The sequence below is a fragment of the Agrobacterium sp. El2ro-1b genome (genome assembly GCF_048298475.1).
GTDB classification, from domain to species: domain Bacteria; phylum Pseudomonadota; class Alphaproteobacteria; order Rhizobiales; family Rhizobiaceae; genus Agrobacterium; species Agrobacterium fabrum.
Window position 1 is genome coordinate 1,690,735 of sequence record NZ_CP103459.1, and the last position, 230,686, is coordinate 1,921,420.

The 230,686-nt window shown below is 59.5% G+C and carries 189 protein-coding genes and 1 riboswitch (2 of these 190 running past the window's edge); of the genes, 101 read left to right on the forward strand and 88 right to left on the reverse strand.

Features of this window, described 5'->3' with window-relative positions:
• The 6 genes from NYR50_RS21870 to NYR50_RS21895 all read left to right on the forward strand — a co-directional run.
• On the forward strand, positions 1-696 hold the 3' portion of the coding sequence (locus NYR50_RS21870; protein ID WP_174009906.1) for a serine hydrolase. The gene continues 147 nt to the left of window position 1, outside the view; the window shows 696 of its 843 coding nt (coding positions 148-843); the start codon falls outside the window, past its left edge; its stop codon occupies positions 694-696.
• A gap of 29 nt (positions 697-725) precedes the next feature.
• Entirely contained in the window at positions 726-2,270 is a 1,545-nt protein-coding gene (locus NYR50_RS21875; protein WP_174009905.1) for an ABC transporter substrate-binding protein, read from the forward strand.
• 127 nt (positions 2,271-2,397) lie between these two features.
• Positions 2,398-3,840: a M20 family metallopeptidase gene (locus NYR50_RS21880; protein WP_174009904.1), complete on the forward strand. Its 1,443-nt coding sequence runs from the start codon at positions 2,398-2,400 to the stop codon at positions 3,838-3,840.
• 518 nt (positions 3,841-4,358) lie between these two features.
• Positions 4,359-5,288 (forward strand): sugar ABC transporter substrate-binding protein, encoded by a 930-nt coding sequence (locus NYR50_RS21885; protein WP_174009903.1) that lies wholly within the window; start codon positions 4,359-4,361, stop codon positions 5,286-5,288.
• 234 nt (positions 5,289-5,522) lie between these two features.
• A complete protein-coding gene (locus NYR50_RS21890; RefSeq protein WP_174009902.1) occupies positions 5,523-7,064 on the forward strand; it encodes a sugar ABC transporter ATP-binding protein in 1,542 nt (513 codons plus the stop codon).
• A 32-nt stretch (positions 7,065-7,096) separates the two neighbouring features.
• The gene (locus tag NYR50_RS21895) at positions 7,097-8,125 is read left to right on the forward strand and encodes an ABC transporter permease (protein ID WP_174009901.1); all 1,029 of its coding nucleotides are present in this window, start codon (positions 7,097-7,099) and stop codon (positions 8,123-8,125) included.
• Positions 8,126-8,227: 102 nt separating this feature from the next.
• Here the strand turns inward: NYR50_RS21895 and NYR50_RS21900 are convergent, their stop codons facing one another.
• Entirely contained in the window at positions 8,228-8,983 is a 756-nt protein-coding gene (locus tag NYR50_RS21900; RefSeq protein ID WP_174009900.1) for a gamma-glutamyl-gamma-aminobutyrate hydrolase family protein, read from the reverse strand.
• A gap of 294 nt (positions 8,984-9,277) precedes the next feature.
• Here NYR50_RS21900 and NYR50_RS21905 point away from each other — a divergent pair, with 294 nt between their 5' ends.
• Positions 9,278-10,372: a TRAP transporter substrate-binding protein gene (locus NYR50_RS21905; RefSeq protein ID WP_174009899.1), complete on the forward strand. Its 1,095-nt coding sequence runs from the start codon at positions 9,278-9,280 to the stop codon at positions 10,370-10,372.
• A gap of 174 nt (positions 10,373-10,546) precedes the next feature.
• Here NYR50_RS21905 and NYR50_RS21910 read toward each other — a convergent pair whose 3' ends face one another.
• Entirely contained in the window at positions 10,547-12,385 is a 1,839-nt protein-coding gene (locus NYR50_RS21910; RefSeq protein ID WP_174009898.1) for a TRAP transporter large permease, read from the reverse strand.
• Position 12,386: 1 nt separating this feature from the next.
• Positions 12,387-12,956: a TRAP transporter small permease subunit gene (locus NYR50_RS21915; RefSeq protein WP_167305673.1), complete on the reverse strand. Its 570-nt coding sequence runs from the start codon at positions 12,954-12,956 to the stop codon at positions 12,387-12,389.
• A 410-nt stretch (positions 12,957-13,366) separates the two neighbouring features.
• On the opposite strand from NYR50_RS21915, the gene NYR50_RS21920 reads away from it, so the two are divergent.
• Both NYR50_RS21920 and NYR50_RS21925 read left to right on the forward strand, forming a co-directional pair.
• Positions 13,367-13,591 carry an aa3-type cytochrome c oxidase subunit IV gene (locus NYR50_RS21920; RefSeq protein WP_035216233.1) on the forward strand — a complete coding sequence of 75 codons (225 nt, stop codon included), beginning with the start codon at positions 13,367-13,369 and terminating at the stop codon, positions 13,589-13,591.
• 69 nt (positions 13,592-13,660) lie between these two features.
• Positions 13,661-14,194 carry a hypothetical protein gene (locus NYR50_RS21925; RefSeq protein WP_174009897.1) on the forward strand — a complete coding sequence of 178 codons (534 nt, stop codon included), beginning with the start codon at positions 13,661-13,663 and terminating at the stop codon, positions 14,192-14,194.
• Between the two features lie 15 nt (positions 14,195-14,209).
• Here NYR50_RS21925 and NYR50_RS21930 read toward each other — a convergent pair whose 3' ends face one another.
• Positions 14,210-15,463 carry an NAD(P)/FAD-dependent oxidoreductase gene (locus tag NYR50_RS21930; RefSeq protein ID WP_418138049.1) on the reverse strand — a complete coding sequence of 418 codons (1,254 nt, stop codon included), beginning with the start codon at positions 15,461-15,463 and terminating at the stop codon, positions 14,210-14,212.
• Between the two features lie 314 nt (positions 15,464-15,777).
• On the opposite strand from NYR50_RS21930, the gene NYR50_RS21935 reads away from it, so the two are divergent.
• Positions 15,778-17,514: a methyl-accepting chemotaxis protein gene (locus tag NYR50_RS21935; RefSeq protein WP_174009895.1), complete on the forward strand. Its 1,737-nt coding sequence runs from the start codon at positions 15,778-15,780 to the stop codon at positions 17,512-17,514.
• Positions 17,515-17,592: 78 nt separating this feature from the next.
• Here NYR50_RS21935 and NYR50_RS21940 read toward each other — a convergent pair whose 3' ends face one another.
• The 8 genes from NYR50_RS21940 to NYR50_RS21975 form a co-directional block, all read right to left on the reverse strand.
• On the reverse strand, positions 17,593-18,903 hold the full coding sequence (locus NYR50_RS21940) for an LLM class flavin-dependent oxidoreductase (RefSeq protein ID WP_174009894.1): 1,311 nt from the start codon (positions 18,901-18,903) through the stop codon (positions 17,593-17,595).
• A gap of 26 nt (positions 18,904-18,929) precedes the next feature.
• Positions 18,930-20,276 (reverse strand): MmgE/PrpD family protein, encoded by a 1,347-nt coding sequence (locus tag NYR50_RS21945; protein ID WP_174009893.1) that lies wholly within the window; start codon positions 20,274-20,276, stop codon positions 18,930-18,932.
• Between the two features lie 4 nt (positions 20,277-20,280).
• Positions 20,281-21,096 (reverse strand): amino acid ABC transporter ATP-binding protein, encoded by an 816-nt coding sequence (locus NYR50_RS21950; RefSeq protein ID WP_111806190.1) that lies wholly within the window; start codon positions 21,094-21,096, stop codon positions 20,281-20,283.
• A 12-nt stretch (positions 21,097-21,108) separates the two neighbouring features.
• Positions 21,109-21,891, reverse strand: coding sequence for an amino acid ABC transporter permease (locus tag NYR50_RS21955; protein WP_174009892.1), 783 nt, complete (start codon positions 21,889-21,891; stop codon positions 21,109-21,111).
• Positions 21,888-22,631 (reverse strand): amino acid ABC transporter permease, encoded by a 744-nt coding sequence (locus NYR50_RS21960; protein ID WP_174009891.1) that lies wholly within the window; start codon positions 22,629-22,631, stop codon positions 21,888-21,890. Before NYR50_RS21960 ends, NYR50_RS21955 begins: the two co-directional genes overlap by 4 nt.
• A 184-nt stretch (positions 22,632-22,815) precedes the next feature.
• Entirely contained in the window at positions 22,816-23,655 is an 840-nt protein-coding gene (locus tag NYR50_RS21965) for a transporter substrate-binding domain-containing protein (protein ID WP_080814115.1), read from the reverse strand.
• Positions 23,656-23,906: 251 nt separating this feature from the next.
• Positions 23,907-26,195 carry an NADP-dependent malic enzyme gene (locus NYR50_RS21970; protein ID WP_174009890.1) on the reverse strand — a complete coding sequence of 763 codons (2,289 nt, stop codon included), beginning with the start codon at positions 26,193-26,195 and terminating at the stop codon, positions 23,907-23,909.
• A gap of 160 nt (positions 26,196-26,355) precedes the next feature.
• Entirely contained in the window at positions 26,356-27,330 is a 975-nt protein-coding gene (locus NYR50_RS21975; RefSeq protein ID WP_174010399.1) for a LysR family transcriptional regulator, read from the reverse strand.
• 325 nt (positions 27,331-27,655) lie between these two features.
• On the opposite strand from NYR50_RS21975, the gene NYR50_RS21980 reads away from it, so the two are divergent.
• From NYR50_RS21980 to queE, 12 genes are all read left to right on the forward strand, one after another.
• Positions 27,656-30,085: a glucose/quinate/shikimate family membrane-bound PQQ-dependent dehydrogenase gene (locus NYR50_RS21980; protein WP_174009889.1), complete on the forward strand. Its 2,430-nt coding sequence runs from the start codon at positions 27,656-27,658 to the stop codon at positions 30,083-30,085.
• Positions 30,086-30,364: 279 nt separating this feature from the next.
• Positions 30,365-31,795 (forward strand): mannose-1-phosphate guanylyltransferase/mannose-6-phosphate isomerase, encoded by a 1,431-nt coding sequence (locus NYR50_RS21985; RefSeq protein WP_174009888.1) that lies wholly within the window; start codon positions 30,365-30,367, stop codon positions 31,793-31,795.
• A 304-nt stretch (positions 31,796-32,099) separates the two neighbouring features.
• A complete protein-coding gene (locus NYR50_RS21990) occupies positions 32,100-33,332 on the forward strand; it encodes an ABC transporter substrate-binding protein (RefSeq protein WP_174009887.1) in 1,233 nt (410 codons plus the stop codon).
• A gap of 143 nt (positions 33,333-33,475) precedes the next feature.
• Positions 33,476-34,378 carry a carbohydrate ABC transporter permease gene (locus NYR50_RS21995; RefSeq protein WP_080814127.1) on the forward strand — a complete coding sequence of 301 codons (903 nt, stop codon included), beginning with the start codon at positions 33,476-33,478 and terminating at the stop codon, positions 34,376-34,378.
• Positions 34,371-35,312 (forward strand): carbohydrate ABC transporter permease, encoded by a 942-nt coding sequence (locus NYR50_RS22000; protein ID WP_174009886.1) that lies wholly within the window; start codon positions 34,371-34,373, stop codon positions 35,310-35,312. Before NYR50_RS21995 ends, NYR50_RS22000 begins: the two co-directional genes overlap by 8 nt.
• 5 nt (positions 35,313-35,317) lie before the next feature.
• The gene (locus NYR50_RS22005) at positions 35,318-36,406 is read left to right on the forward strand and encodes an ABC transporter ATP-binding protein (RefSeq protein WP_174009885.1); all 1,089 of its coding nucleotides are present in this window, start codon (positions 35,318-35,320) and stop codon (positions 36,404-36,406) included.
• 57 nt (positions 36,407-36,463) lie between these two features.
• Positions 36,464-37,228, forward strand: a complete 765-nt coding sequence (locus tag NYR50_RS22010; protein ID WP_174009884.1) for a sugar phosphate isomerase/epimerase family protein — start codon at positions 36,464-36,466, stop codon at positions 37,226-37,228.
• Positions 37,229-37,250: 22 nt separating this feature from the next.
• Positions 37,251-38,384 (forward strand): Gfo/Idh/MocA family protein, encoded by a 1,134-nt coding sequence (locus NYR50_RS22015; protein ID WP_174009883.1) that lies wholly within the window; start codon positions 37,251-37,253, stop codon positions 38,382-38,384.
• A 215-nt stretch (positions 38,385-38,599) separates the two neighbouring features.
• Positions 38,600-38,962: a hypothetical protein gene (locus NYR50_RS22020; RefSeq protein ID WP_418138050.1), complete on the forward strand. Its 363-nt coding sequence runs from the start codon at positions 38,600-38,602 to the stop codon at positions 38,960-38,962.
• 249 nt (positions 38,963-39,211) lie between these two features.
• Entirely contained in the window at positions 39,212-39,922 is a 711-nt protein-coding gene (queC, locus tag NYR50_RS22025) for a 7-cyano-7-deazaguanine synthase QueC (RefSeq protein WP_174009882.1), read from the forward strand.
• A complete protein-coding gene (gene queD / locus NYR50_RS22030; RefSeq protein ID WP_174009881.1) occupies positions 39,922-40,278 on the forward strand; it encodes a 6-carboxytetrahydropterin synthase QueD in 357 nt (118 codons plus the stop codon). Before queC ends, queD begins: the two co-directional genes overlap by 1 nt.
• Positions 40,275-41,030, forward strand: coding sequence for a 7-carboxy-7-deazaguanine synthase QueE (gene queE / locus NYR50_RS22035; protein WP_174009880.1), 756 nt, complete (start codon positions 40,275-40,277; stop codon positions 41,028-41,030). Before queD ends, queE begins: the two co-directional genes overlap by 4 nt.
• Before the next feature lie 242 nt (positions 41,031-41,272).
• Here queE and NYR50_RS22040 read toward each other — a convergent pair whose 3' ends face one another.
• The 6 genes from NYR50_RS22040 to NYR50_RS22065 form a co-directional block, all read right to left on the reverse strand.
• Positions 41,273-42,322 (reverse strand): Gfo/Idh/MocA family protein, encoded by a 1,050-nt coding sequence (locus NYR50_RS22040; RefSeq protein ID WP_174009879.1) that lies wholly within the window; start codon positions 42,320-42,322, stop codon positions 41,273-41,275.
• Between the two features lie 6 nt (positions 42,323-42,328).
• Positions 42,329-43,114, reverse strand: a complete 786-nt coding sequence (locus NYR50_RS22045; protein WP_174009878.1) for a ThuA domain-containing protein — start codon at positions 43,112-43,114, stop codon at positions 42,329-42,331.
• A 57-nt stretch (positions 43,115-43,171) separates the two neighbouring features.
• Entirely contained in the window at positions 43,172-44,200 is a 1,029-nt protein-coding gene (locus NYR50_RS22050) for an ABC transporter ATP-binding protein (protein ID WP_174009877.1), read from the reverse strand.
• A 10-nt stretch (positions 44,201-44,210) separates the two neighbouring features.
• Complete coding sequence (locus tag NYR50_RS22055) at positions 44,211-45,044, reverse strand: carbohydrate ABC transporter permease (RefSeq protein ID WP_174009876.1); 834 nt, start codon at positions 45,042-45,044, stop codon at positions 44,211-44,213.
• On the reverse strand, positions 45,041-46,015 hold the full coding sequence (locus NYR50_RS22060; RefSeq protein WP_418138051.1) for a carbohydrate ABC transporter permease: 975 nt from the start codon (positions 46,013-46,015) through the stop codon (positions 45,041-45,043). Before NYR50_RS22060 ends, NYR50_RS22055 begins: the two co-directional genes overlap by 4 nt.
• A gap of 63 nt (positions 46,016-46,078) precedes the next feature.
• Entirely contained in the window at positions 46,079-47,344 is a 1,266-nt protein-coding gene (locus NYR50_RS22065) for an ABC transporter substrate-binding protein (RefSeq protein WP_174009874.1), read from the reverse strand.
• A 268-nt stretch (positions 47,345-47,612) separates the two neighbouring features.
• On the opposite strand from NYR50_RS22065, the gene NYR50_RS22070 reads away from it, so the two are divergent.
• The 3 genes from NYR50_RS22070 (at position 47,613) to NYR50_RS22080 (ending at position 49,380) form a co-directional block, all read left to right on the forward strand.
• A complete protein-coding gene (locus NYR50_RS22070) occupies positions 47,613-48,626 on the forward strand; it encodes a substrate-binding domain-containing protein (RefSeq protein WP_418138052.1) in 1,014 nt (337 codons plus the stop codon).
• Between the two features lie 174 nt (positions 48,627-48,800).
• A complete protein-coding gene (locus NYR50_RS22075; protein ID WP_010972953.1) occupies positions 48,801-48,998 on the forward strand; it encodes a hypothetical protein in 198 nt (65 codons plus the stop codon).
• 223 nt (positions 48,999-49,221) lie between these two features.
• Complete coding sequence (locus NYR50_RS22080; protein WP_174009872.1) at positions 49,222-49,380, forward strand: hypothetical protein; 159 nt, start codon at positions 49,222-49,224, stop codon at positions 49,378-49,380.
• A gap of 24 nt (positions 49,381-49,404) precedes the next feature.
• On the opposite strand, the gene NYR50_RS22085 is transcribed toward NYR50_RS22080, so the two are convergent.
• A complete protein-coding gene (locus NYR50_RS22085) occupies positions 49,405-49,986 on the reverse strand; it encodes a DNA-3-methyladenine glycosylase (protein WP_174009871.1) in 582 nt (193 codons plus the stop codon).
• A gap of 96 nt (positions 49,987-50,082) precedes the next feature.
• Between NYR50_RS22085 and NYR50_RS22090 the strand changes: the two genes are divergently transcribed.
• The 4 genes from NYR50_RS22090 to NYR50_RS22105 all read left to right on the forward strand — a co-directional run bounded on the left by NYR50_RS22090 (position 50,083) and on the right by NYR50_RS22105 (position 53,278).
• The gene (locus tag NYR50_RS22090) at positions 50,083-50,466 is read left to right on the forward strand and encodes a hypothetical protein (RefSeq protein WP_174009870.1); all 384 of its coding nucleotides are present in this window, start codon (positions 50,083-50,085) and stop codon (positions 50,464-50,466) included.
• Entirely contained in the window at positions 50,463-51,248 is a 786-nt protein-coding gene (locus NYR50_RS22095; protein WP_174010397.1) for an SDR family oxidoreductase, read from the forward strand. The genes NYR50_RS22090 and NYR50_RS22095 overlap by 4 nt, the downstream gene beginning before the upstream one ends.
• A gap of 169 nt (positions 51,249-51,417) precedes the next feature.
• On the forward strand, positions 51,418-52,473 hold the full coding sequence (locus NYR50_RS22100; protein ID WP_174009869.1) for a L,D-transpeptidase family protein: 1,056 nt from the start codon (positions 51,418-51,420) through the stop codon (positions 52,471-52,473).
• A 19-nt stretch (positions 52,474-52,492) separates the two neighbouring features.
• Entirely contained in the window at positions 52,493-53,278 is a 786-nt protein-coding gene (locus NYR50_RS22105; RefSeq protein ID WP_174009868.1) for a L,D-transpeptidase, read from the forward strand.
• Positions 53,279-53,417: 139 nt separating this feature from the next.
• Here the strand turns inward: NYR50_RS22105 and NYR50_RS22110 are convergent, their stop codons facing one another.
• Positions 53,418-55,238 carry a methyl-accepting chemotaxis protein gene (locus NYR50_RS22110; protein WP_174009867.1) on the reverse strand — a complete coding sequence of 607 codons (1,821 nt, stop codon included), beginning with the start codon at positions 55,236-55,238 and terminating at the stop codon, positions 53,418-53,420.
• 146 nt (positions 55,239-55,384) lie between these two features.
• The gene (locus NYR50_RS22115) at positions 55,385-56,719 is read right to left on the reverse strand and encodes an aspartate aminotransferase family protein (protein ID WP_418138053.1); all 1,335 of its coding nucleotides are present in this window, start codon (positions 56,717-56,719) and stop codon (positions 55,385-55,387) included.
• A 146-nt stretch (positions 56,720-56,865) separates the two neighbouring features.
• Between NYR50_RS22115 and NYR50_RS22120 the strand changes: the two genes are divergently transcribed.
• The 4 genes from NYR50_RS22120 to NYR50_RS22135 all read left to right on the forward strand — a co-directional run bounded on the left by NYR50_RS22120 (position 56,866) and on the right by NYR50_RS22135 (position 61,439).
• Positions 56,866-57,414 carry a cupin domain-containing protein gene (locus NYR50_RS22120; protein ID WP_006315224.1) on the forward strand — a complete coding sequence of 183 codons (549 nt, stop codon included), beginning with the start codon at positions 56,866-56,868 and terminating at the stop codon, positions 57,412-57,414.
• Positions 57,415-58,032: 618 nt separating this feature from the next.
• Entirely contained in the window at positions 58,033-58,713 is a 681-nt protein-coding gene (locus NYR50_RS22125) for a sugar transferase (RefSeq protein WP_006315226.1), read from the forward strand.
• Between the two features lie 193 nt (positions 58,714-58,906).
• The gene (locus tag NYR50_RS22130; protein ID WP_174009865.1) at positions 58,907-60,163 is read left to right on the forward strand and encodes a polysaccharide biosynthesis/export family protein; all 1,257 of its coding nucleotides are present in this window, start codon (positions 58,907-58,909) and stop codon (positions 60,161-60,163) included.
• A gap of 7 nt (positions 60,164-60,170) precedes the next feature.
• Complete coding sequence (locus tag NYR50_RS22135) at positions 60,171-61,439, forward strand: O-antigen ligase family protein (protein WP_174009864.1); 1,269 nt, start codon at positions 60,171-60,173, stop codon at positions 61,437-61,439.
• Here NYR50_RS22135 and NYR50_RS22140 read toward each other — a convergent pair.
• From NYR50_RS22140 to NYR50_RS22160, 5 genes are all read right to left on the reverse strand, one after another.
• The gene (locus NYR50_RS22140) at positions 61,436-61,930 is read right to left on the reverse strand and encodes a hypothetical protein (protein WP_080814168.1); all 495 of its coding nucleotides are present in this window, start codon (positions 61,928-61,930) and stop codon (positions 61,436-61,438) included. The two genes, NYR50_RS22135 and NYR50_RS22140, sit on opposite strands and share 4 nt — an antisense overlap.
• Before the next feature lie 83 nt (positions 61,931-62,013).
• Positions 62,014-63,372, reverse strand: a complete 1,359-nt coding sequence (locus tag NYR50_RS22145; protein WP_174009863.1) for an HlyD family type I secretion periplasmic adaptor subunit — start codon at positions 63,370-63,372, stop codon at positions 62,014-62,016.
• Positions 63,373-63,380: 8 nt separating this feature from the next.
• Positions 63,381-65,588, reverse strand: a complete 2,208-nt coding sequence (locus NYR50_RS22150; protein WP_174009862.1) for a type I secretion system permease/ATPase — start codon at positions 65,586-65,588, stop codon at positions 63,381-63,383.
• A gap of 68 nt (positions 65,589-65,656) precedes the next feature.
• Positions 65,657-67,678, reverse strand: coding sequence for a hypothetical protein (locus NYR50_RS22155; protein WP_174009861.1), 2,022 nt, complete (start codon positions 67,676-67,678; stop codon positions 65,657-65,659).
• Between the two features lie 148 nt (positions 67,679-67,826).
• Positions 67,827-68,792 (reverse strand): fibrinogen-binding protein, encoded by a 966-nt coding sequence (locus tag NYR50_RS22160; RefSeq protein ID WP_174009860.1) that lies wholly within the window; start codon positions 68,790-68,792, stop codon positions 67,827-67,829.
• Between the two features lie 901 nt (positions 68,793-69,693).
• Between NYR50_RS22160 and NYR50_RS22165 the strand changes: the two genes are divergently transcribed.
• Positions 69,694-70,464, forward strand: a complete 771-nt coding sequence (locus tag NYR50_RS22165; RefSeq protein WP_174010395.1) for a helix-turn-helix transcriptional regulator — start codon at positions 69,694-69,696, stop codon at positions 70,462-70,464.
• 59 nt (positions 70,465-70,523) lie between these two features.
• Here the strand turns inward: NYR50_RS22165 and NYR50_RS22170 are convergent, their stop codons facing one another.
• Positions 70,524-70,874 (reverse strand): hypothetical protein, encoded by a 351-nt coding sequence (locus NYR50_RS22170; protein WP_174009859.1) that lies wholly within the window; start codon positions 70,872-70,874, stop codon positions 70,524-70,526.
• Between the two features lie 392 nt (positions 70,875-71,266).
• On the opposite strand from NYR50_RS22170, the gene NYR50_RS22175 reads away from it, so the two are divergent.
• From NYR50_RS22175 to NYR50_RS22195, 5 genes are read left to right on the forward strand one after another with little or no spacing between them, the layout of a single operon-like run.
• Positions 71,267-72,289, forward strand: a complete 1,023-nt coding sequence (locus NYR50_RS22175; protein WP_174009858.1) for a UDP-glucuronic acid decarboxylase family protein — start codon at positions 71,267-71,269, stop codon at positions 72,287-72,289.
• 1 nt (position 72,290) lies between these two features.
• Complete coding sequence (gene galE, locus NYR50_RS22180) at positions 72,291-73,274, forward strand: UDP-glucose 4-epimerase GalE (protein ID WP_174009857.1); 984 nt, start codon at positions 72,291-72,293, stop codon at positions 73,272-73,274.
• Positions 73,271-75,208 (forward strand): glycosyltransferase family 2 protein, encoded by a 1,938-nt coding sequence (locus NYR50_RS22185; RefSeq protein ID WP_418138054.1) that lies wholly within the window; start codon positions 73,271-73,273, stop codon positions 75,206-75,208. The genes galE and NYR50_RS22185 overlap by 4 nt, the downstream gene beginning before the upstream one ends.
• Before the next feature lie 14 nt (positions 75,209-75,222).
• Entirely contained in the window at positions 75,223-75,726 is a 504-nt protein-coding gene (locus NYR50_RS22190) for a DUF995 domain-containing protein (protein WP_010972935.1), read from the forward strand.
• A gap of 13 nt (positions 75,727-75,739) precedes the next feature.
• On the forward strand, positions 75,740-76,702 hold the full coding sequence (locus NYR50_RS22195; RefSeq protein WP_174009855.1) for a glycoside hydrolase family 26 protein: 963 nt from the start codon (positions 75,740-75,742) through the stop codon (positions 76,700-76,702).
• 52 nt (positions 76,703-76,754) lie between these two features.
• Here NYR50_RS22195 and NYR50_RS22200 read toward each other — a convergent pair whose 3' ends face one another.
• A complete protein-coding gene (locus NYR50_RS22200) occupies positions 76,755-77,939 on the reverse strand; it encodes an AGE family epimerase/isomerase (protein ID WP_174009854.1) in 1,185 nt (394 codons plus the stop codon).
• Positions 77,940-78,372: 433 nt separating this feature from the next.
• On the opposite strand from NYR50_RS22200, the gene bcsN reads away from it, so the two are divergent.
• The 5 genes from bcsN to NYR50_RS22225 all read left to right on the forward strand — a co-directional run bounded on the left by bcsN (position 78,373) and on the right by NYR50_RS22225 (position 87,439).
• Positions 78,373-79,287 (forward strand): cellulose biosynthesis protein BcsN, encoded by a 915-nt coding sequence (gene bcsN / locus NYR50_RS22205; RefSeq protein ID WP_236777127.1) that lies wholly within the window; start codon positions 78,373-78,375, stop codon positions 79,285-79,287.
• Positions 79,288-79,381: 94 nt separating this feature from the next.
• A complete protein-coding gene (gene bcsA / locus NYR50_RS22210) occupies positions 79,382-81,571 on the forward strand; it encodes a UDP-forming cellulose synthase catalytic subunit (protein ID WP_174009852.1) in 2,190 nt (729 codons plus the stop codon).
• The gene (locus tag NYR50_RS22215; RefSeq protein WP_418138055.1) at positions 81,568-84,045 is read left to right on the forward strand and encodes a cellulose biosynthesis cyclic di-GMP-binding regulatory protein BcsB; all 2,478 of its coding nucleotides are present in this window, start codon (positions 81,568-81,570) and stop codon (positions 84,043-84,045) included. The genes bcsA and NYR50_RS22215 overlap by 4 nt, the downstream gene beginning before the upstream one ends.
• Positions 84,042-85,097: a glycosyl hydrolase family 8 gene (locus tag NYR50_RS22220; RefSeq protein WP_174009850.1), complete on the forward strand. Its 1,056-nt coding sequence runs from the start codon at positions 84,042-84,044 to the stop codon at positions 85,095-85,097. Before NYR50_RS22215 ends, NYR50_RS22220 begins: the two co-directional genes overlap by 4 nt.
• On the forward strand, positions 85,088-87,439 hold the full coding sequence (locus NYR50_RS22225) for a cellulose synthase (protein WP_174009849.1): 2,352 nt from the start codon (positions 85,088-85,090) through the stop codon (positions 87,437-87,439). The genes NYR50_RS22220 and NYR50_RS22225 overlap by 10 nt, the downstream gene beginning before the upstream one ends.
• A gap of 24 nt (positions 87,440-87,463) precedes the next feature.
• On the opposite strand, the gene NYR50_RS22230 is transcribed toward NYR50_RS22225, so the two are convergent.
• Together NYR50_RS22230 and NYR50_RS22235 are read right to left on the reverse strand one after the other, a co-directional pair.
• Positions 87,464-88,618, reverse strand: a complete 1,155-nt coding sequence (locus NYR50_RS22230) for an amidohydrolase (protein ID WP_174009848.1) — start codon at positions 88,616-88,618, stop codon at positions 87,464-87,466.
• A 60-nt stretch (positions 88,619-88,678) separates the two neighbouring features.
• On the reverse strand, positions 88,679-90,325 hold the full coding sequence (locus tag NYR50_RS22235) for a GNAT family N-acetyltransferase (protein ID WP_174009847.1): 1,647 nt from the start codon (positions 90,323-90,325) through the stop codon (positions 88,679-88,681).
• 235 nt (positions 90,326-90,560) lie between these two features.
• Between NYR50_RS22235 and NYR50_RS22240 the strand changes: the two genes are divergently transcribed.
• Both NYR50_RS22240 and NYR50_RS22245 read left to right on the forward strand, forming a co-directional pair.
• Positions 90,561-91,295: an SDR family NAD(P)-dependent oxidoreductase gene (locus NYR50_RS22240; RefSeq protein ID WP_035257397.1), complete on the forward strand. Its 735-nt coding sequence runs from the start codon at positions 90,561-90,563 to the stop codon at positions 91,293-91,295.
• A 37-nt stretch (positions 91,296-91,332) separates the two neighbouring features.
• On the forward strand, positions 91,333-92,685 hold the full coding sequence (locus NYR50_RS22245; protein WP_174009846.1) for an aspartate aminotransferase family protein: 1,353 nt from the start codon (positions 91,333-91,335) through the stop codon (positions 92,683-92,685).
• A 41-nt stretch (positions 92,686-92,726) separates the two neighbouring features.
• On the opposite strand, the gene NYR50_RS22250 is transcribed toward NYR50_RS22245, so the two are convergent.
• Together NYR50_RS22250 and NYR50_RS22255 are read right to left on the reverse strand one after the other, a co-directional pair.
• Positions 92,727-93,164, reverse strand: a complete 438-nt coding sequence (locus tag NYR50_RS22250) for an EamA family transporter (protein WP_174009845.1) — start codon at positions 93,162-93,164, stop codon at positions 92,727-92,729.
• Between the two features lie 177 nt (positions 93,165-93,341).
• On the reverse strand, positions 93,342-94,688 hold the full coding sequence (locus NYR50_RS22255; RefSeq protein ID WP_174009844.1) for a dicarboxylate/amino acid:cation symporter: 1,347 nt from the start codon (positions 94,686-94,688) through the stop codon (positions 93,342-93,344).
• A 236-nt stretch (positions 94,689-94,924) separates the two neighbouring features.
• Between NYR50_RS22255 and NYR50_RS22260 the strand changes: the two genes are divergently transcribed.
• Positions 94,925-96,766 (forward strand): sensor histidine kinase, encoded by a 1,842-nt coding sequence (locus NYR50_RS22260; RefSeq protein WP_174009843.1) that lies wholly within the window; start codon positions 94,925-94,927, stop codon positions 96,764-96,766.
• Between the two features lies 1 nt (position 96,767).
• Positions 96,768-98,132, forward strand: a complete 1,365-nt coding sequence (locus NYR50_RS22265; RefSeq protein ID WP_174009842.1) for a sigma-54-dependent transcriptional regulator — start codon at positions 96,768-96,770, stop codon at positions 98,130-98,132.
• An 88-nt stretch (positions 98,133-98,220) separates the two neighbouring features.
• Here NYR50_RS22265 and NYR50_RS22270 read toward each other — a convergent pair whose 3' ends face one another.
• On the reverse strand, positions 98,221-98,733 hold the full coding sequence (locus NYR50_RS22270) for a BA14K family protein (RefSeq protein WP_010972920.1): 513 nt from the start codon (positions 98,731-98,733) through the stop codon (positions 98,221-98,223).
• A 179-nt stretch (positions 98,734-98,912) separates the two neighbouring features.
• Between NYR50_RS22270 and NYR50_RS22275 the strand changes: the two genes are divergently transcribed.
• Positions 98,913-99,623, forward strand: coding sequence for a GntR family transcriptional regulator (locus NYR50_RS22275; RefSeq protein ID WP_174009841.1), 711 nt, complete (start codon positions 98,913-98,915; stop codon positions 99,621-99,623).
• A 48-nt stretch (positions 99,624-99,671) separates the two neighbouring features.
• Here NYR50_RS22275 and NYR50_RS22280 read toward each other — a convergent pair whose 3' ends face one another.
• Together NYR50_RS22280 and alr are read right to left on the reverse strand one after the other, a co-directional pair.
• Positions 99,672-100,928, reverse strand: a complete 1,257-nt coding sequence (locus NYR50_RS22280; RefSeq protein ID WP_174009840.1) for a D-amino acid dehydrogenase — start codon at positions 100,926-100,928, stop codon at positions 99,672-99,674.
• A 7-nt stretch (positions 100,929-100,935) separates the two neighbouring features.
• Positions 100,936-102,102: an alanine racemase gene (gene alr, locus NYR50_RS22285; RefSeq protein WP_418138056.1), complete on the reverse strand. Its 1,167-nt coding sequence runs from the start codon at positions 102,100-102,102 to the stop codon at positions 100,936-100,938.
• Between the two features lie 127 nt (positions 102,103-102,229).
• Here alr and NYR50_RS22290 point away from each other — a divergent pair, with 127 nt between their 5' ends.
• On the forward strand, positions 102,230-102,688 hold the full coding sequence (locus tag NYR50_RS22290; protein WP_174009838.1) for an Lrp/AsnC family transcriptional regulator: 459 nt from the start codon (positions 102,230-102,232) through the stop codon (positions 102,686-102,688).
• Positions 102,689-102,908: 220 nt separating this feature from the next.
• On the opposite strand, the gene thiD is transcribed toward NYR50_RS22290, so the two are convergent.
• From thiD to NYR50_RS22315, 5 genes are read right to left on the reverse strand one after another with little or no spacing between them, the layout of a single operon-like run.
• Positions 102,909-103,706, reverse strand: coding sequence for a bifunctional hydroxymethylpyrimidine kinase/phosphomethylpyrimidine kinase (gene thiD / locus NYR50_RS22295; RefSeq protein WP_174009837.1), 798 nt, complete (start codon positions 103,704-103,706; stop codon positions 102,909-102,911).
• Positions 103,703-104,365 carry a thiamine phosphate synthase gene (gene thiE / locus NYR50_RS22300; RefSeq protein WP_418138057.1) on the reverse strand — a complete coding sequence of 221 codons (663 nt, stop codon included), beginning with the start codon at positions 104,363-104,365 and terminating at the stop codon, positions 103,703-103,705. Before thiE ends, thiD begins: the two co-directional genes overlap by 4 nt.
• On the reverse strand, positions 104,352-105,092 hold the full coding sequence (locus NYR50_RS22305; RefSeq protein WP_174009835.1) for a hydroxyethylthiazole kinase: 741 nt from the start codon (positions 105,090-105,092) through the stop codon (positions 104,352-104,354). The genes thiE and NYR50_RS22305 overlap by 14 nt, the downstream gene beginning before the upstream one ends.
• Positions 105,089-106,039: an ABC transporter substrate-binding protein gene (locus NYR50_RS22310; protein WP_418138058.1), complete on the reverse strand. Its 951-nt coding sequence runs from the start codon at positions 106,037-106,039 to the stop codon at positions 105,089-105,091. The genes NYR50_RS22305 and NYR50_RS22310 overlap by 4 nt, the downstream gene beginning before the upstream one ends.
• Entirely contained in the window at positions 106,036-106,821 is a 786-nt protein-coding gene (locus tag NYR50_RS22315) for an ABC transporter permease (RefSeq protein WP_174009833.1), read from the reverse strand. Before NYR50_RS22315 ends, NYR50_RS22310 begins: the two co-directional genes overlap by 4 nt.
• A 125-nt stretch (positions 106,822-106,946) precedes the next feature.
• Positions 106,947-107,049, reverse strand: a riboswitch (TPP riboswitch).
• Between the two features lie 184 nt (positions 107,050-107,233).
• On the opposite strand from NYR50_RS22315, the gene NYR50_RS22320 reads away from it, so the two are divergent.
• Together NYR50_RS22320 and NYR50_RS22325 are read left to right on the forward strand one after the other, a co-directional pair.
• Positions 107,234-108,559 carry a TadE/TadG family type IV pilus assembly protein gene (locus tag NYR50_RS22320; protein ID WP_174009832.1) on the forward strand — a complete coding sequence of 442 codons (1,326 nt, stop codon included), beginning with the start codon at positions 107,234-107,236 and terminating at the stop codon, positions 108,557-108,559.
• A 141-nt stretch (positions 108,560-108,700) separates the two neighbouring features.
• Positions 108,701-109,990 (forward strand): pilus assembly protein TadG-related protein, encoded by a 1,290-nt coding sequence (locus tag NYR50_RS22325; protein ID WP_174009831.1) that lies wholly within the window; start codon positions 108,701-108,703, stop codon positions 109,988-109,990.
• Positions 109,991-110,014: 24 nt separating this feature from the next.
• Here NYR50_RS22325 and NYR50_RS22330 read toward each other — a convergent pair whose 3' ends face one another.
• The 6 genes from NYR50_RS22330 to NYR50_RS22355 form a co-directional block, all read right to left on the reverse strand.
• A complete protein-coding gene (locus NYR50_RS22330; RefSeq protein ID WP_174009830.1) occupies positions 110,015-112,009 on the reverse strand; it encodes an alpha-glucosidase in 1,995 nt (664 codons plus the stop codon).
• A gap of 11 nt (positions 112,010-112,020) precedes the next feature.
• Positions 112,021-112,878 (reverse strand): carbohydrate ABC transporter permease, encoded by an 858-nt coding sequence (locus NYR50_RS22335; protein ID WP_174009829.1) that lies wholly within the window; start codon positions 112,876-112,878, stop codon positions 112,021-112,023.
• A 4-nt stretch (positions 112,879-112,882) separates the two neighbouring features.
• On the reverse strand, positions 112,883-113,794 hold the full coding sequence (locus NYR50_RS22340; RefSeq protein WP_162688087.1) for a carbohydrate ABC transporter permease: 912 nt from the start codon (positions 113,792-113,794) through the stop codon (positions 112,883-112,885).
• A 175-nt stretch (positions 113,795-113,969) separates the two neighbouring features.
• Positions 113,970-115,220: an ABC transporter substrate-binding protein gene (locus tag NYR50_RS22345; RefSeq protein ID WP_174009828.1), complete on the reverse strand. Its 1,251-nt coding sequence runs from the start codon at positions 115,218-115,220 to the stop codon at positions 113,970-113,972.
• Positions 115,221-115,271: 51 nt separating this feature from the next.
• Complete coding sequence (locus NYR50_RS22350) at positions 115,272-116,348, reverse strand: ABC transporter ATP-binding protein (protein WP_418138059.1); 1,077 nt, start codon at positions 116,346-116,348, stop codon at positions 115,272-115,274.
• 334 nt (positions 116,349-116,682) lie between these two features.
• Positions 116,683-117,387 carry a GntR family transcriptional regulator gene (locus NYR50_RS22355; protein WP_418138060.1) on the reverse strand — a complete coding sequence of 235 codons (705 nt, stop codon included), beginning with the start codon at positions 117,385-117,387 and terminating at the stop codon, positions 116,683-116,685.
• Between the two features lie 100 nt (positions 117,388-117,487).
• On the opposite strand from NYR50_RS22355, the gene NYR50_RS22360 reads away from it, so the two are divergent.
• The 5 genes from NYR50_RS22360 (at position 117,488) to NYR50_RS22380 (ending at position 124,840) form a co-directional block, all read left to right on the forward strand.
• The gene (locus tag NYR50_RS22360; RefSeq protein ID WP_418138061.1) at positions 117,488-118,645 is read left to right on the forward strand and encodes an LLM class flavin-dependent oxidoreductase; all 1,158 of its coding nucleotides are present in this window, start codon (positions 117,488-117,490) and stop codon (positions 118,643-118,645) included.
• Positions 118,645-119,538, forward strand: coding sequence for an aldo/keto reductase (locus NYR50_RS22365; RefSeq protein WP_418138062.1), 894 nt, complete (start codon positions 118,645-118,647; stop codon positions 119,536-119,538). Before NYR50_RS22360 ends, NYR50_RS22365 begins: the two co-directional genes overlap by 1 nt.
• The gene (locus tag NYR50_RS22370) at positions 119,538-120,062 is read left to right on the forward strand and encodes a flavin reductase family protein (protein WP_418138063.1); all 525 of its coding nucleotides are present in this window, start codon (positions 119,538-119,540) and stop codon (positions 120,060-120,062) included. The genes NYR50_RS22365 and NYR50_RS22370 overlap by 1 nt, the downstream gene beginning before the upstream one ends.
• A 222-nt stretch (positions 120,063-120,284) precedes the next feature.
• Entirely contained in the window at positions 120,285-124,259 is a 3,975-nt protein-coding gene (locus NYR50_RS22375; RefSeq protein ID WP_418138064.1) for an autotransporter domain-containing protein, read from the forward strand.
• Positions 124,259-124,840 carry an invasion associated locus B family protein gene (locus NYR50_RS22380; RefSeq protein WP_418138065.1) on the forward strand — a complete coding sequence of 194 codons (582 nt, stop codon included), beginning with the start codon at positions 124,259-124,261 and terminating at the stop codon, positions 124,838-124,840. Before NYR50_RS22375 ends, NYR50_RS22380 begins: the two co-directional genes overlap by 1 nt.
• Here NYR50_RS22380 and NYR50_RS22385 read toward each other — a convergent pair.
• The 5 genes from NYR50_RS22385 to NYR50_RS22405 form a co-directional block, all read right to left on the reverse strand.
• Positions 124,837-127,977, reverse strand: a complete 3,141-nt coding sequence (locus NYR50_RS22385; protein WP_418138066.1) for an efflux RND transporter permease subunit — start codon at positions 127,975-127,977, stop codon at positions 124,837-124,839. The genes NYR50_RS22380 and NYR50_RS22385 overlap by 4 nt on opposite strands.
• Positions 127,974-129,251, reverse strand: coding sequence for an efflux RND transporter periplasmic adaptor subunit (locus NYR50_RS22390; protein WP_418138067.1), 1,278 nt, complete (start codon positions 129,249-129,251; stop codon positions 127,974-127,976). Before NYR50_RS22390 ends, NYR50_RS22385 begins: the two co-directional genes overlap by 4 nt.
• A gap of 297 nt (positions 129,252-129,548) precedes the next feature.
• Positions 129,549-130,745, reverse strand: coding sequence for a polysaccharide biosynthesis/export family protein (locus NYR50_RS22395; RefSeq protein ID WP_418138068.1), 1,197 nt, complete (start codon positions 130,743-130,745; stop codon positions 129,549-129,551).
• A gap of 443 nt (positions 130,746-131,188) precedes the next feature.
• Positions 131,189-132,271 (reverse strand): acyltransferase family protein, encoded by a 1,083-nt coding sequence (locus tag NYR50_RS22400; RefSeq protein WP_418138069.1) that lies wholly within the window; start codon positions 132,269-132,271, stop codon positions 131,189-131,191.
• A gap of 54 nt (positions 132,272-132,325) precedes the next feature.
• Positions 132,326-133,450 carry a glycosyltransferase family 4 protein gene (locus NYR50_RS22405; RefSeq protein ID WP_418138070.1) on the reverse strand — a complete coding sequence of 375 codons (1,125 nt, stop codon included), beginning with the start codon at positions 133,448-133,450 and terminating at the stop codon, positions 132,326-132,328.
• A 436-nt stretch (positions 133,451-133,886) separates the two neighbouring features.
• Here NYR50_RS22405 and NYR50_RS22410 point away from each other — a divergent pair, with 436 nt between their 5' ends.
• The 5 genes from NYR50_RS22410 (at position 133,887) to NYR50_RS22430 (ending at position 139,359) form a co-directional block, all read left to right on the forward strand.
• The gene (locus NYR50_RS22410; RefSeq protein WP_418138071.1) at positions 133,887-135,413 is read left to right on the forward strand and encodes an ABC transporter substrate-binding protein; all 1,527 of its coding nucleotides are present in this window, start codon (positions 133,887-133,889) and stop codon (positions 135,411-135,413) included.
• A gap of 327 nt (positions 135,414-135,740) precedes the next feature.
• The gene (locus NYR50_RS22415) at positions 135,741-136,682 is read left to right on the forward strand and encodes an ABC transporter permease (RefSeq protein ID WP_418138072.1); all 942 of its coding nucleotides are present in this window, start codon (positions 135,741-135,743) and stop codon (positions 136,680-136,682) included.
• Complete coding sequence (locus tag NYR50_RS22420) at positions 136,682-137,557, forward strand: ABC transporter permease (RefSeq protein WP_418138073.1); 876 nt, start codon at positions 136,682-136,684, stop codon at positions 137,555-137,557. The genes NYR50_RS22415 and NYR50_RS22420 overlap by 1 nt, the downstream gene beginning before the upstream one ends.
• Position 137,558: 1 nt before the next feature.
• The gene (locus NYR50_RS22425; RefSeq protein ID WP_418138074.1) at positions 137,559-138,782 is read left to right on the forward strand and encodes an amidohydrolase/deacetylase family metallohydrolase; all 1,224 of its coding nucleotides are present in this window, start codon (positions 137,559-137,561) and stop codon (positions 138,780-138,782) included.
• A gap of 82 nt (positions 138,783-138,864) precedes the next feature.
• Positions 138,865-139,359 carry a RidA family protein gene (locus tag NYR50_RS22430; protein WP_418138075.1) on the forward strand — a complete coding sequence of 165 codons (495 nt, stop codon included), beginning with the start codon at positions 138,865-138,867 and terminating at the stop codon, positions 139,357-139,359.
• A 6-nt stretch (positions 139,360-139,365) separates the two neighbouring features.
• On the opposite strand, the gene NYR50_RS22435 is transcribed toward NYR50_RS22430, so the two are convergent.
• A complete protein-coding gene (locus NYR50_RS22435) occupies positions 139,366-140,187 on the reverse strand; it encodes an IclR family transcriptional regulator (RefSeq protein WP_418138287.1) in 822 nt (273 codons plus the stop codon).
• A gap of 103 nt (positions 140,188-140,290) precedes the next feature.
• Here NYR50_RS22435 and NYR50_RS22440 point away from each other — a divergent pair, with 103 nt between their 5' ends.
• The 4 genes from NYR50_RS22440 to NYR50_RS22455 all read left to right on the forward strand — a co-directional run bounded on the left by NYR50_RS22440 (position 140,291) and on the right by NYR50_RS22455 (position 146,460).
• Positions 140,291-141,487 carry an aminotransferase class V-fold PLP-dependent enzyme gene (locus NYR50_RS22440; RefSeq protein ID WP_418138076.1) on the forward strand — a complete coding sequence of 399 codons (1,197 nt, stop codon included), beginning with the start codon at positions 140,291-140,293 and terminating at the stop codon, positions 141,485-141,487.
• A gap of 201 nt (positions 141,488-141,688) precedes the next feature.
• Entirely contained in the window at positions 141,689-143,524 is a 1,836-nt protein-coding gene (locus tag NYR50_RS22445) for a dipeptide ABC transporter ATP-binding protein (RefSeq protein ID WP_418138077.1), read from the forward strand.
• 154 nt (positions 143,525-143,678) lie between these two features.
• Positions 143,679-145,445, forward strand: a complete 1,767-nt coding sequence (locus NYR50_RS22450) for a TRAP transporter large permease subunit (RefSeq protein ID WP_418138288.1) — start codon at positions 143,679-143,681, stop codon at positions 145,443-145,445.
• Positions 145,446-145,461: 16 nt separating this feature from the next.
• A complete protein-coding gene (locus NYR50_RS22455; protein ID WP_418138078.1) occupies positions 145,462-146,460 on the forward strand; it encodes a TRAP transporter substrate-binding protein in 999 nt (332 codons plus the stop codon).
• Positions 146,461-146,512: 52 nt separating this feature from the next.
• On the opposite strand, the gene NYR50_RS22460 is transcribed toward NYR50_RS22455, so the two are convergent.
• The gene (locus NYR50_RS22460) at positions 146,513-148,024 is read right to left on the reverse strand and encodes an aldehyde dehydrogenase (NADP(+)) (RefSeq protein ID WP_418138079.1); all 1,512 of its coding nucleotides are present in this window, start codon (positions 148,022-148,024) and stop codon (positions 146,513-146,515) included.
• 243 nt (positions 148,025-148,267) lie between these two features.
• Between NYR50_RS22460 and NYR50_RS22465 the strand changes: the two genes are divergently transcribed.
• Positions 148,268-148,621 (forward strand): antibiotic resistance protein VanZ, encoded by a 354-nt coding sequence (locus NYR50_RS22465; RefSeq protein WP_418138080.1) that lies wholly within the window; start codon positions 148,268-148,270, stop codon positions 148,619-148,621.
• A gap of 27 nt (positions 148,622-148,648) precedes the next feature.
• Here the strand turns inward: NYR50_RS22465 and uxuA are convergent, their stop codons facing one another.
• The 7 genes from uxuA to NYR50_RS22500 form a co-directional block, all read right to left on the reverse strand.
• Complete coding sequence (gene uxuA, locus NYR50_RS22470; RefSeq protein WP_418138081.1) at positions 148,649-149,857, reverse strand: mannonate dehydratase; 1,209 nt, start codon at positions 149,855-149,857, stop codon at positions 148,649-148,651.
• 16 nt (positions 149,858-149,873) lie between these two features.
• A complete protein-coding gene (locus tag NYR50_RS22475) occupies positions 149,874-150,920 on the reverse strand; it encodes an L-idonate 5-dehydrogenase (protein WP_418138082.1) in 1,047 nt (348 codons plus the stop codon).
• Positions 150,921-150,990: 70 nt separating this feature from the next.
• Positions 150,991-152,397 carry a TRAP transporter large permease gene (locus NYR50_RS22480; protein WP_418138083.1) on the reverse strand — a complete coding sequence of 469 codons (1,407 nt, stop codon included), beginning with the start codon at positions 152,395-152,397 and terminating at the stop codon, positions 150,991-150,993.
• A 3-nt stretch (positions 152,398-152,400) separates the two neighbouring features.
• Positions 152,401-152,976: a TRAP transporter small permease gene (locus NYR50_RS22485; protein ID WP_080814263.1), complete on the reverse strand. Its 576-nt coding sequence runs from the start codon at positions 152,974-152,976 to the stop codon at positions 152,401-152,403.
• Between the two features lie 76 nt (positions 152,977-153,052).
• Complete coding sequence (locus tag NYR50_RS22490; protein WP_418138084.1) at positions 153,053-154,027, reverse strand: sialic acid TRAP transporter substrate-binding protein SiaP; 975 nt, start codon at positions 154,025-154,027, stop codon at positions 153,053-153,055.
• 61 nt (positions 154,028-154,088) lie between these two features.
• Positions 154,089-154,805 carry a FadR/GntR family transcriptional regulator gene (locus tag NYR50_RS22495; RefSeq protein ID WP_174009804.1) on the reverse strand — a complete coding sequence of 239 codons (717 nt, stop codon included), beginning with the start codon at positions 154,803-154,805 and terminating at the stop codon, positions 154,089-154,091.
• A 167-nt stretch (positions 154,806-154,972) separates the two neighbouring features.
• Positions 154,973-155,659 (reverse strand): HAD family hydrolase, encoded by a 687-nt coding sequence (locus tag NYR50_RS22500; protein WP_418138085.1) that lies wholly within the window; start codon positions 155,657-155,659, stop codon positions 154,973-154,975.
• 399 nt (positions 155,660-156,058) lie between these two features.
• Between NYR50_RS22500 and minC the strand changes: the two genes are divergently transcribed.
• Genes minC through minE form a run of 3 tightly spaced genes read left to right on the forward strand, consistent with a single transcriptional unit; the run spans position 156,059 to position 157,895 of the window.
• Positions 156,059-156,787: a septum site-determining protein MinC gene (gene minC, locus NYR50_RS22505; RefSeq protein ID WP_035257422.1), complete on the forward strand. Its 729-nt coding sequence runs from the start codon at positions 156,059-156,061 to the stop codon at positions 156,785-156,787.
• A gap of 35 nt (positions 156,788-156,822) precedes the next feature.
• On the forward strand, positions 156,823-157,638 hold the full coding sequence (gene minD / locus NYR50_RS22510) for a septum site-determining protein MinD (protein WP_418138086.1): 816 nt from the start codon (positions 156,823-156,825) through the stop codon (positions 157,636-157,638).
• Positions 157,635-157,895, forward strand: a complete 261-nt coding sequence (gene minE, locus NYR50_RS22515) for a cell division topological specificity factor MinE (protein WP_418138087.1) — start codon at positions 157,635-157,637, stop codon at positions 157,893-157,895. Before minD ends, minE begins: the two co-directional genes overlap by 4 nt.
• Before the next feature lie 40 nt (positions 157,896-157,935).
• On the opposite strand, the gene NYR50_RS22520 is transcribed toward minE, so the two are convergent.
• From NYR50_RS22520 to NYR50_RS22530, 3 genes are all read right to left on the reverse strand, one after another.
• A complete protein-coding gene (locus NYR50_RS22520) occupies positions 157,936-158,838 on the reverse strand; it encodes an amino acid ABC transporter substrate-binding protein (protein ID WP_418138088.1) in 903 nt (300 codons plus the stop codon).
• A 71-nt stretch (positions 158,839-158,909) separates the two neighbouring features.
• Positions 158,910-159,803, reverse strand: coding sequence for an amino acid ABC transporter substrate-binding protein (locus tag NYR50_RS22525; RefSeq protein ID WP_418138089.1), 894 nt, complete (start codon positions 159,801-159,803; stop codon positions 158,910-158,912).
• A 30-nt stretch (positions 159,804-159,833) separates the two neighbouring features.
• Positions 159,834-162,149, reverse strand: coding sequence for an EAL domain-containing protein (locus NYR50_RS22530; protein ID WP_418138090.1), 2,316 nt, complete (start codon positions 162,147-162,149; stop codon positions 159,834-159,836).
• A 313-nt stretch (positions 162,150-162,462) separates the two neighbouring features.
• On the opposite strand from NYR50_RS22530, the gene NYR50_RS22535 reads away from it, so the two are divergent.
• A complete protein-coding gene (locus tag NYR50_RS22535; protein ID WP_418138091.1) occupies positions 162,463-163,824 on the forward strand; it encodes an amidase in 1,362 nt (453 codons plus the stop codon).
• Positions 163,825-163,865: 41 nt separating this feature from the next.
• On the opposite strand, the gene NYR50_RS22540 is transcribed toward NYR50_RS22535, so the two are convergent.
• From NYR50_RS22540 to NYR50_RS22550, 3 genes are read right to left on the reverse strand one after another with little or no spacing between them, the layout of a single operon-like run.
• Positions 163,866-164,507: a ThuA domain-containing protein gene (locus tag NYR50_RS22540; RefSeq protein WP_004438834.1), complete on the reverse strand. Its 642-nt coding sequence runs from the start codon at positions 164,505-164,507 to the stop codon at positions 163,866-163,868.
• Between the two features lie 17 nt (positions 164,508-164,524).
• The gene (locus NYR50_RS22545; RefSeq protein WP_174009796.1) at positions 164,525-165,625 is read right to left on the reverse strand and encodes a Gfo/Idh/MocA family protein; all 1,101 of its coding nucleotides are present in this window, start codon (positions 165,623-165,625) and stop codon (positions 164,525-164,527) included.
• A 52-nt stretch (positions 165,626-165,677) separates the two neighbouring features.
• The gene (locus NYR50_RS22550; RefSeq protein ID WP_174009795.1) at positions 165,678-166,877 is read right to left on the reverse strand and encodes an ROK family transcriptional regulator; all 1,200 of its coding nucleotides are present in this window, start codon (positions 166,875-166,877) and stop codon (positions 165,678-165,680) included.
• A gap of 194 nt (positions 166,878-167,071) precedes the next feature.
• On the opposite strand from NYR50_RS22550, the gene NYR50_RS22555 reads away from it, so the two are divergent.
• The 6 genes from NYR50_RS22555 to NYR50_RS22580 all read left to right on the forward strand — a co-directional run bounded on the left by NYR50_RS22555 (position 167,072) and on the right by NYR50_RS22580 (position 173,715).
• Positions 167,072-168,373 carry an ABC transporter substrate-binding protein gene (locus tag NYR50_RS22555; RefSeq protein WP_418138092.1) on the forward strand — a complete coding sequence of 434 codons (1,302 nt, stop codon included), beginning with the start codon at positions 167,072-167,074 and terminating at the stop codon, positions 168,371-168,373.
• A gap of 71 nt (positions 168,374-168,444) precedes the next feature.
• Positions 168,445-169,377, forward strand: coding sequence for a carbohydrate ABC transporter permease (locus NYR50_RS22560; RefSeq protein ID WP_418138093.1), 933 nt, complete (start codon positions 168,445-168,447; stop codon positions 169,375-169,377).
• Positions 169,370-170,218, forward strand: coding sequence for a carbohydrate ABC transporter permease (locus tag NYR50_RS22565; protein WP_004438848.1), 849 nt, complete (start codon positions 169,370-169,372; stop codon positions 170,216-170,218). The genes NYR50_RS22560 and NYR50_RS22565 overlap by 8 nt, the downstream gene beginning before the upstream one ends.
• A gap of 17 nt (positions 170,219-170,235) precedes the next feature.
• Positions 170,236-171,309 carry an ABC transporter ATP-binding protein gene (locus tag NYR50_RS22570; protein ID WP_111806085.1) on the forward strand — a complete coding sequence of 358 codons (1,074 nt, stop codon included), beginning with the start codon at positions 170,236-170,238 and terminating at the stop codon, positions 171,307-171,309.
• 144 nt (positions 171,310-171,453) lie between these two features.
• The gene (locus NYR50_RS22575) at positions 171,454-172,506 is read left to right on the forward strand and encodes a sugar phosphate isomerase/epimerase family protein (protein ID WP_418138094.1); all 1,053 of its coding nucleotides are present in this window, start codon (positions 171,454-171,456) and stop codon (positions 172,504-172,506) included.
• 21 nt (positions 172,507-172,527) lie between these two features.
• Positions 172,528-173,715, forward strand: a complete 1,188-nt coding sequence (locus tag NYR50_RS22580) for a Gfo/Idh/MocA family protein (RefSeq protein WP_418138095.1) — start codon at positions 172,528-172,530, stop codon at positions 173,713-173,715.
• A gap of 258 nt (positions 173,716-173,973) precedes the next feature.
• On the opposite strand, the gene NYR50_RS22585 is transcribed toward NYR50_RS22580, so the two are convergent.
• The 3 genes from NYR50_RS22585 to NYR50_RS22595 all read right to left on the reverse strand — a co-directional run bounded on the left by NYR50_RS22585 (position 173,974) and on the right by NYR50_RS22595 (position 175,967).
• Entirely contained in the window at positions 173,974-174,216 is a 243-nt protein-coding gene (locus NYR50_RS22585) for a hypothetical protein (RefSeq protein WP_418138096.1), read from the reverse strand.
• 118 nt (positions 174,217-174,334) lie between these two features.
• Positions 174,335-175,606, reverse strand: a complete 1,272-nt coding sequence (locus tag NYR50_RS22590; RefSeq protein WP_418138097.1) for a glycerate kinase type-2 family protein — start codon at positions 175,604-175,606, stop codon at positions 174,335-174,337.
• A 4-nt stretch (positions 175,607-175,610) separates the two neighbouring features.
• Entirely contained in the window at positions 175,611-175,967 is a 357-nt protein-coding gene (locus NYR50_RS22595) for a DUF1304 domain-containing protein (protein WP_174009788.1), read from the reverse strand.
• 216 nt (positions 175,968-176,183) lie between these two features.
• Between NYR50_RS22595 and NYR50_RS22600 the strand changes: the two genes are divergently transcribed.
• The 3 genes from NYR50_RS22600 to NYR50_RS22610 are packed head-to-tail and all read left to right on the forward strand — an operon-like array spanning position 176,184 to position 181,655.
• Positions 176,184-176,948, forward strand: a complete 765-nt coding sequence (locus tag NYR50_RS22600) for an ImuA family protein (RefSeq protein ID WP_418138098.1) — start codon at positions 176,184-176,186, stop codon at positions 176,946-176,948.
• Positions 176,863-178,380, forward strand: a complete 1,518-nt coding sequence (locus NYR50_RS22605) for a Y-family DNA polymerase (protein WP_418138099.1) — start codon at positions 176,863-176,865, stop codon at positions 178,378-178,380. Before NYR50_RS22600 ends, NYR50_RS22605 begins: the two co-directional genes overlap by 86 nt.
• Entirely contained in the window at positions 178,377-181,655 is a 3,279-nt protein-coding gene (locus NYR50_RS22610; protein WP_418138100.1) for an error-prone DNA polymerase, read from the forward strand. The genes NYR50_RS22605 and NYR50_RS22610 overlap by 4 nt, the downstream gene beginning before the upstream one ends.
• Before the next feature lie 7 nt (positions 181,656-181,662).
• On the opposite strand, the gene NYR50_RS22615 is transcribed toward NYR50_RS22610, so the two are convergent.
• From NYR50_RS22615 to ytfQ, 6 genes are all read right to left on the reverse strand, one after another.
• Positions 181,663-182,601, reverse strand: a complete 939-nt coding sequence (locus tag NYR50_RS22615) for an AraC family transcriptional regulator (protein ID WP_418138101.1) — start codon at positions 182,599-182,601, stop codon at positions 181,663-181,665.
• Positions 182,602-182,818: 217 nt separating this feature from the next.
• Positions 182,819-183,553, reverse strand: a complete 735-nt coding sequence (locus NYR50_RS22620; RefSeq protein WP_418138102.1) for a FadR/GntR family transcriptional regulator — start codon at positions 183,551-183,553, stop codon at positions 182,819-182,821.
• A 17-nt stretch (positions 183,554-183,570) separates the two neighbouring features.
• Complete coding sequence (yjfF, locus tag NYR50_RS22625; protein ID WP_174009782.1) at positions 183,571-184,551, reverse strand: galactofuranose ABC transporter, permease protein YjfF; 981 nt, start codon at positions 184,549-184,551, stop codon at positions 183,571-183,573.
• Positions 184,548-185,591: an ABC transporter permease gene (locus tag NYR50_RS22630; RefSeq protein ID WP_418138289.1), complete on the reverse strand. Its 1,044-nt coding sequence runs from the start codon at positions 185,589-185,591 to the stop codon at positions 184,548-184,550. The genes yjfF and NYR50_RS22630 overlap by 4 nt, the downstream gene beginning before the upstream one ends.
• Entirely contained in the window at positions 185,591-187,114 is a 1,524-nt protein-coding gene (locus NYR50_RS22635) for a sugar ABC transporter ATP-binding protein (RefSeq protein WP_418138103.1), read from the reverse strand. The genes NYR50_RS22630 and NYR50_RS22635 overlap by 1 nt, the downstream gene beginning before the upstream one ends.
• A 294-nt stretch (positions 187,115-187,408) precedes the next feature.
• Positions 187,409-188,368 (reverse strand): galactofuranose ABC transporter, galactofuranose-binding protein YtfQ, encoded by a 960-nt coding sequence (gene ytfQ, locus NYR50_RS22640; protein ID WP_006314797.1) that lies wholly within the window; start codon positions 188,366-188,368, stop codon positions 187,409-187,411.
• Positions 188,369-188,892: 524 nt separating this feature from the next.
• Between ytfQ and NYR50_RS22645 the strand changes: the two genes are divergently transcribed.
• Positions 188,893-190,704, forward strand: coding sequence for an IlvD/Edd family dehydratase (locus tag NYR50_RS22645; RefSeq protein ID WP_418138104.1), 1,812 nt, complete (start codon positions 188,893-188,895; stop codon positions 190,702-190,704).
• A 345-nt stretch (positions 190,705-191,049) separates the two neighbouring features.
• On the opposite strand, the gene NYR50_RS22650 is transcribed toward NYR50_RS22645, so the two are convergent.
• The 7 genes from NYR50_RS22650 to NYR50_RS22680 all read right to left on the reverse strand — a co-directional run bounded on the left by NYR50_RS22650 (position 191,050) and on the right by NYR50_RS22680 (position 197,539).
• On the reverse strand, positions 191,050-191,238 hold the full coding sequence (locus tag NYR50_RS22650; protein ID WP_418138105.1) for a hypothetical protein: 189 nt from the start codon (positions 191,236-191,238) through the stop codon (positions 191,050-191,052).
• A gap of 164 nt (positions 191,239-191,402) precedes the next feature.
• Complete coding sequence (locus NYR50_RS22655) at positions 191,403-192,521, reverse strand: pyridoxal-phosphate-dependent aminotransferase family protein (protein WP_418138106.1); 1,119 nt, start codon at positions 192,519-192,521, stop codon at positions 191,403-191,405.
• 3 nt (positions 192,522-192,524) lie between these two features.
• Positions 192,525-193,310 carry an ABC transporter ATP-binding protein gene (locus tag NYR50_RS22660; protein ID WP_418138107.1) on the reverse strand — a complete coding sequence of 262 codons (786 nt, stop codon included), beginning with the start codon at positions 193,308-193,310 and terminating at the stop codon, positions 192,525-192,527.
• Complete coding sequence (locus NYR50_RS22665) at positions 193,303-194,109, reverse strand: ATP-binding cassette domain-containing protein (protein WP_418138108.1); 807 nt, start codon at positions 194,107-194,109, stop codon at positions 193,303-193,305. The genes NYR50_RS22660 and NYR50_RS22665 overlap by 8 nt, the downstream gene beginning before the upstream one ends.
• Positions 194,106-194,936, reverse strand: coding sequence for an ABC transporter permease (locus NYR50_RS22670; RefSeq protein ID WP_418138109.1), 831 nt, complete (start codon positions 194,934-194,936; stop codon positions 194,106-194,108). The genes NYR50_RS22665 and NYR50_RS22670 overlap by 4 nt, the downstream gene beginning before the upstream one ends.
• Positions 194,933-195,922, reverse strand: coding sequence for an ABC transporter permease (locus tag NYR50_RS22675; protein ID WP_418138110.1), 990 nt, complete (start codon positions 195,920-195,922; stop codon positions 194,933-194,935). The genes NYR50_RS22670 and NYR50_RS22675 overlap by 4 nt, the downstream gene beginning before the upstream one ends.
• A 9-nt stretch (positions 195,923-195,931) precedes the next feature.
• Positions 195,932-197,539 (reverse strand): ABC transporter substrate-binding protein, encoded by a 1,608-nt coding sequence (locus tag NYR50_RS22680; RefSeq protein ID WP_418138111.1) that lies wholly within the window; start codon positions 197,537-197,539, stop codon positions 195,932-195,934.
• 377 nt (positions 197,540-197,916) lie between these two features.
• Here NYR50_RS22680 and NYR50_RS22685 point away from each other — a divergent pair, with 377 nt between their 5' ends.
• The gene (locus tag NYR50_RS22685; protein ID WP_418138112.1) at positions 197,917-200,646 is read left to right on the forward strand and encodes a DNA translocase FtsK; all 2,730 of its coding nucleotides are present in this window, start codon (positions 197,917-197,919) and stop codon (positions 200,644-200,646) included.
• A gap of 282 nt (positions 200,647-200,928) precedes the next feature.
• Positions 200,929-202,005 carry an Ldh family oxidoreductase gene (locus NYR50_RS22690; protein ID WP_418138113.1) on the forward strand — a complete coding sequence of 359 codons (1,077 nt, stop codon included), beginning with the start codon at positions 200,929-200,931 and terminating at the stop codon, positions 202,003-202,005.
• Between the two features lie 37 nt (positions 202,006-202,042).
• Here NYR50_RS22690 and NYR50_RS22695 read toward each other — a convergent pair whose 3' ends face one another.
• Entirely contained in the window at positions 202,043-204,037 is a 1,995-nt protein-coding gene (locus NYR50_RS22695) for a putative bifunctional diguanylate cyclase/phosphodiesterase (RefSeq protein ID WP_418138114.1), read from the reverse strand.
• A 315-nt stretch (positions 204,038-204,352) separates the two neighbouring features.
• Here NYR50_RS22695 and NYR50_RS22700 point away from each other — a divergent pair, with 315 nt between their 5' ends.
• The 9 genes from NYR50_RS22700 (at position 204,353) to NYR50_RS22740 (ending at position 217,296) form a co-directional block, all read left to right on the forward strand.
• Positions 204,353-205,399 carry a class I SAM-dependent methyltransferase gene (locus NYR50_RS22700; RefSeq protein ID WP_418138115.1) on the forward strand — a complete coding sequence of 349 codons (1,047 nt, stop codon included), beginning with the start codon at positions 204,353-204,355 and terminating at the stop codon, positions 205,397-205,399.
• A 90-nt stretch (positions 205,400-205,489) separates the two neighbouring features.
• Positions 205,490-206,314, forward strand: coding sequence for a bifunctional allantoicase/(S)-ureidoglycine aminohydrolase (locus tag NYR50_RS22705; protein ID WP_418138116.1), 825 nt, complete (start codon positions 205,490-205,492; stop codon positions 206,312-206,314).
• A gap of 169 nt (positions 206,315-206,483) precedes the next feature.
• Positions 206,484-207,989 carry a diguanylate cyclase domain-containing protein gene (locus NYR50_RS22710; protein WP_418138117.1) on the forward strand — a complete coding sequence of 502 codons (1,506 nt, stop codon included), beginning with the start codon at positions 206,484-206,486 and terminating at the stop codon, positions 207,987-207,989.
• Between the two features lie 423 nt (positions 207,990-208,412).
• Positions 208,413-209,609, forward strand: a complete 1,197-nt coding sequence (locus NYR50_RS22715; protein WP_236777126.1) for an efflux RND transporter periplasmic adaptor subunit — start codon at positions 208,413-208,415, stop codon at positions 209,607-209,609.
• 12 nt (positions 209,610-209,621) lie between these two features.
• The gene (locus tag NYR50_RS22720) at positions 209,622-212,756 is read left to right on the forward strand and encodes an efflux RND transporter permease subunit (RefSeq protein WP_174009764.1); all 3,135 of its coding nucleotides are present in this window, start codon (positions 209,622-209,624) and stop codon (positions 212,754-212,756) included.
• 119 nt (positions 212,757-212,875) lie between these two features.
• Positions 212,876-213,499 (forward strand): TetR family transcriptional regulator, encoded by a 624-nt coding sequence (locus NYR50_RS22725; RefSeq protein ID WP_418138118.1) that lies wholly within the window; start codon positions 212,876-212,878, stop codon positions 213,497-213,499.
• A 193-nt stretch (positions 213,500-213,692) separates the two neighbouring features.
• Entirely contained in the window at positions 213,693-215,216 is a 1,524-nt protein-coding gene (locus NYR50_RS22730; protein ID WP_418138119.1) for a sugar ABC transporter ATP-binding protein, read from the forward strand.
• A 52-nt stretch (positions 215,217-215,268) separates the two neighbouring features.
• Positions 215,269-216,270 carry an ABC transporter permease gene (locus NYR50_RS22735; protein WP_418138120.1) on the forward strand — a complete coding sequence of 334 codons (1,002 nt, stop codon included), beginning with the start codon at positions 215,269-215,271 and terminating at the stop codon, positions 216,268-216,270.
• 72 nt (positions 216,271-216,342) lie between these two features.
• Complete coding sequence (locus tag NYR50_RS22740) at positions 216,343-217,296, forward strand: substrate-binding domain-containing protein (RefSeq protein WP_418138121.1); 954 nt, start codon at positions 216,343-216,345, stop codon at positions 217,294-217,296.
• Positions 217,297-217,368: 72 nt separating this feature from the next.
• On the opposite strand, the gene NYR50_RS22745 is transcribed toward NYR50_RS22740, so the two are convergent.
• Positions 217,369-218,262, reverse strand: a complete 894-nt coding sequence (locus NYR50_RS22745) for a LysR family transcriptional regulator (RefSeq protein WP_418138122.1) — start codon at positions 218,260-218,262, stop codon at positions 217,369-217,371.
• Positions 218,263-218,798: 536 nt separating this feature from the next.
• Here NYR50_RS22745 and odc2 point away from each other — a divergent pair.
• The 6 genes from odc2 to NYR50_RS22775 all read left to right on the forward strand — a co-directional run bounded on the left by odc2 (position 218,799) and on the right by NYR50_RS22775 (position 224,276).
• Positions 218,799-219,932 carry an ornithine/lysine decarboxylase gene (gene odc2, locus NYR50_RS22750; RefSeq protein ID WP_418138123.1) on the forward strand — a complete coding sequence of 378 codons (1,134 nt, stop codon included), beginning with the start codon at positions 218,799-218,801 and terminating at the stop codon, positions 219,930-219,932.
• 250 nt (positions 219,933-220,182) lie between these two features.
• The gene (locus NYR50_RS22755; protein WP_111806048.1) at positions 220,183-220,752 is read left to right on the forward strand and encodes a GNAT family N-acetyltransferase; all 570 of its coding nucleotides are present in this window, start codon (positions 220,183-220,185) and stop codon (positions 220,750-220,752) included.
• A gap of 145 nt (positions 220,753-220,897) precedes the next feature.
• A complete protein-coding gene (locus tag NYR50_RS22760; protein WP_418138124.1) occupies positions 220,898-221,299 on the forward strand; it encodes a MarR family winged helix-turn-helix transcriptional regulator in 402 nt (133 codons plus the stop codon).
• 69 nt (positions 221,300-221,368) lie between these two features.
• Positions 221,369-222,664 (forward strand): MFS transporter, encoded by a 1,296-nt coding sequence (locus NYR50_RS22765; RefSeq protein WP_418138125.1) that lies wholly within the window; start codon positions 221,369-221,371, stop codon positions 222,662-222,664.
• Positions 222,665-222,936: 272 nt separating this feature from the next.
• Positions 222,937-223,623: an OmpW/AlkL family protein gene (locus tag NYR50_RS22770; RefSeq protein ID WP_418138126.1), complete on the forward strand. Its 687-nt coding sequence runs from the start codon at positions 222,937-222,939 to the stop codon at positions 223,621-223,623.
• 209 nt (positions 223,624-223,832) lie between these two features.
• Positions 223,833-224,276, forward strand: a complete 444-nt coding sequence (locus tag NYR50_RS22775) for a glyoxalase superfamily protein (RefSeq protein WP_418138127.1) — start codon at positions 223,833-223,835, stop codon at positions 224,274-224,276.
• Between the two features lie 71 nt (positions 224,277-224,347).
• On the opposite strand, the gene NYR50_RS22780 is transcribed toward NYR50_RS22775, so the two are convergent.
• The 4 genes from NYR50_RS22780 to ugpB form a co-directional block, all read right to left on the reverse strand.
• Entirely contained in the window at positions 224,348-225,409 is a 1,062-nt protein-coding gene (locus NYR50_RS22780) for a sn-glycerol-3-phosphate import ATP-binding protein UgpC (RefSeq protein ID WP_418138128.1), read from the reverse strand.
• Positions 225,409-226,257, reverse strand: a complete 849-nt coding sequence (ugpE, locus tag NYR50_RS22785) for a sn-glycerol-3-phosphate ABC transporter permease UgpE (RefSeq protein ID WP_418138129.1) — start codon at positions 226,255-226,257, stop codon at positions 225,409-225,411. Before ugpE ends, NYR50_RS22780 begins: the two co-directional genes overlap by 1 nt.
• A gap of 10 nt (positions 226,258-226,267) precedes the next feature.
• A complete protein-coding gene (gene ugpA, locus NYR50_RS22790) occupies positions 226,268-227,149 on the reverse strand; it encodes a sn-glycerol-3-phosphate ABC transporter permease UgpA (protein ID WP_418138130.1) in 882 nt (293 codons plus the stop codon).
• A gap of 69 nt (positions 227,150-227,218) precedes the next feature.
• Positions 227,219-228,529: a sn-glycerol-3-phosphate ABC transporter substrate-binding protein UgpB gene (gene ugpB, locus NYR50_RS22795; protein ID WP_418138290.1), complete on the reverse strand. Its 1,311-nt coding sequence runs from the start codon at positions 228,527-228,529 to the stop codon at positions 227,219-227,221.
• Between the two features lie 318 nt (positions 228,530-228,847).
• Between ugpB and NYR50_RS22800 the strand changes: the two genes are divergently transcribed.
• From NYR50_RS22800 to NYR50_RS22810, 3 genes are all read left to right on the forward strand, one after another.
• A complete protein-coding gene (locus NYR50_RS22800; RefSeq protein ID WP_418138131.1) occupies positions 228,848-229,999 on the forward strand; it encodes a CobW family GTP-binding protein in 1,152 nt (383 codons plus the stop codon).
• Positions 229,996-230,265, forward strand: coding sequence for a hypothetical protein (locus NYR50_RS22805; protein ID WP_418138132.1), 270 nt, complete (start codon positions 229,996-229,998; stop codon positions 230,263-230,265). The genes NYR50_RS22800 and NYR50_RS22805 overlap by 4 nt, the downstream gene beginning before the upstream one ends.
• A 97-nt stretch (positions 230,266-230,362) precedes the next feature.
• Positions 230,363-230,686, forward strand: partial view of a YqaA family protein gene (locus NYR50_RS22810; RefSeq protein ID WP_092732962.1) — the 5' portion only. 114 nt of this gene lie beyond the right edge of the window; 324 of the gene's 438 nt are visible here — the first part of the coding sequence; its start codon is at positions 230,363-230,365; its stop codon lies off the right edge, out of view.

Consider the following 230,686-nt stretch of genomic DNA (forward strand, 5'->3'; position numbering starts at 1 on the left):
ATGATGGCTGTGCTCAAGGCCGCGAGCGAAGGGCGGATCGATCTCGACCAGCCCGTCACCTATGAAAAGCGGCTGGCGGAAGAGGTGGCGAGCGGCATGTTCCGCTACATGACGCCTGGTATTGTCATTTCCCTGCGCGATGCGCTGTCCGGAATGATGGTGCTGAGCGACAATGTCTGCACCAAGATGGTGCTGGAACGGCTGACTCTGGAAGAGGTGGACGGCTATTGCAAATCGCTCGGCATGGCCAATACCCACCACCGTTTCCTCATTCCGCCGCTGGCGCTCGCAGCGGATCATCCGCTGAAGACTGTCACCACCACGTCGGCGGCGGATCAGGTGCTTTTGCTGCAAACCATTCTCGATGCGCAGTCCTCGCCGGAAGCGCAGGCGAAGCTCGGTTGCAGCCCGCAATTGTGCGAATGGGCGATGCAGACGCTGAAAAACCAGATTTTGCGTTATGGAATTCGCTCCCGCCTGCCTTTCGAGGCCATGGTGGCCAGCAAAAGCGGACGCGGCAAGCGCGGACGCATGGATGCGGGCATCGTCTACAGAAACGGCGCGCCGTCCTTCATCATCACCGCCTATACCGATGAGGTGCCGCAAACCATGCCTGACAGTACGCCGGGATACACCATCGCGCTCGAAACGATCGGCCGGCTGGCACAGGCCTGCTGGGACGGTTTTCACCAATGATAATCAACGACAACAAAGAGGGTAGAACAGTGAAAAAATTTCTTCTTGGAGGCGTTGCCCTGCTGGTAACAGCCAATATCGCGGCGGCCCGTGACATCACCATTGCGCAGAGCTCTGATCTGCGCAGCAGCAATCCGGGCGTCAACCGCGACGGCAATACGGATGGCGTGATCCTGCACATCGTCGAAGGTCTCGTCGGTTACAACAATGCCGGCGAGGTGAAGCCGCTTCTCGCCGAGAGTGTCGAGGTTGCGCCTGACGGCCTGACCTATACGTTCAAGCTGCGCAAGGACGTGAAATTCCACAATGGCAAGCCGCTCACCGCAGAGGATGTCGTCTGGAACTGGACACGTTACCTGAAGCCGGAAACCAAATGGGCCTGCCTCAACGATTTCGCGGAAGGCGGGGCAGCACACGTCACCGGCGTCAAGGCCACAGATGCATCGACGGTTCAGATCACGCTTGCAAAACCCTCCGCCGTTTTTCTCGGCCTCATGTCGCGGCCGGAATGCGGTTATACCGGCATGATTTCGCCGGAATCGGTTGCGGCCGATGGCAGCTTCGTCAAACCCATCGGCACCGGCCCGTTCCAGTGGAACGAATGGAAGAAGGGCGAATATATCCGCCTTGCCAAATTTGCCGATTATGTTTCGCCGGCAAATGACGGCAAGCCTGATGGCATGGTCGGCTCCAAGCGGCCGCTCGCTGACGGCATCAAGTTCATGGTCATTCCCGACGCCTCTACCGTGAAGGCCGGGCTGGAATCCGGCGTGCTCGACACGGCCGAGATTTCTCCCGATCTCATTCCGGAGTTCAAGACCAATGAGAAGATGCAGCTCATCGTGTCTCGTAACAACGGCAAGAACCTGTTCTACATCCAGACCCGCGACAAGGTGCTGAGCAATCCCGGCGTGCGCCGCGCCATGGCGATGGCGCTGGATCTCGATGAACTGGTCGCTGCCGCATCGAACGGCACGGGTGAAGCCAACGGCTCGATGGTCTCGCAGGACTCGGTCTATTACGACGAGGCCCAGAAGAAGCGCCCGGCCTATGATGTCGAGGCCGCGAAGAAGGAACTGGAGGCCGCCGGTTACAAGGGCGAGCCGATCTCCATCATCGCCAACAAGCGCGGCAACGTGCCGAGCTTCCCGGCTGCCGTCATGGCACAGGCGATGATGCAGCAGGCAGGTCTCAACGTGCAGATCGAAGTGCTGGATTATGCCACGCAGGTCGACCGCCGCCGTTCCGGCAATTATCAGGTGATCTCGCAGTCGGTCGCCCCGCGCCTCGACCCAGCGCTAATGTATGCCTTCTACGTCGGCAACAAGGACAAGAACGCTTCGCTGATGTGGGATGATCCGAAGGCGATCGAGCTGATGAAGGCCGCTTATGTCGAGGCCGATCAGGCGAAGCGCCAGAAGATTTTCGATGAGTTCCATGAGCTGATGCTGAAGGAAATGCCGGGCATCTTCCTCTACGACATGGTCGATGTCTGGGGTGCCACGAAGAAGCTCAAGGGCCAGCCAGTCTGGCAGTCGAACGCCCGTCTCTGGGAAGTCTCGGTCGACAACTGATCCGCTATCGCCCGCGCCGGAGGCGGACCCCGGCGCGGGTATTTCCATCATAGACCGTAATGATTTGGCGGCCCGTCCGCCGAAGCGTTTGCGCGCGCCCTTAAGGGCAGGAATACGAGGACAAGCCATGAACCGTGACGCCGTGATGTCGATTGCCGCCGAAATCGAGGCAATGAAGCCCGATTTCACCACCTTGAGCGACAGAATCTGGGATTTCGCCGAGCTGAAATTTGAAGAACGGCAATCCGCAGGGGTTCTGGCGGGTGCGCTCGAGGAGAATGGCTTTGCGGTTCGCCGCGGCGTTGCAGGCATGGAAACGGCCTTCATCGGCGAATTCGGCAGCGGCAAGCCGGTCATTGCTTTCCTTGGAGAATTCGATGCGCTGGCAGGCATGAGCCAAGTGGCCGATGTGGCCGAGGTGTTGCCGCACGAAGAGGGCGCCACGGGCCATGGCTGCGGCCATAACCTGCTTGGCGTCGGCTCGCTGATGGCAGCGATTGCCCTTGCCCGGCATCTGAAAGCCAACAATCTGCCCGGCACGGTGCGTTATTATGGTTGCCCCGGTGAAGAGGGCGGTTCCGGCAAGACCTTCATGGTACGCGCCGGCCTGTTCGACGATGTCGATGCGGCTTTGACCTGGCATCCGGCACCCTTCAATGGTGTACGTTCCACCAATAATCTTGCCGTGCTGGAATATTTCTACCGTTTTAAGGGTGTTGCGGCCCACGCCTCCAACGCCGCCCATCTCGGGCGTTCGGCGCTCGATGCCGTCGAACTGATGAATGTCGGCGTTAATTTCCTGCGCGAACACATGCCGCAGGATTGCCGGGTGCATTATGCAATCACCGATACCGGCGGCAAGGCGGCGAATGTGGTGCAGGCAAAAGCCGAAGTGCTTTATCTGATCCGCGCCCCGGAAATGCGTCAGGCGCTCGATCTTGCCGCGCGGGTGGACAAGGTGGCGCGTGGTGCTGCCATGATGACCGAAACCGAGGTGGAGATCGTCTTCGATACCGCCTCCACCAATCTCCTGCCCAATATCACGCTGGAAACGGCGATGCATGAAAACATGGTGGCGCTTGGCCCTGTCGCCTTCGATGAAGCGGATATCGTTTTCGCAAAGAGCATCCAGGACACCTTTACTGACGAGGCGATCAAAAGCAGCATTCGGCTTTACCAGATAAAGGATGATGTCTTTTCCAACCGGAAGATCGACGGCTCGACACCTTTGCACCTGGGCCTGCGGGATTTCGAGGGACAGTCGCATTTCCGGGCGGGTTCCACCGATGTCGGTGATGTCAGCTGGGTGACACCGACGGCGCAGTGCTGGACGCCCGCCTGGGCGATTGGCACCAATCCGCATACCTGGCAGGTGGTAGCGCAGGGCAAAAGCCCCGCCGCTCACAAGGCCATGGCGCATGCCGCCAAGACGCTTGCATCGACCGGTCTTGCGTTGATGACCTCGCCGGAACTGCTCGCCAATGCCAAAAAAGAGTGGCAGGAAAAGACCGAAGGTAGCAGATATGTCTGCCCGATTCCCCCCGATGTCATGCCCGGTTCCCACTTGTAAGACGCTACGCGCCCATCACGCCCGCTCGTCAACAGCTCCATCTGCCGCCAGATTTTTACGGGCAGCGTGGTGAATCGCATAGACGTTCCAGATGAAGAGACAGGATGTTCCGGCGGTCCTCTGAAGAGAGGGCTGGCGGTTTTTCGGCGTGGAATAAATCTTCCATCATAGTAGACCTGATCCTGAGTTTCGAACCGGGTGTTCGTAATTTCAATGGCTTATGGCTCTCCGCCTCAAGGGCGAGAATGAGGCTGATGGCGTCTTGATATTGCCGTTGGCAATCCGGTTCGGAACGCGTTTCTTCAGGAATTTCCCTTTATCACCGCCTTGTGTGCCGCTTTGTCGTGGGGCTGCGAAGAAAGCATTGACGTTCGAACCAAAAATGGAATAAATATATCGAACAGACAGAAAATCGGTTTCATTATTCCGTTTTCTGAATCTGAGGAGGTTGCGGCGGGCTTTCAGGTCCGCCTCCGGTTGGGAGAGGCGGCACCGGACGCCATGGAGGAGAAAACGCAATGAAGAAATTTATCATTGGCGCAGCCATGTCTGTGCTTCTCGGCACAGCAGCACATGCGGAGACGGTCGGTGTCTCGATGGCGCTGTTCGACGACAACTTCCTGACCGTGCTGCGTAACGGCATGCAGGATTATTCCAAGGAACTGAAGGGTGTGACCCTGCAGGTCGAGGACGCTCAGAACGACGTTGCCAAGCAGCAGAGCCAGATCCAGAATTTCATCGCTTCCAAGGTCGACGCAATCATCGTCAATCCGGTTGATACGGATGCGACGGCGGCCATGTCGAAGCTCGCTGCCGATGCCAAGATCCCGCTGGTTTATGTCAACCGCCAGCCGGTAAACGTCGACAACCTGCCCGATGGCCAGGCCTTCGTGGCCTCTGAAGAAACCGTGGCCGGCACGCTTGAAGCCAAGGAAGTCTGCCGTCTTCTCGGTGGCAAGGGTAAGGCCGTTGTCATGATGGGCGAACTGTCCAACCAGGGCGCGCGCATGCGGACACAGGCGGTCCACGATGTTCTGAAAACCGACGAATGCAAGGGCATTTCGATCGTTGAAGAACAGACCGCAAACTGGCAGCGTACCCAGGGCTCCGACCTCGTCACCAACTGGCTGTCCAGCGGCGTCGAGTTCAACGCCGTCATCGCCAATAATGACGAAATGGCCATCGGCGCTCTTCAGGCTCTGAAGTCCGCCGGTAAGGACATGAAGGACTATGTCGTCGCCGGTGTGGATGCGACGCAGGACGCGCTTGCCGCCATGCAGGCGGGTGATCTCGACGTCACGGTCTTCCAGGACGCTGCAGGGCAGGGCAAGGGCGCGCTCGATGCCGCGCTGAAGCTCGTCAAGGGCGACAAGATCGAGAAGAAGGTCTACATTCCCTTCCAGCTCGTGACGCCTGAAAACGTCAAGGACTACGTGGCCAAGAACTAACGCCCGCCTTCCGGCATCAGCGCCCGTTTTCGATATAGGGCGCGGATGCCGGCTCTCGACGGCGCCGGAGGAAAAGCTTCGGCGCCTGTGCGGGCCAGGATTGAATTTCAGTGAATTCAAACTGTTACAGCGCCCTTTTTTGTCGTGACCGACATGGCGCTGTAAGCCTCCCCGGAGGCGAGGCGCCTTATGGCGAGCCTGTCGCCGGTATTTTTGTCTATTGTGGAGGATGAGATGGTCGTCAGTCCATCGACAATGGCCGCCGTGCGCGCCAGCGGAGCCGTGCCGAATGCGGAATTTCTTCTCGCGGCGGATGGCATACGCAAGGAATTTCCAGGCGTCGTGGCGCTCGATGATGTGCAGTTCCACCTTAAGCGCGGCACCGTGCATGCGCTGATGGGCGAGAATGGCGCCGGCAAATCGACGCTGATGAAGATTCTCGCCGGCATCTACCAGCCTGACGATGGCGAAATCCGCCTGAAAGGCGCGCCGATACGTCTCGATTCCCCGCTCGATGCGCTGGAAAACGGCATCGCCATGATCCATCAGGAACTGAACCTGATGGCCTATATGACGGTGGCCGAAAACATCTGGATCAGGCGCGAGCCGAAAAACCGGCTGGGTTTCATCGATCATGGCGAAATGTATCGCCGCACGGAAACGCTGCTGGAACGGTTGGGCATCGATCTCGATCCGGAAACGCGTGTCGGCGAGCTTTCCGTCGCCAGCCGTCAGATGGTCGAGATCGCCAAGGCGGTTTCCTACAATTCAGACGTTCTCATCATGGACGAGCCGACATCGGCTTTGACGGAGCGCGAGGTTGAGCATCTCTTCCGCATCATTCGTGATCTGAGGGAACGGGGTATCGGCATCGTCTACATCACCCACAAGATGAACGAGCTGTTCGAGATCGCCGACGAGTTCTCCGTTTTCCGCGACGGCAAATATATCGGCACCCACGCTTCCACCGATGTGACGCGCGACGATATCATCCGCATGATGGTGGGTCGCGAAATCACCCAGATGTTTCCGAAGGAAGAAGTTCCGATCGGTGAAGTTGTGCTGTCGGTCAAGAACCTGACGCTCAATGGCGTGTTCCATGATGTGTCATTCGATGTCCGCGCCGGTGAAATTCTCGGCGTTGCGGGTCTTGTCGGTTCGGGACGATCCAATGTAGCCGAGACGGTGTTCGGCGTCACACCCGCATCATCGGGTAACGTTTCAATCGACGGTAAACAGGTTTCGATCGACAGCCCCACGAAGGCCATCAGCCACCGCATGGCGTTCCTGACTGAAGACCGCAAGGATACGGGGTGTCTGCTCATTCTCAATATTCTTGAGAATATGCAGATCGCCGTTCTGCAGGACAAATATGTCGCCAATGGTTTCGTGCAGGAAAGCGCGCTGTCGGATGCCTGCGAGGAAATGTGCCGAAAGCTCCGGGTCAAGACGCCGCATCTCTATGAGCGCATCGAGAACCTGTCGGGCGGCAACCAGCAGAAGGTGCTGATCGGTCGCTGGATGCTGACCAAGCCGCGCATTCTCATTCTGGATGAGCCGACGCGCGGCATCGATGTCGGGGCCAAGGCGGAAATTCACAAGCTGGTTTGCGAGATGGCGCGCCAGGGCGTTGCCGTCATCATGATTTCCTCCGAAATGCCGGAGGTTCTGGGTATGAGCGACCGTGTCATGGTCATGCATGAAGGTCGGGTGACGGGTTTCCTTGATAGAAGTGAAGCCACGCAGGTGAAGGTGATGGATCTCGCATCGCGGTGAGGCGCGCCGGGATTTCTCGAGGAGGAACGATTATGACTACGAACGCCGCCAACGCTGAGTTGGACGCAAAATCCGGACGCAAGCCGCACCGGCGCATCCCGCCCGAGGCCAATATCTTTTTCGTGCTGATCGGCATTGCGCTGGTTTATGAGATTCTCGGCTGGATTTTCATCGGCCAGAGCTTTTTGATGAACCAGCAGCGTCTGACGATCATGATCCTGCAGGTGTCGGTGATCGGCATCATCGCCGTTGGCGTGACCCAGGTCATCATCACCGGCGGTATCGATCTTTCCTCCGGCTCCGTCGTCGGCCTGACGGCGATGTTGGCCGCCAGCGTGGGGCAATCGTCCACATGGCCGCGGGCGCTTTATCCGGGGCTGACCGATCTGCCCTTCTTCATTCCGCTGGCTGTCGGCGTTTTGGCTGGAGCCCTTGCTGGTTTCATCAACGGGCAGCTTATCGCGCGTACCAAAATCCCGCCCTTCATCGCAACACTCGGCATGATGGTGACGGCGCGTGGTCTTTCCAAGTGGTATACGAAGGGTCAGCCGATTTCCGGTCTGACGGATGGGTTCAACTTCATCGGCACGGGCATCTGGCCGGTCGTGGTGTTCCTCGTCGTCGCCGTCATCTTCCATGTGGCGCTGCGTTATACGCGTTACGGCAAGTTCACCTACGCCATCGGCGCCAACCAGCAGGCGGCCCGCGTTTCCGGTATCAATATCGAGGCGCATCTGATCAAGGTCTATGCCATTGCCGGCATGCTGGCCGGTCTGGCAGGCGTTGTCACTGCCGCCCGTGCACAGACGGCGCAGGCCGGTATGGGTGTGATGTATGAACTCGACGCCATCGCCGCGGCCGTTATCGGCGGCACCTCGCTTGCTGGCGGTGCTGGCCGCATCACCGGAACTGTCATCGGCACCATCATTCTTGGCGTCATGACTTCAGGCTTCACGTTCCTCAGGGTCGACGCCTATTACCAGGAGATCGTCAAGGGCCTGATCATCGTCGCCGCCGTGGTCGCCGACGTTTACCGCCAGAAAAAACGCGCAAAGCGCTAAACACTCCTCCTCCCGGACTTGGGGCAAGCTTTCAGGGCTTGCCCCTTTTTTATGCCCTGACGACAGGGATACAATCCGGATCGGAGGGCAGGCGGCAGATTGTCAGGCCTTGCTGTCTCGATATGCGTGAACGGCTTTGCCGAAGGCTTCGAACAACGCGCGCGAGGGCGCATCCGTCTCGGCCCAATATTCCGGATGCCACTGCACGCCGACAGCAAAGCCCTTGGCGTCGATGACGGAGACAGCTTCGATGGTGCCGTCCGCGGCTGTCGCTTCCACCTGCAGGCGTGGTGCGGTCTCGGCAATCGCCTGTCTGTGCAGCGAATTGATCTGGATTTCACCAGCCATGCCGAGATGCTGCGCAATGCAGGAGCCTTCGCGTACATGGACCGGCTGGCGGATGGCGAAGGCGATGTCACGGTCGGCATGTTCCGGTTTCCGGTGGTCCCATGTTCCGGGTTGTTCCTGAATTTCGGAAGCCAGCGTGCCGCCAAGCGCCACGTTCAGCTCCTGAATACCGCGGCAGATGGCCAGCATCGGAATGCTGCGCTCGATGGCGCGGCGGATGAGCGGCAGGCTGGTGGCGTCGCGGGCCGGGTCGAAGGGACCGTCGCTTTCCTGCGCCTCCTTGCCGTAGAGGGAAGGATGCACATTGGTGGCGGAGCCGGACACGAGCAGGCCATCCACCCGGTCGAGAATGGCGTCCACCTCGTTACCATCCTCGAAAGCCGGTACGATGAAGGACATGACGCCCGCCACCTTCAAAGCGGCGGAAAGATACTGGTTTTGCGCGGCGTGCCAGTCGGCTCCGGCAAAATGCCTGATGTCGGCGGGAACGGCGATGATGGGTTTTGGCATGGTGGCTCCGGGACGAATCTTCGAAATTTGTGCGACTGCCGGTGGGCCAAGTCAAGCAGGCGTTTTGGGTTTTGGCAGGGATGGATGCTGCTAAAGTATAAGGCTCTCCCGAAATATTTCAGTTGCAAATAAAATACGACGGAGAAGCCCTGAAAAGGCGGGTTTTTCGGCGATTAAATCTTGACGCAGGTGCTTGTCAGCCGGGCGGTAACCGTGCTTACTTTGCTGCGATGCCTGAACAGCAACGAGGGGAATTCAAAGCTGCGGGCAGCGTTCATATCTGGGAGGATATAGATGGATCGCCGTTCCTTTATGAAAAAAGGTGCGCTTGCGGGAGCTGCCACAGCTCTGGCCGCGCCTGCCATTGCACAACAGAATACCAAGATCACATGGCGCCTCACGTCGTCATTTCCAAAATCCCTCGACACGATCTATGGTGGAGCCGAGGATATTGCCAAACACGTCGCTGCTGCGACGGATGGCAACTTCACAATCCAGACCTTTGCCGCCGGTGAGATCGTGCCCGGCCTGCAGGCGGCCGATGCCGTCTCATCCGGCACCGTCGAAATGTGCCACACCTGCTCCTATTATTACGTCGGCAAGGATCCGACCTTCGCCATTGGTACGGCGATACCCTTCGGCCTCAATGCCCGGCTGACCAATTCCTGGTTCTACGAAGGCAACGGCAACAAGCTGCTCAACGAATTTTATGCCAAACACAATCTCTATGGCATGATTTCAGGCAATACCGGTGCCCAGATGGGCGGCTGGTTCCGCAAGGAAATCAACACCGTCGACGATTTCAAGGGCGTGAAAATGCGCATTGCCGGTCTCGCCGGCAAGGTGGTGGAAAAGCTCGGCGTCGTGCCGCAACAGATCGCTGGCGGCGATATTTATCCGGCGCTGGAAAAAGGCACCATCGATGCAGCTGAATGGGTCGGTCCCTACGACGACCACAAGCTTGGCTTCTACAAGGTGGCGAAATATTATTATTATCCCGCCTTCTGGGAAGGCGGTCCTGTTATTCATTCCTTTGTCAATCTGGACAAGTGGAACAACCTTCCGAAGAACTATCAGACGGTGCTTCAGGATGCCTGCGCTTTCGCCAACACTAATATGATGGCGAAATACGACGCCAAGAACCCGACTGCGGTGCGGCAGCTCGTTGCTGAAGGCGCTGTTTTGCGACCCTTCAGCCAGGAGATACTCGAAGCGTGCTACAAGGCGGCGCTGGAGGTCTATGCCACAATTTCGGCATCAAATCCCGATTTTAAAAAGATCTATGAGGATCAAGTTGCCTTCAAGCGCGAGGGTTATCTTTGGATGCAGCTTGCGGAATACACCTTCGATACTTTCATGATGATTCAGCAGCGAAACGGAAAACTCTGATTTTTCGGTAAAAGGCGGACCGGGCAAAAGCCCCGGAGACTTCGGTCTCCGGGGCTTTTGCTTGTCTATATTGGTCTTTCAAGCCTTTCGAAGACCGCCACCCGTTGTTGATGGCGGGCGGCGGCAATCGGTACGGCGTTTGGTTGCTTTGATTTGGTATGCGCTACACTGCCATTATGGCCCGATCTTCGGCGGTTGCCCAAGATCGGGCTGCGTGTTTCGCGAGGGCTGTGGACCACCCAAATTCAGTGGCGGCAGGCCAAGGGCGGGTGCCGGTTGCTGTTGCCCCACGGAGCCCTGCGCCGGCCCTCCCAAATTCAGCGGTGGGAGACCCATGGAGGGCTGCTGCCCAGACCCTCCGCCGAGCGGCGGCAAAGATAGGCCGGTCCCTCCAGGCCCACCGGGTATTTCGATGTTGATGCTGTTTGGATCGACCGTGGTGTGGCTGCTCTTATAGGTCATTACCAGCCCGGGAAATGCAATGACAATAAGTATCATCGCAAACTGGATGACGATATACGGCAACACGCCCTTGTAGATTTCCGTGGTTTTCACCCCCGGCATTTTTTTACCCGTCACTTTATCCACCCATGCGGCGTTCGGGGCAATCGACCGCAGGAAGAACAGAGAGAAACCGAAAGGGGGCGTCAGGAACGAGGTTTGTAGGTTGATGCCGAGAATGATGCCGAACCAAACGAGGTCGATGCCGAGTTTTTCTGCCACCGGCGCGAGCAGCGGCACCATGATGAAGGCTATTTCGAAGAAATCCAGGAAACAGCCAAGAATAAAGATGATGATCGTCACAACGATCAGGAAACCGTATTCGCCGCCTGGAAGTGCCAGCAGCAATTCTTCAATCCAGACGTTGCCGTTGATGCCGTAGAAGGTGAGACCAAAAACGCGTGCACCGATCAAGATCATCATGACAAAAGCTGAAAGCTTCGTTGTCGCGTCAAGCGCATTCTTTACCGTCGAGAACGAAAGCCGGCCTTTGGCGAGTGCCAGGATCAATGCGCCGGTCGCACCCATTGCGCCACCTTCAGTCGGTGTGGCGATGCCGAGAAAGATCGTGCCGAGAACGAGAAAGATCAGCGCGAGCGGCGGCACGAGAACAATGATCACCTGTTCGGCGAGACGGGAAATCACCTTTTTATTGGTACGGCTATTAAAAATCGCGAGGAGATATACCGCAAAAACCGCAAAGGCCAGTGCTGCGACAAGCTGCCATTCAGGACTTGCAACGCCGCGGAAAAGCACGTGCATGCCGAGGAAATAGAGAGCTATCGACAAAGCGATCATTACCAAAAGCGATGTGATGCCATTTCCAAGCGTGCGCGCTTCTTTTGGAAGTGCAGGCACCAGGGCTGGTTTGAAAATAGAGATCGCAAAAATGTAAGCGCAATAGATCGCGACGATCATAAGCGCTGGATAAAGCGCACCAATATACATGTCGCCCACGGAGCGACCCAGTTGGTCCGCCATGACAATCAACACTAGAGAAGGCGGAACGATCTGCGCCAGGGTACCTGAGGCGGCAATCGTGCCGGCGACGAGGGGACGGTTATAGCCGTAACGCATCATGATCGGCAGTGAGATGAGGCCCATTGCCATAACGGAGGCCGCCACCACGCCCGTTGTCGCACCCAATAGCGCACCAACGAGAATGACGGCATAGGCCAATCCACCGCGGACCGGGCCGAAAAGCTGTCCGATCGTATCGAGGAGATCCTCCGCCATGCGCGACCGCTCAAGAATGATCCCCATGAAGGTGAAAAAAGGGATCGACAACAGGGTATCGTTGTACATGATCCCGTAGATGCGTTCCGGATGGGATTGCAGCAACGGCCAGAACAGGCGAATCTCAGGGGAAATCCAGGACAGTTCGACGCCGATTACGAAATAAATGAGACCACCGGCGGCGAGGGTAAAGGCGACCGGGTACCCGAGAAGCAGCATCAGCATGACGCTGCTGAACATGACCAGCGGCAGGTTATGTGCGATGAAATCAATCATGTCAGCCTCCTGCCGTTTCGTTGTTTTCTGCTTCAGAGTCCGACAGTCCCTGCTCGCGGGGATCGGCAATATATCCGGCGATCACGGCGTAGCGCTTGATGATTTCCGAAAATGCCTGAAGCAAGAGCAGGGAAAAGCCTAGCAATACGACGAGTTTGGCAGGCCAGATCACCAGACCGCCGGCATTGGAGGACATTTCTCCAGAACTAAAGGAGTTCCAGAACCAGGGCCAGGCGAGATAAGTCATCAACCCGGCGAATGGTATAAGGAAAATCACATGCAGGACGAGATCCATAACGTCGCGCGTGCGCTTCGACCAGGTCGATGACAGAATATCGATCCTGACATGTTCATTTTTGAGAAGTGCATAAGCTGCCGCCAGCATGAAAACGGCGCCGTAAAGGTACCATTGCACTTCAAGCCAAGCGTTCGAGGACATATCGAAAATCTTGCGCACGACGGCATTGGTCGCGCTGATCAGCACGGCTGCTAACAACAGCCAGGACACGGATTGACCTATAACCGTTGTAACCGCGTCAACGGCACGGCTAATTCCCAGTAAAAATTTCACTTTCCCCTCCTCAGGATCCTGCGCAGATCCGGATCGTATTTTTTTGTTTCTGAACCTGGTTGCTTATTGCAAAGCAGGGTCGATTTTCTTGTATAGCGTTGCTTATTAAGCCGACTTTCAAAAAGCAACAGCGAAGGGTTGATCCTCCTCCTTCGCCCGCCGACAGCGCGTGCAACGGCTTTATCGTGCACTGATTTGACAAGGCGCGCTACAGCGCGTGGCAGTTTGGCAGGCATAAATTCTGCTTTTTCTGTGGCCAGGGGAAAAGGCGTTGCCGATCAACGACGCATTGCGCTTTTCGGCGACTTCATGTTACGTCTGGCTCCGGAGAATCCGGCATGGACTGTGATCGTCCGCGGGTAAATCGTCTCGTGCGACAGGCATGACGGATGGAGCAAAGGGGAAGCGGAATGAGCGAACATCACACGGGTCCGGTCGAAGTTGGTGCCGAGATGAACTACGCCGAGCACGAAAAGACCTATAACGGTTTTCTGGCCATGACGAAGTATGGCACCATGCTGCTGTGCGTGCTGATGCTGGCCATGGTCGCAGGTTTCTTCACATCCGCAGGCTTCCTTGGCGGTCTGATCGTCTTCGTCGCGCTTTCGGCTGCGGGTTTCGTTCTGCTGCGCTGAGCAATGTCGTTCATGAGCGGTTCCCGGTCCGGGAACCGGGCGATGCCGGATAACCGGAAAGGCCAAGCCATGAAGCGTCTGGTATATTGCCTGTTTCTGCTGGTGGCGATTGCCCATCCTGTCTGGTCGCGCGATCTTTCGCCTGCCGAGCAGGATGGTCTTCGCGCGCAGATCGAGCGGTTCAGCACGGCTTTGAATGCTCAGGATTTTGGAACTGTCAGCAAGACGGTGCCGCCGAAAGTCTTTGAATTCATCGCAAGCGAAGCGGGGATCACCGTCGAGCAATTGCGCGGCGCTCTGACGGCGCAGATGCAGATGGCGCTCGCAGCGGTCAAGATAACCGAATTCACTATGGATACCCAGGCGATCAGCCTCGCGCAAACGCCCGACGGAACGCCCTATGCGCTTGTTCCGACGAAAACGGTCATGGAAACCAGTGGCCAGACAATCGAGGCGAAATCCCATACGCTGGCACTGATGGATGGTGCGCATTGGTATCTACTGCGGGTCAGCGACCAGCAGCAGGTCACTATCCTGCGCAAAGTCTATCCGTCCTTCGCCGAGGTGACATTTCCGGAAGATTCCATGCAGCAGGTGAAATAGGCGAGGCCTGTTCTTTCAGGAGAAACGTCCCGGCCGGAACGGGTCGACCGAGATTGCCGTCTCCTCGCCGCTGGCCAGCTGCGTCACCAGGCGGGCTGTGGCTGCCGATTGTGTCAGCCCGAGATGGCCATGGCCGAAGGCATAGATGACGGAAGGCGTGGCGCGGGCCGTGCCGATGACGGGCAGACAGTCCGGCATGGACGGGCGGAACCCCATCCATTGCTGCCCACCTTCCAGCTTCAGCCCGGGCAGGAAACGCCCGGCCTTCTTCAGCATCGCTTCGGCGCGGCGGAAATTCGGTTTCAGTTCGAGCCCGCCGAGTTCGACGGCACCGCCGACGCGGATTCCCGTCGACAGCGGGGTGACGACGAACCCATGATCATTGAAATAAAGCTGGCGCGTCAGGTTGAAGGCACCAGCGGGCAGGGTGGTGTTGTAACCGCGTTCGGTCTCCAGCGGCACGATGTTGCCAAGCGTTTCGGCAAGCTTTTTCGACCAGGCGCCCCCGGCAATCACCACTTTGTCGGCGTCAATCTTGTCACCGTTTTCGAGCGTCACAATAGTGCTTTCACCGACGGCATCGATACGTTCGGCCTCACCCTTGCGCAGGCTGGCGCCACGGGCAATCACCAGATCGAAAATGGCGCGGGTGAAATCATAGGGGTCGGAGACCTGCAGGCCATCGGCAGAGAATATCGCATGGCGGAACTGCGGTGCGAGACCCGGCTGCAACGCATCGATTTCATTGCGGCCGACACGCTCAAAGGCGAAGCCGGCGCTTTGTTTTTCTTCCCAGTCCCTGCGAGCGGCGTTGAGGTTTGCCTCGCTGTCATAGAGATCGAGCGTTCCGGTCTTTGAAACGAGGTGCGATAGTTCCGGCATGGCGGCAACATTGGCCATTTCCACGGCTGCCAACCGGTTGATTTCCGCAAGCGACTTCAGCCCGTGACGGAAGTTCCGCTCGGCGCTGGCGCGCCAGAAACGCCATAACCAGGGCGCAATCTTGGGCGCATAGGCCGGCGGCACGCTGAGCGGGCCCAGCGGATCGAACAGCCAGCGAGGCGCTTTTTTCATGATGCCGGGCGCTGGGATGGGAATGATCTCGGGAAAGGCCAGAATGCCGGCATTGCCGGAACTCGCGCCGCGGGCAACCTCGCCCCGCTCCAGAAGCACGACGTCGCGTCCGGCATTCTGCAGATAAAGCGCCGCCATGGAACCGATGATGCCGGTGCCGATCACCAGCACATCGCATTTCAGGGTTTTGGTCATCGGCGCTCCTGCAAACTAGTCTTTCACCCCGCCATAACAATGAATGCCGTTTGGATGAAAGGCCGCATCGCGTCGTTGACGCAGAAATATCAGCACTGTGGCAAATAAGCGGTTTGAAATAGACAAGGCGAATATTTCGGCGGCAAAGCATGTCTGCAGTTAATCGACGCTTCGGATTGATAGTTATAAGTCATCATTAATCGCAATTTAACCGTGCCCGGCTAGTTTCGCGTGCAGGCAGGCTGACCGTTTTCATCTTTATATTTCAGGGGTGAAGCGGTCCGCATATTGGTTACTGTTGGGGTTTCAAGCATATGTCTCACTTTTCCAAATTTGGTCTGGACGCGTCTGCAATGCTGGACGCGCTCAGCCGTTCACAGGCCATCATCGAGTTCGACCTGACCGGCAAAATTTTGAAAGCGAACGATAATTTCTGCAAGGCTGTCGGCTATCAGCCGTCTGAAATCGTCGGGCGCTCCCACAGCATATTCCTGTCTTCCGAAGACGCCGCCTCGCCGGAATACAAGGCATTCTGGGCAAAGCTGTCGCGCGGCGAATATGATCAGGGTCAGTACCGGCGCCAGGCCAAAAATGGCCATGAAATCTGGATCGAGGCCTCCTACAATCCGGTGTTCCGTTTCGGCAAACCTTATAAGGTGGTCAAGATCGCAACCGATATCACCGCGATCAAGCGCAAGAGCGCCGAAGATGACGGCAAGCTCGCCGCACTCTCCCGGGCGCAGGCCATGATCGAATTCACGCCAGACGGAAAAATCCTCGGCGCCAACGAAAATTTTCTCGCGACGCTCGGTTACACGGCGGAAGACATCATCGGCAAACATCATTCGATGTTCTGCGAGCCGGCCTATGCCCAATCCCAGGACTACCGGGATTTCTGGAAGGAACTTGGCAAGGGTCATTTCTCGACCGGGCAGTTCATGCGGCTTGGCAAAGATAACAAGCGGGTTTTTATTCAGGCTTCCTATAATCCGATCATTGATGACCGCGGTCGCGTCTTCAAGGTGGTGAAATTCGCTTTTGATGTGACTGACAGGGTGCATGCGGTCGAGGAACTTGGAGCTGCGCTCGAGCGGCTGTCTCAGTGCAATATACGTGTCACGCTGGACAAACCCTTCGTCGGCGAATTCGAAAGGCTGCGCGTCGATTTCAACAAATCCATCGCCGAATTCCAGAAGACTCTGGAGAATGTTCTCGGCCAGACGGGTGACCTGACCCGCAGCAGCCAGGAAGTCAGCGAAGCCTCCGTCAATCTCGCCGAACGGTCGCGTGAGCAGGCGGTGGCGCTTGAGGAAACCTCGGCGGCGCTCGAAGAAATCACCGCGACGGTTCGCTCCTCGACGGAAAACATGAAAGAGACGCGCAAACTCGTGCAGAGCGCGCGGGCCTCCACCGTTGCTTCCACCGAAGTCGTGGAGCGCACGGTCGATGCCATGCAGCGTATCGAGACGGCGTCGCGGGAAATCAGCCAGATCATTGGCGTGATCGATGAAATTGCCTTTCAGACCAACCTTCTGGCGCTGAATGCTGGTGTGGAAGCCGCGCGGGCGGGCGATGCCGGCAAGGGCTTTGCGGTGGTGGCGCAGGAAGTGCGTGAACTCGCGCAACGGTCCGCCAATGCCGCCAAGGAAATCAAGGCGTTGATCAACAATTCCGGCAGCGAGGTTCTCGAAGGCGTGAAGCTGGTCGGCGAGACCGGCGAGGCGCTGAAGCAGATTGATGCACTGGTCCGTCACATCGATGGCAATGTGGACATGATCTCCAAGGCGGCGGACGAACAGGCCGCCGGTATCAGCGAGATCAACAAGGCCGTTAACCGGTTGGACCGGATGACGCAGGAAAATGCGGCGATGAGCGCCCGCACCACGGTCATCAGCACGACGCTGGCACAGGGCGCCGATGCGCTGGCTCAGCTTGTCAGTTTGTTCAAGCTGAACCGCCGCACGGCCCAGCGCGACGACGGATCGTCCATGCGCCCCTATACTTCAAACACCGTTCGGCGCGATCAGACCTCCCCAAGGGCGGCCGCATAAAGGGAGCGGCCCCGCGGCCGCTTTTCATGAACAGGATTTGGTGGATGCGGATGCCTTTGATCGGGCATCCGCACACGGTTATGCCCGCACAGCCGGTCGCGCGATACCGAGATGGTCACGCAGCGTCGAACCTTCATATTCCTTGCGGAACAGGCCGCGCTCCTGCAGGAGTGGCACGACCTCGCGATTGAATTCCTCCAGCCCGCCGGGGAAGAAGGGCGGCATGACGTTGAAACCGTCGGCCGCACCGTTTTCGAACCATTGCTGCATCCGGTCCGCCACCTCTTTCGCCGTTCCCATGACAATGTGGTGACCGCGGCCCGCGGCAACGCGCAGCGCCAGTTCCCGGATTGTCAGCTTTTCGCGGCGTGCAAGCTCCGTCAGGAGTTCAGCGCGGCTGCGCAACTGGTCGGAGATCGGCAGGTCCGGCAGCGGGCCGTCGAGATCGTAATCGGCAAGGCTGTGGCCGATGCGTTCTTCAAGCAGCGGCATGGCGTTTCTGATGTCGGTCCAGCGGTTCAGTTCCTTCAGCTTTTCGCCGGCCTCTTCGAAGCTTTTGCCGATGATCGGCATGAAGCCCGGCATCACGGCGACGCTTGCCGGATCGCGGCCGAATTTAGCCACCCGCGCCTTGAGACTGGTATAGAAGGCCTGCGCTTCGGAAATTGCCTGCTGGGCGGTGAAGACGATATCGGCGGTGCGGGCGGCGAGGTCCTGTCCCGGTCCCGAAGAGCCCGCCTGAATGAGAACGGGGTGTCCCTGCGGCGAGCGCGGAATGTTGAGCGGGCCCTTGACCGTGAAATATTTGCCTTCGTGGTCGAGGATATGGACCTTTTCCGGATCGACATAACGCCCCGCCTGCTTGTCCTTGACGAAGGCGTCGTCGTCCCAGCTGTCCCACAGGCCGCGCACGACGTTTACATATTCTTCCGCTACGGCATAACGCTCGTCATGCTCGGGATGGCTCTTGGAAAAATTCGCCGCCGTGCGGGCATAGGAAGTTGTGACGATGTTCCACGCCGCGCGGCCATGGCTCAGATGGTCGATGGACGCAAAGGCGCGGGCGGTGTGATAGGGCTCGCCATAGGTGGTGGAGGCGGTGGCGGCCAGACCGATCTTGTCGGTCACCATGGCCAGCGCTGCCAGCAATGTCAGCGGCTCAAAGCGGGCGATCATCGACGGATGGGCGTCGACACCGCTGGTCAGGCCATCGGCGAGGAAGACCATGTCGAACTTTGCGGCTTCCGCCATTTTCGTGACGCGAGTGAGCAGATCGAAGTTCTCGCTGCCGGCCTCCGCATCGGGGTGACGCCAGCCGGAAACGTGGTGCCCGGCACCCTGCAGGAAAAGGCCGAGATGCATCTGTCTTTTGCGGGTCGTATTGGTCATCAGGTCATGCCTTCATGTCGGTCGAGTTATATTGCGGTTGCCAGAAGCGTTTCGAGCTTCCTGAGATCGGCTGCGGTCTTCATGCTCCGCACCAGTGCCGGAATCCCGGCGAATTTTTCATTGCCGCCGGTGGCGTCGGCGAATTTCTCCGTCGGATCGTCAATGCCGGGAAGACCGTCTATGCGGCGCGAGAGAACCGAGCCGTCCTTTTTCGTCACATCGATGACCACGAAACGGGTGGTCGGATCGGGCGAGAGGCGGCGGGCGGTCTCATCGTGTCGGCGCGTGACCCTTGCTGAAAGTGCGAGCAGATCGGCACGCGCCGGGCGTTCGTCGAAATGGCCGATGCCGATTGCTCCGTCGGTGAGCGCGGCAGCAAAGACATATTCGGGGCTGAAGCGCGCATCGATGCCGGTTGCGGGTGTGGCTGAGCCGATGAGGGCAGCATCGCCACCCGGCGGGAAGGTGACAACGACTGTTTCAATCTCGTCCGGTGTCAGATCATCGGCGCTGCGCAGCGCCAATGCGCCGACGGCGACGGGGTGGGCGGCGGTGCAGCAGGGAAAGGCCTTAAGGGTGAGGCCGGGTGAGACGATTTGCCAGGGTGCGCCCCAGCCGGAGAGAACGCGTTTCGGCTGCTCGGCGCCGAAGGCGAAGGCGGAATAAAAGCCGATGGGGTTTTCCAGAAAATCCGGTGCGCCCTGAAAGCCTGATCGTGCCAGCCGCGCAGCGGTAAGGCCGGCGCGCGTGGCAAGCCCGGCATGAAGCGGCTTGGCATCGAAGCCGAATTGCAGGCGAAGCCCGGCCGATTGCGTGGCGGCAAGACCGAGTGCCGTGGCTGTGGTCTGCGGATCGAATTTCAGGAGATGGGCAATGGCTGCCGCAGCGCCGATGGGGCCGAGTGTGGCAGTGGCATGGAAGCCATTTTCGTAGTGCTTGGTGCCGAGCGACACGCCAATCTGCGCCATGGTTTCAAGCCCGACGATATAGGCGGCGATGAAGGCATCCGCTGTAGAGTTTTCCTCGACCGCAACAGCCAGAAGGGCTGGAATGATGGCGACAGTGGGGTGGCCACGCACGCTGCTATGGACGTCGTCATAATCAAGCACATGGCCAGCATGGCCGTTGATGAGGGCGGCGGTAAAGGCATCGGTGCGCAGATCGTGGCCGATGATTCCGGCCGTGCCTTGCGTTCCTGACGTGAAGGTATCGATCAGGATTTTCGTGCTTCTGTCGGCGGCGCCACCCAGCTGGCAGGCGAAAAAATCGATCAGCGCCGTGCGGGCGATGGTGACCGCCTCTTCATCGCGCAACGGATCGGAAGCGGCGATGGCTTCGGCAAGATGAAGCGTGAGTTTTTCCTCGGCAACCATGGGGTCAGATCCCTTCGCCGTCGGTCACCCGCGCCACCTGCCCACCGAGGCCCTTGACGAAAGCGTTGATACGCGGGTTGGTCGACCTGTAGAAGATATGTTCCGGCGTGCCCTGATCGACGATCAGGCCGTTTTCGGTAAAGACGATCTTGTCGCTGATTTCCTCGGCAAAGCGCATTTCATGGGTGACGAGAATGCTGGTCATGCCATCATTGACGAGATCGCGGATGACAGCGAGCACTTCGCCCACGGTTTCCGGATCGAGCGCCGAGGTGACTTCGTCAAACAGTACCAGTTCCGGCCGCATGGCCAGTGCGCGGGCAATCGCCACACGCTGCTGCTGGCCACCGGAAAGCTGGCCGGGATAAGCATCGACCTTCTGGGAAAGACGGACCTTCTCCAGCAATTCCCGGGCATGGCGCTCGGCTTCCGCCTTCGGCGTGCCGAGAATTTTGATCGGCGCGATGGTGATGTTTTCAATGACAGTCAAATGCGGGAAGAGGTTGAACTGCTGGAACACGATGCCGATGCGCTTGCGTAGCGCGATGCGCTCAGCCTCGGTCTTCAACTGGTCAACCCGGGTGCCGCCGACGGTGATCTTGCCGGATTGCGGAATGAGCAGGCCGTTGATGCAGCGCAGGATCGTGGATTTTCCCGAGCCGGAAGGGCCGATGATGGAGACGGCGTCGCCCTTGTTGACCGTGAGGTTGATGCCTTTCAGGACCTGATTGTCACCGAAGGAGAGGTGAATGCCTTCGAGTTCGACAAGCGCTTTGGTGACAGGGGCTTGGGCGGCGTTTTGTGGTGCGGGTGCGGACATGGCGTGTTCCAATCAGCGGGAAGCGAAGCGCCGTTCCAGGCGCTGCGTGAAACGGGAGACGGGATAGCAGAACAGGAAGAACGCCATCAGGACGGTGAGATAGACCACGACGGTGAAATCGTTGCGCTGCACGGCGGTGCTGGCATCCGTGGCGGCGTGCAAAAGCTCATGCACGCCCACCAGCGAGGCGAGCGCCGTGCCCATGGTGATCGAGGAATAGAGGTTCATCCATGGCGGCAGCGAGCGTTTCACGCATTGCGGCAGGATGATCCAGCGCAGTGTCTGGTTACGGGAAAAGCCCAGTCCTTGCGCCGCTTCCCATTGGGCGGTCGGGATGGACTGGATGGCGCCGCGGGTGATTTCGGCAATATGGGCGCTCGCGGGAATGGCAAGACCGACGACGGCCTTGATCCAGTCCGGGAAGGGAATGTAGTTGCCGAAGGCGACGATCTCGAAAGGAAAGATGTAGGTCGCGGCAAAGATCAGCACCAGATGCGGGGCGTTGCGGAAGATTTGCACGTAGGTGAGCGCCGGCGCGCGCACGATGCGGTAAGGCGCAAGCTCCATGATGCCGAGCACGACGCCGATGAGGGTGCCGATGGCGATCGCCAGAATGCTGATCAGCACATTCATGGCGAAACCCTTGGCCAGATAGGGCAGCCATTGCAGCAGCACCTGACCGAGCGAGGGATCAAGGATCAGCCACAGAACGACTGATATCACCACGCCGAGCAGCAGAATGGTGCCGAAGGGAAGCTTCTTTGCCACCCGTGCTGGAGAAACCACCGCGCTCATTGGCCGAACCCCGGGACCGCAAGGCGTCGTTCAAGCCAGAGACCGGCCCTTGCGACGATGAAATTGATGACGCTGAAGAAGATGAGGATGACCAGCATCAACTCGACCACATTGTCGCGCTGCGTCCAGATCAGGATCGAGGCATAGGTGATTTCACCCACCGCAATCGCCGAACCGACCGTTGTGAGCTTCACCAGGTTGACGAGATTGTTGATGATCGAGGGGAGCGCCGTGCGGATCGCCAGCGGAAACTCTACGTAACGCAAAATCTCCAGCGAGCTGAAACCGATGGCACGCGCTGCCTCGATGGTGGTGGTCGGCACCGCTTCGATACCGCCACGCAACGCTTCCGCATGGAAGGCGGCAACGTGCAGGCCGGTGATGGCAACGACCCAGAAAAAAGGCGTCAATGGATTGTTCTGCGCACCGCCCAGCGCATTGGAAATCAGCATGTTGAGCACGAGGAAACCGCACATCAGCTGTACCAGCGTCGGCGTGTTGCGTGTCAGTTCGACATAGGCGCGCACGGGACCGGCGAGCCAGGTTTTGCCTGATGTGAGCATGGCCGCGAAAATGAAGCCGAAAACGAGGCTGAGCGGCAAGGTAACGGCGACGAGGATGAGCGTCATCTTCATGCCATCAAGCCAGATCTGAACCTCGTAACCGCTGTTCAGAAAATCATAGTTGAGGCCGAGATGCGCGGCGAGTTCAATGAAGCGCGCTGTAAATGAATCCTGCATCGGAAATCCATGCTGTTATTGCGGGTGCCGCCGGACGGGCGGCGCCAGAATGGCCTGCCTTGTTATAAAGCAGAAAAGAACGGCGGGCGAAACCGGCCGTTCTTGAGGGTTGGCGCAAAACGCCTCCGTGACAGGGGCTCTCCGTCACGCGAAGGTGAGGGGATGAACCAGATTGCCCAACGCCTTATTGCGCGGCGGAAAGCTTCTTCTTCTGCTCTTCCATGTAGCCGATGCTCGGCAGGCGGTTGGCCTTGGCGAATTCGATCATCTTGCCGGAGGCGTGCAATTCCTTGACGATCTTGTCGAGTGCGGCCTGCGTGTCGGCTTCACCCTTGCGCAGCCAGATGACGGAATCCGACGGGATGAGGTCGGTGGGGATGAGGATGCCGTAATCCTTCCACTCGTCGGCGCGGTCCTGGAGCATCAGGCTCAGCGTGCCGTTGACGTGAACGGAGACATCGCAATTGCCGCCCTTCAGCGCCAAGAGCGACTCCGGTTGGCTCGGCAGCGCCTTCACCTGCGCGCCGTACTGCTCGATGAGCGGCTGGGTGTAGTTCGAGCCCTGCGAAACGCAGGCGATCTTGCCCTTCAGGTCCGACCAGTCCTTGATGCCCGAATCCTTGCGGCCGATGGCGGCGCCACCCTGACGGTCATAGGGGGTCGGCACGTAATCAAGCGTTTTGGCGCGTTCTTCGGTGTATTGCATGTTGGCGATGAGAATATCGACCTTGCCCTGCTGCAGGAACTGCACGCGGTTCGGCGGGGTAACCGTCTCGGTGACCAGTTCGACGCCGAGACCGGCGGCCAGCGCCTTGGCGACATCGATGTTGAGGCCCTTCTGCTCCTGCGTCTTCGGATCGATGAAGCCGAAAGGTGCACCAGACAGGATGACGCCGACGGTGAGCTTGCCGCGACCCTTGATGCGGTCAAGCGTTGCATCCGCGTGGGCGGCGGTGGCCATCGAAGCGACGACGACGGTTCCGGCAATGAGTTTTGCGGCAAATCTGGAGAAAGAGAGGGCCATGGGTATTTCCTTTTGAGTGTGAGTGGAAACTACATGAGGCACCCGCCGAGAGCGAGAATTGGCATTGCGCAAAAAATAGTATGAATAAAATCGCGTTCCAATAAAGCTACTTATGCGAAAAAATATCCTACTAATGGGAAATCGTAGAATCCTGTTCTTTGGTTTCGCTGCCTGTTGACCGGTTCGCCAGATATGAGGCGATCGATTGCGGTGTGTTCTTCTCCTCGCGGGGAGAAGAACACACGGCGACGTCACCGTCCGGCGTTATAGGCCGCGATTGCCGCCATGTTGACGATATCGCTGTCCTTGGCACCCATTGAGGTGATCTGCACCGATTTGTCGAGGCCGACGAGAAGCGGACCGATGACGGTCGCGCCGCCCAGTTCCTGCAGCATCTTGGTGGAGATGGAGGCGGAATGGATGGCGGGCATGACCAGCACGTTGGCCGCACCGGAAAGGCGGGCAAAGGGATACTGGCTCTGCATGCGCTGATGGTTCAGCGCCACATCCGCCGACATCTCGCCGTCCACCTCGAAATTGACATTGCGCTTGTCGAGGATTTTCACCGCTTCGCGGACCTTGTCCGAGCGTTCACCGACCGGCTGGCCGAATGTGGAATAGGCAAGCATGGCGACGCGCGGTTCATAGCCGAAACGGCGGGCGAGGTGGGCCGCCTCTTCCGCGATATCGGCAAGGTCTTCCGCGTTCGGCATGTCGTGCACGGCGGTATCGGCCACGAAGACGGTGCGATTTCGGGAGACAACAAGCGAAACGCCGATGACGCGATGGCCAGGCTTGGTGTTGATACAGCGGCGGATATCCTCCAGCGCCGTCGAATAATTGCGCGTAACACCCGTGACCACGGCATCCGCATCGCCCATCGCCACCATGCAGGCGGCGAAATGGTTGCGGTCATTGTGGATCAGGCGCTGCACGTCGCGCAGCAGGAAACCGCCGCGCTGCAAACGCGCATAGAGATAATCGACATAGGCATCGACGCGGCTGGAGAGACGGGCATTGGTGATTTCGATATTGGCGCGGTCGAGATCGATGCCCGCGCGTTCTGCATTGGCCTTAATGATATCGTCGCGGCCGAGCAGGATGGCGGTGCCGAGACCCTGCGCCGTGAACGAAATCGCCGCGCGCATGACCTGCTCTTCTTCCGCTTCGGCAAATACCACGCGCTTGGGTGAACGGCGCACGCGCTCGTAAAGGCGCTGTGTGGTCGAGGCCATTGGGTCGCGGCGGGCGGAAAGCTCACGGGCATAGGCATCGAGATCGGGTATTTCGCGCTGGGCGACGCCGGTTTCGATGGCGGCTTTTGCCACGGCGACAGGAATGGCGGAGATCAGGCGCGGATCGAACGGAACCGGAATGATATATTGCGGCCCGAAACGCGGGCGGTTGCCCTGATAGGCGGCCGCCACATCGTCAGGCACGTCCTCACGAGCAAGATCGGCCAGCGCCTGCGCAGCGGCAATCTTCATCGCATCGTTGATCTGGCGGGCGCGAACGTCGAGCGCGCCGCGGAAGATATAGGGGAAGCCGAGGACGTTGTTGACCTGGTTCGGATAATCGGACCGTCCGGTCGCCATGATGGCGTCGTCGCGGATACGCGAGACTTCTTCCGGCGTAATTTCCGGATCCGGATTGGCCATGGCGAAGATGATTGGCTTCGGCGCCATCGAGCGGATCATCTCTTCAGTGAAAGCGCCCTTCTGCGACAGGCCGAACACCACATCCGCGCCCTTCATCGCCTCCGTCAGCGTCCGTCTGTCGGTCTTCACCGCATGGGCGGATTTCCACTGGTTCATGCCTTCGGTGCGGCCCTGATAGATCACGCCCTTGGTATCGCAGAGCGTGATGTTTTCCGGGTTGAACCCCATGGCCTTGATAAGGTCCATGCAGGCAATCGCGGCAGCGCCTGCGCCATTGCAGACGAGCTTTGTCGTCTTGAAGTCGCGGCCGGTCAGTTCAATGGCGTTGATGAGTCCGGCAGCGGCGATGATGGCGGTGCCGTGCTGATCGTCATGGAAGACGGGAATGTCCATCAGCTCGCGCAGGCGGCTTTCGATGATGAAACATTCCGGCGCCTTGATGTCTTCGAGATTGATGCCGCCGAAGGAGGGGCCGAGATAACGCACGCAATTGATGAACTCATCGGCGTCTTCGGTATCGACCTCGAGATCGATGGAATCGACATCGGCGAAACGCTTGAAGAGGACCGATTTGCCCTCCATGACCGGCTTGGAGGCGAGCGCGCCGAGATTGCCGAGCCCGAGGATGGCGGTGCCGTTCGAGATGACGGCCACCATGTTGCCGCGGGTGGTATAATCGTAAGCAGTCGCCGGATTTTCGGCGATGGCTTTCACCGGCACAGCGACACCGGGCGAATAGGCGAGCGACAGGTCCCGCTGCGTGGCCATCGGCTTGGTCGGGGTGATTTCCAGTTTGCCCGGCCTGCCTTGCGAGTGGAAATCCAGGGCTTCCTGATCCGTAACCGATGTTCTTGTGCTGGCGGTTTTCGTCGTGTCGGACATGGGCTGAGCGTGCTTTCCTGTCGTTATCAGTATAAAAATATTCGTTGTTGTTATGGTATTTTTTGCACGCCTGCCAAGCCTTGAATGTTGTTCAGTGCAGCAAATTTAAGCGTGATGAAATTTACGGCCGATTCAATCGATTAAGTCCGTATGTTTGTTGTCATAGGCTTGGCTGGTAAGCCTGGCGGGCCATATTCACGAAGGCATCGACATGGAGGGCAAGCGGGCCGCGTCTGACAACCAGCACGCAGTCCGACCATGCGTCGGGGCTGTCGAGCGCTACGCCGACAATACCGCGTGTGGAACGCACGGTGCTTTCCGGCAGAATGGAAATTCCCGCACCCGCTTCCACCAGGGCAAGTATGGTATTGATGTTGGCGATACGCATACCGATTTGCGGTTCGCAACCGGCATCCTCGAAAAGCGTGAGCGCGCTGCTGCTAAGGCCGAGGCCGATCTCATCGATCGGCAGCAGCAGTTTTTCCCGCACGATATCGCCAACCGATATTCTGCGGCTGGAGGTCAGCGGATGACTGTCCGACAGGGCAACGCACAGTTTCGAGCGGTCGAAAGGCATAGCCCTCAGGGTCTGTGGCAGCCGCGGAAGGGGTGCACGAATGAAGGCGACATCGGTCTTGCGCGTTTCCACTTGCTCGATCAGCTGTTCCATCGTCATGCCGGGCAATAGTTCCAGCGTCACGTCCCTGTGCTCATCACCAAAGCGGGTGATCAGTGCCGGCAGCTTCCGCTCGGCCATGACACTGGTGCCGTAACCGATGCGTAGCGTGCCAAGCTCACCGCGCCGGATCTGCTGCGCCTTTTCAAGCGCACCTTTGGTGCGGGCAAGGATTTCTTCCGCCTCGATGAGCATGGATTGCCCCGCCGGGGTGAGTTCCACACCGCGATTGATGCGGTGAAAGAGCTTGAAGCCCAGATTCTCCTCCAGCTGCCGTATGCGCTGGGTAACGGCCGGCTGGGCGATGCCGAGCTGGAGGGCGGCGGCCCGGAAGTTTCTGGCCCTGGCGGCCTCCACAAATATGGTGAGCTGGCGAGTATCCATGGGCGAAGAGGTCTTTGTGTTGTCGGGCGCGGCGTGATATAAGCCTAGCTTATCAAAATTGCCCGTCTTGCGCATTGTCATCTTGTCGCGGGCGACGTTATACCGCAGCCAGCGTCCAGAACGTCTTTCCCGCCATTGCAGGTGAGGGCGATCAGGGCCGGGGAGGATTTGTTCAAGCATATGTCCCGTCGTCCATTCGGCCGGCGATAACTGCAGCGAATGGGTCAAAAATGACGGTCACCACCGAAGCCTTCCCTACCATCGTTCCCCGTTCAGCCGCGCCGCCATCGGCGCATCTTCGCCTGGCCTTATCGGCGGCGAACTGTCCGGGCTTTGCCGGACACTGAACGATCATCGGGCTTCAGCCTTTCGGGCGGCTCTTCTAAACGGACATTCATTCATGGGTAATCCAGCAACTTCATTGTCGCTCCCGGCCAGATTATGGCTGTTGGTGCTCGGCGCGGTCATCATCGCTGCGGGCCTGTTCTTTGCCATTGGCGGCTGGCAGCTCGTCGCCCTCGGTGGTAGCCCCTATTTCATCGCCGCAGGTCTTTCGCTCATCGTTTCGGGCCTGCTGATCCTGCTGCGCAAGCCGGCAGGCGCGCTTCTTTTCGGTCTTGTTTTCATCCTCACCGGCGTCTGGGCGGTATGGGAGGCGGGCCTTCACTTCTGGCCGCTGATTTCCCGTCTGCTGGCCATCGGGGTTGGCGCAACCGTCGTTGCCCTGTCATACCCGCTGCTGCGCCGCGCAGCCGGCAAAACGCCGGCATATGGCTCTTCTTTCGCGGTAGCCGCTGTTCTCGCCATCGCTTCCGGTGCCGGTTTTGCCGGCATGTTCGTGGCGCATCCGACCGTTGCCTTCAATGGCGAGACGGCGGCGCTGACGCCGGTCAAGCCGGAAACGGAGCAGAAGAACTGGGAACATTACGGCAATACGTCCGGCGGCAGCCGTTTCGTGGCGATTGATGAAATCACCCGCGACAATATCAAGAACCTCGAAGTCGCCTGGACCTACCACACCGGCGATACCCCGATCAGCCCCGGCGCCAATGGTGCGGAAGACCAGCAGACGCCGCTGCAGGTGGGTGACACCGTGTTCCTGTGCACGCCGCACAATAATGTCATCGCTCTCGATGCCGATACCGGAACCGAGAAGTGGAAGGCGGAAATCAATTCGAAATCCTCCGTCTGGATGCGTTGCCGTGGCCTTGCCTATTTCGATGCCAAGGCGCCGCTGAAGCAGCCGACCGCGCCGGGCTCCACGCCCGTCACGGCCGCGGTTGTGGCCGAAGGCGCACTTTGCCAGCGCCGTATTCTGATGAACACGATCAATGCGGAACTCATCGCGCTTGATGCGGACACGGGCGCGTTTTGCCCTGACTTCGGCACGAATGGCCGCGTCGATCTGAAGATCGGCATGGGAGATGCGCCGGACCCGCAATATGTGCTGACCTCGGCACCCACCCTTGCCGGCACGACCGTCGTTGTCGGCGGCCGTATCGCCGATAACGTGCAGGTGGACATGCCCGGCGGTGTGATGCGCGGTTTCGACGTGGTGACGGGTGAGCTTCGCTGGGCTTTCGACCCCGGCAATCCCGATATCACCAAGCTGCCGCCTCCGGGCCAGACTTACACACGTTCCACGCCGAACGTCTGGGCATCCATGTCCTACGATCCGGATCTGAACACGGTCTTCATGCCCGTCGGCAGCCCTTCGGTCGATCTTTATGGCGCGACACGCACGCCGCTTGACCATAAATACGGTGCCTCCATGCTGGCGCTCGACGCCACGACCGGACGCGAAAAGTGGGTATACCAGACGGTTCACAATGACCTCTGGGACTTCGACGTGCCGATGCAGCCGAGCTTCGTCGATTTCCCGAAGGCTGACGGAACCACCGTTCCGGCGCTGGTCTTCGGCACCAAGGCGGGGCAGCTCTACGTGCTCGACCGCGCGACGGGCCAGCCGCTGACCAAGGTGGAAGAGGTTCCGGTCAAGGCTGCCAATATTCCCAATGAGCCCTACGCCCCCACGCAGCCGCGTTCCGTCGGCATGCCGCAGATCGGTGCGCAGACGCTGACGGAAGCCGATATGTGGGGTGCAACCCCGTTCGACCAGCTTTTGTGCCGCATCGCCTTCAAGGGCATGCGTTATGAAGGCCTTTATACGGCGCCCGGCACCGACCTCTCGCTCGCCTTCCCGGGTTCGCTCGGCGGCATGAACTGGGGCGGTCTTTCGACCGATCCGACCACCAACACTATCTTCGTCAACGATATGCGCCTCGGTCTCTGGATCGAGATGAAGGAAGCCGCCCCCACCAAGGCCGTTGCCAGCGGTGGCGAAAGCGTCAATACCGGCATGGGTGTCGTTCCGATGAAGGGCACGCCCTATGCGGTGAACAAGAACCGCTTCCTGTCGGCTCTCGGTATCCCTTGCCAGGCTCCGCCCTATGGCACCATGACCGCGATCGACATGAAGACCCAGCAGATCAAGTGGCAGGTGCCGGTCGGCACCGTCGAGGATACGGGTCCGCTCGGTATCAAGATGGGCCTGCCGATCCCGATCGGCATGCCAACGCTCGGCGGCACGCTCGCCACCCAGGGCGGTCTCGTCTTCATCGCCGGTACGCAGGATTATTATCTGCGCGCCTTCGATACGGCGACCGGCAAGGAAGTCTGGAAGGCCCGCCTTCCGGTCGGCAGCCAGGGCGGCCCGATGAGCTACAAGTCTCCGAAGACGGGCAAGCAATATGTCGTCATCTCGGCCGGCGGTGCCCGCCAGTCTCCCGATCGCGGCGACTACGTCATCGCTTATGCATTGCGCAACTGATCCGTTTGGTTCAACGCCTTGCAAAGAAACCCCGGGAGATGATTCCGGGGTTTTTCTTTGTCCGGGTTCAGGATCACCGGCACTTTCGCGCGGAACCTCGCCATCATCCTCGCGTTAGGAAAACAGGCCTGCCGGCAAAACAGCGCCATTCACCAAGCTTTCACAAGGCGAATTTATGAGCTTGAACTTATCCGCCCGTGAACCGATGATGGCGGTATTTGGAAATATGTATATTGTCCGGCGCGCCGGGAAATTTTTTAGAGTGGGAAAGGTTTTGTTGTGAACGAACAATCTCGAAAGATCACGCCGGTTCTTCTTGCAGGCGGGGCTGGCTCGCGGCTCTGGCCGGTATCGCGCGATCAGTTGCCCAAGCAGTTCCAGCCGCTGGTCGGCAATCTTTCCACCTATCAGCAGACGTTGAAGCGGGTCGGCGATAAGAGCCTCTATGCAGAGCCGCTGGTCATCACCAACGAAGATTTCCGCTTTTTTGCCCGCCGTCAGGCCGAAGAGATCGATCTGCCGGCGACCGTGGTGCTGGAACCCGCCCGCCGCGACAGCGCCGCCGCCATGGCCGCCGCCGCCGTGCTGGCCGAGCGCCGTGAGCCCGGATGTCTTGTGCTGGCCCTTGCCGCCGACCATGTGGTGCTGGATGTCGACACGTTCTCCGAGGCCGTGAAGCTTGGTGCAAAAGCCGCCGATCAGGGCAATATCGTCGTTTTCGGCCTGGTGCCGACCGAGCCGCGCACCTCCTATGGTTATATCAAACCGGGTGATGCGATCGACGGTGAGAAAGACCTCAGCACCGTCGATGCCTTCGTGGAAAAACCTGATGTGACGACGGCCATCTCCTACCTGGAAAAGGGCTATCTCTGGAACTCCGGCAACTTCCTGTTCCGTTCCGACGTGATGATCGCCGAGCTTAAGGCTTTCGCGCCGGAAATTCTGGCCGCGGTGACGCAGGCGGTCGAGCAATATGAAAGCGACCTTGGTTTCGTGCGCCTGCATCAGGCAAGCTTCGAGGCTTCGCCTAAGAATTCCATCGATTACGCTGTCATCGAGAAGACCAGGCGCATGGCTGTCGTGCACGGCCATTTCCGCTGGTCGGATATCGGCAGCTGGGACGCGATCTGGGAAATTGCCGACAAGCACGATCATGACAACGCGCTTGAGGGCGATGGCGTCTTCATCGATTCCGAGGGTTGCCTGATCCATTCCACGCAATTGCTGACGACGGTGGTGGGCGCGAAGGATCTGGTGGTGGTGGCCACCAAGGATGCGGTTCTGGTGGTGCCGAAAAACCGGGTGCAGGATGTAAAGGGGCTGGTCGACACGCTGAAGGGCGGGGACCATGCGCCGCAGACCCAGACCCACAAGCGCGTCTATCGCCCATGGGGTTACATCGAGCACATGTATGTCGATCAGCGTTACAGGGTCGGCCACATCACGGTCGATCCCGGCCATCGCATTTCTTTCCAGAAACACTATCACCGCTCTGAACACTGGATTGTCGTCAAGGGCACAGCGACGGTGACGATCGGCGAAGAAACCCGTCTGCTGACGGAAAACCAGTCGGTTTACATCCCGATCGGTCAGCCGCACCGGCTGGCCAATGAGGGGCAAATTCCGCTCGAACTTGTGGAAATCCAGACCGGCGCCTATCTCGGCGAGGACGATGTCATCCGCATCGAGGATGATTACAAGCGTCAGTAGTAGATAGTGTTTCGAGGTAGCACGACAGAGGCGAGGCGGAAGGCGTTCCGGCTCGTATTTGTGTTTTAAGGGCGAGCAGCCGCTACCCAAATACGGGTGCGGCAGCCGCGCCCCTTGCAGAAATTGCAGGAATGGAAGGGACCCGCCGACAGGACGCAGCATGCCGCCGGTGGCAGATTTGCGCGGTTTCCAGTCGCAAGGGATGTCCAAAATAGCCACATCGAGATTCGTATTTTAGGCGGTTGCCTAATCAAAAATCTTCGCATAGGTTCCTACTGCAACGTTTCAGTGAGGGAGGAGACTCATGCGAATGCGTGTTATTTCTGCGGCCTTTTTGGCCAGTGTTATGATTCCGGCGGGTATGGCTGGGGCCACCGATCTTGAGGTGACCCATTGGTGGACATCGGGCGGCGAAGCCGCAGCGGTGGCCGAGCTTGCCAAGGCTTTCGATGCGACCGGCAATAAATGGGTGGATGGTGCGATTGCCGGCTCGGGCGGCACGGCCAGGCCGATCATGATCAGCCGTATCACCGGCGGTGACCCGATGGGCGCCACCCAGTTCAACCATGGCCGGCAGGCTGAAGAGCTGGTGCAGGCGGGCTTGATGCGCGACCTGTCCGACGTGGCCGCAAAGGGCAACTGGAAAGATGTCATCAAGCCGGCAAGCCTGCTCGACAGCTGCACCATCGACGGCAAAATCTATTGCGCGCCGGTGAATATACATTCCTGGCAGTGGCTCTGGCTTTCCAACGCCGCCTTTAAGAAGGCGGGCGTCGAGGTTCCGAAGAACTGGACGGAATTTGTCGCAGCCGCACCGGCGCTCAAAAAGGCCGGTATCCAGCCGCTCGCGCTTGGTGGGCAAGCCTGGCAGGCTAACGGCCTGTTTGACACGCTGACGCTTTCGATTGGCGGCAAGGACCTCTATCAGAAGGTCTATGGCGACAAGGATGCCGAGGCAGCAGCCGGTCCCGAAATGGCGAAGATTTTTGCGGCAGCCGTCGAGGCGCGCGATATGGCCAAGGGCACCAATGTTCAGGACTGGAACCAGGCCACCAACATGGTCATCACAGGCAAGGCCGGCGGCCAGATCATGGGTGACTGGGCGCAGGGTGAATTCCAGCTGGCCAATCAAAAGGCCGGCACGGATTATTCCTGCCTGCCGGGTCTCGGCCTCAATGACTATATCACCACCGGCGGCGACGCCTTTTATTTCCCTGTTCTGAAAGACGAAGCGAAGACCAAGGCGCAGGACGTGCTGGCGGCGACCATCGTCGATCCGAAAACGCAGGTCGCCTTCAACCTGAAGAAGGGTTCCTTGCCGATCCGTGGCGACGTCGATCTCAACGCCGCCAATGACTGCATGAAGAAGGGTCTGGCAATCCTTGCCAAGGGCAATGCGCTGACCAGCACCGACCAGCTGATTTCTGCCGATACGCAGAAACAGAAGGAAGACCTGATGGCTGAATTCTTCGCCGGCTCGATGTCGGCGGCAGATGGCCAGAAGCGCTTCGCAGACCTCATCGGTTCTGCTGACTGATCGTGATCTCTCCGGGTTGGGGAGCGGTTTACCGTTCCCCATTCCAACGTCCGGTCCGTGCAATATTCACCAGCACGGGCAGGGGTTTCATGCGGTGAGGTTTTTGCCTGACCGTTGACTGTAACGTTACAGGAGGAGGTAACATGGCAGGTCAAACGCGCTCCAGGCGTCCCAATCAGCTTTTCCGCAATCTCAATTCCAAGATTGCCTCCATTCCCATGATCTTGACCGCGATGGTGATCTTCCTCGGCGGCACGGTCTGGACGGTGATTTATTCTTTCACCAATTCCAAGCTTCTGCCGCGGGCGAGCTTCATCGGTTTTGACCAGTATGAGCGGCTGTGGGCAGCACCACGCTGGATCGTTTCCATCCAGAATCTTGCGATCTACGGCATCTTGTCGCTGATCTTCAGCCTTGTCATCGGCTTTGTGCTGGCGGCGCTGATGGACCAGAAAATCCGTTTCGAAAACACCTTCCGCACCATCTTCCTTTATCCCTTCGCTTTGTCGTTCATCGTTACCGGCCTTGTCTGGCAATGGTTGTTGAACCCGGAATTCGGGATCCAGTCCGTGGTCCGTTCGATGGGCTGGGAAAGCTTCACCTTCGATCCGCTCTATAATCCGCAGATCGTCATCTACGGTATCCTGATCGCGGCGCTCTGGCAGGGCACGGGGCTCGTCATGTGCCTGATGCTGGCCGGTCTTCGCGGCATCGACGAGGATATCTGGAAGGCGACGCGCGTCGACGGCATTCCGATGTGGAAGACCTATATCCTCATCATCATTCCGATGATGCGGCCGGTCTTCATCACCACCCTCGTCATTATCGCCAGCGGCATCGTCAAGGTCTACGATCTTGTCGTCGCGCAGACCAGCGGCGGGCCCGGTATCGCGTCCGAAGTGCCGGCGAAATATGTCTATGACTACATGTTTCAGGCACAGAACCTGGGGCAGGGCTTTGCCGCCTCGACCATGATGCTTCTGACCGTCGCGATCATCGTCATTCCATGGGCCTACCTCGAATTTGGAGGCAAGAAGCGTGGCTAATATCAGCACATTAAATACGGTCGTCGCCGCCACAGATGCGGTTGCCAAAGACCTTTCCGGCCCGCGCGGCAGGAAGCCGAGGAAAACCTTTTCCCGCCGCAACATCATTCTTTACGGCACGCTGTTCATCGCCGCCGCCTATTACCTGTTGCCGCTTTACGTGATGGTTGTCACCTCGCTGAAGGGCATGCCGGAAATCCGGCTCGGCAATATTTTCGCGCCACCGGTAGAGATCACCTTCGAGCCTTGGGTAAAGGCCTGGGCGAATGCCTGCACGGGTCTGAACTGCGACGGGCTTTCGCGCGGCTTCTGGAACTCGGTCCGTATTCTCGTGCCTTCCGTCGTCATTTCGATCGTCGTCGCTTCCGTCAGCGGCTACGCCATGGCCAACTGGAAATTCAAGGGATCGGAACTGTTCTTCTCGATCCTGATCATCGGCGCCTTCATTCCCTATCAGGTGATGATCTATCCGATCGTCATCGTGCTGCGCGAAATGGGCATTTATGGCACGCTGACCGGTCTCGTCATCGTGCACACCATCTTCGGCATGCCGATCCTGACGCTGCTGTTCCGCAATTATTTCGCCTCTTTGCCGGAAGAACTGTTCAAGGCGGCGCGCATCGATGGCGCCAATTTCTGGCAGATTTATTTCCGCATCATGCTGCCCATGTCGCTACCGATCTTCGTTGTCGCGATGATCCTGCAGGTGACCGGCATCTGGAACGACTTCCTGTTCGGTGTGGTGTTCACCCGGCCGGAATATTATCCGATGACGGTGCAGCTCAATAACATCGTCAACTCCGTGCAGGGCGTGAAGGAATATAACGTCAACATGGCCGCCACCCTTCTGACGGGTGCCGTGCCGCTGATCGTTTATTTCGTCTCCGGCAGGCTTTTCGTCCGTGGCATTGCCGCAGGCGCAGTAAAAGGTTGAGCTATATGAACAAAAGCGTTTCCATCCGCGATCTTTCCCTGTCCTTCGGTGCCGTCACCGTGCTGAAAGACCTCAATCTCGATATTTATGACGGCGAATTCCTCGTGCTGCTCGGCTCTTCCGGCTGCGGCAAGTCGACCCTTCTCAATTGCATTGCCGGGCTTCTGGAACCGACCGACGGGCAGATATTCATCAAGGATCGCAACGTCACCTGGGAGGAGCCGAAGGACCGCGGCATCGGCATGGTGTTCCAGTCCTATGCGCTTTATCCGCAGATGACGGTGGAGAAGAACCTGTCCTTCGGCCTTCAGGTCGCAAAGATTCCAAAGGACGAAATCGAACGGCGCGTCAAAAGGGCGGCCGGTATCCTGCAGATCGAGCCGCTGCTGAAGCGCAAGCCGGCCGAACTTTCCGGCGGCCAGCGCCAGCGTGTGGCGATCGGCCGGGCACTGGTGCGCGATGTGGATGTGTTCCTGTTCGACGAACCGCTTTCCAATCTCGATGCCAAGCTGCGCTCGGAACTGCGTGTGGAAATCAAGCGGCTGCACCAGTCGCTGAAGAACACCATGATCTATGTAACGCACGACCAGATCGAGGCGCTGACGCTGGCGGATCGCATCGCCATCATGAAAAGCGGCGTCATCCAGCAATTGGCGGACCCCGTCACCATCTATAACAAGCCTCGAAACCTCTTCGTCGCCGGTTTCATCGGTTCGCCGTCGATGAATTTCCTGCGCGGTGAATTGATCGAGAAGGATGGCAAGGTGGTCTTCACCACCAATGGTGTCAGTTTTTCGCTGGATGGTTACCAGCCGGAAATGCCGCTCACCGCCGGCCGCGCCGTGGTTCTCGGCGTTCGTCCCGAACATGTGCGTGTCGATGCCGATATTCTCAGTGGCGAGGTGCATGAGGCGATCGTCGATATCGAGGAGCCGATGGGCGCTGACAATCTGATCTGGCTGAAACATGCCGGCCACACCATGTCGGTGCGCGTCGGCGGCCACAGGCGGTTTTCGCCCGGCACAAAGGTTCGCCTTGGCCTCGACCTGACCATGGCCTCGTTGTTCGACGCTGAGAGCGAGGAGCGGCTTTAGACGCTGCAACTATTCCCCCACACAATCCCAAGACGCAAAATCTCTATGGAGGAGACAATGACAGAACTCGGTTTCCAGCTTTACAGCGCCCGCAATTTCCAGCCTTTTTCCGATATTCTGAAGAAGCTTTCGGCGGCCGGCTACAAGCAGGTCGAAGGTTATGGCGCGATGTACGCCTCTCTTGATGAGGCCGGGCTGAAGGGCCTGCGCGCTGAACTCGACGCCAACGGCCTGACCATGCCAACCGGCCATTTCGGCCTTGATCTTCTTGAAGGCGACCCGAAAAAGGCGCTCAATATTGCCAAGGTTCTGGGCGTTGAGGCGATCTATTGCCCTTACCTGATGCCTGACCAGCGCCCGACCGACGCAACCGGCTGGTTCGCTTTCGGCAAGCGCCTGCAGGAAGCTGGAAAACCCTTCGTGGATGCCGGGCTGACCTTCGGCTGGCACAACCACGATTTCGAGTTCAAGGCGCTTGCCGACGGTTCCACCCCGCAGGAGCAGATTTTCGCCGGCGGCCCGGACCTGAAGTGGGAAGCGGATATCGCCTGGATTATCCGCGGCAATGCCGATCCGCTTGCCTGGATCGAAAGTTATGGCAAGCGCATCACCGCCGTGCATGTGAAGGATATCGCACCATCGGGCGAGAATACGGATGAGGATGGCTGGGCGGATGTCGGCCACGGCACGGTGGACTGGAAGGGCCTTGTGGCGGCGCTGAAGGCGAAATCCGCCACGAAACATTTCGTGGTCGAGCACGACAATCCCAAGGACATAGATCGACTGATCACCCGCTCGATCGCTTTCTTCAAAACCTACTGAGTATCAATTTCGGAGTTTCATCATGACCAGGGATCTTGGCGTCGGCATCATCGGATGCGGCAATATCTCGTCTGCATATTTCTCGCTGGCACCGCTCTTCAAGGGCATCAAGGTGCTGGCCTGCGCCGACCTCAACCGCAATGCGGCGGAGCTGAGGGCGGAAGAGTTTGGCGTTACCGCGCAGTCCATCGAGGAACTGCTCGCCAACAAGGACATCGACGTGGTGGTGAACCTCACCATTCCCGCCGCGCATTTTCCGGTGTCGAAAGCAGCGCTTGAGGCGGGCAAACACGTCTATTCGGAAAAGCCGCTGGTGCTCTCGCTAGAAGAGGGCGAGGAGCTACGGCGCATCGCCCGCGAAAAGAAGCTTTCCGTCGGCTGCGCGCCGGATACGTTCCTCGGCGGCGCTCATCAGCTTGCCCGGCAATATATCGATGACGGCAAGGTCGGGCGCATCACGTCAGGCACCTGCCATGTGATGAGCCCCGGCATGGAGATGTGGCACCCCAATCCGGGCTTCTTCTTCCTGAAGGGCGGCGGGCCGATCCTCGATCTCGGCCCTTATTATATCGCCAACCTCATCAACCTCATCGGCCCGGTCAAACGCGTCGGTGCGCTGACGACAATGGCGAACCCTACCCGCACGGTTACCAGCCAACCGATGAATGGCGAAATCATTCCGGTGGAAACACCGACCAATATCCATGCGCTGCTGGAATTCGTGAATGGTGCGACGATCACGCTTTCGGCCAGCTGGGATGTGTGGTCGCACCGCCATGCCAATATGGAACTCTATGGAACCGAAGGCTCCATCTACGTGCCGGACCCGAACTTCTTCGGTGGCGTGGTGGAAGCCAGCGGCCGTGACAAGAATATCCAGCCGCTGGAAGACTGGGCGCATCCCTTCGGCATCGCCAATCAGGAAAGCCCGAACGGGCCGCGCGCCAATTACCGGACGGCGGGACTTGCCGATATGGCGATAGCGATCCTTGAGGGCCGTGATGCGCGCTGCTCGCTGGAGCGCTCGCTGCATGGCATCGATGTGATGACCTCGATCCTGAAGTCAGGCGAGGAAGGTCGTTTCATTGAGATGACCACGACCTGCACGCAGCCGGCAGCACTCGGCATCGAGGAGGCGCAGGCGCTGTTGCGCTAACGCGCTCTGCGACGTAGGCGCGGCTTGGGAGACTTCGATGGAAGTGCCGATCAGTGGAATTTATCCATTCGTCTGGAAAGAGTGCCTCCATCAAAGTTTACCTAGCCGCTCTATATAGGACTATCTATTATATATGTTTGATTTCGATGCAAGTTTACTGTATTGTCTGATTAGATAATCAGTGAAATAAATTTCATATTATGGATATATATAAAATGAAATACAAAGATGACGACTGTGATAAAATAAAAAAATCAGATTATTATTTAGATGATAGATCTAATAAAGAAATGAATTATAAAAATATATTATTTTGTATTTCAGTTTCTGTTGGTTCTTTTGTGTTGGCCTTGTTCAGTATCGCGGAAAAGAAAGTTAATTTTCCACGCAGAGGAGAATATTATACATTTAGTATCGATGAAGCTCCTGTGCAGTTTTATTTGTTGGTCGCCTCGATGTTTTTTGCATCGGCCTTATTCGGTGTGGCTTTATGGAAGTACTTTCGAAGTCACGCAGCCTGGAGGTCATCTTTGAATACCCCGTCCCGCAGCCCTCATCGTATCTCGCGGCGTCATTAAGGGTTTCATGTGAGTTAAAACAACCAACTTCAACACGATTGATGATGCGCATCTTCATTCATCACAAAGTGGCTTGGGCCCGCGATTATTTGCTGTTCTAAGCAAACTTTATAGAAATCTCTTGCTGAGATTTATTTCGGTTCGCTCTGCAACTCTTCAAAACCCTTCACAAACCCTTCGCTTTGCTTTAAAGCCGCCCTCTGTAAATCCGGTCGCAGCCCACCCGGTCAAAACAAGGGATCCCAACTTATGAAAACCATCGTGATCTGCTCCGGCGGATTGGACTCCGTTTCGCTTGCCCATAAAATCGCGGCGGAACACGAACTTCTCGCTCTCGTCTCCTTCGATTATGGCCAGCGCCACAAGAAGGAACTGGATTTCGCCGCCAGTTGCGCCACGCGCCTTGGCGTGCCGCATCATGTCATCGATATCAGAACCATCGGCGCGCATCTGACCGGTTCTGCACTCACCGACGATATCGACGTGCCCGATGGCCATTATGCGGAAGAGACCATGCGCTCCACCGTGGTGCCGAACCGCAATGCCATCCTGCTCACCATCGCTTTCGGGCTGGCGGCGGCGCAGCAGGCGGATGCGGTGGCGATCGCCGTGCATGGCGGTGACCATTTCATCTATCCCGATTGCCGGCCGGGCTTCATCGACAGCTTCAATGCCATGCAGGCGCATGCGCTGGAAGGTTATGCCGATGTCACCCTGTTTGCGCCCTATGTCACCGTTTCCAAGGCGGCAATCGTTACCGATGCAGTAAAATACGGCACGCCGTTTGGCGAAACATGGTCCTGTTACAAAGGCGGCTTGCGTCATTGTGGCCGTTGCGGCACCTGCGTGGAGCGGCGCGAGGCCTTCCATCTGGCTGGCGTCATCGATCCCACGGAATATGAAGACCCGGATTTCTGGGTGGCGGCCACGCAGGCCTATGCGGCGCAGGAGGTGCACTGATGTTTCGCATCACCAAGGAGTTTCACTTCTCCGCCTCGCATCAGCTGAAAAGCCTGCCGTCAGATCACCAGTGCAACCGCCTGCACGGGCACAATTACATCGTTGAAGTGGAACTATCAGGCAAAGAACTGAACGAGCACGGTTTCGTGCGCGATTATCACGAACTTGCGCCGCTGAAGCACTATATCGATGATCATTTCGACCATCGCCACCTGAACGATGTTCTCGGCCATGACCGGGTGACGGCGGAATGTCTGGCAAAGCATTTCTACGACTGGTGCAAGACCAGCCTGCCGGAAACCAGCGCCGTTCGAGTGAGTGAAACCACCAAGACCTGGGCGGAATACCGGCCATGACGGCGGCTGCACGGAAGATTGCAGCCAAGGAAACCCCGATCCGCATCAGTGAAATTTTTGGCCCGACCATTCAGGGCGAGGGGCCGCTGATCGGACTGCCTACGGTTTTTGTCCGTACCGGCGGCTGCGATTATCGCTGTTCCTGGTGCGATACGCTGCATGCGGTCGACAGTGAGTACCGCGACACATGGAAACCAATGTCCGTCGAGGCGATCTGGCAGGAGGTACTAGGGCTTTCCGGCGGCGTGCCGTTGACCGTGTCATTGTCAGGCGGCAATCCCGCCATCCAGCCGCTCAGGGCTTTGATCGCGAAGGGGCACGGTGAGGGTTATCGTTTCGCACTGGAAACGCAGGGCAGTATCGCAAAAGACTGGTTTGCCGATCTCGATCATCTGGTTTTGAGCCCGAAGCCGCCATCGAGCGGCATGGAAACCGACTGGCAGCCATTCGAAGACTGTCTTGCCGCCGCCGGCGAGGGGCCGCAGGTGGCGTTGAAGATCGTGGTGTTTGATGATGTCGATTATGCCTATGCCAAAGCGGCCTCTGCGCGTTTTCCGCATCTGCCAGTCTATCTCCAGCCCGGCAACCACACCCCGCCGCCGCCGGATGATGACGATGCGAGGGTGGATATCGACGGGGTGATGGACCGGATGTTGTGGCTGGTGGACAAGGTCAGTGAAGACCGCTGGTTTTCAGCGCGCGTCTTGCCACAGCTGCATGTGCTGTTGTGGGGGAACAAGCGGGGGGTGTGAAGCTGCGCGCGCGTAAAATTCCACGCCGTAGTTTGCATCTTTAAGAAGCGCATAATGTATTGAGCGAGCGGAAGCCGCTTGTTTCTTCTCCCCGACGGGGAGAAGGTCGCGGCAGCGGGATGAGGGGGCAAGCTCTCTGCAAATCTCTGCGCTTGCCCCCTCATCTGACCCTTCGGGCCATCTTCTCCCCGGTGGGGAGAAGAAACATGCGGCAATGTCGTGCCGCATGTTGTCCATTTGCTTCAAGCTGAAACAGCCACCTCGCGCCGTTCGCGATCCGCGATGATCGATAGATCGAGCACCTTCTGCAAATTGGCGGCGTGGCGAAAGTCCGGGTCGGCGGGGCCGCCTTCCATGACTGCCTTGGCGAATTTTTCGTAATTCGTTGCCACCGGCTCCACATCGATCGTCTTCCAGATCGCTTTTTCCACATCGTCGCCGATGCAGGCACGCAAGCTGGAATAGTCAGGCGTGTGGATGACTTCCAGAGCACCCTTGTCGCCATGGATGCGCAGGCGAAGTTCGTTGAGATGACCCGTCGCCCAGCGGCTGGCGTGAATGACGCCCATGGCGCCGTTTTCCAGCTCGGCGGTCATGGTGAAGCTGTCATTGGCGTCGAGATCGTAGACGCCAATTTTATTGCCTTCATATTTGTCGAAGGTCTTCAGCCGCGTGAAGATGCGCTCCACATCGCTGCCCGCGCCATAAGAGGCGAAGTCGAGAATGTGGATGCCGACATCACCCAGCACGCCGTTCGAGCCATGCTTGGTGGAAAGCCGCCACAGCCACTTGCTCTCCGTCATCCAGTCGCCCCAGGCCTTGGAAACGAGCCAGCTCTGGAGATAGGAGGCTTCCAGATGGCGCACCTTGCCGATTTTTCCAGCCAGCACCATCTCGCGCGCCGCCTGCAAGGGGGCGACATTGCGATAGGTGAGGTTGACCATGGCAACAAGGTCCGCTTTTTCGGCGGCATCGGCCATTTCGGCGGCCTTGGCGTAGTTTTCCGCCAGCGGCTTTTCGCAGAAGACGTGCTTGCCAGCCGCCAGCAGTTTAAGGCTGGTGGGGTGATGGATCGCATCCGGTGTCACATTCGCCGCCGCATCGAATTCACCCCAGGCAATGGCGTCATCCAGCGAGGTGAAGGAGAGCGGGATGTTGTGGCGCAGGGCAAAGCCGCGCACCACTACATCGTCCACATCCACCGCCGCGACGAGTTCGACGCCGGGGATTTGCGAGAAATAGGTGGCATGGTTGTTGGCCATGCCGCCGGTTCCGAGAATGAGAAGTCTCATGGCTTTTTACCTGTAACCTGCTTCGCCTGCCTGATGCAGCTTGGGGCCGCGTTCTTCGATCGGCTCCAGCGCCTTGTCGACGGGAACATTGGGGGCGTCGTGAATGCTTTTCAGTGCGCCGACGGGATTATAGGCCCATTTCACCGAGTTGCTGATGACCTTCTGGACATTGGCGTCGTGATAGGTCGGATAGGTTTCGTGGCCGGGGCGGAAATAGAAGATATTGCCGGCGCCGCGACGCCAGGTGAGACCGGAGCGAAAGACTTCGCCGCCCTGGAACCAGGAGATGAACACGGTTTCCAGCGGCTCCGGCACGGAGAACTGCTCGCCATACATTTCTTCGTTTTCCAGCTCGAAATGCTCGGGCAGACCGGCGGCAATCGGGTGGCGCGGATTGATCGTCCACAGACGCTCGCGTTCGCCCGCCTCACGCCATTTCAGGGCGCAGGGCGTGCCCATCAGGCGTTTGAACGGCTTGGAGAAGTGGCCGGAATGCAGGACAATGAGGCCCATGCCTTCCCAGACGCGTTTGGCGACGCGTTCGACGATTTCGTCCTGCACCGCGCCATGATCCTTGTGGCCCCACCAGACGAGAACGTCCGTCTTGTCCAGACGCTCCTGCGACAGGCCATGTTCCGGCTCCTGCAGCGTGGCGGTGGTAGCGTTGATCTCGGAGTTCTGGTTCAGCGCATCGGCAATGGTGTTGTGCATGCCGTTTGGATAGATCGAACGCACCGTCTCATTGATGTGTTCGTGGATATTTTCGCCCCATACAACGGTGTTGATGGTCATTGTCATGCTCCTCGGTGAAAGCCGGGACCTTGGGTGATCCCGGCGGAAGTTGAAGTTTCAGGCCGCGCCGCGCACGGGATTGCGAGCCAGCGCCTGGCCTTGTGCGTCGAAACGGTGGATCTGCGCCGCATCGGCCACGAGCGTGATGCGCTCACCAGCCTTGCGGTCGGTCACGCCTTCTTCACGAACGACAATGGGTTCGCCGGCGCCGATCTCGACATAGATGAAGCTGTCCGATCCGAGCATTTCCGAATGCACGATTTCGCCGTTCCAGCCGTTCTCGCCGGTGGCGACGGTGATATGTTCGGGGCGGATGCCGATGGTCGCAGCCCCTTCCGCCTCGGCATATTTGCCTGACAGGAAGTTCATCTTCGGCGAGCCGATGAAGCCGGCAACGAAGGTGTTGACAGGGCTTTCGTAAAGCTCCAGCGGCGTGCCGATCTGCTCGACACGGCCGTCACGCAGCACACAGATACGGTCGGCGAGCGTCATGGCTTCCACCTGATCGTGGGTAACGTAGATCATCGTCGTGTCATGCATCTCGCGGTGCAGCTTGGCGATTTCCAGACGCGTGGCGACGCGCAGCGCCGCATCGAGGTTGGAGAGCGGTTCATCGAACAGGAACACCTTGGGATCGCGCACGATGGCGCGGCCGATGGCGACGCGCTGGCGCTGGCCGCCGGAAAGCTGTTTCGGCAGGCGCTCCAGATAGGGCGTGAGCTGCAACATTTCGGCTGCCGCTTCGACACGTCTCTTGCGCTGTTCCTTGTCGGCGCCCGATAGTTTCATGCCGAAGGCCATGTTCTCGAACACGGTCATATGCGGATAAAGCGCATAGGACTGGAAGACCATAGCGACACCGCGCTTGGCGGGCGGCAGGCGATTGACGGCCTCTCCATCAAAGGAGAGCGTGCCGCCTGATATTTCCTCCAGCCCGCAGATGAGGCGCAGCAGCGTGGACTTGCCGCAGCCCGAAGGGCCGACGAAAACCATGAATTCGCCGGAGCGGATGTCCATGTCGATGCCCTTGATGACATCGAAGGCGCCGAAGGATTTGCGAAGATCGCGAAGTTGAATGGTGGTCATTTGGTTTCTCCTAGCCTTTGACGCCGCCGGCGGTGAGACCGGAGATGATACGTCGCTGGAAGATCAGAACGAGGACGACGAGCGGGGCGGTGACGATGACGGAGGCCGCCATGATCGTTCCCCACGGGATTTCGAACTGCGAGCCGCCCGACAGAAGGGCAATCGCGACCGGCACCGTGCGCTGCTCGTTCGATGAGGTGAAGGTGAGCGCGAAGAGGAACTCGTTCCACGCCGCGATGAAGGCGAGGAGCCCTGTGGTGACGAGCGCCGGCCACATCAGCGGCATGAACACCTGGGTGATGATGACCCAGGGCGTGGCACCATCAACGATGGCCGCTTCCTCGATTTCGATCGGCAGGTCGCGCATGAAGGTTGTCAGCACCCAGACCGTGAAGGGCAGGGTGAAGATCATATAGGAGAAGATCAGCGCGAGCGGCGTGTTGAAAATGCCCGCCCAGCGGATCAGTTCGAACAGGCCGGCGAGAACGGCAATCTGAGGGAACATAGACACCGACAGGATGGTGAGCAGCAGCAGCGAGCGGCCACGGAAACGAACACGGGCCAGCGCATAGGAGGCAATGACCGCAAGGAACAACGACAGCACGACGACCGAAGATGCAACGAACAGCGAATTGCCGAGATTGCGCAGGAAAGTGCCATTGCTGATGACGAAGCTGTAATTGGTCAGCGAGAATTCGCGTGGCCAATAATTAACCTGGAACAGCGCCGAGCCGGATTTCAGGCTGGTCAGGATCGCGTAATAGAACGGGAAGACCGAGATCACCATGATGACGGCGACCAGCGCATAAAAGGCGGTGGTTTTCAGGATGCTTGGCAGGGTCATCGCGCGGCTCCATCGGTGTTGACGCGCCCGAGCCACATATAGATGACCGTGATCGAGGCGATGATGAGGAACAGCATGGTGGAGGCGGCAGCGCCGTAAGCGAACTTGTCGAAATCGAACAGGTTCTCGCGCGCCAGCACCGACATGGTGCGGGTCTGGGCGTTGTTCGGCGTCAGGATGTAGATGAGGTCAAAGACGCGCATCGCATCCAGCATGCGGAAGATGACGGCGACCATCAGTGCTGGGCGGATCATCGGCAGGGTGACGCGGAAGAACACCTTGATCGGGTGGATGCCGTCCACCTTGGCCGCCTCATACATATCCTTCGGAACCATCTGCAGGCCGGCGAGGATGAGCAGCGCCATGAACGGCGTGGTCTTCCAGATATCGACGATCAGCACGGCGACCATGGCGGTATCCGGATTGGCGGTCCAGGCGATCTTTTGGGAGATCAGCCCGAGATTGAGGAAAAGATCGTTCAGGATGCCGAACTGGTCATTCAGCATCCACGCCCACATCTGCGCCGAGACGATGGTGGGAATGGCCCATGGCACGAGAATGGCGGCGCGCACGAAGCCGCGCCCTTTAAATTCGGCATTCAGCACTAGCGCGACGATGAGGCCAAGAACGGTTTCGAAGCTGACCGAGAGAATGGTGAATTTCAGCGTGTTCAGAACCGCGCCCCACCAGGCGGGATCAGCGAGCAGGCCGCGATAGATGGTGCGGCCGCTGCTGAGCGTGATCCAGGTGAAGTAATTCTTCAGGCCGACGAACTGCGCACCGTCGAGATTGGTCAGCGATGCGTCGGTGAGGCTGAACCAGACGGTGCGCACCAGCGGCCAGCCGGCCACCAGCGCCAGCACCAGAAATGTGGGGGCCAGAAACAGCCAGGCGGATTTCAGGCGTTCCGATTGCAGATCGGAGCCCGTGCCGGATGCCGTGACCGGTCTTTGAAGGGCGATGTCGTTCATGGAATATCTCACGGTTGGGGCGCGGGAGGCGATCAGGCGAGACCGCTTCCCGCGCGGGCCGGGTTACCAGCCGTTGCCTTTGAGATCGGTCAGTTCAACCTCGAGAAGTTCGAGATTTTCCGCCGCCGTACCATTGCCGGAGAGCGTGTTGTGCACGGCGCCCCAGAACTTGGCCGAAACCTCGTTATATTTCACCTTGGCCGAGGCGGAAGGACGCGGAACGGCGGTCTCAAAGATCGGCTTCCATGTCGGCATGAAGGGCTGTGCGGCCGCGACATCCTTGTCGTCGTAAAGCGAAGCGATTGTCGGCATGTTGGATAGCTGGATCGCGCGCATCTTCTGGGTATCCTTCGATGCGAGGAATTTCACCAGCTGGATGGCCGCTTCCTGATCGTCGGAATATTTCGAAACGGCGAGGTTCCAGCCGCCGAGTGTCGAAGCAGGAGCTTCGCCTTCCGCGCCAGCGGGCAGCGGGGTAACGCCGAACTTGCCCTTGATGGCGCTGTCGGCGCCATTTCCAAGCGCATAGGCATAGGGCCAGTTGCGCATGAACACGGAATTGCCGGTCTGCCAGACGCCGCGCGCTTCCTCTTCCTTGTAAGCGAGAACGCCCTGCGGCGCGATGGTGCCGACCCAGCCCTTTGCGGTTTCGATTGCGGCTGCGGCCTTCTCGTTATTGATGGAGATATCGCCGTTGGTCTCGACGATATGGCCACCGCCCGCGGATGCGATCCATTCCAGCGCGTTGCAGGTCAGGCCCTCATAGGCGCTGCCCTGAAAAACGAAGCCCCAGAGGTCTTTCTGACCGGCCGCGCGCTCCTTGTCCTGAATTTCCTTGGCAGTCTCGCTCAGTTCTTTCCAGGTTTTCGGCGGCTGCTTGCCGTATTTTTCCAGAAGGTCCTTGCGGTAAAACAGCGCCGGCGCGTCGGTGAACATCGGCATGGCGACCAGCTTGCCGTCCACCGTCTGCGAGGCGACGATAGAAGGGAAATGATCGCCGATGACATCCTTCGTCGCTTCTGTCAGGTCCACGAACTGGTCGGAGAGCTGCGGCGCCCAGATCACGTCCGTCTGGTAGACGTCGACATCCTTGTTACCCGCGGCAAGCCATAGCCTGTACTGGCTGAACTGCTCACTGGACGATGACGGCATGGTGACGAGATTGACCTTGTGGCCGGTTTCTTTTTCGAAGGCGGCGATCCGCTCCTTGAAAAATGCGATGTTCTTGCCCGTCGAGTTGGCGGCGATGGAAAGTTCGGCCGCCTGGGCGGAAACTGCTGCAGACAATACGCTGCCGCACAGGAACAAAGTCTTCATGGAAATATTCATTGTCAAACTCCTCCGTTGACGCTTCCAATCATCCTCAAAATTGAAAGCGCTTTTGACTGCCGTGACGTTCGCAAAAGCGGACAAATCTGTCAATACTCTTTCTTGTGGCTAGAATATTGGGTCTCTTTGGTTATTGCTCCATGGTGTTTGCCTTTTGAAATGGCGAACTGTAAGGTTTCAGGTGATGAAAAATTGAAAACGATTTCAATTTTTGTACGCTTGAAAAATCTGCGGCGGCGACGCATGCAGGAGCAAATTGGCAGAAAACATGAAGCTCAAGGAATTCGCAGAGAAGGTCGGGCTGTCGCCCACCACCGTCAGCCGGGCGCTTGGCGGCTATCCCGAGGTGCGCGAGGAAACGCGGCAGCGGGTGATGGAGGCTGCGCTGAAATATGGCTACCGGCCGAATGCCAACGCGGTCCGGCTGGCCACGGGCAGGGCGGGCGCCATCGGCGTCGTCATGGGCCGTTCGGGCGGCGGGCATTTCTTTTCGGAATTCATGGGCGGCATGGCCACCCGACTGGAAAACGAGGAGACCGATATTCTCGTCAGCGTCACCGTTGATAATAATCTTGACGAGGAATTGGCGATCTTCAGCCGGCTGGCGGCGAGCGGGCGGGTCGATGGCATTATCGTGCATTCGCCAAGACCGGAGGATGAGCGCATTGCGCTGCTCAACCGGCTGGGCGTGCCCTTCATCGTGCATGGTCGCTCGAAGACGGCTTTCGAACACGCCTGGCTCGACATCGACAATCACGATGTGACCTATCGTCCGACGATCCATTTTCTGGAGCGCGGCCATCGGCGGATTGCCCTCATTAACGGTCCTGTCGGCCGTACCTTCGTGCAGGATCGTGAGCAAGGTTTTCGCGAGGCGCTGGCGACCCATGGGATCACGCCTGATCCGCGTTTCATGATGAGCGAGCATTTCAGCGAAGATGCCGCTTTCCGTTTCGCTCGTTCGCTGCTGGAGCAGACCCCGCGCCCGACGGCCTTTGTCGCCGGTGCGATGATGACGGCGCAAGGTGTGTATCGTGCTGCAACCCAGCTGGGACTGGTGATCGGCAAGGATGTCTCCGTCATCGCCCATGACGACGTGTTTCCCTATCTCACCCCGGAAAGCATGATGCCGCCGCTTTCAACCACCCGCTCGTCGATGCGTATGGCGGGCATGCGGGTCACGGACCTGCTTTTGCAGATCGTCGGTGGTCGACCTGTCCGCGAAGTTCAGGAATTGTGGCCGGTCGAGCTGATCTTGCGGGAATCGGTCGGCCCGGCCTGAGCCTGTTGCCCTAGCTCACTGATTCCACTCCATTTTGTGAACGTCATTTGATAACGTTCGCCTTTCATCATCTATTCGTTAAGCCGGTCTCGTGTATAATCGGAGCAGTCACGGGTTTAATGGAACAGGCCCCGTGCCGGCGCGTTGAGGGGATGCGTCGAAGGAGGATGACGGATGTTTGAATTTTTAAAGCCGCAACAGCAGACTGTGATCGACGACGTCGAAGCGACCGGTACCTATGCCGATGCGCTTCTCAACGTTCCAAGCCCGGAGCTCACCCGTTCGACCGCCCGCGAGCATGGTCATGAAGCTCATTCCCGCGATTATTGCGAAAACCGCGATATTTCCCGCAGTGCGCTCGGTTTCGTCTGAGCTGCCGCAAAAACCTTCCTGAAAAACGGAACGGACCTGCCGTTCCCGCGTTTTCCTGTACGATCCGCAGGGCGGCGCAAACTATACCGAAGGGACCTCACCGGCATTTGACCGTTGGGCGAATTGGGTTTTGCGCCGCCTGAATGATGACGGCGCAAGAGCGTTGTCCCGAGAGATTCAGCGTCGCCGTAATGGACAGGCGCGCTCATGTCAGGAGCCCGCAATGTCGACCGTTCCCGTTGAACCCTATCCCGAACAGCCGATGCCTGTGCCGCCGCAGCCGGATATTCCGCCGGTGAAAGAGCCAGAACCCGACCTTTTGCCGGATGAGCTGCCAACGCCGAACCCCGATGAAAATGACGGGCCGCCGAGAGTCCTTTAGAAGTCTGGCGCAGCCGTTCTTTCCCTAGCGCTGGTCTGGCTCGAACTTCTTGCTGACGAAGGTTGAGCCTTCCAGCCCAAACCGCCAGGGATAATCCACCGCACGGCTGATACCGATGCGCCTGCCGGTGCTGATCGCGGCGGCTTCCTTTGGCAGACGCAGCAGGAACGGAGGGGCGTTGAGCGGTGCTCCATCCATCTCTCCGGTAATTGCCATTGCCTGGCACAGCTTGCCCGGGCCCGAGCAGAGAAGTTTCAGCTTGTCGGTTCCCCGGCGCAGTTCCATCATGTCGATACCGGTCAGCGGCTCGATGGCGCGCAGAAGCACGGCGGAGCCGGGCGCGCAGACGAAGTTGGCGCACCAGTGGATGCCATAGGACCGGTAGACATAGAGATGGCCGGCAGGGCCGAACATTGCCCTGTTGCGTGGGGTCTGCCCATTGAAGGCGTGGGATGCCGGGTCGTCGGGATGGTAGGCTTCGGTTTCCACGATGATGCCACCGGCATTGCCGACGCGAAATTCCGCGCCGATGAGCGCGCGGGCCACATCCAGAGCGTCGCGCTGGAAGAAACTCTGCGGCACTTCCGGGCTAAAGGACTGATTCATTGGGAACCCCTTCCGCTCTGCCATCGTTGTGAATTCAGGTTTCAGTATTACTGCATCGGGTGGCTAGCCGATGTTTTTCAAATCGGAGGGCATGTCATGCAACTTTCCACGACCTATGTAAAACGCAATAACGGCGTCATATCCGTCGAGTTCGTCGGCAGCGACGGCGACCAGGTCTCCGTCCGTCTCGCAGATGGGCTGGAAGGGATCGATGATGCGGAGGCTATCAAGCGCGCCAGTGCGGTGATGGTTCAGCTGACGGCTTTCGGCACCCGACATGGCGCTGATGCATCGTCGCAATTCTCCGCGCTTGGAACGGCGCAGGATGATGGTCCGCATGGTCAGGCAAGCGCCCGCACTGCGAAGGACAGTGCTCTTCTGGAAGAGGAATTGGAAGAGGGGCTGGAAGACAGCTTTCCCGCCAGCGATCCGGTCTCAGCCACCGTCACCTCGATAGCCTCCAGAAAAGGCGGGCTCTGAAATTGGCTTATCGCAAAGTTGCTCTCGTCACCGGCGCAGGTTCCGGCATCGGTCGGGCCGCCGCCCTCCATCTGGCAGCGGCAGGTTTTTCGGTTGGCCTGCTCGGGCGCACCGAATCCGAATTGCAGACCGTGGCTGCTGAGATAGAGGCCGCATCCGGCTCGTCGAAGCTTCTTCTCGCTGATGTTTCGGATGAGGCGGCCATGCGACACGCCATCGCAGCGCTTGTTGAGGATTTCGGTCGGCTGGATGTCGTGGTGGCGAATGCTGGCATCAACGGCGTTTGGGCACCCATCGATGAGTTGGAGCCATCCGATTGGGACGACACGATCCGCATCAACCTGCGCGGCACCTATCTCACCGTCCACGCCAGCGTGCCGCATCTGAAAGCGGCCGGCGGCGGATCCATCGTCATCGTTTCATCCATTAACGGCACCCGCACCTTCACTTCACCCGGTGCGACCGCCTATTCCGTGACGAAGGCGGGACAGCTTGCCATGGCCCAGCAACTGGCGCTGGAGCTTGGGCGTCACCGTATCCGCGTCAACGCCGTGTGTCCGGGCGAGATCGAAACGGCAATCGATGAGAACACCGATATACACGGACGCGAAAAGACCGAGGTGCCGGTTGTTTTTCCGGCGGGGGACATTCCGGTGACAGGCGGTGTCGCCGGGACCAGCGAGGATGTCGCCGAACTCATCGGCTTCCTCGCCTCGGATGCATCGCGTCACATTACCGGTACGCCGGTATGGATCGACGGCGGTCAAGGCCTTCTGCGATAATCCACTATCAGCCAGCCTCCCGGCATCACGGGCTTGTGTCCCTATGATTAACGAAAGGGTAACGTCTGTTCACGAGACTTTGTCCATGGCGAGGTTGCCGCGTTGTGGCCACCTTCGGTAGTTAAGCGTCTGCCGTGAAGGCGGGCAAATCAGGCGGGTAAAACGATCCATGGGCATGCAGGCATTGCTGGATTTCGCGGTTGCGGGGTTGCGGCAAAAGATTAGCGCAGGGGCAAGAATGGCTGCGGTCGTCACGATCGGTGGCAGCCTTGCTGCATGTACGTCTATGGGCCTCGATAGCGTCAAGAAGGACCCGCCGAAGCTGTCGTCCAAGATGATGGCGCAAATGTCGGCCAAGAGCATGCGCCCCGAAAGCCCGGTTCTCGTTCGCATTTTCAAGCAGGAAAGCGAGCTGGAGGTCTGGAAGGTCGACAAGACCGGCAACTACGCGCTGCTCAAGGCCTATCCCATGTGCCGGTGGTCGGGAAAGCTCGGCCCGAAGATGAAGACGGGCGACCGGCAGGCGCCTGAAGGTTTTTATCATGTCTCTGCCGGCATGCTCAATCCGAACTCGCAATATTACGTGTCCTTCAATCTCGGTTATCCCAACCGGCTGGAATCAGCACTTGGTTACACCGGTGAGGCGCTGATGGTGCATGGCGCCTGCTCGTCTTCCGGCTGTTACGCCATGACCGACCAGCAGGTTGGCGAAATCTACGCCATCGTCGCGCGGGCGTTGCAGGGCGGGCAGGATCGCTTTCAGGTCCAGGCCTATCCCTTCCGCATGAGCGCCCGCAACATGGTGGCGCATCGCGACGATCCCAACATGCCGTTCTGGAAGACGCTGAAGGAAGGCTACGACTATTTCGAGGTGACGCGCCGCCAGCCCAAGGTTTCGGTCTGCGGCCGGCGATATGTTTTCAACAGCGAATTCGCAGGTGGTGAACCCGCTGACCCGCTGGCCGCCTGCCCACCTGCCATCAATCAGCCTGATCCGGCAGTGGCGTCGAAGCTGGCCGAGGAACAACAAAAATTCGCCGCGGCGATGAGCGAGGGAACTTCCGCCCCGCTCAGCGCGTATGTAGACGGCGGCATGCATCCGAGCTTCCGGGCCCTCCTGAAATCCAGTGGCGCCAAGGTCATGGCATCGCAGGTTTCCGGCACGAAGTACCCTATCAGCCGTCCTGAGGCGGCGCTGGCAGACCCCTTTGCCAGTGTGAGATGATGTAAATGAGGTTTTTCAATTGAACGAGACGACAACGACCCGGCGGGGTTTCCTGCTTGGAGCAGGTGGATTGGCGCTTGCCGGCCTTGCAGGCTGCAACACCACGGCGCGCGAAGCTGCAAGGCCCGCCGCCCCCGCTGAAGACCCGATGTATGCGCTGATGTATGGCCCCAAGCCGGACGAGCAATTCCCGTTGCCGGAAATTCCCTACAAGCGCATTCCGCGCCAGTTCCTGCGGCAGATGGTGGCGAACCCGACCGGCGAGCGTCCCGGCGTCATCGTGGTCGATACGGCCAATCATTTCCTTTATCTCACCTATGAAGACGGTCAGGCCATGCGTTATGGCGTCGGTCTCGGTCGTGCCGGTTTCGAATGGGCCGGTCGCGGCGTGATCCAGTACAAGCGGCAATGGCCGCGCTGGACACCGCCCGACGAGATGATCGCCCGCCAGCCGGAACTGGAACCCTATAGCGGCCGCAATGGCGGCATGGAGCCGGGCCTCAAGAATCCGCTCGGCGCGCGTGCGCTCTATATCTTCAAGGACGGCAAGGACACGATCTACCGTCTGCACGGCTCGCCGGAATGGTGGACCATCGGCAAGTCGGTATCGTCAGGCTGCGTACGCCTGCTGAACCAGGATATCGTCGACCTCTATAGCCGTGTGCCTGACGGCACGCCGATCGTGGTGACGGCGCTCGGCCCGGCACAGCAGGGCGTGCCGATCGGGCAGGCGGGCGTTCCCGTGGCGCAGTACGGCAATGGTGTGATCGGCGACGGCCTGTCGCAACCGGTGCGAAGCTATTGATTACGCGGTGACGTGTGAATGCGCGACAAGTCGTGACACATAAAAATACCCCGGACGATGTCCGGGGTATTTTCATGTGAAGGTCCGGAAATCTACCGGTGCGATCTTTCAACAAAAGGCCTGGCTTTTGATGTTACGGCTACGCCACACGGCGCACCCGCCCGCGGCTTTCATCTTCGCCGGTCTCGAGGCGAAAACGGGAAACCAGCGCGCGCAGCTTGGCCGTTTCGCTGGCGAGCATGGCCGAGGCGTCGGTCGATTGCTGGACCATTGCGGCGTTCTGCTGCGTGCTTTGATCCATGGAGTTTACCGCTGCATTGATTTCGGCAAGACCCGTGGATTGTTCTGATGCCGAGGTGGCGATGGCATTCATGTGTCGATCGATGCCGGCGATCCGCTCGCTGATGTCCTTGAGCGCCGCTCCCGTATCAAGCACGAGTTTGACCCCGCCTTCGACTTCCGAGCTGGACTGGCGGATGTGCCCTCTTATTTCACTGGCTGCCTTGGCAGAGCGCTGGGCGAGATCCCTGACCTCCTGCGCCACCACGGCAAAGCCTTTGCCTGCTTCACCGGCGCGCGCTGCCTCCACTCCGGCATTCAGTGCCAGAAGATTGGTCTGGAAAGCGATTTCATCAATAACGCTGATGATGCCGGCGATCTGTTTTGAGGCCTCTTCTATCCGGCGCATCGCCTCTTCAGCATGGCTGACGACCTCGACCGAACGCAGGGCGCGCTGATTGGCGTCGGTGGCGGCCAGTCGCGCTTCGGTGGCGCGTGTGTTCGCGTTTGCGACATTGACCGTGATTTCCTCAAGCGCCGCTGCCGTCTGCTCAAGCGAGGCCGCCTGATTTTCGGTGCGGCGCGACAGCTCGCCTGCGCCCGCCGCAATCTCCTGGCTGTTGCTGTCTATGGTTCCAATGCCTGCCGAGATGGAAACCAGGGTCTCCGCGAGTTGCCTTACAGAACTGTTGAAATCGTGGCGCAGCGCTTCAAAATCCGCGGCGAAGGGTTGGTCGAGCTGGAAGGCGAGGTCTCCGGATGCCAGGCGCTTCAGCCCTGCCGCCAGTCCTGATGTTGCGGCCCGCAGTCGTTCCGCGGCATCGGCTTCCGCTTCCCGTCTGGCGGTCTCCTGGTCCGCCTGCGCGCGTTGACGCGCATCTTCAGCCTGTGCTTCCAGCGCTTTATTGGAGATGGCCGCCTGCCGGAAAATCTCCACGGCACGGGACATCAACCCGATCTCGTCTTTGCGACCGGTGCCGGAGGGCACCTGCGTGGTATCGCCGCCAGCAAGCGTTTCCATGTTCTTCGACAGTTGCAGCAAAGGCGCGATGACCGATTTACGGGTGAGGAGGAAGAGACCCGCACAGAAAAGGGTTGAAAGCAGCAGAAGTCCTCTCAAAAGAAAATCGATACTGTTCTTCGCCTTTTCACTTTCGGCCAGAGTTGCACTGGAAAGGGCGTCGATCTGCTCGCTGGCTTTTTCCATCGTCGTTTCGAGAACGCTGAATTGCCGCATGAAGTCCGGCACCAGTTTGACCGCAGCATCCGGATCGGTGCTTGCAAGAGAAACAACCTTTTTCGCAACGTCGATGTAAGACAGCAGCGGTTTCTCTACACTTTCGATAACCGCTTTCGCTGCCGTTCCTTCAGACAAAACTTCGTTGTCCTTCAGTGCCTCGAGAAAGATCGCTTCATGTTCCGCGAGATCCGCCTTTACGGCCTCGTAGGAGATGCCGACACTGGCGTTCGCCGACAATATGGCTGCCAGCACATCCGACCGCAATGCATCGTGCATCATGTCGGCGCGCATGTGGTTGTGAAGAATTTCGGCGGAGCGAGATACCTCGGCGCTATTTGTGTTGAGCGTTGCCGTCGCCCATATGCCGATGCCCACGGCGCTTCCCGTGAGAGAAAATATCGCGGCACTTACAAATATGATCTTTTTGTTAATCGATGCCATGTGGACGTTCCCGCTTGGATGGTTATACTGCGGAAAGATAGTCTATCATGTTTAATGAATGGTCTATTTCTCTAGTTTTTTTGATTGAAGTCAAAAAAAAGGCTGCAAATTCTATTGCAGCCTTTTCTATATTAGCAGAGTCTATTTTAAGCGGCCCGGTTCAGCGCGTCGCCCAGAATGGATACGATATCGTCGAAGTGGGATTTCTCGGCGATCAGCGGCGGCGACAGGGCGATGATGTCGCCGGTGACGCGGATGAGCAGGCCGCGCTCGAAGCAATCCACAAACACATCATAGGCGCGTGCGCCGACAGCACCTTCGCGCGACTGCAGTTCAATGCCAGCGATGAAACCGATGGTGCGGATGTCGATGACATTCGCCGCGCCCTTCAGCGAATGGATGACGTCGTGCCAGGCATCCTGCAATTCGGCGGCGCGGTTGAAGAGACCCTCATCGCGGTAGATATCAAGGGTCGCAATGCCGGCGGCGCAGGCGACCGGATGGCCGGAATAGGTATAGCCGTGGAACAGCTCGATCTGGTTTTCCGGGCCGTGCATCAAGGCATCATGTACCTTGCGGCTGGTGAAGACGGCGCCCATGGGGATGGCGCCATTGGTCAGGCCCTTGGCCGTGGTGACGATGTCAGGCGTGACGCCGAAATAGTTGCTGGCAAAGGAAGAGCCCATGCGGCCGAAACCAGTGATGACCTCATCGAAGATCAGCAGGATGCCGTGCTTGTCACAGATCGCACGCAGGCGCTCCAGATAACCCTTCGGCGGCACCAGTACGCCGGTGGAGCCCGCCACGGGTTCCACGATGCAGGCGGCGATGGTTTCCGCGCCATGCAGAGCGACCAGCCGCTCCAGATCGTCGGCAAGCTCCGCGCCGTGCTCGGGCTGGCCCTTCACGAAGCTGTTTCTGGCAAGATCATGGGTATGGCGCAGATGATCGGCGGGGATCTGCGGGAAAACCCGACGGTTGTTGACGAGGCCGCCTACGGAGATTCCACCGAAACCGACGCCATGATAACCGCGCTCACGACCGATGAGGCGGCTGCGGGTGCCTTGGCCGATGGCGCGCTGATAGGCGATGGCGATCTTCAGCGCCGTATCGACCGATTCCGAACCGGAGCCAGTGTAGAACACGCGGTCGAGCTTGCCGCCTTCCGGCCCCGGCGCGATTTCCGCCAGCCGTTCGGCAAATTCAAACGCGACGGGGTGGCCCATCTGGAAGGAGGGCGCATAATCCAAGGTCGAAAGCTGATGCTTGACGGCGGAGGCGATCTGCTGGCGGCCATGGCCGGCATTAACGCACCACAGGCCTGCCGTGCCATCGAGAACCTGGCGGCCGTCATTGCTGGTGTAATACATGCCCTCGGCACTCGTCAGCAGGCGGGGATTGGCCTTGAACTGGCGGTTGGCGGTAAATGGCATCCAGTAGCTGTCGAGTGAGGTGGAATTGGATCGGCCCGGGTTGTCCATAACGGTTCTCCTGTTCGTTGCCGCCGATTGAAAGCTATTTTGGCCACCGAACAAGCCCTTTTCTTCCCTTGGCCAAGCTATTGAAAATGTTATAGGCGTAGAGGCAAGTTTTCGATATTTCGAACAAGGGCAACGGAGGCTTGCGCATGTCGGTGGATTTAGGCGGACGTTTGCGTCATTTGCGGCTGCGTCACAATATTTCCCAGCGCGAACTGGCACGGCGTGCGGGAGTCACCAATTCAACGATTTCGTTGATTGAGAGCAACACGTCGAACCCATCCGTCGGCGCGCTGAAACGCATTCTCGACGGCATACCGATCGGTCTTGCCGAGTTTTTCGCCTTCGAGCCGGAAACCAGCCGCAAGGCCTTTTACCGGGCGGATGAACTGGTTGAAATCGGCAAGGGGCCGATTTCCTTCCGGCAGGTGGGTGAGAATGTCTTCGGCCGCAGCCTGCAAATCCTGAAGGAATGTTACCAGCCGGGCGCCGATACCGGCAAGGTTCCGCTGGTTCACGATGGCGAAGAAGGCGGCATCATCCTCTCAGGGCGTCTGGAAGTGACTGTCGATGAGGAGAGGCGGGTGCTTGGCCCCGGTGATGCCTATTATTTCGAAAGCCGAAGGCCGCACCGCTTCCGCTGTGTCGGTCCGGTGCCCTGCGAAGTGATCAGTGCCTGCACGCCACCGACCTTCTGATTCCCGCCATATCCGGTGGTTTGTGGCACCGCTGATAGGGTGAAATCCAGCCGGCCCAAGAAAAAGCGCCATGAGCTACGGCAATTTTGCGTGGCTGCTATGACGGGAATGCGGTTCCTCGCCACGCTTTTGCCGTCTTTGCGCCCTCCTTGCGATTTTTCCATCGCTTTTTATTGGCGTAGCGGCAATGGCGGGCAAAAAATACCAGCCAATATGTCAAATTTTATATGCATTGCCAAAATCTTGCTGCGATGCAAAAAACTTTAATAGTCTTTTCGACAGATGCCTGTTCTTGGCGTTCCTGTCCCATCTGCCCAAGTCATAAGAAACATATAAGAAAAGACCGCCGAAGGTCCAAAACCCAATACATGGCGCGGGACTACCCATGCTCTGAACACATGGCCATCGGCGCATTTGTTGCTTTTTTATGCAACCGTTAATATTGCCCGGGCGTTGATCAGCCGCTCGCGCAAGAAATCGCATAGACGGTCATGGGCAATGTGCCTTACAAAAAATCCATTAGCATCAAATTCCGAACACAGACTTGTTATCTCTTTTAGACGGAAAGACGCGCCTCCGGGCACCGACCAATCGCAAAACATAAATGGAGTTCTCTCTATGAAGTCCGCGACCCAATCGGCTGAACAGACACTCAGCAGCTCCGAAGACTTCGATGTCAGTTTTCCTATCGGGGGCATTGCAAAACGCAGCTTCGATATGACATCGGCTGCGCTTGCACTGCTCATCTTCAGCCCGATTTTCCTGCTGATCGCCGTCCTGGTGAAACTCTCCGATCCCGGTCCGATCTTTTACGGTCACCGGCGTGTGGGACATAATGGCCGCTATTTCCATTGCCTGAAATTCAGGACGATGGCGATGAACGGTGATGAAATGTTGCGGCAATATCTTGCCGCCAATCCGGAAGCCGCCGAGGAATGGCGCGCGACCCGCAAGCTCAAGAACGATCCGCGCGTTACCGCTGTTGGTGCCGTGCTGCGCAAGCTCTCCCTCGACGAATTGCCGCAGCTTCTCAACATCATCCGCGGTGAAATGAGCGTGGTTGGCCCGCGCCCCGTCGTTGACGAGGAGCTGAGCTATTACGAAAACGCTGCCGCTTATTATCTCAGCACCCGTCCTGGCCTGACCGGCCTGTGGCAGATCAGCGGCCGTAACGACGTATCCTATAAAACCCGCGTGGCTTTTGACACGCAATATGTCCAGAACTGGTCGATGCGCCAGGATGTGTTCATCATCGTCAAGACCATTCCCGCCGTGTGCATGTCACGCGGAAGCTACTGAAAACCGATATTGAGTTCGGCTTTATCGATCTTCTTTTCGACACGCACCCGACCGGGATCCCAAGTCCGGTCTTCGGGTGCGTTATTGGTGCTAACAATACCGGCCGCTTTTTGCGGCGCTGCGCGACCGGCCTTGCCCGGTTGCGCGACGGCCTGATCGCCCGCGCGGCGATCCGCTAACAGGGAGTTTCCCGATGAACGGCCTTTTTGCCGCCCACCGCCCGTTTGTGGCTCTCGTCCTTGCCGCTTCCGTTGCTCTTGCCGCGCCTCTGTCCGCACTGGCTGCGGAAGGCGCACAATACAAGCTCGGCACCGCAGACAAGCTGCGCATCCGCGTTGCCGAATGGCAACCGGCCGATGGCAGCATCCGCAACTGGGATGTCATCAACGGCGATTATTCCGTCGGTCCATCAGGCACCTTGTCCTTGCCCTTCATCGGCCAGCTCGATGTTGCCGGCAAGACGCCCTCCGAAGTCAGCGATCAGATCGGCGCGCAGCTTCAGAGCAAGTTCGCCCTTCGCAACCTGCCGTCGGCTTCCGTCGAGATCGCCCAGTTCCGCCCGATTTTCCTGAGCGGCGATGTGCAGACACCGGGTGAATATCCCTATGCCGCCAATCTCACCGTGCTGAAAGCCGTGAGCCTTGCCGGCGGTCTGCGCCGTTCCGACGCCGGGCAGCGTTTTGCCCGCGACTTCATCAATGCCCGCGGTGACGCCGCCGTCTACGACAACCAGCGGGCAAGGCTGCTCGCCCGCCAGGCGCGGCTGATCGCCGAGGTCAACGGTGATGAAGCGATCACCAAGACACCGGAAATGGAAAAGATCACCGAGATCGATACGCTTCTGGCCAGCGAAAGCGCGCTGATGAAATCGCGCACCGAGCGTTACACCCTCCAGCTCAAGGCACTGACGGACCTGCACGCGCTTCTGGAAAGCGAAGTGGAATCGCTCAAGAAAAAATCGGAAACCCAGAACCGCCAGCTCCAGCTCGCCAATGAGGATCGCGACCGCGTCAACCGGCTGAACGAGCAGGGGCTTGCACTGTCGCAGCGGCGTATTTCCGCGGAAGAGCGGGCGGCCGAGGTGGAATCCACCCTGCTCGATATCGACACGCAGTCGCTGCGCGCCAAGCAGGACATCAACAAGGCGACCCAGGACGAGATCAACCTGCGCAACGACTGGGTGGCTCAGCGCTCCAAGGAATTGCAGGACACTGAAGCGGAACTCGACAAGCTCAATCTGCAGCTGACCACCAGCCGCGAATTGATGTCGGAAGCTTTGGCGCAATCGGCCGAGGCGATCCGGTTCGATCCCTCGGGCAAGTCCGCGACCATCAGCTACGTCGTGGTGCGCGACGAGAATGGCAAGCCGAAGGAGCAGAAGGTGGATGAAAACACACTTCTCCAGCCCGGCGACGTCATCAAGGTCTCGTCTGAAATCCTGATGCAGTGAGGTTTTTATGCGGATCGCCAAATCGGCGCTGATCGACCCTGAATGCAACGAGGTTTACGGAATGGCGGCCATCGCGCTGTCATTCTTCGTTTTCGCCTACTCGTCGCGCTTCGGAATGGTTTCGGTTCTGGCCTATTATGGCTTGTGGCTACCGCTTGTCGTGGTCGATTACCGGCGTGTGCTCGGCAATTATCCGCGGTATCTCTGGATATTCGGTTTCGGCATTTTGACCGTACTGTCCAGTTTCTGGTCGGAAGCCGCCTCGGTGACCATGCGCGCCTCGATCCAATATATGACGCATATCGTCTGCGCATTGATCGCCATGCGGGTGATCTCGATCAGCACGCTGACGCGCGGCGCATTGATCGGCATCACTCTCGTTCTGCTCTATTCGCTGCTGTTCGGTATCTATCTCTTCGATGCGCTTGACGGTACCTATAGTTTTGTTGGTGCGTTTTCATCAAAGAACCAGCTTGGCTTTTACGCCTCGCTCGGCGTCATCTTCGCCGCTTCCTCGGTTCTGGTTCTGAAACAAAGGGGCATCTGGCTGCCGATCGCCGGCGTTACCGGGCTTCTATCGGCCTATAGCCTCATCGCGTCGCAATCGGCGACATCCGCAATTACTACCGCAGCGGTGGTGGCCCTTATCATCGGTTTCATCCCAATCGGCATGTTATCGCCTGCCAATCGCAAGATGACGTTCTTTGCGCTTGGCGGCCTTGGCGCACTACTAGTGGTCGCCTCTCTGCAATTCGGCCTGCTCGACGCCATCCTCGGCATTTTCGGCAAGGATTCGACGCTGACCGGCCGCACCTATCTCTGGCAGCAGGGCATCGAGGCGGCAAAACAGACACCCGTCTTCGGTGTCGGTTATCAGGGATTTTGGGTGGTGGGTTTTGCCGATGCCGAACGGCTGTGGAATGATTTCTTCATCACCGGCCGCAGCGGTTTCCATTTCCATAATACCTATATCGAGACGGTGGTGGAAAACGGCTTCGTCGGCATGCTTCTGCTTGCCATGGTGCTCTACGGAACGCTGCTCGGCCATCTGCGCTCGGTGCTGATGCGAAAGAGCGATCCGCAGGGTGTCATCCTGTTTTCGATCTGCGCGCTGTTCGTCGTGCGTTCCTTCGTGGAGATCGACATCATCTTCCCTTACCAGATCGGCTCGTTCCTGCTTTATTTCGCGGCGGGGAAACTGTGCCTGCCGGTGAAGGTGGCGCAGGATGGGGAAACTCACCCGGCTATCGGCATGCGGTCGCAGACGAGAGCCTAGAGATAATCCGCTGAAACATGCGGGCTGGCGTGGATGAAACTCCACATGTCCTTGCTGACCGCGACGATATCGGCGATCGATTTTTCGAGGTGCTCGATTTCCTTCTCGTCCATGCGTTCGACCTTGCCGTAACGCACCTGACTGTCATCCTCCACCAGGCGCATCAATTGCGTGCTGGCGATCTCGCCTTTTTCATCGAAGGAGTAGATGCAGTGATTATATTTGTTGCGCGTCCTCGCTTCCTTTTTCAGCCGCGCCATGATGGAGAGAATGGTCTTGCGGTCCTTCGCATCGGTGGAGGGAAGCTTCGCCAGGCGCTCGATCAGATCCATGCGCGCCCGCGTGGTATTGAGCGTCAGGAACACGACGATGGCCGCTTCCTTCTCCACCTTCAGGAGATGGACGATGATATAGATCATCAGGCTTTCCGTGTTGGTCCACACGTAATTAAGCCTGCCGACCAGCAGCAATACATCTGACATCACCGCCATGCCGCTTCTCCTACCCATCGGAACTATGCTGGCATCATATGCCGACCGGCGCGGGATTGACAGTGTATGCCACTGTTATTTCTTCATCTTTCCTTGAAAGCGCGCGACATGCTGTCGGCGATGGGCTTGGTCAGATATTCGAAGAAAGTGCGCTCCGAGGTCTGGATCAGAACGTCGGCCGGCATGCCGGGCACGGGATGGAAATTATGGACCTTGGCGATCTCCTCGTCGGGGATCTGCACGCGCACGATATAGACGTCCTTCACCTGCAGACCGGCATTTTCCTCAATACTGTCGGCCGAGACGTAAAAAACCTTGCCGTTCAGAACCGGCGTGGTGCGGCGGTTTAGTGCGGAGAGGCGGATTGCAGCGGTCTGACCCTCATGCAACTGGTCGATGGAGGTTCTGAGCACCTGCGCTTCAAGAATAAGCGGAACATGGGCCGGTAGGATTTCCATGATCGGCTTGCCTGTCGTGATGACGCCGCCCGGCGTATGGTAATAGGCGCGCACCACGGTGCCGTTGACCGGGGAGCGGATGACGGTGCGTTCCAGCACTTCGGCCGCGCCGCGCACCTGTTCACGCACGCTGTCGAGATCGGATTCCGCGATTTCCAGCGCATCCAGTGCCGCCTGCTTGTTGGCGTTGACGGCAATAACCGCTTCCTGCTTGAATTTGGCGATTTCCGCCTCACTCTGGTTCATTTCCCCGGTCAGCCGGGCGATATCGCCCATGGCGTCGGCAATGGCGCGTTCGAGCGCCAGCATATCTGTCTTGCGGATGACGCCATCCTTGGCGAGCCTTTCCTTGGAATCCCGTTCCTGGGTCAAAAGCGCCAGTTGCCGGTCGAAGGACTGTTTTTGACCGTCATAGCCCGCAAAGCGGAACTCCAGTGACTTGATGTTCTTGTTGATCAGATTCAGCTGCTCGTCCAGCTTGACGATCTTGCTGTGGAACACGACGTTCTGGCTTTGGATGATGGATTTGATATCGGGATCGCTTGCTTCCTTCATCACGATATCGGGCACCTTGAAGCTCTTTTCACCCTGGGCTTCGGCGCGCAGACGCGTGACGATGGTTTCGAGGCGAAGGCGCCTCAACTGGAACATGCGTTCATTGGCAAGCGCCGTCGTCTTGTCGAGGGTCAGAAGAACGTCACCGACCTTGACCGTATCGCCTTCGCTGACCATCATTTCCTTGATGATGCCGCCTTCCAGATGCTGAACCACCTTGTTGTTGCCGGTGGCGACGAAGCTGCCCTGGGCGATGATGGCAGAGGAGAGCGGCGCGGTGCCGGCCCAATATCCGAAACCGCCGAACGAGGCGAGCAGCACCGCAAGACCGATCGAGCTGTGCAGCCGTATCGAGCGAGGCACTTCGCTGTACCATTCCAGCTGGCCCTGGGGTTTGACTTCGGTGACGGCGTTTTTCTTCGTGAACATGATGATCCTCAACCCTCGATCTGCGGCGACTGGGCGGCCGGGCGGCCATTGCCGGAAAGCGCCTTCAGCACGTCCATCCTTTCGCCGAACATGGCGACTGATCCGTCCTTCAGCACCATGATCTTGTCGACGCATTGCAGCAGCGCCGGCCGCTGGGTGATGGTGACTGTCGTGATGCCCTGTTTCTTGGCGTGCAGCAGTGCCTTGGCCAGCGCCTGTTCGCCAGCCGTGTCGAGGTTGGAGTTCGGCTCGTCCAGTACCACGAATTTGGGATCACCGAAGAAGGCACGGGCAAGCGCGATGCGCTGTTTCTGGCCACCGGAGAGCGGCGCGCCATCGGCGGCGACGACGGTCTCATAACCCTGCGGGAAACCGGCGATCAGCTCGTGCACATCGGCCAGCACCGCAGCTTCGTAAATCTGCCGGTCTTCGATATCGTCGCGCATGCGACAGATATTGGCCTTGATGGTGCCGGGGAAAAGCTGCACGTCCTGCGGCAGATAACCGATGCTTTCACCGAACTGCCGCTGGTCCCAGTTGCGCAGATCCATGAGATCGAGACGGACATTACCTGAGGTGGGCAGGATGGACCCCACCAGCATCTTGCCGAGCGTCGTCTTGCCGGAGCCGGAATTGCCGATGATGGCAAGCGATTCCCCCTTTTTCAGCGAAAAGGAAATGCCGTTCAAAATCACCTTCTTCTGCGGCGGCGGTACGAAGAGGATACGCTCCACATCGAGACGCCCTTCCGGATTGGGCAGGCGCAGGCGGGGGAAGTTGAGCGGCGAATTGATCAGAAGCTGCTTGATGCGGCCGTAAGAGGCGGCGGATTTGTTGAACTGGTGCCAGCCTTCGATCGCGCCTTCGATGGGGGCCAGCGCTCGGCCGGAAATGATGGAGGCTGCGATAACCATGCCGCCCGTCAATTCGCCTGATAGCGACAGATGTGCACCCCAGCCTAGAAGCGCTATCTGGGTGACCATGCGCGCCGCCTTGGAAACGCCCGAGAACATGATGTTGCGGTCCTGCGCCGCCACATGGGATTTCAGGGAACCGGCGGTTTCGCGACCCCACATCTTCACGGCTTCGGGGATCATGGCGAGCGCGTTGATGATCTGCGAATTGCGCGACATGGAATCGAGGTGGAAATTGGCACGGCTGAGATAACCCGAGGCTTCGGAGAACTGCCGTGCAGTGAAGCGCTGGTTCAGCCAGGCAATGCCGAAAAGCACCACACAGCAAACCATGATGATGATGCCGAGATGCGGGTGGACGAGATAGACCACCACGATGAAGAGCGGCATCAGCGGCGCGTCGAGAAAGGCGATCAGGGTTCCCGATGTCAGGAACGAACGCAGCTGCTGAAGGTCCTGTAGTGTCTGGTAGTCCTTGCCGCTGCCATGGAGCGAGGCGCGGGCGGCGGCGGAGAGGATCGGCGCTCCGAGCTGCACCTCGAGTTCGACGGCGGTGCGCATCAGGATGAAGCGGCGGATCGCATCCATGAAGGCCTGCAGCAGAACGGCGCCGAGAACGGCGACCGTCAGCATGATAAGGGTGTCCATGGAGCGGCTCGTCAGCACACGGTCGGAAATCTGGAACAGATAAAGCGGTATGGCGAGCAGCAGGATGTTGATCGCGACGGTGAACAACATCACCACCACCATGTTTCGTCTGACCGCAGCGATACCCTTGGCGAGGCTAGCGGCAAAATTGATCGGTTCGCTGCGCTTATGGAAGCCGCTATGGCTTCCACCGCCGCCACCACCACCGCCACGATCCTCCGGATCCTTGCCATTGCCGCCGCCGCCGGTAACGGGCCTGCGCTCATTTTCGCGGATCGGCCCGTCATTATTGTCGATGGTCTTGACGAAAGGCAGATCGGGAGCAGCTTTCAGCTCAGCGTTGTCGGTCTTGGCTGTCGGTGCCTGGGCAGGCTCGGGATGACGGGCGGGCCGGGCCTCAGGCTCTATTTGCGGAACATCCCGCATTTGCGGAGGCTGAGCAGTCGGCTGGGAGGTTTGTGAGATTGCATTCGCCGTGACGGGCGCGGCGGCCTTCGGCGTTTCATCGGCGCGGGACAATTGCCGCAGGTTTTCAACCGCTTCGTTGATGGCTGAAATACAGGCATCCGTCAGTTTGCTATCTTCTGCCTCCTGATCCAGCGGCAAGTCGAGTGAGCGTCCGTCGGCAATGATTTTTCTTGAAATATGATCCATTTATATCGGTCCCCTCGATAATCTTGCGGTATCTGCGGTCCAACTGGCAGCCTTGCCGCCGGCAAGATCTATGCGGTGACCGCTTGCATGACGTCGGATGAATGGGCGTTTGACCACGACATGTCGTGACCGGCATTGATGACCCCGTCGGATTCGTTTTCGATGGTTGCGGGGTCGTCGTGCAGAAAGGCGATGACCTCATTGGCGAGCTGGCTTGGATGGGCGGGCTGCGACATATCGTTTTCGATGATGCCGCCCTGTATCAGGATGGCATCGGAATAAACGCCGCCGGCGACATAGGTGGTGGGGCCAAAATTATCGTAGTCAATGATCTGCGCCAGATTGATCACGGCGTTGCTGCCGGTATCGATATGAACGGTGGCGTTATCGTTGTTTTCCAGAACCTTCGACGCGGCCTGGGTCACGTCATCGGAATCGCCAAGTACGCTCACCTGTTTGATGATGCTGACGTCATAAAGATTGCCGGTGATGAAAAGGACGTTCAATCCCTGATAGCCGGCAAAGTTGACATCATGGGCCAGCGCGTCCGGCATGTTCGGGTCACGCTCGTTGATCGCGTTCACCGTCTGAGGCATATAGTCCGGCATGGTCTCGAAACGGTCGTTGCCGCCGACATTGTGGATGGTCGCGTCGTTCCAGAGCAGATTGTTGCCGGATTGAATGGTCGCGCCACCAGGCGCATCGTGATTGGCGCGCGCCCAGTCATTGTCGTAGAGCACGGCGATCTGGCTGATAATGTTCATGTCCAGCACATTGCCGCCGACGATGAGCAGATCGTACTGCATGCCGATGCCGAGGAAATTGGCAATGTTGAGGGCGGCATTGCCGCCCGTGAGCACGCTGACGCTCGCACCTGACGTGGTGATCGTCATCGTGTCGTTGTCGCTGACGAACTGATATTGTTCGATCCAGTGGACGAAGGAGACATCGCCCTCCAATACGCTGACACGCCAGGCTGTCGGGAATACCGGCGGTTCACCCGTCTCATGGCTGTCCGCTGCGGTATGTTCCGCACCCGGAAAGACGCTTCGCTGGAAGCTGGCGATGTTGTAGGCGGCTGTCTCGGCCTGATCTTCGGAGCGGGTGAAGACGGACGAAATCTCGTCCCGGTCGCTATAGATATAGGATTGGGTGATGGCGTCGATCTGGCGGTAGTCGCCCATGACCGCCGTCACCGAAGTCATGACGCCGGTGTTGATCAGAGTGGCGATGTTGGCGACGACATTGGCGCCTGCGGCCACATCAAGGCTGTTCCCGGCGGGGCTGTCCTCATGCAGCGGCACATCGCTCTTTTCCGGCTCCTCCGGTGGCTTGGCGATACCGCGATCGGGCATGTAGTCGTCAAGAACAGGCTTTTCGCTGGCTGCCACGCCGTTGATGTATAGGCCGTTGATATCGTTACCCGCCAGAACGAAATCCTGGTGGGCACCGGTGCCAAGCGAGGTGACGTCGTTTTCACGGGCGTGCTCGATGTAGTCATGGGCGGATTTGGCGAGCGCCTGCAGTGCGTCGTAACTGTCAGTGCGCTGGAAACCGGAAAAAGGCGTGAAGACGGATGCCTCATTGTAGAACTCGACGGTGCGTTGGGTCACGAAACTCGTGTCGCGGGCCACATTGGGGCCATCCGTCATGTTCAGATAATCGTCATCCTGGAGGAGGTTGACCTGTGAGACATGGGCAATAACCGAACCGGGGCCGGTATGAATTACCAGTTCACGCTCGTCCTCGAAGGAGGAACGACCTGGAAAGCGGAAATTGGCGGCGGAAATATCGACAGGTACGGAATTTTCAAACTGCTGCACGTCGTATTCGACAGGGCGCACAAAATTCGGCCGGATATAGTCAAAATCATAATAGCCGGCGCGGTATTTGACGCCGGGATCGTAATCCTCGAGCGGAACGTCGTAGTTCTTGTCGAGAAGCTTTGCCGCTTCATCGTCCGGCAGACGGTCCGGATTGGAATGCGCCGGGCCTTCGCTATAGTTTGTTCTCAGGCGCGCTTCCTCGATCACCGTGTCGAACAGGCCGATGAAATGCGCGATCATGTCAGAAATTCTGTCGATAGGCATTGGAGGTCCCTCCCTGAACATCGCGGCAGGACCCTGGAGTGGCGGGCACGCATCTCAGAGGCGGTGCTTCATTTCGCCAAGCCCGGTCTTTTAACCGCGAACTGCACCGGCGGGTGCCGGTGCAGCTCTTTTCGTAGAGAGGTGATTATCAGGAGTGATCTTCACCGACATCCGACACATGCGAGTTACCGCCTGTGATCGTGAGGTCAACGGCATTGGAGAGCATGTTGGCGCCCTGCACCAGTTCCAGATGGAAGCCGGAATTTGCAAGGATTGCCGATGCATCTGCAGTGCTGGTACCTGCTGCGTCGTCGCCGGCCTTGAGGTCCCATCCCTTACCGTCCATGCCTTCGGCGCCAAAGGCGTCGCCTGCATTGGCGCTCAGGTGGTTTTCAGCGCCACCGTTCTGCATCTGGACGTCATAGGCCGCATCCTGATCCGCCAGATGGTTGGCCTGCACCAAGCTGAAGCCCGTGTCGTTGCCATCACCGTTGAGCGAGGAGTTGAGGATATTGTCGACGTCGAGGGTGAAGGAGAAGTCGTCACCCAGGTTGAAGGTGAGATCTCCGCCGGCGATGCCGAGGTTGCCGACATCCTTGACGCCTGCGATGTTGCCGAAGTCGTCATCCGATTTGTAGAAGCTGTCGGCGGAATTGAAGCTGTCGGTCGTGGTCGAAACCTTGGTCGACGTATCGTTGTCGGAATAGGTGAAGGTCTTGTTGTCCGAATCCGTGACCATCTTCACGTTGGTGTCATTGTCACTGTAGGACTTGGAGCTGTAGCTCCAGTCATAATCGGTGTCATTGTCGTTGATCGTGGTCGTCTTGGTGGATGTGTCGTTGTCGCTATAGGATTTGGTGCTGTAGCTCCAGTCGTAGTCGTTTTCGCGGTTGTCGCCATTGCCGACAGCCACATCGATCTTGGCATCGAGGTCAACATTCGTGCTGTTGTCGGTGCTGTTGTTGCTGTAGTCGTTGTTGCGGTTCTCGCCGTTTGCGGTACCGACATTGCTGTCGTCGACGCTGGCGTCATTGGTCGAGGTGTTGGCAAAACCCTCGGAAAGCGCGCCGATCTTGGTGATGTCGTCGCCAGCAGGCTGTGGATTGTAACCCATTTCGATTTCCTCCGAAAAAGCTCGGAGCAGCTTTCGAAATCCCTCTCATCTAAAACGGGATTTTTATCGCGCTTGCCCCGGGTTGCACATGGATTGATGTTTTGCAGATGCACTCGATACGCATCATCTGCGGTTCGGTATCGGCCCGTGACCGGGCTCTCGTCGTTCAGCCCTTGTGCACCACTCGGTAAAAAGGCGCACAAATCCGTTCCTCGCTCCAACAGGGAGCGCGGTGGCTTCGTCTTTTTTTGCTTGCATGTTTCTTGAAAAGGGACCGGCGTTTTCAAACACACGTCATAGCCGGCAATGTCTTTTCATCGGTCGTCGTTGAGCGACGGTCAGACTGTGCCGCAGAAAAATTGCGCTTCCTAGATATCAATTCGGGCTAAACACATCGGCGCCTACGCCAAATATATATGTCGCCTGGGGGGCGATCGGGGTCTGTTCACCCGGTCGGACGGAAAAAAAGCCTGCTTTTGCAGGGCAGGGAGGGCTGTTTCTCAAGAGATGGTTTATTTCGCCCGGAAAGCGCCCGTATCCCGAAAAGAAACAGCTTCGCCGTTGTTCGCCGACGAGCTATGTAAAGGGAAATCAACCAAAAGTTATATTTTGTCGGATTGCAAAACCACAGCGAAAGCTTTTCCGACGGGCTTGTTTTGCTGCGGCTCCAGGATGAATGATTCTATCCCGCCGTAATCTATTTTGTATGTCAATTGTAAAAAATAACCCGTTTGGGCCATTTATTTACACCGCTTTTCGTATTAGCTTACGTTAATTAACGGGTGATTAATGATAGTTGACATGGCCTGAAGCGGGAAGCGCCCCTAAGTATCCGGGGGGAGCTCCCGATGAACTGCTTAACCAAAAGAATGTAATGCGTAAGCGCTTTAGGGAGGCGTCAATGTTCATGGGAACGTCAGATTATGCAGCAAAACAAAAAAATGCCGTTGCTCCTATAAATGGAACTTTATTGATCATAGCGGACCCTGATCTGTTTTCCGAGTGCCTCATGGAGGCGTTGGGCAAAAAGTTCCCCGCGTTCGCGGTGGTCAGCATAAAGTCGTCTGCGGAGATCGACGATGATTACGGTAATAGTGTCAGTCTGGTCTTGCCTTACCGGATGTCGGGTGAGCGGCTTCACACCGTTCTCTCGGAAGTTCGGGAAAAGCATCCCGATGCGCCGATCGCGCTTGTCGTCGAAACCATCGATAAATTCGAGGAACCGCTGAAGCGCCTGGTGGGAATGCGTATCATCGATGGCGTGCTGCCGCTCAATCTGCGGCTCGATGTCTTCATGGCCGCCGTTGATCTGCTTATGAAGGGTGGGGAGCATTTTCCCGCAGCTCTTCTCGGCAAACTCACGCCTTATTCGCCGTCCGTCAGTGGCAAGAGCGTTCAGGACAACGCTGTGATCGCCAACCGTGCCGATGCCCTTGCTGCAAGCAGGAGCGAAGTCGCGGCGCTGACGACACGCGAAGTGCAAATCCTCGACCTTTTGTGCAAGGGCACGCAGAACAAGATCATTGCTGATCGGCTGCATCTGTCCGAGAACACGGTCAAGGTTCACGTTCGCAACATCTATAAGAAAATGAACGTGCGCAACCGCACGGAGGCGGCATCGCGCTTCTTCCACAAGGATGAAAACGCGACCGTCTCCGGCTGGAAAAACTGAGCGTCAGGCCGGCCCCGGCTGACCGGACGCCAGTTGCTTCCAAGATTTCTACCCGAAGCTCAGGGCCTCAGAAAGCAGCGGGATTTCTGCCCGAATCCGCTCGGTGAGCAGATATAGGGAGAAGAACCGGAATAGGCGGGCCGTGATACGGCGGGCGTATCCGAAGCATCGGCAACAAGCGTAACGGCGGCGTTGCCCGTTTTTTGATAACCGTAGGACGCCTTCGCCGGAGCAACCCGGCTCTTGATCGTGGTAGCATCGGAAGACGCGGTCTTGATGGGAACGGCGTCTTCGACAACGGAGCATGAAGCCGTCGCGAAGGTGAAAGCTACAAGTGCTGCGGCAACAAGCGCGGAGCGACAATGGCGGGCTGCTTTGCCGCGATCGGAATAAGGCATTTCATTCGTCATGTGTGTCCCCTGAAATCGACTGTCTGTCGCATCTCGCCGGGCGGTTGTACCCGGTGGACCGAGCCTTACAAAACCAGGATAACCCCGACTGGTTGAGCGAAGCTTGCGCTAATGCTCAATAAGAAAGGCATAATAGAGGCGTAGTTAAAAAGTATTAAATTGAGGGGTTATTTTCGGCCATTTTGTGTAATCAATTGTAATATTTCGATAAAATGAAGTTGACCTGTTTTTTGCTGCGCCTATCATGAAAGTTGAAGTTTATCGAATCAGAATATTAAAACCTCCAGAAGAAGTAAAAACCGGAGGATGATATTCAAGATATCGCGCAATCGGGAGTTTGATCCGGTTTAGTTGAATCAGCCGCGCTGATTCTTTATGGGGAGGTTTGTGTAATGCGTAATTTCGTTCCCAACGATCAAGACAACGGTGTCACCATCTACTCTGAATGGAGGCCCGGGCAACGGGTTCTCGTTAATGGTGGCGCCGGTTTCCTCGGTTCCCATCTCTGTGAGCGCCTGTTGAGTTGCGGTCACGAGGTAATCTGTCTCGACAATCTGTCGACCGGTCGCACCGCGAATGTGGAGCATTTACGGGATAATAAGCGGTTTCTGCTGGTCGAGCACGATGTGCGCAAGCCCTATGACCTCGATGTCTCGTTGATCTTCAACTTTGCCTCGCCGGCGTCGCCGCCCGACTATCAGCGCGATCCCGTCGGCACGCTTCTCACCAATGTGCTCGGCGCGGTCAACGTGCTGGAGGTGGCGCGCAGATGCGGTGCAACCGTCGTGCAGTCCTCGACATCGGAAGTTTACGGTGATCCCCATGTTAATCCGCAGCCGGAAAGCTATTTCGGCAACGTCAACACAATCGGGCCGCGAGCTTGTTACGATGAGGGCAAACGCAGCGCCGAAACCCTGTTTTTTGATTATCACCGTTGCTACGACGTCGATATCAAGGTGGGGCGCATCTTCAACACCTATGGGCCGCGCATGCGTCCCGATGACGGGCGCGTGGTTTCGAACTTCATCGTCCAGGCACTGAAGGGCGACGACATTACCATTTATGGCGATGGCAGCCAGACCCGTTCCTTCTGTTATGTCGATGATCTGATCGATGGTTTCCTGCGCTTCTCTGCCAAGCCGAAAGATTGCACCGGACCGATCAATCTCGGCAATCCCGCAGAAATTCCGGTGCGGCAGCTGGCCGATATCGTCATTCGCATGACGGGCTCGCGGTCGCGCATCATCCATCTGCCCGCCGCGATCGACGATCCGCAGCAGCGTCGCCCCGATATTTCCCGGGCAAACGAGCTGCTGAGATGGCAGCCGCGTGTACCGCTCGAAATTGGCCTGGAAAAAACCATCGTCTATTTCGACGCGCTGCTCGCCGGCAGGAAAGTGGCGGAGGCCGTATGAGATGCCCCGTACAATCCTCGTCACTGGCGGGGCAGGATTCATAGGCAGCCACATCTGCAAGGCGCTGGCACAATCCGGCTTCAATCCCATCGCATACGATAATCTCTCGACCGGTCACGCGGATTCCGTTCGCTGGGGGCCGTTCATCGAGGGCGACATTCTCGATGGCGCCCTGTTGAAAGCCACGCTTCGCGAATTTTCGCCGGCCTTCGTCATCCATTGTGCGGCCAACGCCTATGTCGGCGAATCCGTCGAGGATCCGCGCAAATATTACCGCAACAATGTCGGCGGCAGCCTGTCGCTGCTGGATGCCTGTCTCGACCAGAATATTGGCGGGCTGGTGTTTTCCTCCAGCTGCGCCACCTATGGCGTGCCGTTGCAATTGCCGATCCGTGAGGAAACGGCGCAGATGCCGGTCAATCCTTACGGGCGCACCAAGCTGATCTTCGAAATGGCGCTGGAGGATTATGCCGCCGCGTATGGTCTGCGTTTCGTGGCACTGCGGTATTTCAATGCGGCCGGCGCCGATCCGGACGGCGAGCTTTACGAACGCCATGAACCGGAGACCCATCTGATCCCCCGGGCGCTGATGGCCGCCGCCGCGCGGCTGCCGCAACTCGATGTTTTCGGCGCGGATTACGACACCAGCGACGGCACCTGCATTCGCGACTATATCCATGTCAGCGATCTCGCCGATGCGCATCTGGCCGCCGTCAACTACCTTTCGGATGGTGGTGAGACGCTGCGTGTCAATCTCGGCTCCGGTCACGGCACATCGGTCGGCGATATCATCCGGGCGATCCACCGGGTGACCGGGCAGGAAGTGCCGGTGCATTTCGGCGCAAGGCGTGCCGGCGATCCGCCCGCGCTCTTTGCTGACATCAGACGTGCGGAAGAGACGCTGGGCTTTATTCCGAAGCGTTCGGATATCGACACCATTATCCGCACGGCCGGTCCCGGCTTTGGACTGGAGGTGCGGTCATGAAGACGCACTCGACGCCATCAGTGCCATCGGCCCGCGCGATCGCTGTGGCCCGCGACCTGCGGATGCAGCCGGTTTTCCGCGGCTGGAACCGCATGGCCTATCGTCTCGGCATCGGCGGCTGGCTGGTGACCCTCGCTTACTTCTGGATCTGGTGGCTTGATCGTGATCGCATCATCGACTGGCCCTATTACACGGTCGTCACGGTAACGCTCGCCTGGATCACGCTTCTGCCGTCCTATTTCATCTTTATCTTCTTGAATGCGAAGATCGTCGATCCACATTCGCCATTGCCACGGGGCACGGTGGCGATGGTTGTCACCAAGGCGCCGTCGGAACCTTTCGCGGTGGTGGAAAAGACGCTGCTGGCCATGCTGGAGCAGAAGGGGCTGGAATTCGACGTCTGGCTGGCCGATGAGGCCCCGGATGCGCGCACACTGAAATGGTGTGGAGCGCACGGCATTTTCGTCTCCACCCGTCAGGGCTTTGCCGACTATCATCGCAAGACCTGGCCGCGGCGCACCCGCTGCAAGGAGGGCAATCTCGCCTATTTCTATGATCATTATGGTTACGAGCGTTATGATTTCGTCGCCCAGTTCGATGCCGATCATGTGCCTGAACCGGATTATCTGCGCGAGATCATCCGTCCCTTTGCTGATCCGACTGTGGGATATGTCTCGGCCCCGAGCATTTGTGATGCCAATGCCGACCAGAGCTGGGCCGCGCGTGGCAGGCTATATGCCGAGGCAAGCCTGCATGGCGCACTGCAGCTGGGCTACAATAATGGCTGGGCGCCGCTTTGCATCGGTTCGCATTATGCGGTGCGCACGAAGGCTCTGCGGGAGGTTGGCGGCCTTGGGCCGGAGCTTGCCGAAGATCATTCCACCACGCTTCTGATGAATGCCGGCGGCTGGCGCGGCATCCATGCCGTCGACGCCATCGCCCATGGCGACGGGCCGGTGACTTTTGCCGACCTCATCGTGCAGGAATTCCAGTGGTCGCGCAGTCTGATGACCATTCTGCTGCAACATTCGCGGCATTACGTGCCGAAGCTGCCCCTGCGGCTGAAGTTACAGTTCCTGTTTTCGCAACTCTGGTATCCGTTGTTCTCCGGCTTCATGGCACTGATGTTCGTGCTGCCGGTTATTGCGCTGGTACGAGGCCATGTGTTGGTCAACGCATCCTATCCGGCGTTCCTCACGCATTTCCTGCCGGTTTCGCTGATCATTATCGTGTTTGCCTTCTTCTGGCGGGCCACGGGCGCATTCCGTCCGCACAATGCGAAACTTTTCAGCTGGGAAGCCATGGTGTTCCTGTTCCTGCGCTGGCCCTGGTCGCTGATGGGTGTGCTGGCGGCGATACGGGACACTGTTCGTGGCGATTTCGTCGATTTCCGCATTACGCCCAAGGGCACGCAGGCAAAACCGCCGCTGCCGCTGCGGGTTGTCGCACCTTACATGGTGCTCGCCGCGCTCAGCCTTCTTTCCATGGTTCTGGCGCCGCGGGAAAACGGGGCGGAGGGTTTCTTCATCTTCGCCGCCATCAATGTGGCGATCTATGCGGGCCTGTCTGTGTTTCTGCTCATCCGCCATGCAATGGAAAACGGTTTGACGAAGCTGCCGGCCCTGCGCGGCGGAGCAAGCGCTGCTGCCTGTTCCCTGCTGCTGGTGGCCGGAAGTGCCGCTGAACTCAGCTCCCATGCGATCGGCGGGCTGGAAGCCCTGTCGCACGGGCAACCCTATGTCAGTTTTACCGAAACGCGGTTTACGGTCGCCGGTGCGGGCGTGGAAGGCGCGCGGTCGGTACGTCTGAGACTGCGCATCGCCCTGCCGGTATTGCGTGGACCGCATGACATGCAGGCGGAGCCTGTCGTTGCACCGCCGCCGGCGGTGGCAACTGGAGAAATATTGCTGGCCGACAATAGGGTCGGGCAATGAAGGAGGAGGCTGTGATGAGAACAACAATAAGCAAATGCGGATTCTCCGCTTTCGTACTGTGTCTTGCAATGGTTGCGCCAAGCGCCGTCCATGCTGCAGGCGGCACGAAGACGCCGAAACCGCTCAGAACCAGTGAAGTCGTGGAGATGTATTTCGACAAGACCTGGAAATGGGATACGGGCGGCGGACGCTTCATCGCCGACGGCCGTAAATTCATCGCCGCAACGGAAGAAAAAGGCAAGAAGTCCGTCGGTGAAGGCCGCTGGACCGTCGATGCCAACGGCACACTGTGCATGCGCGCCACCTGGAAAGCCGAGGCGGGAAGCGGCAAGGCCGATACCTGCTTCGACCATGGCCGCATCGGCAAGGTGCTCTACCAGCGTAAGCAGGGTGGGCAATGGTACGTGTTCAGGCACAACCCGCCACGCCCTGGCGATGAATTCCTCAAGCTCGTCCGCAAGGACGACGTCACGCCGCAAATCGCCGCCTACGACAAGGCGATGACGGCAACAAGGTAAGGAGTAAGGTGTCATGCAGATAACAAGAAGAACACTTCTGTTCGCAAGTGGTGCCGCCGCAGCCTTTACCGCCGGCATGTACCCGGTGCTCAAGCTCGCCGCACAGGGGGTAGCCCCCATGACCTCGACGGGTATGAAGACACTTGCCGACAAACGTCCGACATTGCATGCGGATGGCATTCGTTTCGGCGCTTATGATCCGCACGGCGATTTCACCGCGCAGACCGGGGTGGCGACGGAACATCTGTTCCTGCCCTGGGAAGACGTGGACCTCGACAGCCTGGCGCTTGCGGATGCCTATGCCCTGGAGCGCAAACGCAACGTGATGATCACCGTCGAGCCATGGTCCTGGGACGTCAACTGGCGGCTTTCGTCCGACGAGTTGCGCCGCAAGGTGCTGAGCGGCGATTATGACAAGAACATGCAGGCGATCGTCGCACGCATGTCGGCGATGAAAAGTCCGCTGATCCTGCGCTGGGGACAGGAAATGGAAGACACGTCCGGCCGCTTCTCGTGGTCGGGCTGGAACCCGCGTGATTACATCACAGCCTATAAACGCATGGTGGACATGACCCGCAAGGCGGTTCCCGGCGTCAAGGTGATGTGGTCACCAAAAGGTCTGGATGGCCTGCGGGCTTACTACCCGGGCGACAACTACGCGGATTTGGTCGGCCTCTCGGTTTTCGGTCTCGAGGATTATGACAAGATCGAATATGGCGGGCCGAAGACTTTCACGGATCTGCTGCGCAAGGGCTATGGACTTGTCGAAACCTTCAACAGGCCGGTCTGGGTTGCCGAACTGGGCTATGAAGGCGGCGATTCCTATGTTCGTCCGTGGATGAACGACGTGACGTTGAAACAGGCGGATTTTCCGAAGCTGGAAGAGGTCGTCTATTTCAACGACAAGGATGTGCATCCCTGGCCGCACAATCTCGGCAAACCGGACTGGCGCGTCGTGCGCCCGGCCAAGGCTTGACTGATCTCTGAAACCGGCGAGCGGCCGATACCGCTCGCCCGGTGGGCGAGGTTTATTGCCCCTCTGCCAGCACCGCCTCCGCCTCATAGATGGCGCAGACGATGTGATAAAACGTGCTTGCCGGTGCCGGCTCGTCGAGCATCGGCCTGTCGGCTGGCCATTTGTCGAACCACAGGCCCTTGACCGGTGTGTCGAGGAAAGGTTGCAGCGCGCCGATGGCGCGCAGGCCCGAGGTGAGGTAGCGCTGCCGTTCCTCTCCGCTCGTGACGCTCGCAAGCCGCACGGCAGCCTTCAGCCACTCCGTCTGCGGCCACAGCCGCGCCAGCCCGTCATGTACTGAAAAATCATCGTAAAGGCTCATGATCGCCACCTTGCGGCGCGGGCAGATGCCGTGTTCTTCTCCGATTTCGAACAGGCGCCTGGCCTTCGTAATCGCTTCATCATTGCCGCGCAGGCTGCCCCAGCGTACCAGAAGCCAGGCCCATTCGAACTGGTGGCCCGGCTCCATGATGCGGCCCTTGTCGCTCTTATGAGGCGTCCAGTCGTGCTCGAAGAACTCCCGCAAGCCGCCATTGCCGCTATCGATGAAGCGTGTAAGTGCCAGATCGGCAATCTCATCGGCCAGCGCCGACCAGGGGCCTTGCGGGTCCTGCGCTTCCCAGGCCAGCATCGCCTCGAAAAGATGCATGTGGGGATTGGAACAGAGCGGGGTGCGCGGCGGGTTCTCTTCCTCGAAGCCGGCGACGGGATGTCTGTAGTCGCGCTCGAGAATGGCGAGGATATCAAGCGCCCTGACGCGCATCTCGTCCTTGCTTTCGGGAAGGCTCGCGGCCGCCTGCGCTGCGGCGAAAAGCGCAAAAGCCTGATTATAGAGATCGAAGGAGGGATCGATCAGCCGTCCGGTCTGGTCGGCGAGGTTGCCATAAAGGCCGTTCTCCAGCCGATAGACCTTCTCGAACCAAGAGAGGCCATGCGAGAGCGCGTCTTTCCACGGTCCCTGCCAGCCATGCTGGCCGGCGGCGGCGAAACAATAGGCCTGGCGCGGCTGCACGCGGGCGCGGCGATCATCGGAAAAAACCGGCTTCGCATCCTGGCTGAGACGCTCGTAAAAACCGCCCTCCGGACGCGCTGAACCCGCCTCCCACCACAAAGGCAGCGCGTCTTCGTCAAGCCATTTCCGTAATGTTCCGATCTCTTCGGCAAGCGTCTGCGAAATGCTCGGAAATTGCACTGTCATACGATAACTCTCTGTTTTTACAGTTGAATTAAAAAATTGACCAATAAAAATACGTAATAATAGACGCAAGTAGACCATGGGACATATTGCGCTGCAACCGTAAAATTATCGGTCTGACAGGATGCCAACCCCTTGGCAGCGCCGTTGGTTCCCTGTCTTTTGTGGCAGATACGGGCCGCCTCAGCGATTCGCGAGTCATGAAGTGTCAGAAATTACAATGCAAATTTGAGATTGCTTATTCGCAGTCCTCACGTATTTCGTAGCAATGGTCTGGTCATTAGTGATTCGGTTTCCTTTTAAGCTGGGCGGTGTTGGGGAAATAGAGGGGCGCAAGGCAGTGAGATTTTCTGCCTATACTTCATTGCTGTTCTCCGTTGCGGTTCTTTCGGCCTGCAATACTCCCGCGGGCGTTCGGTCGTTCGGGGGCGCGCAGATGGCATCGCCTTCCGAAGCGCTGATTTTCCCGCCACCCGGTGGTCCCGAAATCGTCGCCGTGGTCAATCGCACCTATTCCAACGCCGTGGCACAGCAGGTCATCTTGCGCTCCGAGGCCACCACTCCCGGGCAGAATTATCTCAAGGCGGAGTTCTTCGGCCCCCAGCAGGCGGGCGATACCGATCGTGACGCTCTGACTTTCAGGGGTTTCAGGGCATCCTCCGTCGCCCGGGAAATCCGCGCCGAGTTTCCGGGTGAAGCCATCGCCATGTCGGCAAATTACCTGCAGAATGGTTATGGCGCCTTTTCATACGCAGCCGGCAAGGGTCATGGCGACGATATGTGCCTTTATGGCTGGCAGGACATACGCTCGCCCGAAAGCATGCGGCAGGATTATCGCAATCTCGGACGCATCAAGGTGCGGCTGCGGCTTTGCCAGTCAGGCGCAAGTGTCGAGCGGCTGCTGGCGGTCATGTATAATTACACGATCACCGGCACCTATGCATCGCCAAGCTGGAACCCCTATGGCACGCCGAAGGCGGTGGATCAGAATCTCGGCCGGCCTGGAAACCCGGTCTATCCCATGAAGACGGACGATGTGCCGATGCGGCCGGGCGGCGAGGTGACGGCCAGTGTGCCGCCCCGGCCAGCCCGCCGCGTGACGGTCGCCGCGCCCACGCAGCCAGAACCGCAGCCGCTGCCGCCCGTTGCGGCTGTCAGTATTCCCTCGCCCACATCGGCGGGTGCGCCATCACTGCCTGCGCGACCGTCGGTGGGAGCGAGGCAGGTCGATGGTAGGCAGGTGAATAGCCGTCCGGTGGAAAGCGGCCCGCAGCCATCGCAGGTTCCGCAGGTGTCCATTCCCTCGCCAGCTTGTCTGTCCGGTTCGGGAGCGGTGCCGGGATGCAGGTGATCGGCGGAACCAGCAGGGAAGGCGGCGCCGAGACGCATATCATGAAATTTCCGAGCCGAAATTCCGGACGAGGAAGAGAACGGAAAGTTTCTGGATGAACAAGGCCATCACAGTCATTGTCTGGTTGCTTGTGTCGCTTTGCGTTCTGGCCATCGTCACGATGCCGGTCAGCCTGCAGACGCATCTTGTGGCGACCGCGATCTCCCTCATCCTGCTGGCGACGATCAAGACCTTCAACGGGCAGGGGGCCTGGCGGCTGGTGGCGCTGGGTTTCGGCACGGCCATCGTTCTGCGTTATGTCTACTGGCGAACAACGAGCACGCTGCCGCCCGTCAACCAGCTTGAGAACTTCATTCCCGGCTTTCTGCTTTACCTGGCGGAAATGTACAGCGTCGTGATGCTGGGCCTCAGCCTCGTCATCGTGTCCATGCCGCTGCCGTCGCGCAAGACGCGGCCTGGCTCGCCCGGCTATCGGCCGACGGTCGATGTCTTCGTGCCGAGCTATAATGAAGACGCGGAACTTCTCGCCAATACGCTGGCGGCGGCCAAGAACATGGATTATCCGGCCGACCGTTTCACCGTCTGGCTCCTGGACGATGGCGGCTCGGTGCAGAAGCGCAATGCCGCCAATATCGTCGAGGCGCAGGCAGCGCAGCGCCGCCATGAGGAGCTGAAGAAGCTCTGTGAAGATCTCGACGTGCGTTACCTGACACGTGAGCGCAACGTCCACGCCAAGGCCGGCAACCTCAATAACGGTCTCGCCCACTCGACCGGCGAGCTCGTGACCGTGTTCGACGCCGATCATGCGCCTGCCCGTGACTTCCTTCTGGAAACGGTTGGCTATTTTGAGGAAGACCCTCGGCTCTTCCTCGTGCAGACGCCGCATTTTTTCGTCAATCCAGACCCTATCGAGCGCAACCTGCGCACCTTCGAGACGATGCCGAGCGAAAACGAGATGTTTTACGGCATCATCCAGCGCGGTCTCGACAAATGGAACGGCGCGTTCTTCTGTGGTTCGGCCGCCGTGCTGCGGCGGGAGGCGCTTCAGGATAGCGATGGTTTTAGCGGTGTCAGCATCACCGAGGATTGCGAAACGGCACTGGCGCTGCATTCGCGTGGCTGGAACAGCGTCTATGTCGACAAGCCGCTGATCGCCGGTCTGCAACCGGCTACCTTCGCAAGCTTCATCGGCCAGCGCAGCCGCTGGGCGCAGGGGATGATGCAGATCCTGATTTTCCGCCAGCCGTTGTTCAAGCGCGGTCTCTCGTTTACGCAGCGTCTGTGCTACATGTCGTCGACGCTGTTCTGGCTGTTCCCATTCCCGCGGACGATCTTCCTGTTCGCGCCGCTGTTCTATCTGTTTTTCGATCTGCAGATTTTCGTGGCTTCGGGCGGTGAGTTCCTTGCCTACACGGCAGCCTATATGCTCGTGAACCTGATGATGCAGAACTATCTCTACGGCAGTTTCCGCTGGCCGTGGATTTCGGAACTTTACGAATATGTGCAAACCGTTCACCTGCTGCCGGCCGTGGTTTCCGTGATTTTCAATCCGGGCAAGCCCACTTTCAAGGTGACGGCGAAGGATGAATCCATCGCCGAGGCGCGGCTTTCGGAAATCAGCCGGCCGTTCTTCGTCATTTTCGCGCTGCTGTTGGTGGCGATGGCCTTTGCCGTATGGCGCATCTACAGCGAACCCTACAAGGCGGATGTCACGCTCGTGGTCGGCGGCTGGAACCTGCTGAACCTCATCTTCGCGGGCTGCGCGCTCGGTGTCGTCTCGGAGCGCGGTGACAAGTCGGCATCGCGGCGCATCACGGTCAAGCGACGCTGCGAGGTCCAGCTTGAGGGCAGCGATACCTGGGTGCCGGCTTCCATCGACAACGTGTCGGTGCACGGGCTGCTGATCAATATTTTCGACAGCGCCACAAACATCGAAAAAGGCGCGACGGCCATCGTGAAGGTCAAGCCGCATAGCGAGGGCGTGCCGGAAACGATGCCTTTGAACGTGGTGCGAACGATGAGGGGTGAAGGTTTCGTCTCAATCGGCTGCACCTTCTCGCCGCAGCGCGCCGTCGATCACCGGCTGATCGCCGACCTGATCTTCGCCAATTCCGAACAATGGAGCGAATTCCAGCGGGTGCGCCGCAAAAACCCGGGGCTCATCCGTGGCACGGCGATCTTCCTGGCGATTGCGCTCTTCCAGACGCAGCGGGGCCTTTATTATCTCGTGCGTGCGCGTCGGCCCGCTCCCAAAAACGCCAAACCTGTCGGAGCCGTGAAATGATCGGCCGCAGACCCATAAGGGGTTCTCTGACAGTATTGATATGCGCGGTTGCCACGGGTGCGATGGCGCAGTCCTCGCCCTTCGATATGACGCCTGAAAGGCCGGCGCAGAATTCACCCGCACCGGTGCCGCCCGCGATTCCACCTGTCGCACCGCCGCCGCAACCGCCTGTCCAGGTGCCCGCTCCGACACAGGGCCAGCCCTCGTCTCCGCCGCCCTTTGCGGTCCAGCCCGCGCCGCAACGCCCGGCCGCTGCGCCATTGCCGGCCACTTCGGTTCCTCCTCGGCAGGAAGGTGCAAGATCGGCTCCGGCCTCGTCGCTTGATGCGGACAGCCGGCGCAGATATATCCTGCCCTATGAAAAGCTCAGCCTTTCCGGTGAGATTGATCGCCGGCAATGGAGCATCTATCTGACGCCGGAGCAGGTGAATGCCGCCGTTTCGCTTAATATCGGCTATCAGAATGCGATCGTGGTCGCGCCGGAAAGCTCGAATTTTCAGGTGAGCCTGAACAATGTCGCGCTGGATGCGGCGCGGATCGAAGCACCTGACAGCGAAGGCAACGTCTCCCTGAAGATACCGCCCGGCGTCTTGCAGGTCGGCTCAAATGTCGTGACACTCGGTGTGCAGCAACGCCACAGAACCGATTGCACGATCCAGTCCACTTACGATCTGTGGACCGATGTGAACCCTGCGAATACCTATATCGGCTTTAATTCGGATGTCGCCGGCAGCTTTGCAAATATCGACGACATTCAGGCAACCGGGCCTGATGGCAAGGCGATGACGTCGATCGAGATCGTTGCGCCGGCGCTCGGCAATCCGGCATTTGCGGATTCTCTCCTGCGTCTTTCACAGGCGCTGGCGCTCAGAACCCAGATGCCGAACCAGACGATCCGTTTCGTGACCGCCCCTTCCACCGAGCGCAAGGCGGGCACGCTGACGGTTTTCGTCGGCACGGCTCGCGAGATTGCCGGTGTGGCTGGAGCGCTGCCGCCCGAGGCATCGGCGGGGGCCTTTGCTGGTTTTGGCAATGCCGGTTCCGGCAATTCCTCGCCGCTTTTTGTCACCGGCCCGACGCCGCAGGCGGTGCAGTCGGCCATCGAGACGCTGTTTTCCTCGATATCGCGCACGCCCGGTGCCCAGAGAACGACGTTTTCGACCCGCAGTTGGCATGCGCCGGATGTGCCGCTTGTCATGTCGGACCGCCGTATCGCGCTTTCCGAACTCGGTCTGCAAAGCACCGAATTTAGCGGTCGGCGTTTCCGCAATGAATTTTATGTCGGGATGCCCGCCGATTTTTACGCGTCTGCCTATGGCGAGGCTTCTCTTCTGCTTGATGCAGCTTATTCCTCGCAGGTCTTGCCCGGCAGCCACGTCGATATCTACGTCAATGACCAGATCGCCTCGACCGTGCCGATCTCCAACAATGGCGGCGGCATTTTCCGGCATCTGCCGATCAACGTGACGATGCGGCACTTCAAGCCGGGGCCGAACAAGGTGACCCTCGAGGCAGTGCTGATGACGGCGCAGGATCAGGCCTGTGCCCCCGGCGCACCCGCCACCGCGACCCCGCGTTTTGCCCTGTTCGACACTTCGGAAATTCACATCCCCAATTACGCCCAGATCGGCCGCAAGCCGGATCTCGCTGCGATGGCGGGTGCCGGCCAACCCTACCGAACCGGCGGGCCGGTTGCCTTGTCGCTCGACCGTTTCGACACCGACACCATGTCTGCGGCAGCGACGCTAGTCAGCCGGCTTGCCAGCGTTTCGGGACACCCGATTGAAATCGAAACCGTTGCCTCGCCGCTGGTAATCGGTGATCGCGATGCGCTCTTTGTCGGCACGATCTCCCAATTTCCGCAGGCGCTGATCAGCCAGTTCAATCTCGTTCCGTCGAGCCAGATATCCTGGAAAATGGGAACCGGCGTGCAGGTCCCAGCCCAAAACAGCGACACCCTGTTCAACGACTGGCGGGAGCGCGTGGATGGCGGCATATGGGAGGGGCAGGTTTCCTCTTTCGAGGAGTGGATGAAGCGGAATTTCGATCTCAGTTCGGATACGCTGCGTTTCCTGCCGGCGGCTGAACAGCCCTATGCGCCGCCCGGCAATGTCTCCTTCATGCTGGCCCAGGGCCTCAGCCCCTCCGGCGAGGGCGTATGGACACTTGCGACCGCGCCGACTTCGGCGGAACTTCTAGATGGCATGCAGGCAATGACGCGGGAAAACCGCTGGCGCGACGTCACCGGGCGTGTCGCCGCTTACGATGCCGCTGCCGAAAAGATCGAAACGGTGGACGTGGCACGGCCTAATCTCTATGCCACCCGGGCATTTTCACTCTCGAACTGGAGGCTGATCGCCGCCAACTGGCTGTCTTCCAACGTTCTTTCCTATTCGCTGGCATTCATTGGCTTCGTGTCGCTGCTCGGTTTTGCCACCTTCGTGATGCTGCGCATGATGGGGCGGCATCGATGAAGAACGGGATTTCGAAAATTGCCGGTATTCTCTGCCTGTCAGCCATGATGCTTTTTGCCGGTCTCTCGGCCAGCCGCGCGGCTTCGATCTCACCGGAGGCATGGATTGCCTACAAGGGCGCGTTTCTCGATCCCGGCGGCCGGATCATCGATACCGGCAACGGCAATATCAGCCACAGCGAAGGGCAGGGTTATGGCATGTGGCTCGCCGTGCTTGCCGACAACCTGTCCGACTTCGAGCTGATCTGGAGCTTCACCCGCACCGAATTGCTGGTGCGGGATGACGGGCTTTCCGCCTGGAAATGGGATCCGCGCACCAGGCCGCATGTCACCGACATCAACAATGCCACGGATGGCGACATCCTGATCGCCTATGCGCTGGCGCTGGCGGCCGGGCAGTGGAACCGGCAGGATTATGCCGAAGCATCGGCGGCCATCGCCTCTGTCATCCTCAAAAAGACCGTGGTGCAGCGTGGCGGACGCACGCTGCTTCTGCCGGCCGCGAGCGGTTTCGGCGAGGGCGATCGGCCTGATGGCCCTGTGCTCAATCCGTCCTATCTGATTTTCGAAGCCTTTCCGGTGCTCAATCTCGTCGCGCCATCGCCGCTCTGGAAAGCGGTGGGCGATGATGGCGTGGCGCAGATCGGCACTTTCGCCTTCAGTGACAGAAAACTGCCCGCCGACTGGGTGTCTGTGAAAACGAAACCGCAGCCGGCATCGGGTTTTCCGCCGGAATTCGGATATAATGCGGTGCGCATACCGCTTTATCTTGCAAGGGCGAATATGGGCTCGCCGGAGCTGCTGTCTCGCCTGAAAGACGGCATGACGCTGGAAAGCGGTGCTGCCGGCACCTTCGATCTGAAGAGCGGCGCGGTGAAGGACGTGCTGTCCGATGCCGGTTATCGCATCATACCGGCGCTGGCCGCCTGCATGGCCGGTGGTCCGGCCGTCTCCGCCGAACTTAAAAGTTTCCAGCCAACACTTTATTATCCTTCCACTTTGCATCTTCTGGCATTGTCGTTTCTGGCAAGGAATAACGGGGAATGCCGATGAACAAGCCACTGTCGACCTCGGCTCTCATCCTGCTTCTGATTGCGCTTGCTGCCTTCCACTGGCGCGATAGCATTCTCGGACGGGTGTCGGACGTGCATACATCGGCGGTCGGCGATAACCGGGCGGCACTGCGTATTTCACCGGCGGTCGATCCGGCGCAGATCAGTGCTTTCGTCAAAAATCGTGAGATGGCGCAGGCAACGACGCCCGTCACGACACCTCCCGTCCCGACACCGCCGGTCACCGTTCCGGCAAGCGATCCGTTGCCGGTGACGCAGGCTGGCGGGCAGGCGCCGCAAATGCAGACGGCACAGGCCCCGAGTACGCCGCAGCCCGCCTCGGCCGATATGCCGGACGTCGATCTCAGCGCGCTGCGTTATTTTGCAGCGCGTGGGGATACCCAGCGTCTTCAGGCCGAGATCGCGCGTCTTCGCACGCTTTATCCCAACTGGACGCCGCCGGCCGATCCTCTCGCCATTCCCGAAAACGGCGATCCCAAGCTCGATGCCATGTGGCAGCTTTACACCGATGGCCGTTATGCCGAGGTGCGCAAGGCGATCGCCGACCGCCAGCAGGCTGAGCCCGGCTGGCAGCCACCCGACAATCTCATCGGCATGCTCACCCTTGCCGAAGCCCGCCAGCGGCTCGTCAATGCGTCCGATCTCAAGCAATATTCCGCGGTGGTGGATACGGCCGCAAACAATCCCGGCCTCTTGACCTGCAGCGAGGTCGATGTCCTGTGGCGGGTCGCCGATGCCTTCGCCAATACCGACCGGATGGGACGGGCACGCGACGCTTATCTTTACATCCTCAACAATTGCACGACCGCCAGCGACAGGCTCGCGACCGTACAGAAAGCATCCGCGCTTTTGCCGGCGGAGATGACGGCGGAGCTGCTGGCCAAGGAAAAACCGGGCGCCGACGGTCAGCTGGAATTCGAACCGGTCAAGAACGATCTCGCCCGACAGTTCGTGGCCAAGGCCGGAGAAAAACCGAAAGAGGGCGAAAAGGAAGGCGTCACCGTTCCTTCCGCCTATCTGATGCGGCTTGAAAGACTTGCCGAGACCGACAAGCTTGCAAGCGACGCCCTGCTGCTCGGCTGGTACAATATCCGCCAGAAGAACATGGCCGAAGCGGAAAAGTGGTTCCGCAAGGCGCGCGCGGAAGAAGACAGCGCCTCGGCCTCGCAGGGTTTGGCGCTGGCGCTGATCGACCGTAACGAGCCGCGTGAGGCTGAAGACGTCATGTATAAATGGCGCACGTCATCGGATGATGCGCTCGCGACCTATCTTGCCGCCACGGCCAATCTTCTGGCCTTGCAGCCGCCCGTCGTTCTGCCGCCTGACGTGCTGCAGCGCATTGCCGGGGAAACGGTGGCGCGCAAGGATGCGGCCACCGCGCAGCAATTCGGCTGGTATTCGCTTGCTTTCCGGCAGACACCGCTTGCTTTGCAATGGTTCAGCACCGCCCTTGGCTGGAAACCCGATGATGAGCCGTCGGCCTATGGCATGGCCGTCAGTTATCACGATCTGCGTAATCTGGCCGGTCTGCGGGGCATACAGCAGCAATGGGCGAGCCGCTCTCAACGTATTGCCGATGTTGGCACGGCGCGGATGGTGGATCAGTCCGGGCAGATCGTTGCCCCCGTGAGCACACCGCCCCTTACCCAACAGGTGACGGCACCCGCGCCGCAGGGCGGAACGGCGACGGTCTATGACCAGCCTGTCGTCCAGCAGCAGCCCGAACCGTCGCGCAAACAGGCACGCCGGCCGGTGCAGGCGCAAAGGGAAACCAGCGCCTCCTCTCGTCCACGCTCCTGCGCGGCCTATCCTGACCCACAGCGTCTGCCGCCGCAACAGGCGCTCGATCTCGGCTGGTGCCTGATGGAAACGAACCGTCCGGCAGAGGCGCTAAAAGCCTTCGAATCCGCGATTGAAGGCGGCCAGTCGACGGTGAAAAGCGACGCGGCCTATGGCCAGAGCCTTGCTTATCTGCGCATGGGGCTGACGGACCATGCAGCCGTCTCGGCAACGAAATCGCGCATGGATCGCCCGCGTGCGACCGAATTGCAGGTCTCGATCCTGGCCGACAGGGCGGTCTCCGCCTTCCAGTCGAAACGGTATTCGGAAACGCTTCTGCTGCTCGACCAGCGGGCGCGGTTGGCAGACGAGCGAACGGACCTGATGGTGCTGCGTGGCTATTCCTATCTTGCCATGCGCCGGTATGGCGAAGCGGCCCAGATTTTCGAAAGCCTGACAGCCATCGGAAATCAGGACGGCATCAAGGGGCTGGCGGCCGTGCGCTCGGCCCGACCGAGCAACGGCCCTCAGGGCGGTGGCTGACAGCGGGCGGAAGGCTCGTCGTCGCTATTCCACGTCTGTAAGATTGCGGATGATGCGCATGAAGATGCGTGCGCCGATGCCGATCAACGTGTCCGGAAAGTCATAATCGGGATTGTGCAGGTTGGGGTAATCCCTGCCGGCGCCGAGAAAGAACATGGCTGACGACGAGACGGCGCGGAAACGGCCGAAATCTTCGGAGGCCCGCATGGGCAGAGCCTCCGAATTGTGGGGAATTTTCTCCTCGTCGAGTGCCCGCCTTATGTGCGCGACCGCCTCTGGCGCATTTTCGCAATGCAGGAAAATATCGTCATAGGCGATGTCGAGCGTCAGTTGCTGCTCGCCTGCCACCTTCTTCGCCAGTGATTCCGCAGCTGTGCAGAGCTTTTCCATCCGGTCGTCGGTCAAGGTTCTAAGCGTTGCCCAGATTTCCGCATCGGCTGGGGAAATACCGAAGGCGGCCTCGCCCATCACGGCATGGGTGATCGTCACCATCGAAAAATCGGGCTCGGGCGGGAAGCCGGAACCGAGTTCGGCCAGAGCCGGCATCATCAGGGATATCGCCTGCATTGGCGAAACGCCGTGCTCCGGTGAAGAGGCATGCGCCGTCTTTCCCGAAAGGCGGATCTTGATGCCGCGTGATGCGCAATTGACCGGCCCTTCCAGCACGCTGACATGGCCGAGCGGCAGACCGGGCAGATTATGCAGCGAAAAGGAATAATCAGGTTTTATTTCGTGAAAGCGCGGGTCGGCTAGAACGGCGGCGGCACCTGCGCCGGTTTCCTCGGCTGGCTGGTAGAGAAGGATGACGCGACCGGTTTGCGGCCTTTGCCTGGAGAGGCCGAGCGCCAGTGCCGTCAGGATGGTGGAGTGGCCATCATGACCGCAAAGATGGCCCTTGCCTTCGGTGCGGGAGCGATAATCGGCCTCGCTCTTCTCATGAATGGGCAGGGCATCGAGTTCCGAGCGGATCAGGATCGCCGGGCCGCTTTTACCGCTGTCATAGACCGCCGCCACGCCATGGCCGCCGAGATCGGCGAGAAGCCGGTCGGGTTTTGTCTGCGCAAGGAAAGTGCGGATGCGCCGAGCCGTCTCCTTTTCCTCCCCGGAAATTTCCGGATGGCGGTGCAGATCATGGCGAAGCTCGACGAGATCGAGCATGTCCTTGTTGGTCAGAAACATCTGATATCCTTGCAAGTCGGCAGGCTTGGTTTTTCTGCCGCAACTTACAGGGCGATGTCTTTAATGCAAAACCTTTGGCGGATGCCAGCGCTTGCCCGTCGTTTTCGGTTTGGCGGCAAGCTTGATGACATCGGGCGGTAGCGGAACCGTGGTCTTTGCCTTTTCCAGCCGTGCAAGGGCGGCGCGGGCTTTTTCGGCATATTCCAGATGCGCCGCATCGTCGGAATGGTAGTGCTGCAGCCTTTCAAGGATTTCTGCTGCCTCCATCTGTCGTTCGGCGGCAATCAGCGCTACCGCGCATTTGTAAAGTGCTTCCCGGTGGAACGGTGTGCGGTTGGTCACCTGGCGGAAGGCCTCGGATGCCTCGTGATAATGCTGTTGCGCAAGCCGCGTTTCGCCGATGCGCAACCAAAGGACGACGGGTTCGTGGCCTGCTGCGATGAGGCTGAGAAAGGCGATCTCGGCTTCCCGGAACTCACCGCGGTCGAAGGCGAGGTTGGCAAGCCCGAACTGCGCGCCGAGATGATCCGGCGCTGCGGAAAGAACCTGCCCTAAGGCAATGCTCGCCTCGCTTTTCTTACCGCTCTTGTAGAGTTTCAGGGCCTGTTCGTAAACGAAACGGACGCTGCGCGGGTGGAGCGTGCCGCCGAGATTGTCGCCAGAGCGGGTGCGGAACAGGGTGCAACTCAGCTTGTGCTCTTCCGGGCCGAAGAAATATTTATAGGGCTCGTTGCCGCGCAGGAAATCATAGGTCTTAAAACCCTGCTCGATCGCCCTGCGGATGCAGTGCCCATGCAGCACGAGGCCGGGGGACGGCGTCTTCCAGTCCTCGTCGCGGCCGGTAATGTAGAACAGGACCGATTTTTTCTGCCGGTCGATGATGTTGGCAAGCGCCCCAAGCGGCTGGTCGCCGAACCACAGCACCGGCACTTCCAGATCGCCACGCAGCCAGACATCCATCAACATCTGCCGCGTCGCGCCGATCAGGAGTTCGGTGCGCTCCTTGCCCTTGTGCGGCGCCCAGCGAACGCGCCAGAAATCGAACAGGATGTCCATGTCCCGCTTGAGAGTGTCCCTGGTTGCGAAGGTGATGCGGTATTCGTCGCCACCCTCCACCTTTCGCAGGAAGCGCCGGAGCTTCTGCCGCGTCTGGCTGCTCATATGGCTTTCGAGATAAGCGTCGAACGTCTCGGGCAGACTCACGACCGGGCAGATGCAATTGTTGATGTTGTAGGGGTTGGTTGGCATGTTGTCGCGGAACATGACGAGTGGACCCTGAAGCGCCTGGATCATCGCGTCGCGTCTTTCCGGCCCGCCGGAGAGATAGTCGAGCTTCAACTCGGTCCAGTTCTGCTGGCGTATATAGGAGCAGAAACCGGCAATGGCGTGGTTCTCATAGTCCGGCCGGGAGATGAAGCCGGTGTAATCCGCCGCCGCATTGCCGGCCATGACGATGCTGTCGTGAAAGCGGCCGGTCTTCTTGTCCGGCTCGGTGACGAGGCGCAAGGGGAAAAACGCCACGTAAGGCGAGCCTTCCGTGCGCTCGCGCAGCGCCAGGATGAACCAGCGTTTGCGGCGCGGCATGTAATCCCGAAGCCAGCCCCAGGAAAGGAAATGCCGGGCGTGTGGATCGGCCATGAATACCGCGTCCCAGTTTTCCCGGATAGCCTCGAAGCCGGCATCCGTGTCGATGATATCGATGCGCATTCTTGCCCCCTCCCAATACTGATCACACATTCGGAAGGCTTCATTTTATGGGTAAACGGCTGGCTTCAAATATTCCCTTCGGATGAAAGCCCTGCATCAAATGGGATTAGCCCATTGCCCTTAGCCGATTGCCGCGCCGCGACAAAAAAGCCCTTGTCAGCCGGTTGCAGCACTCTAACATGCGGGATTGAATGCGTGTCCGGCTCAACGGATCGCATGGCACGGGAGTTCTCATATGGCTGTTCCTTTCATGCTTCTGACCGGCGCCAGCCGCGGAATAGGGCATGCCACCGTCAAGCTGTTTCAGGAAAAGGGCTGGAGGATTCTCACCGTTTCGCGGCAGCCCTTTTCCGAGGAATGCCGGTGGCCATCTGCGCGCGAGAGCCATATCCAGGCCGATCTTGAGGACTTGTCGCGGATTGATGATCTGGCAGACGAGGTGCGTTCGCGCCTGCCGGAAGGCAAACTTGCCGCCCTCGTCAACAATGCCGGTATTTCGCCCAAGGGCGAAGGTGGCAGCCGTCTTGGCGTGGTGGACACCACGGCCGACATCTGGACGCGAGTGATGAATGTCAATCTCATCTCAACCGCGCTGCTTGCCCGTGCGCTGCTGCCGGAACTGGAAGTCGCCAAAGGCTCGATCGTCAACGTCACCTCCATCGTCGGGTCGCGGGTCCACCCATTTGCGGGCGTTGCCTATGCCGCTTCCAAGGCGGCGCTTGCAGCGCTGACGCGCGAGCTGGCGCATGAATTCGGACCGCGTGGCGTGCGCGCCAACGCCATCGCGCCGGGCGAAATCAACACCGCCATCCTGTCGCCCGGAACTGCTGAACTGGTGGATGCGCAGGTGCCGCTCGGCCGCCTCGGCACGACGACAGAGGTGGCGCAGACCATCTATTTCCTGTGCTCGGAACAGTCGAGCTACATCAACGGCGCTGAAATTCACATCAATGGCGGCCAGCACGTCTGACGCCTTAAGCCCTTCAACCGAAACGGAGCCCTTATCGATGACCATCCTGCCCAATTCCGTCGAGGCACGCGATATCGCCTATCAGATGCACCCGAACGTCAACCTGCGCAAATTTGAAAAGACCGGCGGTCTGGTGATCGAAAGCGGCGAAGGCATCTATGTGACCGACAGCAGCGGCAAGCGCTACATCGAGGCGATGGCCGGTCTTTGGTCGGTGGCGCTCGGTTTTGGCGAACAGCGGCTGGTGGATGCGGCAACGAAGCAGATGCAGAAGCTGCCCTATTATCACACCTTCTCCTACAAGACCCATGGCCCGTCCGTCGATCTGGCCGAACTGCTGATCGAGCTTTCACCGGTGCCGATGTCCAAGGTGCATTTCACCTCTTCCGGCTCCGAGGCCAATGACCTCGTTGCCAAGATGGTCTGGTATCGCTCGAATGCGCTCGGAAAAAAGGACAAGAAGAAGATCATTGGCCGCATCAAGGGCTATCATGGCGTGACGATCGCATCCGCCTCGATCACCGGCCTGCCGCGCAATCATGAGAGCTTCGACCTGCCGCTGGACCGCATGCTACACACGGCCTGCCCTTCCTATGTCCATTTCGGAAAGGATGGGGAAAGCGAGGCGGAATTTACCGCACGTATCCTGGGTGAATTGGAAGAGCTGATCCTGCGCGAAGGTCCCGAGACCGTCGCTGCCTTCTGGGGCGAGCCGGTTATGGGTGCCGGTGGGGTTCTGTTGCCGCCGGAAGGGTATTGGGAAGGCGTGCAGGCGATCTTGAAGAAATACGACATCCTGCTTGTCGTGGATGAGGTGATCTGCGGTTTCGGCCGTACCGGCAGGATGTTTGCCTGCGAGACCTATGACATCAGGCCCGACGTGCTTGTCGTCTCCAAGCAGATTTCGTCGTCCTACATGCCGCTTTCGGCAATCATTATGAACGACAGTTTCTACCAGCCGATCGCCGATGAATCAGACCGTATCGGCTCGTTCGGCCATGGTTATACCGCCTCCGGCCATCCGGTCGCGACCGCGGTGGGGCTTGAAAACCTGAAGATCATTCAGGAGCGCGATCTGGTCGGCAATGTCGCTCGGCTGGAGGGTAAATTCCTCGAACATCTTAAGGCGCTTGCCGATCACCCGCTCATCCATTCCTCGCGTGGCATCGGTCTTCTTGGCGCGCTGGAGGTAAAGCCAAGGGAGGGCACGAAAGCGGGCGATACGACGCTGGCGCTGGCCGCGGCTATCGAAAGCGAAGGCGTCATCACTCGGCCGATTGGTGAATCGATCTGCTTCTGCCCGCCGCTGATCATCACGGCCGAGCAGCTGGATGAGCTGTTTGCCGGCGTCAAGCGCGGTCTTGATAACGCGCTGGCGGCGAAAGGCTGAGGAGTGGGGGATTGCATCGGCCGATATCCGGCCGATGCCTTCTATCCGCGATAGGCCACAAGCACCGCGCCGCAGGCAATCAGCACGACGCCGAACCAGTTGGGCAGCGACAGTCTTTCCCCCAGAAACAGCACCGCAAAGACGGCGACGAAGACGACGCTCAGCTTGTCGATGGGCGCGACTCGAGCGGCATCGCCGATTTTCAGTGCCCGGAAATAACATATCCACGACGCGCCGGTCGCCAGACCCGAAAGCACGAGGAACAACCAGGTCCGCCCCGAAATGGAGGACGGCTGCTGCCAGTTGCCGGTGACATAAACCATCAGGCCCGCGGCAGCGAGAATGACGATGGTGCGGATGAAGGTGGCGAAATCGGAATTGACGTTTTCGATGCCGATCTTGGCGAAAATGGCGGTCAGCGCCGCAAAGGCCGCCGATAAAAGCGCCCAGAATTGCCAGGCGAGAAACAGGTTCTTCATGCGGTTGCTCCGTCCATCGTACTGCGCCCTGTCTGGCTCTACAGCATCGCCGGGCTGATAAAAACCGTTTTCGTTCAGGGCCGGAACGGCGAAAGGCCGGCGCATCCACAGGATACGCCGGCCTTCATGCGGGCCTGTCCGGACGGACCGGAACAGGCAGGACCTTGGGAGGTCGTATTATTCGGCGGGCTGCACCGATGCCGGCAGGGCGTCCACATCGGCAATGCTGGTGAATTCTTCCTTGCCGCTGAGGACACGCGCGAGCTGCTCCTGATCGAGTTCGCCTTCCCAGCGGGCGACGACGATGGTGGCGACCGCATTGCCGACGAAGTTGGTGAGCGCGCGGCATTCCGACATGAAGCGGTCGATGCCGAGGATCAGCGCCATGCCGGCGACCGGAACCGAAGGCACGACGGAGAGCGTTGCGGCCAGCGTGATGAAGCCAGCGCCGGTGATACCGGCAGCGCCCTTGGAGGAGAGCATGGCCACCAGCAGCAGCAGGATCTGTTCACCGAAGGACAGGTGGATACCGGTTGCCTGCGCGATGAACAGGGCGGCCAGCGTCATGTAGATGTTGGTGCCGTCAAGGTTGAAGGAATAACCGGTGGGGATGACGAGGCCGACGACGGAGCGCTTGCAGCCAGCCTTTTCCATCTTGCTCATCAGGCCCGGCAGGGCGGCTTCGGAAGACGAGGTGCCGAGAACCAGCAGAAGCTCTTCCTTGATGTAGCGGATCAGCGCGACGATGGAGAAGCCGTTATAGCGGCAGACTGCGCCGAGAACCACGAATACGAAGAGCGCGGACGTGATGTAGAAGGTGCCGATCAGCATGGCGAGGTTGGTGACGGAGGAGATGCCGTATTTGCCGATGGTAAACGCCATGGCACCGAAAGCGCCGATGGGGGCGGCCTTCATCAGGATCGCGACCAGCTTGAAGATCGGATACATCATGGCATGCATGAAATCGGTGACGGGCTTGCCCTTTTCGCCGACGATGCCGAGCGCGATGCCGAACAGTACGGAGAAGAACAGCACCTGCAGAATATCACCGCTGGCAAATGCGCCGACAATGGTGGTCGGGATGATGTTCATCAGGAAGCCGGTGATGGTCTGCTCATGGGCCTTGTCGGCGTAGGTTGCAACGGCCTTGGCATCCAGGGTCGCTGGGTCGATGTTCATGCCGGCGCCCGGCTGCACGGTGTTGGCGACGATGAGGCCGACGATCAGCGCGAGCGTGGAGAAGACCAGAAAGTAGATCATGGCCTTGCCGGCCACGCGGCCAACCTTCTTCATGTCGTTCATGCCGGCGATGCCGGTTGCGACGGTGAGGAAGATGACGGGGGCGATGATCATCTTAACGAGACGGATGAAGCCGTCGCCGAGCGGCTTCAGCTGTTCGCCGAAGGCCGGATAAAAATGGCCAAGTGCGATACCGGCGATGATGGCCACCAGAACCTGAAAATACAGGTGCTTGTAGAATGGCTGCTTGGCGTGGCCTGCGGCCACGGCTGTGCTATCGATCATGTTTTTTCCTCCTCGGCCTCACCCTGCCTTGATTGGCCTCCCGGGATCGCCGTGACGTTGACGGCTTCGCGCCGATTGAGGAGTCATGTGCAATACGCATGCCAGACTTGCTTATTTAGTGTAACTGGCTGATTTAAAAAGTACTTTTTATTGATGCGGCGATAACTCACAGGCATTTGTGCGGATATCCGGACAAAACCTCTTGCGATATGTGTGTAAATCCGCACAATTAATGCATGAAGCATCAGGATGTGGCTCATCATTCCCAGGCGAAACGGCGGGCGCAATGGCTGGCGCTGGCCGGCCTATGGCTACTGGTCAGTCTGGGTATCTTGCTGGTGGCCGATAAGTTTGCGCGAAACCAGGCAATGCGCACCGCCGCGTCCGAGGCCTCCACGGATGCGGAACTGAAGATTGCACTTCTGAATGTCGCGCTGGAGCGGCCGCGCGCCATTCCGCTGGTTCTCTCCGGCGATCCCGACCTTGCCACTGCGCTGGATGGCGGTGGCGCGCCTGCCATTGACCGGCTGAACCGCAAGCTGGAGGGGCTGATCGAAGGCACACAGTCCTCGGTAATTTATGTAACCGGGCCGACCGGCTTGACCATCGCCTCCAGCAACTGGCGGCAGGCCGACAGTTTCGTCGGCTCCAATTATGCGTTCCGGGAATATTTTCAGGCTGCGATGAATACCGGCATGTCGGAACATTATGCGCTTGGCAATGTCAGCCGCCGGCCGGGTCTTTACATCTCCCGCCGCATCGATGCCGCTAACGGGCGACCGCTCGGCGTCGTCATCGCCAAGGTGGAGTTCAATCGTCTCGAGGCGGACTGGAACATCGGCGGCAAACCGGTCTATGTGGTCGACAGGAATGGTGTCGTGCTGATGACCAGCGTGCCGGATTGGCGCTTCAAGACCGTAGCACCCATTGACGAGGCGCGGCGCAAAGCCATTTCCGAAAGTCTGCAATTCGGCAATGAGTCGCTCACAATGTTGCCGTTCCGGGCGGCGCGGCTCTCGAGCGACGGTCTTCCGCTCGTTCGCGTCGATGAACCGGCAAGGGAGCGCGGCGATTATCTGCGACTGGAAACGCCGGTGCCGACGACCTCATGGACCCTGCATTATCTGCAACCCGTAGCGCCCGCACTGAACGCCGCCATTCGCGAGGGCAGGGTGGTGGCTCTGGCGACACTGATGCCGCTGATGGCGCTTTCGGCTCTATGGCTGTGGCGCAGGCACAAGGCGCTTAGGGAAAAGGAAGAGGAGCAGCGCGCCCGCACCGAGCTGGAAACGAAGGTGCAGGAGCGCACCCGCGATCTGACGAAGACCCGCGATCATCTGCAAGCCGAAATCGCCCTGCATGAAAAGACGACAGGTGAGTTGCGCAATGTGCAGCACGAGTTGGTGCAGGCCAACCGCCTTTCCATTCTGGGCCAGGTGGCGGCGGGCGTGGCCCACGAAATCAACCAGCCGGTAGCGACGATCCGCGCCTTTGCCGACAATGCCCGCACTCTACTCAAGCGTGACCGTCTGGCTGAAGCCACCGAAAATCTGGAAGATATCGCCGCTCTCACCGAGCGTATCGGCACCATTACCACCGACCTTAAGATACTTGCGCGGAAGGGCCGCACTGCCGCCGAACCCGTGAGCGCCAGACTGGTCATCGAAGGCGCGGTCGTGCTGTTGCGCAGTCGTTTTTCCGGGCAGATGGATGCGCTGGATATCGTCCTGCCGGATCAGGATATGAAGGTGCTCGGCAGCCGTATCAGGCTCGAACAAATCCTTATCAACCTCCTGCAAAACGCGCTGGAAGCTACGGAAACGATTGAGAAGGCTCGTGTCGAGGTGCGCGTGCGGGAGGAGGGCGACATGGTCGTGATTTCGGTCAGCGACAATGGCGCCGGAATTCCCGAGGCAATCCGCGCCCAGCTTTTTTCACCCTTCAACACATCAAAGGAAAGCGGCCTCGGCCTCGGTCTCGTCATCTCCAACGATATCGCTTCCGACTATGGCGGTCGTATCGAGGTGACGAGCAGCGGGGCGGGCACGTCTTTTTCCGTATATCTGAAGCGAGCATGACATGATGGCAGGTGGAACCATATTTCTGGTGGACGACGATTCCCAGCTGCGCAAGGCGATGGTGCAGACGCTTGAACTCGACGGATTGACGGTCACCTCCTTTTCAAGGGCCGAGCAGGCGCTTGCCGCCCTCAACGACGACTTCGACGGCATCATCATCACCGATGTGCGCATGCCGGGCATGACAGGTCTCGAATTCTTCGACCATGTCCGCAAGATCGATGCCGATCTGCCTGTCATCCTCATCACCGGCCATGGCGATGTGCCGATGGCCGTCGATGCGCTTCACAACGGCGCTTATGATTTCATCGCGAAACCTTTTCCCGCCGAACGCATGGTGGAAAGTGCACGCCGGGCGCTGGAAAAGCGCCGTCTCGTGCTGGAAAACCGTGCGCTTCGCCGGGCTGCGGGACAGGCGGAGGATGATCTGCCATTGATCGGCCAGACGCCCGCCATGGAGCGCCTGCGGACCACGCTGCGCCACATTGCCGATACGGATGTGGATGTGCTGGTGGCGGGGGAGACGGGCAGCGGCAAGGAAGTAGTGGCAACGGCGTTGCATCGCTGGAGCAAGAAGCGTTCAAAGGGCAATTTCGTGGCGCTGAATTGTGGCGCGTTGCCGGAAACGGTGATCGAAAGCGAGCTGTTTGGCCATGAGCCGGGTGCTTTTACCGGCGCACAGAAAAAGCGTGTCGGCCGCATCGAACATTCCAGCGGTGGTACGCTGTTTCTGGATGAGATCGAAAGCATGCCGCTTGCGGTGCAGGTGAAGATGCTGCGTGTGCTGGAAATGCGCGAGGTTTCGCCGCTCGGTTCAAACGAGGAGAGGCCGGTCGATATCCGCGTGGTGGCGGCGGCGAAGGTGGATCTCGGCGATCCGGCTGAGCGCGGCACGTTCCGCGAAGATCTCTATTACCGGCTGAACGTGGTGACCTTGTCCATTCCGCCGTTGCGCGAACGCAAGGCGGATATTCCGCTCCTGTTTTCCCATTTCGTCACCAAGGCCGCCAACCGTTTCAACATGCCGGTGCCGCAGATCAGCGCCGGCACGTCCCGGCGGCTTCAGGACCACGATTGGCCGGGCAATGTCCGAGAACTCGGGCATTTTGCCGAAAGGGTGGTGCTGGGGTTGGAGGCAGAACCAGCGGCTGCGCCCACCTCGCAATCCGCCATTCCGGCTTCCGGCACTCTGCCGGAGCGCATGGATGAGATCGAGGCGCATATCATCCGCGAAACACTGGAGCGCTCGAACGGAGACGTGGCGGAAACCATCGCAACGCTCGGCATCGCCCGCAAGACCTTTTACGACAAGCTGCAGCGCCACGGCATCAACCGGGCGGATTATGTGAAGAACGGCACGGCGTGAGATCGCGCTGATGCAGATGGAAAAGCCGAGGACGTTTCCGTCCACGGCCTGACAATAACGGCTGTATCTATGTTGGCGGTCTTCCCGATCAACCTGCTACGCAGAAATGACGCTGACCATCGTTGCCGACATAGGTGCCGGAGCGGCTGTTGAAGCTGCGATAGCGTTGCGAGCAATAGTCGTACCAGGCATTTGTCCAGGGCTCGATGGTGCGGTAGGTCCGGCGCGGCTGGTAATAACCGGGGTTGTTGTCATAGACCGGCTGGGCGCGGTAAACCGGTGCCGGACGATAGACCGGAGCGGGGCGATAAACCGGCTGTGGCTGCGGCTGATAATAGCGGTAGTCCGGCTCTTCGTAGACGTAGCTCGGCTCGTAACGGCGGGGCGGGTCGATATAGACGCGCTCATCATCCACAGGGCCGGGCCGCGACATTGCCGAGCCAACGGCGACACCGGCGGCAAGACCGAGGACGCCACCCAGAATGGCGGCATCGCGACGGTCGTGGCGATCCCAGTCGCCGGCGGATGCGCTGCTGAAGGGAACGAGCGTGGCGGCGGCCACAGCGATCGTCAGAACTGTTTTAGCTGCGAAGGACGACATGGTGTTTTCTTCCATCCAAGTGGCAGGGCGCTGCCAGTTGCAAATTTGATGGTTAAGGAAATACAGCCCGGCTGCTGAACGGGCGCTGAATGAATTGTGGCGGACCGGCGGCGGCCTGCAATTCCTGTTTGCGCGGACCGTACTTCGCGCTAGAACTCAAGAACAAACAGGACGCACCGATGAGCCTTTCCCACATAACCGTCAATCCCGATTCCTCGCATGAAGACCGTGCACAGGCCATTCGCGATACGCTGCGTGACGCCATTGTCGACCGGCGGCTTGCACCGGGGACGAAACTGTCGGAAGCGGAAGTGGGAGCCCTGTTCGAGGTCAGCCGCACGGTGGTGCGGGCGGCCCTTCAGATGCTGGCCTATGAGGGGCTGGTCAAGGCCGAGCGTAATCGTGGTGCCTTCGTTTCCAACCCCACGCCGGATGAGGCGCGGCAGGTTTTTGCCTCGCGCCGGCTGATCGAGCCCGGTGTGGTGGATGCGGCGATCGAAAAAATCACCCCGGCGGCGGCAAAGAAGCTGAGGGAACATCTGGTCGAGGAAAGCCGCCATCAGCTGGAGCGCGGTCCCACCGCCAGACGCGCGGAGATCAAGGCATCAGGCGATTTTCACCTGATGCTCGCTTCGCTTGCCGGCAATGCCATCCTCGAAAAATTCATGGATGAGCTGGTGGCGCGGTCATCGCTGGTCATCGCGCTTTACGGTCGCTCGTGTGTCTCGAGCTGCGGCCATAATGACCATGCCGACCTTCTGGACGCGCTGGAGGCGAAGGATGCGGCAAAAGCCCGTGCGCTGATGCTGCGGCACCTCGACCACATCGAAGCCGATCTCGACCTTCGCTTGAAGGAAGGGTTGGCGCTCAAGGACGCGCTGGCGCTTTGATCGCCGCCCGTCCCGCCTCGCTGGCGGGAAGGGGCTTTCTATTCCGTTTCAGGCGGCGTAGCGGCTGATGGCCAGGTCGTGTGTATCGATCTCCGGCTTGTTTCCGCTGATCAGGTCGGCAAGTACACGGGCCGAGCCGCAGGACATGGTCCAGCCGAGCGTGCCGTGACCGGTGTTGAGATAAAGATTGCTGTAGCGGGTGGCGCCGATGACGGGCGTGCCATCAGGCGTCATCGGGCGCAGACCGCACCAGAATTTCGCTTGGCTTTGATCACCCGCGCCGCCAAACAGGTCTTCCACCGAATGGGCGAGCGTTTCCTGGCGTGCGGCCGGCAAATCCTTGCTGAAACCGGCGATTTCCGCCATGCCACCGGCGCGGATGCGCGAACCGAGACGGGTGATCGCCACCTTGAATGTCTCGTCCATGACCGTGGAGACGGGCGCGCGCTCCTCCTTCACGATCGGAACCGTGATGGAATACCCCTTCACCGGATAGACCGGCAGGGTCAGCCCAAGTTGCCGCACGAATTGTGGCGAATAGCTGCCGAGTGCAGCAACGAAAATATCCGCCTCGATCGGGCCGCGCGTCGTTTCCACGGCCTTGATACGGCCTCCTTCAACGATGGGACGCATGATGCCGGTGTCGTAAAGGAAGGTGACGCCGGCCTCTTCGGCCATGCGGGCGAGTTCCGTGGTGAACATGAAGCAGTCGCCGGTCTCGTCGCCGGGCAGCCGCAGACCACCGACGATCTTCTCCTTGGCGGGTGCAAGGCCCGGTTCGATGGCGGCGCAGCCGTCGCGGTCGAGAATCTCGAAAGGCACACCGCCCGCCGTCAGCACGTCCACATCCTTGCCGATGGCGTCGAACTGCTTCTGGGTGCGGAACACTTCCAGCGTGCCCTGCATGCGCTGGTCATAGTCGATGCCGGTCTCTTCGCGCAGCGCCATCAGGCAATCGCGGCTATATTCGGCAACGCGCACCATGCGGCTCTTGTTGATGGCATAACGCGCCGAGGTGCAGTTGCGCAGCATCTGGCTCATCCAGCTCCAGGCGGCAGGGTCGGCGGTCGGGCGAATGATCAGCGGTGCATGTTTCATGAACAGCCATTTCATCGCCTTCATCGGAATGCCGGGGGCAGCCCAGGGCGATGAATAACCGGGGGAAACCTCGCCGGCATTGGCAAAGCTGGTTTCGAGCGCTGCGGCCGGCTGGCGGTCAATCACCGTCACCTTGTGTCCGGCTTTGGCCAGATACCAGGCAGATGTCACGCCGACGACGCCGGCTCCGAGGATAGTGACGTTCATGATCGTCTCACTTGTGATTGACTGATGTTGAAGCGGTTGCCGGGCTCATGCCCGGCTGAATATAGCTGCGGCGGTAACGGCGACCGAGGCCGGTCAGGATTTCATAGGCAATCGTGCCCGCATCCTCGGCGATGTCTTCCAGTGTCTGATCAGGCCCGATCATCTGCACGAGGCTGCCCTGGGTCAATGTTCCCTCGGGCAGGGCGGATATGTCGAGAATGATGCTGTCCATCGAAACGCGCCCGGCAATCGGCAGACGCACGCCATTGTACCACGCCGCGCCGCGATTGCTGAGCGAACGCGGCAGGCCATCGGCATAACCGGCAGCGATGGTCGCCAGCCGCGTCGGACCGCTCGCCGTAAAAGAGCCGCCGTAACCGACCAGCGAGCCAGCGGGAACGGTGCGGGTCTGGATGACGGCGAGATCGAGACGGACGACCGGCTTCATCGGGTTGGGGCCGGCAGCGGAAGGCGCACCGCCATAAAGCGCGATGCCGGGGCGCAGCAGAGCGTTATGATAGTCGATGCCGAGAAAAATGCCGCCCGAATTGGAAAAACAGACCGGCGTCTCGGGAAAGGCGGTGGCGGCCTTGCGCATGACGGCAAGCTGCGCGGCATTGGAAACATGATCGGGCTCGTCGGCACAGGCGAGATGGCTCATGACGAAGGTGATCTCAATTCCATCAAGCAGCTGCTGCTGGGCGGAGAGGATTTCAAGCTCTTCGGGGGAGAGCCCAAGGCGGCACATGCCAGTATCGATCTGCACGGCGGCGGTGAGCATCTTGCCGAGCTTTCTGGCATGGCCTGACCATTGGGCGATCTGTTCCAGCGAGTTCAGAACCGGGGTGACGGCCATGGCGGCGCAGGAGGTTTCGTTGCCGGGCTGCAAACCATTGAGGACGAAAATCCGCGCTTCGGCCGAAAGCCGGAGCCTGAGTGCCAGCGCCTCATCGATATGGGCGACGAAGAAATTGCGGCAACCCGCCTCGAACAGGGTTTGTGAGACGATATCCGCGCCGAGACCATAGGCGTCGGCCTTCACGACCGCCGCCGTCTGCGATGCTGGTGCCATCGCCGCAAGGGTCAGATAGTTATCCCGCAATGCGCCCAGATCGATGGTTAGATGGCCGCTTGCACCACCGGCGGCCTGCTGGCGGCTGATCTGCATGTCCATGTTGGTTCACCCTCATTTTTATCCTCTGAGGGTATTGCAATGATTGTCGAATTTCTTAGCGATTATTCGAAGAAAATGCGATAGAATTTGAAATGACGCAATTTTAGTCGATTAATTGGAATTTTCTATGTCGTCCCTTGACGCGACCGACCGCCACATCATCCGCCTGCTTCGGCTGAATGCCCGCATCAGCAACGCAAAGCTTGCCGCAGAGGTCGGGCTTTCGCCGTCGGCGTGTTTGCGCCGTGTCGATATTCTCGAGCGGGAAGGCATTATTCGGGGCTATACGGCGCTGACCAGCGGCCTTGCCGGCGGCGAGGTGATTTCGGTCATCGTACAGATCACGCTCGACCGGCAGACGGAGGATTTTCTCAACCGTTTCGAAAATGCGGTGCGGCGGTATCCGGAAATCCGCGAATGTTATCTGATGACCGGCGGTTCGGATTATTTCCTGCGCTGTGAGGCGGAAAGTGCGGGGGATTTCGAGCGGATTCACAAGGAAATCCTGTCTAAACTGCCGGGGGTTTCGCGCATTCATTCGAGCTTTGCGATCCGGAATGTGCTGGCGACGCCGAAGGGGCGGTGATGGGCGAAGTGTGCGGCTCAACCCCCCTCTGTCCTGCCGGACATCTCCCCCTCAAGGGGGGAGATCGACAAGCGGCTTGCTCACTCCATCCAACAGGCAGGGATACTACGCTGAAAAGAGTGCGTGGAACTGAGGCCGAACCCTCATCCGATCTCCCCCCTTGTGGGGGAGATGTCCGGCAGGACAGAGGGGGGTAAGCCCCACACTCAACCTATCGATATCACCCCCACCACCAATAAAAATGATGCACCGGCCCCCGCCCGGACCCAACGGCGAGCCCCCGGCCGGCCTCGAGCGCTCCGTTCAGATAATCCTTCGCAAGCCCGACCGCTTCGCGCAATTCATGTCCCATCGCAAGATGCGCCGTAATGGCGGCCGCGAGCGTGCAGCCGGTGCCGTGGTCGTTTTTCGTCTCCACCCTTGGTGCAGAAAGCGCCTGCATGGTACCATCCGCAAACAGATAATCCGTGCTCTCAGGTCCGTCGCCGTGGCCACCCTTGATGAGCACGGCCTTCACGCCGGCCTTCAGGATCAGCTCCGCCTGGCGGGTAATCTCCTGCTCCGTCTCCGCCATCGGGGTTCCGGTCAGCAGCGCCGCTTCCGGCAGGTTCGGCGTGGCGATGGCGGCGAGTGGCAACAATGCGTGCCGCAACGTCTCGATGGCATCTTCATGCAGCAGCCGGTCGCCCGAGGTGGCGACCATGACGGGGTCGAGCACCACCGGCTGTGATTGCTGCCGAAGCCGTTCCGCGATGGCGGCTATGGTTTCGATCCGTGAGACCATGCCGATCTTCACGGCATTGACGGCGAGATCGGAAAAAACCGCATCCATCTGCGCAACGATGGTCGCAACCGATATATCCTCCACGGCAGTCACGCCCCGGGTGTTCTGGGCGGTGATGGCGGTGATGACGCTCGCGGCATAGGCGCCGAGTGCGGAGAAGGTCTTGATATCGGCCTGAATACCCGCGCCGCCGCCGCTGTCGGAGCCGGCAATGGTCAATGCAATTGAAGTCATGGCTGTCTCGCTTTCAGCGCCGCGTCAATTGCGGAGCGGAAGTCGCTGGTTGCGCTGGCGATATCCGCTGCGCGGAAGATGGCGGAAATGATGGCGACCCCATCCGCGCCGGCGGCGATGAGGGCGGGCACACGGTCAAGATCGATGCCGGCGATTGCGCCCACCGGCATATCCGGCCGCCACTCTTTCAGCAGGGTGCGCAGCGTTGTAAAGCCTTCGATACCGACCGGCTTGTCCGGGTTGACCTTGGAAACGGTCTCGAACACGCCGCCGATGCAGGCATAGTCGGCGGGCATGGAGGCCGCTCTTTCGGCATCGGCGCGGTTCTTTACGGTAAGGCCGATGATTGCCTTTTCGCCGAGAATGCGCCTTGCTGTCTTTGCATCCATGTCGTCGGCACCGAGATGCACCCCATCGGCCCCTGAAGCGAGCGCTACGTCCACCCGGTCGTTGATGACAAGCGGCACGCCGGTGCCGCCGATCGCCTCGCGAATGGCGCGGGCGTTTTCGATCATCTCCCGCGTCGAGCCGTGCTTGTCGCGATATTGCAGGATGGTTGCGCCGTTGAGCGCAGCCGCCAGAGAAAGCTCCGGCAACGGCGCGACGTCGGCAAGACTGGCATCGACCAGCGCGTTGAGGCGGTAATCAACCTTGTTCATGCTCGATCCTCGCATGATTGATGATGTCTTCACCGGAGATTTCGGAAAGCGCATCCAGAAATGCCGGTTCGAATGTGCCCGGGCCTTTAGCCCGTTGTGCGGCCAGTTCTGCGGAAACGCCTATCACCGCAAGGGCGGAGGCTGCCGCTGTCAGCGCGTCTTTTTCCACTGCCATAAAGGCGGCGATGACACCGCCCGAAAGGCAGCCCGTACCGGTCACCTTCGCCATCCAGGGATGCCCGTTGACAATGCTGACGTTGCGGCTCTTGTCGCGGAGATGATCCACCGGTCCGGTCTCGATCCTCACCACATCAGATACATCGCCGATCAGGCTCATTTCCGCGCGGTTGCCACGGACGATAGTGGGCGATTGGGCGATAAGTTCCCGGGCGAAATCCAGCCGCGAGGGTGAGTAGTCGACATGCACGGGGTCAACGATCCACGGCTTGCCGGATGCGTTGGCGATCTCGATCGCCAGCCGGATCACCTTGCGTCGTTCGGCGTCCAGTGTGCCGAGATTGACGGTGAGTGCATCCGCCTTGGTGACGAAGCTCTCGATTTCTTCGAGCGAGGTCGTCATCGAGGGAATGCCGCCGATGACGGTGATGCCGTCGGCGGTGAATTTCTGCACTACGGTGTTCATCAGGCAATGCACGCGGGGGCGCATCTGCCGCACGCGCTCCAGAACTTCGGCGGCCCGTGCCGCTGTCGGAAAATCACCGCTCATGGCTGTTGCAGCTCCACGGCGATGTCGTCCGCTGCAGGGGCCTGCTTGATCAGCTGCATCTCCTGCATGAAGGCGCCGAAACGGGCGTAACGGGCGCGGTCGAGTGCGGCCGGGCGCTTGGCGAAACGTGGCAGCGTGTCGAAAAAGGCCTGTTTGTTCAGGGCATCATCAAGGTTCGGATAGGCCTTGATGAAAAGCTGCCACGATTCCTGCGGATGGTTGGTGATGAAGATCGCGGCCTGCTCCACGGCGGAGAGGAAACGCGGCAGGCGGCTGTCCTTTACGAGATCGCGATGGGTGACGAAGATCAGCTCGTCATAGGCCGGCACGCCATGTTCTTCGGGAAAGAAGGAGCGGCCCTCATGGCCTTCGAGTTTCATCTGCGTCAGTTCGAAATTGCGGAAACCGCCCAGCGTCGCATCCACCTTGCCGGCAATCAGCGACGGCGAAAGAGAAAAATTGACGTTGACGAGCTCGACATCATCCTTTGTCAGGCCGTCCTTTTCCAGCATGCGTTTCAGCATCGCATCCTCAAAGCCGGAAACGGAAAAACCGACCTTCTTGCCCTTCAGGTCCTTCAGGCTGTTGATCGGCCCGTCAGCGAGAACCGTGACGGTGTTGAGCGGCGTTTCGACCAGTGTGCCGAAACGGACGAGCGGCAGGCCGGCTTCGTGGTCGAGATAGAGGTTCGGCTGGTAATGCACGCCGATATCGGCCTGTTTGGCCGAGACGAGCCGCGGTACGGCGGAGGGGTCGGCTGGCGGTACCAGCTCCACGTCCAGCCCTGCATCGGCGAACAGGCCGCGTTCCCTGGCGATCACCATCGGTGCATGATCGGGGTTCACGAACCATTCGAGCATTACGGTCAGCTTGTCGGCGGCCTCAGATTGCATGGGCGCAAGCACGCTTGCCGCTGCGATGGCGAGGGAAAGAAGCGTTCGTTTCATGGTGCCGAAAGTCTCCGTAAATATCTGAAAAGAATGGTGTGTTCTGTTTCCTTGGCCCAGGGGGCCAGATTGGCGGTCGCCCGGTCGACGATGAGCCTGAGCAGCACGGCCATGACGGCGAGAATGGCCATGGCGGCGAACATGGTGTCGGTTTGCATACGGGCATTGGACTGGATCATGACGAAACCGAGCCCGGCCGATGCGCCCACCCATTCGCCGATGACAGCGCCGAGCGGGGCGAGTGGCGCCGCCACCCTCAGGCCCGAAATCAGGGAGGGAAGCGCCAGCGGCACGCGCAGCCGGGTGAGGATTTGCCAATGGCTCGCCTCCGTCAGCGAGGCGGCGTCGAGGATGGCGCGGTCAGTGCGGTTAAGGCCGTCAGTGAAGGAGGATGCGACCGGGAAGAAGATGATGATCGCCGTCATGACCACTTTCGAGGCCATGCCGAAGCCGAACCAGAGCACGAGAATGGGAGCGAGCACGAAAACCGGAAAGGCCTGCAGCACCAGAACCATGGGCCAGACAAGGCGGCCGAAGCGCGGAGTGGCGGCAATCGTGAAGGCAACGAGAATGCCAGCGGTAATGCCTGCCGCGAGACCTAGCGCCATTTCACTAAGCGTCACCATGGCCTGGCCGAACAGGAAGCCGGGCTGTCGCCAAAAGGCGGCCGCGACATCGGCGGGTGACGGCAGGATATAGCGCGGCGGCGCAAACAGCCATGTCCCCGCCTGCCAGAGAAGCAGCAGAAGACCTAAACCGTTCATTGCATGGGTGGCACGCATGAGCCGGGCCTCAGACGCAAACGCACCATGTGCGAAGGACGGAAGGTTTCAGCATCATCGGTCGTCTCCAGATGTGACGATCACGGAGATCAGGCATAGCGGAGAAGAGAAAGGGCAGCGCATTGAGGGCGCGACAGTTCCGTTCCTACGCCGGCATGACCCGGATCAGGTTCAAGGGTCCGGCTCAACGCCATCTCAGCACCGTCTGGTGCTCCCCTCGGAAGAGCTTGTTTTGTAGGACATGATCTCAAAATGTCAACGGTCTCCGCCAGCTGATCATGGCCGTACATATATTACTTAAATATAGTTATTATAAATATCGAATTTATCGACAATTAGTTATGTAGATAAACTATATCGCAACGCCAGCCGAGTAGATCTTTCCGAAATTACAGGAAATTCGGAGACGATTTTGAAAAGCATTTGGCGGGACAGGTCTGGAAATTTTGCCATTCTCAGCGCTTTGTTGATGATACCGATCATCGGATCCGCCGGCGTTGCGCTGGATGTCGTTCGCGCCATGAGCGTGAAATCCGATCTTCAGATGGCAGCGGATTCTGCGGCCCTGGCCGTGGTTGCGGAAAGTTCAGCCAGTGCCGAGGCTGCGCGGCGAATGGCCAGCAACGGCGTCATTTCGGTGGGAAAGGAAGAGGCTGAAGCTTTTTTTCACAGCAATCAGCGAGGGAACCCGGAATATCGCCTGTTGGGGCTCGACGTACAGGTGAAGAAGAATGGCACCGTGATCGAATCGTCAGTGAATTTTAAGGCTTCCCTTAATACAACGCTCTCCAGAGTACTGGGAAAGGATTTCCTGACTGTTTCCGGCAGTGCAACTGCCAAATATGAGACGGAAACCTATACCGATTTCTATCTGCTGCTCGATAACTCGCCTTCCATGGGGGTCGGCGCAACGCCCGCCGATGTGGCAACGATGCAAAAGGCGATCGGATGCGCCTTCGCCTGCCATCTCTCATTGGCAGATGGTTCTTCCGATCCCAACAGCACCTATTTCCGGCTCAGAAATAAGGACCTGAAGGTCAAGGGTTACATCAACGCGACGACGCGCATTGACGTGGTCGCAAAGGCGACCGCGAGTTTGATGGACACGGCTGAGGACACGCGTAAGAAAAGAGATCAGTACCGCATTGCTGTCTACACTTTCGGAAAAACGGCAGACGATGCCTTTCCCAATAAAGACCTCAAGGAGGTGGTGTCGCGCACATCGGATTTGCAGGCGGCCAAGAAAAAGGTCGGCGAAATTGAATTGATGTCAGTTCCCGGCCATGGATACAATCTCGATCAGCACACTAATTTTGATCGCGCGCTAACGAAGATCACCGCAAAGATGGGAGAATCGGGGAATGGTGCCAGTTCTGCTACCCCTGAGAAAATCGTGTTCTTTGTGTCGGATGGTGTGGCCGATAGCCAAAAGCCCAAGAAATGTACAAAGCCAGTAATCTGGAATGGACGCTGTCAGGAACCCGTGGACAACAGGCTTTGCGACGACCTCAAGAAACAAGGTTTCCGTATCGCCGTGCTTTACACCACTTACCTGCCGCTTCCCGGCAATCAGCACTACGATAAATGGATCGCCCCGTTCCAGTCGGAAATCGGCTCCCGCATGCAAGCCTGCGCCTCCCCGGGCCTGTTTTTCGAGGTCAGCCCTTCGCAGGGCATCAGCGAGGCCATGTCGGCGCTTTTTAAAAAGGCGATCAGCTCGCCACGCCTGACCAGCTGATAACCAGCATGTCGGAAAGCTTATTGAATCGGCATTTAGTTATTTAGGACATTAGATTTATCGAAAATTAGTTATCCTTTGAAACTGCCTTTCAACAGTCTTTTTCTAAGTTCTGTCTCCAAAAGCGCTGTGGGGGCAAATTTGAAAAATATCTGGCTGGATAGATCAGGGAATTTCGGAATTCTAACTGCTTTGCTTTTGGTGCCGCTCATCGGTACGGCAGGCGTTGCGCTGGATGTGACTCACAGCATGGCGGTAAAATCCGACCTGCAGAGGGCGGCGGATGCGGCGGCTCTGGCGGTGGTCTCGGATAGCTCGGCAAGCGTTCACAAGGCAAAGGAGATGTCCGCAGACGGCGCCATTACGCTTGGCGGCGACGAAGGCGCCGCATTTTTTAGAAGCAATGAGCGAGCCAATCCCGATTATTCGCTGTTGTCTCTTGATATAGAGGTGACAAAAAGCGGCAATGCGATCGTGTCTTCCGTCAACTTCAAGGCCTCTGTCGATACGACGCTTTCCCAGATACTGGGAAAAGATCTCTTTACTGTTTCTGGCTCTGCCACCGCCAAATACGAGACCGAAACCTTCAGCGACTTTTACGTCCTTCTTGATAACACCCCGTCGATGGGTGTCGGCGCCACGCCGACAGATGTTGCCACCATGGTTGCAAATACAAGCGACAAATGCGCTTTCGCCTGTCACATCGTAAAAGACGGCGTGGTGGATACGAACAGCTATTATTACAAGGCAAAAAGCCTCGGCGTGACCACGCGCATCAATGTGGTCGCAAAGGCGACTGCGAGCCTTATGGATACGGCAAAGTCCATGCGTAAAAGCAGCAATCAATATCGTATGGCAGTATACTCCTTCGGAGAGAAAGCTGAAGATACAAAGCTGCTTGAAGTCGTGCCACTGACGTCGGATCTGGCGACAGCGAAGAAGAAAGCCGCTGAAGTCGACCTGATGTCGATCCCCAAGCAGGGGTTCAATAACGACCAGCAGACGGATTTCGACCGGGCCCTGACCCAGATTGGTGACAAGATCGGCTCCTCCGGCACTGGCGCGAGTTCGGCGAGCCCGGAGAAGATCGTCTTTTTCGTGACCGATGGCGTCGGCGATAGCTACAAGCCGTCAACCTGCACCAAAAAAACGACGGGCGGTCGCTGTCAGGAGCCGATCGATCTCAAATATTGCACGAAGCTGAAGGAAAAGGGCTTACGGATCGCCGTGCTTTATACCACCTATCTGCCGCTGCCGACCAACGACTGGTATAATAGCTGGATCAAGCCGTTTCAGCCGGAAATCGGCACACGCATGCAGCAATGCGCTTCACCTGGCCTGTTTTTCGAGGTCAGTCCGTCGCAGGGCATCAGCGACGCGATGACCGCCCTTTTCAAGAAGGCCATCACATCACCCCGCCTGACGGGGTGATGGCAAGGACAAAGCCTCTAGCCTTCAGCCGATGGTGCGAAGCTTTTCGAACAGTTGATGGTGATTGCTATCAGCACGATAGAACACCGCCGGTTTGCCGAGAGGTGCTTCGACGGTGATGTCTCGCCCGCCGGAATGACGCTTGCCACTCCAGAGATGCACCCATTCATAGTCGCCCGGAAGGTAGAGCGAACGTTGCGTTTCACCCGCTTTCCAGACCGGTGCGACGAGCATATCCGCCCCGTAGAGATAGCAGTCCTGAATGGCATAGGTCTGCGGCTCATTCTCGTAATGCAGGAATAGGGGACGCTGTACCGGCAGGCCCGTTTTTGCGGCCTCGGCGGAGAGGGATTTCAGATAGGGGGCGAGCGCGACGTATATCGCCGTCATGCGGGCGAAATGGGCGAGAACCGTCTCATCCTGATCGATCTGGAGATTGTCACGCGGCCGGTTGCCCTCATGGGTGCGCATGACCGGGGTAAAGGCGGCCATCTCCGTCCAGCGCATGATGAGTTCGGCCGTCCGGACATTGCCGAACAGGCTGGTGTAGCCGCCTATATCTGAGTGATGATAGGCATTGCCCATGAGCCCGGAGGAGAGCGCGCCGCAGATGACGGTGACAAGGCCGTCATGACGGGAGAAGTCGACAGACTGGTCGCCACCCCAGATCAGCGGGCAATGGGCCTGCACGCCGGTGAAGCCTGCACGCATGAAGAACAGTGCTTCACCTGTCTTGCCACGGTTTTCGACGCCCTTCGCATTGACCTCGGCCCAGAGCGTGGGCCATGCATTGTGCATCAGCTTGGCGTCGATGCCGTTGGACAGCTTGATATCGATCGGCAGATATTCACCGAAATCGGCCATCCAGCCGGAAAGGCCGAAATCCAGCATGTTCTTGCCGATGATCTCTTCGGCAAACCAGTCGGCGGCTGCCGGGTTGGTGAAATCCACCACGCCGCAATCGAATTCACCGAAATCCACCAGCGCCGTTTTCCCATCCGCATCGGTGGCGAAATAACCGGCTGCTTCGGCGACCGGGAACAGCGGACCGTCGACACAGAGATAGGGGTTCACATAGCCCAGGAAACGAACGCCCTGATCGGCAAGCTCGGCGATCTTCTGGCGCAGATGCGGGTAGCGGGTCTCATTCGCCTGCCAGTCCCAGAAGAGGCGTGCGCCGAAGGACGTCTGGCGAAGCCCCACCCAGTCCTCGCACCAGAGGCCGGACACCTTCGTTCCGGCTGCACGGATTTTCTCCAGCCGGGCAAAGGAGTTGGCTCCATCCTTTAACCCTATGATCGCGCCGTTATAAACCCAATCAGGGAGTTCCGGCTGGCGTCCGAAACGAAGAGACAGGGCGGAGACGATATCGGTGAAGCTGTCGCCGGCGAAGAATTCGATCTTTTCGGGGATGGCCCAGATTTCGATCTCGTGGAAATCGTCATTGCGCAAGTCGAAGACCGAATAGGCGCTCGTTTCCACATGCAGCGCGTATTTGCACGACGAGAGCCAGGTCGGCTGCGGATAGTTGGTGTTGTAATAATCACCACCCGCTTTGCCGCTGACATCAGACTTGAAGGTGATTTCGGTCGTCTTATCTCGGCCGACCCCGGGCTCGGAGGTCCAGAGAGGGAAGCGCCGGCCGCGCATGTCGAAATAGGACATCTGCTCGCCGCCGCCCCAGACATGCTCGTCCGTCTCCGCGACGACGCGCAGCCAGAGGCGGTTGATCGTCTCGTCCCGCGCCGTCAGCCTGATAGCGTTGCCGTCGAGCGTCAGGCGAAGGCGCGGCGTCTGTCCCGGCGCGGATGAGAGCGTGACGCTGTCGCCAATCACCTCGGCATGGCGCAGGGCTGTTCTCTCGATGACATAGTCTTCGATATCGAAATTGCCACGATACATGTCCATCCGTTCCTTGCCGAAACCGGCAAAAAAGGCCGGATTATCGGGTGAATGGGAAAGGATGGTGCGGTTGCCGATCGTAAGCGCGAAGCCGTCTTTGGTCGTTTCGAAATGCATGACTTAACCTTTTAGCCCTTGAGACCACCGGCGGTGAGGCCCGAGACGACCCGTTCCTGGAAGATGACGATCAGGATCGCAACCGGCACGATGCCGACCACCAGCGCTGCCGAAATGACCGGCCAGGGGAAGGCGAACTCACCCTGATACAGCTGAATGCCGACGGGCAGGGTGCGAAGAGCCGGATTGGAATTGAAAGAGAGCGCCAGCAGGAACTCATCCCAGGCATTGACGAAAGCGAGAATGCCGGCGGTAAAGACGCCCGGCGCGCAGAGCGGCACGACGACCTTGAACAAGGCGCCGATGCGGGTGCAGCCATCGATCATGGCGGCGTTTTCGAGGTCGCGCGGAATGCTTTCGAAGAAGGATACCAGCATCAGCGTGCAGACCGGCAGCGACAGCACCGTGTAGGGCAGGATCAGCGCCGTCCAGCTGTTGAGCAGGTTGAGCGCCCGCATGATTTCGAACAGCGGCACCAGCAGTGTGACAAGCGGGAAGGTGGAAACGGCGATGATGAGCGACAGGATCAGCGCGCGGTATTTCAGGTTGAGCCGCGCCAGCGCGTAAGCCGCCAGCACCGAGGTCAGGATGGTGAGCGCAGTGGAAAGCAACGCCACCATGAAGCTGTTGAACAGGAAAAGGTGCAGCGGCTGGTCGGAAAAGGCCTGCATGTAGTTGGCGAGCGTCGGCGCGTGCGGAAACCAGGTGATCGGTTTCACGGTCAATTCCGCTTCGGTCTTCAGCGAGGTGAAGAGAATCCAGATCGCGGGGAAAAGGCCATTCACCAGAAGAATGGAGGCGGCGATGAAGCGTAGCGGCTTGCCGGAGAAAAAGGAGGACAGACCGGAGGACGTGGCAACGGTGCTCATGGGTTTAGTCCTTCGTCCTGATAATGCGGAGGTAAACGGCGGTAACGCACATGGAAAGTGCAAACATCATGACGGCAAGCGCAGAGCCGTAACCGAGATCGAGGAAGGAAACGGTGTTCTGGTGGATATACATGGCAAGTGTGGTGGTGGAGGTGCCGGGGCCGCCGCCGGTCATCATGTACGGAATATCAAAGGTTTGCAGCGCCGTTATCGTTCGGAAGATAAGTGCGACGACGATCGAGGGCTTGAGCAGCGGCAGGGTGATCTCGAAAAACTGCCTGATCTTGCCGGCGCCATCCACATCTGCTGCCTCGTAAAGCGAGCGCGGAATGGTCTGCAAGCCCGCAAGGATCATCAGCGCCATGAAGGAAGAGGTTTTCCATATGATCGTCAGGCAGATGGCGGCAAAGGCCCAGTTCGGCGAGTTGAACCAGATGATGCCTTCAAAACCCAGCCGGTTCAGCACATCATTGACCACGCCATATTCGTAATGGAAGAACCACGCGAAGATGAGGCCCGCAAAGGACAGCGGCAGCGCCCAGGGGATCAGAAGCGAAAGCCGCATCGGCCATTGCATGGAGAAAGGCAGGTTGGCGAGCAGGGCGAGGCCAAGGCCCATGAAGAGCGCGCCGGGCACCGTGATCAGCGTGATCAGAACCGTATTCCAGGTCGTTTCCCAGAAGATCGGATCGTCGAACATCGCCGTATAGTTTTCAAAGCCGATGAATTCCGCCGGCAGACCTGAGGTCAGCGACAGGCTGAAGAAGCTGGTATAGACAAGCCGCGCCACCGGATAAACAATGATGAGCGACAGCAGGATCGCTGCGGGCGCCAGCAGTAGCACGGCCAGCGACCGGTCGCCGAGATCGAGCCAACGCGTCCAGCGCGGCAGCTGCTTTTCGTCCACCCGGACCATGGTTCTTTCCGGCATTGTCACGTTTGCCGCTCCCGCAACTGGATTCACGTCATCGTCTCCCGATCGGACCGGTTTATGTCCGGCCCGTTTATCGCGCCGTTCAGGCGGCTTTATTCCTGTCAGTCGAAACAGCCGGAAAGGGCATGACGCGCATGCCGCCTTCCGGCCTTAAAGCTTAGCGCAGAACGCGCCGCAGACGGCTTTCCATCTGCTTTGCACCATCTTCCGGTGTCATCACGCCGGCAAGAACGCCATTGACGGTGGTGCGGATCGTCTCGCTGACCTCGTTGTAACGCGGTGTCACGGGGCGGGCCTTTGCCGTTTCAACGACGGGCAGGGCGTCCGCGAACCACGGGATCGTCTTGGTCACGTCCGCATCCTTGTAGAGCGCGGCATAGGTGGGCAGAAGTGCTGCGTTGATCGCCATGAACTTCGACACATCCTGACTGGAGAGATATTCCGCCAGCTTCTTGGCTTCATCCTGCTGCTTGGAATAGGCGGAGACGCCGAATTCCCAGCCGCCGAGGCAGGTCGTCTGCTCGCCGCCCTTGACGGCCGGCAGGCGGGCGACGCCGACCTTGTCGTTCACCTGCGATTCCTTGCCCTGGAAATGGGTCCAGGCGTAGGACCAGTTGACGGCGAAGAGCACCTTGCCGGCCTGGAACTCCTTGCGGGTGTCGTCGGTCGCCACTTCCGAAATGTTCTTCTTGGAAATGCCGTCGTCAACAAAGCTTTTCCAGAGCTTCAGCGAATCCACAGCCGCCTGATTATCGAAGTTCAGCTTGCCGTTTTCAACCAGAGACTTGCCCTCACTCCAGTAGGGCAGGAGGAAGGTGCAGACCGCGCCTTCGATCGCTTTGCCCTGGAAGGACAGGCCCTGAAGCTCGGGGTTCTTTTCGCCCTCCATGACCTTCTTGGAGGCTTCCTTCAGCTCATCCCAGGTGGTCGGCGGCTTGATACCGTATTTGTCGAGCAGGTCTTTGCGGTAATAAAGGAACATCGAGTCGGCAAAGGCAGGCAGCGCCACGATCTTGCCGTTCACCGTATTGGCTTCGGCATAGGTCGGCAGATAGGCGGACAAGTCCTTGCCGGAGAAATCGCTGGTCCAGCCGGCGGTGGCGAATTGTGCGGGGCGGATGACGTCAAGCATTAGCACGTCAAGGCTCGAATCCTTGGCCGACATGACGGTGTTGAGATATTGCGCCTGCATTTCCGAGGTATTGCCGCCGGTCTCGATCACCACCTTCACGCCCGGCGTCTTTGCCTCATATTGGTCCAACGCCTTGCGCCAGACATCCGGCTGATGCTGGCTGGAAACGAAGATTTTCAGTTCGGCGTCGGCAAAGGCCTGTCCCGAAAAAGCAAGCATGGTTGCGCAGAGCGCGGCACCCATAAGGGCTTTGCCCCTGATGGTTTTAAGTGTCATGTGTTCCTCCCGTTATTAAACTCTTGGCCGCGCAGCCTTCTTGCCCGGCAATCAGTGAATCGAGCGTTCCGTCGTCGCGTCGAAAAGATGGACCTTGGATGGATCGACGCCGATCCGCAGTTCCTCGTTCGGCGTTGGCCGAAGCTGCGGCGGCATCCGCGCGGTCAGCGCCGCATCGCCAAGGCTGAAATGGACAAGCGTGTCCGAACCCAGCGGCTCCACCACCTGCACCCTGACGGCAAGCTGGCTGTCGAAGCCCTCGGCAGGGCCGAAATGTTCCGGACGAATGCCGACGATGACTTCGCGGCCTTCGAGCCCCGTTTCGCGCGATGGCCGGACGGCGGCCATCGGCAGGAAGTTGCCGTCGGAAAATGCCAGCCGGTCGCCATTGACCTTCGCACGGGCGAAATTCATGGCGGGTGCGCCGACGAAACCACCCACGAAGACGCTTTCGGGACGGTTATAGACCTCATCCGGGGTGCCAACCTGTTCGATATCGCCGCCGCGCAGAATGACGATGCGGTCGGCAAGCGTCATCGCCTCCACCTGATCATGAGTGACGTAGATGATCGTCGTGCCGAGCTGCTGATGCAGGCGCTTGATTTCGGTGCGTACCTGCCCGCGCAGCTTGGCGTCCAGGTTGGAAAGCGGCTCGTCGAACAGGAAGACCTGCGGGCGGCGTACAATGGCGCGGCCCATGGCCACACGCTGGCGCTGGCCGCCCGAAAGCTGGCCCGGCCGCCGGTCGAGAAGATGCTCGATGCCCAGCATCTTCGCCGCTTCATCGATGCTGGCATTGGCCTGGGAAGCGTTGACGCCGCGTACCTTCAGGCTGAAGCCCATGTTTTCGCGCACCGTCTTGTGCGGATAAAGCGCATAGTCCTGAAACACCATGGCGATGTCGCGTTCGCGCGGCGGCAGCTGGTTGACGACACAGTCGCCGATTTTCACCTCGCCGCCGGTAATGCTCTCCAGCCCCGCGACCATGCGCAGCGTCGTCGATTTGCCGCAGCCGGAAGGGCCGACGAACACGACGAATTCGCCATCGTTTATTTCAAGGTCGATGCCCTTGACGATGCGAAGCGCACCGTAACTCTTGTCCAGCTTGCGCAGGCTGACCGAAGCCATATTTTCCTCCTCACGACCGGCGCGTCCAGAATTTGAATGGACGCAATAGCCGGCATCAACCTTCAAGTTCCCCGTATCGCATCTTCGAAAATCGATCCCGATTGTCTGGCGATAGCGGGGAAGGCGAAACGCCTGTCTCCCTGAGGATGTGATATTACCTTTCATAAAAAGGAAATCAATAGTGTATCAATTTTATTTCTGACAGAAATCAAAAACCATTAAGTGTTTGATTTAAAGAAATATAACTGCAAAATAACCCGCAGTGCAGGTCGCATCGTGCTTCCCTCCCGTCAAATTCCTCCATCCATGTGGATCACGCGAAATTTGCGTAATCTCAACGTATGCGAGAAACGTAGCGGGCGACGGTATGGTCGAACCAGGTCCATGAAACTTCGGCCACCGCGCCATCCTGCGCCTGGCTGAGGCGCAGCACCCGCGGCACAGAGGTGCCGGCTTTCTGGCCGAAAACCTCGGGCGCCCATTCGGGCACGTCACCGAGATCGATGCGATCTTCCGCCTTCGATATCCAGAGATTGAGGCGGGTGCGGTAATAGAGATAGAGGGATTCCGACATGTTTTCGATGGTGATTGTGTCGACGTAAGAACCATCAAGCCAGATTTCCTCAATCGCTGCCGGTTTGCCGGCGATGCGTCGCAGACGGCGTATCCTGTGCCCTTCGGTAGAAGTGCCGAAGGCGGGCAGATCGGCCGGCTTGGCAAGGCGGGCCACATCCAGAACCTCCGCCGTCGGCAGGCCACCGCCTTCGATCAGTTCAAGCCGGAAGAAAGCGTAGACGCTTTGCGGGTCGCTGACGGCGCGGATGTAGTTGCCGGAGCCCTGCACGCGCTCGAGAAGACCGCGCTCCTGCAATTCGGCAAGCGACTTGCGCAGCGTGCCGACGGCGATGCCCAGATCAGCCGCCATGTCGCGCTCCGGCGCCAGCTTTTCGCCATCGATCAGCCTGCCCGCCGCCACCTCGCGCACCAGCATTTCAGCGATCTGGAGATACATGGGCAGGCTGCCGCCAGTGTGTTTCATGATGCAGTTCCTCCCCCGAAACAAAAATTGATACATCATTGATTTACATATTTCTTGATGTTATGCAAGAAAAACGAGAGCGGCCCTGAGGAGGAATTGCATGACCGTCGTACCCGTTACATCCGCTGATCTCGATGCTGCCGAGGTCTCCTGGTTTTCCGCTTTGTGTTCCGATGATTACGCCTATCTCGGCGTGCCGGATGGAAGCCTGCGCTCCAGCTTCGAACATTGCTCCGATATCGTCAAAAAAGCCGAAGAACTCGGTTTCCGCAACATTCTCTGCCCTTCGTCCTATCAGGTCGGACAAGATACGTTGAGCTTCGTCGCCGGCTGTGCGCCGATCAGCGACCGCATCAATTTCCTCGCGGCGATCCGCTGCGGCGAGATGCAGCCGATCATGCTGGCGCGGACCGTGGCAACGCTCGACCACATGCTGAAGGGCCGTCTGACGCTCAACGTCATTAGCTCCGATTTCCCCGGTGAGGTGGCCGACAGCGCCTTCCGTTACAAGCGCAGCCATGAGGTCGTCGAGATTTTGCGTCAGGCCTGGACGCGCGACTCCATCGACCATGACGGCGAGATTTACCAGTTCAAGGGCGTTTCGACCGAACCGGCAAGACCGTATCAGCAGAATGGCGGCCCGCTTCTCTATTTCGGCGGTTATTCTCCCGACGCGCTGGAACTTTGCGGCGCACAGTGTGACGTCTATCTGATGTGGCCGGAGACGAAGGACCAGCTAGCCGACCGCATGCGCGCCGCCCATGAGCGCGCCGCTGCCCATGGCCGTACGCTGGATTATGGCCTGCGTGTCCATATGGTCGTGCGCGATACCGAAAAGGAAGCGCGCGAATATGCCGACCATCTGGTCTCGAAGCTCGATGACGAATATGGTCAGCTGATCCGCAACCGCGCCCATGACAGCGGCTCGCTCGGCGTGTCGCATCAGGCGCGGGCCCGCGAACTCGCCGACAAATTCGGTTATGTCGAGCCCAATCTGTGGACCGGCATCGGCCGGGCGCGCTCGGGCTGCGGCGCAGCACTTGTCGGTTCGACGGATCAGGTTCTTTCGGCGCTGGAGGAATACCAGAAGATGGGTATCCGCGCCTTCATCCTCTCCGGTTATCCGCATCTCGACGAGGCGGAACATTTCGGCACCAAGGTTCTGCCGCAGATGAAAACCTGCTCCCTGCCGCATGCCTACGGCCGGGTGCCTTCTGAAACGCCTGCTACGCCGCTCGGCAACGGGGAACGCCACTGATGGAACGTATCGCTCTTTCTGACAAACTCGAACTCAGCCGCATCGTTTATGGCATGTGGCGCATCGGTGACGATGCCGACACCTCGCCGGCGCATGTGCAGGCGAAGATCGAGGCTTGCCTTGCGCAGGGCATCACCACCATGGATCAGGCCGATATTTACGGCGGGTACACGGCGGAAGCCATTCTCGGCGGCGGCCTGAAGGCGGCACCCGGACTGCGCGACAAAATCGAAATCGTCACCAAATGCGGCATTGTCGCGCCAGCCGGCCGACACTCCGCCGCCCGCGTCAAGCATTACGATACGACGGCTGGCCACATCAACGCCTCGGTCGAAGCCTCGCTGCGCGACATGGGAACCGATCATGTCGACCTGCTGCTCATTCACCGTCCGGACCCGCTGATCGATGCGGAAGAAACCGGCAAGGCGCTCGATGCGCTGGTCGCCTCCGGCAAGGTCAAGGCTGTGGGCGTTTCCAACTTCCGTCCGTGGGATTTTTCGCTGCTGCAATCGGCCATGAGCAACCGGCTCGTGACCAACCAGATCGAAATGAGCCTTCTTGCCACCGATACCTTCACCAATGGCGATCTCGCCTATCTGCAGGAAAAGCGTGTCTCGCCCATGGCATGGTCGCCGCTCGGCGGCGGCTCGCTGTTTTCAGGCGCGCATGGTGGCACCATGGCTGCCCTGCAGCGCATCGGAAAGGAGCAGGGCGTCGATGCGACGGCGGTCGCCATCGCCTGGCTGCTGCGCCATCCGGCAAAGATCGTGCCGGTGCTCGGCACCAACAATATCGAGCGCATCAGAACCGCGGCCGATGCGCTTAGCGTGACGATGGACCGCCAGACCTGGTTCGAACTCTACACCCTAGCGATTGGAAAAGAGGTGGCGTGATGACAGTTGCAGAGGCAATCAAGATGCCCAATGAGCATGTATTCGTTCCCGGCGGCGAAAACAGCCGCAGCTTTCGCAACGCGCTCGGCGCTTTCACCACCGGTGTTACGGTGGTGACGGCAACGACGCCGGAAGGCCCGATCGGCATGACGGTCAACAGCTTTGCGTCGGTTTCTCTCGATCCGCCGCTGGTATTGTGGTCCCCGGCGAAAAGCTCGTCGCGTCATCCGGCTTTCAGTGAGGCGACCCATTTCGCCATCCATGTGCTGAGCGCCGATCAGGATGTGCTGAGCGCCCGCTTTACCCGCAATGGCCGCGCCTTCGATGATCTTGACTGGGAAATCAACGACGAAGGTGTGCCGGTCATTCCGGGCACGCTCGCTCGTTTTGAATGCCGGCAAGCTGCGGCCCATGATGCGGGTGATCACACCATCATTGTTGGCGAAGTGCTGCGCGCCGCCCATCGGGATGGTGATCCGCTGTGCTTTTCCGGCGGGGCTTTTGGTCGCTTTTCAAAGCAGTAGGCAGAACGGATTTTCCCGTTCGATATCGAGAGAGATTACTCTTGCTTGTTTAACGGAGCACGCCTGTCGTGCTCCGTTTCTGTTTTCGTCTGTCAGTAAAAAACGCGCTTTTGCTATTCATACTGGAAATCATCTTCCAAACTGTCCTAGTTGATTTGACTTATTAAACAGATGATTCGCGGGATCGCGAGAAGACCGCGCTGCGCAGTTGAGGAAGACTGGATGTCTGCTAGTTTCTGCCATGTTTCGGAAGGGAAAGCCTGTCCGACTGCGGAAATGCGTGGAGTGGCGCTCGGCCGATTCGTCATCTGCGGGGCAACGGGTCTTTTTTTTCTGACATTGTCACTTGCCGCCGTGTCGGATGCTGTCGCGGAAACATTGCTCTGGACAGGCCCCGACGGGGCTGAATGGTTCACCGACGCCGCCTGGGGGCCGTCGCACCGCGTACCGAATGCGGGCGATGGCGCGATGATCAACGCCTATGGCCCGGTCATCACGATAGGCACCAACGCTGAAGTGTATCAATTGTCGATAGGCAATGCTCCGGGCGAGGGCACGCTGGTGGTGCAGGGCGGCTTGCAGACGAACTCGGTTATTCTCGGTGCTACCAGTGGCTCATCCGGCACCGCAAGTTTCATCGGCGCGGACTGGGCGAATGATGGTGACGTCTCGGTCGGCGGCAACGGAACGGGCAGCCTTCTTCTGCTGCACGGTACGACGGCATCGACGGAAAATATCTATGTTGGCGAGAGCGGGACGGGACGCGGCTCCCTCAAACTCGACAATTCATCGACCCTGACCGTCGCCGATACTGTTTTTGCGGGTTACAACAGCTGGTCGTCATCCGCAGCGGGTGGTAGCGGCAGTGTGGAGGTCCTTGGCGCCAGCTCGCTGTACAGTGCCAGTGGCGTGCTGGCAAACGACCCAGATACCGTGGGAACAGCGCTGGTTTCCGGTGGAGGCAGCAGCTGGAACATGTCATCGGACCTGGTTGTTGGTGAGGCGGGCGTTGGTACGCTCACCATCACCGGTGGCGGCATGGTTATCAGTCAGACAATTACTGTGATCGCGGACCTGAATTCCGCAGACGGCAGTAGCGTGACAGTCAGCCGTCTGGGTTCCTCGCTGCAAAGCGACACGCTCGTCGTCGGCAATGGTGGAGCTGCAACGCTCATGGTCGAAGCCGCGGCAACGGTCACCAGTGGCGAGGCCATTATTGGCCGCCATTCGGCAAGTGAAGCCAAGGTGACGGGCGACGGCTCGAAATGGACGACCGGCGATTTGCAGGTCGGAGGCGACACCTCCGATCCGGGCGGCGCTGCCGGCAACGGCACGCTCAACGTCACGGCAGGTGGTTCCGTGGATAGCACTGTCGCGCACCTTGGCGTCGTCGCAGGCGCAACCGGATCTGCCATCGTGGATGGAAAGGGGTCGGTCTGGACCGTCGACCGAAACAATCTCGAGGTGGGAGTGCTTGGCACGGGTTCGCTGGCGGTGACAGGCGGCGGCCTTGTCGACGCAGCGAATATCATCATCGGAACAAGTACAGGCGGCGATGGCTCGGTCCGGGTGTCGGGGGCAGACAGCACGGTGAAAAGCCGCTCCGATCTCAATGTCGGCCTGTACGGCAACGGTTCCATGACCATCGAGGCAGGTGGCGCCGTTAAAAGCCGTGACGGTTATATTGCCACCTATGGCGGCTCCACGTCCGCCGTGACGGTAACAGGCGACGGATCGAGCTGGGCGATGACCGGCACGTTTTTTGTCGGATACGCAAGCGGGGCCACGGGAAATGTGACGGTCAGCAACGGCGGCGCCATCAAGGCAACTGGGGTCACCCTCGGGGATCTCGCCGGCGCTTCCGGCACGATAACGATCACCGGAGCCGGTTCCAACGTCACCGCTTACGTCGACAATGGCACCGTGAATTCCGGCTCTGTCGATATCGGCTTTCAAGGCTCCGGAAGCTTGAGTGTTGTAAATGGTGGATCGCTTGCTGCCTATAATCTTTATGTCGGCAATGCATTGGGATCGAGTGGCGCGGTTTTGGTCAGCGGTGTGGGATCACATGTTTCCGTTGATCGCCTTATGGTCGTCGGAAATGCCGGAAACGGTTCCGTTGAGATAACGGCAGGCGCGTCGCTTGCTGCCCCCACCATCCTCATCGCCACGGCGGCGGGTTCAACGGGGGTGTTGAGTATCGGTGCAGGCGCCGGCCAAACGGCGCGGTCCGCCGGTGCGGTCGAGGCGCGTGCGATCGCCTTCGGGGCCGGTAACGGCAGTATCGTTTTTAATCATTCCGAGACGAGCTACACACTGTCCGCCGATATTTCAGGTGCGGGCAGGGTGGTTGCCGAGGCTGGCGTCACCACGCTTTCGGGCAATAACAGCTATTCCGGCGGAACCACCATTTCGGCCGGTATGCTGAAAGGAACGGCGAAAAGTTTCGGCTCCGGCGGCATCATCAATAATGCTGAACTCGTCGTTGACGGTGGGGGCACGCTTTCCAATGCCATAAGCGGCACTGGCAGCTTTGAAAAGACCGGCGACGGCAATCTGCTCCTGACCGGAAACAGCACCTATTCCGGCGCAACCGCGGTTTCCTCTGGAAAGCTGAGCGTGAACGGTTCGCTTGCAAGCGCCGTTTCTGTCGGCAGCGGCGCGACGGTCGGCGGCTCCGGCACCATCGGCGGTCTGACCGTCAATTCAGGCGGCACGCTTGCGCCCGGCAATTCCATCGGCACGCTGACGTCCACGGGCAATGCGACATTTGCGAGCGGCTCCACCTATGCGGTCGAAATCGATGCGGACGGCAGTTCCGACAGGCTTGCCGTGACCGGTACGATTACCATCGCAAACGATGTCAGCCTTATTGTCACGCCGCTTGCCGGCCATTCTGCCTACAGCCTTGGCACGCGATACACGATCCTGACAGCGACGGGCGGAGTGACCGGCACATTTTCAAGTGTTGACGAAAGTTTCGCCTATCTGACCGCAAAGGTTGCACAGAGTGGCGATGACGCTACCACCTATCTTTCTTTCATCAGGACATCGCCCGATGCCGGCTTATTGGCCGCCGCGACATCGACTGCCAATGCGCGGGCAGCCGCCAATGCCGTCGAGGCGCTCGGGCAAACCTCGCCGCTCTATGAAGCGGCGCTCTTCTTGCAGCAGGGAGAAACGCAAGGGGCTTTCTCGCAGCTTGCCGGAGAAATCCATCCCTCGCTTGCCATGGCCTTGATCAATCGCAGCGGGCAAAGCCGGGATGTCATTCTCAACCGGCTGCGCAGCGCTTTCGAGGGTGTCGATGCGCGCCCCATCCTGCCGGTCGCTTATGCGGAAGGCGGTCAGAACCCTTTTGCAGTTGATGATGGCGCGCTGAGCTTCTGGTCCAGCGGTTTCGGTTCTCGCGGGCGTATCGATAGGGACGGCAATGGTTCATCCGTCGACATGAACGGCGGTGGCATCCTGTTCGGCCTGGATGGAGAACTCAGCGACAGCTGGCGCGCCGGGATTGCTGCCGGTTATGGCCATGACGGTATCAAGCAGACCGCGCTTGCCGCCTCGGCCGATGTGGACAGCTATTATCTGGCCGCTTATGCGGGCACGGTGATCGGCCCCGCCTCTTTGCGGCTCGGCGCAATCCACGCTTTTCAGGATGCCGAAACCCGCCGCTCGATTCCTTTCTCGACGCTGCAGGAGAGCCTTTCCGCAAGTTACGGTGGCTCTACCTCGCAGGTCTTTGCCGAAGCAGCCTGGCGTTTCGATTTCGATCTCACCCATATCGAGCCCTATGCCAGTATCGCCTATGTGAATACCCGCACTGATTCTTTCCAGGAGAAGGGTGGCATCGCCGCCGTTTCCGCCAGCTCTGCCCGTTACGACCAGCTGTACAGCACGCTCGGTGCGCGGATCAGCCGGGATATAGCGCTTGAAGGCATGCTCGGCCGCGCGATGTTCGATCTGGCGTGGCGTCACAATTATGGCGATACGGCCATGGGCAGCAGCCTGTTCTACGAGGGTGGCGGTATGTTTTCGGTTGCGAGTACCTCGAGCCCGCGCGATGCGGCGATATTGAACCTGGGGCTGAGCTACGATCTCACGCCATCGGCCACGTTGACATTCCGTTATGGTGCGGTTTTCGGGGCCGGCGTGCTGGATCAATCCGCTGCCGCCGAACTTGGAGTTCGTTTCTGATGGGACATAGCCAGATGCGCATCGTGAAAGCGGCGCTTGCGGTTTTTCTTTGCGCCGGTGCCACGGCGGGTGAGGCGGTTACGCAGGAGGTGGCAAAAGCCGCAACACCCCTCCATGAGGTTCACGGAAGCTGGCAGCTTGCCTGTGCGGCTGCCGCAAAAAAAGACGGTGCCGATGCCGCCTCCTCCACAGGGGGAGAGACGAAACCACCTTGTGCCATCGCCCAGGTTCAGCTGGAGGAAAAAACCCGCAAGCTGGTCGTCTCCGTCGAATTCCGGCTGGACGATGCCGCAACGCCGGACAGACTTACCGGCACCATGGTCCTGCCTTTCGGTCTGGCCGTCACCAAGCTGTTTTCGGTGAAATCGGGCAATATGCGCTTGCAGGAAGTGCAGGTCAGCACCTGCCTCCCGGTTGGCTGCATCGTGTCGTTCACACCCTTCATCGAGCTGGTCTCGGCGCTGAAGGCGGAACAGACGCTCACCATCGAGGCGCCTGATCTGCAGGGCCGCATTGTGTCGTTCCAACTGCAGGGCAAAGGTTTTCCCGAGGCGCTGAAACGCCTCGGGGAAGTGCGTTAGGCCGCCACGGAATCCGGCTCGGCCTTGCCTTGTGGTGTTTGCTGTTCGGCATGGGGCTCAATGTTTTTCTTGCGGGAAAATAGCCCGGTGAGGAAGTGGCCGAACCGGTCCATTTCCACGAAGATGACGGGTGTGATGAACAGCGTCAGTAGTTGCGAGACGATGAGACCACCGACCACGGCGATGCCGAGCGGCTGGCGCAGTTCCGAACTTGCGCCGGAGCCGAGCGCGATGGGCAGTGCGCCCAGCAATGCGCAGAAGGTGGTCATCATGATCGGCCGGAACCGGCGCACGCAGGCTTCGTGAATGGCGATTGCCGGCGGTTCCGCCTTTTCGCGCATCAACTCCACCGCCACGTCGATCATCATGATCGCGTTTTTCTTCACGATACCGATCAGCATCAAAAGGCCGATGAGCGCGATGATCGAGAAATCCATGCCCATCACCTTCAGCGCCACAAGAGCGCCAAAGGCTGCGGCCGGCAGGCCGGACAGGATGGTCAGCGGGTGGATGAAGCTTTCATAGAGCACGCCCAGCACCACATAGATGGTCAGCACCGCCGCCAGAATGAGGATGCCGGTATTGCCCTGGCTCTGCTGGAAGATCGCCGCCGTGCCGCCATAGCTGGTGAACACATCCTGCGGCAGGCCGATCGTGGTCTTGATCTGGTCGATGCGGCTTGTGGCATCGGAAAGCGCCACGCCATCCGGCAAGTTGAAGGAGATGGTGGTGGAGACGAGCTGGCCCGTTTGGTTGATGGTAACCGGCGCCTGCGTGCGGGTCAGCGAGGCGAAGTTGGAAAGCGGAACCAGAACTCCTGATTTTGCGGAAAGAATATTGATATCACTGAGGAAATCGTCATTCCAGGATTTGGAGCTGTCGAATTCCACGATGACGTCGTAGCTGTCGCCGGTTGACTGGATTTGTGCTGCGGTATAGCCGCCGAAGGACATTTCCAGTGTCTTGCGTAACTGGTCATTTGTGATGCCGAAGGCGGCCGCTTTTTCCGGATCGACGGAGATCGTCGCGGCAATCGCCCCGTTCTGGGCGTCGGTGGTGACGGCGGTGAATGTGTGGTCGCGGCGCATCGCCTCCATCAGCTTGTTCGACCATTCATTGGTCGTATCGGCATTCAGGCCCTGAACGACCAGCTGATACTGGCTGGCGGAACTGCGTCCGCCGAAACGCAGGCTCTGCTGCGGGTTGATGTAGGTGCGAATGCCCGCCACTTTCGATGTGGCCTGCCCCAGTTCCTTCAGCACCTCGCTGAGCGGTGCGCGTTCTTCCTTGGGTTTCAGCTCCACGAACATCGAGCCATTGTTCAGCGGATTGCGTGAATTGCCGCCGACGATGGACGTGACATGCACGACGGCGGGGTTCTTGCGGATCTGATCGGCGACCTGTGCCTGGAGATCGCGCATTGCCGTGTAGGAAATATCCTCACGCGCCTGTGTCGAGACCGAAAGACGGCCGATATCTTCCTGCGGGAAGAAGCTCGATGGCAGGGTTTCGAACAGGTAGACCGAGGCGGCGACCGAGGCGAGAAATGAGGCAAGCACGATGCGGCGGTGAGAAAGACACCAGCCGACGGCCTTGCCGTAGAGGCGAAGCGTGCGCTCGAAGCCGGCATCGAACCAGCGGATGATGGCCGGCGGCCGCGAGGAGTGGCCCGACAGGCGCGAAGCAAGCATCGGCGTCACCGTCAGTGAAACCAGCGCCGAGGCCATGATCGCCAGCGTGACGACCATGCCGAACTCGTTGAAGAGCCTGCCGATCACGCCGCCCATCAGCAGAATGGGAATGAAGACGGCCACCAGCGAGACGGACATGGACAGGATGGTGCCGCTGACTTCCGCCGCCCCCTGCAAGGCCGCCTCACGCATGGGCAGGCCTTTTTCATGCAGCCGCAGGATGTTCTCCAGCATGACGATGGCGTCATCCACCACCAGGCCCACCGATAGCGTCAGCCCGAGCAGCGAGATATTGTCGATGCTGTAGCCCAGAACATACATCATGCCGAAAGCGGTGATGAGCGACAACGGCACGGCAAGGCCCGGAATGATGGTTGCCGTCAGGTGCCCGGTGAAAAGATAGATGACCGCAACCACCAGCCCGATGGTGAGGAACAGGGTGAACTGAACGTCAGAGATCGCATCTTTGATGGCAGTCGAAGCGTCGTTCATGACGTGGATATTGACGGATGGCGGCAATTGCTGTTGCAGCGCTGGCAGCTTGGCCTTGATGGCATCAACAACTTCGACGGTATTGGCATCCGGCTGCCGCTGCACGGCAAGAATAATGGCCTGTTCGCCATCAAACCAGCTGCCGGCATTGGTATTGTCGATGCTGTCGGTGACGTTGGCGATATCGCCGAGATGGATCGGCGCGCCGTTGTTCGTGGAGACGACCAGCGAGCGGAAGGCGGCCGCATTGGTGCGCTGGGTATCGGCCTCGATGGTCAGGCGCTGATTGTCGGTCTGCAACGCACCTACGGGCACCTGATTATTCGCCTGGGTGATGGCCGTTGTAACGGTATCGACACCGAGCCCTCTTGCCTGAAGCTGCGTTGGATCGAGACCAATGCGCACCGCATAGGTTTGCGCACCATAGATGCTCACCTGTGCGACGCCCGAAATGGTGGAGAGAAGCGGCGAGATGATGTTTTCGGCGATCTCATCCACCTTGCTGGTCGGCATTTCCTTGCTGTTGACGGCAAGCAGCAGCACCGGCGCATCGGCCGGATTGGTCTTGCGATAGCTCGGGGTCGTCGTCATGTTGCTTGGCAGTTGCCGTTGGGCGCGCGAAATGGCGGCCTGAACATCGGCTGCTGCGGCGTCGATATCGCGGTTGAGATCGAACTGCAGCACGATCGAGCTGTTGCCGAGCGTGTTGGTGGCGCTGATTTCGCTGACGCCGGGAATGGTTTCGAACTGCTTGACCAGCGGCGTGGTGACCGATGTGGCCATGGTTTGCGGCGAGGCGCCCGAGAGCGACGAGGAGACGTTGATCGTCGGAAAATCCACCTTCGGCAGGGCAGCGACGGGCAGCAGGCGGAAGCCGGCAAGCCCGGCGAGCACAAGGCCGATGGCGAGAAGTGTGGTGGCGACGGGGCGGTTGATACAGAAATTAGGGATCATTGGCCGCTAACCTGTTCCTGCGGAATATTGGCGGCCAGATTGGCAGCCGCACCGCCCTTGTCCGAGAATTGCTCCACCACCGTCTGGCCATCGGCAAGTTCGGACTGACCTTCAACGATGATATGTTCGCCGCCATTGAGGCCGCTGGCAATGGCGGTGAGATCGCCATTCGAGCGGGCAACTTCCACCGGCGTCATATGGGCATGATGGTCGTTATCGACCGTATAGACGAAATTGCCTTTTGGCCCCGGCCGCACGGCGACCGTCGGCACCACGATCATTTCATCGTCCGAGACGAAGTGGGCGGTGACGTTCACCGACTGGCCGGGCCACAAAAGACCGCGGTCATTCTTGAACTCCGCCTTTGCCAGCACGGTGCCCGAGGTCTGGTCCACCGTATTGTCGTAAAAACGCAGGACGCCGCGCATGGGCTCGCCACCCGTCGCCGCTGGATCGACATCAACGGCGGTTTCTTTTGTCACGCCTTCACGCAATTGCGGCAGGTAGCGCTGGGAAAGCCGGAAACTGACCGAGATCGGATCATATTTGGTAATCGTCACGATATTGACGCCGGCACTGAGGTAGGCACCGGGGCTGACGGTGATATCGCCGAGCCGCCCGTCGAACGGGGCACGGATTTCCATATGTTCGAGTGTCACCTGATCTGAGGCGAGCGTTGCCTTGTCGGCATCGATCTTGGCGCTGGCGCCGTCGCGTGCTGCCCTGGCCTGATCCAGTACCTGTTGCGATTCCGCGCTTTGCTTGACCAGATTGGTGGCGCGCTGGAAGGCGGCCTCGGTCTGCTCCAGCGTCGCCTGGTCGGCGGCGATATTGGCCTTGTCCTTGTCGACGGCGGCACGGGCGATGCGGTCATCCAACTTGAGGATCAGATCGCCCGCCTTGATATGCTGGCCGTCCTTCGCGCTGATTTCCGTAACGAGGCCGGCCTGAAGCGGGGCGATATTGGTGATATCGGCCGCAACTGCCCATCCCGTCGCCGTTGCATCCATCGGAAGCGTCGCCTTGGCAACGGCGATGGTGCTGACCGTGGGCGGCGCGCCATTGCGACGTCCGCCGCCCTGTCTTTGTCCCGACTGCCGGGCCGGCTGGCCGTTTTGGGAGGATTGCGCTGCAGTTTCGGCGCCGGGCTGCGGAGACGCGCTGGAAAATTGTTTGAGATAGGGGATTTGGTCGAGCGGCAGGCGATCCCTGAAATACCAGGTACCGGCGGCTGCAATGGCAAGAACGCTAAGGGCGGTCCAGAAACGTTTCATCGGACGATTCCGCGTAATGAGAGTACATGTTTCCCGAACATGTGCGGCAAGCCTTGGGAGCAGCTTTCCCCCACAAGACACCCAATGCGCTGCGAAATCACCTTAAACTTTTGTAATGGCGGCGACAATGCCACGGCTGCATCGCCTTGCCACGCAGAGGCTGGAGCACTTTCGGGCGAGGTTGCCCGGTCCTGAGCCTCGTGCCCGGTCATCGCCGTGTTCGCTGTCGGGCACGGCCAATGAAAAAAGCCGCCTCGTTTCCGGGGCGGCTTTGATGGGGCGTCGGAATGCCAAGTATCAGAAAGCCCGGATGGCGTTGCGTGTCGTCAGCACGTCCTCTGCAACATTGCCCGTGGTTGCCGGAACGGAGCCGACGAGATCCAGGAACTTGTAAAGTTCTGTCGCCTGCGAATTGGTGACGTAGATGATGTCGCGATCCTGCATCGGGAACTTCGTGGTGGCGAAGAAGGTCGACGGATCACGCAGATTGGCGCGGAAGATGACCGGAATTTCCTGCCCGGGGAATTTCGAGGTATCGATGCCGAGCTTCACGAGAAGATCGCGTCTCACGGTACGATAGATATAGACCTGCGCGGGGTCCGCGCGGGAATCGAGCAGGCCGCCGGCTTTGCCGAGCGCATCCGAAAGCTTGAGGCTGGCGTCCTCGAACTCGAAACGTCCGTTCAGGCCGGAAGCGCCGAAGGCCAGATAGGTGCGGCGCTCACGCTCCACCATGATCGTGTCGCCCGGAACCACGTAGATGTTTTCCGATGGGGTGCTGACGAGGTGGTTGTAGTTGATGCGCGCAGTCTTGCCGCGGCGGATCAGCGTGACGTAGGATTCGATATTAGGCGCGCTCAGGCCCTTGGCATAGGAGATGACGTCCAGAACGCGATCGCCCGCTTCCGAGAGCTGAACCTTTGTCGGCTCCTTGACGTCGCCGAGCACGGAGGCCTGGGCGGAGCGGCTGGAAATCTTGGTAATGAGAACCTGCGGTTCGATGGCGCGGTTGGCGAGCCGCTCCTCGATTTCGGTCTGAACATTCTCGACATTGCGGCCGGTGGCGCGGATCTTGCCGGCATAGGGAACGCTGATATTCCCCTCACGGTCTACCGTCTGGTTCGGCAGGCTGATGAAGTTGCCGGGACGGCTGCCAGCGTCGTTTGGAATGAACAGGCCACCCGCCTGGCTTTCAAAGATCGCCACCTGCACAACGTCGCCGACACCCATCGGCAGCGCCGGCACGCCACCCTTGCCGCCGCCGAAGCTGCCGAGCAGGGTCGTATTGGTGGTATCTCCGACGTAATTGAGAACGGCGCTGTTGACGTCGATCAGGGCGTAATCGACGCCTGCGGTCTTGTGTTTGTCCTTGGACGCAAATTTTACGGAAGCGTTGGATTCGATCGTCGCCGCATCAGGGCCGGAGGCCGCAGTGACCGTGCAACCCGAAAGTGCTGCAGAGGCAAGCAGGATCGAAACATTCAATAAACGCATTTGGTCCTCAAAATGAATTCCGTCCGAAAAAGTGGAAATAGTCCGGACACCGTATAAGTTATTAAAAATAAGCACATCTTACGTGACACCGGTAAAGGAAATCCCACCCGGCATTACATCCCTTCAGCGGAATCGCCTTCCGAGATGTTTACGTCCCCAATCAGGCTATGCCTAATTTAAGGCGATGCTTCAAGTTCTTCATCGCTCGACCGCCCCGGAAAAATCCGGGTCAGGCGCGATATTCGAATTCCCCGACGATATCAGTATTGTTGCTCTTCAATATTCAGTTATCGTCATAATCTCTTTGATTGCTGCATCGCGCTAGTGCAGTTTTGTCACGCTTGCGCGGTTTCTTTTTCGGTTGACGTGAGTGACGTCTAATCAATTGTTTTGTAAAATTATTTTCCTTCTGACAAGGCTAGGACGTCATGAAAGAAGGAGCTTCAGGTTGTTGTCCGGTCATTTTTTAGTCCCGGAATCGTGCGTTTTGCGTTTGTACTGATCGGCTCTCCCGCTGAAGCGCCGGCGCCGCGTCGGCGATGTGCCGAGGCAGGCAAAGCCACCCATTCATATATCCCGAAACGGATAGCTGCCATCTGAACAAGGGCGGGCAGGGCAATGCCAATAATTGTCGTGGTCGCCAACAGGCTGGCCATGTCTGTTACGTGGAGCAACTTCACCGCGACAGCCCGGCCAAAGCCGATTGCGATTATATGCATCACATAGATGCCGACGGACAGCTGGCCCAGCCTCTTGAGCATCAATGAAATCGCGTTCTCCCGAATAACCAATGCCTGTGAAATTGCGACAATCAGAAATATGCCGAGGATTGCGGATAAGAATGGAAGCCGTTCGGGGATTTCAATTTGCCACGAGAAACCGGTGGAAATCGCAAATGCAGCCAGAAGCGCGAGACACGAGCGCATCGTGTACCGCCATTGCTGAAAACCATACTGCTTGGCGATAATTCCGAGCGTGAAATAGATGAACCCGTATGCGATGTCCCACGCTACAGGCTGGCTGTGCAGATAAACGAAGACGAGAATGAAGAGGGCGAGCGCAAACACCATACGGACAAGCGGGGGTACCGACGCGAATATATAGGATGCGAGTTGGCAGAAAAAGAGTGCGTAGAGAAACCAGAAGGGACTGATCGGGTTCCAGAGAATTCCCAACACCCTTGTAAAATCAATGGTCGTGTTGGTGAGACCTAAATGTCCCATCATCACCATCAGGCTGCCATGCAGAACCGACCAAAATAGATAGGGATAAGCGATGTTTTTTCCGAGCTTGGCGAAAAAATCATTAGGGGCGGTATTTTGTCCGGAGAAGAACAAACCCGACACGAAGAAAAAAAACGGCATATGGAAGGTGTAAATTGCATAGTCGGCAAAACCCAACAGGGTGAGGTGCGGAGGTGCGCCAGAACCATTTAGGCCCCTTTCCGCGTGGCCGAAAACTACGAGGATAATGCACAGTCCCTTGGCAACATCATAACTGTCGTCACGCGTTTTTTTAGGTTCCATGCAAGCCCTCAATAGGAGTTTTATGGATGGATGCAGACTGAAGGCGCAGCCTCATCACGCCCGCTCAGCCAGGGCGAAATTCACCGTATCCGCGAATTCCCTCAGGAAGCGCTCGCGTGAGAAGCGGGCGGCATTGTCGACGCAGGCGCTCTTGTCGAAACGATCGGAATTGTCGACGAATTCCTGGACCGCAGCGCAGATCGCCTCCGGTGTCTGCTCGCCGAAATAGAGGCCGGTCGGCTGGTTCGAGGCGCCGAGTGGAATGACGGTTTCCAGCACGCCGCCCTTGCCATAGGCGATGACCGGGGTGCCCAGCGCCTGCGACTCGACGGGAACGATGCCGAAATCATCTTCCGCGGCGAAAACGAACGCCTTGGCTTCCGCCATGTATTTGTGAAGCTCCTCATTGCCGACAAAACCGAGGATTTGGACATTCGGTGCGGCGATCTCGCGGATGCGTTTCATGTCCGGCCCGTCGCCGATGACGACGAGCCGTTTGTCGGGCATCTTCGCGAAGGCCTCCACGATCAGGTGCACCTTCTTGTAGGGAACCAGCCGGGAGGCGGTGACGAAATAATCGCCTTTCCTGTCGGAAGGGGAAAGATGCGCGGTATCGACAGGCGGGTAGATCACCGTGGAATCGCGCCCATAACATTTACGCACGCGGCTGCGGATGAATTTGGAATTCACCGTCATCAGATCGACGCCATGGGTGGTGCGGATATCCCACATGCGGATGTAGTGAAGAATGGCGCGCGCGATCCACGAGGCGAAGCCGCGATTGAGCCGGGTTTCCTTGAGATATTGATGCTGGAGATCCCAGGCATAGCGAATGGGGCTATGGATATAGGAGACGTGAAACTGGCCGGGACCGGTGATGACGCCCTTGGCGACCGCATAGCTGGAGGAGATGACGAGGTCATAACCGCTAAGATCGAACTGCTCAATAGCGAGCGGCATAAACGGCAGATAGGAGCGATATTTCTTCCGGGCGAAGGGCAGCTTCTGGATGAAGGAGGTGTTGACGGGACGCCCGCCGAGAAAGCCCCGGTCACGCTCGCTCATGAAATCGACGAGACAATAAAGGTCCGCGTGAGGATAAATTTCGAGAAGGTTGTGAAGCACTTTCTCGGCCCCACCCCGGTCGGTGAGCCAGTCATGCACGATTGCCGTCTTCATAATTTCCTCAATAATTTCAACGTAATAAAAATTTATTGTCCGCCTTTGAACAAACTCGGCGGTATCGAATATCAGGTCTGTCTGCAGCCCTTGAAAACACGGCTGCGGGAAGGCGAATAAGGTAACGATAAATAAGAATAGGCGTTTATGTCTGTCGTAGTCCGATCTTCAATAGCACTTTCTTCGCAAATGCGAAACAACCAAGCTGCGTAATTCTCCGCCGTCTTTTCCTTCGAGCGCGCGCAGCAATATCCGCGGTGCCGGTTCGCTCTTTTTGTTTCCCTGAAAAATCCTGTTTCCGGTTCGCTGATACCGGAATCCGTCATTGTCGCCGCATGGTCATTGACAAGACGTCTTATCGCGATATTCTGTTATAAAGATGCATATAACATAATAATGGAGCATCGAGTTGGAACGAAGAGCTGGGAGCTTGACCATGAGACGTAAAATTGCATTTCTCGCCACCGCCGCACTGTTGCTGACGCCGGGTATGATGATGGCTGCGGAGAAGGGTGGCGTCATCAACGTCGCGACGATCGGTGAGCCGCCGACACTTGACCCCATGGCCTCGACGGCCGATCTGGTCGGCATCGTCACGCAGCATATTTTCGAAACGCTCTATACCTTCGACAAGGGCTGGAAGGTAACGCCGCTTCTGGCTGAAAGCCTGCCGGAAATCAGTGCGGATGCTAAAACCTACACCATCAAGCTGCGCCAGGGCATCAAGTTCCATGATGGTAGCGACATGACCTCGGAAGACGTCGTCGCCTCGCTCGGCCGCTGGATGAAGATCGCCTCGCGCGGCAAGCAGGCCGCCGGTTTCATCGACAATATTTCCGCGCCTGATGCCGGAACGGTGACGATCACCCTCAAGCAGGCCTATGCACCGCTGACCTCGCTTCTGGCTTTCAACAACTCCGCCGCCATCATTCTGCCGGCTGAAAAACAGGCGGAGCCGATGGCCGAATTTGTCGGCACCGGCCCCTATATGCTGAAGGAACGCAAGGCGGACCAATATATCCAGCTCGTGCGTTTTGATGGCTACAAGTCCCGCGATGGCGAAAGCGACGGTTATGGTGGTGCGCGGCATCAATATCTCGACGAAATCCGCTTCGTTCCGGTGCCTGATCCGAATACCCGTGTCGAGGCGGCCGTCTCAGGGCAATATGACTATGTCGATTCCATTCCGGTGGAGTCCTTCGACAAGGTGAAGTCCTCGTCAGCCTCGCAGCCCATGATGCTGAAGCCATTCGGTTTCCCGGTCTTCGTGTTCAACACCAAGGAGGGACTTGCTTCCAAACTTGAGGTTCGCAAGGCCGTAACCGAAGCGCTGAACATGGAAGACATGCTGGCAGCCGCTTTCGGCAGCACGGATTTCTACGCGCTTGACGGCGCCTATTACCCCGACAATTTCTCCTGGCACACGGAAGAGGGCGTCGAAGGCAATTATAATGTCGGCAACCCGGAAGCTGCTGCCGAAAAGCTGAAGGCAGCCGGCTATAATGGCGAGCCGCTGCGCATCCTCACCAGCCGCCAATATGAATTCCATTACAAGATGGCGCAGGTGGCGGCGGAATATCTGAAGCTTGCCGGTTTCAAGGTGGATATGCAGGTGGTGGACTGGGCAACGCTGACGCAGCGCCGCGCAGACCCGAAGCTCTGGGACATTTATATCAGTCACAGCCCCTTCCTGCCGGAACCGGCGCTGATGGGAGCGCTATCTACAAGCTCGCCGGGCTGGTGGGATACGCCGGCACGCAAGGCGGCAGTTGACGCCTTCACCTCGGAAGCCGATCCGGAAAAGCGCGTAGCACTTTGGGCCAATGTGCAGAAGACGATCTATGCCGAGCTGCCGCTCATCAAGATCGGCGACTTCAACGCTGCGGCCGCCAAATCCAACAAGCTTGATGGTGTCGATCCGGCTCCGTGGCCGTATTTCTGGAATGCTTCGGTTACGAAGTAAGACCGGCTGGCAATCGGGCGTCGGGCTTTGCATCCGGCGCTCTTTCATACCGGACCTGTGTGCCTGCTTCGCCTCTGCCCTCATTCCTGTGCTTGTCACAGGAATCCAGCCGACGCGCGTCTGCGCGGCGAGAAGAGTCTTTTCAGCCCAAGGACTTGGGGTTGGCTAGATTCCTGTGACAAGCACAGGAATGAGGGTGGAGTATGAGGACGTGCGAAGAGAACGTTCGATTTTACTACTGCGAGTGCCGGAATTGCCGGCACCCTCGAGAACTCAGTTCAACCGTCGCCTGATCGCGGCCTATCACACGCTTCGGAGCCTTGATACGTGATACGGTATATTTTCCAGAGACTTGCGGGAATGATCGTGGTGATGTTCCTCGTCGTCACCATCGTTTTCGTCATCCTGCGCGTCACACCCGGAGACCCGGCCGCCGTGATGCTGGGGCCGGATGCCACGGCGCAGGATATTGCGGACCTGCGCACCCGGCTCGGCCTCGATCAGTCGCTCGGCGTGCAATATGTCTATTACATCGGCCAATTGCTGAAGGGCGATCTCGGCCAGTCGATCTTTCTTAACATGCCGGTCGGCTCGGCGCTTCTCGACCGGGCGGAACCGACCTTCTTCCTGACGATTTTTTCGCTGCTGATCGCCAGCGTCATAGCGCTTCCCATCGGCATCTACGCCGCTTACCGGCGCGGTTCCTTCGTGGATCAGGCCGCGACCACCATTGCGATGCTGGCGGCGAGCATTCCGAGCTTCTGGCTCGGCCTCATCCTCATGCAGGTCTTCGCCGTGCGGCTCGATATGTTCCCGGTGTCGGGTTATGGCGGGCCGGGCGCGAGCTTCCTTGAGCGCATGTATCACCTGACCCTTCCGGCCATTGCGCTCGGCCTCGTTTCCTCAGCCCTTATTCTCCGCTTCACCCGCGCGTCGATGCTGGATGTTCTCGGCGACGATTATGTTCGCACCGCCAGAGCCAAGGGTGTCAAGGAGCGTCGGGTGGTGATGAAACATGCTTTGAAGAATGCACTCATCCCCATCCTCACCGTGCTTGGCCTTACCGCTGCCGTGCTGATTTCCGGCGCGGTGGTCACGGAGACCGTCTTCGGCCTGCCGGGCGTCGGCAATCTTGTCGTCTCAGCCGTGCTGCGGCGGGATTATCCGGTCATCCAGGGCGCGCTTCTCATCATCGCCGGGCTTTACGTGCTCATCAATTTTGCCATCGACATGCTTTATCTGCTGGTCGATCCGAGGGTTCGTTACTGATGGCCGATATTGTTTCCACCACCCCACCGGCGCGCAACCCGACCATCCTGTTCATTCGGCGTCTGTTGAAGCGCAAGACGGTCGCCGCCGGTCTTATTGTGCTTTTCATCTTCGTGCTGCTGGCGGTATTCGCGCCGATGATCGCGCCTTATTCGCCGTCGAAACTGTCGATTGTGAACCGTCTGAAGCCACCGAGTGAAATTTACTGGTTCGGCACCGACGAGTTCGGCCGCGACGTATTTTCCCGCACCATCTATGCTGGAAGGCTGTCGCTTCTGGTTGGCGCGGCCGTTGTTTTTCTCTCGTCGGTCATCGGCATCACGCTCGGCCTGCTCGCTGGCTTCTTCCAGAAACTGGATACGCCGATTGCGCGCCTGATCGACGCGATGATGGCCTTTCCGGATATTCTGCTGGCCATTGCGCTGGTCGCCGCACTCGGTCCGTCGCTGACGACTGTCATCATCGCGCTTGCCGTCGTTTATTCGCCGCGCCTTGCCCGCATCGTGCGCGCCTCGACACTGGTGATCCGGGAATTGCCCTATGTGGAGGCGGCAAAGGCGCTTGGCATCTCCACCTTCCACATCATGACGCGGCATGTGCTGCGCAATCTGGTCTCGCCGATCCTCGTGCAATGCACCTTCCTTTTTGCCAGCGCCATGCTGGCCGAGGCCGGGCTTTCCTTTCTGGGGCTCGGTGTCAGCCCCGAAATACCCACTTGGGGAACCATGATCTCCGCCGGCCGCCAATATATCGGTCAGGCTGACTGGATGACCTATTTCCCCGGCTTTGCCATCATTCTTTCCGTGCTGTCGCTGCAAATGGTCGGCGACGGGCTGCGGGACATGCTCGACCCAAGACTGCGAAGGGATTTGTAAGATGACATCCGGCGAACAGGCGAAAGCGCCTCTTCAAGCTCCCATTCTTCTCACCAATGTCAAACCCGTCGGTTTCGGGAAGGGGGCGTCCCAATCCTCTACCGATATTCTGATTGGCGGCGACGGCAAGATCGCCGCAGTCGGCTCTGCACTGCAGGCGCCTGCGGATGCGCAGCGCATTGATGCCAAGGGTGCCTTCATCTCGCCCGGCTGGGTCGATCTGCATGTGCATATCTGGCATGGCGGCACCGATATTTCCATCCGCCCCTCCGAATGCGGGGCGGAACGCGGCGTCACGACGCTGGTGGATGCCGGCTCGGCGGGGGAGGCGAATTTCCATGGTTTCCGCGAATATATCATCGAACCTTCGAGAGAGCGCATCAAGGCTTTCCTCAATCTCGGTTCCATCGGCCTTGTCGCCTGCAACCGCGTGCCGGAACTGCGCGACATCAAGGATATCGACCTCGACCGCATCCTTGAATGTTATGCCGAGAACAGCGAGCATATCGTCGGCCTCAAGGTGCGGGCGAGCCATGTCATTACGGGTTCCTGGGGTGTTACGCCGGTCAAACTCGGCAAGAAGATAGCCAAGATCCTGAAAGTGCCGATGATGGTGCATGTGGGTGAACCGCCTGCGCTCTACGATGAGGTGCTGGAAATTCTCGGCCCCGGCGATGTCGTGACCCATTGCTTCAACGGCAAGTCCGGCTCCAGCATCATGGAAGACGAGGACCTGTTCAACCTTGCGGAGCGCTGCGCGGGGGAAGGCATCCGGCTGGATATCGGCCACGGCGGTGCATCCTTCTCCTTCAAGGTGGCGGAAGCGGCGATCGCGCGCGGCCTGTTGCCGTTCTCGATCTCGACGGATTTGCACGGCCACTCGATGAATTTCCCCGTCTGGGACCTGGCAACGACCATGTCGAAGCTGCTGTCGGTTGATATGCCTTTTGAAAACGTTGTCGAGGCTGTCACCCGTAACCCGGCCTCTGTCATTCGCCTCGATATGGAAAACCGCCTTGATGTCGGCCAGCGCGCCGATTTCACCATTTTCGATCTCGTCGATGCCGATCTGGAAGCGACCGATTCCAATGGCGATGTGGCGCGCCTGACGCGTCTGTTCGAGCCGCGTTTCGCGGTCATCGGCACGGAAGCGATTACCGCCAGCCGTTATATTCCAAGGGCGCGCAAGCTGGTGCGCCACAGCCATGGTTACTCCTGGCGCTGAACCCGAATGGAAAGGCGGGGGTATGCCCTCCGCCTTCCGCAGACATAACGGGATACCCGTCCCGGCATTATGAGGAATTCGCGTGAAACAGTCTTCGCTTGATGCAGAAGGGCACCTTTCGCCCTATGACCGGCTCGCTGCGCTCGGCATCTCCCTGCCGCCGCCGCCGCCGCCGATTGCCAATTTCGTCACCCATGTGGTGGAAGGCAACATGCTTTATCTTTCGGGCCAGGGGCCTAGGGAAGAAAACGGCCATCTCTATGCCGGCAAGGTGGGCGCGGAAATCGGGCTGGAAGAGGCTTATAATCATGCGCGCCTCACCGGCATCAATCTGCTTGCCGTCATGCATGAGGCGCTGGGCGACCTGTCACGGGTGAAAAAGGTGGTCAAGCTGCTTGGCATGGTCAATGCCGTCAGCGATTTCCGCGATCATCCGAGCGTCATCAACGGCTGCTCCGATCTCTTCATCGATGTGTTCGGCGATGCGGGGCAGCACGCCCGCTCCGCGGTGGGGTTCGGTTCGCTGCCGGGCAACATCACCGTCGAGATAGAAGCCATCATCGCCCTTAGGGATTGAGGCCGTTCAATGGTTGCGCCAGCCCATCAGCTTTTCGATCCGTTCCGCCGAGACCCTGACCTGTTCAGTATAATGGTTTTCGTCCGCCAGCACCTTCTGTTCCGGCAAAACGATGGAAATCGTCGCAACGCATTCGCCCCTGTTATCGCAGATCGGCGAGGCGATGCAGGCGACGGCGTAGTCGGATTCGGCCACCTGTATCGACAGCCGGTCACGGAAGGCGGCACCTGCCGATTGCGACAGGGTTTCCGGGTTGATTTCTGCGCGGCCGGTCGGAGAGGTGCGGGCGCAGCGCCGGAAAAGTTCGACACGTTCGGCCTCCTGCAGATGCCCGACGAGCAGGCGGCCGGAGGCCGTCCAGTTCAGGGGAACGCGGGTGCCGACGCGCGAGGCAACCTGAAAATGGCTCGGGCCATCGGCCATGGCAAGCACCAGCATATGGTCGCCATCGCGGCCGCAAAGCTGCACCGTCTCGCCCGCATGGCGGCAAAGATCATGCATTTCGTGGGTGGCGACACCCATGAAATCCAGCGAGCGGGCATAAGCAAGGCCATAATGGTAAAGCCGCGCGCCGAGCCAGATGTTGCCATCGGCATTGCGCGCCAGCATGTTCTTTTCGACGAGATCGTCGATGATCACATAGACGGTGGAAAGCGGCGCCTTGATGGCCTTGGCAATCGCGTAAGCGCCGGCTGGAGATCCGGTTTCGTAAAGATAATCAATGACCTGAAGAGCGCGGTCGATGCCGCTGACGCGGGAGCGCTTGGCCGCCTTCGCGTCCGGATTTTCCTCCGTGGGAGACACGGCGGTTGAAGATATCTCGTCCAGTCTATGGGCGTCCAATTTTGGCTCCTCATGAATTTTGAGAAGCTATTACATTATTATGGCATATATGTCGATGCCCATCGCATCGCAAAGACAGGAGAAAGACATGACCGAGGATATCAGAAGCAGGATCGGCCTTCGCCCGGTCATCAACGTCTCGGGCACCATGACCTCGCTCGGCGCGTCGATTGTCGTTCCCGAGGCCGTTCAGGCCATGGCGGCGATCCTGCCGCAATTCGTCGAGATCAATGATCTGCAACGCAAGGCGAGCGCGATCATTGCAAGGCTGACGGGCGGCGAGACCGGTTTCGTCACGGCGTCCTGCTCCTCCGGCATCAGCCTTGCGGTTGCGGGCGCCATTACCGGCAATAATCTGCTGGCCATCGAAAAGCTGCCCGATGTCGTGCCGGAGAAGAACGAAGTGCTGGTGCAGATGGGACATGTGGTGAGCTACGGCGCGCCGGTGGATCAGGCGATCCGGCTTGCCGGTGGCAAAGTGGTGCTGGTCGGGCAGGCGACATCGACCCATCGTTTCCACATGGAAAATGCCATTACTGAAAAAACAGCGGCGGCGGTCTATGTCGTTTCGCACCATGTGGTGAATTACGGTCTGCTGCACCTTTCCGAATTCGTCGAGATTGCCCATGCCAGGGGCGTGCCTGTCATCGTCGATGCGGCTTCCGAATATGATCTGGAACTGTTTTTGGCCACGGGCGCGGATGTGGTGATCTATTCCGGCCACAAGTTCCTCGGCGGCCCCACATCCGGCATTGTCGCCGGTAAGAAGGAACTGGTGCGCCATGCCTTCCTGCAGAATATGGGCATCGGCCGCGGCATGAAGGTCGGCAAGGAAAGCATTTACGGCGTCATGGCGGCGCTGGAAGCCTGGGAAAAGCGTGACCATGACGGCATCCGCGAGCGCGAAACCGGCTATCTCAACCTCTGGAAAAAGACGCTGGACGGACGCCCCGGCGTGACGGCGCTGATTGAGCCCGACCCGACCAACAACCCGCTCGACCGGCTGCGCGTCATCATCGATGCCGAAGAAGCGCATATCACGGCATGGGACCTGACGACAGCGCTGGCCAGAGGCAATCCGCCGATCATTACCCGCGATCATGAGGTGGAACACCGCTATTTCTATCTCGACCCCTGCAACCTGCATCCCGGTCAGGAAACCATCGTGGCTTCCCGTCTGGCGGAAGAACTGGATAAGGCACGCGCCTCTAACGAGGTGATCGCCACACCGTTCGAAGACCGCAGCCGCCACCGTTTCGACGGCATGCTGCGCTGGCCTGACTGATTAAGCGAGCGGGTGCCGCGAGTTTCTTCTCCCCGAGGGGGAGAAGGTCGCGGCAGCGGGATGAGGGGGCGCCCTCGCCGGATTTCGGAAACGGTGCCCCCTCATCCGACCCTTCGGGCCACCTTCTCCCCCTCGGGGAGAAGAAACTCGTGGCAACCTCCTGCCCGAGCATTGCAACCAGAAGAAAAGAAGGGAACGATCATGACCGTGCCACAGGCAGCACCGCTTGGTGCAGAAGATGCCGTGCTTTCCGTCCGCAACCTCACCACGTCCTTTCACGTGGACGGCGGCTGGAAACCCGTGGTGCGCGATATTTCCTTCGATGTCGCGCCGGGCGAGACGGTCGCGATCGTCGGCGAAAGCGGTTCAGGCAAGAGCGTGACGTCGCTCTCCATCATGCGACTGCTGGATCGGGAAAGCAGCTGGGTGCAGGGTGAAATCCTGCTCGGTGGTCGCAACCTGCTGTCCCTTTCCGAAGACGCCATGCGGCGGGTCAGGGGTAACGAGGTTGCCATGATCTTTCAGGAGCCGATGACCAGCCTCAATCCGCTGTTCACCATCGGCGACCAGATTTCCGAAGCCCTGCTGTGCCACCAGCCGATGTCAAAAGCCGATGCAAGGGCGGAGACGGTCCGCCTTCTCGAAAAGGTCCGCATCCCCTCGGCCGCCTCGCGTTTCGACGAATATCCGCACCGCTTTTCCGGCGGCATGCGCCAGCGCGTGATGATCGCCATGGCGCTGGCTTCCCGGCCGAAGCTGTTGATCGCCGACGAACCGACGACGGCGCTCGATGTGACCATTCAGGGCCAGATTCTCGATCTCATCAAGACGCTTCAGGAAGAGGAAGGCACCTCCGTCCTGTTCATCACCCATGACATGGGCGTTGTGGCGGAAATTGCCGACCGTACTGTCGTCATGTATCGCGGCGAGCAGGTGGAAGTCGGCGCGACGGCGGATATTTTTCATCGCGGCAAACATCCCTATACCCGCGCACTTTTATCCGCCGTCCCGGTTCTCGGCTCCATGACGGGTGAGGAAAGACCGCTCCGGTTCCCCATCGTCAACACCACCACGGGGGAAACGCAGGAACCGGCTCGTCCGGCCGATACCGTCGATGCCAGCGCACAGCCGGTGCTGAAGGTGGAGGGGCTGACGAAGCGTTTCGACATTCATTCCGGCCTGTTGGGACGGCTCAGCGGCCGGGTGCACGCGGTGGAGAATGTGTCGTTCGATCTCCGGGCCGGCGAAACATTGTCGCTGGTGGGTGAAAGCGGCTGCGGCAAGTCCACCACCGGTCGCGCCATCATGCGGCTGATCGAGCCGGACGCCGGTTCGGTGGTGGTCAACGGCGAAAATATTCTTGCCCTCGACAAATCGGGCATGCGCGAGATGCGCAAGACGGTGCAGATGATCTTTCAAGACCCCTTCGCCTCGCTCAATCCGCGTATGACGGTGGGGGCTGCGATTGCCGAACCTTTTCTGGAGCACCGCATGGGCAGCGCCCGCGAAGCGAAAGAGGTGGTGGCCGACATGCTGGAAAAGGTCGGTCTCTCACCCGATATGGCGGCGCGTTACCCGCACGAGTTTTCCGGCGGCCAGCGGCAGCGCATCTGCATCGCCCGCGCGTTGGCGCTGCAGCCTAATGTCATCGTTGCCGATGAAAGCGTCTCAGCGCTTGACGTGTCGATCAAGGCGCAGGTCATCAACCTGATGCTGGATCTGCAGCAGAGCCTCGATCTTGCCTTCCTGTTCATTTCCCATGATATGGCGGTGGTGGAACGCGTCAGCCACCGGGTGGCGGTGATGTATCTCGGCGAGATCGTCGAGATCGGTCCACGCGCTGCTGTCTTCGACAATCCGCAGCACGACTATACCCGCAAGCTGATGGCCGCGGTGCCGGTGCCGGATCCGGACCGCCGGAACACGCGGCGCGGTGCGGCGAATGACGAGCTGAAAAGCCCGATCCGTCCGGTTGATTACACAGTCAATCCGCGGGCGTATCGCGAGGTTTCACCCGGTCACCTCGTGGCGCTCTGACTGCCGCCCCGTTTTCCCGGAGCGCGGTGCTTTACACGGGGGGACATTCTTCTATACCGCTTCTGGCCGCGTGACACCGATCACGCGCGGAAGGCGGATCATGGCGGTAGCGGAAAAGCAGAGGCGCAAAAGCTTCGAGACGTCGGCGGCGGTGATGCTGTCACGTTTCGACGCCGTGCTCGGCGCGGTGGCCGCGTTGATCCTTGCGGCCCTTCTCGTGGTGGTGCTGGTCAATGTCACTCTGCGATATCTGTTCCATACCGGCTTCATCGGCGCGGAAGATCTGGGCATATGGCTCAATGTGGCGATGATCGCCGTTGGCGCACCGCTCAGCCTCAAAAGCGCATTGGCGATGCGGCTCGATGTCTTCGTGCGCTTCCTGCCGCAGCGGCTTTATGCCGCCACTGAAATTCTCGCCGATGCCTTCTCCTTTGTTGCGGCGCTCATTCTCGCTTTCGGCGGGGTGGAGATCGCGGCCATGCTGGGCGGTACTTCGCCGACGCTCGGCCTGCCGGAATGGGTGCGTTTCGGCTTCCTCGGCGCGGGCGGCGGGCTGATCCTTGTCTATCTGGCGCTTCAGCGTTTCAGCGAAGGCAAGACATTCGCCGTTCTGCTGTCCATGACGATCGCAGTTGTGGCCTATGTCGGACTGCCGGAAGTGTTTGTCGATACGACCCTGCCGCCCAGCCTGTTTCTGGCGCTGACGGCGGCGGTGGGACTGGTTCTGGCGGCCCCGCTCGCTCACGCTTTTCTTGCTGCCGCTTATGTGGCGATTGCTTTTGGCAGCACCTTACCGGAGCCGGCCATCGTTTCTTCGACCGTAACGGGCATGTCGAAATTCCTGCTGCTTGCCATCCCCTTCTTCCTGCTGGCCGGAAGCCTGCTGACGATATCGGGTGTCGCCAACCAGCTCGTCCGTTTCGCCGCTTCCGTCGTTGGCCACCGTCGGGCGGGTCTGGCGCAGACGACGCTTTTGACCAGCGTGCTGTTTTCCGGCGCGTCCGGTTCATCGGTCGCCAACGCCGCCTTCGGCGCTTCCACCTTTCAGCCGGAACTCGTCAAACATGGTTATCCGCCGGCGCAGGCTGGCGCGATCATCGCCGCGACATCCGTGCTCGACAATGTCATTCCGCCGTCCATCGCTTTCCTGATCCTCGCCACGGCCACCAATCTTTCGGTGGGCTCATTGCTGGTCGGCGGCTTTTTCGCCGGGGGGCTGATGGCCGTTTGCCTCGGCGTGGCGATCCATTTGAGCGTGCGCAGCGTCGATACCCTGCCACGCGCGTCTGGGGCAGAGCGATGGCGCTCGGCCATCGCCGCCATACCGGCTTTCGGCCTTGGCGTCATCGTGGTGGTCGGCATCCGCATCGGCATCGTCACCACCACGGAAGCGGCGGCTCTTGCGGCGCTCTATACGCTGCTCCTCGGCTTCGGTTACCGGCTGGGCGTAGGTCGCATTTTCTCGACCTTCCGGCAATCGTCCGGGGAGGCGGCAGCAATTGGTCTTCTGATCGGCACCGCCGGTCCTTTCGCCTTTCTGCTGGCGGTGGACAATGTCTCCGGCCTCGTTATGGATTTTGTCACTGTGCTCGGCGGCAGCAAGATCGCGGTATTGCTGCTCTCCAATCTCATCCTGCTGGCGGTTGGTCTCGTGCTGGATATCGGCGCGGCGATCCTGCTCTTCGGGCCGATCCTGCTGCCCGCTGCGGTTGCGGCCGGCATCGATCCCATTCATTTCGGCGTCATTCTGGTGGTTAATCTGATGATCCACGGCCTGACGCCGCCACTCGGCATGCTCATCTTCGTGGTCAGCGGCGTGACCCGTGTTCCGGCGGGAGCACTTTTCCGGGCGGTCATTCCCTATCTCGTCTCGCTGCTCGTTGCCCTCGCCATTTTATGCCTATGGGCCATATTGTTTTAAGTCAGAGGTTTTCGTCATGACCATTATCGATCGCCGCCATCTCCTCAAACTCTCCGCCCTCGGTGCCGCAGCGCTTGCCGCACCGGCCCTGATGCGCCCGGCGCAGGCCAGAACCCGCCGCCTCACGGTCGCATCGCTATTTGCCGACGACAAGCCGGAGACGAAGATCTGGGTGAAGATCAGCGAGCTGGTTGAGGCGAAACTGCCCGGCCGTTTCCACTTCAACATCGTCAAGAGCGGGGCCCTGGGCGGCGAAAAGGAAGTGGCGGAAAACATCCGGCTGGGATCGGTTCAGGCGAGCCTCACCACCGTCTCTTCCCTGTCCGGGTGGGTGCCGGAACTGCAGATCCTCGACCTGCCTTTCCTGTTCCGAGATAGTGAACATGTGCGCAAGGTGGTGACGGGAGAGACCGGCGAAGAACTGAAGACAAAGCTTGCCGCACAGCAATTCGTCGCCGCCGATTTCATCAATTACGGCGCACGTCATCTTCTGGCCAAGGAGCCTGTGACCCGGCCGGAACAGTTGAAGGGCAAGAAAATCCGCGTCATTCAGAGCCCGTTGCACACCAGATTGTGGAGCGCCTTCGGCATGACACCGTTCGGCATTCCGATCACCGAAACCTATAATGCGCTGGCGACCGGGGTGGCCGATGCCATGGACCTCACCAAATCGGCCTATGCCGGTTTCAAGCTTTACGAGGTCGTGCCTTATCTGACCGAGACCGGCCATATCTGGGCCTCGGGCGTGGTTTATTACGGTGCAGCTTTCTGGAGCCAGCTGGACGATGAGGAAAAGAAGGTCTTCTTGGAAGCCTCCAGCGAAGGTGCCCGTTATTTCAACCAGTTGATCGTGGAAGATGAAGTAAAGTCCGTCGACCTTGCACTCTCTAAGGGTGGCAAGGTGCTGCAGCCGGAAATGCTGGATGAATGGCGCAAGGGCGCGCAGGGCGTCTGGCAGGATTTTGCCGGAATTGTCGGCGGTCTCGAAAAGATCGAAGCGATCCAGTCTATCTGAGTCAGCCGCATCGGACGTGAAAGGGAAGGCGCTTTTGCGCCTTCCCTTTTGTTTAGCGGATGTCTTCGGGCAGAACGTCCGAAGGGATGTTCTGGTAGGAAACCGGGCGCATGAAGCGGCGGATCGACAAGGTGCCGACAGAGGTCGCGCCGAAGTTCGTCGAGGCCGGGTAGGGGCCACCGTGAACCATGGCTTCGGACACTTCCACGCCGGTCGGGAAGCCGTTGGCGAGAACGCGGCCGGCCTTGCGCTCCAGGATCGGCAGCAGCTTGCGGCCGAGTTCGGCGTCGCCGGCATCCAGATGCATGGTTGCCGTCAGCTGGCCTTCGAAGCTCTTGGCGACTTCAAGCATTTCTTCTGCGCTATCAACAGTCACGATCAGGCCGAGCGGTCCGAAGACTTCTTCAGCAAGCGCGTGGTTGGCAACCCAATCCTTGCCGGCAACACGGTAGAGATAAGGCGTTGCATTGCGCAGATTGCAGGTGGTCGTCAGCACGTCGCGCACGCCGTTGCCGGCAGCGATACGGTCACGGCCATCGCGATAGGCGGCGGCGATGCCGTCGGTCAGCATGACCTGCGGGCCGACTTCGGAAAGTGCTGCACGGGCGGTTTCAGCCACGGCGTCCGCCTGTTCGGAGAGAATGACGGCGATGCCGGGATTGGTGCAGAACTGGCCCGCACCCATGGTGAGCGAACCGGCCCAGCCCTTGGCGATTGCTTCACCACGGTTGGCAACAGCTTCCGGCAGCAGGAACATCGGGTTGACGGAACCGAGTTCGCCGAAGAAGGGGATCGGCTCGGGGCGCTGGGCGCAGAGATCGAACAGCGCACGGCCGCCGGCGAGCGAGCCGGTGAAACCGACCGCCTTGATGCGCGGATGCTGCACGAGTGCGGAACCGACATCGCGGCGACCGCCCTGGATCAGCGAGAAGACGCCGGGATGCAGATTGTGCTTCTTGACGGCGGCGAGAACGGCTTCGGCAACGATTTCACCGGTGCCGGGATGGGCGGAATGGCCCTTGACGACCACGGGGCAACCGGCTGCCAGAGCGGCGGCCGTATCACCACCGGCCGTGGAGAAGGCGAGCGGGAAGTTGGAGGCGCCGAAGACGGCGACGGGGCCGATCGGACGCTGCATCAGGCGGATATCCGGGCGCGGCAGCGGCTGGCGATCCGGCAGGGCTTCGTCATGGCGGCGGTCGAGATAATCGCCCTTGCGGATATGCGATGCGAAAAGGCGAAGCTGACCAACGGTGCGGCCACGTTCACCCTGAAGGCGTCCAGCAGGCAGGCCGGTCTCGGACGAGCCGATTTCGGTGATGGCGTCGGCGCGGGCTTCGATCTCATCGGCGATGGTGTCGAGGAAAGCGGCGCGCTCTTCGCGGGTGGTGTAGCCGTAGCTCCAGAAGGCCTCTTCGGCTGCTTCTGCGGCTGCATTCACCAGATCGACGGTGCCGACCGAAAAATCGAAAGCTTCGCCATGTGCAGGCTCACTGCGGAATTTTGCTTCCGTTGCGACCCATTCTCCTGCAACCAGATGTTTGCCATGCGGCTTGAAACTCATTGTGCTCTTCCCTGAAAATCTGATCCTGTGTGGAAAATCCACCGATACCGTGACATCGCACCGAGAGGCGACAGCGCCAAGGCCATCAGCCACGATCCTCGTCCGGTTGCCTTCTGCCTTAGCCCGTGTGGGGCCTGAGCGAAAGCCGGTTTTTGAACTATCTGACCAAAAAGTGTGATTAATTGGGCGAGGCGTGAAAAAGACGTGCTTCCGTTTGCGCGGGTGGCACTCTATTGTTACGCCATGATGACAAACAGACTTCCAAAATATATCGCCTGGTCGGTTCTTCTACTGATCGTGATCGTTACAATCTGCCCGATCGGCTTTCGTCCGCACACGCTGACGAGTGTTGGCCTCGACCGCGCGGCCGCCTTCGCCTTCTGTTCGGGTGCCTTCGTGCTGGCCTATCCGCGTTATTGGCTGGCGATCATCGGGGCGGGTATTGTCGCGGCGTTCGGTATCGAGGCGTTGCAATTCCTCTCGCCGACACGCCACCCGCATCTGATGGACGCCGCCGTGAAAGCCGCGGGAGCGGTTGCCGGCGGACTGGCAACCTTCTCCTATCTCACTTTCCGTGCGCGGTTGGCCGCAGGCTGATGTATTGCCCGTGGTCAATTTTCCCGCTCAGCCTTTGACGGTAGCAAAGCCAAAACGGTCGTGCGATAGCGTGCGCTCAATGCCGCGCAGTTCCGCCAGCCCCTTCAGCCGGCCGATGGCGGGATAACCGGGCTGCGCGCCGCGCGTCAGGTCGTCGAGGATTTCCTGTCCGTGGTCGGGCCGCATCGGAATGGTATGGTCGTCGCGGCCCTCCGCCCGGCGTCGGGCCTCTTCGGTGATGAGTGCGGCGATGACTGCGACCATATCGGTTCCGCCCTCCAGATGTTCGTCCTCGAAGAAGGAGCAGGGAACGGTATCGGTATCGCGCGTCACATTGCGCAGATGCACGAAATGAATACGATCGGCAAAACGGCCGGCGATGAAGGGCAGATCGTTATCGGCGCGCGCCCCGAGAGAGCCGGTGCACAGCGTCACGCCATTGGCGCGGCTGTCGACCTGAGACAGCATATGGGCGTAGTCCGCTTCCGTTGACAGAATGCGCGGCAGGCCGAGCAGCGGCCATGGCGGATCGTCGCCATGGGCGCAGATGTTGATGCCGACCTCTTCCGCAACCGGCGTCACTTCGCAGAGAAAGTCGATCAAGTTCTGCTGCAGTCTCTCCCGGTTGATGCCGTGATAGGAGCGCAGCTTTTCCAGAAGCTGGGCGAGCGTATAACCATCCGCCGAACCGGGCAGGCCCGCACCGATATTGCGCCCCAGAGCGGCGATTTTCGTATCCGGCATCTCGGCAAAACGTTTTGCCGCTTCCTCCAGCAGCCAGTCAGGATAATCGGCCTTTGCGTCGGGGCGTTTCAGAATATGAATGTCGAAAGCGGCGAAATCGGTGAGATCGAAGCGCATCGCCCTTGCGCCATGTCTGGTCTCCCAACGCAGGTCGGTGCGCGTCCAGTCCAGCACCGGCATGAAATTGTAACAAACGGTGTGGATGCCGGAGGCGGAGAGGCGGCGTAGCGTCTCCTGCCAGTTGGCGATGTGATTTTTCCAGTCGCCGGTCTGGGTCTTGATATCCTCGGAAACCGGCACGCTTTCCACCACGTCCCAATAAAGCCCGCCGGCCTTGATCGCCTCATGCCGTTTGGTGATTTCGTCCACCGGCCAGACATCGCCGGTTGCTATGTGATGCAGCGCGCTGACGATGCCTTCCGCGCCCGCCTGAGCCGCATCCTGAACCGTGACCTTGTCGACCGGACCGAACCAGCGCCATGTATGTCTCATCTTTGATCCTCAAATATCAGTCTGCGGAAAATGTCAGTTGTACCTTGCAGGCGGCGGAGCGGTCTCCGGCCTGTTCGAATGCCGCTTTCGCTTCACCAAGCGGGAAGCTGTGGGAAATTATCGGTCGCACATCGATTTTGCGCGACGAGATGAGCCCGGCGGCAATGGCGAATTCCTCATGGAAACGCTGCGAGCCGCGCCAGACAATCTCTTTGCCCACCAGCGCATTAAGCGGAATGGTGACGTCGCCTGTCACCCCCACCTGCACGATGGTGCCGCGTGGGCGAACGCAGGCGAAGGCGGAGCGGAGCGCGGGGCCGGCGGCGGAGCAATCGAAAATGACGTCGAAATAACCCTTGTTGTCCTGGTAGGGCAAAAGCGCATCGGCGTCCTTTGCGACATTGATGGTGCGGTCGGCACCCATGGCGGGTGCGCGCTCCAGTGCCGCATCGGTGAGATCGGTCGCGACGATGATGCCGGCACCCGCCTGGCGGGCGGCGGCTATGGTGAGGAGGCCGATGGGGCCGGCGCCGGTCACCAGTACCGTCGCACCCGTCAGATCGCCAGCCTGCGCGACGGCATGCAGGCACACCGCAAGCGGCTCGGTACAGGCGGCCTCGGCGGGCGAGGTGGCGTCGGAAAATGTCGCGCATTGTTTTGCCGGAACCACCAGCCGGTCGCGGAACATGCCCTGTTCGTGCGGCAGGCGCATGGCGCTGCCCATGAAGCGCATGTCGAGGCAATGGATCGGCTGGCCCTTCAGGCAGAACTGGCAATGGCCGCAGGGCTGCGATGGATTGACGGCGACGAGCTGGCCGATGGTCAGTCCGCTGACACCCGCGCCCAAAGCCGCGATATGGCCGGATGCCTCATGGCCGCAGATGATCGGCTCGCGCACCCGCACCGGGCCGAAACCGCCATCCTGATAATAATGCAGATCGGAGCCACAGATGCCGCCTGCCGCCATGGTCAGCAACACTTCGCCGGGGCCGGGGGCCGCAACGTCCTGCGTTTCGACGCGGATATCTTCACGGGAATATAGACGTGCCACGCGTGTCTGCATGACGTAATCCTTTTGGGTACACTCATATTGGAGAAACTGCGCGGCAACACGCCGCGCAGGGCTTGCTCAATCAGCGGATAAGGCCGAGCTGGGTCGGTAACCACAGCGTAATCGCCGGAATGAAGGTGATCAGCGCCAGCGCCACGAAAAGCGGGATCATCCAGGGCAGAATGGCAAGCGTTGTGCGCTCCACCGACATTTTTGAAATACGTGACAAAACGAACAACACCATGCCAACCGGTGGGGTCAGAAGACCGATCATCAGGTTCAGCGTTACAATGAGGCCGAGATGGACGGGATCGATACCGTAGCGGGTGGCGACCGGCATCAGAATCGGTACGAGAATGCTGATGGCGGCAATGGTGTCGAGAAAGGCGCCGACGATTAGGAGCAGGATGTTGACGATGATCAGGAAAGTCCACCAGTTGTCCGTCATCGAGAACATGAAGTCGGAGAACAGCTGCGCCGCCTGGCTTACCGTCAGCAGCCATGCGAAAATTGACGCGGCCGTGACGATGAAGAGCACGGAAGCCGTTGTTTCCACCGTGTCGAAGCTGGCCTTCGCCAATGTCCTGAACGTCATGGTGCGGTAACGCACCAGCCCGAGGAACAGCGACCACAGCACCGCGGCGACCGCCGCTTCGGTTGGCGTGAACCAGCCCATGGTCATGCCGCCGATCAGAAGCACCGGCGTCATCAGCGCCATCACGGCGGAAAAGTCATAATACCAGTCGAGTGCGACAAGTACGGCAAGGCCTAAGAGAACCGCAATGTTGATCGACAGCCCCGCAAGGATCATCAGATAGATAGCGACCGGGAAGCTGAAGACGATCACTATTTCCATGGAGGCTTGGAGCAGCTGTTTCAATTCGAACGGTGTGTCGGACCCCCAGCCCTTTCGTTTTGCGAAAATATAAACGGTCACCATCATCAGCACGGTCATGACGACGCCGGGGATGATACCGGCCATGAACAATGCGCCGATCGAGGCGTTGGCCATCATGCCGTAGATGACGAAGGGCAGTGACGGCGGAAAAATCGGGCCGAGCGTTGCCGAGGCGGCAGTGACGCCGACCGCCGCATCAACGGGATAACCGTGATCTTTCATGGCCTTGATCTCGATGGTGCCGATGCCCGCCGCGTCCGCAAGTGCGGTGCCCGACATGCCGGAAAAAACCACGGAGCCGATGATGTTGACCTGCGCCAGGCCACCCTTCATCCAGCCGACAAGCGCCAGAGCGAAACGGTAGATGCGGCTTGTCACCCCGGCGATGTTCATCAGATTGCCGGCGAGGATAAAGAAGGGAACGGCGATGAGCGGAAAACTTTCGACGCCGGCGATCATGCGCTGGGCAGCGATGATATCGGGTGCCACGTCATAAAGGACGAGATAGAGCAGCGAGCTGACGGCCATCGACACGGCGACAGGCGTGCCGATGAGGAGAAGCAGCAGAAATGAACCGATAAGCAGGAGCATGGCCTAGATTCCCTGTGTGCTGACGGCTTCCTGAGCCTTTTCACGCACGGTTTGCTTGCCAGTGATGTCCTTGATGAAATTGTGCAGGGCACGCAGGAACATCAGCGCGAAAGCGGCGAAAACGGTATAAAAGACGATACCGCGCGGCAGATCGACCGTGACCATGCGCTCATCGCCGACGATTTCCAGGTAACGCCACATCAGCCAGGTGATATAGGCAAAGAAACCGATGGTGATGAGATCAACGATCAGTTCCAGAATCCGCCCGACGGCTTTCGGCACGAAGCGGTAGATCAGGTCGACGTGAATATGGCGGAACATGCGCACGCACATGACCGAGCCGAGGAAGACGACCACAACGAGGCAGTTGGCGGCTATTTCTTCCGTCCAGGCGAAGCTGTTGTTGAGGACGTAACGGGTGAAGAATTGCAGGAAGACGCAAAGGCCCATGCCCCAGAACACGGCAAGCGTTATCCAGTCTTCCACCGCATAGGGCGAAAGGTCGACCGGGCCGTTTTCCTCCTCGAAGGCATGCGCCATTTCTTCCACGCTGACGGGCGTGTGCTGCTGGTCAGTCATTGGCAGGAACTCCAGTTCAAGGGTCTCGGTTGGCGATATCCCGGCACCGGGAATAGTGCCGGGATAGGCTCAAACATCACTTGATGGCGCGGATGGCCTCCCAATCGGCCTTGTCGTAACCGAAGTCTTCAAGCTTTACCTTTTCGACCACGTTTTTCTCGAAGTCGGCCTTGTCGACTTCCGCAACCGTGATGCCCTTCGACTTAAATTCGTCGACGAGGGCCTTTTCACGGGCTTCGATCGTTTTCGTCGTGCGGGCTGCCGCCTCCTGCATCACCTCGGTGAAGATTTTCTTGTCCTCATCCGAGAGGCTCGCCCAGCGGGTTTTGGAAACCAGCGTGTTGAGATGGTCGACGATATGGCCTGTCAGAACGATGTTCTTCTGCACCTCGTAGAATTTCTTCGCCTCGATCGTCGTCAGCGGGTTTTCCTGGGCCTCGACGGTGCCGTTCTGAAGCGCCAGATAGACTTCCGCAAAGGCAATCGGCGTCGTATTGGCGCCGCAGGCACGCGGCATCGCCAGATAGGCCGGAACATCGGGAACGCGCATCTTCAGGCCAGCCATGTCGCCGCATTTTTCAATCGGCCGGTTCGACGTTGTGTGGCGAGTCCCGTAATAGCTGACGGCGACGATGTGGTTGCCGGTCTTGTCCTCATAACCTTTCGCGAGCTTCTTGAAGACATCGCTCTTGGTATAGGCGATCAGATGGCTCGGATCGCGGAAGATATAGGGGAAATAGGTGACGCCGATCGGCTTGAAGTCACGCGCGGCAAAGCTCGATCCGGAAATGATGATATCGACCGTGCCGAGTTTCAGACCCTGGTTGATATCGGCTTCCTTGCCAAGCTGCGATGCCGGAAACACATCGATCTTGTAGCGGCCCTCGGTGCGTTTGGCGATCTCTTCCGCGGCCCAGACCGAATCCGTGTGGAACGGTTCGGAGGTTTCGTAAACATGCGCCCATTTCAGCGCTGTCTGTGCCTGCGCCGCGAGGGCGGAAAGCAGGATGGCGGCTGTTGCGCCCATCAAAGTCGACAATCTGATTTTCATTCTTAACTCCTCCCGAATTAAAGCCAGATTTCTGTTTTTACCGTCGCCGAGCACGGCGCGGTCACTCTTCTCCGATCGTTTCCTCTCCGAAACTTTCGGAAAATCTCTTTTGCGACAGCGTCAGATGCTGCCGCATCGCCTCACGAGCCCCTTCCGGGTCGTTGGCGGCAATGGCGTCGCGGATCGCGCGATGTTCCTGCACGGCGAGGCTCCAGGTGTGCGGGCCCTCGAAATAGCTGGCGAGCTTTTCGAAAAAAGGAGACAGGCTGCGCTCGTCGTAAATCAGGCCGGTAAAACGATTGAGCGCCGAATTGCCGATGATGTCGGCAATGGCGGTGTGGAAGGCTCGGTCGAAATTGAGCGCCTGTGGCGAACTGTCGAGCGCGGCGGCCATACGTTCGATGATGTCATCGAGCTTTGCGATACATTCCGGCGTCGCAAGCCGCGCGGCTTCCTCGGCAATCGCGCTCTCGATGATGCAGCGGGCCTGCAGGATTTCGAATGGGCCATGCGCGTCCGGCATGGGCGATTTTTCCCGCGCCTGCCGGCCGGCAGCGCTGACGTAAACGCCCGACCCCATCCGGATATGGATGTGGCCTTCCACTTCCAGAACGATAAGGGCTTCACGAACGGTCGGGCGCGAGACGCCGAAGCGTTCCGCAAGGTCGCGTTCCGCTGGCAGGCGCTGACCGTCCGTCAGTTCCCCGCTCTCGATGAGCAAGCGAATTTGTTCCGCGACCAGCCGGTAAAGGCGGCGCGGCTCCAGAGCCACAAACATGATGTCCCTCCCAGCGCGAAGGTCTCCCCCCGTTCGCGCAAGCGGTAAGATGGTCTTACCAATTTTATTAGGACGTATTTATGAGAGGCTGTCAATTAGCCGTTTTGGAAAAGCTTACAGGTTATGCTTGAGGGCGGCTCAGCCGGTCGGTGGTCGCCGGCAGCTCTTCAGGCTTTGCTGCTGGTCAGCTTCAGGCCACCATTCTCGTCGGTCACCACACCCAGTTCACCGTAACTGCCGATGGCAAGATGCGGCGTCTCGATCGGGTGGGAATGGGTCACGTTGATGACCACCACCGCAGCCCCCATGCGTTCGCCGGCCTGGATGCCCGCCGGCGCATCTTCGAAGACGACGCAGCTTTCCGGAGCAACGCCGAGCCTTTCGGCGGCCTTCCGGTAACCTTCGGGATCGGGCTTGCCGTTGACCACATCGTCCGCGCAGATCATCACGGGTGGCGGTGTGATGCCGGCCGCCGCGAGCCGTTTTTCCGCCAGTTCACGCACGGCGGAGGTGACGATGGCCCATTTTCCCGCCGGCAAAGACGCGAGAAAAGCCGCGGCGCCCGGTATCGGAATGATGCCCTCCACATCATCCATCTCGGCGCGCAATATCATGTCGGCCTCGGCATCCACATCGAGGCCGGGAACTGCCTCGCGACGGATCACCTCGGAAGCCCGCATGCCGTGGATGCGCCGCAGGAAAGCAATCGGCTCGATACCGTTTGCAACGGCCCACTCCCGCCAGACGCGCTCGACAACGGCTATCGAATTGACCAGCGTTCCATCCATGTCGAACAGGAAGGCCGCGAACTCTTGCGAAAATATCTGGGTCTGCGGTGGGACTTTGCTGTGCATCTCATTCTTCCGTTGGAACTCTCGGGTACAGCCCGTATCTACAGTATCACGCGGCATAACGGAATCGCTTTTCGGCTGCCTCAAGCAGATGATCGTCTCTTGAGTGTTGTTCCAGAATCGGACGCTGCGTGATGCCTGCGAGTCGAGTCGGGAAGCAGGGGAGGGCGAGGAGTGTCTGCTGCAAAGAGGCGTCAGCTTGCAGCAAGGATGCACTGCTATCATGCGTCTTCATTTGCAAGGCATTGACATGAATTCAAGGCGTAACAGCTGTTTTCGAATGTTTTGCGCGAAGGCTTTTGCAAGCGCAATTTTATTAACGAATTCACCGCTTCAGGGGCTGCGTTAACCATTTGTTAACCATATTCGAGGTACCTAATTGTCAACGATTTGTTTACCAAGATGACCAAAGTGCTAACAGACCAGCGTTCGATCCGTATCAAAGGCCGCTCCTTCCTCGCGGTCGTCCTGTCCCCCGAATCTCCGGTCGATCAATGGCTCGAAAGGCTTGATGATCTGGCTGCCCGCTCGGCCGGGTTCTTCCTATCGCGGCCGGTGGTTCTCGACGTGTCGGAGCTGTCGCTCGACAAGGCGGGCCTGAAGGAACTGCTGGCGGCGCTGAGAGAACGCAATGTTGGCATCATGGGCATCGAGGGTGTTCGCCCTTCGATGATCGAGCCGGGTATGCCGCCGTCGCTGAAGGGTGGCAAGCCTGCTTCCGATGTCGAGGTGGAGCCGGTCGCCGTGGCTGCCGAATTGCCGGAAGACAAGCCGCACGCTTCGGGCGAGGTCCGCGCCGTGGTGCAGTCACTGGTCATCAACGAGCCGGTGCGCTCGGGCCAGTCGATCATGTTCCCGGAAGGTGACGTCACCGTCATCGGTTCGGTCGCCTCGGGCGCTGAAATCATCGCCGGCGGTTCGGTGCATATTTACGGTGCGCTGCGCGGACGGGCCATGGCCGGTTCGCTCGGCAATGTCTCGGCGCGCATCTTCTGCCGCAAGCTGGAGGCCGAGCTTCTGGCCATCGACGGCGTCTACAAGGTTGCCGAGGACATTGACGACAAGCTGCGCGGCCAGCCCGTTCAGCTCTGGCTTGAAAACGATACGATCAAGGCCGCAAAACTCGGCTGATAATAGAGAAACGAACAGGAACAGGAGAGAGCCATATGGGGAAGGTAGTCGTTGTAACTTCCGGCAAGGGCGGGGTCGGCAAGACCACCTCGACCGCAGCGCTTGGCGCCGCATTGGCGCAGAACAAAGAGAAGGTCGTGGTCGTCGATTTTGACGTCGGGCTGCGCAATCTCGATCTCGTCATGGGTGCTGAACGCCGCGTGGTTTACGATCTCGTCAACGTCATCCAGGGTGATGCCAAGCTGACGCAGGCGCTGATCCGCGACAAGCGCCTCGAGACGCTGTTCCTTCTGCCGGCCTCGCAGACCCGCGACAAGGACAATCTGACGCCGGAAGGTGTTGAATGGGTCATCGCCGAGTTGAAAAAGCACTTCGACTGGGTGATCTGCGACAGCCCGGCCGGTATCGAACGCGGCGCAACGCTGGCCATGCGCCATGCGGATGTGGCTGTCGTCGTCACCAATCCGGAAGTCTCTTCGGTGCGTGACAGCGATCGCATCATTGGCCTGCTCGATTCCAAGACGCTGAAGGCCGAGCGCGGCGAGCGCATGGAAAAGCACCTGCTCCTGACGCGTTATGATGCCGTCCGCGCCGAACGCGGCGACATGTTGAAGGTGGATGACGTTCTCGAAATCCTCTCCATTCCGCTGCTCGGTATCATTCCGGAAAGCACGGATGTGCTGCGCGCTTCGAACGTCGGTGCGCCTGTCACGCTGGCGGATGCCCGTTGCGCGCCGGCCATGGCCTATTTCGACGCCGCCCGCCGCCTCTCCGGCGAGGATATTCCGGTCGTCATCCCGGGCGAGAAGCGTGGCATCTTCTCCAAGATCTTCGCAAGGAGGGCTGCATGAGCATCTTCAGTATCTTCCGTAAACAGAAGTCAGCACCGCTTGCGCGCGAACGCCTGCAGGTGCTGCTCGCCCACGAAAGGGCGTCGTCGGGAACCGATCTCGTCGCCGTCCTCCGGGAAGAGATTCTCGCCGTCATCGCCAGGCATGTGCAAATCGATGGCGACCGTGTGCACGTGAAGATGGATCGCGACGAACATTTCTCCATATTGGAGATCGATGTCGAAATCCCGCTGGGCACCGATCTGCGCGCTGCATAAAACATTTCAAAAGGACGCCGCCCCCTTCAGGCGGCGTTTTTTATTCTGCCGTTGTATCCACGGGTCTTCGAAATGCTTCGGCCAGATCGCCGGGCAGCGGCCGTTTCAGGTTGATGCCGTTCGGCGGGATCGGCGCGTTGAACCATTTGTCGTAGATTCTGTCGATTTCGCCGCTTTCATAAATCTGCCCCAGCGCTTCGTTGACGGCGTCCCGGAAGCCGGTATCGCCGTGCCGCAACATCAGGCCATAGGGCTGCGGCGGGGCGAGATATTCGTTCGAAATGACGTAATCTTCGGGCCTGCCGGTCTCGGCGACGAAGGATCGAAGGAGGATATCGTCCATGACGAAGGCAGAGGCGCGGTTTTCCGTCACCATATCGAAACTGCCCTCCGTGCTGTCATTCTGCAGGACGGCGATGTTCATTCCCAGTTTGCGATTGAGCACGTTGAGCTGGCTGATATTGATGGTGCCTGTCGTCACCACCACCGTTCGCCCGGCAAGATCGGCGACGGTGTTCAGGCCGCTCGATTTCAGCGCGACATAACGCGTGCCTGTGATGAAGTGGCTGTAGGAAAACCAGACGGCCTTGCGCCTTTCCTCCGTGTTGGTGCTCGCCACGCATTCCATGTCCATGGTGCCGTCATTGAGAAGCATGATGCGGTTGCTGGGCGTGCGCTTGACGAACTCGACCTTCAGCCCGGGCAGAGCGAGCTTTTTCTTGATCGAATCTACCACCCTCAGGCAAAGCTCTATGCTGTAGCCGATCGGCTCCGGGCCGGTGCCGAGATAGGAGAAGGGAATATTGCGATCGGCATAACCGAGCCGGATCGTGCCTGTCTTGGCAATGGTTTCAAGTGTTGGTGGTTGGGCATTGTCGCTGGCCGCCGCCACGGGCGGAAAGCTCAGGAAAAACAACAAAAGCCACAATGTCGATCTCTGCATCGCGCATCTCCAGCTAAAATAATCCGTTAAAACATCGTCATCAAATCAATGCGGTTCGGCGTATTGCGCTTTCAGTCCTGGTATTCGCTCGGATGGTCGTAGGCCTGTTTCAGGGAGGCGGCCATCGGCAGGTTCAGGTTCATGCCATTCGGCGGAATGGGTTTGGTGAACCACTTTTCATAAAGGCCGTGAATGGTCGAACTGGTGTAGATATGTCGAAGACTATCATTGACCGCTGCCTTGAACGCGGGGTCGTTCCGCCGGAAAACCAGACCATAGGGTTCGGGCGCGCTCAGCGTTTCCTCGGAGAGTGCGTAAAGGTCCGGATTTTCCGAGGTCGCCGCCAGCGCCGCCAGCAATATACCGTCCATCACGAAGGCGGAGGCCTTGCCGGCAACAACGAGGTCGAAGGCTTCTTCATTGGTCTTGGTCGGCATGACAGAGATATTGAGGTTCTTCGCCCGGTTCACGGCATTGAGCTGTTCGATATTGACGGTGCCGGAAGCGGATGTGACGGATCGCCCGGCGAGATCGGCAAGGCTTTTCAGATTGTCCTGCTTGCGGGAAAGAAACTGCGTCGCGGTCATGAAATTGGGATAGGAGAAATCGACGATCTTGCGACGTTCGCTATTATTGGTCGTGGCGGCGCATTCAATGTCGATCTGGCCGCTACGGACAAGAATGAAGCGGGTCGCGGGGGTTGCCTTGACATATTCGAGCTCGATCTTGTCGAGATTGAGTTTCCTGCGAATATCCTCGCTGATTGCCCGACAGAGATCGGTCGAGAAGCCGGTAACCTCGCCATTGGGCAATTGATAGGAAAAGGGTGGCTCCGCCTCGCGATAGCCGATGCGGATCTTGGCGGTTTTGGCGATCTGCTGCAGCGTGTCGCCTTCGTCGGCGGCCTGCAACGCACTAACAGGGGCAAAGCATGTGAGGAAAAGGCAAAATACTGAAAGGCGCATATTATGTCCTTTTGGCCGGCGGCCGGTTTCTCAAATCGCTTTTAGTGGTGGGTAGGTGCTGCGTGCTGGCCGACCGACATCGTCGATCTCGTCCTTCGCGACCGGGGTAATAACGGCGCGGTTCTTGAGTATCCTGGCAAGCGGTGCGGGTTCGGCAAAATAATAGCCCTGCGCTTCATCGCATCCGGAAAGCTTGAGCGCCTCGACCTGATCACTGTTTTCAACACCCTCGGCGGTCACCTTCAGGCCGATCTGCTCGGCCATGTCGATGATGGTGTTGACGATGGCCGAACACATGGGATTGGTGGGCAGGCCGGAGACGAATTCGCGGTCGATCTTGATCTTGTCGAAGGCGACATGGGTCAGCGTGCTGAGCCCGGCATAACCGGTGCCGAAATCATCAAGTGCTAAACGGACGCCTCTTTCCTTCAGCAATTTCAGCGCTTTCGTACTGCTGTCGCGCTCCAGCATCGCGGTTTCCGTCACTTCCAGTTCCAGCCGCTCGGCCGGGAAGCCGGATTTTTCCAATGCCCGGTCGACAACAGGGACGATATCATCATTGGAGAGCTGAACGGCGGACAGATTGACGGCAAGCCTGATATCTTTCGGCCAACTCATCGCATCTGCGCACGCCTGCGCCAGAACCCATTCGCCCAACGGCTTGATGAAGTTGTTCTCTTCGGCAAGGGTGATGAAACGGTCCGGGGTGATGAGGCCGAGTTTGCTGTGCCGCCAGCGGGCCAGCGCCTCGTAAGCGACGATGCGGCCGCTCTGCAGATTGACCACGGGCTGGTAATGCAGCTCGAATTCCTGGTTTTCGAGCGCGGATTTCATGTCGATTTCCAGCGCATGCTTGTGCTTTGCCGCCATGTCCATGCCCGGCTCGTAAAACACGAAATAACCGCAGCCCATGGATTTCGCCCGATAGAGGCCGAGATCGGCATGTTGCAGAAGCTGCGTGGCGGAGGTGCCGTGGCCCGGCGCGCAGGCGATGCCGATGCTGGTATCGATGCTGATGTCGCTGCTTTCCAGGCGGAAACTGCGCGAGACGGCATGCACCACCCGCGCTGCCAGCATCGCCGCATCGCTCTCGCAGTCGCCGTTTGTCGACTGGATGATCGCGAACTCGTCGCCGCCGAGACGGCTCACCATGTCGTTTTCACCGAGCACGGAAGAAATGCGCGAGGCCACCGCCACCAGCAGGGCATCGCCGGCGGCGTGTCCCAGCGTGTCGTTGACGGCCTTGAAGCGGTCGAGATCGAGCAGCATGACATTGAACGGCTGGCCCGACGCGAAAAGCTGTTCCAGCCGGTTCTCCAGCGTCTTCATCAGCAGCACGCGGTTGGGCAGTCCTGTCAGCGCATCGTGATGGGCCATATGTTCGAGTTGCTGCGCCATATCGCGTATCTGTCGCAGGCGCCCGCGTTCCAGAACCGCTTCACGCAGCGTTTCGATGGCGGTCGCCATATCGCCGATCTCGTCCCGTCGTTCCTGAAACGGTGTAACGACGTCGGTTTCCTCGCGGGCAATTCGAAGTGTGGCCTGCACCAGCGCCGGGACCGGTTTGAGGAAATGCCGGGCAATGACCGTCACAAGCACGCCGGTGACGGTCAGGACCACGATCAGCGCGGCGAGCGAATTATAGATCAGCTTGCGTTGCGCGCCATAAAGCGCATCCGAACCGCCGATGCTGACGGCGACCGCGCCGATGGGTTTCTTCGTTTCCGTGCTGATGATCGGCAGCAGGCCGATATAATGGCTCGACTCGCCGATGGTGGCAAAACCGGTCGAAAAACGTGCGGCAACCGCATCTCTCGAAAAGATCGGGTCGGTGGCAAGTGGTTTTTCGTTGTCATCGGTGGCGTTGTCAAAGGCTGCGGCGATCTGCCTGAAACCGGCATCGTCCTCGTCATAACGAAAAAGCCAGACGGCATTTTTTGTCTGTGCGCCGATGAGGGCGAGAACGTCGCTGGGATTGAAGCCGGTGACGAGAATGGATCCGTCGTCGCCAATCGGCTTGTCGGTCAATATGCCGTTTACCTGCCCGTCCGCATCGGCGGTGACGCTGACATAGGTATAGATGCTGCGCAACGTTGCGCTGGCGATCTGTGAATTGACGCGGGCCTGATTGAGCCATTGTTCGCTGGAGGCAGCCACGAACATGTACCAGCCGACGAGTGCGCCAATACTGTAGGAAAAGATCACACCACCCAGGAATATCAGGGTAATCTTGCTGGCGAGCGAGCGCCGCCGCGAAAACCGGCCCATTTCCGGCTGCGTCGTTGAGCGAAGCGTTTGGCCGGGTTCAATCTGTCTATCTGTCCCCTGATAGGCAGTCTCTTCCATTCGCGATAGTCCCCCGCGATGTCGCGTTATAATTGTTTTATGGAATTTTTATAGGGCATGTATTTCTGCGATGTCTGCTAAATAATTCAACAAAGTTTAGATGCGATTAAGAATTAGTCCGTCTTTTTATAGTCGCTGCTGATATGCGGCGCCACGGGCCTACACCTGTGGTTGAAAAAACCAGTCTGCCGGAAACGGAGCGCGGGCTCAGATTTTGCGCCGCCCGGATGATCATGGCTGTGGTGATTGGCCTTGCCAAGTCGCCGAGAAACGGCATGTTGAGCGCGACATGCGGGTTTCAGGGGAAGATATCATGGCTCACCGGGGCAAAAACATCGCGCAGCTTTCCGTTCTTATCCAAAGCGGTCATCTCGATCCGCGCGCCTTGGCGGAGGAGACGCTCGATGCGATCGGCAAAGAGGATGATCAGGCGATCTTTGTCAGCCTGACATCGGCGCGGGCCATGGCGGAGGCGGAAAGTGCCTCGAAACGTATTCGCGAGGGCCGTTCCTGCGGCGTGCTCGATGGCATTCCGGTGGCCTGGAAGGATCTGTTCGATCTCGAGGGCATGGCGACCACCGCTGGATCGAAGGTATTGTCGGATGATGCGTCTGCGTCCCGCGATGCGGATGTGGTGGCGGCGCTGAAGCAGGCCGGAATGGTTTCCATCGGCCGCACCAATATGAGTGAGTTCGCTTTTTCCGGTCTCGGCATCAACCCGCATTACGGTACGCCGCGCAATCCCGTCTCCACGGATGGCCATCGTCTGCCGGGTGGTTCGTCCTCGGGAGCGGGCGTTGTCGTCGCCGCCGGCCTGGTGCCGGTGGCGATCGGTACGGATACGGGCGGATCGGTGCGCATTCCGGCCGCCTTCAATGGCGTGGTGGGATATAAGGCGAGCCGTGGCCGCTATTCGATGCGTGGGGTTTATCCTCTGGCGAAAAGCCTCGATTCGCTCGGACCGTTGACCCGCACCGTGCAGGACGCTGTCTGGGTGGATGCCGCCATGCGCGGCAGGACGGCTGCGGATCTGGCGCGCATGCCTTTGTCCGGCGTGTCGCTGGTGATGCCGGAAACGGTGGTTTTTGATGGCATCGAGCCGGGCGTCGCGGCCGCATTCGAACAGGCTGTGGAGCGGCTGGTACGCGCCGGCGCTTCTGTGCGGCGGCAGGCATTCCCGGTCTTTTCGGAATTGTTCGATCTCATCAGGGAAAAGGGCGCGCTGGTGACGGCGGAGGCCTTTGCCCTGCACAAAGCCCGGCTGGAAGGTGCCGACGCCGCGCGCATGGACCCGCGCGTGGTCGTACGAACAAGGCTCGGTGCGAATATCTCCATGCCTGACTATATCGCCATCATCGAGGCGCGCGAACGGATGACAGCGGCGTTTTCCGCCATGATCGGCACGGACGAGCTTCTTGTTTCACCGACATTGCCGCATGTCGCGGCCAGGGTGGCGCCGCTGGTGGAAAATGATGATGCCTTTTTCGCGATGAATGCCAAGACCTTGCGCAACACCCAGATCGGCAATTTTCTGGATCATTGTGGTGTATCGATCCCCTGCGGAACAGGTGAGGCAGGCATGCCGGTCGGCCTGCTGCTTTCCGGGCTGCATGGGACCGATGACCATCTGTTGGCTGTGGCGATGGCGGCGGAAGAAATTATCCGCGACTGGTGAGATGGAAGAGCGGCCTTTCAGGGCCGCTCTTGTTGCAACCGTTAGCGTGCCGCCCAGTTGGCACCGCGGCGGAACATAGTCTTCATCTGCGGCACGGAAAATTCCTTGGCCTGATGGCCGAGTGCCGAATAAAAGACGCGACCCTTGCCGTATTTGCGTTTCCAGACGACCGGCATCACCACACCGTCGATCCACCAGGCGTGATCGCCGGTGAATGTCGTTGTCGCCAGAACCTCGTTCGAGGGGTCGACATGCATGTAATATTGTTCCGACGTATAGGGGAAATCGGAAATTCCCTCCATCAGCGGATCATCCGGCCGGGTGATATTGACCGTGTAATCGATGATATTGCCGGGATGAGCGACCCACTGGCCGCCGATCATGAACTGATATTCCACACATTCGCGGAAGCTGTCGCCCGCACCGCCATGGAAGCCGGCAATGCCGACGCCGTTTTCGACGGCGGCCGTCAGGTTCTTGATTTCTTCCTTCTCGATCTTCGACATGGTGACGATCGGCACCACAAGGCTGAGATCATGTACCGAAGGATCGGCGAAGGCTTCGGTGCTATGCTCGACATAGACCTTGAAGCCGTCTTCCTCCAGAATGTCCTTGACGATGGTGGCGCATTCCTGTGGCTCGTGGCCGCTCCAGCCGCCCCAGACGATGAGTGCTTCGCGCATTTATTTCCTCCTCAGGATTATTTACCGAGCTGGCCGTCGACCAGCGATGTTTCAAGCGGAGCAGGGCGCTCCACCTTGGTGGTGATGGAAATGGTGGTGCCGCTGTCCGATGCCGTCTGGAAGGCTTCCATGACTTCCAGCACATGCAGGGCAAGATCGCCATTGGCGCGGTGCGGGCGGTTCTCGCGGATCGCATGGGCCATGTCCGCCACGCCGATGGACCGGTAATTGCCGTCGGCATAGGGTGATGACAGCGCCTGCGGCTCGAACTGGCCACCCTTTTTCAGCAATTGCACCTCGCCGCCGAAATGGTTGGGATCGGGCACGATCAGCGTGCCTTCCGTGCCGTAGATTTCCAGTGGCACGTGTTTATGGCCGGCCACGTCGAAGCTCATGCCCACCTGCACCACGGCGCCGTTCTCAAACGCCAGCACGCCGGAAACATGGGTGGCGACATGAACGGGGATTTTTTCGCCGTTCTTCGGCTCGCTGGTGATGAGGCGCTCGTTGCGCGGCGCGATGGCAAAACCCGCCACTTTTGCGACCGGGCCGAACAGGTTGACGAGATCGGTGATGTAATAGGGACCCATATCCAGCATCGGCCCGCCGCCGACTTCGTAATAAAAGGCGGGGTTGGGGTGCCAGCGCTCATGGCCGGGGCACATGAAGGTGGCCGTGCCGCCGACCGGCTGGCCAAGCACACCCTCGTCGATCAGCCGGCGGGCGGTCTGGTGTCCGCCGCCGAGGAAGGTATCCGGGGCCGAGCCGATGCGCAGGCCTTTGGCTCTTGCCGCATCCGCAAGGCGTTTGCCTTCCGCGAAATTGATGCCGAGCGGCTTTTCCGAATAGGCGTGTTTGCCGGCGTCCAGCGCGCGCAGGCCTACCTCCACATGCGCCTTGGGGATCGTCAGATTGACGATGATCTCCACGGAAGGGTCGGCGAGAAGCGCGTCGATGCTGGTTGCCTGAAGGCCGAATTCATCCGCCCGGGCTTTCGCGGCCTCCGCGTTCATATCCGCAAGGCCGCGAATGTCGAGAATGGGGAACGACGCCATGGCCTTGAGATAGGCGCTGGAGATGTTGCCGCAGCCGATGATGCCGATACCGACCTTTTTCATGTGATTCCTCCCGTAAATCAGAAATGCCGAATCCTGTGCACGAGCCTTTCGGCTAGAGCGCCGGCCCGGTGGTGTTCCATGGCGATTCGTAAAGTTCATAAAGCGCGACGGCCGCAGCCCCCTGCGCCCATAACTCGTCGCTCGCAATGTCGAAAACCAGCTCCGCTACGCCGGCCAGCGATGGCGGCACGGCAGCATTGTAGCTGTTGCGAATGCTGGTGATGAAGGGCTCGCCGAGTTCAAGGCTGGAGCCTGTGATGATGACCCGCGGCGGCGCAAACAGCGTGACGATATTGGCAAGTGTGAGGCCGAGGGCCGCACCGGCGCGCAACGCCGCAGCGATGAGATCGTGGTCTTCCGCCGCAATCAGCGCATGGGCATGCTGCATGCCGCGACCAAGCCGGATCGCCTCGGCAAAACGCCCGTCCACAGGACGAGAGCCGAGAATGGCATTTTCGCCCGCCTGGCTTGCCAACCGCACCGTGCCTTCATTGGCAAGGCCAATGACGAGATCGCCGAGATTGTGGCTGAGGCCGCCCGCACCGCGGAAGAGCTGGTTCTGATGCAGCACGCCCAGCCCGAGCGTCTGTTCGAGCGAAATCAGCACCATGTCTTCGAGGTCACGAGCATGGCCGAACCAGTGATGGGCGAGCGTGATGGCGTGGGCGTCGCTTTCGATGATGGTCGGCGAATTCAGCCGCGCCGTCATTTCCTCGGCGAAATTGACGTTCACTTCCCGAAGTATAGGGCTGCTGCGGATCTTGCCGGTGCGATGTTCGATGACGCCGGGCAGGCCAAGACAGACCATGTCCACATCCTCGAGCGAAAAGCCCGCATCCACGACGCAGCGGCGCACTCCGTCCTCCACCAGATCGGCAATGACGCCAATCGGCTGGCGGTCGACACGGATCGGCAGGGAAAGGGTCGACAGCACATTGCCGCAGAAATCGGTGACAACGAAAACCATGCGGTTCGCGGCGATCTTTGCGCCCACCACGCGGGCGGCATCCGGGTTCAGCTCCAGCATCACGCGCGGTCTGCCGCGTGCGCCTTCGGTGCGGATATCGCCGATATGGCGGGTAAGGATAAGCCCGTCATCCAGCAGCGAGGCGGTGATCGCCGAAACGGTCGTGGTGGAGAGCTGCGTTCTTTCGCTGATTTCCACCCGCGAGATCGGCCCGTGGCGGCGGATGCTGTCCAGCACGCTCAGCCTGTTGATCGCGCGCATCAATTCTGGGTCTGCGGTCTTCATGGTGTCCTGCTGCGATCAATGCCGTTGCTTCCCGATTTATATCGGAATGCGGATTAAATAACGGGGTGGGGGTGGGGTGTGTCAAGCGCCAAGCGCAAAAAATCGGCATTGTGCCTTGACAATGAGCGAACCCTGATATGAATTAATCCGCATTGGGGAATAAATGAGGAAATCCCCGAGGGAGGATCACCATCATGACGATTTGGCACGCAGGCGCAAGCCTGGGCGGCAAGCTGACAGGCTTTGCCACAACGACAAGTATTGCTCTCATGCTCGGCGCCGTAAGCGCCTCGGCCGCGACGGTCGTTAAATGGATGCATGTGGAGCTTGACCCGAAATCCGTGGCTGTCTGGGAGGAGATTGCCAAGGAATATGAGGCCAAGCACCCCGATGTCGATGTTCAGCTGCAGTTCCTTGAAAACGAGGCCTTCAAGGCAAAATTGCCGACGCTGCTGCAATCCAACGACGTGCCTGACTTCTTTTACAGCTGGGGCGGGGGCGTCCTTGAGGAGCAATCCAAGACCGGTGCGCTGAAAGACCTGACCGAAGTTTTCGATGCCGATGGCGGCAAGCTGCGCCAGGCCTATAATGCCTCCGCAATCGACGGCCTGTCTTTTGACGGCAAGGTCTGGGCCGTGCCGTATCGGGTCAGCCTCGTCAGCTTCTTTTACAACAAGGAGCTGTTCGCCAAGGCGGGCGTGAAGGCCGAGGATATAAAGACCTGGGCGGATTTCAGCACAACAGTCAAGAAGATCAAGGACGCGGGCATCGTGCCGATAGCCGGCGGTGGCGGTGAGAAATGGCCGATCCATTTCTACTGGAGCTACCTCGTCATGCGCAATGGCGGGCAGCCCGTGTTTGACGCCGCCCGCAAGGGCGAAGGCGAAGGCTTCATGGACCCTGCCATCATTAAGGCGGGTGAGCAGTTGGCCGAGTTCGGCAAGCTCGAACCTTTCCAGCCCGGTTATCTCGGCTCCACCTGGCCGCAGGCGCTCGGCGTCTTCGGGGACGGCAAGGCAGCCATCATCCTCGGCTTCGATAATACCGAAGCCAACCAACGCAAGAATGCCGGCGACGGCAAGGGGCTCGCCCCCGAAAATATCGGCCGCTTTGCCTTCCCGGTCGTTGAAGGCGGCGCCGGCAAGGCCACCGATACGCTGGGCGGCCTGAACGGTTGGGCGCTCACCAAGAACGCTTCCAAGGAAGCGATCGATTTCGCGACCTTCCTGACCAGCAAGGCAAGCGAAGAGAAGATGGCGACCGCTGGCATGATCCTGCCGGTTGCAACGGGCGCTGCCGGTGCGGTGAAAAACCCGCTGCTCGCGGATTCCGCCAAGCAGCTTGCCGCCTCCACCTGGCACCAGAACTTCTTCGACCAGACACTGGGTGCTGCCGTCGGCCGCGTCGTCAACGACGTCTCGGTTGAGATCGTGTCCGGCCAGATGACCGCAGAGGAAGGCGCCAAGCAGATTCAGGACGCATTCGAACTGCGCTGATTTGACGATTTCAATGGTGGCGCCGCCGAATATGTGGCGCCGCCTATCTGCCTCCATGAAAGCGGATAGAGATGACGGATATTTCCATGACTTCTGCGTCCATACCGGCGCGGCGCGCGGCAAAGCGCAAGCAAAGCTCGGTCGCACATGACCGGGCGCTGACCCTGCTGGTGTTTCTGCCGCCGGCACTTCTGCTCTTTACCCTGTTCGTCATCCTGCCCATGGGAGAGGCGGCGTGGTATAGCCTTTATCGCTGGAACGGATACGGCACGCCGACCGATTTTGTGGGCTTGAAGAATTTCCAGGTCCTGTTCGGCAATGCCGCCTTCTCGCACGCCCTGCTCAATAACGGCCTGATCATCCTCATCTCGATCCTGATCCAGATTCCGCTGGCGATCTGGCTCGCCATGATGCTGGCGCACCGCATTCCCGGCGTCGTCGCCTTCCGGCTGGTGTTCTTTCTGCCCTATGTTTTGGCTGACGTTGCAGCGGGTCTGATCTGGCGTTTCGTTTACGATGGCGATTACGGTCTGTTCGCCGCCATCTCCAATTTCTTCGGCTTCGCCAATCCCTACGTGCTGGCCGACAAGGATGTGGCGATCTATGCCGTGCTCGGCGTCATCGTCTGGAAATATTTCGGTTTCCACATGATGCTGTTCATCGCCGGCCTTCAATCGGTCGACAAGAACGTGCTGGAAGCGGCCGAAATCGACGGCGCGTCCGGCTGGCAGAAATTCCGTTACGTTACGCTGCCGATGCTCGGCTCCACGGTGCGCCTTTCCGTCTTCTTTGCGGTCATCGGCTCATTGCAGCTGTTCGACATGATCATGCCGCTCACCGGCGGTGGCCCGTCCAACTCCACGCAGACCATGGTCACCTTCCTCTACACCTACGGCGTCATGCGCATGCAGGTGGGGCTTGGCAGCGCGGTCGGCGTCGTTCTCTTCGTCATCTGCGTGACGCTCGCCTTCGGTTACAAAAGGATTTTCATGCGCCATGACTGACACATCCACCTCCGTCCGCATGCCGCTGCAAACCAAGCTCTACCTTTATATTTCGCTGAGCCTGATTGCGGCCATCGTGCTCATCCCGCTTCTGACAACGGCACTTGGCGGCTTCAAGACGCTGGGGGACCTGCGCGTCAACCCTTTCGGCATTCCGGCCGAATGGCAATGGGCCAATTACGGCGATATTCTCTTCGGCAAACGCTACTGGCTGCAAATCTTCAATTCGCTTGTCATCGCGCTGTTGACGGTGTTCCTGACGCTGACCGTCTCGGCCATGGCGGCTTTCACCTTCGCGCATGTGAAGTTTTTCGGCTCGTCCTTCCTGCTCAATTATTTCCTGCTGGGGCTGATGTTCCCGGCGGCCACCGCCATTCTGCCGCTGTTCATCCGCATCCGCGATCTCGGCCTGCTCGACACCTATTGGGGCGTGGTTCTGCCGCAGGTGGCCTTCGGGCTGGGCATGAGCATCCTTCTGTTCCGCAATTACTTCCGTAATCTGCCGGACGAGCTGTTTCAGGCTGCCTTCGTGGACGGCTGCGGTTATCTACGGTTCTTCTGGCATATTTCCGTGCCGCTTTCGCGGCCGATCGTGGCGACCGTAGGCATCGTTTCGTTTGTCGGCAGCTGGAACAGCTACATCCTGCCGCTGATCATGCTGAATTCGGAATCGAAATATCCCTGGCCGCTCGGCATCATGGTCTATCGCGGCGAATTCGGCACCGAATGGCAACTCGTGCTCGCCTTCATCACGCTGACGATCCTGCCGACCGTCATCGTCTTCTTCCTCGCCCAGAAACACATCATCGCGGGCCTGACGGCCGGTGCCGTCAAATCGTGACTTGAAAGGAGCAAAATATGGCTTCCGTCGAACTTAGGGATATCCGCAAGTCCTATGCCGCACTCGATGTCATTCACGGCATCTCGCTTGATATAGCCGACGGCGAATTCATCGCGCTGGTCGGGCCTTCGGGCTGCGGCAAGTCCACGCTGCTGCGCATGATCGCCGGGCTGGAGGAAATCACCGATGGGGATATTCTCATCGGCGACAAGGTAGTCAATTCCATGACCCCGCGAGAACGCAACATCGCCATGGTGTTCCAGTCCTATGCGCTTTATCCGCATATGACGGTGGCCGAAAACATGGGCTTCAACCTGAAGCTCGCCGGCCAGCCGAAAAACGTCATCGAGGAGCGCGTGGCGGAAGCCGCCCGCATGCTCGATCTCGGCAAGCTTCTGGATCGCAAGCCCTCGCAGCTTTCCGGCGGCCAGCGACAGCGTGTCGCCATGGGTCGCGCGGTGGTGCGCAACCCGGCCGTCTTCCTGTTCGATGAGCCCCTGTCCAATCTGGATGCCAAGCTGCGCGTACAGATGCGTAGCGAAATCAAGGCTTTGCACCAGAAGGTCGGCACGACCTCCATCTATGTCACCCATGACCAGATCGAAGCCATGACGCTGGCGGACCGGGTGGTGGTGCTCAATCACGGCCGCATCGAACAGCAGGGCACGCCGCTCGAGCTTTACAAGACACCCGCCAATCTCTTCGTTGCCGCCTTCATCGGCTCACCCGCCATGAATCTCATCGAAGGCGTGGTCGACGGCGAGGGGGACCAGCCCGCCGCCCGGCTGAAGGATGGAACCGCGATCCGCATCGCCGCCTCCAGAAAGGTCAAACGTGGCCAGCCGGTGACGATTGGCTTGAGACCGGAACATATCGGCTCGAGCATCGGCGGCGATATTGCGCTATCCGGACGAACGGTGCTGGTGGAACCGACCGGCGCGCAGACGCATGTGGTCTTTGAACTGGCGGGTGATCAGGTGACGGCGGTGGTGGATGGCGAGCAGCCGGTGAAGGTCAATACGCCCTTCGCCACCACCGTGCATCATGAGCGTGTGCACGTCTTCGACAGGGCGAGCGGCCTGGCGCTTTAAGCGCCATGTGCATTTTTAGTGGAGTGCGAAAATTCTTTTGTCCCTCCGCTTTTGGGGCTTGTTTGAAAACTACGAGCGGTTAGCTTGGCGCTGGAGAAAAAAGCGGGTTACCGCGTAACTGTATCGATGCAGGAGGAGATTTTAATGAGAACGATCAAGGGCCCGGGTCTTTTTCTCGGTCAGTTTGCCGGTGATGTTGCCCCCTTCAACAGCTGGGATGCCATCACCAAATGGGCGGCGGAAAAAGGTTATGCCGGCGTGCAGGTGCCAAGCTGGGCAGGCCAGCTGATCGATCTCAAAAAAGCGGCGGAATCGAAGGATTATTGCGACGAGTTCGCCGGTGTAGCGCGCCAGAACGGCGTGGAAGTAACGGAGCTTTCGACCCACCTGCAGGGCCAGCTCGTTGCGGTTCACCCCGCTTATGACGAAGCCTTTGATGGTTTTGCCGCACCGGAAGTGCGCGGCAACCCCAAAGCGCGCCAGGAGTGGGCGGTTGAGCAGGTGAAGTTTGCGCTGAAAGCCTCGAGGAATCTCGGCATCAAGGCGCATGCGACCTTTTCCGGCGCGCTTGCCTGGCCGTTCGTCTACCCGTGGCCACAGCGCCCGGCTGGTCTGGTGGAAACCGCCTTTGACGAGCTGGCAAAACGCTGGACGCCGATCCTTGATTATGCCGATGAGCAGGGCGTCGACGTCTGCTACGAAATTCATCCCGGCGAAGATCTGCATGACGGCGTCACCTTCGAGATGTTCCTGGAGCGGGTGAAGAACCATCCCCGCGCCAACATGCTCTACGACCCCTCGCATTACGTGCTGCAATGCCTTGATTATCTTGACAATATCGACATCTACAAGGATCGCATCAAGATGTTCCACGTCAAGGATGCGGAGTTCAATCCGACCGGACGGCAGGGCGTCTATGGCGGGTATCAGGGCTGGGTGAACCGTGCTGGTCGTTTCCGCTCGCTGGGCGACGGGCAGGTTGATTTCGGTGCGATCTTCTCGAAAATGGCGGCCAATGATTTCGACGGCTGGGCCGTGGTCGAGTGGGAATGCGCGCTGAAACACCCTGAAGATGGCGCGCGCGAAGGTGCCGAGTTCGTCAAGCATCATATCATCCGCGTCACGGAAAAGGCCTTTGACGATTTCGCATCTGGTGGCACCGACGATGCGGCCAACCGCCGTATGCTTGGGCTTTGAAAGCATTTCAGGGGAAATATTATGGCTATTGAAGGAAAGACAACCGACGTGGCGAACAAGCGGATTCGTCTCGGCATGGTCGGCGGCGGTTCGGGCGCATTCATCGGCGGCGTTCACCGCATGGCAGCGCGGCTCGACAATCGCTTCGATCTCGTGGCGGGGGCCCTGTCCTCGACACCGGATAAATCCCTCGCTTCCGGGCGTGAGCTGGGGCTCGACCCTGAGCGTTGCTACGGCTCGTTTGAAGAAATGGCCGAAAAGGAAGCGCTGCGCGAGGATGGTATCGAGGCGGTGGCGATCGTCACGCCCAACCATGTGCACTATCCCGCTGCAAAGGCCTTCCTGGAGCGCGGCATCCATGTCATCTGCGACAAGCCGCTGACCTCCAATCTCGAAGACGCGAAAAAGCTGAAGGACGTGGCCGCCAAGGCCGATGCGCTGTTCATCCTGACGCATAACTACACCGGTTACCCGATGGTGCGGCATGCGCGCGAGCTGGTGGAGGCCGGTGCACTCGGTACGATCCGTCTGGTGCAGATGGAATATCCGCAGGACTGGCTGACGGAAGCGGTTGAACAGACCGGCGCGAAACAGGCAGTCTGGCGCACCGATCCGGCCCAATCCGGCGTTGGCGGTTCCACCGGCGATATCGGCACCCATGCCTATAATCTCGGCTGCTTCATTTCCGGTCTGGAAGCGGATGAGCTGGCGGCGGATGTGCATACCTTCGTCGAAGGCCGTCGGCTCGATGACAATGCCCATGTGATGATGCGCTTCAAGCCAAAGGGCGGCAAGCAGGCCGCCAGGGGCATGCTCTGGTGCAGCCAGGTGGCGGTCGGCCATGAAAACGGATTGAAGATCCGCATTTATGGCGACAAGGCCGGTCTCGAATGGACGCAGGCCGATCCGAATTATCTGTGGTTCACGAAGCTCGGCGAGCCGAAGCAGTTGATCACCCGCGGCGGTGCCGGGGCAGGGGCGGCAGCCGCCCGCGTCACCCGCATACCCTCCGGCCATCCGGAAGGATATCTGGAAGCCTTCGCCACCATCTATACCGAAGCGGCCCATGCCATCGAGGCGCGCCGCACCGGTTCGGCGCTGGACAAGGCGGTCATCTATCCGACGGTGGATGACGGCGTCAAAGGTGTTGCCTTCGTCACGGCCTGCATCGAGTCCGGCAAGAAGAATGGCGGCTGGGTGAAGCTGTAAGGGGTTTTTCTTCTCCCCGCCGGGGAGAAGGTGGCCCGAAGGGTCGGATGAGGGGGCAACGCTAGCGATATGGGGAAAGCTCGCCCCCTCAACCCGCTGCCGCGGACTTCTCCCCCTCGGGGAGAAGAAGCAAGCGGCATCCGGTAGCTTCCTTTGTCATCGCTCAGCTCTGCTCGGGATGGATTGCAATCGGAAGCTGGCAGCTGCGGCAAAGCCTCCACGCTTCGGAGCCCGGTCTGTCGCCACCTGACGGCGACATCAATTAACGCGTGTCGACTGCTGCTGTGTCCGCTCTGTCACCGGGCAGCCATCCTCGATCTTGGTCCAGGACGAAACATTGAGCTTCATCTCGCAGCGCGCGAGATAAGAAGCACCATCGACCTTCAGGCAGGATGTCTGGCCAAGTTCGAACATGGTGCCGCGATTACGGCATTTGCAATTATGGGCATCCGCCAAGGCGGGGCTAAGGGCCACTATCAGGCCGGGCACTCCAAGACGCATGGCTGAGGCTCCCAAGGATATGCCGCCAATTTATACCTCTCCGGCGGCATAGTCAAAACGGCCTCTGCCTGAGCATAACTACGAGCGGACGGGAGAGCCGGCTCGAACGCTTACGCATTCACCCGATCAAAATCGCCCTGATATCATTCACATTCGTCAGGGTTGGACCAGTCACGACAAGATCGCCCGCCGTCTTGAAAGCGGTATAGCTATCATGGCCCACGAGCGACTGGCGCGGATCGACACCGGCAGCGCGCATGCGGGCAAGCGTATCCGGCGTCACCACGGCACCCGCCGCATCATCAACGCCGTCTATGCCGTCGCTGTCACCGGCAATCGCCCAGATGCCGGCTGCGCCTTTCAGCGTCAGCGCGAGGCTTAACAGGAACTCCGTGTTGCGGCCGCCCTTGCCCGCCGGTCCCTTGCCAATCGTGACCGTGGTTTCGCCGCCGGAAAGCAGCACGGCTGGACCTTTGACCGGCAGGCCCTTGCGGCTGGCGGAGGACGCGATGCCGGCCATGACGGCACCGACATCTTTTGACTCGCCCTCCAGCGAATCCCCGAGGATCAGCGGCGTAAGTCCGAGTTTCAAGGCCTCATCCGCCGCCGCCTGCAAGGCGAGCGAAGGAGCCGCGATCATCCTGACATCCTCTTCGATATCACCAGACTTCGGGGTTTCCTCACCCTTTTCCAGCACCTTGCGTACGGTTTCGGGAAGATCGAGCGCATATCGGGCGACGATTTCGCGTACGGTCGCGATATCACTCGGATCGGCAACCGTCGGCCCGGAGGCGATCTCGGAGGGATCGTCGCCGGGCACGTCGGAAATCAGCAGTGAAACAACTTTGGCCGGCTTGGCGGCCAGCGCCAGCCGTCCGCCCTTGATGCGCGAGAGATGCTTGCGCACGGCGTTCATTTCTGAAATCGTCGCACCGCTGGCCAAAAGGGCACGGTTGACGGCCATCTTGTCGGCAAGCGTCATGCCTTCGGCGGGGGCGACCATCAGCGCCGAACCGCCGCCGGAAATCAGCGCGATGACCATGTCGTCGGCGGTCAGGCCCTCAACGGCGGCGAGAATGCGTTTGGCCGCTTCCGCACTTTTGTCATCAGGTACGGGATGGGAGGCCTCGATGATCTCGATACGGGAGGTCGGAACCGCATGGCCATAACGGGTCACCACCACACCGGAGAGATCGACATGCGGCCATGCCGCTTCCAGCGCTGCGGCCATGGCGGCCGAGGCCTTGCCTGCACCGACGACCACGCAGCGACCCTTGGGCGGGGAGGGGAGATGCTGTTGCAACACCTTTGCGGGATCGGCGCTTGCGACTGCCGCCATGAATATCCGGTTGAGGGCGTCTCTGGCTCGGCTGTCGTTCCATGCGGTCATCGGTTCATACTCCAATCCAGAGCGCGCCAAGCGCCAAAAGGGCGGGCAGGGCCTGAATGAACAGGATCTTCATGGTGTTGGCGGTAACGGCGCCGAAAATACCGGCCACCAGAACGCAGATGAGGAAGAAGACCTTGAAGCTCAGCCCTTCAACGCCCTGCACCAGCCCATAGATCAGCCCGGCTGCCAGAAATCCGTTATAAAGCCCCTGATTGGCGGCGAGCACCTTCGTCTGGCGGGCGAAATCCGCCGAGAGACCGAAGGCCTTGCGGCCGGCCGGCTTTTCCCACAGCAACATTTCCAGAATGACGATATAAATATGGATGGCCGCAACCACGGCAATCAGAATGCTGGCGATCATCGGGGTTCCTCCAAACCATGATGTCCGGCACCCGCGGTTTTCACAGGGCGAGCAGACATTTCCGTTTTAACGGCGGGACGAAGCGCTGCAAGGCCAGAATCCTCTCTTCCCGTGCAAACTGTTGATGAGCGGCAGCCTGTTGCTTGACTCTTTGCTGAAATAGGAACAAAACAAGAACATCAAGATTGAAAATCCGGAATTGAAAACCGTCATGCCATGCAAAAACGCGCGGACCAGTTGCTCGTTGTCGAAGAGCTGCGTGAAAGGCTGGAAAGGATCGGTAACGGCCCTGAGCGGCTGCACGAGACCTTGCCTTTCGGCGTGGATGCCATCGACCATCACCTGCCGGGAGGCGGGCTGAAGCTCGGTTGCCTGCATGAGCTGAGCGGCGGCGGCAATGGCGCTGCCGATGGCGCGGCGGCAGCGCTGTTTGCAGCCGGTGTGGCGGCACGGATTTCCGGCAAGGTTTTATGGTGTGTCACCCGGCGGGACCTGTTCATGCCGGGCCTGACGCAGGCCGGCCTGTCGCAGAACCGGCTCATCATCGTCGAATGCCGCGATGAAAAAGGCGTGCTCGACTGTTTTGAGGAGGGACTGCGCTGCAACGGTTTCGGCGCGGTGATGGGTGAATTGTCAAAGCTGCCGATGACCGCCTCGCGGCGGCTGCAGCTGGCAGCGGAAAGCTCCGGTGTGACCGGCATCGCCATTCGCCGTTTCCGGCGTCCGGCCGATGCGGCGCTGTTCGGCGAACCGACGGCGGCCGTCACCCGCTGGCGCATCTCCGTGCGGCCCTCTTCGCCCCTGCCGGTGCCGGGGGTGGGCAGGCCGCGCTGGTTTCTGGAACTCTTGCGATGTCGCGGCGGCGAAAGCGCCGAATTTGAAGTGGAAGCCTGTGATGCAAAGGGTCGTCTCGCTCTACCTGCCGACATGGCCGACGGATCGCTTCCGGCGTCTTTCGGGAGAGAACGCGCCGCCGGTTGAAACACCGCTGGTCATGATCGGCCGCCAGGGCAGCCGCCGGCTGGTGCTGGGGCTAGACAGGGCGGCCAGGGCAGCGGGCATCCGGCCCGGCACGCCGGTCAGCAAGGCGCAGGCGCTGGTGCCCGGTCTTCTCGTCGAAAATCTGGACGCGGCGGCCGATGCCCGCGCCCTGCAGCAGCTGGCCTTTCATTTCCTGCGCATCTATGCCCCGATCGTCGCCGCCGACCCGCCGGACGGGCTGGTGCTGGATACGGCGGGTGCGGACCATCTGCACGGCAATGAGGCGCTGATGCTGAGCGGCATGGTCAACCGCCTGCATGCCGCCGGTTTTGCCGCCCGTGCTGCGATTGCCGATAGCTGGGGTGCGGCCCATGCGCTGGCGCGTTTTAGCCGTGAGGCGATCAGCATCATACCGCCGGGCGGGCAGCGGGCGGCGATCAGCGGCCTGCCGCTTTCCGCGTTGAGGCTGGAGGAGCGTATCGTTTCCGGGCTGAAGGTGCTCGGTTTCCGCAGCATCGGTGAACTTGCCGAAGCCCCGCGCGCGCCGCTCACCCTGCGTTTCGGTCCCGAGCTCGTCCGTCGTCTTTCCCAGGCTTTCGGGGAGATCGGCGAACCCATCGAACCGGTGCGGGTGGCCGAACTGGTGGAGGTGCGGCGCGTCTTTCCCGAACCGATCGCGGCGGCGGAGACGATTGCCCGTTATAGCCAAAAGCTGGTAACGGCGCTTTGCGTCGCGCTGGAAAAGCGCGGTCTTGGCGCTCGCCGGGTCGATCTGGTGCTGCACCGGGTGGATAGCGGCCTGCAGGCCATACGGGCCGGTACGTCCAGACCGGTGCGCGATGTTAAACAGCTTGTCCGGCTTCTGACCGACCGTATCGACACCATCGATCCCGGCTTCGGCATCGAGATGATGGTGCTGACCGCCACCCATGCCGAACCGCTTGTCGCCGCGCAGGCCCGTTCTTCACTGCTGGAGGAGGGGCGTGCGGAAATCGCCGATACGGTCGATGTCATCCTCAATCGCGGCCACAGGGTCTATCGTTATGCGGCGGTGGCAAGCGACGTGCCGGAACGTTCTCTTGCCCGCGTTGCGGCGCTTGCGCCTGAGGATACGCTCGGCTGGCCCGGCCACTGGCCGCGCCCGGTCCGGCTTTTTGCAAGGCCGGAACCCATCGAGACGCTGGCGCTGCTGCCGGACCACCCGCCGCGTTATTTCCTCTGGAAGGGCGTGCGCCACAATGTGCGCCGCGCCGACGGGCCGGAACGGGTGTTTGGCGAATGGTGGAAACGCGATCGGGAAAAGGCCGCCGTGCGCGATTATTTCACGGTGGAAAATGAAAGCGGCGAACGTTTCTGGATTTTCCGCTCCGGCGATGGCGAGCATGTCGAAACAGGCTCGCAGGGCTGGTTCATCCATGGGGTCTTCGCATGAGCGCGCCCCGTTATGCCGAACTTCAGGTGACCACGCATTTTTCTTTCCTGCGTGGCGCAAGCTCCTGCGATGAGCTTTTCGAACAGGCAAAAAACCTCGGCATAGAGGCGCTGGGCATTGCCGACCGCAACAGCCTTGCGGCTATTCCCCGCGCTTTTGAGGCCGCCAATAATCATGGCATCCGCCTCATCATCGGCTGCCGCCTCGATCTGGATGACGATCTTTCCGTGCTTGTTTATCCCATGGATCGTGCGGCTTACGGGCGGCTTTGCCGGCTGCTGTCCGTGGGCAAGAAAAGGGGCGGCAAGGGCAAATGCCGGCTCACCTGGGACGATCTCGTTGCCTATGGCGAAGGCCTCATCGTCGTGCTGCTCGCCGATCTTGCCGACGATCTCTGCGCCCTTCGCCTGCGTCGGTTGAAGGCAGCTTTTGCCGACCGGGCCTATATGGCGCTCAGTCTTCGAAGACGACCCAACGACCAGATGCGACTTTTCGAGCTGTCAGAGATGGCGCAAGCCGCAGGTGTACCGACTGTTGTTACCAATGACGTGCTGTTTCATGTGCCCGAACGGCGCATGCTACAGGATGTCGTCACCTGCATCCGGCACAATTGCACCATCGATGAGGCCGGTTTCCGCCGCGAACGCCACGCCGACCGCTATATGAAACCACCGGAAGAGATGCACCGGCTGTTTGCCCGTTACCCTGAGGCGCTCTCCCGCAGCCTCGAAATTGCGAAACGCTGCAAATTTTCGCTGAAGGAACTGGTCTATCAATATCCCGAGGAGCGCAGCCTGCCGGGGCTGACGGCGCAGCAGGCGCTGGAGAAGATGGTCTGGGAAGCGGTGCCAGGGCGTTATCCGGATGGTTTGCCGGAGAAGGTGGAGAAGGCGCTGCATCATGAGCTGGATGTTGTCGGCAGATTGCAATATGCGCCCTATTTCTTGACCGTGAATGCCATTGTTCGTTATGCGCGCTCAAAAGATATTCTATGTCAGGGGCGTGGTTCGGCGGCCAATTCGGTTATCTGTTTTGTACTTGGCATCACCGCCATCGATCCTGCCCTTTTCAGCAATCTCGTCTTCGAACGGTTCGTTTCCGAGAACCGGGGAGAACCGCCGGATATTGACGTGGATTTCGAACACCAGCGGCGTGAAGAGGTCATTCAATGGGTCTATGACACCTACGGCCGTGACAAGGCCGCACTCTGCTCTGTCGTCACCCGTTATCGCGGACGTGGGGCGCTGCGCGATGTCGGCAAGGTTCTGGGCCTGCCGGAAGACCTGACCAAGCTTCTGTCTTCGCAGGTCTGGCGCTGGAGCGAGGGGGTGGGCGAAAAGCAGGTGAAGGAACTGAACCTCAACATGGAGGATCGCCGCCTGAAGCTCGCCTTCGAACTAGCCAACCAGCTTGTGGGCACGCCACGTCACCACAGTCAGCATCCGGGCGGCTTTGTTCTGACCCATGACCGGCTGGACGAACTGGTGCCGATCGAACCCGCCGCCATGGATGATCGCCAGATCATCGAATGGGACAAGGACGATATCGATGTCGTGAAGTTCATGAAGATGGATTGCCTGGCGCTTGGCATGCTCTCCTGCATGAAGCGCGGCTTTGATATGCTGGAGGCACGCACGGGAGAGAAATACGATCTCGCCGCCATGCCGCCGGATGACGGGCCTACCTATGCCATGATCCAGAAGGCCGATACGCTCGGCACGTTCCAGATTGAAAGCCGGGCGCAGATGTCGATGCTGCCGCGCCTGAGGCCGAAGGAGTTTTACGACCTCGTCATTCAGGTCGCCATCGTTCGCCCCGGCCCCATTCAGGGGGATATGGTGCATCCCTATCTACGCCGCCGGCAGGGAAAGGAGCCGGTCCTTTTTCCGAAAAAGGAACTTGAAAGCGTCTTGGGAAAGACGATGGGTGTTCCGCTGTTTCAGGAGCAGGCGATGCGGATCGCCATGGATTGCGCCGGTTTCACTGCAGATGAGGCTGACCAGCTGCGCCGGGCTATGGCGACTTTCAAGAATGTCGGCACCATTTCCAAATTCAGGGAAAAACTGGTTACGGGCATGGTAGAGCGCGGTTATGACAAAGAATTCGCCGAACGCATCTTCAAGCAGCTGGAAGGGTTCGGCAGTTATGGTTTCCCTGAAAGCCATGCGGCCTCTTTCGCGCTGATTGCCTATGCCTCCTCATGGCTGAAATGCCATCATCCCGATATTTTCTGTACGGCCATTCTCAATTCGCAACCGATGGGGTTTTACGCCCCGGCGCAGATCGTGCGTGATGCGCGCGACCATGGCGTGGAAGTGCGCCCTGTCTGCGTTAATAACAGTCGCTTTGATTGCACGCTGGAGCCCACGGGCAAGCAGAACGACAAGGGTGAGGAGCGGTTTGCCGTGCGGCTTGGCCTGCGTATGGTGAAGGGGCTCTCCAACGATCACGCCGCCGATATTGTCGCCGCCCGGCAGGATCGGGCGTTTGCTTCCGTCGACGATCTGTGGCGAAGGGCGGGGGTTCCGGCTGCTGCTCTCGTTTGCCTCGCTGAAGCCGATGCCTTCCTGCCCTCGCTTCATCTTGCCAGACGCGAAGCGCTCTGGGCCATCAAGGCCTTGCGGGATGAGCCGCTGCCGCTTTTTGCCGCCGCTGCCATCAGGGAAAATGCCGTTATCGAGGAGCTTCGGGAGCCCTCCGTTGCGCTTCGGCCCATGACTGACGGCGGAGAGGTGGTGCAGGATTACGGCCATGTGGGGCTGACACTGCGCGAACACCCCATGACTTTTCTGCGGCGCGATCTTTCCCGCCGCCGCATCGTCACCTGTGCGGAGGCGGTGCGCGTTCGGGATGGCACATGGCTGGAAACGGCCGGTCTGGTGCTGGTGCGCCAGCGCCCCGGTTCGGCCAAGGGCGTGATCTTCATGACGTTAGAGGATGAGACTGGCATTGCCAATGCGGTACTGTGGGTGAAAACCTTCGAAAAATACCGGCGCGTGGTGCTTTCGGCTGGCATGGTCGGCATTTACGGCAAGATCCAACGGGAAGGCGAGGTGGTGCATCTGGTCGCCCACCGGCTGACCGATCTGTCGCAGGCGCTGGCGAGTGTGGGTGAACGCAACCACCCCTTTCCCCTGCCGCATGGGCGTGGTGACGAGTTTCACCACGGCATGCCGCCGGAAGATCATCGCGCTATCAGGAAAAGACCGCCGCCTGCCGACCATGATGACGATGAGGTCGAGCGAATAAAGGTCATTTCCCGCAATTTTCACTGACAAGCTTTTAAGCCGCTTCCTCCAGCCCGGCCGCATCTTTCCTGCGGAACTGGCTCGGCGGCGCGCCGAGCACACGTTTGAAGGCGCGGCTGAAGGAGGCTTCGGAATCATAACCGAGCTTTTCTGCCGCCACCGTCACGCGCATGCCTTCGCGCAGCCATAGCCGCGCCTGATGCATGCGTACGCGCACCACATAACGCGCCGGGCTTTCGCCCACCACGCGGGTGAAGCGTTCCGCGAAACTGGAACGGGATGCACCCATCAACGATGCGAGTTCTTCCACGCTCCAGTCCTTCTCGGGGTTGAGGTGGATGGCGGCCAGTACCCGGCCGAGTTCGGGATTGCGCACGGCGGCGAGCCAGCCGCTGGAATCGCCGCAGCCATGTTCCACCCATGTGCGGATCAGGGTTGCGGTCAGCACATCGGCAAGCCTTGCCAGAATGCCGCCGGCGCCGACGCGATTGAGCTCCACTTCGCGCGTCATGGCTTCCAGCAAATGCGGAATGGCTGGATCGCTTTTGGCCAGATCGCTGGTCAACATCACATCCGGCATCAGTTGCAGGAGTGGATGCAGATTATCCATGTTAAAACGCATCGAAGCGGTAAAGGCCACGGTATCACCGCCGGCGCTCGCGCATTGCAAGTCGAAAACGCCCTGACAGACTTCCTTTTTGCCGAAGTGATCAAAGGGAGACGGCGTCACACTCTCACCACTGCCCAGCACATGGGCGTGGCCTCGGGGCAGAAGAACGGCATCGCCGCATGTCAGCGTCAGCCATTCGCCGGAAGGTTTCCGCAGTTTCGCCTGACCGACGCCGATGAAATGAAATCGCGCGGCGTCCTGTTCGGGAAAAGCCGTCGCCCAGGGTGTCGCCAGGCGGCAGCGGCCATATTCCACGCCGTCGAGCCTCAGGCCACGCAGCATTTCTGTCAGGGCATCATTCATGGCAGCTCTCGCAAATTCGGACGATGGGTTAAGGAATTTTGGTTTTATGGCATGAAAACGCCTGGATGTCACGCGCAAGCGTACAGAACCGGATGCGAAGTGGGCCGCAGTGGTTTCGCTTAGGAATCGCGTCTCCGGGCTGGTGGCAGCGGAGTTTCTGGCGGTCAGCCGCCTTCCCGGCGGCAAGGCGCAACGCCGGTGCCGGATGGCCGCGCCTTCAAGCCGTCTTGATCGCGTTCTGCGTCCGGTCCTTGCCCACCTCGATCACATGACGCATGGCTTTCACAGCCGCGTCCGCATCACGCGCGGCAATCGCATGCACGATGCGCAGATGGTTGGAGGCGATCTCGGCGATGGTGCCGGGCGAGGCGGCGGGTGAGGAAAGCTGGAAGGAAATGGCAAGGGCCGCTTCAATCAGCCCGCTTGCCGAACGCATGAAGGGATTGCCGGACATATGCGCCACGGCCAGGTGGAATTCGAGATCGACCTTGGCGATGGTTTCCGGCGTATGTTTCGGATTGTCGAATTTGGCGGCGATGACATAGAGGGACACGATGTCGTCATTGGAGGCCTGCAGGGCCGCTGCTGCTGCCGCCGCCGGTTCCAGCGCCAGACGGATTTCCGCCAGATGCTTGACGAATTCCTGGTCTATGCCGGCCTCGCAGCGCCAGCCCAGCACGTCGGGATCGAAGAAATTCCAGCTTGAGCGATCAAGAACGCGGGTGCCGACCTTGGCCTTGGGTTCCACCAGCCGTTTGGCCGCCAGTGTCTTCATGGTTTCGCGCAACACTGTGCGCGAAACGCCGAAGCGCATGGAGAGTTCGGCATCATTGGGCAGCAGCGAGCCTTCCGCAATCCTGCCCGAGACGATGGCGCTGCCGAGTTCGGAGACCACATGGGCGTGGCTGTTCCGGCGTTTTCGCCCGCTTATCGTCGTTTCGAGCAGCCCCAAGAAAGCCTCCGTTTGCGTTATGCCGGATGTGGTCCGGCCAGTCTCCTGTTTGAATACCAGATGATTGCGCGCTGCAACACGATGAAGACGAAAAGCAGCACGCCAATGACGATTTTCGTCCACCAGGATGACAGCGTTCCGTCAAAAACGATGTAGGTCTGGATCAGCCCCTGGATCAGCAGACCGACAAACGTTCCCGCCACCAGTCCCGTGCCACCTGTGAGAAGCGTGCCACCGATGACGACGGCCGCGATGGCATCCAACTCTACGCCAACCGTCGCCAGCGAATAACCCGACGAGGTGTAAAGCGTATAGACGATGCCGGCGAGGCCGGAGAGGAAACCGGAAAGCGCATAGATGCCGATTGTCGTGCGCCCGATCGGCACGCCCATCAGTTCGGCCGATTGCGGGTTGCCGCCCAGCGCATAGACATTGGCGCCGAAGCGGGTGCGGCTGGCAATCAGCATACCGGCGGCAAAAACGATGAGCATCAGCATAGCGAGCGCCGTCAGCCTGCCACCGCCCGGAAAGCGGAAATAGAAGCCCTGGATCTCGTCGATGAAGGGGTGCGAAATCGGCACCGATTGCGTGGAGATCAGATAGGCAGCGCCGCGCGCCAGAAACATGCCCGCCAGCGTCACCACGAAAGGAGGGATCGACAGGAAGCGGATCATCGCTCCCATCAGGCAACCGAACAGCGTGGAGACCACGAGCACGATGGCGAAGGCCAGAAGCGGGTGAATATTATAGGTGCCGACCATCACGGCCACGAAAACGCTGGTGAAGGCGATGACCGAGCCGATGGACAGATCGATGCCGCCCGACAGGATGACGAAGGTCATGCCGACGGCGGCAATGCCGAGAAAGGCATTGTCGGTCAGAAGATTGCCGATCACCCGTGTCGACAGGATAGCCGGATATTGCAGCACGCACAGCAGATAGGCGATCACGAAGATCGTCAGCGTGGTGAGGAAGGGCAGGTTGCGGCTGTGGATCATCGCGCGGTTCCTTCCTTGGTCATGCCGTTGGCAGCGCCCGGTTTCGCGAGCGACTTGGGCGTTCTGACGAAGCCGAGAACCGCCATGATCGCCGGCGACTGCAGCGTCAGGACGACCATTATGATGCCGGCCTTGATGATGAGGTTGAATTCCGGCGGGAAACCGGAAACCAGAATGCCGGTGTTGATGGTCTGGATGATGAGCGCGCCGATCAGCGATGCGGTGATGGAGAAGCGGCCGCCATTCAGCGATGTGCCGCCGATCACCACCGCCAGGATGGCGTCAAGTTCCAGCCACAGCCCGGCATTATTGGCATCCGCGCCGCGAATATCCGCAGTCACGATCATGCCGGCGATGGCCGCGCAGAGACCGGAGACGGCATAGACGAAAAACAGCAGGAAGCGTGCCCGAACCCCGGCAAGGGCCGCCGCGCGGCGATTGATGCCGGTCGCCTCGATCAGGAAACCGAGCGCGCTCTTGCGCACGAGAACGCCGATGACGAGAGCCGCCGCCACCCAGATGATGACGGGCAGGGGAACGCCGGCAAAAGAGCCGGAGCCGATGGCAGCAAAGCCGTCATCGTTGAAGGTGAGGATGACACCTTCCGTGATGAGCTGGGCGATGCCGCGTCCCGCCACCATCAGGATCAGCGTGGCGATGATCGGCTGGATATCCAGAAGGGCGACAAGCACGCCGTTCCACAGGCCGCAGGCAATGCCGACCGCAAGCGAGACGGCAAGGACGGTGGGGATGGAATGGCCGTTGCTGATGAGCGTGGCGGCAACTGCGCCGCAAATGGCGATGACCGCGCCGATCGACAGATCGATGCCCTTGGTGGCGATCACCAGCGTCATGCCGATCGTCAAAAGCGCCACGGGGGCAGCGCGCACGAGAATATCGATCAGACTGCCATAGAGCCGTCCGTTCTGTAAGGAAACATTCAGAAAGCCAGGCGAAATGATTGTAATCGCTGCCAGAATGATGAAGAGGGCGGCGAGCTGGGGTGCAAGCCTCTTGAGGCGTCGTGTCACGGCCACCATCATGCCGCCTCCGTTTTCGCCGCGTCGGCGATCGCCCGCATGATGTTGTCGGCGGTGACGTCACCTCCCTTTAATTCGCTGACGTGGCGGCGGTCGGACAGCACGACGACGCGATGGGCAACGGCGGTCAGCTCTTCGAGTTCGGACGAGATGACCACAAGCGACATGCCCTCGGTGCAGAGTTTTTCGATCATTTTGAGAATTTCTGCATGGGCGCCGATATCGATGCCGCGGGTTGGTTCATCGAGGATCAGAAGCCGGGGATGGGTGGCGAGCCAGCGTGCCAGAATGGCTTTCTGTTGGTTGCCGCCGGACAGGAATTTTATCGGCCGGTTGGGATCGGCGGGACGGATATCGAGCGATTTGATGAAGCTTTCGGCAAGCTCCGCTTTCTGCCGACGAGACAATGGCCGAACCCAGTCCTGACGGGCCTGAAGCGCCAGCGCAATATTGTCGGTCACCGAAAAATCGCCGATGATGCCGTCCGTCTTGCGCTCTTCCGGACAGAAGCCGAAGCCGGCGGTGATCGCGGCTTCGGGCGAGGAAATCGCCACCGTCTTTCCGTCTATCGTGGCCTTGCCGGTATCGGGCTTGTCCACGCCGAACAGCAGGAAAGCCGTTTCGGTGCGACCGGAGCCGAGAAGACCGGCGACGCCGACGATTTCGCCGGGGCGAATGCCAAGGTCGAACGGAGCGATGCTGCCGCGTTTGCCGTAACCTTCGAAACGGATCGGCGGTTCGCCATCAACGACCGTATCATCCACCGCCTGATGTTCGTGGGTGATGTGCTGCAATTCGCGGCCCAGCATCATCGCGATGAGTTCGGATCTAGGCAGGCTGCCGATATCGCGCGTACCGACGAGGCGCCCATTGCGCAGAACCGTCACGCGGTCGGCGATATCATAGACCTGATTGAGGAAATGGGTGATGATAATGATGCCGATGCCGCGCGCGCGCAGGTTTTTCAGCACGCCGAACAACATCTCGACCTCATGGGCGTCGAGACTGGCGGTCGGTTCGTCCAGCACCAGCACCTTGCCGGAAAGATCGACGGCACGGGCAATGGCGATGATCTGGCGGATGGCGACGGAATAGCTGGACAGCAGGGCGTTGACGTCGATGGAAAGCCCGTATCGTGTTAGCAGCGCCTGGGATTGCTTCTGCATCGAGGCCCGGTCGATCATGCCGAAGCGATGCGGCTGGCGACCAAGAAAGAGATTTTCCGCAACCGTGAGATTTTCGAGAAGGTTTACTTCCTGATAAACGGTGCCGATGCCGAGCGCCTGTGCCTCGCCGACATTGGTCGGCGATATCTCGCTTCCGTCGAGAAAGATCGAGCCGCTGTCGCGGTGGTAAACGCCGGTCAGGATTTTGATGAGGGTCGACTTGCCCGCGCCGTTTTCGCCGAGAAGCGCATGGATTTCACCGCGTCCAAGCGAAAAATCGACGCTATCGAGCGCCGTGATCCCGAGAAAGGATTTGCCGATGGCGCGTGCTTCCAGAAGTGGTGCCGTTTCGGACATGAGCAGGTTCCGCATTGCAATGGGTCTTGGAATAATCGTGTATCGAGCGGCGTATTTCTTCTCCCCGCCGGGGAGAAGGTGGCCCGAAGGGCCGGATGAGGGGGCTGGCTCCCGGCCTATCGCTATCGTCGCCCCCTCATCCCGCTGCCGCGGACTTCTCCCCGGCGGGGAGAAGAACAAGCGGCGTCCGCCCGCTCCATACGTGATCATTCCGCAGACAAAATCGGAGAAGTTTCCCTCTCTTCGCAAGAAAGAAACGGCGCAGGTCATGCGCCGTTCCTCCGAAGAAATGGCTTAGTAGCCCAGGCCCTTCTTCGCCTCGTAGACCTTCATCGGGTCGTCGGATGCCGTGTAGAGCTTGGATTCGGTCTGAATCCACTTCGCCGGTGCCTTCTTGTCTTTCAGATAGGCTTCGAGCGCGTCGAAGGCCGGGCCCGCCATGTCAGGTGTCAGTTCCACCGTCGCATTGGCTTCACCGGCAGCCATGGCCTTGAAGATATCAGGAACGGCATCGATGGAGACGACCTTGATGTCGGTTCCGGGCTTCAGGCCGGCTTCCTTGATGGCCTGGATGGCGCCGACGGCCATGTCGTCATTGTGGGCGTAAACGGCACAGATATCCTTGCCGCCGCCTTCAGCCTTGATGAAGCTTTCCATCACTTCCTTGCCCTTGGTACGGGTGAAGTCACCCGTCTGCGAGCGCACGATCTTGATGTTCTTGTGCGAAGCAATGGCTTCCTCGAAACCCTTCTTGCGGTTGATGGCAGGCGAAGAGCCGGTCGTGCCCTGAAGTTCGACGACCTTGCAGTCCTTCGAACCGACATCCTTGACCAGCCAGTCGCCGGCAACCTTGCCTTCGTGGACCTGATCCGAGGTAACGGCGGTCAGATAAAGATCGTCAGGCGCTTCGATCTGGCGATCGAGCAAGATGACGGGGATTTTTTCTTCCTTGGCTTCCTTCAGAACGGCGTCCCAGCCGGTTGCAACGACAGGTGCGATCAGGATCGCATCGACGCCCTGCGCGATAAAGCCGCGAACGGCCTTGATCTGGTTTTCCTGCTTCTGCTGCGCGTCGGCGAATTTCAGCGTGACGCCGCGTTTTTCGGCCTGCTGCTTGGTGACAGTGGTTTCAGCCGCACGCCAGCCGGATTCCGAACCGATCTGCGAGAAACCAACGGTGAGCGATTTTGCGGAAACACTGGATGCAAGGCACAGCGAAACGGCGACAGTGACTGTCGCGAGAGCTTTTCTCATCTTATTCCTCCCAGAGATGATGTCAGCGTGACGGACACACTATGAGCATATAGTAATACTCTTGAAAAGGGGCATTTTCGCATATTTCAATTTTAAAGTGACGCCTACATTGTGAAATTCTGAAATAAATCTATATGAATCAATATTATAAGATATTCAGGTTTTCTGGTTCGAACAGCCGGCATCGCCGCTTTGTCAAGCGCTATATCTCTTGACAGGATGTGGTGAGGTCTAATAGTAATACAAATAAGAAGATGATTTTTGTCGGGATTTGGGGTCGCAGGACCAGCAATTGAACCGGCAAAAAAGGGAGGGAGATTCCGTTGCGCAGTTCCGCGATGGCCGTAAATACCGAAAAATATTCGGTTAAAGCCGAAGAGCAGCCCGATGCCACTCGTCTGGGCTTGCACTGTCGGTTATGCGTGATCTCCGAGAAGCTGATTCCATTTTTCTTGCGCACAACATAAGCTTGTCGCAATTCGTAATATTTTACCGTTGGCCACTTCCGGCTGGAGACCCGCATCATGACGACATCTGATAATCTTCCTGCAACTCAGGGCAAGCTTCGCTCGCGCGCCTGGTTCGACAATCCTGCCAATGCGGACATGACCGCGCTTTATCTCGAGCGCTACATGAACTTCGGTCTCAGCCAGGCCGAGCTTCAGTCCGACCGCCCGATCATCGGTATTGCGCAGACCGGTTCCGACCTTTCGCCCTGCAACCGTCATCATCTGGAACTCGCCAACCGTCTGCGTGAAGGCATTCGTGAAGCCGGCGGCATCGCCATCGAATTCCCGGTGCATCCGATCCAGGAAACCGGCAAGCGCCCGACAGCCGGCCTCGATCGTAACCTGGCTTACCTCGGCCTCGTGGAAGTGCTTTATGGCTATCCGCTCGACGGCGTTGTTCTGACCATCGGCTGTGACAAGACCACGCCTGCCTGTCTTATGGCGGCGGCCACCGTCAACATTCCGGCCATCGCCCTTTCCGTCGGCCCGATGCTGAACGGCTGGTTCCGTGGTGAGCGCACCGGCTCCGGCACCATCGTCTGGAAGGCGCGCGAGCTGCTGGCAAAGGGCGAGATCGATTACCAGGGCTTCGTCAAGCTCGTTGCTTCGTCTGCCCCGTCCACCGGTTATTGCAACACCATGGGCACGGCAACGACCATGAACTCGCTTGCCGAAGCGCTCGGCATGCAGCTTCCGGGCTCCGCTGCCATTCCGGCGCCTTACCGCGACCGTCAGGAAGTCTCCTACCTCACCGGCCTGCGTATCGTCGACATGGTCAGGGAAGACCTCAAGCCTTCCGACATCATGACCAAGGATGCCTTCATCAACGCCATCCGCGTCAATTCGGCGATCGGCGGCTCCACCAATGCGCCGATCCATCTGAACGGCCTTGCCCGCCATGTCGGTGTCGAACTGACGGTGGATGACTGGCAGACCTATGGCGAAGACGTGCCGCTGCTCGTCAACCTGCAGCCAGCCGGCGAATATCTCGGCGAGGACTATTACCATGCCGGCGGCGTTCCCGCTGTCGTCAACCAGCTGATGACCCAGGGGCTGATCATGGAAGACGCCATGACCGTCAACGGCAAGACCATCGGCGACAATTGCCGCGGCGCGATCATCGAAGACGAGAAGGTCATCCGCCCCTATGAGCAGCCGCTCAAGGAGCGTGCCGGCTTCCGCGTTCTGCGCGGCAACCTGTTCTCCTCGGCCATCATGAAGACCAGCGTGATCTCGGAAGAGTTCCGCGGCCGTTACCTCTCCAACCCTGATGATCCGGAAGCCTTCGAAGGCCGCGCCGTGGTGTTCGACGGTCCGGAGGACTACCATCACCGCATCGACGACCCGTCGCTCGGCATCGACGCCAACACCGTCCTGTTCATGCGCGGCGCCGGTCCGATCGGTTACCCGGGTGCGGCGGAAGTGGTGAACATGCGCGCGCCGGATTACCTTCTGAAGCAAGGCGTCAGTTCGCTGCCCTGCATTGGTGATGGCCGCCAGTCCGGCACGTCGGGCAGCCCGTCCATCCTCAATGCCTCGCCTGAAGCGGCGGCCGGCGGCGGTCTGTCCATTCTGCAGACGGGTGACCGCGTCCGCATCGATGTGGGCCGCGGCAAGGCCGATATCCTGATATCAGGTGAAGAGCTGGCCAAGCGTTACGAGGCGCTGTTGGCTGAGGGCGGTTACAAGTTCCCTGACCACCAGACGCCATGGCAGGAAATCCAGCGCGGTATCGTCAGCCAGATGGAAACCGGCGCGGTTCTGGAACCGGCCGTGAAGTATCAGCGCATCGCCCAGACAAAGGGCCTGCCGCGCGACAACCACTAAGGCGGCGTGGTTGACGTTTCAATGATGGGGAGGACTTGCTCCTCTCCATCGTTATTCCTGCCTATCCCGCAGCGGTCCGGTCTAACTGGCGGGATATGCTGGATTATATTGATTTAGCAGGTGTTCGGAGGCGTTCGCAACGCTGCGTACTTAAACCGCGCACGACGTCATCAAATGAATGCCGAGGCTTGCCAAGCCCTCAGCCGTCATCCTCGGGCTTGTCCCGAGGACCTGCAACCGATTGATTTTATTAGACGTGATTAGATCCTCGGCGCAGGGTCGAGGATGACACCGAGGGTGGTTTTGGCGCTCTTGGCGACACGTTCGCGGCCAGCAGTCACAAACCTAAATCACCGGATAAAGCGACCAGAAGAACAGTTCATATTCCTGATCGCGGTCGTCGTCATGCGGTTCGTTGTCCGGTCTTCGCGGTGTTTTGTCCTGAAACTCGGCCTCTACCCGCTCATTGACGACGGGCATTCTTCGGCCGATGCCAAAGAGGTCAAAGGAGAGCATATTGAACCCTGCTACCATGGCCAGTTCCCTTCTTCACGCGAGTTAACGGTGTGTTAAGTTTCGCGCGTTGCCATGATTTCGTCAAGATTGGCCATGGAATTTGTCTACCAATTTTAACAACAATGTCGTGATTGGCGTTTCACCGGGGCCGGATTTCACGCAATGAATGTTTATCCCTGCCGTCAGACCTCTTTCGCCGAGGCTTCGGAATAGCTCTTCTCGGCCGCTTCCAGCGCGGAATCGGTGTTTGTTGAATGACCGAGGTTTTTCAGGGCGTTCGCGACAGCGGCGATATTGGCTGTCACTGCCTGCGGATGCGCGCGCCGGCCGGTATGGTTGAGCCTTATCAGCCGCTCCGCGCCGGGGCCGACGCCGACGGAAATATCCGCGCCATGCTCTCTGGATACAGCGGCGAGAAACGCTCCGGTTTCGATAGTATCCGGCAGGATCGCCGTGGAAACGAGGGCTGAGGCCTGCGCGTCTTCCACCCAGTTTGCGATGCCGAGCGCCCTGATGCCATGACGGGTGGCGGCCGCTGCCCGCTCGTGGCGCTCATTGGCGGCTGGCAGACCCTCCGCCTCGATCCTGTCGAGTGCGGCCTCCAGCGCGTAAAATTCCAGCGGTGCCGGCGTTCCGGGCAACGCGCCGCGGCCGGCATCCAGCCACAGCTGCTTCTGGTCGAGAAGCGAGAGCATGGAATTAGTGGGCGCTTTGTCGTGCGAAAGAAGCTTCCATGCTTTCGGGCTGACCGAAATGGCCGATATGCCGGCCGGGCCGGCCAGCGCCTTCTGCGGCCCGATGACGGCGATATCAATGCCCAGTCTGTCGGCTTCGAAGGCATGGCCGCCAATCGAGGCGACGGCATCGACCAGCGTGACGACGCCTCTGGTCTGCGCCAGCGCGGCAATGGCGGGCAGGGGGTTGAGAATGCCGCTTGCCGATTCCGCATGCACGATGGAAAGAAGATCGAACCCCGGCCCGTCATCCAGCGCCCGTTCCACCTCGGCGAGCGTCACCGGCTTTGCCGGGCTGGCCGTCAGGTTGTGCACCGCCGCGCCGCCGCGTTCCAGCCAGCCGCCGAACCATGCGCCATAGGGGCTGGTGACGATATTGAGCGCCCTCAACCCCGGCCGCGCAAGGCTTGTCGCCGCTGCCTCCAGCGCTAGCACGGCTTCCGTCTGTATTAGCAGCACGTCGTTTTTTGTGCCCATCAGGGCCGCCAGCCGGTCGGCCAGCATGGCGTAACGCTCGGCAGGGAAAGCGGGCGGGTCGAGGAGCAATGCGTAATCCAGGGCAGGCATGTCTTATCCTTGCAGGGTGGTGATGAGCCGCGGCGCAGCATCGATCAGGCTTCTGGCGGTCGAGGATTGCGGCGCGGAAATGATGGCGCTCGTCTCGCCGATTTCGACGATCCGCCCCGTCTCCATGATGGCGACACGGTGGCAGACGGCGCGGATGACCGCGAGATCGTGGGATACGAAAATACAGGAAATCGCCATTTCCCGCTGTATTTCCACCAGCAGTTCGAGAATCTGCCGGCGAACCGAAACGTCGAGCGCCGAGACCGCTTCGTCCATAATGAGAAGCGAAGGCTTGAGCGCAATGGCGCGGGCAATCGCCACGCGCTGTCTCTGCCCGCCCGAAAGCTCGAAGACGGAGCGGCCGGCATAGGCGGCGGGCAGGCCGACGCGGTCGAGAAGGCGGGATATTTCCGCCGCACGGTCGCGTCTTTTAACGATACGGTGAATGCGCAGGGGCTCGCTTATGGCGTCTTCAACGGTGGCGCGTGGGTTGAAGGCGCCATGCGTATCCTGAAACACCATCTGCATCTGCTGCCGGGCGGCGCGCAATTCGCTGCCGCCAAGCGCAAGCCAGTCGCGGTTTTCAAAACGCACAGTGCCCTCGTCGGCTGGAATAAGCCGCATGAGAATGCGTGCCAGCGTCGATTTTCCGCAACCGGAGGGGCCGGCCAGCCCCAGCGTCTCGCCGCGCTTGAGCGAAAACGAGATATCGGAGAGCGCCGACACCGTTCTTGCGCCGGTCCGGTAGGTCTTGGAGAGACCATCCACGCTCAGAAGGGCTTCATTCATGGCCGGCCTCGCTGATCAGCGGCGGGGTCGAAAGATCGAGATAATCGGCAAGCAGCGTGCGGGTGTAAGGATGTGTGGGTGCGGAAAGCACCCGGCGGGCCGGGCCGTGTTCCACAAGCTCTCCAGCGCTCAGAACGGCGATGTCATCGGCAAGGCTGGAGGCAAGGCCGATATCATGGGTGATGAAAACAAGCGTTCTGTCCTCCGCGCGCACGAGGCCATCCAGCAGGGCGGCGATGGCTGCTTGCGTGACGGTGTCGAGAGCGCTTGTTGCCTCGTCGGCAATCAGGATCGCGGGATGCGCCGCAATGGCGGCGGCAATCGCTACACGCTGCCTCTGCCCGCCGGACAGCTGGTGCGGATAGGCGGAAAGCAGGTGTGAAGGATGTGGCAGCCGCACCCTTTCCAGAAGATCGCGGGCAAGATCGCGCCCCTGTCGCCAGGAGAGACCGAGATGCCGCACGGCCCCTTCCGCCACCTGTTCGCCGATGGTCAGAACCGGGTTCAGCGTTGCGCCGGTATCCTGAAAGATCGTGCCGATATCGCGGCCCGGCATCGGCCTGCCGGTGAAAAGGCCGCTCTCACGGCTCCAGGAAATATCACCCGAAACCTGCGCTCTTGCGGGCAGAATCCCGGCGATTGCCTTGCCGAGCGTGGATTTGCCCGAGCCGCTTTCGCCGATGATCGCCAGCCGCTGCCCCTGCCGTATCGTCAGTGAAACCCTGCGCAGCGCCGGTGCGTCGGCCGCTGCATAACGGACACTGAGATCGTCGATCCGGCAAAGCGCGTTGCCGCTCATGGCGTTAGCCTCCTCGTTGCCATCGCCCTGTTGATGCCTTCTCCGAAAAGATAGACGCCGAGCACGGTGACCAGCAGGCCGATGCCGGGGATGACGGACAGGAACGCGGCTGAGCGAAGCACGTTGCGTCCCTCGGCGATCATCGAGCCCCAGGTGACGATATTGGGATCGCCAAGCCCGAGGAAGGAGAGCGCCGCCTCGGTGAGGATGGCGGCGGCGACGATGATGGCGGCGAGCGCCAGAACCGGCGGCAGGGCGTTGGGCAATATTTGCCGGAAGGCGATTTCCAGCGGATGCATGCCGATGGCGCGGGCGGATTGCACATAATCCCGCTCGCGGATGCTCAGCACTTGCGCCCGCATCAACCGCGCCGGGTCCGCCCACGCGCCGAGCGCAATGGCCAGAATGACAATGGGCATGGAGGGGCCGATGGTGCTGACGAAGGCAAGCGCCAGCAGGAAATTCGGCACGATCTGAAAGGCATCTGTGACGCGCATCAGCGCCTCATCCACGAGGCCGCCGGCAAAACCGGCAATCGTGCCGATGACGGTGCCGATGACAAGGGCGGCGGCCGCCGCACCCATGCCGACGAGCAGGGAGGCCTGCGCGCCATGGGCAAGCTCGGCCAGCACATTGCGGCCGAGCCGGTCAGTGCCGAGCGGCAGGGCCGCATCTGTGAAAGGCGCAATCAGCGGCTCTCCGACGATGGCCAACGGATCGCCGGGAAACACGAGAGGAGCGGTAAGCGCGGTCACCACAAGCAATGCGAGAATGATGAAGCCAGTCACACCTTCGAAACTGCGCAGGAGCTGGAGAGCGAAATTCATGCCGCGCTCTCCCCGCTGCCAATGCGTGGATCGAGAACGGCATAGAGAATATCGACGGCGAGATTGACGAGGATGACGAAGACGGCGCTGGTGAGGATAATGCCCATCAGGAGCGGCGTATCGCGACCGCTGACGGCCTCCTGCGCCAGCCGTCCGAAGCCCGGAATGGCAAAAACGCTTTCGATCACTACGCTGCCGCCCAGCATGGTGGCGGCCTGCAGGCCAAGCACGGTGACGAGCGGCAGCGCCGCGTTGCGGGCAACGTGACGCAGCACGATGCGCCGTCTGGAAAGCCCCTTGGCCTCTGCAAACAGCACGAAATCCAGCGGCCAGATCGCCGCCATGGCGGTGCGCATAACGCGCAGGAACAGCGCCAGATAGATGAGGCCGAGGCTGGCGACGGGCAGGACGAGATGGCGGGCGACATCCAGCGCCCTTGCAAAACCCTGCTTGCCCGAGGCGATTGTTTCGATGCCTGAGGTTGGCAGCCAGCGAAGCTGCACGGCAAAGACGATGGCAAGCACGAGGCCGAGCCAGAAGCCGGGCGTGGCGTAAAGGGCAAGCGAAAGCGTTGAAAGGACACGGTCCGTCAGCCCGCCGGGTCGCGCGCCGGCGATAATGCCGAGCGTGGTGCCGAGGATGAAGGCAAGTGCCGTGGCGCTGCCCATCAGGAGCAGTGTATTCGGCAGTCGCTCGAGGATCAGCCCCAGCACCGGCCGGTCGAAGGCAAGCGACCAGCCGAAATCGAGCCGCAGCACCGAACTGGCATAAAGCCAGAAACGGGCGAGCATCGAACCATTGAGGCCATATTGTTCGCGCAGCGCATCCCGCAGCCCGGCATCGCCGCCGCCGATGGAAACGAGATAGGCATCCACCGCATCACCGGAGGCATTTTCAAGCAGGACGAAGGTGAAGATGAGAACGATCAGCAGCACCGGAATGGTACTGATCGCCCTTCGCCGCAGCAATGTCGCCGCGCGTCTCACGGCGCTGCCTCAGCTATCGACCGCCGTATCCGCCCAGTTGGAAACCGCCCAGCGCGGATTTCTGGCGACATGTTTGACCGTATCGCGCGCCACCGTGATGAAACCCCATTCGGCGACGTTGATGAGCGGCAGATCGGCGGCCACCTGTTTCTGGAAATCCTTGTAAAGCGCAGTGCGGGTCGCCGAATCCACGGTCTGCGCTGCCCTGTCGATCAACTCGTCCACCGTGTTGTTCTCATAACCGCCCTGATTGGAGAAGCCTACGCCGGCGGGAATGCCGGAGCGCACGAGAATGGTGGTGGAGATTGCCGGATCGCCACGGAACACCGGAGGCGCGATGGCGAGATCGAAGGCGTGGTCGGTATAAACGGCCTTCTGATGTGCGGCGGCGTCGTTGTTGACCAGCTCGGCATCGATGCCGATCTCCTGGAGCGCCTGACGAAGATAGGCGCCGAACTGCTTGGTTTCGTTGAAATAGGGGGCGGGCAGAAGTTTCAGCGCAAAACGTGTGCCGTTCGGGCCACGCACATAACCGGCCTCGTCCAGCAGGGCATTGGCCTTGGCGACGTCGAAATCATAGGTCTCGACATCGTCGGTATAAAATTCCGGCGCGTTTTTCGGCACGGGACCTGTCGATGCCGTGGCATAACCCAGGAACACCTTGTCGATGACGAATTTCTTGTCGATGGCGTGGGCGATGGCTTTTCTGACCTTCAGATCGGCCAGTTCCTTGCGACGGTGGTTGATTTCCACCACCAGCTGATAGGTGAGCGCCTCGTAGCCGTCGGCGATCACCTTGATGCCCGGCTGCTTGGCAATGCGGGCGAGATCGGCCAGCGGCACGGCGGAGAAGGCAGCCAGCTGGATTTCTTCCGCTTCCAGCGCGGATGCAGCGCCCGCCCGGTCGGGCAGGACGCGATAGATGATCTCATCGAGCTGCGGCTGGTTCTTGGCCCAGTAATTGGGATTGCGGGTCAGGCGGTAATATTCGCCGGGTTTATATTCGGCAAACACGAAGGGACCGGTGCCGACCGGTTTGGTATTGGCTGGATTGGCGGCGATATCGGTGCCTTCATAGAGATGTTTCGGCACGACGCTGGTGACCACCGGCAAGGCATTGCGGATCAGCTGGAACGGCGTGGGCTTGGAGAAATGGAAGACGACCGTGTGGTCGTCGGGCGTTTCCACCTTTTCGAGATTGGCGAAGACCAGCCGCCCGAGGTTCTGCAGCGGTTTCCACACGGAGAGCGCCGAAAACGCCACGTCCGCCGAGGTGAAGGGCTTGCCGTCATGCCAGGTCACGCCCTCGCGCAGCTTGAAGGTGGCGCTCAAGCCATTATCCGATCCCTGCCATTCGGTCGCAAGCCGCGGCTCCAGCCCGTCCTTGCCATTAAAGGAGGCTTCCGCCAGCGGCTCGACGATCTTGCTGGCGATATAAAACACGCCGTTGGAGGCGACGATGGCCGGATTGAGGTTTTTCGGCTCGGAATCGGCCGCAACGATCAATCGCCCCCCGGATTTCTCCTGCGCTACGGCAATTCCCGCCAGCCCCGTGGTTGCGGCAAGAGCAAGCGAGGTCTTGAGAAGCGAGCGGCGGGAAAGCTGGACAGGCGACATGAATTTCACTCCGGAAATGAGGGCGAGACGGGCTTTTCCGCTTGGCCCGCGGCGCGCCGATCTTAAGGCTGCAACCTTGGCAGTGTCCACGTTAATTCGCGGGGTTTACAGCAATGATTTTACGTTGCGAGCGCCTTTGCTGAAACAATATGCCTTAAAGCGGCAATCGCTTTTCTCCCGCCGTGTCCATCGCCTGATGGCACCGCCCAAAAACCGGATTTAATCCAGTAAAATGAGCGGCTTGGGATGGTCTTTTCCCATCAGGATGTACTGCTCTTTGGCTGTGGAAGAGTTGAAAATCTGTTGCCATGGCCCAGTTTGGAAAGGGGTAATTAACCTTTATTTTCTATTTCAGGGAGACCGAAATATGTACGTTTATGATGAGTGTGCACGCTGCCATGAGCTTCTCCCGATCCAGATTCCAGAATTCGTCCAATAACGCAGGGGAGGGGAGCGACAACGCTCGTCATGCCGGCGGCAAGGCGGTTGCCGGGCAGCAGACGGTGAAGGCAAATGCCGCACCCCGACCGAATGCCGATGTCAGCGCAGCCGACGCCATTGAAGGCCGTACAGAAATGCCCGGCTGGCAGAATGCTTTCGTGCTTGGCCCCAATGTTCGCTTTACCCGCACGCCGGAAAGCGCCTTTAGCCGACGCATGCCGGTCGAGACACCGAATATTCCGGAAGAGCCCGAAATTTCCGTTGAGGAAGTGGTCGCTGTCGCCGCGCCAGAGATGCTGGAGCCAGAGGCAGTAACGCAGGAAGAAACCACTGTCGCATCACAGCCGGTCGTAAAACCGGCGGAGCAGCGCGTGCCGCCGCCGCGCATGCCGTTTCTGCCGCAGCCGCCCGATGCGCGTGGTGCGAGGGCGCTGACCTATAAATTGCGTCTGGAGCTTGCCCGCAAGCAGGCGGAAGAAGCTGCGGCCGCCGCGCTGGCGCCGGCTCAGCCGCTGACGGCCGGGCCCATCGTGGAAGCTCTGGCGCAGCGGGTATTTTCCCCTGTTCAGCCGATGCCCGCCGTACAGCCCGCGGCCGCGGCGCAGGCTACCGTGCCGGCTGCCTCCGTCCCAGCCTTTGCCGTCCATCTGCCGGACGAGTTGTTCTGGGAAGTCATGACGCTTGATTTGCCAGGTGAGGCAGTGGAGACTGTTCCCGCCTATATCCGCGCCAATTTTGCCGATCGGGCCCTCGTAAACCCAGCTTTGACGAACCCGGCGCTGACGGCGTCCATCCCTGCTGTTTCCGTGCCCGCTGCCGCTGCCGTCGTGCTTTCGTCCGAACTTCCGGTTGTCACCGTGCCGGGTGGTTCCGCGATCCGGATGTACCGGGAAATCGGTGTGCGTCAGGCCATCGTTCCTGCCGCCGAACAGGAGATCACGCCACAGCCAGCGGCGGAGGCCGCCGTGTTCGTCGAGCCGCAGCGGCCCGTCGAGCAGGTCCAGCCGATTGAAAGCCAGCCGGCAGAAAGATTAGTGGCAGAGCCGCGTTTCACCGCTCGCGCGCCCATTCAGGCTTCGCAACCGATGTTCCGCGAAGCGCCGGTCTTCGCCGAGGGAGAATATCAATATCCCTCCATCGATCTTCTGCAGCAGGCCCGCGTCCAGCAGACCACGACCATGACGCCCGAAGCGCTGGAACAGAGCGCCGGGCTTCTCGAAAGCGTACTGGAGGATTTCGGCATCAAGGGCGAGATCATCGATGTCCGCCCTGGCCCGGTCGTGACGCTTTACGAGTTCGAACCCGCCCCGGGTGTGAAGTCTTCGCGCGTCATCGGCCTGTCCGATGATATCGCCCGCTCCATGTCGGCGCTGTCTGCGCGTGTCGCCGTCGTGCCCGGCCGCAATGTCATCGGCATCGAGCTGCCGAACCCGGTGCGCGAAACGGTCTATCTGCGCGAATTGATCGAAGCGACCGATTATGCCGAAACCCGCCAGAAGCTCGCGCTCTGCCTCGGCAAGACCATCGGCGGCGAACCCGTCATCGCCGAACTGGCGAAGATGCCGCATCTGCTGGTCGCCGGCACCACCGGTTCCGGCAAGTCGGTCGCCATCAACACCATGATCCTGTCGCTGCTTTACCGTATGAAGCCGGAAGAATGCCGCCTGATCATGGTCGATCCGAAGATGCTCGAACTGTCGGTCTATGACGGTATTCCACATCTCCTGACGCCTGTGGTCACCGATCCGAAAAAGGCGGTCATGGCGCTGAAATGGGCCGTGCGCGAAATGGAAGACCGCTATCGCAAGATGTCGCGTCTCGGCGTGCGCAATATCGACGGTTATAATGCAAGGGCCGCTGCCGCCCGCACCAAGGGTGAGACGGTACTCTGCAACGTCCAGACCGGTTTCGACCGCGCCACGGGCGAGGCTGTCTACGAGCAGGAGGAAATGGACCTCACGGCCATGCCCTATATCGTCGTCATCATCGACGAAATGGCCGACTTGATGATGGTCGCCGGCAAGGAGATCGAAGGCGCAGTGCAGCGCCTGGCGCAGATGGCCCGTGCTGCCGGTATTCACCTCATCATGGCCACCCAGCGTCCTTCGGTCGATGTCATCACGGGCACGATCAAGGCGAACTTCCCGACCCGCATTTCTTTCCAGGTGACGTCGAAGATCGACAGCCGCACCATCCTTGGCGAACAGGGCGCGGAGCATCTGCTCGGTCAGGGCGACATGCTGCACATGATGGGCGGCGGCCGCATCGCCCGTGTCCACGGTCCGTTCGTTTCGGACGAGGAAGTGGAAAAGGTCGTGGCGCATCTGAAGACCCAAGGTCGCCCGGAATATCTCGGCACCGTCACCGAAGATGCCGACGAGGCCGATGAAGAGCTCGAAGAGGAGGCCGCTGTTTTCGACAAGACCGCCATGGGCGAGGATGACAGCGACGATCTCTATGAAAAGGCGGTCAAGGTGGTGATGCGCGACAAGAAGTGCTCGACCTCCTATATCCAGCGGCGCCTGTCCGTGGGTTACAATCGCGCTGCCTCGCTGGTCGAACGCATGGAGCAGGAAGGCATCGTCGGTCCGGCCAACCATGTCGGCAAACGCGCCATCATCGCCGGTGAGCGTGGTGGTTTCGAAACGGTCGGCGCGGACGACTGATTTCACGCCGGTTCTACGGTGAAGATTTCCAGTATCGCTCCTGCGACCTCGTCATGCCGGGCTCGACCCGGCATCCAGCCACGTCGCGTGTGCGACGTGGAAGGGGCTCCCGAGATCAATGACCTGATCGCGCCGGTTTTCGGCGCAAAACCGGAATGATGGATATGAGGTGTGTCTTATCCTGTGTGCTTATCGGCGTTTCGGCCGCGATATTCGATTGCAAAAACGCGCCCTGTGAATAGCCTGTGCGGCATAGATTCTGGAATTGGGTAGGGTTCCCTTATGGCGCACGGTAACGAAAAGGCTACTGTTCTGGCGAGGCTGGACGAGTTGGAGCGGTTCTGCCGCGCCGTTTTTCTGGCCGTCGGCACCGATGAGGAAACGGCCGATGCGGCGACCCGCGCCATGATGCACGGCACAAGGCTCGGCGTGGACAGCCATGGCGTGCGCCTGCTTGCCCATTATGTCACGGCCCTTGAAGGCGGGCGCCTCAATCGGCGGCCGCAGATCAGTCGCGTGTCCGGCTTCGGTGCCGTGGAAACGATCGATGCCGACCATGCCCATGGCGCCCGCGCCACCTATGCAGCCATGGAGAATGCCATGGCGCTGGCGGAAAAATTCGGCATTGGCGCGGTGGCGATCCGCAACTCCTCGCATTTCGGCCCGGCCGGCGCTTATGCGCTGGAAGCGGCCCGGCAGGGTTATATCGGCCTCACCTTCTGCAATTCGGACAGTTTCGTGCGCCTGCATGATGGTGCCATGCGGTTCCACGGCACCAACCCGATTGCCGTCGGTGTGCCGGCAGCGGATGACATGCCCTGGCTGCTGGATATGGCCACAAGCGCCGTGCCCTATAACCGTGTTCTGCTTTACCGCAGCCTCGGCCAGCAACTGCCGCAAGGCGTCGCCTCGGATGGCGACGGCGTCGATACGCGCGACCCCAATGCCGTCGAGATGCTTGCCCCCGTTGGCGGTGAATTCGGTTTCAAGGGGGCGGCGCTGGCAGGAGTGGTCGAGATTTTCAGCGCCGTTCTCACCGGCATGAAGCTCAGTTTCGATCTCGCCCCCATGGGCGGGCCGGATTTTTCAACGCCGCGCGGGCTTGGAGCCTTCGTTCTGGCGCTGAAGCCGGAGGCCTTCCTGGAGCGGGACGTGTTCGACGAGAGCATGAAACGTTATCTCGAAGTGCTGCGCGGATCACCCGCCCGCGAAGATTGCAAGGTCATGGCGCCGGGCGACCGGGAATGGGCGGTTGCGGCAAAACGGGAGAGGGAAGGCGCGCCGGTCGATCCCGTCACACGGGCGGCCTTTTCGGAGCTTGCGGAAAAATTCTCGGTCAGCCCACCCGCCTATCACTAAAGCCGCCTGTGGATGACGGCAGTCTACCATCGCGGGCTCAGGCGGGGCGCATCCGCATGTTCGGGCGCGGGTAGGGCGTTGCCGCCGCGCCCAGTCGTTCGGCGACGACCGGGCGGCCGATATAATAGCCCTGCGCGTAGTCGATCTCCATCTGGCGCACGAGCCTTAGCTGGTCTTCCGTCTCCACGCCTTCGATGAGGATCTTGTGGCCGCGATTGCGGATGAGGCGGATCATGTCCTGCAGCATCGCCCGGCCGCGCGGCGTGTTGCTGTCCTGCAGGAAGGAGCGGTCGATCTTGACGGTGTCGAAATCCGTCATGCGCAGCCATGAAAGGCCGGCGAAACCGGTCCCGAAATCATCCAGCCAGATATTGATGCCAAGCGTCTTCAGGTCGCTCAGGCAGCGTAAAACGTCGGAATGCATCTCCATGTCGACGCCTTCCGTGATCTCGAAGGCAAGCCTGTTGCCGGCAATGCCGGCCTCCACGAGGATGGCCGCAACGGAGGTGGCGAAACCCGGATTTTTCAGTTGCATCGGCGAGACGTTGACGCTGACGACATCCACCCTGTCATCGGCAAGAAGCTGCTTGCAGACGGTCTTGATGGTCCAGAGGCCCAGTTCTATGATCGTGCCGGTACGTTCGGCAATCGGAATGAAAATACCGGGCGACACCAGATTGCCGTCCAGCAGGCGAAGCCGCATCAGGGCCTCGACCCCTGCGGTCTCATTGGTGGAGACGTTGAGGATCGGCTGATAGACGAGGGAAACGAGATTTTCCGCGATGGCGATCTTCAGCAGGGCGGCAATGTTCTCGGTCTCATCACTGGTCTGCGGATCTTCGGGATCGAACAGCTTCATGCAGTTGCGGCCGTTGCCCTTGGCGATATAGAGCGCGCGGTCGGCTTCGTTGATGATTTTCTCAAGCTTGCCGTCGGGATTGGGGCGAGTGAAGGAGGCGCCGATGCTGACGGTGACGATAAACGTGCCGTCGCGACGCTGGTCATGCGCCAGCGAAAGCTCTTCAACGGTGTGGCGGATCGTCTCGGCAAGCTCGCCCACCTGCTGCTTGGATTTGAACGGGACCAGCACGATGAACTCTTCGCCGCCGTAGCGGCCGATGGAGGCACCGTGGTCGATGATTGCATCCTGCAGCGCGTTACCCACCGTCATCAGGCATTTGTCGCCTTCCTGGTGGCCGTAGCGGTCGTTGTATTTCTTGAAGAAGTCGACGTCGATCAGAAGGACGGCGAAACCCTCTCCCTTTTTGCTCCAGTTGTCCCACAGCAGGCGCAGATGATGGTCGATGGCGCGGCGGTTCTGCAGGCCGGTCAGGGAATCGGTATTGGAAAGCCGCAGCAGCGCCTGCCCACGCTCATCCGCAGCCTTCTGCTGCGCCTTTGCCTCCAGCCCGTTGAGGAAGACGTGGTAACGCTCACGATTGAGGTTCCAGTTCACATAGGAGGTGAAGACGAAACACGAAATGTAGAAGGTGCCGAACGCGAATTTGTAGAAAACATCCTCGGGAAACTGCGTCGACGCCAGAAAATAGGTGACGAGAATGATGCCTGATGACACCAGCGACAGATGGAAGCGGAAGCTGAAAAACAGATTGGCGCCCATCATGAAGATAGCCCCGAAAACCATATAGTAGGACATGTTTTCGATATTGTCGGTGAAAAGCGAAGGCACCAGCCAGCCGATATAGCCCATGACCAGCGCGGTGGCGCAGGTGAGGTCGAGGGCTGCCGTGCTGGCGCCTTTGCTCAGCTGGATTTCCAGGATCAGCAGCGATGACAGGACGACGACGAAGCGCGCGAGAATGGTATAAAACGCGACGTCGGGTATCAGAATGATGTCGCTTGCGGCAAACAGCAGATAGATGAAAACGGCAGTCCAAAGGCCCCGCCGGATTGAACCGCGGCGGCTACGTTCGCCTTCGAGCTGGTAAAGGGCAAGAAGTTCATCAGAAAACCGGGGCTCCGGCTGCCGATAGTCTTGTTGTCCACTCACCTCTCCCAATGTGTGCTTCATGCACTTTCCCATAGTGTTGCGTATACTTAATCAAGTAACTGCTTATTCCACTTTTCCGTGTGCTAATGCACTGGCGCGGGTTCCTGTCGATCTGTCCCAATGTGAGCGGAAAACACCGGGAGAAAGAACGCATCATACGTTCGCAACATTAAGTTTCACTAAATCACGTATCCGCTTTCTCCCCTGCCCACGAGTGTGACCAAAAAAGTACGCTAATTTACTAATGTATCCCTACACCGCTGAAAAATCGAAAGCGAGTGGCCATCCGTCTCCCAGAAACGTATAGTTAACAATGTGTTAACACTGGAGGCTGATGTGGTGCGGGTAAAGAAGAAAAATCTTGACGGGGCAAGTCTGATCACCCCGGATACTGTCGCAAAGGAGATTTTTGCGCGCAGAACGGAAACATTCGATGAGCAGTTCGCGGTTGCGAAAGCAGAGGTGGCGCTCATTCTCGAATTGGCACAACAGCAATTCGACAATCGTGTTTCAGCACATGAGATAATACATAGAACAGCAGGCGCACTTCATCTCCTGCGTGAGAAGCTCCACTCCAGCGTGTGGGCTGAACTGATTCCGCTGGTGCAGAATCACCCCGTGTCGGGTCATTTTCTGGAAGACCCCTTCACGCGCTGGTCCTTCGAAAAGCCGCGCGGTTATTCGGGCGACGCGCAATTGCTGGATTTCATCTATGGCCATCCCAGCGTCGCCGAACAGGTGAACAGGGCTACCCCGCTCGGCGCGGCCCTTTATGACTATACGAAGGATGCCAGTTCCTCGGTTGCCGTGCGCGAGCGGCGCGATTTGCTGACGCGGTTCGTTGACGAGGCCGCCGCCCGGCACGGCAAGGATACGGAAATCCTCACCATCGCCTCCGGCCATCTGCGCGAGGCGGATGCTTCTGGAGCCCTGAAAGAGGGCGGGATCAAGCGCTGGGTGGCGCTCGACCAGGATCCGCTCAGCGTCGGCTCCGTCGCGCGCGATTTCAACGGCACCTGCATCGAGGCGATCGACGGTTCGGTGCGCGATATCGTGCTGCGCACTCAGGAACTCGGCAGCTTCGATCTCATTTATGCGGCTGGTCTTTACGATTATCTGAACGACCGCGTGGCGATCAAACTGACGCGGCGTTGCATGGAGATGCTGAAACCCGGCGGCATGTTCCTCTTTGCCAACTTCTCCGAGGATATCGTCGTGGACGGCTATATGGAGACCTTCATGAACTGGGCTCTGCTACTGCGCTCGAAGGCGGATATGTGGCGGATCGTCAATGCCAGCGCCGATCCCGCAAGTATCGAGGCGGAAGTCTTCTTCGGCGAGAACCACAATATCGTCTATGCGACGATGCGGAAGAAGGCGTGACATCCTCGGCCGGTCTCCGACTGCCAATAACCATTTGATTAAACCCCGTCGCGGGCCTAAGAATCCGCGCCGAATGCGTTGCAGAATGGAATGGCTGAAATGAAGAGATATTATTCGGATATGGGCGGTCTGCCGGGGCAGACGGAACTGCTGTCGAGCAAGGCTGTTTTCAAGACCGCCTATGCCGTTATCCCCAAGACCGTGATGTCCGATATCGTAACAAGCGTGCTGCCGCACTGGACCGGCACCAGGGCCTGGATCATCGCCCGGCCGATGACCGGTTTTTCCGAGACTTTCGCTCAGTATATCGTGGAGGTGCAGCCCGGTGGCGGCAGCGACCGGCCGGAGCCGGACGAAAGGGCTGAAGCTGCGATCTTCGTCGTGGAAGGCGAGATGACCGTGACGTTCGAAGGCGCGCAGCATGCCCTGCGGGAAGGTTCGTTTGCCTTCCTGCCAGCCGGTGTGCGCTGGCAGGTGAATAACGCCAGCAAGGCGCCGGTCAAATTCCACTGGGTTCGCAAGGCGTTCCAGGCGGTTGACGGCCTTGAGCCGCCGCCGCCGATCTTTTCGCATGAAGACGAGATTGCCTTGTCGGCCATGCCTGACACGGAAGGCAAATGGGCGACGACGCGCTTCATCGATCCGGAAGACGTGCGTTACGACATGCATCTCAACATCGTTACCTTCGAACCGGGTGCGACGATTCCGTTCATGGAAACCCATGTGATGGAACACGGCCTTTATGTCCTGGAAGGCAAGGCCGTCTACCGGCTGAACGAGGACTGGGTGGAGGTGCAGGCTGGTGATTTCATGTGGTTGCGCGCCTATTGCCCGCAGGCCTGTTATGCGGGTGGGCCAGGCCGGTTCCGTTACCTGCTCTACAAGGATGTAAACCGCCATGTGAAGCTCTGGTAACGGGCATCGGTCGGCGAGACCCATGATTTATCGCGCAATCCGGCGGTTTGCGCGATAAATGCTTGCTTAAAGTCCGATATCCCTAATAAATCTTGATATGCGGACGGCTGTCGCCGTTCCGTACCATTCCGGCATCCGCCTGCATCTACTTTTCGAGAAGAATGCCCGTATGACTGAGACGATCGATACCAATGTCTTCAATCTTGCACCCGTGGCGATGTGGATCGAAGATTTCAGCGAGGTGAAGAGCCAGTTCGATATCTGGCGGGCTGAGGGTATAGAAGATATCAGGGCATTTCTTCTGGAAGATTTATCGCGGGTGGCGGCCTGTTCGCAGAAAATCCGCGTGATTGAGGTCAACGCCAAGACGCTGGAACTGTTCGAGGCTCGCGACCAGGCACATCTCGTCGATAATCTGCACCGGATTTTCCGCGACGACATGCTGGAAAGCCATGTGAACGAGCTTTCCGAACTCTGGGCGGGCCGGACGGAATTCACCAGCAATGCTGTGAACTATTCTATCGGCGGCAAGCGGCTCGATATCCAGCTGCGCGGTGCGGTCATACCCGGCCACGAGGATACGCTCGGTCGGCTGCTTTTGACGACCGAGGATGTGACGGAGCGGGAGGAAGCGCGCCGCAAGGAACTTCTCAACCGACGTTATGCCGAAGGCATGTTCAAGCATTCGCCGGTCTCCCTGTGGGTGGAAGACTTCAGCCGGGTGCGGCGGCTGATCGAGGAGGTCAGGGATCGTGGCATCGTTGATTTCCGGGTGTTCATGGATGTGCATCCGGAATTTGTGCGGCAATGCATGAGCGAAATCCGCGTCATCGACGTCAACCGGGCGACGCTCGACCTTTTCTGCGCGCCGGACCGGCAGGTCCTGTTGCAGCGGCTTGGCGATATTTTCCGGGGCGAGATGGAAAAGCCGTTCCGGGAACAGCTGATCGAGCTTTGGAACGGCAATCTCACCCATCACCGCGAGGTGGTGAATTATGCGCTCGACGGTTCGGAGCGGCACGTTCTCCTGCATTTTTCCGTCTTTCCCGGCCATGAACGGGACTGGTCGCTGGTGCAGGTGGCGCTGACGGATATTACAGCGCGCAAGAAGGCGGAAGCCTATCTCGAATATCTCGGCAAGCACGATGTGCTGACCAAGCTGCATAACCGTGCTTTCTATTCGGACGAGCTGAACCGGCTGGAGCGCAGCGCACTCAGGCCGGTTTCTGCCATCGTCATCGATCTCAACGGCCTGAAGGATGCCAATGACAAGCTCGGCCACGATGCCGGCGACGCGTTGCTGCGGCGGGTGGGCGAGGTGCTGAATGGCGTGGTGACCGCGCCGAACCATGCCGCGCGCATTGGCGGTGACGAATTCGCCATCCTTCTTCCCGGCGCCGACAAGCAGGTGGCCGCCGCCATGGTCGACACGGTCTATGAGTTGCTGAAGATCAATAACCAGTTCTATTCCAGCGCGCCGCTCAGCCTGTCGCTGGGCGTGGCGACCAGTGAGGCTGGCGAGACGATGGAATCGGTGGTGCGCCGGGCCGACATGAACATGTACGAGCAGAAGAACGCCTATTATGCGGCACTGCGCAACAGATCGGCCGACAATAGCGATACGACGAAGATCAGCCCCCAGTCGGAAGCCTCCTCGCTGAAGCGCCTATTCTAAGGAAAGGCGAGGGGTGTTTTTGTCTTCCGCGACGGTTTGCATGGTCTCGACGACATCCCTGCGCTTGTCTTACTGCTGTCCGGTTTAAATTTCCGGACAGGCTGCAGTCTCTTGAAGTCGGTGATGAAGGGTGAACATTCCCTCAACGTCATCCTCGGCCTTGTGCCGAGGATCTAACCACGTCGAATAAAATCGATACGGTGGCAGATCCTCGGGACAGGCCCGAGGATGACGTCGGCGCAATTGGCCCGACTCTCCCTCGCATTTCACGGTTCCGCTCTTCCTTGGTGTTCTTTCAGGGTCGCACACATCTTCACAAGCGCGTGAGAGTGTTTTTGCGCTGCAACAATTCTATTGCCGGAATTTTACATACGTCTTAGTATGTATGTAAATTTGACTTATTTTATGGATTCGGAGCGCAGTATGGCGAAGAGATTTGGGCAGATCGTAGCGGTGTTGTTGACAGGCATCGTTCTGGTCGGGTGTAGCGATGAGCAGGCGTCCGCGCCCGCCGCCCCGCCGCCCGGGGCGGTCAAGGTCGTGGCCGTGAAGCCGGAAGAACTGCCCATCACCAACGAATTGCCGGGGCGCATCGCGCCGACGCGGCTTGCCGAAGTGCGCCCACGCGTTTCCGGCATCATCGTGGAGCGGGTGTTCGAGCAGGGTTCGCTGGTGAAGGAAGGTGACGTTCTCTACCGGATCGATCGTGCGCCATTCCAGGTGCGTGTCGATAGCGCCGAGGGTACGCTGCGCCGGGCGCAGGCCGCACAACTGCAGGCGCGGCAGACCGCCGACCGTCAGCAGCAGCTGCGCCGCTCCAATGTCGGTTCGCAGCAGGAATTCGACAATGCCGTCGCTTTGCTCGCGCAGGCCGATGCCGAGGTGGCGATTGCGGAGGCCGGCGTGGCGGAAGCAAGGCTCAATCTGCAATATGCCGATGTGAAGGCCCCGATCAGCGGCGTCATCGGCCGGGCGCGCATCACTGAAGGCGCGCTGGTCAGCGCTACCGGATCTGAAAGCCTGGCGACGATCCAGCAGCTCGATCCGATCTATGCCGATTTTACTCAGCCTGCTGCCGATCTCATCCGCCTGCGCAAGGCGCTGCAGGATGGCCAGCTCATGACCGGCAAGAACGAGGCCGAAGTCAACCTGCTGTTTGATGACGGCAGCCGTTATCCGGTTTCCGGCCGCCTGTTGTTCTCCGAAGCGGCGGTGGATGAAACCACCGGCCAGGTGACGCTGCGCGGCGAATTCCCCAACCCGAACGGCGATCTTTTGCCGGGCATGTATGTGCGCGTCCAGATCCAGCAGGGCATCCAGAAGGCAGCGTTTGCCGTGCCGCAGCAGGCGGTGCAGCGCGATGCGGGCGGGCAGGCAAGCGTTCTTGTCGTGAATGCCGAAGACACGGTCGAACAGCGGCGCGTGAGCGTCGGACGCTCCATCGGTGATCGCTGGGTGATTTCGGATGGGCTGAAGGAAGGCGACCGTGTCGTTGCCGAAGGTTTCCAGAAAACCGCGCCGGGCGCCAAAGTGAAGCCTGAACCGTGGTCGCAGGAGCCTGATGTGGCTGCCGCCTCCGGCAGCGAGGGCGCTGCCCCGGCCGCTGCCGCGAAGCAATAAGGACCGATTTCCATGGCACGTTTTTTCATCGATCGGCCCATTTTTGCCTGGGTCGTCGCCATCTTCATCATGCTGGCGGGCCTGCTCGCCATTCCCATGCTGCCGATTGCGCAATATCCGAATGTGGCCCCGCCACAGATTTCGATCGGCACCAACTATCCGGGCGCCTCGCCGGAAGACATCTATCAGAGCGTTACCCGGCCCATCGAGGAAGAGCTTAACGGCGTTCCCGGTCTCATCTATTTTGAATCGACGTCGGAATCCTCCGGTCGTATTTCGATCAACGTGACCTTCGAGCCCGGTACCAATATTGGCGAAGCCCAGGTCGAAGTCCAAAACCGCATTGCACGCGTCGAACCCCGTCTGCCGCGGTCTGTGACGCAGCAGGGCCTGCGTGTCGAACAGGCCGGCACATCGTTTCTGATGATGGTGGCGCTGACCTCCGTCGACGGCAACACCGATGCTATCGGTCTTGGCGACTATCTCAGCCGCAACGTGCTGGGTGAATTGCGCCGTGTACCGGGTGTCGGCAGCGCGCAGCTGTTTGCCACCCAGCGCTCCATGCGTATCTGGATGGATCCCGACAAGATGTTGGGTCTCAGCCTGACCTCGAACGATGTCATTAACGCCATTCAGGCGCAGAACTCGCAGGTTGCCGCCGGCCGCATCGGCGCATCGCCGAACCCCGTCGGCCAGCAGATTTCCGCCACCGTCAACGTCCAGGGCCAGCTGACCTCGCCGGAGGAGTTCGGTTCCATCGTGCTGCGCGCCAATCCCGACGGTTCGTCGGTGCGGCTGCGTGACGTCGCGCGTGTCGAAGTGGGTGGCGAGAGCTACAATTTCTCGAGCCGTCTCAACGGCAAGCCGAGTGCCGCAATCGGCGTACAGCTGTCACCAACGGCGAATGCCATGCAGACCTCCGAAGGCGTTCGCGCGACGATGGAAGAGTTGTCGCGTTATTTCCCGCAGGGCATCGAATATGAGATTCCCTATGATACCAGTCCCTTCGTCAAGATCTCGATCGAGAAGGTCATTCACACGCTGATCGAGGCAATGATCCTTGTCTTCGTGGTGATGTTCGTTTTCCTGCAGAACATCCGCTATACGATCATTCCGACACTGGTGGTGCCCGTGGCGCTGCTCGGCACCTGCGCTGTCATGTATGTCTCGGGGTTCTCGATCAACGTGCTCACCATGTTCGCGATGGTTCTCGCCATCGGCATTCTGGTGGACGACGCGATCGTCGTTGTCGAGAATGTCGAACGCATCATGGCGGAGGAGCATCTGTCGCCGAAGGAGGCGACCCGCAAGGCCATGGGCCAGATTTCGGGTGCCATCATAGGCATCACGCTGGTGCTGACCGCGGTGTTCGTGCCGATGGCCTTTTTCCCGGGCGCTGTCGGCATCATCTACCAGCAGTTCAGTCTGACCATGGTGGTTTCCATCCTGTTCTCGGGCTTCCTCGCGCTGTCGCTCACGCCCGCGCTATGCGCCTCCTTCCTGAAGCCGATCAAGGCAGGGCATCACGAGAAGAAAGGGTTTTTTGGCTGGTTCAACCGCAATTTCGATAAGGCGTCGCACAAATACTCCTCCTCGGTGGGTGGCATCATCAAGCGTTCAGGTCGCTTCATGATCATCTATGCGGCTCTGCTTGCCGGTCTCGGCTGGGCCTATATGCAGCTGCCAAGCTCGTTCCTGCCGAACGAGGACCAGGGCTATCTGATCGTCGATATTCAGGCACCGGCGGAAGCCAGTACCGAGCGCACCCTGCAATCCATCCAGCAGATCGAGAAAATCTTCATGGAAGAGCCGGCGGTGGAGCGCGTCATTGCGATCTCGGGCTTCTCTTTCTCCGGGTCCGGCCAGAATGCCGGCCTTGCTTTCGCGACGCTGAAGGACTGGAGCGAACGTGGACCCGAGGATTCGGCTGCGGCCATCTCCGCCCGGATCAACGGCAAGCTTTGGGGCCTGCCGGATGCCATGTCGTTCGCCTTGTCGCCGCCGCCTATTCAGGGGCTGGGCAACTCGAGCGGCTTCACCTTCCGTCTTCAGGACAGGTCGGGCGCCGGTCAAACCGCACTCAGCGCAGCAGGCGCCCAGCTCATGGCAGCCGCCCGCCAGAGCCCCATCCTTGCCGGTCTTCGCATCGAAGGCATGCCGGATGCGGCGCAGGTCAATCTCATCATCGACCGTGAAAAGGCCAATACCTTCGGTGTCACCTTCAGCGACATCAACGCCACCATCTCGGCCAATATGGGTTCGTCCTATGTCAACGACTTCCCCAATGCCGGCCGCATGCAGCGTGTGACGGTGCAGGCGGAGCAGGGCCAGCGCATGAAGACCGAGGATCTTTTGAACCTCAACGTCCGCAACGCCAATGGCGGCATGGTGCCCGTCAGCTCATTCGCTACGGTGGAATGGGTTCGCGGTCCCTCGCAGGTGGTCGGTTATAACGGCTATCCGGCAATCCGTGTCAGCGGCCAGTCCGCACCCGGTTACTCCTCCGGTGATGCGATTGCCGAAATGGAGCGTCTGGCGCGTGAATTGCCAGGTGGTTTCGGTTTCGAATGGACCGGCCAGTCGCTGCAGGAAATCCAGTCGGGCTCACAGGCGCCCGCGTTGATCGGCCTCAGCGTGTTGTTCGTCTTCCTGCTATTGGCGGCGCTTTACGAAAGCTGGTCCATTCCGCTCTCCGTCATGCTGGTGGTGCCGCTCGGCGTCATCGGTTCGGTGGCGGCGGTGATGCTGCGCGGCATGCCGAACGACGTCTACTTCCTCGTCGGCCTCGTCGCCATCATCGGGCTTTCGGCCAAGAACGCGATCCTGATCATCGAATTTGCCAAGGATCTGCGGGCGGAGGGCAAATCCACCTATGATGCGACAGTGGAGGCGGCCCACCTGCGCTTCCGGCCGATCCTCATGACCTCGCTCGCCTTCTCGCTCGGCGTGCTGCCGATGGCAATTGCTTCAGGCGCCAGCGCGGCGAGCCAGAACGCCATTGGCACCGGCGTTCTGGGCGGCATGATCTCGGCGACGATCCTTGCGATCTTCTTCGTTCCCGTGTTCTTCGTGTTTGTCATGAAGTTTTTCGGGGATCGGAAGAAGGACGACAAGATTGCTGCTGACGCCGTATCGCCGGCGGAATAAAACCAGGAGTGAAGTCCCGGCCGGGAGTTATGTGAATTCGTTCATCTGACTGACAGACCGGCACTGCAAACAAGGCACGGTGCGAAAGCGCCGTGCCGTGATTGGAAGGAGACATCAGCATGCGCCGAACCAAGGCCGAGGCAGAAGAGACGCGTCAGGCGATCCTTGCCGCCGCCGAGCGGGTGTTCTTCAAAAAGGGGGTGGCCAATAGTTCACTGGACGAGGTGGCGGCCGCGGCCGGTGTCACGCGTGGCGCCATATACTGGCATTTTTCCAGCAAGGCCGACCTTTTCATCGGCCTTTACGAATCCGTGGCGCTGCCGGAATCGGATTTGCTGGATTTTGGCGATCCTGACCTCAAGGGGACAGCACTTCTGGCCAAGATCGAGGAGGCGACGTGCAAGTGGCTTGCGCTTCTGGCAGAGGACGAACAACGCCAGCGCATCATGACGATCAGCCTGCGGACCAATTACTCCGACGAGTTCGCCCCGGTCCTGCATGCGCAGGAAGAATTGGACCGTCACCACAAGGACGTGCTGGAGGCGGCTTTTCAGCGTGTCCAGTCAGAGGGGGTCTTCAATGATAATTGGACGGCAGAGTCGGCGCTCGGTGCGCTTTACTGGCTGCTGAAAGGCATAGTCTACGACTGGCTGCTGTTCGGTCAACGTTTCGATCTGGTCAAGGAAGGAGCCGAGGCGATGCATCGTCTCATGAAGGGGTTTCAGCATCCTCCAGCACCTTGACCGGAGCGCTGTATTATCCTGCCGCGCCGGTCAAATTTGAGTGTATTCTAAAAGACCAGCGAAAATTGCTTTACGTACCTCAAAACGGACGCTAGCTTCTTCCCAGAGCTTTGGGAGGAGTTCGCAGATGATCATTTCAGGTATAATCAAGGGGCAAATGCCGTCCGTTTCCGCTGGATATCGGTGACGGCTGATGGCTTTTGCTGACGAATCTCCAGAGCCGGCCTTGATCCGGACGGTTGGGCTGTCGAAGTCTTTCGGTCCGGTACAGGTCCTGAAAGATATCGAGATTGCGGTGCGGGCCGGCGAGGTCCACGCGATCATCGGTGAGAACGGTGCCGGCAAGTCGACGCTGATGAAGCTCCTGGCCGGCAATGAGAAGCCGTCGGGCGGGGAAATCCGCATCGATGGCGAAGCCGTTGCGCTGAGCGGACCGGTGGACGCCGAACATCGCGGCATCGTCCTCGTGCATCAGGAAATATTGCTGGCGCCGGATCTGACGGTAGCGCAGAACATCTATCTGGGTCGCGAATTGCGCCGGGGCCCGATGATGGACGACCGGGCCATGCGTGCCGGAGCTCGCAAGGCGATAGCCGATCTCGGCGGCACGATCGATCCCGATGCCATCGTCGGCAGTCTTTCGATTGCCCAGCGGCAACTGGTACAGATTGCCCGTGTTCTGCTCGTGCCGCATCGCGTCGTCATTTTCGATGAGCCGACCGCTAGCCTCACGCCCATCGAAACCGATGCGCTGCTGAACGTTATCAGGGACATCAGGGCCAAGGGCGTGGCCGTGCTTTATATTTCACACCGCCTGCCTGAAGTGAAGGAGATCGCCGACCGGGTGACGGTCCTTCGTGATGGCCGGCTGGTCGCTTCGCACGCGGCATCGGAACTGCAGCCGGCCGATATGGCGCGGCTGATGGTGGGGCGCGATGTTGCCAAGCTCTATCCGGACCGGCATGCCGGCGGCGAGCAAGAACCGGTTCTGCAGGTGGAGCATTTCACTGTTCCCGGTTATGCGCAGGATGCCGGTTTCAGCCTGCGCAAGGGTGAAATCCTCGGCTTTGCGGGCCTGGTCGGGGCGGGCAGGACGGAGCTGATGGAAGGTGTCCTCGGCCTGCGGGCCGGGCGCGGAAATGTCCGCCATCTGGGTCGACAGGTGCATTTCGCAAAAGCGGAAGACAGTCTGAAGGCCGGCATCGTTTATCTGAGCGAGGACCGCAAGGGCAAGGGATTGCTGCTGACCAAGGATCTGCGGGTCAATCTCACGCTCGCTTCGCTCAACAAGTTCAGCCGGCTGTTTCAGATCGATATCCGCCGGGAGGCGCAGGCGCTCGACGACGCGGTGCGCGATTTCGACATCCGAACCGGCCGCAAGGACCTGCTTGCGGGCCAGCTGTCCGGCGGCAACCAGCAGAAGCTGCTGCTCGCCAAGATGATGCTGCTCGATCCGTCCATCGTCATCATCGATGAGCCGACACGCGGTATCGATATCGGCACCAAGGAACAGATTTACCGTTTCATCGCCAGCCTTGCGGATGAGGGGCGGTCGATCATCGTTGTTTCCTCTGAAATGCCGGAGCTGATCGGCATCTGCGACCGTATTCTGGTGATGCGCTCGGGCCGGATCGTCGGCGAGGTGGCGGGCGAGCAGATGACCGAAAACGACATCGTGGCGCTGGCGACGGGCGTTCATACGCAGGAATTCGCCTGAGGCCCGCTTGTCATTTGAATAAGGCCTGAAGAAAAGACAATTGAGGGGAAATATGACTGAGGCCGCACTCGATAACGGCAAAACGCCGAAGACCTCGAAGGACTGGGACCTGCGCGCCGTTGCGCCTTTCGTGGCGCTGGCCCTGCTGCTGGTGCTCGGCACCATCGCCAATCCGAATTTCATCGGCATCGACAATCTTTTGAATGTCGTGACCCGTAGCGCCTTCATTGCCATCATCGCGCTCGGGGCCACCTATGTCATCACGTCGGGCGGGCTTGATCTTTCCGTTGGTGCCATGGTGGCTTTTGTCGCCAGCCTGATGATCCTGTTCATGAACAGCGGTGTCATCGCCAGCCCGCTTTTGATGTTGCTCACGGCTGTGGCACTGGCCATCGCCATTGGCGCCGCCTGCGGGCTGACGAACGGTCTCATCACCACCATCGGCCGCATCGAGCCTTTTATCGCCACGCTCGGCACCATGGGCATTTACCGAGGGCTCACCACCTGGCTGTCGCAGGGCGGAGCAATCACGCTGCGCAACCCGGAAATCCAGACGCTTTATCGCCCGGTCTATTTCGGCAATGTGCTGGGCGTGCCGGTGCCGGTCATCGTGATTTTCGTGACCGCTGCCATCGCCGCCTTCGTGCTTTATCGCACCCGTTACGGCCGGCATCTGACCGCCGTCGGTTCCAGCGAAGACGTGGCGCGGTATTCCGGCATTTCGGTCGTCCGGGTGCGCACGATTGCCTATGTGGTTCAGGGGCTCTGCGTCGCGGTTGCCGTGCTTCTTTACGTGCCGCGTCTCGCCTCCACCTCGGCCACGACAGGCATGTTGTGGGAATTGCAGGCCATCACCGCCGTTGTCGTTGGCGGCACGGCGCTGCGGGGTGGGGTGGGGCGCATCTGGGGCACGATCTGCGGCGCCTTCATTCTGGAGATCGTCGGCAACATCATGATCCTGTCGAACTTCGTCAGCGAATATCTGATCGGTGCCATTCAGGGGGCCATCATCATCATCGCCATGCTGGTGCAGCGCTCGCTCAGCCGCAGGTAACACATCACGCCGCGCCATGTGGGGCAGGTGCGGTTGGAGGAGGAACGCCCCGGTCTTGGGAGGAAAGAGACTATGCGTAGAAAACTCATCGGCGTGGCATTTGTCGCGCTGGCTGCCGTCCTTGCGGGTTCTGCTCAGGCGCAGGACAAGAAGGTGACGATCGGCGTGTCCATTCCGGCGGCCGACCATGGCTGGACGGCGGGCGTCGTTTACCACGCCGAGCGTGTGGCAAAACTCCTGATGAAGGAGCATCCGGGGCTCAACGTCATCGTCAAGACCTCGCCGGATGCCGCCAACCAGGCAAACGCGCTTCAGGATCTTGCGGTGCAGGGGCTGGACGCACTGGTCGTGCTGCCGTCGGATCCCGATCCGCTCGTCAACGCCATCAAGGAAATCAAGGACAAGGGTACCTTCGTCGCGCTGGTCGACCGCGCGCCGAGCGTCAACGACAATTCGATCCGCGATCTTTACGTTGCGGGTAACAACCCGGCTCTCGGGCAGGTGGCTGGCGAATACATCAAGAAGACCACGCCTGACGCGGAGGTGGTTGTCATTCGCGGCCTGCCGATCCCGATCGACCAACAGCGCCAGGATGGTTTCGACAAGGGTATTGCCGGCTCCGGCGTCAAGGTGCTCGACCGCCAGTACGGCAACTGGAACCGCGACGATGCCTTCCGCGTGATGCAGGACTATCTGACCAAATACAAGAAGATCGACGTGGTCTGGTGTCAGGACGACGACATGGCGATCGGCGTGCTGGAGGCGATCCAGCAGGCGAAACGCACCGATATCAAGTATATCGTAGCGGGTGCCGGCTCCAAGGACATGATCAAGAAGGTCATGGACGGCGATAAGCTGGTGCCGGTCGACGTGCTTTATCCGCCGGCGATGGTGGCGACCGCCATGCAGCTGACAGCAGGTCATTTCTACGATCAGGTGCCGGTTGCCGGCGAGTATATTCTCGACGCGACGCTCATCACCAAGGACAATGCCAAGCAGTTCTACTTCCCGGATTCGCCGTTCTGAGAATCCCAGACATGAAAACGCCCGCCGGAAGGCGGGCGTTTTTGTTTATCGGGGCTCGATGAAAACCGTTCCTCAGCCGCCCTTGCGAAACCACGCGGAGAGATAGTCCACGAAGCTGCGCACCTTGGCGGGTAGGTAACGGCGGTGCGGATAGACCGCATAGATGCCGCGATCCTTGGAAATATAGTCGTCGAAAAGGGTCACCAGTTCACCGGACTGGATGTGCGGACGGGCGATGAAATCCGGCACCATGGCGATGCCGAGGCCGGCGCGGGCGGCGCGCAAGGTTGCCTGCGGACTGTTCACCTCTATCGGTCCGCTGATGGCGACCGAGTTCGAGCCGCCATCCGGGTCGAAATAACGCACGGTATTATGAAAACGGGTATTGGTGTCGATGATGAAGGGCACGCGGGCAAAATCCTGCGGCCCGTCGAGCGGCCCATGCTTCGCCACGAAATCCGCCGTCGCCACCGCATAGACCCGGAAGTCGGAAAGCTTGCGGGCAATGAGACCCGAATCCTCCAGCCGTGTAATACGGATCGCAAGGTCGAAGCCTTCTTCGATCAGATCGACGAATCGGTCGTCGGCGACGATTTCCAGTACCAGTTCCGGGTTTTCCTTGGCGAAATCGATCAGGCTCTGGCCGACATCGGCGTCGATGAAGGTTCGCGGCACCGAGATCCTGAGCTTGCCCTTGAGATCGGCATTCTTTTCGCGCACCAGATCGGCAAGGTTGTCGATCTCCTTCAAAATGTCAGAGGCGGTGCGGTAATAGGTATGCCCGGCCTCGGTCAGCGAGAACTGCCGGGTGGTGCGATTGAGAAGCAACGCCCCGAGATCATCCTCCAGTTCCCGGACATATTTGGACAGAAGCGCCTTGGATCGCCCGGTCTTGCGGGCGGCGGCGGAAAAACCCTCCGCTTCGACAACATCGATAAAGGCGCGGATGCGGGTCAGCGTGTCCATGAAAATCCTCCGGTTCGTTCCATATAATTGAACGCTGGGGAGCGACTGTTCAACCCTAAAATCATTGCTGAAAAAATCCGCGTTTGATGAAAAAATTCTCTTGATTATGACTGCGAATATTCTTATCTCCCGTGCTGCCCAAAGTCGCACGTGCCCATGTGTGTCCGCCGAGTCCTCGATGTGGTGAGGATTTAGGTAAGGTACCTGGAACTAACCCCTCCAGTCGCTATTCCGGCCAACCGGGAAATGCGAGGACATATGAAGCAACGACGGTGCGGGCCTTTCTGGTTCTCTGCCGGCTTTCCATCAGCCGGGGTACTGAAGAGGCACACCATCATTGCCTGAAGTGCGGTCGGGTCATTCCCTCCAATCGATGGCAGACAAAGCCGAATGATGCTCTGGCAGGGCATCGTTCACATTTGCGCCTTGAGCGTATGCTATCGATTCTGCGCCTCCACCGGCTGATTCGAATGCATATCTCGAGCGTCCTTTGTCCTCCGGATTCTGCCGGAGTCGGTTTTATAGGGAATATATCGATGACGACTGCACGCATTCTCGACTTCATCAAGACCCGACGTCCCGAAGGCCCTTGCCTGGTGGTTGATCTCGACGTCGTGCGCGACAATTTCAACGCGTTCCGGCATTCCCTGCCGAACAGCGCGATCTATTATGCCGTCAAGGCAAACCCGGCTCCCGAAATCCTGACGCTGCTCGCTTCGCTCGGCTCCAATTTCGATTGCGCCTCCGTGGCTGAAATCCAGATGGCGCTCGATGCCGGTGCAACCTCCGACCGGATTTCCTTCGGCAACACCATCAAGAAGGAACGCGATGTCGCCCGCGCTCACGCGCTCGGCATCGATCTCTTCGCCGTTGATAGCCATGAGGAAGTCGAGAAGGTTGCCCGTGCCGCTCCCGGCGCTCGCGTGTTCTGCCGCGTGCTGACGGATGGCGAAGGTGCCGAATGGCCGCTGTCGCGCAAGTTCGGCTGTGTGCCGCAGATGGCTGTCGATGTTCTGGTCTATGCGCATCAGATGGGTCTGGAATCCTACGGCGTTTCCTTCCATGTCGGTTCGCAGATGATGAACCTCGACGCATGGGATGCAGCACTTGCCGATGCCAAGCGCGTCTTTGCGTCGCTTGCCAAGCAGGGCATCCACCTGCAGATGGTCAATATGGGCGGTGGTTTCCCGACCAAGTACCTGCGCGACGTTCCGGCTGCCGAAGAATACGGCCAGGCGATCGATACGGCGCTGCGCAAGCACTTCGGCAACCAGATCCCGAAGACGATCATCGAGCCGGGCCGCGGCATGGTCGGCAATGCCGGTGTCATCAAGGCGGAAGTTGTTCTCGTGTCGAAGAAATCCGACAACGACAACCACCGTTGGGTGTTCCTCGACATCGGCAAGTTCGGCGGTCTCGCCGAGACGATGGACGAGGCAATCCGTTACCCGATCCGCACCGAGCGTGATCAGGACGAGATGCAGCCCTGCGTTCTGGCCGGCCCGACCTGCGACAGCGCCGACGTGCTGTATGAAAAGAACATGTATCCGCTGCCGGTCTCGCTGACCATCGGCGATGAAGTTCTGATCGAAGGCACTGGCGCCTATACGACGACCTATTCGGCGGTTGCCTTTAATGGCTTCGAGCCGCTGAAGGCTTACGTCATCTAAGCATCGGGCCGAAAAGTGTAACGCGGTTTTCGGAAAACCCGATGCGCAGGTCAAAAAGTCCGAACGCCGCCCGCTGAACAGGGCGGCGTCTCGACCAAGCTTCCGTTCCGGCCCTGCCGATTGTGCTGTTGCGCAAATCCCTGCTTGCTGCACCTCTTCCAGCCGAGGAAAGCGTGTCGGCGGGCCGGAGCGGTTTCACCATTTTTCATCAAGGGCCGCGTGTGGGCGGTTGTGTGACGGGAGGCCAAGGATGGCCGCTCTTTTGAATTCGGTACGGGCATTTTTCACGCCGCAGACATTTCATGTCGATCAAGAAAATCCGGGTGATGTCGTCGCCCGTGAGAACCTGCTGGACCGCGCCATGGGCGCCGGCCGTCGCCGCAAGTCTTCCGAGAAGCTGCGCGCCGGCCGCGTTCCGGCCGAAGGCCTGGCGCTTGTCGCTCGTGATGAGGACGGTCATGTGATCGCCACGGTGCGCCTGTGGAATGTCGAAGCCGGCATTTCGCGCGAAGGTCGTCCGGTCGAGGCGTTGTTGCTTGGCCCGCTGGCCGTCGATGCCGCTCATGAAGGCAAGGGCATCGGCTCCGCACTGATGCGTGCGGCAATCGGTGAAGCCACCAAGCGCGGCCATGGCGCCATCCTTCTGGTCGGCGACGCGCCTTATTACGAGCGCTTCGGCTTTTTCGCCGACAAGGCGCAGCACCTCATCATGCCCGGCCCCTTTGAGCGCAGCCGTTTCCTGGCGCTGGAGCTGAAAGCTGGCTGGCTGGAAGGTGCCGCGGGTCTTCTGGTGGCAAACGGCCGCCGGCTCTCGGCCTGAGGCGAGCCTCGCTGCTGACATCGAACCCCGGCCCAAAGCCGGGGTTTATTGTTTTAGTAGACGGTTCATGCGCCCGACTTCCTCCCACCGACAATTTTCCAGACACCTCTTGCCTGCGATAAGTTGCGGGTATATACCCGAGACAATGCCAAATGATCGCTGCCACTGCATTCTGTTGCGCAAAGCATCCCGCAAGGTCTCGTCCTATTATGACGAGGCACTGGCGCCGCTTGGCGTCAATATCGGCCAGTTCAGTCTGCTGCGGAACATCAACCGCACCGCGCCTGTGTCGCTGACCGATCTTGCCGCGCGGGTGGAGCTGGATCGCTCCACCGTCGGCCGCAATTCCAGGGTGCTGGCCCGGATGGGGCTGGTCGCCATCGGCCACGGTGAGGACCAGCGGGAGGCAATGCTGACCGTAACGGAGGAGGGGCAGGCGATCCTGAAGGCAGGCGCGCCGCTTTGGGACGGCGTGCAGGAGGAAATCGAGGCCCGGCTGGGGCCGGAAAAGACCGCGCAATTGCAGGAACTGCTCGCAGCCCTCTAATTTTTAGACCATGAAGCGGGTATCTACCCGCAAGACTCGGCCAGAGGCCGCTGGAAAGGGATTTTGAACATGCTCTCCACACGCCTTGCCAGCTGGATGGCCGGCAGAAACCTGCATTACGGTTGGGTCGTCGCCGTCACCACCTTTCTGACCATGCTGGCCACCGCCGGCGCCATGGGATCTGCAGGGGTGATGATCAAGCCTCTGCACCAGGAATTCGGCTGGGATATCGCCGATATTTCCTCCGCCATGGCGGTCCGGCTGGTGCTTTTTGGCCTGCTCGGGCCTTTCGCCGCCGCCTTCATGAACCATTTCGGCATCCGGCAGGTGGTATCGACGGCGCTCGCCCTGATCATGGGCGGCATCGTCGCATCCTTCTTCATGACGCAGGTCTGGCAATTGCTGCTTCTATGGGGTGTGGTGATCGGTGTTGGCACCGGCATGAACGCCCTGGTGCTGGGTGCGACGGTGGCGTCACGCTGGTTTTCCAAACGCCGGGGCCTGGTGATCGGCCTGATGACCGCCAGCAATGCCACGGGTCAGTTGGTGTTTCTGCCGCTGCTGGCGGCATTGACCGAGGCCTATGGCTGGCGGACGGCCCTGACGCTCTCCGTTGCGGTGATTGCAACCGCCATGATCCTCGTCCTGCTTCTGATGCGCGATCACCCTTCCGATCTCGGCCTGCCAGCTTATGGCGAGACGGCGGTGGTAAAACCACCGAAACAGGACCACAATCTTCTCGCCACGCTGGCCTCACCGCTGGTGACGCTGAAAAGCGTCTCCGGCAACCCGGTCTTCTGGGTTCTTTTTGGCACATTCTTCGTCTGCGGGCTGTCCACCAATGGCCTGATCCAGACCCACTGGATTTCGATCTGCGGAGATTTCGGCATGGCCGCGGTTACGGCGGCGGGCACGCTGGCGGTGATTGGCATTTTCGATTTCTTCGGCACGATCTTCGCCGGCTGGCTTTCCGACCGTTTCGACAATCGGTTCCTGCTGTTCTGGTTTTACGGTCTGCGCGGCCTCTCGCTGATTTATCTCTCTTTTTCCGGTTTCAGTTTCGTCGAGCTTTCGGTCTTCGCCGTCTTCTACGGGCTGGACTGGGTGGCGACGGTGCCGCCGACGGTGAAGCTCGCCGCCGAAAATTTTGGCCGTGAAAAGGCGGGTCTCGTGTTCGGGTGGGTCTTTGCCGGCCACCAGCTGGGGGCTGCCACCGCCGCTTTCGGCGCCGGTTTCCTCAAGAGCGATTTCGACACCTATATGCCAGCGCTGCAGATTGCCGGCCTGATGTGCCTGATCGCGGCTTTCTCGGTGCTGCTTCTCAGGAAGCCGGGCTCCGCCGCCCTGACGCCCCAGGCGGCCTGAGGGTAAGGAAGGGCGCCGAACCGGCGCCCTTTTCCTTTTCAAGGATATGAAACCGTCCGTCACAGGACAAGCTTTGTTGCGCAATTGTCACAACGCCGCTTGCTTCTTTGGCCTGACAGGCGATCGTCCTTCCCATTTGATCCATCTCAATCGGCGCATACCATCCATCGCCATAGTGGCTGCGATCCGGTGCGGCAGGCCAAGAGTCGCCAGCCCACCGTCATCAGCCGGTTCGGGGCTGCCCGGCCGCGCTGCGCTATAGGAGAGATGGAATGATGAAGATGAACACGAAGACCGCCCTGCTGGCCAGCGTTGCGGCAATGATGATGGTAAACGGTGCGCTGGCCGCCGATCTGGCCCCACTGGCACCGGCGCCCACCGCCGAACAGGCGATTGCGGCGGCAAGCCCGTGGATGCTGCGCGTGCGCGGCCTCGGCGTCATTACCAATGACAGCGGAAGCGTCGACGGTATACCCGGTGCGGGCCTGTCCTATTCGGATACCGTGATCCCCGAACTCGACATCAGCTACTTCTTCACCGACAACTTCGCCGCCGAACTCATCCTCGGCACCACCTATGCCAAGATCAATGGCGAGGGCGTGCTCGCCGGCACGCCGGTTGGCAAGACATGGCTGCTGCCGCCGACGCTGACGCTGCAATATCACTTCACCGATTTCGGTGCCTTCAAGCCCTATATCGGTGCGGGCGTGAACTATTCGCTGTTCTATAACCAGTCGGAAAAGCCCGGTTTCAGCAATCTCGATGTCAAGAACAAGCTAGGTGCTGCCGTGCAGGTTGGTTTCGACTATATGCTCGACGAACATTGGGGCGTGAACTTCGACGTGAAGAAAATTTTCCTGAAGACCGACTGGACCGCCGAACTGGGCGGCACGCCGATCAGCGGCAAGGCGAAGCTCGATCCCTGGCTGATCGGCGCGGGTATCACCTATCGCTTCTGATTAAGGGATGGGGCTGAGCCCACCTTTGACGGGCGGCGCTTTCTGAGCTATACGGACGGCCACGGGCAGAGAGCCCCGGCCGTCCGCAGGCATTTGTGCCCCTGGTGAAGCTCTTTTCCTGATAACGGTCATCCCCATGTTTTGCATGTCGTCGATGGCAACGCGGACACCCCTCGGAAAATTCGGCATGTCAATGTTGGAGAACCGTTATGAATGTGTCCAAACCACTTCCCGCGCTTGAGGGTCTGAAGGAACAGGCAAAACGCCTGCGCGCCGCCCTTGAGGAACAGGGGCAGACAATCACCCACTCGAAGGCGCTGGAACTCATCGCCGCGCAATATGGCTTCCGCGATTGGAACACCCTGCACGCCACCGCAGGCAACCGCCCCGCCTTCAACCCCTATCTTCTGGGTTCAAGGGTGGAAGGCCATTATCTCGGCCAACCTTTCGTCGCCTCGGTGCTCGGTGTCCAGGCGCTTGGCGGTGACCCGGAACGCTATCGGCTCACCCTGCATCTGGATGATCCCGTTGACGTCGTGACCTTCGAAAGCTTCTCCGCCTTCCGGCAGCGCGTTCACTGCAATATCGACACATCCGGCCGCACCGTGGAGAGAACCTCGAATGGCCGGCCACAGGTGGAATTGGTGTGGTAGGGGGACGGCGAAGGTTTTAGCGATGCCCGAGCACCCGCCGACTGGCGGGTGTTCGATTTTCATCGACTAATTTAAATCCGCTTACCAGCCGCATCGAACAGATGGAAATCCTTTGCCTGCGCGGCGATCTTGAGCATCTCGCCTATGCGCAGTTGGGAACGTCCGGGCACGCGGAAGACGATGGTGGTGCCGTCTTTAAATGAGCCGTGCACATAGCTTTCCGCACCCACCAGTTCCACGGCGTCCACCTGCACCGTACCGGTGAAGGCGGCATCGGCCGGTTCGGCTTCCGCCAGCGTGATGTCTTCCGGGCGGATGCCGAGCGTGGCGACGGTCTGCGGCAATGCGGCAGCGCCGTTCACCGACCAGCCGGCAGAGCCATTGGTCGAGGCCGTGGCATGGGCCAGAAGGTTCATGGAGGGCGAGCCGATGAAGGTGGCGACGAAGGTGGTGGCCGGCTTTTCGTAAAGCTCGATCGGCGTGCCCATCTGCTCGATGCGGCCGGCATTCAGCACCACCAGCCGGTCGGCGAGCGTCATTGCCTCCATCTGGTCATGGGTGACGTAAACGCTTGTCGTGGCGAGCGAGCGTTGCAGGCGGCGGATTTCCACCCGCATCTGCACGCGCAGCTTGGCGTCGAGGTTGGAGAGCGGCTCGTCGAACAGGAAGGCCGCCGGCTTGCGCACGATGGCGCGGCCCATGGCCACACGCTGGCGCTGGCCGCCGGAAAGCTGACGCGGTTTACGCTCCAGGAACTGCTCGATCTCCAGCGCCTTGGCCGCCTCGGTAATGCGCCGCTCGATCTCCTCTTTCGGCGTGTTGCGGTTCTTCAGGCCATAGGCAAGGTTCTGGCGCACCGTCATATGCGGATAAAGCGCATAATTCTGGAACACCATGGCGATGTCGCGGTCGGAGGGTTCGAGATCGTTGACGACGCGGTCGCCGATGGAGATTTCACCGCCCGATATGCTTTCCAGCCCGGCGATCATGCGCAGCAGCGTGGATTTGCCGCAGCCGGAGGGGCCGACCAGCACGATCATTTCGCCATCGGCGATGTCCATCGATACGCCTTTGATCGCATCGACATTGCCGCCATAAACCTTGCGGACGTCTTTCAGCGCAATTTTTGCCATTATTTTTCGGTCTCCACCAAACCTTTGACGAACCAGCGCTGCATCAGCACCACAACCATAACAGGGGGGATGATGGCGAGGATCGCCGTCACCATCACATAATTCCAGGGCGTCGAAGCGTCGGTGAAATCCACCATGCGCTTGAGGCCGATGATGATCGTGTTCATCTTGGCGTCGTTGGTGACGAGCAGCGGCCAGAGATATTGGGTCCAGCCATAGATGAACAGAATCACGAAAAGAGCGGCGATATTGGTTCTCGAAAGCGGCAGCAGAATATCGCGCATGAAGCGGAATGGGCCGGCATTGTCGATACGCGCAGCCTCGACCAGTTCACCGGGAATGGTCAGGAAGAACTGCCGGAACAGGAACGTCGCCGTCGCAGACGCCATCAGCGGCAGCGTCAGCCCCGCATAGGTGTCGATTAGCCCAAGGTCGACGATGACCTTGTAGGTGGGCAGGATACGCACCTCCACCGGCAACATGAGGGTGATGAAGATCATCCAGAAAAAGCCCATGCGGAAAGGGAAGCGGAAAAATACGATGGCGAAGGCCGACAGGAACGAGATGACGATCTTGCCGATGGCGATGGCGAGCGCGACGACGAAGCTGTTGAACAGCAGTCGCTCAAGGCTGACGCCGACCACTCTTTCGACACCGCCGACCATGGCCTCGGTGTAATTGGCGCTGAGATGATCGCCCGGCAGCAGCGACATGGGCGGGCGGATGATGTCGTTCGACGTCATGGAAGAGGCGACGAAGGTGTAATAGATCGGGAAGGCCACAACGATGATGCCGAGAATGAGCATCAGATGGGCGACCATGCGGGCGACCGGGCGATTTTCAATCATTGTGAAATCCTCAGCCGTAATGCACGCGCTTCTCGACGAAGCGGAACTGGAAGGCGGTGAGCGCAATGACGATCACCATCAGGATGACCGATTGCGCGGCGGAAGAGCCGAGGTTCAGGTTCACGAAGCCATCATTATAGACCTTGTAGACCAGCGTTTCCGTCGCCTTGGCGGGGCCGCCGCCGGTAACGGCATGGATGATGCCAAAGGTATCGAAGAAGGCGTAAACCGTGTTGACGACCAGAAGGAAGAAGGTTGTCGGTGCCAGCAGCGGGAAAACGATGGTCCAGAAGCGCCGCGCACCGCGCGCGCCATCAATGGAGGCCGCTTCCAGCAATGATTTCGGAATTGCCTGTAAACCTGCGACAAAAAACAGAAAATTATAGCTGATCTGCTTCCATGCGGCAGCGGCGACGACCAGCAGCATGGCCTGATTGCCGTCGAGCAGCGGGTCCCACATGATGCCGTTGCGGCGCAGGATATAAGAGAACGTGCCCATGGCGGGGTTGAACATGAACAGCCATAACATGCCCGCGACGGCAGGCGCCACGGCATAGGGCATGATCATCATCGTGCGGTAAAAGCCCTTGCCGCGCACCACCCGGTCAGCAGCCGTTGCCAGAAGCAGCGCAAGTCCCATGGAGACGAGTGCGGTCAGCACGCTGAAGATGACGGTGACGTGCAGGGAGTTGAGATAGCTCTCATCTGACAGCACGGCGGAAAAATTGGCCAGCCCCACGAAATTGCTGCTCAGCCCGAAGGCGTCCTCGCGCATGGTCGACTGGTAGAGAGCCTGGCTTGCCGGCCAGAAGAAAAAGATCACCGTGAGGATAATCTGTGGGGCGACCAGCAGATAGGGCAGGATCTTGTTGGGGAATACGACGCTTTGCACGGCGATCTCCTGATGAGATGGAAATACCGCCCGCACCGGGTGAGCGATGCGGGCGGGAGCAGGGATCGTTTAGTTGCCGGCGGCCTGCTTGATGGCTGCGTCACCGCGCTCAACGATCTTGTCGAGGGCGGCTTTCGCGTCCTGCTTGCCGGCCAGCATCGCCTCGAACTCTTCGTTCATGATGTCGCGCACCTGCGGCAGGTTCACGAGGCGCACGCCCTTGGAGTTTTCTGTCGGCGGCTTGCCCATCATCTGCAGCAGCGGCGTTTCGCGGGCAGGGTTCTTGTCGTAGAAGCCGGATTTCTTGGTTTCCTCATAGGCCGCGATCGTTACCGGCATATAGCCGGAGACCTGATGCAGACGAGACTGGATCTTGGTCTGCGAGAGGAAATGGAAGAATTCCGCCACGCCCTTATATTCGGCGTCGCTCTTGCCGCCGAACACCCAGAGGCTGGCACCGCCTGGAATGGTGTTCTGCGGGCCGTGGCCCTCGTAGTAGGGCAACTGGCCGATGCCGTAATTCATGCCGGTCTTGACGATATCGCCGAGGCCGCCGGAGGATTCGGTCAGGATGCCGCATTCACCGGACATGAACAGCTGCTTGGCTTCGGAGGTGCGGCCGCCATAACGGAAGGTGCCGTCCTTGGCGAGATCGGCAATCGCCTGGAAATGCTCGACGAAGAGCGGCGCATTGACCGCAAGCTTCACATCGGTGCCACCGAGCCCGTTCTCATTGCTGCCATAGGACACGTTGTTCCAGGCGGCGAAGTTTTCGGTCTGGATCCAGGTGAGCCAGGTGGAGGTGAAACCGCACTGAGCGGCACCGCTGGTCTTGATCTTCTTGGCGGCTTCGAAAACTTCTGGCCAGGTCTTCGGCGGGTTGGCGGCGTCGAGGCCGGCTTTCTGGAAGATGTCCTTGTTGTAATAGAGGATCGGCGAGGATGAATTGTAAGGGAAGGACAGCATGGTGCCGTCAGGCTTGGAATAATAGGCGACGATGCCGGCCAGATATTCGTCCTTGTTGAAGGTATAGCCACCTTCCTTCAGCACATCCGCCACCGGCTTGATGGCGCCGGCGGCGCCCATCATCACGCCGGAACCGGCGTCGAAGACCTGAATGATGGCTGGCGGCTGCTTGGCGCGGAAGGCGGCAATGCCGGCATTCAGGGTTTCCGGATAGGTGCCCTTGAAGACGGGCGTGATCTTGTAGTCTTTCTGGCTGTCGTTGAACTCTTTCGCAAGCATGTCCACGACCTCGTTATTGGCGCCGGTCATGGCGTGCCACCACTGGATTTCCGTCGCAGCGAAAGCATTCGATGTGACAAAAAACGAAAGCGCGGATGCCGCAGCAAGGCGGTAGCTGAGTTTTTTCAAGGTGATTCCTCCCGTTTTAAAAACAGTAAAAGATACAGCCCCTTATTGCAGCCTATCCTCCTCGATCCGGCTGCGGGCGATCTTTTCTGTATTAGCATTACAGATTAAAAGCGAACTCTAACGAAAATGCAAGAGAACGTGGAACGATTAAAACGAAAGTGAATGGAATGGTTTTATTATTCCATTTTTGGAGCGTCTCGATTTTTTCGTGTGTTCGTTGGTATGACGCGATGAGGCAAGGTCATGCGGACAAACACCGTTATGGCAGAGCTCATTATATGTGGCGTGCATGAATGCTGTTGATATGTTATTACATTACATATTATGGTGCTGCGAATATGTGAATCGCAGGGTGCAGACGTGTTCGGAATCACGCGAAAGAAGGCGTTTGAACGCAAGCAGGATTCGGCTGTGGCGCCACCGGTTCAGACGGTGCCCGTCACCTTGCTCACCGGCTTTCTCGGTGCCGGCAAGACCAGCTTGCTGAACGAGCTTCTGGCCGCGCCGGCCATGCGCGATGCGGTCGTCATCGTCAATGAATTCGGCTCGGTGCCCATCGATCACGGTCTGGTTCGAACCGGTTCGGAGCGTTATTTCCAGACCACGACGGGCTGCATCTGCTGCACCGCCTCCAGCGATATCCGCACCTCGCTTTACGAATTGCATCAGGCCTTTCTCGAAGGGGTGATGCCGGAGATATCGCGGGTCGTGATCGAGACCACCGGCCTTGCCAATCCTGCACCGATCATCAACAGCCTGATTGCCGGCGGCACGCCGGCGCTTGGCCTGCGCGACCATATCGTTGCCCGGCACTTTCATCTTTCGGGCGTGGTCACGGTTTTTGATGTCATCTCGGGCCAGGCGATGCTCGACAGTTTCATCGAGGGCTGGAAACAGCTGGCCTTTGCCGATCACATCGTTCTCACCAAGACCGATCTCGCCGATGCGACGGCAATCGACCACAAGAGCCTCACCGATCTCAATCCCGCCGCCTGCCTGCATGACCGTAACGCGGCCGGTTTCGATCTCATGTCGCTTTTCTCAACGAAGGATTATTCGCTGCACGGCAAGACGGAGGACGTGCCGGGGTGGCTGGCCGCCGACAGGCTGAGCCTTCATGCCAGCCATGACCACGACATCAACCGCCATGGTGCCGGGGTGGAGGCCTTCGACCTCACCTTCGACGGCGCGCTCGATCCGCAGGCGATCGTCACCTTTCTCGAACTTGTCACCAGCAATGTGCATTCCGGTCTGCTGCGGCTCAAGGGAATTTTCGGCGCGACTGACGACCCGGAGCGGCCGGTTGTCGCCCACGCCGTGCAGCACCGGCTTTATCCCCTGACCCGGCTGGAAAGCTGGCCGGATGGCGATCGTTCAACCCGCATCGTTATGATCGGCATGGATATGCCGCAGCAGCCGATTCGCGACCTATTCAACGCATTGGCCGCGCAGGCGGGGCGAAAGGGCAGGGCATGAACAACCCGCTTGCACGCAGCGGTTCCGCGATCATCTCTAAGGCCCGCCTTGTGAAACAATGGGCGCGCGATTTGCTGCATCTTTGTGCCGAAGATATCGTTATCGTAAGCGAGCTTTCCTGTGCGCTGCCGGATTGCCCGCCACGGGAAACGGTGATCGTTGTCCTGTTCGTCTGCGGCGAAACCAGGCAAATATCCATCCACAAGGCGCTGCGGGAGGTGGATCATGACGATATCGTGTGTGCCATTGCCGCGAATTCCGCCTGAGAACCCGCCTCCAACCGGCGGAGGCGCTTGACCGCCGTAGCCCTCATCCGCCACTTCAGGGACGGCGGTGAGATTCGCTGACAATAAAGGGCGGGTAATGGCCGATCTGGCGGTATATGCGGGTTTATTTCTGACGGCGTTCATCGCGGCGACCATTCTGCCCATGCAGTCGGAGGCGGCGCTTGCCGGTCTTATTCTGCTGAAATCTCAGCCTGTCTGGCTGCTCGTCGCCGTGGCCAGCGTTGGCAATGTCGCCGGCTCTTTCGCCAACTGGCTGCTTGGGCGTGGCATCGAGCGTTTCCGGCACGAACGCTGGTTTCCCGTCGGGGAAGCTGCGCTGCAACGGGCGCAGAACTGGTATAGGCGTTACGGCAAATGGTCGCTTCTTCTAAGCTGGGCGCCTCTGATTGGTGATCCGCTG

Excerpts from the sequence above, each read along its gene's own strand:
- NYR50_RS22145 (WP_174009863.1), bottom strand. The coding sequence starts at position 63,372 with ATGTTCACGAAGAAAAACGCCGTCACCGAAGTCAAACCCCAGGGCCAG.
- NYR50_RS22275 (WP_174009841.1), top strand. The coding sequence starts at position 98,913 with ATGAGCCTTTCCCACATAACCGTCAATCCCGATTCCTCGCATGAAGAC.
- NYR50_RS22165 (WP_174010395.1), top strand. The coding sequence starts at position 69,694 with ATGTTCATGGGAACGTCAGATTATGCAGCAAAACAAAAAAATGCCGTT.
- NYR50_RS22010 (WP_174009884.1), top strand. The coding sequence starts at position 36,464 with ATGACAGAACTCGGTTTCCAGCTTTACAGCGCCCGCAATTTCCAGCCT.
- NYR50_RS22440 (WP_418138076.1), top strand. The coding sequence starts at position 140,291 with ATGACCGAGGATATCAGAAGCAGGATCGGCCTTCGCCCGGTCATCAAC.
- NYR50_RS21895 (WP_174009901.1), top strand. The coding sequence starts at position 7,097 with ATGACTACGAACGCCGCCAACGCTGAGTTGGACGCAAAATCCGGACGC.
- NYR50_RS22480 (WP_418138083.1), bottom strand. The coding sequence starts at position 152,397 with ATGCTCCTGCTTATCGGTTCATTTCTGCTGCTTCTCCTCATCGGCACG.
- NYR50_RS21955 (WP_174009892.1), bottom strand. The coding sequence starts at position 21,891 with ATGAGCGCGGTGGTTTCTCCAGCACGGGTGGCAAAGAAGCTTCCCTTC.
- galE (WP_174009857.1), top strand. The coding sequence starts at position 72,291 with ATGCCCCGTACAATCCTCGTCACTGGCGGGGCAGGATTCATAGGCAGC.
- NYR50_RS22075 (WP_010972953.1), top strand. The coding sequence starts at position 48,801 with ATGTTTGAATTTTTAAAGCCGCAACAGCAGACTGTGATCGACGACGTC.
- NYR50_RS22155 (WP_174009861.1), bottom strand. The coding sequence starts at position 67,678 with ATGCCTATCGACAGAATTTCTGACATGATCGCGCATTTCATCGGCCTG.
- NYR50_RS22185 (WP_418138054.1), top strand. The coding sequence starts at position 73,271 with ATGAAGACGCACTCGACGCCATCAGTGCCATCGGCCCGCGCGATCGCT.
- NYR50_RS22720 (WP_174009764.1), top strand. The coding sequence starts at position 209,622 with ATGGCACGTTTTTTCATCGATCGGCCCATTTTTGCCTGGGTCGTCGCC.
- NYR50_RS22375 (WP_418138064.1), top strand. The coding sequence starts at position 120,285 with ATGTCTGCTAGTTTCTGCCATGTTTCGGAAGGGAAAGCCTGTCCGACT.
- NYR50_RS22235 (WP_174009847.1), bottom strand. The coding sequence starts at position 90,325 with ATGCGCATCGATATCATCGACACGGATGCCGGCTTCGAGGCTATCCGG.
- NYR50_RS22410 (WP_418138071.1), top strand. The coding sequence starts at position 133,887 with ATGAGACGTAAAATTGCATTTCTCGCCACCGCCGCACTGTTGCTGACG.
- NYR50_RS22450 (WP_418138288.1), top strand. The coding sequence starts at position 143,679 with ATGCTGTCACGTTTCGACGCCGTGCTCGGCGCGGTGGCCGCGTTGATC.
- NYR50_RS22050 (WP_174009877.1), bottom strand. The coding sequence starts at position 44,200 with ATGACCACCATTCAACTTCGCGATCTTCGCAAATCCTTCGGCGCCTTC.
- NYR50_RS22770 (WP_418138126.1), top strand. The coding sequence starts at position 222,937 with ATGATGAAGATGAACACGAAGACCGCCCTGCTGGCCAGCGTTGCGGCA.
- NYR50_RS21960 (WP_174009891.1), bottom strand. The coding sequence starts at position 22,631 with ATGCAGGATTCATTTACAGCGCGCTTCATTGAACTCGCCGCGCATCTC.
- NYR50_RS22255 (WP_174009844.1), bottom strand. The coding sequence starts at position 94,688 with ATGATCGATAGCACAGCCGTGGCCGCAGGCCACGCCAAGCAGCCATTC.
- NYR50_RS22610 (WP_418138100.1), top strand. The coding sequence starts at position 178,377 with ATGAGCGCGCCCCGTTATGCCGAACTTCAGGTGACCACGCATTTTTCT.
- NYR50_RS21975 (WP_174010399.1), bottom strand. The coding sequence starts at position 27,330 with ATGCGCAAGACGGGCAATTTTGATAAGCTAGGCTTATATCACGCCGCG.
- NYR50_RS22290 (WP_174009838.1), top strand. The coding sequence starts at position 102,230 with ATGTCGTCCCTTGACGCGACCGACCGCCACATCATCCGCCTGCTTCGG.
- NYR50_RS22190 (WP_010972935.1), top strand. The coding sequence starts at position 75,223 with ATGAGAACAACAATAAGCAAATGCGGATTCTCCGCTTTCGTACTGTGT.
- NYR50_RS22775 (WP_418138127.1), top strand. The coding sequence starts at position 223,833 with ATGAATGTGTCCAAACCACTTCCCGCGCTTGAGGGTCTGAAGGAACAG.
- uxuA (WP_418138081.1), bottom strand. The coding sequence starts at position 149,857 with ATGAGACATACATGGCGCTGGTTCGGTCCGGTCGACAAGGTCACGGTT.
- NYR50_RS22060 (WP_418138051.1), bottom strand. The coding sequence starts at position 46,015 with ATGAACGACATCGCCCTTCAAAGACCGGTCACGGCATCCGGCACGGGC.
- NYR50_RS22500 (WP_418138085.1), bottom strand. The coding sequence starts at position 155,659 with ATGCACAGCAAAGTCCCACCGCAGACCCAGATATTTTCGCAAGAGTTC.
- ytfQ (WP_006314797.1), bottom strand. The coding sequence starts at position 188,368 with ATGAGAAAAGCTCTCGCGACAGTCACTGTCGCCGTTTCGCTGTGCCTT.
- NYR50_RS22595 (WP_174009788.1), bottom strand. The coding sequence starts at position 175,967 with ATGATCGCCAGCATTCTGATTGCCGTGGTTGCGGCCATCCATATTTAT.
- NYR50_RS22370 (WP_418138063.1), top strand. The coding sequence starts at position 119,538 with ATGACAGTTGCAGAGGCAATCAAGATGCCCAATGAGCATGTATTCGTT.
- NYR50_RS21940 (WP_174009894.1), bottom strand. The coding sequence starts at position 18,903 with ATGACCAATACGACCCGCAAAAGACAGATGCATCTCGGCCTTTTCCTG.
- odc2 (WP_418138123.1), top strand. The coding sequence starts at position 218,799 with ATGACGACTGCACGCATTCTCGACTTCATCAAGACCCGACGTCCCGAA.
- NYR50_RS22045 (WP_174009878.1), bottom strand. The coding sequence starts at position 43,114 with ATGACCATCAACACCGTTGTATGGGGCGAAAATATCCACGAACACATC.
- NYR50_RS22635 (WP_418138103.1), bottom strand. The coding sequence starts at position 187,114 with ATGTCCGAAACGGCACCACTTCTGGAAGCACGCGCCATCGGCAAATCC.
- NYR50_RS21995 (WP_080814127.1), top strand. The coding sequence starts at position 33,476 with ATGGCAGGTCAAACGCGCTCCAGGCGTCCCAATCAGCTTTTCCGCAAT.
- minD (WP_418138086.1), top strand. The coding sequence starts at position 156,823 with ATGGGGAAGGTAGTCGTTGTAACTTCCGGCAAGGGCGGGGTCGGCAAG.
- NYR50_RS22365 (WP_418138062.1), top strand. The coding sequence starts at position 118,645 with ATGGAACGTATCGCTCTTTCTGACAAACTCGAACTCAGCCGCATCGTT.
- NYR50_RS22570 (WP_111806085.1), top strand. The coding sequence starts at position 170,236 with ATGGCTTCCGTCGAACTTAGGGATATCCGCAAGTCCTATGCCGCACTC.
- NYR50_RS22530 (WP_418138090.1), bottom strand. The coding sequence starts at position 162,149 with ATGGAAGAGACTGCCTATCAGGGGACAGATAGACAGATTGAACCCGGC.
- thiE (WP_418138057.1), bottom strand. The coding sequence starts at position 104,365 with ATGAACAAGGTTGATTACCGCCTCAACGCGCTGGTCGATGCCAGTCTT.
- NYR50_RS22135 (WP_174009864.1), top strand. The coding sequence starts at position 60,171 with ATGCGGATCGCCAAATCGGCGCTGATCGACCCTGAATGCAACGAGGTT.
- NYR50_RS22040 (WP_174009879.1), bottom strand. The coding sequence starts at position 42,322 with ATGAGACTTCTCATTCTCGGAACCGGCGGCATGGCCAACAACCATGCC.
- NYR50_RS22170 (WP_174009859.1), bottom strand. The coding sequence starts at position 70,874 with ATGACGAATGAAATGCCTTATTCCGATCGCGGCAAAGCAGCCCGCCAT.
- NYR50_RS22645 (WP_418138104.1), top strand. The coding sequence starts at position 188,893 with ATGACGACATCTGATAATCTTCCTGCAACTCAGGGCAAGCTTCGCTCG.
- NYR50_RS22710 (WP_418138117.1), top strand. The coding sequence starts at position 206,484 with ATGACTGAGACGATCGATACCAATGTCTTCAATCTTGCACCCGTGGCG.
- NYR50_RS22805 (WP_418138132.1), top strand. The coding sequence starts at position 229,996 with ATGAACAACCCGCTTGCACGCAGCGGTTCCGCGATCATCTCTAAGGCC.
- NYR50_RS22150 (WP_174009862.1), bottom strand. The coding sequence starts at position 65,588 with ATGGATCATATTTCAAGAAAAATCATTGCCGACGGACGCTCACTCGAC.
- NYR50_RS21950 (WP_111806190.1), bottom strand. The coding sequence starts at position 21,096 with ATGTCCGCACCCGCACCACAAAACGCCGCCCAAGCCCCTGTCACCAAA.
- NYR50_RS22460 (WP_418138079.1), bottom strand. The coding sequence starts at position 148,024 with ATGAGTTTCAAGCCGCATGGCAAACATCTGGTTGCAGGAGAATGGGTC.
- NYR50_RS22745 (WP_418138122.1), bottom strand. The coding sequence starts at position 218,262 with ATGGACACGCTGACCCGCATCCGCGCCTTTATCGATGTTGTCGAAGCG.
- NYR50_RS22395 (WP_418138068.1), bottom strand. The coding sequence starts at position 130,745 with ATGCGTTTATTGAATGTTTCGATCCTGCTTGCCTCTGCAGCACTTTCG.
- yjfF (WP_174009782.1), bottom strand. The coding sequence starts at position 184,551 with ATGATCCACAGCCGCAACCTGCCCTTCCTCACCACGCTGACGATCTTC.
- NYR50_RS22555 (WP_418138092.1), top strand. The coding sequence starts at position 167,072 with ATGACGATTTGGCACGCAGGCGCAAGCCTGGGCGGCAAGCTGACAGGC.
- NYR50_RS22390 (WP_418138067.1), bottom strand. The coding sequence starts at position 129,251 with ATGAAACGTTTCTGGACCGCCCTTAGCGTTCTTGCCATTGCAGCCGCC.
- NYR50_RS22565 (WP_004438848.1), top strand. The coding sequence starts at position 169,370 with ATGACTGACACATCCACCTCCGTCCGCATGCCGCTGCAAACCAAGCTC.
- NYR50_RS22335 (WP_174009829.1), bottom strand. The coding sequence starts at position 112,878 with ATGAGCACCGTTGCCACGTCCTCCGGTCTGTCCTCCTTTTTCTCCGGC.
- NYR50_RS22160 (WP_174009860.1), bottom strand. The coding sequence starts at position 68,792 with ATGGGTTACAATCCACAGCCTGCTGGCGACGACATCACCAAGATCGGC.
- NYR50_RS22265 (WP_174009842.1), top strand. The coding sequence starts at position 96,768 with ATGATGGCAGGTGGAACCATATTTCTGGTGGACGACGATTCCCAGCTG.
- NYR50_RS22465 (WP_418138080.1), top strand. The coding sequence starts at position 148,268 with ATGATGACAAACAGACTTCCAAAATATATCGCCTGGTCGGTTCTTCTA.
- NYR50_RS22485 (WP_080814263.1), bottom strand. The coding sequence starts at position 152,976 with ATGACTGACCAGCAGCACACGCCCGTCAGCGTGGAAGAAATGGCGCAT.
- NYR50_RS22090 (WP_174009870.1), top strand. The coding sequence starts at position 50,083 with ATGCAACTTTCCACGACCTATGTAAAACGCAATAACGGCGTCATATCC.
- NYR50_RS22590 (WP_418138097.1), bottom strand. The coding sequence starts at position 175,606 with ATGACCGCATGGAACGACAGCCGAGCCAGAGACGCCCTCAACCGGATA.
- NYR50_RS22345 (WP_174009828.1), bottom strand. The coding sequence starts at position 115,220 with ATGACACTTAAAACCATCAGGGGCAAAGCCCTTATGGGTGCCGCGCTC.
- NYR50_RS21885 (WP_174009903.1), top strand. The coding sequence starts at position 4,359 with ATGAAGAAATTTATCATTGGCGCAGCCATGTCTGTGCTTCTCGGCACA.
- NYR50_RS22525 (WP_418138089.1), bottom strand. The coding sequence starts at position 159,803 with ATGCGCCTTTCAGTATTTTGCCTTTTCCTCACATGCTTTGCCCCTGTT.
- NYR50_RS22015 (WP_174009883.1), top strand. The coding sequence starts at position 37,251 with ATGACCAGGGATCTTGGCGTCGGCATCATCGGATGCGGCAATATCTCG.
- NYR50_RS22475 (WP_418138082.1), bottom strand. The coding sequence starts at position 150,920 with ATGCAGACACGCGTGGCACGTCTATATTCCCGTGAAGATATCCGCGTC.
- NYR50_RS22140 (WP_080814168.1), bottom strand. The coding sequence starts at position 61,930 with ATGGCGGTGATGTCAGATGTATTGCTGCTGGTCGGCAGGCTTAATTAC.
- NYR50_RS22120 (WP_006315224.1), top strand. The coding sequence starts at position 56,866 with ATGTCGGTGGATTTAGGCGGACGTTTGCGTCATTTGCGGCTGCGTCAC.
- NYR50_RS22225 (WP_174009849.1), top strand. The coding sequence starts at position 85,088 with ATGCCGATGAACAAGCCACTGTCGACCTCGGCTCTCATCCTGCTTCTG.
- NYR50_RS22615 (WP_418138101.1), bottom strand. The coding sequence starts at position 182,601 with ATGAATGATGCCCTGACAGAAATGCTGCGTGGCCTGAGGCTCGACGGC.
- NYR50_RS22600 (WP_418138098.1), top strand. The coding sequence starts at position 176,184 with ATGCAAAAACGCGCGGACCAGTTGCTCGTTGTCGAAGAGCTGCGTGAA.
- NYR50_RS22490 (WP_418138084.1), bottom strand. The coding sequence starts at position 154,027 with ATGAAAATCAGATTGTCGACTTTGATGGGCGCAACAGCCGCCATCCTG.
- NYR50_RS22705 (WP_418138116.1), top strand. The coding sequence starts at position 205,490 with ATGGCTGAAATGAAGAGATATTATTCGGATATGGGCGGTCTGCCGGGG.
- ugpE (WP_418138129.1), bottom strand. The coding sequence starts at position 226,257 with ATGATTGAAAATCGCCCGGTCGCCCGCATGGTCGCCCATCTGATGCTC.
- NYR50_RS22260 (WP_174009843.1), top strand. The coding sequence starts at position 94,925 with ATGAAGCATCAGGATGTGGCTCATCATTCCCAGGCGAAACGGCGGGCG.
- NYR50_RS22445 (WP_418138077.1), top strand. The coding sequence starts at position 141,689 with ATGACCGTGCCACAGGCAGCACCGCTTGGTGCAGAAGATGCCGTGCTT.
- NYR50_RS22245 (WP_174009846.1), top strand. The coding sequence starts at position 91,333 with ATGACCATCCTGCCCAATTCCGTCGAGGCACGCGATATCGCCTATCAG.
- NYR50_RS22250 (WP_174009845.1), bottom strand. The coding sequence starts at position 93,164 with ATGAAGAACCTGTTTCTCGCCTGGCAATTCTGGGCGCTTTTATCGGCG.
- NYR50_RS22585 (WP_418138096.1), bottom strand. The coding sequence starts at position 174,216 with ATGCGTCTTGGAGTGCCCGGCCTGATAGTGGCCCTTAGCCCCGCCTTG.
- NYR50_RS22240 (WP_035257397.1), top strand. The coding sequence starts at position 90,561 with ATGGCTGTTCCTTTCATGCTTCTGACCGGCGCCAGCCGCGGAATAGGG.
- NYR50_RS22540 (WP_004438834.1), bottom strand. The coding sequence starts at position 164,507 with ATGCGCGAAGCACTCATCGTCTGGGGCGGCTGGAGCGGCCACGAGCCA.
- NYR50_RS21925 (WP_174009897.1), top strand. The coding sequence starts at position 13,661 with ATGAAGCGTCTGGTATATTGCCTGTTTCTGCTGGTGGCGATTGCCCAT.
- NYR50_RS22655 (WP_418138106.1), bottom strand. The coding sequence starts at position 192,521 with ATGCCTGCCCTGGATTACGCATTGCTCCTCGACCCGCCCGCTTTCCCT.
- NYR50_RS22680 (WP_418138111.1), bottom strand. The coding sequence starts at position 197,539 with ATGTCGCCTGTCCAGCTTTCCCGCCGCTCGCTTCTCAAGACCTCGCTT.
- NYR50_RS22330 (WP_174009830.1), bottom strand. The coding sequence starts at position 112,009 with ATGCATTTCGAAACGACCAAAGACGGCTTCGCGCTTACGATCGGCAAC.
- NYR50_RS22560 (WP_418138093.1), top strand. The coding sequence starts at position 168,445 with ATGACGGATATTTCCATGACTTCTGCGTCCATACCGGCGCGGCGCGCG.
- NYR50_RS22545 (WP_174009796.1), bottom strand. The coding sequence starts at position 165,625 with ATGAAAAAGGTCGGTATCGGCATCATCGGCTGCGGCAACATCTCCAGC.
- NYR50_RS21990 (WP_174009887.1), top strand. The coding sequence starts at position 32,100 with ATGCGAATGCGTGTTATTTCTGCGGCCTTTTTGGCCAGTGTTATGATT.
- NYR50_RS22725 (WP_418138118.1), top strand. The coding sequence starts at position 212,876 with ATGCGCCGAACCAAGGCCGAGGCAGAAGAGACGCGTCAGGCGATCCTT.
- NYR50_RS22130 (WP_174009865.1), top strand. The coding sequence starts at position 58,907 with ATGAACGGCCTTTTTGCCGCCCACCGCCCGTTTGTGGCTCTCGTCCTT.
- NYR50_RS22670 (WP_418138109.1), bottom strand. The coding sequence starts at position 194,936 with ATGAATTTCGCTCTCCAGCTCCTGCGCAGTTTCGAAGGTGTGACTGGC.
- NYR50_RS21910 (WP_174009898.1), bottom strand. The coding sequence starts at position 12,385 with ATGATTGATTTCATCGCACATAACCTGCCGCTGGTCATGTTCAGCAGC.
- minC (WP_035257422.1), top strand. The coding sequence starts at position 156,059 with ATGACCAAAGTGCTAACAGACCAGCGTTCGATCCGTATCAAAGGCCGC.
- NYR50_RS21935 (WP_174009895.1), top strand. The coding sequence starts at position 15,778 with ATGTCTCACTTTTCCAAATTTGGTCTGGACGCGTCTGCAATGCTGGAC.
- NYR50_RS22070 (WP_418138052.1), top strand. The coding sequence starts at position 47,613 with ATGAAGCTCAAGGAATTCGCAGAGAAGGTCGGGCTGTCGCCCACCACC.
- NYR50_RS21880 (WP_174009904.1), top strand. The coding sequence starts at position 2,398 with ATGAACCGTGACGCCGTGATGTCGATTGCCGCCGAAATCGAGGCAATG.
- NYR50_RS21905 (WP_174009899.1), top strand. The coding sequence starts at position 9,278 with ATGGATCGCCGTTCCTTTATGAAAAAAGGTGCGCTTGCGGGAGCTGCC.
- NYR50_RS22315 (WP_174009833.1), bottom strand. The coding sequence starts at position 106,821 with ATGCGTGCCACCCATGCAATGAACGGTTTAGGTCTTCTGCTGCTTCTC.
- NYR50_RS22695 (WP_418138114.1), bottom strand. The coding sequence starts at position 204,037 with ATGAAGCACACATTGGGAGAGGTGAGTGGACAACAAGACTATCGGCAG.
- NYR50_RS22215 (WP_418138055.1), top strand. The coding sequence starts at position 81,568 with ATGATCGGCCGCAGACCCATAAGGGGTTCTCTGACAGTATTGATATGC.
- NYR50_RS22405 (WP_418138070.1), bottom strand. The coding sequence starts at position 133,450 with ATGAAGACGGCAATCGTGCATGACTGGCTCACCGACCGGGGTGGGGCC.
- NYR50_RS22765 (WP_418138125.1), top strand. The coding sequence starts at position 221,369 with ATGCTCTCCACACGCCTTGCCAGCTGGATGGCCGGCAGAAACCTGCAT.
- NYR50_RS22005 (WP_174009885.1), top strand. The coding sequence starts at position 35,318 with ATGAACAAAAGCGTTTCCATCCGCGATCTTTCCCTGTCCTTCGGTGCC.
- NYR50_RS22230 (WP_174009848.1), bottom strand. The coding sequence starts at position 88,618 with ATGTTTCTGACCAACAAGGACATGCTCGATCTCGTCGAGCTTCGCCAT.
- NYR50_RS22385 (WP_418138066.1), bottom strand. The coding sequence starts at position 127,977 with ATGATCCCTAATTTCTGTATCAACCGCCCCGTCGCCACCACACTTCTC.
- NYR50_RS22730 (WP_418138119.1), top strand. The coding sequence starts at position 213,693 with ATGGCTTTTGCTGACGAATCTCCAGAGCCGGCCTTGATCCGGACGGTT.
- thiD (WP_174009837.1), bottom strand. The coding sequence starts at position 103,706 with ATGACTTCAATTGCATTGACCATTGCCGGCTCCGACAGCGGCGGCGGC.
- NYR50_RS22065 (WP_174009874.1), bottom strand. The coding sequence starts at position 47,344 with ATGAATATTTCCATGAAGACTTTGTTCCTGTGCGGCAGCGTATTGTCT.
- NYR50_RS22630 (WP_418138289.1), bottom strand. The coding sequence starts at position 185,591 with ATGGTGGCCGTGACACGACGCCTCAAGAGGCTTGCACCCCAGCTCGCC.
- NYR50_RS22115 (WP_418138053.1), bottom strand. The coding sequence starts at position 56,719 with ATGGACAACCCGGGCCGATCCAATTCCACCTCACTCGACAGCTACTGG.
- queD (WP_174009881.1), top strand. The coding sequence starts at position 39,922 with ATGTTTCGCATCACCAAGGAGTTTCACTTCTCCGCCTCGCATCAGCTG.
- NYR50_RS22455 (WP_418138078.1), top strand. The coding sequence starts at position 145,462 with ATGACCATTATCGATCGCCGCCATCTCCTCAAACTCTCCGCCCTCGGT.
- NYR50_RS22735 (WP_418138120.1), top strand. The coding sequence starts at position 215,269 with ATGACTGAGGCCGCACTCGATAACGGCAAAACGCCGAAGACCTCGAAG.
- NYR50_RS22085 (WP_174009871.1), bottom strand. The coding sequence starts at position 49,986 with ATGAATCAGTCCTTTAGCCCGGAAGTGCCGCAGAGTTTCTTCCAGCGC.
- NYR50_RS22800 (WP_418138131.1), top strand. The coding sequence starts at position 228,848 with ATGGTGCTGCGAATATGTGAATCGCAGGGTGCAGACGTGTTCGGAATC.
- NYR50_RS22495 (WP_174009804.1), bottom strand. The coding sequence starts at position 154,805 with ATGTTTGTGGCTCTGGAGCCGCGCCGCCTTTACCGGCTGGTCGCGGAA.
- NYR50_RS22665 (WP_418138108.1), bottom strand. The coding sequence starts at position 194,109 with ATGAGCGGCAACGCGCTTTGCCGGATCGACGATCTCAGTGTCCGTTAT.
- NYR50_RS22055 (WP_174009876.1), bottom strand. The coding sequence starts at position 45,044 with ATGACCCTGCCAAGCATCCTGAAAACCACCGCCTTTTATGCGCTGGTC.
- NYR50_RS22715 (WP_236777126.1), top strand. The coding sequence starts at position 208,413 with ATGGCGAAGAGATTTGGGCAGATCGTAGCGGTGTTGTTGACAGGCATC.
- NYR50_RS22690 (WP_418138113.1), top strand. The coding sequence starts at position 200,929 with ATGGCGCACGGTAACGAAAAGGCTACTGTTCTGGCGAGGCTGGACGAG.
- NYR50_RS22605 (WP_418138099.1), top strand. The coding sequence starts at position 176,863 with ATGCAAAGGGTCGTCTCGCTCTACCTGCCGACATGGCCGACGGATCGC.
- NYR50_RS22550 (WP_174009795.1), bottom strand. The coding sequence starts at position 166,877 with ATGAAGACCGCAGACCCAGAATTGATGCGCGCGATCAACAGGCTGAGC.
- NYR50_RS22100 (WP_174009869.1), top strand. The coding sequence starts at position 51,418 with ATGGGCATGCAGGCATTGCTGGATTTCGCGGTTGCGGGGTTGCGGCAA.
- alr (WP_418138056.1), bottom strand. The coding sequence starts at position 102,102 with ATGGACATGCAGATCAGCCGCCAGCAGGCCGCCGGTGGTGCAAGCGGC.
- queC (WP_174009882.1), top strand. The coding sequence starts at position 39,212 with ATGAAAACCATCGTGATCTGCTCCGGCGGATTGGACTCCGTTTCGCTT.
- NYR50_RS22310 (WP_418138058.1), bottom strand. The coding sequence starts at position 106,039 with ATGAAACGAACGCTTCTTTCCCTCGCCATCGCAGCGGCAAGCGTGCTT.
- NYR50_RS22080 (WP_174009872.1), top strand. The coding sequence starts at position 49,222 with ATGTCGACCGTTCCCGTTGAACCCTATCCCGAACAGCCGATGCCTGTG.
- NYR50_RS22110 (WP_174009867.1), bottom strand. The coding sequence starts at position 55,238 with ATGGCATCGATTAACAAAAAGATCATATTTGTAAGTGCCGCGATATTT.
- NYR50_RS22575 (WP_418138094.1), top strand. The coding sequence starts at position 171,454 with ATGAGAACGATCAAGGGCCCGGGTCTTTTTCTCGGTCAGTTTGCCGGT.
- NYR50_RS22420 (WP_418138073.1), top strand. The coding sequence starts at position 136,682 with ATGGCCGATATTGTTTCCACCACCCCACCGGCGCGCAACCCGACCATC.
- NYR50_RS22220 (WP_174009850.1), top strand. The coding sequence starts at position 84,042 with ATGAAGAACGGGATTTCGAAAATTGCCGGTATTCTCTGCCTGTCAGCC.
- NYR50_RS22535 (WP_418138091.1), top strand. The coding sequence starts at position 162,463 with ATGGCTCACCGGGGCAAAAACATCGCGCAGCTTTCCGTTCTTATCCAA.
- NYR50_RS21930 (WP_418138049.1), bottom strand. The coding sequence starts at position 15,463 with ATGACCAAAACCCTGAAATGCGATGTGCTGGTGATCGGCACCGGCATC.
- NYR50_RS21920 (WP_035216233.1), top strand. The coding sequence starts at position 13,367 with ATGAGCGAACATCACACGGGTCCGGTCGAAGTTGGTGCCGAGATGAAC.
- NYR50_RS22755 (WP_111806048.1), top strand. The coding sequence starts at position 220,183 with ATGGCCGCTCTTTTGAATTCGGTACGGGCATTTTTCACGCCGCAGACA.
- NYR50_RS22125 (WP_006315226.1), top strand. The coding sequence starts at position 58,033 with ATGAAGTCCGCGACCCAATCGGCTGAACAGACACTCAGCAGCTCCGAA.
- NYR50_RS22305 (WP_174009835.1), bottom strand. The coding sequence starts at position 105,092 with ATGAGCGGTGATTTTCCGACAGCGGCACGGGCCGCCGAAGTTCTGGAG.
- NYR50_RS22200 (WP_174009854.1), bottom strand. The coding sequence starts at position 77,939 with ATGACAGTGCAATTTCCGAGCATTTCGCAGACGCTTGCCGAAGAGATC.
- bcsN (WP_236777127.1), top strand. The coding sequence starts at position 78,373 with ATGGCATCGCCTTCCGAAGCGCTGATTTTCCCGCCACCCGGTGGTCCC.
- NYR50_RS22780 (WP_418138128.1), bottom strand. The coding sequence starts at position 225,409 with ATGGCAAAAATTGCGCTGAAAGACGTCCGCAAGGTTTATGGCGGCAAT.
- NYR50_RS21945 (WP_174009893.1), bottom strand. The coding sequence starts at position 20,276 with ATGGTTGCCGAGGAAAAACTCACGCTTCATCTTGCCGAAGCCATCGCC.
- NYR50_RS22660 (WP_418138107.1), bottom strand. The coding sequence starts at position 193,310 with ATGAATGAAGCCCTTCTGAGCGTGGATGGTCTCTCCAAGACCTACCGG.
- NYR50_RS22360 (WP_418138061.1), top strand. The coding sequence starts at position 117,488 with ATGACCGTCGTACCCGTTACATCCGCTGATCTCGATGCTGCCGAGGTC.
- NYR50_RS22270 (WP_010972920.1), bottom strand. The coding sequence starts at position 98,733 with ATGTCGTCCTTCGCAGCTAAAACAGTTCTGACGATCGCTGTGGCCGCC.
- NYR50_RS22020 (WP_418138050.1), top strand. The coding sequence starts at position 38,600 with ATGAAATACAAAGATGACGACTGTGATAAAATAAAAAAATCAGATTAT.
- NYR50_RS22650 (WP_418138105.1), bottom strand. The coding sequence starts at position 191,238 with ATGGTAGCAGGGTTCAATATGCTCTCCTTTGACCTCTTTGGCATCGGC.
- NYR50_RS22355 (WP_418138060.1), bottom strand. The coding sequence starts at position 117,387 with ATGAAACACACTGGCGGCAGCCTGCCCATGTATCTCCAGATCGCTGAA.
- NYR50_RS22400 (WP_418138069.1), bottom strand. The coding sequence starts at position 132,271 with ATGGAACCTAAAAAAACGCGTGACGACAGTTATGATGTTGCCAAGGGA.
- queE (WP_174009880.1), top strand. The coding sequence starts at position 40,275 with ATGACGGCGGCTGCACGGAAGATTGCAGCCAAGGAAACCCCGATCCGC.
- NYR50_RS22340 (WP_162688087.1), bottom strand. The coding sequence starts at position 113,794 with ATGGTCCGGGTGGACGAAAAGCAGCTGCCGCGCTGGACGCGTTGGCTC.
- NYR50_RS21890 (WP_174009902.1), top strand. The coding sequence starts at position 5,523 with ATGGTCGTCAGTCCATCGACAATGGCCGCCGTGCGCGCCAGCGGAGCC.
- NYR50_RS22195 (WP_174009855.1), top strand. The coding sequence starts at position 75,740 with ATGCAGATAACAAGAAGAACACTTCTGTTCGCAAGTGGTGCCGCCGCA.
- NYR50_RS22760 (WP_418138124.1), top strand. The coding sequence starts at position 220,898 with ATGCCAAATGATCGCTGCCACTGCATTCTGTTGCGCAAAGCATCCCGC.
- bcsA (WP_174009852.1), top strand. The coding sequence starts at position 79,382 with ATGAACAAGGCCATCACAGTCATTGTCTGGTTGCTTGTGTCGCTTTGC.
- minE (WP_418138087.1), top strand. The coding sequence starts at position 157,635 with ATGAGCATCTTCAGTATCTTCCGTAAACAGAAGTCAGCACCGCTTGCG.
- NYR50_RS22580 (WP_418138095.1), top strand. The coding sequence starts at position 172,528 with ATGGCTATTGAAGGAAAGACAACCGACGTGGCGAACAAGCGGATTCGT.
- NYR50_RS22740 (WP_418138121.1), top strand. The coding sequence starts at position 216,343 with ATGCGTAGAAAACTCATCGGCGTGGCATTTGTCGCGCTGGCTGCCGTC.
- NYR50_RS21980 (WP_174009889.1), top strand. The coding sequence starts at position 27,656 with ATGGGTAATCCAGCAACTTCATTGTCGCTCCCGGCCAGATTATGGCTG.
- NYR50_RS22520 (WP_418138088.1), bottom strand. The coding sequence starts at position 158,838 with ATGCAGAGATCGACATTGTGGCTTTTGTTGTTTTTCCTGAGCTTTCCG.
- NYR50_RS22425 (WP_418138074.1), top strand. The coding sequence starts at position 137,559 with ATGACATCCGGCGAACAGGCGAAAGCGCCTCTTCAAGCTCCCATTCTT.
- NYR50_RS22685 (WP_418138112.1), top strand. The coding sequence starts at position 197,917 with ATGATGAGTGTGCACGCTGCCATGAGCTTCTCCCGATCCAGATTCCAG.
- NYR50_RS21970 (WP_174009890.1), bottom strand. The coding sequence starts at position 26,195 with ATGTCCGACACGACGAAAACCGCCAGCACAAGAACATCGGTTACGGAT.
- NYR50_RS22380 (WP_418138065.1), top strand. The coding sequence starts at position 124,259 with ATGGGACATAGCCAGATGCGCATCGTGAAAGCGGCGCTTGCGGTTTTT.
- NYR50_RS21965 (WP_080814115.1), bottom strand. The coding sequence starts at position 23,655 with ATGGCCCTCTCTTTCTCCAGATTTGCCGCAAAACTCATTGCCGGAACC.
- NYR50_RS22280 (WP_174009840.1), bottom strand. The coding sequence starts at position 100,928 with ATGAACGTCACTATCCTCGGAGCCGGCGTCGTCGGCGTGACATCTGCC.
- NYR50_RS22350 (WP_418138059.1), bottom strand. The coding sequence starts at position 116,348 with ATGGCTTCGGTCAGCCTGCGCAAGCTGGACAAGAGTTACGGTGCGCTT.
- NYR50_RS21900 (WP_174009900.1), bottom strand. The coding sequence starts at position 8,983 with ATGCCAAAACCCATCATCGCCGTTCCCGCCGACATCAGGCATTTTGCC.
- NYR50_RS22175 (WP_174009858.1), top strand. The coding sequence starts at position 71,267 with ATGCGTAATTTCGTTCCCAACGATCAAGACAACGGTGTCACCATCTAC.